191 protein-coding genes, 3 tRNA genes, 1 other RNA gene and 1 pseudogene are annotated in these 230,686 nt (G+C 61.8%); 108 read left to right on the top strand and 88 right to left on the bottom strand.

Annotated elements, in window-relative coordinates; genetic code table 11:
• The first annotated feature begins 87 nt into the window (after nucleotides 1-87).
• Together LJY25_RS03435 and LJY25_RS03430 are read left to right on the top strand one after the other, a co-directional pair.
• A complete protein-coding gene (locus LJY25_RS03435) occupies nucleotides 88-822 on the top strand; it encodes a hypothetical protein (protein ID WP_227606823.1) in 735 nt (244 codons plus the stop codon).
• 213 nt (nucleotides 823-1,035) lie between these two features.
• Nucleotides 1,036-2,139, top strand: a complete 1,104-nt coding sequence (locus LJY25_RS03430) for a hypothetical protein (protein ID WP_227606822.1) — start codon at nucleotides 1,036-1,038, stop codon at nucleotides 2,137-2,139.
• Nucleotides 2,140-2,282: 143 nt separating this feature from the next.
• Here LJY25_RS03430 and LJY25_RS03425 read toward each other — a convergent pair whose 3' ends face one another.
• Entirely contained in the window at nucleotides 2,283-3,350 is a 1,068-nt protein-coding gene (locus LJY25_RS03425; protein WP_227606821.1) for a WG repeat-containing protein, read from the bottom strand.
• A gap of 103 nt (nucleotides 3,351-3,453) precedes the next feature.
• Here LJY25_RS03425 and LJY25_RS03420 point away from each other — a divergent pair, with 103 nt between their 5' ends.
• Both LJY25_RS03420 and LJY25_RS03415 read left to right on the top strand, forming a co-directional pair.
• Nucleotides 3,454-3,705, top strand: a complete 252-nt coding sequence (locus LJY25_RS03420; RefSeq protein WP_227606820.1) for a helix-turn-helix domain-containing protein — start codon at nucleotides 3,454-3,456, stop codon at nucleotides 3,703-3,705.
• Nucleotides 3,706-4,161: 456 nt separating this feature from the next.
• Nucleotides 4,162-4,476, top strand: a complete 315-nt coding sequence (locus LJY25_RS03415; RefSeq protein ID WP_227606819.1) for a hypothetical protein — start codon at nucleotides 4,162-4,164, stop codon at nucleotides 4,474-4,476.
• A 363-nt stretch (nucleotides 4,477-4,839) separates the two neighbouring features.
• Here the strand turns inward: LJY25_RS03415 and LJY25_RS03410 are convergent, their stop codons facing one another.
• The 3 genes from LJY25_RS03410 to LJY25_RS03400 form a co-directional block, all read right to left on the bottom strand.
• A complete protein-coding gene (locus LJY25_RS03410; protein ID WP_227606818.1) occupies nucleotides 4,840-5,169 on the bottom strand; it encodes a hypothetical protein in 330 nt (109 codons plus the stop codon).
• A 40-nt stretch (nucleotides 5,170-5,209) separates the two neighbouring features.
• Nucleotides 5,210-5,737, bottom strand: a complete 528-nt coding sequence (locus tag LJY25_RS03405) for a hypothetical protein (RefSeq protein WP_227606817.1) — start codon at nucleotides 5,735-5,737, stop codon at nucleotides 5,210-5,212.
• A gap of 152 nt (nucleotides 5,738-5,889) precedes the next feature.
• Complete coding sequence (locus LJY25_RS03400) at nucleotides 5,890-6,240, bottom strand: helix-turn-helix domain-containing protein (RefSeq protein ID WP_227606816.1); 351 nt, start codon at nucleotides 6,238-6,240, stop codon at nucleotides 5,890-5,892.
• A 584-nt stretch (nucleotides 6,241-6,824) separates the two neighbouring features.
• Between LJY25_RS03400 and LJY25_RS03395 the strand changes: the two genes are divergently transcribed.
• From LJY25_RS03395 to LJY25_RS03380, 4 genes are all read left to right on the top strand, one after another.
• Nucleotides 6,825-8,081, top strand: a complete 1,257-nt coding sequence (locus LJY25_RS03395) for a site-specific integrase (protein WP_227606815.1) — start codon at nucleotides 6,825-6,827, stop codon at nucleotides 8,079-8,081.
• Between the two features lie 24 nt (nucleotides 8,082-8,105).
• A complete protein-coding gene (locus tag LJY25_RS03390) occupies nucleotides 8,106-8,939 on the top strand; it encodes a hypothetical protein (RefSeq protein WP_227606814.1) in 834 nt (277 codons plus the stop codon).
• Nucleotides 8,940-9,019: 80 nt separating this feature from the next.
• Complete coding sequence (locus LJY25_RS03385; RefSeq protein WP_227606813.1) at nucleotides 9,020-9,328, top strand: helix-turn-helix domain-containing protein; 309 nt, start codon at nucleotides 9,020-9,022, stop codon at nucleotides 9,326-9,328.
• A gap of 15 nt (nucleotides 9,329-9,343) precedes the next feature.
• On the top strand, nucleotides 9,344-10,585 hold the full coding sequence (locus LJY25_RS03380; RefSeq protein ID WP_227606812.1) for a hypothetical protein: 1,242 nt from the start codon (nucleotides 9,344-9,346) through the stop codon (nucleotides 10,583-10,585).
• An 885-nt stretch (nucleotides 10,586-11,470) separates the two neighbouring features.
• On the opposite strand, the gene LJY25_RS03375 is transcribed toward LJY25_RS03380, so the two are convergent.
• The 3 genes from LJY25_RS03375 to LJY25_RS03365 all read right to left on the bottom strand — a co-directional run bounded on the left by LJY25_RS03375 (nucleotide 11,471) and on the right by LJY25_RS03365 (nucleotide 16,465).
• Nucleotides 11,471-13,438: a site-specific DNA-methyltransferase gene (locus tag LJY25_RS03375; protein ID WP_227606811.1), complete on the bottom strand. Its 1,968-nt coding sequence runs from the start codon at nucleotides 13,436-13,438 to the stop codon at nucleotides 11,471-11,473.
• A 14-nt stretch (nucleotides 13,439-13,452) separates the two neighbouring features.
• A complete protein-coding gene (locus LJY25_RS03370) occupies nucleotides 13,453-16,245 on the bottom strand; it encodes a restriction endonuclease (RefSeq protein ID WP_227606810.1) in 2,793 nt (930 codons plus the stop codon).
• A gap of 148 nt (nucleotides 16,246-16,393) precedes the next feature.
• Nucleotides 16,394-16,465 (bottom strand) — tRNA-Arg (locus LJY25_RS03365).
• A 224-nt stretch (nucleotides 16,466-16,689) separates the two neighbouring features.
• Between LJY25_RS03365 and LJY25_RS03360 the strand changes: the two genes are divergently transcribed.
• Nucleotides 16,690-17,133: an organic hydroperoxide resistance protein gene (locus LJY25_RS03360; protein ID WP_227606809.1), complete on the top strand. Its 444-nt coding sequence runs from the start codon at nucleotides 16,690-16,692 to the stop codon at nucleotides 17,131-17,133.
• 69 nt (nucleotides 17,134-17,202) lie between these two features.
• On the opposite strand, the gene LJY25_RS03355 is transcribed toward LJY25_RS03360, so the two are convergent.
• From LJY25_RS03355 to LJY25_RS03345, 3 genes are all read right to left on the bottom strand, one after another.
• Entirely contained in the window at nucleotides 17,203-17,997 is a 795-nt protein-coding gene (locus tag LJY25_RS03355; RefSeq protein WP_227606808.1) for a transglutaminase-like domain-containing protein, read from the bottom strand.
• A 191-nt stretch (nucleotides 17,998-18,188) separates the two neighbouring features.
• Entirely contained in the window at nucleotides 18,189-19,397 is a 1,209-nt protein-coding gene (sucC, locus tag LJY25_RS03350) for an ADP-forming succinate--CoA ligase subunit beta (RefSeq protein WP_227606807.1), read from the bottom strand.
• A gap of 201 nt (nucleotides 19,398-19,598) precedes the next feature.
• Nucleotides 19,599-20,717 (bottom strand): glycoside hydrolase family 113, encoded by a 1,119-nt coding sequence (locus tag LJY25_RS03345; protein WP_227606806.1) that lies wholly within the window; start codon nucleotides 20,715-20,717, stop codon nucleotides 19,599-19,601.
• A gap of 210 nt (nucleotides 20,718-20,927) precedes the next feature.
• On the opposite strand from LJY25_RS03345, the gene LJY25_RS03340 reads away from it, so the two are divergent.
• Both LJY25_RS03340 and LJY25_RS03335 read left to right on the top strand, forming a co-directional pair.
• The gene (locus LJY25_RS03340) at nucleotides 20,928-21,581 is read left to right on the top strand and encodes an ABC transporter ATP-binding protein (RefSeq protein WP_227606805.1); all 654 of its coding nucleotides are present in this window, start codon (nucleotides 20,928-20,930) and stop codon (nucleotides 21,579-21,581) included.
• A 341-nt stretch (nucleotides 21,582-21,922) separates the two neighbouring features.
• Complete coding sequence (locus LJY25_RS03335; protein WP_227606804.1) at nucleotides 21,923-22,717, top strand: hypothetical protein; 795 nt, start codon at nucleotides 21,923-21,925, stop codon at nucleotides 22,715-22,717.
• 158 nt (nucleotides 22,718-22,875) lie between these two features.
• Here the strand turns inward: LJY25_RS03335 and LJY25_RS03330 are convergent, their stop codons facing one another.
• Nucleotides 22,876-23,382: a DUF4890 domain-containing protein gene (locus tag LJY25_RS03330; protein WP_227606803.1), complete on the bottom strand. Its 507-nt coding sequence runs from the start codon at nucleotides 23,380-23,382 to the stop codon at nucleotides 22,876-22,878.
• 233 nt (nucleotides 23,383-23,615) lie between these two features.
• Here LJY25_RS03330 and LJY25_RS03325 point away from each other — a divergent pair, with 233 nt between their 5' ends.
• Nucleotides 23,616-25,535, top strand: a complete 1,920-nt coding sequence (locus LJY25_RS03325; protein ID WP_227606802.1) for a RecQ family ATP-dependent DNA helicase — start codon at nucleotides 23,616-23,618, stop codon at nucleotides 25,533-25,535.
• 5 nt (nucleotides 25,536-25,540) lie between these two features.
• Here the strand turns inward: LJY25_RS03325 and LJY25_RS03320 are convergent, their stop codons facing one another.
• The 7 genes from LJY25_RS03320 to LJY25_RS03290 form a co-directional block, all read right to left on the bottom strand.
• Nucleotides 25,541-26,050 (bottom strand): hypothetical protein, encoded by a 510-nt coding sequence (locus tag LJY25_RS03320; RefSeq protein WP_227606801.1) that lies wholly within the window; start codon nucleotides 26,048-26,050, stop codon nucleotides 25,541-25,543.
• 130 nt (nucleotides 26,051-26,180) lie between these two features.
• Nucleotides 26,181-26,618, bottom strand: coding sequence for an organic hydroperoxide resistance protein (locus tag LJY25_RS03315; protein ID WP_227606800.1), 438 nt, complete (start codon nucleotides 26,616-26,618; stop codon nucleotides 26,181-26,183).
• A gap of 38 nt (nucleotides 26,619-26,656) precedes the next feature.
• The gene (locus LJY25_RS03310) at nucleotides 26,657-27,106 is read right to left on the bottom strand and encodes a MarR family winged helix-turn-helix transcriptional regulator (protein ID WP_227606799.1); all 450 of its coding nucleotides are present in this window, start codon (nucleotides 27,104-27,106) and stop codon (nucleotides 26,657-26,659) included.
• 180 nt (nucleotides 27,107-27,286) lie between these two features.
• The gene (locus tag LJY25_RS03305) at nucleotides 27,287-27,592 is read right to left on the bottom strand and encodes a rhodanese-like domain-containing protein (protein ID WP_227606798.1); all 306 of its coding nucleotides are present in this window, start codon (nucleotides 27,590-27,592) and stop codon (nucleotides 27,287-27,289) included.
• Between the two features lie 106 nt (nucleotides 27,593-27,698).
• Nucleotides 27,699-29,570, bottom strand: coding sequence for a T9SS type A sorting domain-containing protein (locus tag LJY25_RS03300; RefSeq protein ID WP_227606797.1), 1,872 nt, complete (start codon nucleotides 29,568-29,570; stop codon nucleotides 27,699-27,701).
• 124 nt (nucleotides 29,571-29,694) lie between these two features.
• On the bottom strand, nucleotides 29,695-30,483 hold the full coding sequence (locus LJY25_RS03295; RefSeq protein ID WP_227606796.1) for a PASTA domain-containing protein: 789 nt from the start codon (nucleotides 30,481-30,483) through the stop codon (nucleotides 29,695-29,697).
• Nucleotides 30,484-30,798: 315 nt separating this feature from the next.
• The gene (locus LJY25_RS03290; protein ID WP_227606795.1) at nucleotides 30,799-33,642 is read right to left on the bottom strand and encodes a D-alanine--D-alanine ligase family protein; all 2,844 of its coding nucleotides are present in this window, start codon (nucleotides 33,640-33,642) and stop codon (nucleotides 30,799-30,801) included.
• Between the two features lie 202 nt (nucleotides 33,643-33,844).
• Here LJY25_RS03290 and LJY25_RS03285 point away from each other — a divergent pair, with 202 nt between their 5' ends.
• A complete protein-coding gene (locus LJY25_RS03285) occupies nucleotides 33,845-35,041 on the top strand; it encodes a phosphoglycerate kinase (RefSeq protein WP_227606794.1) in 1,197 nt (398 codons plus the stop codon).
• A 240-nt stretch (nucleotides 35,042-35,281) separates the two neighbouring features.
• Here LJY25_RS03285 and LJY25_RS03280 read toward each other — a convergent pair whose 3' ends face one another.
• Genes LJY25_RS03280 through LJY25_RS03270 form a run of 3 tightly spaced genes read right to left on the bottom strand, consistent with a single transcriptional unit; the run spans nucleotide 35,282 to nucleotide 37,782 of the window.
• Entirely contained in the window at nucleotides 35,282-35,911 is a 630-nt protein-coding gene (locus LJY25_RS03280; protein ID WP_227606793.1) for a hypothetical protein, read from the bottom strand.
• A 28-nt stretch (nucleotides 35,912-35,939) separates the two neighbouring features.
• A complete protein-coding gene (locus LJY25_RS03275; protein WP_227606792.1) occupies nucleotides 35,940-37,151 on the bottom strand; it encodes a site-2 protease family protein in 1,212 nt (403 codons plus the stop codon).
• Complete coding sequence (locus LJY25_RS03270) at nucleotides 37,129-37,782, bottom strand: HAD family hydrolase (RefSeq protein WP_227606791.1); 654 nt, start codon at nucleotides 37,780-37,782, stop codon at nucleotides 37,129-37,131. The genes LJY25_RS03275 and LJY25_RS03270 overlap by 23 nt, the downstream gene beginning before the upstream one ends.
• A 113-nt stretch (nucleotides 37,783-37,895) precedes the next feature.
• On the opposite strand from LJY25_RS03270, the gene LJY25_RS03265 reads away from it, so the two are divergent.
• A tRNA-Ile gene (locus LJY25_RS03265) sits at nucleotides 37,896-37,969 on the top strand.
• 122 nt (nucleotides 37,970-38,091) lie between these two features.
• Here LJY25_RS03265 and LJY25_RS03260 read toward each other — a convergent pair.
• Nucleotides 38,092-38,478, bottom strand: a complete 387-nt coding sequence (locus LJY25_RS03260) for a hypothetical protein (protein ID WP_227606790.1) — start codon at nucleotides 38,476-38,478, stop codon at nucleotides 38,092-38,094.
• 172 nt (nucleotides 38,479-38,650) lie between these two features.
• Nucleotides 38,651-41,077 carry a TonB-dependent receptor gene (locus tag LJY25_RS03255; protein ID WP_227606789.1) on the bottom strand — a complete coding sequence of 809 codons (2,427 nt, stop codon included), beginning with the start codon at nucleotides 41,075-41,077 and terminating at the stop codon, nucleotides 38,651-38,653.
• Nucleotides 41,078-41,422: 345 nt separating this feature from the next.
• On the opposite strand from LJY25_RS03255, the gene LJY25_RS03250 reads away from it, so the two are divergent.
• Nucleotides 41,423-42,757, top strand: coding sequence for a carboxylesterase family protein (locus tag LJY25_RS03250; RefSeq protein WP_227606788.1), 1,335 nt, complete (start codon nucleotides 41,423-41,425; stop codon nucleotides 42,755-42,757).
• A gap of 116 nt (nucleotides 42,758-42,873) precedes the next feature.
• On the opposite strand, the pseudogene LJY25_RS03245 reads toward LJY25_RS03250, so the two are convergent.
• Nucleotides 42,874-44,142: pseudogene (locus LJY25_RS03245) on the bottom strand (malic enzyme-like NAD(P)-binding protein); the annotation flags it as partial.
• Nucleotides 44,143-44,700: 558 nt separating this feature from the next.
• Here LJY25_RS03245 and LJY25_RS03240 point away from each other — a divergent pair.
• The 3 genes from LJY25_RS03240 to LJY25_RS03230 all read left to right on the top strand — a co-directional run bounded on the left by LJY25_RS03240 (nucleotide 44,701) and on the right by LJY25_RS03230 (nucleotide 46,605).
• Nucleotides 44,701-45,558, top strand: a complete 858-nt coding sequence (locus LJY25_RS03240; protein ID WP_227606787.1) for an oxidoreductase — start codon at nucleotides 44,701-44,703, stop codon at nucleotides 45,556-45,558.
• 184 nt (nucleotides 45,559-45,742) lie between these two features.
• Entirely contained in the window at nucleotides 45,743-46,264 is a 522-nt protein-coding gene (locus tag LJY25_RS03235) for a GNAT family N-acetyltransferase (protein ID WP_227606786.1), read from the top strand.
• 20 nt (nucleotides 46,265-46,284) lie between these two features.
• Nucleotides 46,285-46,605 carry a hypothetical protein gene (locus LJY25_RS03230; RefSeq protein ID WP_227606785.1) on the top strand — a complete coding sequence of 107 codons (321 nt, stop codon included), beginning with the start codon at nucleotides 46,285-46,287 and terminating at the stop codon, nucleotides 46,603-46,605.
• Between the two features lie 78 nt (nucleotides 46,606-46,683).
• Here LJY25_RS03230 and LJY25_RS03225 read toward each other — a convergent pair whose 3' ends face one another.
• The gene (locus LJY25_RS03225; protein WP_227606784.1) at nucleotides 46,684-47,121 is read right to left on the bottom strand and encodes a DUF2141 domain-containing protein; all 438 of its coding nucleotides are present in this window, start codon (nucleotides 47,119-47,121) and stop codon (nucleotides 46,684-46,686) included.
• Between the two features lie 348 nt (nucleotides 47,122-47,469).
• Between LJY25_RS03225 and LJY25_RS03220 the strand changes: the two genes are divergently transcribed.
• The 8 genes from LJY25_RS03220 to LJY25_RS03185 all read left to right on the top strand — a co-directional run bounded on the left by LJY25_RS03220 (nucleotide 47,470) and on the right by LJY25_RS03185 (nucleotide 57,762).
• Nucleotides 47,470-48,147, top strand: coding sequence for a response regulator (locus LJY25_RS03220; protein ID WP_227606783.1), 678 nt, complete (start codon nucleotides 47,470-47,472; stop codon nucleotides 48,145-48,147).
• 125 nt (nucleotides 48,148-48,272) lie between these two features.
• Nucleotides 48,273-49,694, top strand: a complete 1,422-nt coding sequence (locus tag LJY25_RS03215; RefSeq protein ID WP_227606782.1) for a sensor histidine kinase — start codon at nucleotides 48,273-48,275, stop codon at nucleotides 49,692-49,694.
• Nucleotides 49,695-49,928: 234 nt separating this feature from the next.
• On the top strand, nucleotides 49,929-51,470 hold the full coding sequence (locus LJY25_RS03210; RefSeq protein WP_227606781.1) for a SulP family inorganic anion transporter: 1,542 nt from the start codon (nucleotides 49,929-49,931) through the stop codon (nucleotides 51,468-51,470).
• Nucleotides 51,471-51,509: 39 nt separating this feature from the next.
• Entirely contained in the window at nucleotides 51,510-52,166 is a 657-nt protein-coding gene (locus tag LJY25_RS03205) for a carbonic anhydrase (RefSeq protein ID WP_227606780.1), read from the top strand.
• Nucleotides 52,167-52,322: 156 nt separating this feature from the next.
• Nucleotides 52,323-53,306 carry an SUMF1/EgtB/PvdO family nonheme iron enzyme gene (locus LJY25_RS03200; RefSeq protein ID WP_227606779.1) on the top strand — a complete coding sequence of 328 codons (984 nt, stop codon included), beginning with the start codon at nucleotides 52,323-52,325 and terminating at the stop codon, nucleotides 53,304-53,306.
• Nucleotides 53,307-53,417: 111 nt separating this feature from the next.
• Entirely contained in the window at nucleotides 53,418-55,988 is a 2,571-nt protein-coding gene (locus LJY25_RS03195) for a type IA DNA topoisomerase (protein WP_227606778.1), read from the top strand.
• Nucleotides 55,989-56,017: 29 nt separating this feature from the next.
• Nucleotides 56,018-57,430 (top strand): glycoside hydrolase 5 family protein, encoded by a 1,413-nt coding sequence (locus LJY25_RS03190; protein WP_227606777.1) that lies wholly within the window; start codon nucleotides 56,018-56,020, stop codon nucleotides 57,428-57,430.
• Nucleotides 57,431-57,537: 107 nt separating this feature from the next.
• Nucleotides 57,538-57,762, top strand: coding sequence for a DUF2905 domain-containing protein (locus tag LJY25_RS03185; RefSeq protein ID WP_227606776.1), 225 nt, complete (start codon nucleotides 57,538-57,540; stop codon nucleotides 57,760-57,762).
• A gap of 27 nt (nucleotides 57,763-57,789) precedes the next feature.
• Here LJY25_RS03185 and LJY25_RS03180 read toward each other — a convergent pair whose 3' ends face one another.
• Nucleotides 57,790-59,265, bottom strand: a complete 1,476-nt coding sequence (locus tag LJY25_RS03180) for an SDR family oxidoreductase (RefSeq protein WP_227606775.1) — start codon at nucleotides 59,263-59,265, stop codon at nucleotides 57,790-57,792.
• Between the two features lie 158 nt (nucleotides 59,266-59,423).
• Between LJY25_RS03180 and LJY25_RS03175 the strand changes: the two genes are divergently transcribed.
• Nucleotides 59,424-61,094 carry an ArnT family glycosyltransferase gene (locus LJY25_RS03175; RefSeq protein WP_227606774.1) on the top strand — a complete coding sequence of 557 codons (1,671 nt, stop codon included), beginning with the start codon at nucleotides 59,424-59,426 and terminating at the stop codon, nucleotides 61,092-61,094.
• 227 nt (nucleotides 61,095-61,321) lie between these two features.
• Here the strand turns inward: LJY25_RS03175 and lysA are convergent, their stop codons facing one another.
• From lysA to LJY25_RS03085, 18 genes are all read right to left on the bottom strand, one after another.
• Nucleotides 61,322-62,464 (bottom strand): diaminopimelate decarboxylase, encoded by a 1,143-nt coding sequence (gene lysA / locus LJY25_RS03170; protein WP_227606773.1) that lies wholly within the window; start codon nucleotides 62,462-62,464, stop codon nucleotides 61,322-61,324.
• A gap of 114 nt (nucleotides 62,465-62,578) precedes the next feature.
• A complete protein-coding gene (locus LJY25_RS03165) occupies nucleotides 62,579-63,901 on the bottom strand; it encodes an aspartate kinase (RefSeq protein ID WP_227606772.1) in 1,323 nt (440 codons plus the stop codon).
• Between the two features lie 540 nt (nucleotides 63,902-64,441).
• Nucleotides 64,442-65,803 carry a M28 family peptidase gene (locus LJY25_RS03160; RefSeq protein ID WP_227606771.1) on the bottom strand — a complete coding sequence of 454 codons (1,362 nt, stop codon included), beginning with the start codon at nucleotides 65,801-65,803 and terminating at the stop codon, nucleotides 64,442-64,444.
• Nucleotides 65,804-65,951: 148 nt separating this feature from the next.
• A complete protein-coding gene (locus tag LJY25_RS03155; RefSeq protein ID WP_227606770.1) occupies nucleotides 65,952-67,157 on the bottom strand; it encodes a beta-ketoacyl synthase N-terminal-like domain-containing protein in 1,206 nt (401 codons plus the stop codon).
• Nucleotides 67,150-68,478: an adenosylmethionine--8-amino-7-oxononanoate transaminase gene (gene bioA / locus LJY25_RS03150; protein ID WP_227606769.1), complete on the bottom strand. Its 1,329-nt coding sequence runs from the start codon at nucleotides 68,476-68,478 to the stop codon at nucleotides 67,150-67,152. Before bioA ends, LJY25_RS03155 begins: the two co-directional genes overlap by 8 nt.
• Before the next feature lie 91 nt (nucleotides 68,479-68,569).
• Nucleotides 68,570-69,199, bottom strand: a complete 630-nt coding sequence (bioD, locus tag LJY25_RS03145; protein WP_227606768.1) for a dethiobiotin synthase — start codon at nucleotides 69,197-69,199, stop codon at nucleotides 68,570-68,572.
• A gap of 58 nt (nucleotides 69,200-69,257) precedes the next feature.
• Complete coding sequence (locus LJY25_RS03140; protein ID WP_227606767.1) at nucleotides 69,258-70,406, bottom strand: aminotransferase class I/II-fold pyridoxal phosphate-dependent enzyme; 1,149 nt, start codon at nucleotides 70,404-70,406, stop codon at nucleotides 69,258-69,260.
• A gap of 88 nt (nucleotides 70,407-70,494) precedes the next feature.
• Nucleotides 70,495-71,499, bottom strand: a complete 1,005-nt coding sequence (gene bioB, locus LJY25_RS03135; RefSeq protein ID WP_227606766.1) for a biotin synthase BioB — start codon at nucleotides 71,497-71,499, stop codon at nucleotides 70,495-70,497.
• A 173-nt stretch (nucleotides 71,500-71,672) separates the two neighbouring features.
• Nucleotides 71,673-72,197: a GNAT family N-acetyltransferase gene (locus LJY25_RS03130; protein WP_227606765.1), complete on the bottom strand. Its 525-nt coding sequence runs from the start codon at nucleotides 72,195-72,197 to the stop codon at nucleotides 71,673-71,675.
• Nucleotides 72,198-72,215: 18 nt separating this feature from the next.
• A complete protein-coding gene (gene rluF / locus LJY25_RS03125; protein ID WP_227606764.1) occupies nucleotides 72,216-73,346 on the bottom strand; it encodes a 23S rRNA pseudouridine(2604) synthase RluF in 1,131 nt (376 codons plus the stop codon).
• 139 nt (nucleotides 73,347-73,485) lie between these two features.
• On the bottom strand, nucleotides 73,486-73,833 hold the full coding sequence (locus LJY25_RS03120) for a hypothetical protein (RefSeq protein ID WP_227606763.1): 348 nt from the start codon (nucleotides 73,831-73,833) through the stop codon (nucleotides 73,486-73,488).
• Between the two features lie 13 nt (nucleotides 73,834-73,846).
• Entirely contained in the window at nucleotides 73,847-74,239 is a 393-nt protein-coding gene (locus LJY25_RS03115; RefSeq protein WP_227606762.1) for a hypothetical protein, read from the bottom strand.
• 213 nt (nucleotides 74,240-74,452) lie between these two features.
• A complete protein-coding gene (locus LJY25_RS03110; RefSeq protein WP_227606761.1) occupies nucleotides 74,453-75,511 on the bottom strand; it encodes a proline iminopeptidase-family hydrolase in 1,059 nt (352 codons plus the stop codon).
• 53 nt (nucleotides 75,512-75,564) lie between these two features.
• Entirely contained in the window at nucleotides 75,565-76,218 is a 654-nt protein-coding gene (locus LJY25_RS03105) for a pseudouridine synthase (protein ID WP_227606760.1), read from the bottom strand.
• An 87-nt stretch (nucleotides 76,219-76,305) separates the two neighbouring features.
• Nucleotides 76,306-77,394, bottom strand: a complete 1,089-nt coding sequence (locus tag LJY25_RS03100) for a serine hydrolase domain-containing protein (RefSeq protein ID WP_227606759.1) — start codon at nucleotides 77,392-77,394, stop codon at nucleotides 76,306-76,308.
• A 133-nt stretch (nucleotides 77,395-77,527) separates the two neighbouring features.
• The gene (locus LJY25_RS03095; protein ID WP_227606758.1) at nucleotides 77,528-77,857 is read right to left on the bottom strand and encodes a DMT family transporter; all 330 of its coding nucleotides are present in this window, start codon (nucleotides 77,855-77,857) and stop codon (nucleotides 77,528-77,530) included.
• A 317-nt stretch (nucleotides 77,858-78,174) separates the two neighbouring features.
• Nucleotides 78,175-78,909, bottom strand: coding sequence for a YebC/PmpR family DNA-binding transcriptional regulator (locus LJY25_RS03090; protein ID WP_227606757.1), 735 nt, complete (start codon nucleotides 78,907-78,909; stop codon nucleotides 78,175-78,177).
• Between the two features lie 120 nt (nucleotides 78,910-79,029).
• Nucleotides 79,030-79,515: a hypothetical protein gene (locus LJY25_RS03085; RefSeq protein WP_227606756.1), complete on the bottom strand. Its 486-nt coding sequence runs from the start codon at nucleotides 79,513-79,515 to the stop codon at nucleotides 79,030-79,032.
• 227 nt (nucleotides 79,516-79,742) lie between these two features.
• Between LJY25_RS03085 and LJY25_RS03080 the strand changes: the two genes are divergently transcribed.
• On the top strand, nucleotides 79,743-80,657 hold the full coding sequence (locus LJY25_RS03080; protein ID WP_227606755.1) for an arginase family protein: 915 nt from the start codon (nucleotides 79,743-79,745) through the stop codon (nucleotides 80,655-80,657).
• Between the two features lie 137 nt (nucleotides 80,658-80,794).
• The gene (locus LJY25_RS03075) at nucleotides 80,795-81,595 is read left to right on the top strand and encodes a DUF4097 family beta strand repeat-containing protein (protein WP_227606754.1); all 801 of its coding nucleotides are present in this window, start codon (nucleotides 80,795-80,797) and stop codon (nucleotides 81,593-81,595) included.
• A 243-nt stretch (nucleotides 81,596-81,838) separates the two neighbouring features.
• On the opposite strand, the gene LJY25_RS03070 is transcribed toward LJY25_RS03075, so the two are convergent.
• Nucleotides 81,839-82,918, bottom strand: a complete 1,080-nt coding sequence (locus tag LJY25_RS03070; protein ID WP_227606753.1) for an MBL fold metallo-hydrolase — start codon at nucleotides 82,916-82,918, stop codon at nucleotides 81,839-81,841.
• 139 nt (nucleotides 82,919-83,057) lie between these two features.
• Nucleotides 83,058-83,390, bottom strand: coding sequence for a hypothetical protein (locus tag LJY25_RS03065; protein ID WP_227606752.1), 333 nt, complete (start codon nucleotides 83,388-83,390; stop codon nucleotides 83,058-83,060).
• A gap of 353 nt (nucleotides 83,391-83,743) precedes the next feature.
• On the opposite strand from LJY25_RS03065, the gene hutU reads away from it, so the two are divergent.
• From hutU to LJY25_RS03045, 4 genes are all read left to right on the top strand, one after another.
• On the top strand, nucleotides 83,744-85,531 hold the full coding sequence (gene hutU / locus LJY25_RS03060) for a urocanate hydratase (RefSeq protein WP_227606751.1): 1,788 nt from the start codon (nucleotides 83,744-83,746) through the stop codon (nucleotides 85,529-85,531).
• Nucleotides 85,532-85,560: 29 nt separating this feature from the next.
• Nucleotides 85,561-86,157, top strand: a complete 597-nt coding sequence (locus LJY25_RS03055; protein WP_227606750.1) for a hypothetical protein — start codon at nucleotides 85,561-85,563, stop codon at nucleotides 86,155-86,157.
• A 239-nt stretch (nucleotides 86,158-86,396) separates the two neighbouring features.
• Nucleotides 86,397-87,122 (top strand): NADPH-dependent F420 reductase, encoded by a 726-nt coding sequence (locus LJY25_RS03050; protein WP_394799942.1) that lies wholly within the window; start codon nucleotides 86,397-86,399, stop codon nucleotides 87,120-87,122.
• A 152-nt stretch (nucleotides 87,123-87,274) separates the two neighbouring features.
• Nucleotides 87,275-87,604, top strand: coding sequence for a GNAT family N-acetyltransferase (locus LJY25_RS03045; RefSeq protein WP_227606748.1), 330 nt, complete (start codon nucleotides 87,275-87,277; stop codon nucleotides 87,602-87,604).
• 61 nt (nucleotides 87,605-87,665) lie between these two features.
• On the opposite strand, the gene LJY25_RS03040 is transcribed toward LJY25_RS03045, so the two are convergent.
• Nucleotides 87,666-88,499, bottom strand: coding sequence for an ion transporter (locus LJY25_RS03040; RefSeq protein WP_227606747.1), 834 nt, complete (start codon nucleotides 88,497-88,499; stop codon nucleotides 87,666-87,668).
• Between the two features lie 177 nt (nucleotides 88,500-88,676).
• Here LJY25_RS03040 and LJY25_RS03035 point away from each other — a divergent pair, with 177 nt between their 5' ends.
• Nucleotides 88,677-89,456, top strand: a complete 780-nt coding sequence (locus tag LJY25_RS03035) for a hypothetical protein (protein WP_227606746.1) — start codon at nucleotides 88,677-88,679, stop codon at nucleotides 89,454-89,456.
• 55 nt (nucleotides 89,457-89,511) lie between these two features.
• The gene (locus tag LJY25_RS03030; protein ID WP_227606745.1) at nucleotides 89,512-90,342 is read left to right on the top strand and encodes a phosphatase PAP2 family protein; all 831 of its coding nucleotides are present in this window, start codon (nucleotides 89,512-89,514) and stop codon (nucleotides 90,340-90,342) included.
• 190 nt (nucleotides 90,343-90,532) lie between these two features.
• Here LJY25_RS03030 and LJY25_RS03025 read toward each other — a convergent pair whose 3' ends face one another.
• Entirely contained in the window at nucleotides 90,533-91,249 is a 717-nt protein-coding gene (locus LJY25_RS03025) for a 3-ketoacyl-ACP reductase (RefSeq protein ID WP_227606744.1), read from the bottom strand.
• Between the two features lie 162 nt (nucleotides 91,250-91,411).
• Here LJY25_RS03025 and LJY25_RS03020 point away from each other — a divergent pair, with 162 nt between their 5' ends.
• Nucleotides 91,412-92,038 carry a hypothetical protein gene (locus LJY25_RS03020; protein ID WP_227606743.1) on the top strand — a complete coding sequence of 209 codons (627 nt, stop codon included), beginning with the start codon at nucleotides 91,412-91,414 and terminating at the stop codon, nucleotides 92,036-92,038.
• 21 nt (nucleotides 92,039-92,059) lie between these two features.
• Here LJY25_RS03020 and LJY25_RS03015 read toward each other — a convergent pair whose 3' ends face one another.
• Nucleotides 92,060-92,767 carry a GAF domain-containing protein gene (locus LJY25_RS03015; RefSeq protein WP_227606742.1) on the bottom strand — a complete coding sequence of 236 codons (708 nt, stop codon included), beginning with the start codon at nucleotides 92,765-92,767 and terminating at the stop codon, nucleotides 92,060-92,062.
• 259 nt (nucleotides 92,768-93,026) lie between these two features.
• Between LJY25_RS03015 and LJY25_RS03010 the strand changes: the two genes are divergently transcribed.
• Together LJY25_RS03010 and LJY25_RS03005 are read left to right on the top strand one after the other, a co-directional pair.
• Nucleotides 93,027-93,464 (top strand): hypothetical protein, encoded by a 438-nt coding sequence (locus LJY25_RS03010; RefSeq protein WP_227606741.1) that lies wholly within the window; start codon nucleotides 93,027-93,029, stop codon nucleotides 93,462-93,464.
• Between the two features lie 27 nt (nucleotides 93,465-93,491).
• The gene (locus LJY25_RS03005; RefSeq protein ID WP_227606740.1) at nucleotides 93,492-93,971 is read left to right on the top strand and encodes a hypothetical protein; all 480 of its coding nucleotides are present in this window, start codon (nucleotides 93,492-93,494) and stop codon (nucleotides 93,969-93,971) included.
• Here the strand turns inward: LJY25_RS03005 and LJY25_RS03000 are convergent.
• Nucleotides 93,968-94,666 carry an MBL fold metallo-hydrolase gene (locus LJY25_RS03000; RefSeq protein ID WP_227606739.1) on the bottom strand — a complete coding sequence of 233 codons (699 nt, stop codon included), beginning with the start codon at nucleotides 94,664-94,666 and terminating at the stop codon, nucleotides 93,968-93,970. The genes LJY25_RS03005 and LJY25_RS03000 overlap by 4 nt on opposite strands.
• 247 nt (nucleotides 94,667-94,913) lie before the next feature.
• On the opposite strand from LJY25_RS03000, the gene LJY25_RS02995 reads away from it, so the two are divergent.
• Both LJY25_RS02995 and LJY25_RS02990 read left to right on the top strand, forming a co-directional pair.
• The gene (locus LJY25_RS02995; protein WP_227606738.1) at nucleotides 94,914-97,847 is read left to right on the top strand and encodes an endo-beta-N-acetylglucosaminidase; all 2,934 of its coding nucleotides are present in this window, start codon (nucleotides 94,914-94,916) and stop codon (nucleotides 97,845-97,847) included.
• Nucleotides 97,848-98,092: 245 nt separating this feature from the next.
• A complete protein-coding gene (locus tag LJY25_RS02990) occupies nucleotides 98,093-100,603 on the top strand; it encodes an outer membrane protein assembly factor BamB family protein (RefSeq protein ID WP_227606737.1) in 2,511 nt (836 codons plus the stop codon).
• A 44-nt stretch (nucleotides 100,604-100,647) separates the two neighbouring features.
• On the opposite strand, the gene LJY25_RS02985 is transcribed toward LJY25_RS02990, so the two are convergent.
• Complete coding sequence (locus LJY25_RS02985; protein WP_227606736.1) at nucleotides 100,648-100,815, bottom strand: hypothetical protein; 168 nt, start codon at nucleotides 100,813-100,815, stop codon at nucleotides 100,648-100,650.
• A gap of 158 nt (nucleotides 100,816-100,973) precedes the next feature.
• Between LJY25_RS02985 and ctlX the strand changes: the two genes are divergently transcribed.
• From ctlX to LJY25_RS02970, 3 genes are all read left to right on the top strand, one after another.
• On the top strand, nucleotides 100,974-101,894 hold the full coding sequence (gene ctlX, locus LJY25_RS02980) for a citrulline utilization hydrolase CtlX (RefSeq protein WP_227606735.1): 921 nt from the start codon (nucleotides 100,974-100,976) through the stop codon (nucleotides 101,892-101,894).
• Between the two features lie 303 nt (nucleotides 101,895-102,197).
• Nucleotides 102,198-102,641, top strand: a complete 444-nt coding sequence (locus LJY25_RS02975) for a hypothetical protein (RefSeq protein WP_227606734.1) — start codon at nucleotides 102,198-102,200, stop codon at nucleotides 102,639-102,641.
• 125 nt (nucleotides 102,642-102,766) lie between these two features.
• The gene (locus LJY25_RS02970) at nucleotides 102,767-103,576 is read left to right on the top strand and encodes a class I SAM-dependent methyltransferase (RefSeq protein WP_227606733.1); all 810 of its coding nucleotides are present in this window, start codon (nucleotides 102,767-102,769) and stop codon (nucleotides 103,574-103,576) included.
• A gap of 193 nt (nucleotides 103,577-103,769) precedes the next feature.
• Here the strand turns inward: LJY25_RS02970 and LJY25_RS02965 are convergent, their stop codons facing one another.
• From LJY25_RS02965 to pncA, 3 genes are all read right to left on the bottom strand, one after another.
• The gene (locus LJY25_RS02965; RefSeq protein ID WP_394799941.1) at nucleotides 103,770-105,287 is read right to left on the bottom strand and encodes a malate:quinone oxidoreductase; all 1,518 of its coding nucleotides are present in this window, start codon (nucleotides 105,285-105,287) and stop codon (nucleotides 103,770-103,772) included.
• 155 nt (nucleotides 105,288-105,442) lie between these two features.
• Entirely contained in the window at nucleotides 105,443-105,973 is a 531-nt protein-coding gene (locus LJY25_RS02960; RefSeq protein WP_227606732.1) for a 2'-5' RNA ligase family protein, read from the bottom strand.
• 91 nt (nucleotides 105,974-106,064) lie between these two features.
• Entirely contained in the window at nucleotides 106,065-106,676 is a 612-nt protein-coding gene (gene pncA / locus LJY25_RS02955) for a bifunctional nicotinamidase/pyrazinamidase (RefSeq protein WP_227606731.1), read from the bottom strand.
• A gap of 236 nt (nucleotides 106,677-106,912) precedes the next feature.
• Between pncA and LJY25_RS02950 the strand changes: the two genes are divergently transcribed.
• Together LJY25_RS02950 and hutI are read left to right on the top strand one after the other, a co-directional pair.
• Nucleotides 106,913-107,380 carry a hypothetical protein gene (locus LJY25_RS02950; protein WP_227606730.1) on the top strand — a complete coding sequence of 156 codons (468 nt, stop codon included), beginning with the start codon at nucleotides 106,913-106,915 and terminating at the stop codon, nucleotides 107,378-107,380.
• A gap of 172 nt (nucleotides 107,381-107,552) precedes the next feature.
• Entirely contained in the window at nucleotides 107,553-108,809 is a 1,257-nt protein-coding gene (gene hutI, locus LJY25_RS02945; RefSeq protein ID WP_227606729.1) for an imidazolonepropionase, read from the top strand.
• A gap of 76 nt (nucleotides 108,810-108,885) precedes the next feature.
• Here the strand turns inward: hutI and LJY25_RS02940 are convergent, their stop codons facing one another.
• The 3 genes from LJY25_RS02940 to LJY25_RS02930 all read right to left on the bottom strand — a co-directional run bounded on the left by LJY25_RS02940 (nucleotide 108,886) and on the right by LJY25_RS02930 (nucleotide 112,135).
• Complete coding sequence (locus LJY25_RS02940; protein ID WP_227606728.1) at nucleotides 108,886-109,896, bottom strand: hypothetical protein; 1,011 nt, start codon at nucleotides 109,894-109,896, stop codon at nucleotides 108,886-108,888.
• A gap of 98 nt (nucleotides 109,897-109,994) precedes the next feature.
• Nucleotides 109,995-111,593 (bottom strand): porin family protein, encoded by a 1,599-nt coding sequence (locus LJY25_RS02935; protein ID WP_227606727.1) that lies wholly within the window; start codon nucleotides 111,591-111,593, stop codon nucleotides 109,995-109,997.
• Nucleotides 111,590-112,135, bottom strand: coding sequence for an RNA polymerase sigma factor (locus tag LJY25_RS02930; protein WP_227606726.1), 546 nt, complete (start codon nucleotides 112,133-112,135; stop codon nucleotides 111,590-111,592). Before LJY25_RS02930 ends, LJY25_RS02935 begins: the two co-directional genes overlap by 4 nt.
• A gap of 312 nt (nucleotides 112,136-112,447) precedes the next feature.
• On the opposite strand from LJY25_RS02930, the gene LJY25_RS02925 reads away from it, so the two are divergent.
• Both LJY25_RS02925 and LJY25_RS02920 read left to right on the top strand, forming a co-directional pair.
• On the top strand, nucleotides 112,448-113,245 hold the full coding sequence (locus LJY25_RS02925; protein WP_227606725.1) for a PhzF family phenazine biosynthesis protein: 798 nt from the start codon (nucleotides 112,448-112,450) through the stop codon (nucleotides 113,243-113,245).
• Nucleotides 113,246-113,312: 67 nt separating this feature from the next.
• Complete coding sequence (locus LJY25_RS02920; protein WP_227606724.1) at nucleotides 113,313-113,654, top strand: hypothetical protein; 342 nt, start codon at nucleotides 113,313-113,315, stop codon at nucleotides 113,652-113,654.
• A gap of 72 nt (nucleotides 113,655-113,726) precedes the next feature.
• Here LJY25_RS02920 and ruvC read toward each other — a convergent pair whose 3' ends face one another.
• On the bottom strand, nucleotides 113,727-114,362 hold the full coding sequence (gene ruvC / locus LJY25_RS02915; RefSeq protein ID WP_227606723.1) for a crossover junction endodeoxyribonuclease RuvC: 636 nt from the start codon (nucleotides 114,360-114,362) through the stop codon (nucleotides 113,727-113,729).
• A 140-nt stretch (nucleotides 114,363-114,502) separates the two neighbouring features.
• Between ruvC and LJY25_RS02910 the strand changes: the two genes are divergently transcribed.
• From LJY25_RS02910 to LJY25_RS02885, 6 genes are all read left to right on the top strand, one after another.
• Entirely contained in the window at nucleotides 114,503-115,501 is a 999-nt protein-coding gene (locus LJY25_RS02910) for a lysylphosphatidylglycerol synthase transmembrane domain-containing protein (protein ID WP_227606722.1), read from the top strand.
• Nucleotides 115,498-116,661 carry a glycosyltransferase gene (locus LJY25_RS02905; protein ID WP_227606721.1) on the top strand — a complete coding sequence of 388 codons (1,164 nt, stop codon included), beginning with the start codon at nucleotides 115,498-115,500 and terminating at the stop codon, nucleotides 116,659-116,661. Before LJY25_RS02910 ends, LJY25_RS02905 begins: the two co-directional genes overlap by 4 nt.
• Before the next feature lie 119 nt (nucleotides 116,662-116,780).
• Nucleotides 116,781-117,236: a c-type cytochrome gene (locus LJY25_RS02900; protein WP_227606720.1), complete on the top strand. Its 456-nt coding sequence runs from the start codon at nucleotides 116,781-116,783 to the stop codon at nucleotides 117,234-117,236.
• Between the two features lie 241 nt (nucleotides 117,237-117,477).
• A complete protein-coding gene (locus tag LJY25_RS02895; RefSeq protein ID WP_227606719.1) occupies nucleotides 117,478-117,735 on the top strand; it encodes a hypothetical protein in 258 nt (85 codons plus the stop codon).
• 2 nt (nucleotides 117,736-117,737) lie between these two features.
• Nucleotides 117,738-118,928, top strand: coding sequence for an ABC transporter permease (locus LJY25_RS02890; RefSeq protein WP_227606718.1), 1,191 nt, complete (start codon nucleotides 117,738-117,740; stop codon nucleotides 118,926-118,928).
• A complete protein-coding gene (locus tag LJY25_RS02885; RefSeq protein ID WP_227606717.1) occupies nucleotides 118,921-120,159 on the top strand; it encodes a PP2C family protein-serine/threonine phosphatase in 1,239 nt (412 codons plus the stop codon). The genes LJY25_RS02890 and LJY25_RS02885 overlap by 8 nt, the downstream gene beginning before the upstream one ends.
• 32 nt (nucleotides 120,160-120,191) lie before the next feature.
• Here LJY25_RS02885 and LJY25_RS02880 read toward each other — a convergent pair whose 3' ends face one another.
• Both LJY25_RS02880 and LJY25_RS02875 read right to left on the bottom strand, forming a co-directional pair.
• Nucleotides 120,192-121,685: an O-antigen ligase family protein gene (locus LJY25_RS02880; RefSeq protein ID WP_227606716.1), complete on the bottom strand. Its 1,494-nt coding sequence runs from the start codon at nucleotides 121,683-121,685 to the stop codon at nucleotides 120,192-120,194.
• A 127-nt stretch (nucleotides 121,686-121,812) separates the two neighbouring features.
• A complete protein-coding gene (locus tag LJY25_RS02875) occupies nucleotides 121,813-122,916 on the bottom strand; it encodes a GumC domain-containing protein (protein ID WP_227606715.1) in 1,104 nt (367 codons plus the stop codon).
• 231 nt (nucleotides 122,917-123,147) lie between these two features.
• Between LJY25_RS02875 and LJY25_RS21345 the strand changes: the two genes are divergently transcribed.
• The 11 genes from LJY25_RS21345 to LJY25_RS02820 all read left to right on the top strand — a co-directional run bounded on the left by LJY25_RS21345 (nucleotide 123,148) and on the right by LJY25_RS02820 (nucleotide 135,517).
• The gene (locus LJY25_RS21345; RefSeq protein ID WP_227606714.1) at nucleotides 123,148-124,539 is read left to right on the top strand and encodes an oligosaccharide flippase family protein; all 1,392 of its coding nucleotides are present in this window, start codon (nucleotides 123,148-123,150) and stop codon (nucleotides 124,537-124,539) included.
• A gap of 141 nt (nucleotides 124,540-124,680) precedes the next feature.
• Nucleotides 124,681-125,031: a hypothetical protein gene (locus LJY25_RS02865; protein WP_227606713.1), complete on the top strand. Its 351-nt coding sequence runs from the start codon at nucleotides 124,681-124,683 to the stop codon at nucleotides 125,029-125,031.
• Between the two features lie 42 nt (nucleotides 125,032-125,073).
• Complete coding sequence (locus LJY25_RS02860; protein WP_227606712.1) at nucleotides 125,074-125,709, top strand: hypothetical protein; 636 nt, start codon at nucleotides 125,074-125,076, stop codon at nucleotides 125,707-125,709.
• A gap of 57 nt (nucleotides 125,710-125,766) precedes the next feature.
• Nucleotides 125,767-126,906, top strand: coding sequence for a glycosyltransferase family 4 protein (locus tag LJY25_RS02855; protein ID WP_227606711.1), 1,140 nt, complete (start codon nucleotides 125,767-125,769; stop codon nucleotides 126,904-126,906).
• A gap of 131 nt (nucleotides 126,907-127,037) precedes the next feature.
• A complete protein-coding gene (locus LJY25_RS02850; RefSeq protein WP_227606710.1) occupies nucleotides 127,038-127,670 on the top strand; it encodes a polysaccharide deacetylase family protein in 633 nt (210 codons plus the stop codon).
• Between the two features lie 87 nt (nucleotides 127,671-127,757).
• A complete protein-coding gene (locus tag LJY25_RS02845; protein WP_227606709.1) occupies nucleotides 127,758-128,915 on the top strand; it encodes a glycosyltransferase in 1,158 nt (385 codons plus the stop codon).
• Nucleotides 128,916-128,999: 84 nt separating this feature from the next.
• A complete protein-coding gene (locus LJY25_RS02840; RefSeq protein WP_227606708.1) occupies nucleotides 129,000-129,767 on the top strand; it encodes a TatD family hydrolase in 768 nt (255 codons plus the stop codon).
• Between the two features lie 40 nt (nucleotides 129,768-129,807).
• Nucleotides 129,808-130,905 carry an asparaginase gene (locus LJY25_RS02835; RefSeq protein WP_227606707.1) on the top strand — a complete coding sequence of 366 codons (1,098 nt, stop codon included), beginning with the start codon at nucleotides 129,808-129,810 and terminating at the stop codon, nucleotides 130,903-130,905.
• Nucleotides 130,906-130,961: 56 nt separating this feature from the next.
• A tRNA-Ser gene (locus LJY25_RS02830) sits at nucleotides 130,962-131,049 on the top strand.
• Nucleotides 131,050-131,570: 521 nt separating this feature from the next.
• Complete coding sequence (locus LJY25_RS02825; RefSeq protein WP_227606706.1) at nucleotides 131,571-135,236, top strand: T9SS type A sorting domain-containing protein; 3,666 nt, start codon at nucleotides 131,571-131,573, stop codon at nucleotides 135,234-135,236.
• A 77-nt stretch (nucleotides 135,237-135,313) separates the two neighbouring features.
• Complete coding sequence (locus LJY25_RS02820; RefSeq protein WP_227606705.1) at nucleotides 135,314-135,517, top strand: PID-CTERM protein-sorting domain-containing protein; 204 nt, start codon at nucleotides 135,314-135,316, stop codon at nucleotides 135,515-135,517.
• Between the two features lie 138 nt (nucleotides 135,518-135,655).
• Here the strand turns inward: LJY25_RS02820 and LJY25_RS02815 are convergent, their stop codons facing one another.
• The 6 genes from LJY25_RS02815 to LJY25_RS02790 form a co-directional block, all read right to left on the bottom strand.
• Nucleotides 135,656-136,840: a T9SS type A sorting domain-containing protein gene (locus tag LJY25_RS02815; RefSeq protein ID WP_227606704.1), complete on the bottom strand. Its 1,185-nt coding sequence runs from the start codon at nucleotides 136,838-136,840 to the stop codon at nucleotides 135,656-135,658.
• 208 nt (nucleotides 136,841-137,048) lie between these two features.
• The gene (locus tag LJY25_RS02810; RefSeq protein ID WP_227606703.1) at nucleotides 137,049-138,455 is read right to left on the bottom strand and encodes an alpha-amylase family glycosyl hydrolase; all 1,407 of its coding nucleotides are present in this window, start codon (nucleotides 138,453-138,455) and stop codon (nucleotides 137,049-137,051) included.
• 43 nt (nucleotides 138,456-138,498) lie between these two features.
• A complete protein-coding gene (locus LJY25_RS02805; RefSeq protein WP_227606702.1) occupies nucleotides 138,499-140,619 on the bottom strand; it encodes a glycoside hydrolase family 97 protein in 2,121 nt (706 codons plus the stop codon).
• A gap of 507 nt (nucleotides 140,620-141,126) precedes the next feature.
• Nucleotides 141,127-142,758 (bottom strand): DUF6377 domain-containing protein, encoded by a 1,632-nt coding sequence (locus tag LJY25_RS02800; protein WP_227606894.1) that lies wholly within the window; start codon nucleotides 142,756-142,758, stop codon nucleotides 141,127-141,129.
• Between the two features lie 41 nt (nucleotides 142,759-142,799).
• Nucleotides 142,800-143,450 carry a hypothetical protein gene (locus LJY25_RS02795; protein ID WP_227606701.1) on the bottom strand — a complete coding sequence of 217 codons (651 nt, stop codon included), beginning with the start codon at nucleotides 143,448-143,450 and terminating at the stop codon, nucleotides 142,800-142,802.
• Between the two features lie 239 nt (nucleotides 143,451-143,689).
• Nucleotides 143,690-144,502, bottom strand: a complete 813-nt coding sequence (locus LJY25_RS02790) for a phosphatase PAP2 family protein (protein ID WP_227606700.1) — start codon at nucleotides 144,500-144,502, stop codon at nucleotides 143,690-143,692.
• Nucleotides 144,503-145,119: 617 nt separating this feature from the next.
• Here LJY25_RS02790 and LJY25_RS02785 point away from each other — a divergent pair.
• The 16 genes from LJY25_RS02785 to LJY25_RS02710 all read left to right on the top strand — a co-directional run bounded on the left by LJY25_RS02785 (nucleotide 145,120) and on the right by LJY25_RS02710 (nucleotide 169,711).
• Nucleotides 145,120-145,692 carry a DUF4255 domain-containing protein gene (locus LJY25_RS02785; protein WP_227606699.1) on the top strand — a complete coding sequence of 191 codons (573 nt, stop codon included), beginning with the start codon at nucleotides 145,120-145,122 and terminating at the stop codon, nucleotides 145,690-145,692.
• Between the two features lie 3 nt (nucleotides 145,693-145,695).
• A complete protein-coding gene (locus LJY25_RS02780; protein ID WP_227606698.1) occupies nucleotides 145,696-146,766 on the top strand; it encodes a hypothetical protein in 1,071 nt (356 codons plus the stop codon).
• 31 nt (nucleotides 146,767-146,797) lie between these two features.
• Nucleotides 146,798-148,558, top strand: a complete 1,761-nt coding sequence (locus LJY25_RS02775) for a phage tail sheath family protein (RefSeq protein WP_227606697.1) — start codon at nucleotides 146,798-146,800, stop codon at nucleotides 148,556-148,558.
• Between the two features lie 63 nt (nucleotides 148,559-148,621).
• A complete protein-coding gene (locus LJY25_RS02770; protein WP_227606696.1) occupies nucleotides 148,622-149,074 on the top strand; it encodes a phage tail protein in 453 nt (150 codons plus the stop codon).
• Between the two features lie 5 nt (nucleotides 149,075-149,079).
• Entirely contained in the window at nucleotides 149,080-149,532 is a 453-nt protein-coding gene (locus LJY25_RS02765) for a phage tail protein (RefSeq protein WP_227606695.1), read from the top strand.
• Nucleotides 149,533-149,585: 53 nt separating this feature from the next.
• On the top strand, nucleotides 149,586-149,762 hold the full coding sequence (locus LJY25_RS02760) for a DUF5908 family protein (protein WP_227606694.1): 177 nt from the start codon (nucleotides 149,586-149,588) through the stop codon (nucleotides 149,760-149,762).
• A gap of 73 nt (nucleotides 149,763-149,835) precedes the next feature.
• Entirely contained in the window at nucleotides 149,836-150,489 is a 654-nt protein-coding gene (locus LJY25_RS02755) for a CIS tube protein (RefSeq protein WP_227606693.1), read from the top strand.
• 9 nt (nucleotides 150,490-150,498) lie between these two features.
• Nucleotides 150,499-152,289: a type VI secretion system tip protein VgrG gene (gene vgrG, locus LJY25_RS02750; protein ID WP_227606692.1), complete on the top strand. Its 1,791-nt coding sequence runs from the start codon at nucleotides 150,499-150,501 to the stop codon at nucleotides 152,287-152,289.
• Nucleotides 152,290-152,389: 100 nt separating this feature from the next.
• Complete coding sequence (locus LJY25_RS02745; RefSeq protein WP_227606691.1) at nucleotides 152,390-152,692, top strand: PAAR domain-containing protein; 303 nt, start codon at nucleotides 152,390-152,392, stop codon at nucleotides 152,690-152,692.
• Nucleotides 152,693-152,695: 3 nt separating this feature from the next.
• Nucleotides 152,696-153,151 (top strand): GPW/gp25 family protein, encoded by a 456-nt coding sequence (locus LJY25_RS02740; protein WP_227606690.1) that lies wholly within the window; start codon nucleotides 152,696-152,698, stop codon nucleotides 153,149-153,151.
• Between the two features lie 15 nt (nucleotides 153,152-153,166).
• Nucleotides 153,167-157,078 carry a baseplate J/gp47 family protein gene (locus LJY25_RS02735; protein ID WP_227606689.1) on the top strand — a complete coding sequence of 1,304 codons (3,912 nt, stop codon included), beginning with the start codon at nucleotides 153,167-153,169 and terminating at the stop codon, nucleotides 157,076-157,078.
• 20 nt (nucleotides 157,079-157,098) lie between these two features.
• Nucleotides 157,099-157,956 (top strand): hypothetical protein, encoded by an 858-nt coding sequence (locus tag LJY25_RS02730; RefSeq protein WP_227606688.1) that lies wholly within the window; start codon nucleotides 157,099-157,101, stop codon nucleotides 157,954-157,956.
• 55 nt (nucleotides 157,957-158,011) lie between these two features.
• Nucleotides 158,012-160,645, top strand: a complete 2,634-nt coding sequence (locus tag LJY25_RS02725) for a hypothetical protein (protein WP_227606687.1) — start codon at nucleotides 158,012-158,014, stop codon at nucleotides 160,643-160,645.
• Nucleotides 160,646-160,657: 12 nt separating this feature from the next.
• Nucleotides 160,658-166,021, top strand: a complete 5,364-nt coding sequence (locus LJY25_RS02720; RefSeq protein WP_227606686.1) for a contractile injection system tape measure protein — start codon at nucleotides 160,658-160,660, stop codon at nucleotides 166,019-166,021.
• Nucleotides 166,012-167,361: an ATP-binding protein gene (locus LJY25_RS02715; protein WP_227606685.1), complete on the top strand. Its 1,350-nt coding sequence runs from the start codon at nucleotides 166,012-166,014 to the stop codon at nucleotides 167,359-167,361. The genes LJY25_RS02720 and LJY25_RS02715 overlap by 10 nt, the downstream gene beginning before the upstream one ends.
• A gap of 55 nt (nucleotides 167,362-167,416) precedes the next feature.
• Entirely contained in the window at nucleotides 167,417-169,711 is a 2,295-nt protein-coding gene (locus tag LJY25_RS02710) for a glycosyl hydrolase family 18 protein (protein WP_227606684.1), read from the top strand.
• A gap of 18 nt (nucleotides 169,712-169,729) precedes the next feature.
• On the opposite strand, the gene LJY25_RS02705 is transcribed toward LJY25_RS02710, so the two are convergent.
• The 3 genes from LJY25_RS02705 to LJY25_RS02695 all read right to left on the bottom strand — a co-directional run bounded on the left by LJY25_RS02705 (nucleotide 169,730) and on the right by LJY25_RS02695 (nucleotide 171,132).
• Nucleotides 169,730-169,987: a hypothetical protein gene (locus tag LJY25_RS02705; RefSeq protein ID WP_227606683.1), complete on the bottom strand. Its 258-nt coding sequence runs from the start codon at nucleotides 169,985-169,987 to the stop codon at nucleotides 169,730-169,732.
• A 39-nt stretch (nucleotides 169,988-170,026) separates the two neighbouring features.
• The gene (locus LJY25_RS02700) at nucleotides 170,027-170,473 is read right to left on the bottom strand and encodes a hypothetical protein (RefSeq protein WP_227606682.1); all 447 of its coding nucleotides are present in this window, start codon (nucleotides 170,471-170,473) and stop codon (nucleotides 170,027-170,029) included.
• An 89-nt stretch (nucleotides 170,474-170,562) separates the two neighbouring features.
• A complete protein-coding gene (locus LJY25_RS02695; RefSeq protein WP_227606681.1) occupies nucleotides 170,563-171,132 on the bottom strand; it encodes an RNA polymerase sigma factor in 570 nt (189 codons plus the stop codon).
• Between the two features lie 390 nt (nucleotides 171,133-171,522).
• On the opposite strand from LJY25_RS02695, the gene LJY25_RS02690 reads away from it, so the two are divergent.
• Nucleotides 171,523-173,244 (top strand): hypothetical protein, encoded by a 1,722-nt coding sequence (locus LJY25_RS02690; RefSeq protein WP_227606680.1) that lies wholly within the window; start codon nucleotides 171,523-171,525, stop codon nucleotides 173,242-173,244.
• 41 nt (nucleotides 173,245-173,285) lie between these two features.
• Entirely contained in the window at nucleotides 173,286-174,818 is a 1,533-nt protein-coding gene (locus LJY25_RS02685; RefSeq protein ID WP_227606679.1) for a family 43 glycosylhydrolase, read from the top strand.
• On the opposite strand, the gene LJY25_RS02680 is transcribed toward LJY25_RS02685, so the two are convergent.
• Nucleotides 174,815-175,177, bottom strand: a complete 363-nt coding sequence (locus tag LJY25_RS02680) for a helix-turn-helix domain-containing protein (RefSeq protein WP_227606678.1) — start codon at nucleotides 175,175-175,177, stop codon at nucleotides 174,815-174,817. The two genes, LJY25_RS02685 and LJY25_RS02680, sit on opposite strands and share 4 nt — an antisense overlap.
• 435 nt (nucleotides 175,178-175,612) lie before the next feature.
• Nucleotides 175,613-175,885 carry a hypothetical protein gene (locus LJY25_RS02675; protein ID WP_227606677.1) on the bottom strand — a complete coding sequence of 91 codons (273 nt, stop codon included), beginning with the start codon at nucleotides 175,883-175,885 and terminating at the stop codon, nucleotides 175,613-175,615.
• A 261-nt stretch (nucleotides 175,886-176,146) separates the two neighbouring features.
• Between LJY25_RS02675 and LJY25_RS02670 the strand changes: the two genes are divergently transcribed.
• From LJY25_RS02670 to LJY25_RS02645, 6 genes are all read left to right on the top strand, one after another.
• Complete coding sequence (locus LJY25_RS02670; protein WP_227606676.1) at nucleotides 176,147-176,512, top strand: hypothetical protein; 366 nt, start codon at nucleotides 176,147-176,149, stop codon at nucleotides 176,510-176,512.
• Nucleotides 176,506-177,426 (top strand): PAS domain-containing protein, encoded by a 921-nt coding sequence (locus LJY25_RS02665; RefSeq protein ID WP_227606675.1) that lies wholly within the window; start codon nucleotides 176,506-176,508, stop codon nucleotides 177,424-177,426. The genes LJY25_RS02670 and LJY25_RS02665 overlap by 7 nt, the downstream gene beginning before the upstream one ends.
• Before the next feature lie 114 nt (nucleotides 177,427-177,540).
• Nucleotides 177,541-178,722 carry an XdhC family protein gene (locus tag LJY25_RS02660; protein ID WP_227606674.1) on the top strand — a complete coding sequence of 394 codons (1,182 nt, stop codon included), beginning with the start codon at nucleotides 177,541-177,543 and terminating at the stop codon, nucleotides 178,720-178,722.
• Nucleotides 178,707-179,327: a nucleotidyltransferase family protein gene (locus LJY25_RS02655; protein WP_227606673.1), complete on the top strand. Its 621-nt coding sequence runs from the start codon at nucleotides 178,707-178,709 to the stop codon at nucleotides 179,325-179,327. The genes LJY25_RS02660 and LJY25_RS02655 overlap by 16 nt, the downstream gene beginning before the upstream one ends.
• Nucleotides 179,328-179,392: 65 nt before the next feature.
• Nucleotides 179,393-180,808, top strand: a complete 1,416-nt coding sequence (locus LJY25_RS02650) for an MFS transporter (protein ID WP_227606672.1) — start codon at nucleotides 179,393-179,395, stop codon at nucleotides 180,806-180,808.
• Between the two features lie 34 nt (nucleotides 180,809-180,842).
• Nucleotides 180,843-181,370, top strand: a complete 528-nt coding sequence (locus LJY25_RS02645; RefSeq protein WP_227606671.1) for a DinB family protein — start codon at nucleotides 180,843-180,845, stop codon at nucleotides 181,368-181,370.
• A gap of 167 nt (nucleotides 181,371-181,537) precedes the next feature.
• Here LJY25_RS02645 and LJY25_RS02640 read toward each other — a convergent pair whose 3' ends face one another.
• Both LJY25_RS02640 and LJY25_RS02635 read right to left on the bottom strand, forming a co-directional pair.
• A complete protein-coding gene (locus LJY25_RS02640; protein ID WP_227606670.1) occupies nucleotides 181,538-183,184 on the bottom strand; it encodes an amidohydrolase in 1,647 nt (548 codons plus the stop codon).
• A 156-nt stretch (nucleotides 183,185-183,340) separates the two neighbouring features.
• Nucleotides 183,341-184,114, bottom strand: a complete 774-nt coding sequence (locus LJY25_RS02635) for an AMP nucleosidase (protein ID WP_227606669.1) — start codon at nucleotides 184,112-184,114, stop codon at nucleotides 183,341-183,343.
• Between the two features lie 136 nt (nucleotides 184,115-184,250).
• Here LJY25_RS02635 and LJY25_RS02630 point away from each other — a divergent pair, with 136 nt between their 5' ends.
• Complete coding sequence (locus LJY25_RS02630) at nucleotides 184,251-184,748, top strand: type I restriction enzyme HsdR N-terminal domain-containing protein (protein WP_227606668.1); 498 nt, start codon at nucleotides 184,251-184,253, stop codon at nucleotides 184,746-184,748.
• Between the two features lie 49 nt (nucleotides 184,749-184,797).
• Here the strand turns inward: LJY25_RS02630 and LJY25_RS02625 are convergent, their stop codons facing one another.
• The 4 genes from LJY25_RS02625 to LJY25_RS02610 all read right to left on the bottom strand — a co-directional run bounded on the left by LJY25_RS02625 (nucleotide 184,798) and on the right by LJY25_RS02610 (nucleotide 189,793).
• The gene (locus tag LJY25_RS02625) at nucleotides 184,798-186,684 is read right to left on the bottom strand and encodes an LTA synthase family protein (RefSeq protein WP_227606667.1); all 1,887 of its coding nucleotides are present in this window, start codon (nucleotides 186,682-186,684) and stop codon (nucleotides 184,798-184,800) included.
• A 9-nt stretch (nucleotides 186,685-186,693) separates the two neighbouring features.
• Nucleotides 186,694-187,290 (bottom strand): SMI1/KNR4 family protein, encoded by a 597-nt coding sequence (locus tag LJY25_RS02620; protein WP_227606666.1) that lies wholly within the window; start codon nucleotides 187,288-187,290, stop codon nucleotides 186,694-186,696.
• A gap of 346 nt (nucleotides 187,291-187,636) precedes the next feature.
• Nucleotides 187,637-188,764, bottom strand: a complete 1,128-nt coding sequence (gene ald / locus LJY25_RS02615; protein WP_227606665.1) for an alanine dehydrogenase — start codon at nucleotides 188,762-188,764, stop codon at nucleotides 187,637-187,639.
• Between the two features lie 243 nt (nucleotides 188,765-189,007).
• Nucleotides 189,008-189,793 (bottom strand): DUF1573 domain-containing protein, encoded by a 786-nt coding sequence (locus tag LJY25_RS02610; protein WP_227606664.1) that lies wholly within the window; start codon nucleotides 189,791-189,793, stop codon nucleotides 189,008-189,010.
• Nucleotides 189,794-190,068: 275 nt separating this feature from the next.
• Here LJY25_RS02610 and LJY25_RS02605 point away from each other — a divergent pair, with 275 nt between their 5' ends.
• Nucleotides 190,069-192,483, top strand: a complete 2,415-nt coding sequence (locus LJY25_RS02605; RefSeq protein ID WP_227606663.1) for an alpha-ketoacid dehydrogenase subunit alpha/beta — start codon at nucleotides 190,069-190,071, stop codon at nucleotides 192,481-192,483.
• Between the two features lie 78 nt (nucleotides 192,484-192,561).
• On the opposite strand, the gene LJY25_RS02600 is transcribed toward LJY25_RS02605, so the two are convergent.
• Nucleotides 192,562-193,128: a hypothetical protein gene (locus LJY25_RS02600; RefSeq protein WP_227606662.1), complete on the bottom strand. Its 567-nt coding sequence runs from the start codon at nucleotides 193,126-193,128 to the stop codon at nucleotides 192,562-192,564.
• A 100-nt stretch (nucleotides 193,129-193,228) separates the two neighbouring features.
• Between LJY25_RS02600 and LJY25_RS02595 the strand changes: the two genes are divergently transcribed.
• Entirely contained in the window at nucleotides 193,229-194,230 is a 1,002-nt protein-coding gene (locus LJY25_RS02595) for an acyl-CoA synthetase family protein (protein ID WP_227606661.1), read from the top strand.
• A gap of 128 nt (nucleotides 194,231-194,358) precedes the next feature.
• Nucleotides 194,359-195,180 (top strand): hypothetical protein, encoded by an 822-nt coding sequence (locus LJY25_RS02590; protein WP_227606660.1) that lies wholly within the window; start codon nucleotides 194,359-194,361, stop codon nucleotides 195,178-195,180.
• Between the two features lie 220 nt (nucleotides 195,181-195,400).
• Here LJY25_RS02590 and LJY25_RS02585 read toward each other — a convergent pair whose 3' ends face one another.
• A complete protein-coding gene (locus LJY25_RS02585; protein WP_227606659.1) occupies nucleotides 195,401-196,558 on the bottom strand; it encodes a sigma-54-dependent transcriptional regulator in 1,158 nt (385 codons plus the stop codon).
• 235 nt (nucleotides 196,559-196,793) lie between these two features.
• Between LJY25_RS02585 and LJY25_RS02580 the strand changes: the two genes are divergently transcribed.
• Together LJY25_RS02580 and LJY25_RS02575 are read left to right on the top strand one after the other, a co-directional pair.
• Nucleotides 196,794-198,077 carry a PQQ-dependent sugar dehydrogenase gene (locus tag LJY25_RS02580; protein WP_227606658.1) on the top strand — a complete coding sequence of 428 codons (1,284 nt, stop codon included), beginning with the start codon at nucleotides 196,794-196,796 and terminating at the stop codon, nucleotides 198,075-198,077.
• Nucleotides 198,078-198,085: 8 nt separating this feature from the next.
• Entirely contained in the window at nucleotides 198,086-198,538 is a 453-nt protein-coding gene (locus LJY25_RS02575; RefSeq protein ID WP_227606657.1) for a c-type cytochrome, read from the top strand.
• A 60-nt stretch (nucleotides 198,539-198,598) separates the two neighbouring features.
• Here the strand turns inward: LJY25_RS02575 and rnpB are convergent.
• Nucleotides 198,599-199,049, bottom strand: an RNA gene (rnpB, locus tag LJY25_RS02570) — RNase P RNA component class A.
• A 315-nt stretch (nucleotides 199,050-199,364) separates the two neighbouring features.
• On the opposite strand from rnpB, the gene LJY25_RS02565 reads away from it, so the two are divergent.
• Nucleotides 199,365-200,597, top strand: coding sequence for a S8 family serine peptidase (locus LJY25_RS02565; RefSeq protein WP_227606656.1), 1,233 nt, complete (start codon nucleotides 199,365-199,367; stop codon nucleotides 200,595-200,597).
• A 100-nt stretch (nucleotides 200,598-200,697) separates the two neighbouring features.
• Here LJY25_RS02565 and LJY25_RS21340 read toward each other — a convergent pair whose 3' ends face one another.
• The 5 genes from LJY25_RS21340 to LJY25_RS02540 form a co-directional block, all read right to left on the bottom strand.
• Nucleotides 200,698-201,501, bottom strand: coding sequence for a T9SS type A sorting domain-containing protein (locus LJY25_RS21340; protein WP_227606655.1), 804 nt, complete (start codon nucleotides 201,499-201,501; stop codon nucleotides 200,698-200,700).
• Nucleotides 201,502-201,586: 85 nt separating this feature from the next.
• Nucleotides 201,587-203,449, bottom strand: a complete 1,863-nt coding sequence (locus tag LJY25_RS02555) for a M1 family metallopeptidase (protein WP_227606654.1) — start codon at nucleotides 203,447-203,449, stop codon at nucleotides 201,587-201,589.
• Between the two features lie 88 nt (nucleotides 203,450-203,537).
• The gene (locus tag LJY25_RS02550; protein ID WP_227606653.1) at nucleotides 203,538-204,452 is read right to left on the bottom strand and encodes a metallophosphoesterase; all 915 of its coding nucleotides are present in this window, start codon (nucleotides 204,450-204,452) and stop codon (nucleotides 203,538-203,540) included.
• 182 nt (nucleotides 204,453-204,634) lie between these two features.
• Nucleotides 204,635-205,735 carry a Smr/MutS family protein gene (locus tag LJY25_RS02545; RefSeq protein WP_227606652.1) on the bottom strand — a complete coding sequence of 367 codons (1,101 nt, stop codon included), beginning with the start codon at nucleotides 205,733-205,735 and terminating at the stop codon, nucleotides 204,635-204,637.
• 189 nt (nucleotides 205,736-205,924) lie between these two features.
• Complete coding sequence (locus LJY25_RS02540; RefSeq protein ID WP_227606651.1) at nucleotides 205,925-206,959, bottom strand: DUF2279 domain-containing protein; 1,035 nt, start codon at nucleotides 206,957-206,959, stop codon at nucleotides 205,925-205,927.
• A 175-nt stretch (nucleotides 206,960-207,134) separates the two neighbouring features.
• On the opposite strand from LJY25_RS02540, the gene LJY25_RS02535 reads away from it, so the two are divergent.
• Complete coding sequence (locus LJY25_RS02535; protein WP_227606650.1) at nucleotides 207,135-209,966, top strand: DUF4961 domain-containing protein; 2,832 nt, start codon at nucleotides 207,135-207,137, stop codon at nucleotides 209,964-209,966.
• Between the two features lie 125 nt (nucleotides 209,967-210,091).
• On the opposite strand, the gene LJY25_RS02530 is transcribed toward LJY25_RS02535, so the two are convergent.
• Nucleotides 210,092-210,946, bottom strand: coding sequence for an N-acetylglucosamine kinase (locus tag LJY25_RS02530; RefSeq protein ID WP_227606649.1), 855 nt, complete (start codon nucleotides 210,944-210,946; stop codon nucleotides 210,092-210,094).
• Between the two features lie 606 nt (nucleotides 210,947-211,552).
• Here LJY25_RS02530 and LJY25_RS02525 point away from each other — a divergent pair.
• The gene (locus tag LJY25_RS02525) at nucleotides 211,553-212,692 is read left to right on the top strand and encodes a T9SS type A sorting domain-containing protein (RefSeq protein ID WP_227606648.1); all 1,140 of its coding nucleotides are present in this window, start codon (nucleotides 211,553-211,555) and stop codon (nucleotides 212,690-212,692) included.
• 439 nt (nucleotides 212,693-213,131) lie between these two features.
• On the opposite strand, the gene LJY25_RS02520 is transcribed toward LJY25_RS02525, so the two are convergent.
• Nucleotides 213,132-214,583 carry a RagB/SusD family nutrient uptake outer membrane protein gene (locus tag LJY25_RS02520; protein ID WP_227606647.1) on the bottom strand — a complete coding sequence of 484 codons (1,452 nt, stop codon included), beginning with the start codon at nucleotides 214,581-214,583 and terminating at the stop codon, nucleotides 213,132-213,134.
• Between the two features lie 12 nt (nucleotides 214,584-214,595).
• The gene (locus LJY25_RS02515) at nucleotides 214,596-217,790 is read right to left on the bottom strand and encodes a SusC/RagA family TonB-linked outer membrane protein (protein ID WP_227606646.1); all 3,195 of its coding nucleotides are present in this window, start codon (nucleotides 217,788-217,790) and stop codon (nucleotides 214,596-214,598) included.
• Between the two features lie 464 nt (nucleotides 217,791-218,254).
• Between LJY25_RS02515 and LJY25_RS02510 the strand changes: the two genes are divergently transcribed.
• From LJY25_RS02510 to LJY25_RS02460, 11 genes are all read left to right on the top strand, one after another.
• A complete protein-coding gene (locus LJY25_RS02510) occupies nucleotides 218,255-219,661 on the top strand; it encodes an alpha/beta hydrolase-fold protein (RefSeq protein ID WP_227606645.1) in 1,407 nt (468 codons plus the stop codon).
• Between the two features lie 474 nt (nucleotides 219,662-220,135).
• Complete coding sequence (locus LJY25_RS02505; RefSeq protein WP_227606644.1) at nucleotides 220,136-221,569, top strand: anthranilate synthase component I family protein; 1,434 nt, start codon at nucleotides 220,136-220,138, stop codon at nucleotides 221,567-221,569.
• Between the two features lie 136 nt (nucleotides 221,570-221,705).
• Entirely contained in the window at nucleotides 221,706-222,278 is a 573-nt protein-coding gene (locus LJY25_RS02500) for an anthranilate synthase component II (protein WP_227606643.1), read from the top strand.
• Between the two features lie 200 nt (nucleotides 222,279-222,478).
• The gene (gene trpD / locus LJY25_RS02495) at nucleotides 222,479-223,468 is read left to right on the top strand and encodes an anthranilate phosphoribosyltransferase (protein WP_227606642.1); all 990 of its coding nucleotides are present in this window, start codon (nucleotides 222,479-222,481) and stop codon (nucleotides 223,466-223,468) included.
• Nucleotides 223,469-223,538: 70 nt separating this feature from the next.
• Nucleotides 223,539-224,357, top strand: a complete 819-nt coding sequence (gene trpC, locus LJY25_RS02490) for an indole-3-glycerol phosphate synthase TrpC (protein ID WP_227606641.1) — start codon at nucleotides 223,539-223,541, stop codon at nucleotides 224,355-224,357.
• 34 nt (nucleotides 224,358-224,391) lie between these two features.
• Nucleotides 224,392-225,066: a phosphoribosylanthranilate isomerase gene (locus LJY25_RS02485; RefSeq protein WP_227606640.1), complete on the top strand. Its 675-nt coding sequence runs from the start codon at nucleotides 224,392-224,394 to the stop codon at nucleotides 225,064-225,066.
• 90 nt (nucleotides 225,067-225,156) lie between these two features.
• Nucleotides 225,157-226,359: a tryptophan synthase subunit beta gene (trpB, locus tag LJY25_RS02480; RefSeq protein ID WP_227606639.1), complete on the top strand. Its 1,203-nt coding sequence runs from the start codon at nucleotides 225,157-225,159 to the stop codon at nucleotides 226,357-226,359.
• A 33-nt stretch (nucleotides 226,360-226,392) separates the two neighbouring features.
• The gene (gene trpA, locus LJY25_RS02475) at nucleotides 226,393-227,175 is read left to right on the top strand and encodes a tryptophan synthase subunit alpha (RefSeq protein WP_227606638.1); all 783 of its coding nucleotides are present in this window, start codon (nucleotides 226,393-226,395) and stop codon (nucleotides 227,173-227,175) included.
• A gap of 226 nt (nucleotides 227,176-227,401) precedes the next feature.
• On the top strand, nucleotides 227,402-228,415 hold the full coding sequence (aroF, locus tag LJY25_RS02470; RefSeq protein WP_227606637.1) for a 3-deoxy-7-phosphoheptulonate synthase: 1,014 nt from the start codon (nucleotides 227,402-227,404) through the stop codon (nucleotides 228,413-228,415).
• A gap of 90 nt (nucleotides 228,416-228,505) precedes the next feature.
• The gene (locus LJY25_RS02465) at nucleotides 228,506-229,804 is read left to right on the top strand and encodes a helix-turn-helix domain-containing protein (protein WP_227606636.1); all 1,299 of its coding nucleotides are present in this window, start codon (nucleotides 228,506-228,508) and stop codon (nucleotides 229,802-229,804) included.
• An 88-nt stretch (nucleotides 229,805-229,892) separates the two neighbouring features.
• Nucleotides 229,893-230,318, top strand: a complete 426-nt coding sequence (locus LJY25_RS02460) for a hypothetical protein (protein ID WP_227606635.1) — start codon at nucleotides 229,893-229,895, stop codon at nucleotides 230,316-230,318.
• Nucleotides 230,319-230,686: the final 368 nt, after the last annotated feature.

Genomic DNA, 230,686 nt, shown 5'->3' with positions numbered 1-230,686 from the left:
GTGCACCGGCCAGGCCGATCCTTCGCGCCCTGGCCCTCAAAAAACCATCGAAACCGGCGCGTTCAGCGCACCATAGCCCCTTATACCATGAATCTTTCCCTCCCTCAATCGCTGCTCGAAAACTTGACCTGCTTTAGCCACCTGGCCGCGGTTCGGACCCCGTTGCAACTACTGGCCTCGTTTACTAGCGCCACCACTATCCAGCCCAGCCTGCGCCTGCCCGCCGCGGCCGCGGTGCCCTGGCAGCCCGCGTTCGAGCCCGCTCCCGGCCCGGTGGGACTGCCAGCCGCGCAACAAGCCCTGCTCGCGCGCGCCTGCTTTTTCCTGCGCCCCTACGACATCGAGATAGCGTTCGAAGACTCCCTGCCGTTCGGCCTGCGGCTGGCCCTGCACCGCGGTACGGAACAAGGCACCGTGGTCGTGTACCACAAAACCACCGGGGCGTGGAGCAAAGCCGTGGGCGAGGGCGCTCCGTCGGCACTGAGCGGCGAAGCGGCGCGGGTGCTGAACCAGCCGCTGCCGCAGCGGGCTTGCGATGTCGTGGGCGTCTGGCCCGCTACGGCGCCCCTGCTTCTGGCGTCACTCTACTGCCAGCTCGAACACGGGACCCAGGAGCGGGGGTGGACCCTGGCGTGGCTCGAACTCGGTGCCTCGGCCCTCGAGGTTTGGGTGCAGGACCCGGCCGGCGCGCTGGCGCACCTGACGGTGACCTACGGCCCGGCCGATGCTCCCCTGCAACTCCAGCAGGCCCGCTTCCAGACCCCAGAACTGCGAGAGCAGCTGCTCGCGCTCCTGTGCGAGGTGAGCCATGCGACCGAGTAGCCGCACAGGGCAGGGCGCGCCCCCGGGAACGGGGTGTGCCTGCGGGCCGCGGGCTAGGCCACCCTAGCTGGAACCAGGCAGCAGCCACCGCGGGTGTTCAGGCGCCCGCTCCGCGCTGCGACCGGCCACGGCCAACCGCATTGGTAGTCCCATAGGGACCCCGCATTCATTCACGGCCTTGGGCCCCGGGCCCAGGCTCCATACTTCATTTCAATGAACCCTCACCTTAATTCCATTCAACCCATGTACCCTTATCCCAACGAAGAAGACCTGGAAATGCTCGCCCTCTTCCCCGAACTGCTGAACCGCCCCTTTGGGGCCATTGCCCCCCTGTCCGGCCGCATCGGTCTGTCAACCAACGCCCGAGTGCGCCCGAATAAAGCCGTCACGGCCAGCGACGAGGAGGCGGCTGGGCAGCCACCGCACGAATTCCCGGCCAACACCCCCATTCGACTGATGGGCGCGTACGTCGCGTTCCTGGAAGCGGCCACCCGCCAAGGCCTGTCGGTCGCGTCGGTCTCGCGACTTGGGGCCCGGCTGTATGTTTGGCTGGAGGACGGCGAGGAGATGGCGCAGGTGTCCTTTGACCCGGAATTCGGCGACACCCCTGTGCTGGCCGAGGTTCTCCAAGCGACTACCCGCCCGATGGCCGACACCACGTTTGAGCTGCTGCGGAGCCTGCAAAAAGCACCCGGCACGTGGGATCATCCCGCCGCGCACCTGCCCGTGACCTACGTTTCCGGAATTCACCAGCCCGCTTCCGTGACCGTGCGTGACATGTGCAAGCACCTGCGCGTGCATAAGAAAGCCCGCACATTGACCCTCGACAACGGCGACGATACCCTCCAGGGCATGGCAACTTGCGGCTTCGTTCCCCCGGGGGTGGGGTTCTGGCTCGTCGACGGCAGACGACCGGTCCACCCTGGGGATACGCCAACGGGCGAAATCACCGGCCTTCACGTTCTCTTCCTGCGCCAGGAGAGCGGCACGGCTTCTACCCCCCGCACCCTGCTCGACCGCGTGTGGGCGGATCCCCTGCTGACCGACATCGTGTTGGTCGGCTTCTATGGGAATGAGAGCCCGTACCTGACGCTCATCGTGCAGCTGGGACCCGAGTCCGGCACGGATGCCTCCCGCCGCTACGGCCTGATTCGCTACCTCACGACGCATCACTGCTATGGCGACACACAAGGCCACACAAGTCCCGTGCAGGAGGCCTATGTTGAAGATCCAGTTCCTCAGGAAATGTGGCGGCCGTTTATTGTGTACCACTGCTGGGAGTATCTGGCCCGGCCCGGGATAGAAGACACGCTGTAGGCGCAGGGTCGCAACAGCCACCGGTCCCCAGGTAACGCGTAGGCGCCGCCTGGGGACCGCTTTTTTAGGGCTCTTTGGTTCGTCAATCACGCCAGGATCGGATTGGGGCAATAGGATACCCCAATCCGATCCTGGCAGGTGGCTTAATATTCCGGGCACTTCACCCCGTCGAATTGGACGCACTTGAAGTGCTCATCCACGTAGAAGAACTGCGTCTCGTTCAGAAAGGCTTTGGCAAGTGACTTCTTATCCGGGCCAAACTCGAAAGTGGTAATCTCCCGAAAGTTGACCGGCAGGAGTTGCTGACCGGCCAGGTTCATCACCCCGTAGGCTTGTCCACGTTTGACGATAACGTAGTCGTTGCCCCAGTTCCCGAACTCGTAACCGGCAGAGGCCGGAATAATGGCTTTACCGGTCTTGTCGATCAGCGCGGAAGTGTAGCGGTAACCTTGCCCGATTTTGTAGGTGTAGTGTTGGCTCTTGATGGTAGACGGGCCCTCGGGGATGGCAGTGCAGGCAATAGCAAAGCCATTGCCAAGGTTCGGGCTCTTGTAACCATGCTTATCGAGCTTCGTGATTTCAATCCCCTGAGCATTGATGAAGCCCCAAAAGTTGCTGTGCTCGGCGCCGTCGCGGCTATCGTTCTTCAACCGAACGCGGGCGATGCCGCCTTGCATAGGCTCAATTAACTCGTACTTGTACGGGGTGAGCAAAGTCCCTTTCTTGTTGATAAGGGCGCATTTGCCGTTCAATATCGCCACGGCTCGCCCTTCGCTGAAGTTGCCAACCTCGCCAAAGGTGAAGGGGATGACAACGGTGCCGGCTTGGTTGATGTAGCCGTACTTGCGGCCGTCAAGACTCGCCCCAGCTAACCCGTCGTAGAAGTCGCCAAGGTCGCGGTATTTCAGGGGCACGATTTCCTTGCCAGTGGAGTCAATCTTGCCGCACTTGCCGCCAATGCAGACGGTGGCGTAACCATTTACAAATTTGTTTCCTCCGTCAAAGCGGGGCTTGATGACGACTTGGCCAGCGGCGTTCTTGTAGCCGATTTTCTCACCGCCCATTGTCTGGAAGGTAGTCGGCTCTAGGTTTTGGGCCAGGGCGCTTGCCGATAAGGTAAATGCGAGAAGAAAAGACAAAGTTATTTTCAGGGTAAAAAGCGACCTAAAATGGCGCATTTGCGCCGGGGCAAGCATTAAGAATTTATTCACGGGGGATCAGGAGAGCAAGAGCTAAAAAAGGCGTTATCACTACAAAAATAAGTATGTGTTTTTTATTGCCAACATATATGATGGCTTTTTTCTGAGCTGTGTCTTGAAGCTTGCCACCGTGAAAAATCCGGCTGGAATTCAAGCCTTCGGGGACCATCTGCGCCGGCTACGCCAAGCGAGAAAGTGGAGCCAAGCGGAACTATCCCTCCAGGCTGATATTGCCGAACTAACCGTCTATCGTATCGAAAAGGCCAAGTTTGCTGTCACACTCGACGTACTCTTATCCTTGGCCCGTGCATTTCAGGTGCCGCTGAAGACACTGGTGGACTTTCCAGAAAAAGAAGACGCAACGTAGATGCATTGCGATATTAACCCTGCCCTTGGCAGTTATTTTCTTCATATCTGTTTAGCTTCCTGCTCTAGCACCCCGCATTAAGCTCCACACTAAGTCCAGATATTGCCAGTGGGGAAGAGCAATAGACAAGTGTTTAGGGTGGTAACAGAGCCGGTATGCAGCGTACGGCGCGTTTTGTAGCCGGCAGTACTTTCGCTACCAGCTCGCCCATTGTCCTGGCAGCACTGAGGTTCGCTACCGGCAGCCTTTCAACCGGTTGGCTGAACCCGTCGAAATTGGGCACCGGCACTGGCTGCCGGAACAAGTTCTGGTTGCGTTGGGCCTTCCCTCGGCAGCGCGTACCGTGTGTGCGCTGGTCGTTGCTCAGCGAGGCCATGCCGGTAGAGCTACGGTGGCTGCTGGCATTCCCGTCCGCTGTAGCTCTACCGGCATGGCCTTAATGTCCCCACTTCCTGCATGAGTAAGTTCGCTGCCGTTACGCCTTACCCCCGTTATGCCCAAGGGCGTAATGAGGACGTTGTATGGCTGGATAAGCCAGTGGTCATTGGTACCAACCCCGACGACGCCAGCCAGGTGTTTGTCGCGTTGGGCATCAGCCGCTCTGTGAAGCCGCGTACCGCGGAAGCTATCATTATCGACTTGGAGAGCGCCGTGGGCAAAAGGACGTTAATGCTGGGTAGGCTTTGGAAGTTCGTGCCCGACTTCGGTTTAACGTTTAATCAGGAGAACCTGAAACAGCTAGCCAGCACCTACGATCTGGTACTGGTTTAATCCGACAACTCATGAGCGTAAATTAAAAATGGGGCCGTCAGCATGCTGACGGCCCCGCTGGGGTCAGGGCACCAAGTGCTCCATCCGGAACAAATGTGGGAATTTTATGAGGCACAATTTCCAAGCTCGCTTCAGACTGCCCGGCCGAGCCACCCTTGAATACCGTTTAAACGTCGCGCTACGAGCTTTTTAATGCTGTGGGCTGGACTACCCCACGCGCACCGCTGTAAAGAGCCACAAGCGCTTAGTTATATCGAGCGGTAGAATTACGAAAACGGGCCGTTGCACGTGCGTGCTAAAGGCCCGTTTTATACGAATCTGCTGTCAGCCTATTCCAGAACTGAAGGTAAATTCATTTAGGCTTTACCGACGGTTCCCTGCTACACGTAGCTCCTTTTGAACCTGATAAGTGTACTCATCTGATACATCGTGGGCATGTGCCGGGCGGCGAGAGGCGAAATGATTAAGGGCAAAAGCAAAGGCTTGGTTGAACTCATCCAGACGGTAATCATTCTCACCCAGCAGCCACGACTTATGCGTTAGATGGAGAGGGAAATTCCACACCTTACGACCATCTTCCATTGTCGTGTCGAAGAGGTCGTAAGGGGAGAGTTCGTACCCATCTTCGCCGATGCTGTCAATACCTTCAGTGGTTACTTGCCAAGTGCCAAAGGTGGCTAAAACGTTGCTCATGGGGATTGTTGATTATGGTCAGGGGATGCTATAAATTTCTCTATTCGGCCATTTCACGGGCTAACTCGCTGGCGGACTTAGGCCGTTGGGGTATCTGTACACCAAAGGCTTCTGCTAATGCTTCGGCCTGAGCTCGCAACTCTTCCGTAACAAAGACAATATAGGGTTCTGCGTTGGCAAGTTGTATTGTAACCTTCAACGTTTGTTGAAAGGAGAACACATCTGTTCTTTGCACCCAATTGAAATACACTACTTGTACACTATCTAGGCGAACAGCAAGGTTCGGAAAAACCAAAGTGGGAGTAGGTCGAACGGCCTGTTCAAGCTGTGTCATTTCTGCATCCCGTTCAGCTTCTGTATCAAAGTAAGGCTCATAAATCGGGCGCCCGCCTGCTACTACTCGAAGCGCTGGGCGGTCAACCTTGGGGCGATTATCATATCCCCATTCTAGCTCGTGGCCAGTACGGTTATCCGGGATGGAAGGATCAATGATTGCTTCAGTGTACCTCTCTATTCGTTCGATAGCAGTGGTACTAATAAGATTACCGTCTGGGAGCTTAATGAGCATAGTAATGGCCTTGGGAGTGAAAGAGCAAGTTACTTAGAAGCCGGGCGATTATGGTATACCCATGGCAACGAAAAAGGCCGATACCCTTGCGGATTAATCGACCCTTCACGCGAGGCTTAACGTGGCTGGCCTCTTAGTAAAGATAGCTGGTTTCACTTAGGAGATTGAGCCATATTGGTAAACTCGGCAATTTCCTTCACGGCCGATTTTCGTTTGCGCTTAGACTTGGTTTCGGGCGCGGGTGGCGGCGGTGCCCCAATTGCAATGAGTTGGTTTTGTATCTGCTGCTCCTGCAGCTGCTGGACTAGCAGGGTAAGCAGACGCAACGCCCATTCTGGTTCGTGCTCAATCAGCCGGCCGTAACGCCGTTCCTCCCACTCGCCCTGCTCTTTCCACTGGCAGATGGTCTTTTCACTGACGCCCAGCTGCTCGGCAATCTGTATTTGCGGCATGCCTTCCCGGTACAAGTGACAAGCGCGGGCACGAAGAATAGCTTTGCTCATTGGGCTTTCGGCTTACGGGTAGAACGGAGGTGGGTAGAGGGGGCAATCTGCAGGCTGGCCGACGAGTTTTCCACCGGCCGGCTCCGATTGGCCGAAATGCCCACGCGCTAGCCGCCGATGAGATGAGCACCTAGAAGGCAGATAGTTGAAGGCTCATCTCCTAATGAACGACCTAAGGGATCATTGTTCGGAGCTGGTGAGGGGGCTGGCTAAGGGACTCTTGACAACGCACTCCATGTGACTAGCGAACCCACTTGCAGTAGGCGCTAAATTCGATTTGACAGCATACTCATGTTATACCCTGATAGTGCATTGAAAACGTGGGTCCCCTCACGGGTCCCCCAGAAAAGCAAAAGGCCCTTCACGATACTGTGAAGGGCCTTTTCAGTGGTCGCGCCAGGACTACCGAACTCCTAACCTATCCCGTCCATACCTATCCTGAAAACGCCTAAAACAGCTAGTTAACGCATTGTATAGGTAGGGTAGGAACGGGTAAGAACAGGATAGACCAGAAGATTTGTCCCGTGAGTTGTCCCGTGAGAAAAAGGATGTACCTTGGAGTATTCACTTTTCCGAGCTAGGAAATGCTTCGTACCAAATACTACCTCACTGACGGCAAGGCCGCTGGTGAAACGGCCTTGTATGCTGCCTGCTACCTGGAAGGGCAGCGCAAGAAAATCTATCTGCCTACGCTCACAGTCCGTCCCGACCAATGGGACGCGAAAGGGCAGAAGTACCGGCGCAACTTCAACGACTTCTCTGATGCGAATGCGCTGCTTAAGGTGCTAACAGCTGCTCTGGAAACTGCACATCTGCAGCTTATAGCAAAAGGTAAGCTTACCACGCCCGATGACTTGCGGGCTGTGGCCGCCCGTGTGACTGCCGGTGCACTGCCTAACCAGCCTTCCGGCTTGCTGGAGGAAATGGATAAATGGATAGAGGCCAGCCGGCGCGATAGGGCAGCAGCTACTATCAAGTGCTACAACACCCTCCGCCAGCACTTAACTGCATACGCGAAGCTCCGCCGGCTCCGGCTCACCTTTGCGAATACTGATGCTGCGTTCTGCGAAGGTTTCAAAACCTATCTGCTCAAGACCGTTGGCCTGGGTAATGCCTCGATAAACAACCAAGTAAAGAACCTAAAGGTGTTTTTGGGTGCCACCTTTGAGCAGGAGCTACACGAATACGCCCACTTCAAACGGTTTCGCAAGCTGGAGGCAATTGAGCCGGAACTGGTTTATCTGACTCGTCAGGAAAAGGAGCGGCTATATCAGCTGGACTTATCCAACCGGCCCTATCTGGAGCAGACGCGGGATATATTCCTGTTTGAGTGCGAAACCGGCTTGCGGTTCTCCGACGTGCATGCACTGCGGCCGGAGCAGATTGTAGGTGGTTATATCGTCCTGACGACAATCAAAACTGCTGACCTTCTAAGGGTGCCTCTTTCTCCTTTGGCTCAAGCTATTCTGAACCGTTACGCGGGTCGGGCCGATGGGCGGGCGCTACCGGTAATTAGCAATCAAAAGACCAACGCCTACCTCAAGGTAGTCGCCCAACTTGCCAGCATCGATACCCCAACCACCACCTCCCAGCACAGGGGTAGCCAACGGGTAGCAACTACCCAGCCTAAGCACAAGCTGATTTGCACCCATACGGCTCGACGCACCTTCGTCACATTGGCGCTGGAGGGCGGGATGCGGCCAGAGGTCGTGATGCGAATAACCGGCCACAAAGACTATAAGACCCTTCACCGTTACCTCAAAATAACGGATGCTGTAGTTCAAGGAGAGTTTGAAAAGTATGTAGAACGTCAGGCCGCGCCATTAATGCGGGTTGGGTAGTGTTACCCCTTAACAGTTCTCAAGATGGGCAAGAATCTGCTAAGCTATAAGTACCAGAAGAAGCTGTTTAAAGCGTATAGTGATATCCGCTTCTATGACGAGACTACTGTGAATGAAGCTTTGTCTTACCCTACTGTGCGATTGGTACAGGCATATCGCGACTACATAGGAGAAGTAAGGCAAAACCTCCTGAATCTATCGGGAAAGGGTAAAAAATACTATTTAAGGACCCTACTTTCTTTCTTTGATGAATACGATTATGCTGTTGATTTGGCAGAGCTAACCAATACTGATGAAGCAGAAGCTGAGCGAATTGGACGTGAGCTTTATAACCAATTTCAAGACCTGCTGGCAGCTTCACCGACTGGTCAATTAACTACTAATCTCCCCGTCGTAGCGATTGATATTATTGTCTGTTATGTAGTGAGGAACAGTTGGAAAGTAAGTCGATACGCAACCCAGAAACTGCTAGATGAACTTACCCCTGAAAAAGAAGAGCAAGTAACAGTACCTTCTACAACTCTGCCGGCTCCCTTGCTTTGGGAAGGTAACATAACCAACCTACTTGAATTGTTTGTTGAATTGGACAGAAAGGGATATATCCGCCTTCCAAGTCCGGATCAACCTTATAGTGCCACATGGGAGGTAACGTGCCGTGCCATTTGTGGTCTCTTCGACCTATCTGCTGCTCGCCGTGTAGATTCTAAGGGTGAGCCCTGGGCTACCTTGGAAACTTACTTCAAAGACAAAACCGAGGATAGGCGTACGCAGGAAACAACCTATAACAAGATAACGGAGGGTAAGGCCAAGTTTGATTCTATAAGGCCCAACGACAAGAAGAGAAAAGGCCCTAAGTGATTGTAGAAGAGTTATTGTAACTCTGGGTAACTTCCATAGGGGGCAAATTTTGGTGCAGTTAAACCCTAACAGCACCTACGATGCTCAACAACCTGCTTGTCCTGGCCGATAGCCCGGAATCCTTTCGCGACTTAATCAGAGCTACACTGATTGAGTTACTACCGCCTGCCCTGTTGCAGCCAGCCGTAGCAGCACCCTCTGATTCGCTGCTCACTATTACGGAGGCGTGCCGGGAGTTCGGTATTTCCAAAACAACCCTAACTGAGTGGAAGAAGAAGGGTATTGTGCCTTTCATTCGTTTAGGGCGACGTGTGTACTTCGAGCGGGCTGCAATTCTGGATGCAGGCCGGACGCATCAGCGGTATCAGCAAACACGCAAAAGAGGGTAGGGGATGATAGACTTTGTGAAGCTGGAGCTGCCCGCCTCCGTTGGACTACGCATCCAAATCAATCCGCTACTTGACTTTCATGCACTGGTCAATAGAAAGACCGGTGAGTGTAAGCCTTGCCAGACGGCTACGTACCGACACCTGACCTTCGAGGCGTGGGACTCGGGTCGGACCTTGGTGTCCGGCAGCTTGCATAAGTTCTGGCACGGAATACATAATGGAAGCGACTTTCCGCAAGTAGCCTTGGCGGAGACCGTGGCCCTGCTGGAAAGGGAGTTCGGGATTGACCCAACCCAGGCGAAGCTGCAATCCTTCGAGTTTGGCGTAAATGTGTCATTAAGCGCACCCGCTATTGACCTGCTACGTCGTGCAGTTTTGTGCAAGACGGAACAGTTTGGGTTGCGTACCTACAGTGGCAACGGTTACTACTTGGAAGCTGAGACCCAGCGCTACAACGTCAAATTGTACGATAAGCAGTTGCACTTGCTTGATAAGGGACACCATACACCTTTGCCTCTATTACGGGCTGAGGTGAAGGTAAAAAAGATGGTTTGGGTAAAGGCTGACGATATAACTATGTTGGCCGACCTACTGAAACCAATGTGCTTGGAAAGGCTAGGCCAGCGCTTGCAGAATATGATGCGGCAAACGCTATTCGCTCCGGTAGATATAAGTGCCGATCTAACTGACAATGAGCGGCAATTACTACTACATGGGGCCAATCCAAACTACTGGCAACACTTGCGGCAACACCATGAAGCGAGTTTTCAGAAGAAGAAGAAGAACTTTCGCGAATTGCTGCAAACCCGCTGCGTAGATACCCTGCACCAGCAGGCAATGCAGGGAGTAGCAGCCAAGTGGCAACAACTCCTAACAGCAACTGCTATCCCAGAATTAACCTGCCTTTTGGACCGAGTAGGACTACCTTTCAATCCAAGAAGTAACCCCTTGGTTACAGAGGTAGAAGTAGGTATGGCACTCGATAGTGGAAGCCGCAGGTGCCAATCATGTGGTCGGGATATAAGCAGCCAATCAGCCAACTCTAAGTTTTGTAGTCAGGCACGTTATGGAGCGGCTGGTAAGCAATGCCGCAACGCTGTGAATAACCGGAAGCATAACGCTGCAAGGTCGGTGAAACGGTTATTTCGACTACCTCAGTTGTTTCAGCCTGAAACAGCTATAAATATGGATAACAGCCTGAAATACTTTGCTTTATGTAAGGTGTTTGGGCGGGTAGTAGAGACGAAAAGTGTATGATGTTTATACACCCTGATCGTAAGGTAGAAACCGCCTTTCTTCTAGTAGGCTGAGGTGCTTACAGAGACAGGGTATGGATTACACAACAAGTAGGGCTACCCCCAGCAAGAAGCCCCCACCCAGGTCTGTCGGAATGACTTTCCTGAATGGGGGCTTGACTGTAGAAGGGGGGGCTTGGTCGTAGATCAGAGCCACATATCACATTTTACTTTTGGCGACGTTTGCGAGTTGGCTTGGAAAACTCTACCTCAGCCCGAAGTTTGATATTATGATCTACTGTCTTATGGAGTTCCTCATACTCAGCTTTGCTCTCGTAAAAACCAGAGTCAAATAAATAAGGGTCAACGTACTCACCTCGACGCTTAGCTAGTTCAACAACATGTGATTGTGAATGCTGGATAAACACCTGTAGACGACTAGCCGCTGCTGTCGGGGCAGTCACGAGTGAGGGCAAGAAGTTGCCAGCGTTCCCCCCTGGACCTTCATTTGGTGACTGAGTAGGTTTGTCTGGCTTCTTCATGGCTCAAACTCAAGCTTTTTTAGCGAGAGCAATATACTGCTGCTTGTTACTACGATACGCTGATTTAACGACACAACGACCAAGGCGGTTCCTACTACCTGCCACTAAATATAGGTGAAACTCATACACACAATTTTGTTGATTTTTCCAGTTTAGAAACACATAACGATCCTTACCCATAGGTATGGCAGCATCGTAGTGACCCAATAGCCGAGAAATATCCTCATGGTGGATGTCGTGTAGAGAGTCACGATTGAACCGGGCACAAATGTGAAGTGCGTTCTGGGTGGTCCAGAAAATCTCGTACTCGCGTCCCTCATACCGGATACATGTGTTGTTAAACATAAGGAGTCGGCTGGGAAGCACTAAGTGGCAAGCAAGTTATCCTTCAGGTGCATTTTGAGGTTCCACTTGGCAGTGGTGTTGAAGGCGCGCTCGGGGGTAATGAACTTCTCGGCTGGTGGCTGGTGGCTGAGCTGCTGCACCGTTGCATCGGTGAGAGCATCATCAAGACAGAGCAGAGCTGTTTTGTTGGTCTCTTGGTCAGTGACGCGCACGATGCGGTTGTGGGTGTACTCGGACAACTGCTCCGATAGGGTGTAATTGAGTGAGAAACCGTTTTTTAGCAGAATTTCAGCGACGCGAGCTGGCTGGTCGTCATCCATAAAAGGTAGTTGCAGAGCGGCTCGCTTGTCGGCCAAATACTTCTTTAGCTCAGCTAGTTGCTCGTCGGCAGACTGACCCGGCTTGGGCTGAAAGGTGGCGGCCGGGAAGCGGCTGGGCTCCAAGCGCCATACCCGGAAGCCGGTTTCCAGCGGTTGTGGGGCTGAACCGTAGCCGGCTACGGCACGGCGACAGCGCTCAATGGTGATATCCGAGATTTTACGGTACCCTTCTTTGTAGGCAGACTTGCTTTCCTTGATACACTCAGGTAGCTGTACAAGTATGAATTGGCGCCCTCCATTCGCTTGCATTACAGCATGGCCGGTTGTGCCTGACCCAGCAAAGAAGTCAAGCACAATATCATCCTCACTTGTGAGGTATTCTACCAATCGACGTATGTCAGAAATGGGCTTCGGGTTCTGAAAAATCTTTTTGCCGTCAAAGATTTTGGCAAATTCCTGCGAGGCAGTTTGCGCGTAGCTAAAGTCTACGCTTCGCATGACTTGCGTTGTCTTGTCGAACAGGTTCGTGCGAATGCTCGGCACAGTAGTTTCATCAGAACCAAAGACAACAACTCCCTCAGAGTATTTCTGCCAAAATCTTTCTGGTGTACCATACACCCAGCCTCTACTAGGCTGCTTACAAGCCTTCTTTGTTTCAGGATGCAGCACTTCGTAAGTGGGGCCGCCACCGCCGGGCCAACTAATGTTGCCATCATCTCTATAGGGCCCCTCCTGATCCACTTTAGTGAAGCGAGCCAATGGCTTGCGTGGATCTTTATCATCTAACTCGGTGAAAAATGCCTTTAGGCCGAGGCGCACTTTCTCCCAATTATCCTTGTGCTCTTTACGAAGCGCTTCAAACAATCCACGTACTTCGTCAACCCCCTCTTTGTCAACTCTTAATACAGTGCCACTCTCCTTCAAATAGCCTTTGTCCTTGGCATACACAATCATGTATTCGTGACCAACTGAAAAGAATTTAGCATCATTTTTTCGGTTCCGGTCCCATACCAGAGAGGCAACAAAGTTTTCCTCCCCGAATACATCGTCAAGCAGGCGTTTGAGATTAGCCATTTCAGCATCATCAATACTGACTACCAAGTAACCATCAATACGCAGCAACTGCCGGGCTAGCAGTAAGCGGCTGTACATCATTGAGAGCCAATCAGAGTGGTAACGGCCGTTGGTATCGGGATTGGTATCAGTGCGTATTCCGTTTTGGATGCCGCCGGTTTGCTCCCAATAGGGCACCTTGCCTTCGGTGTAATTATCGGGGTACACGAAGTCCTTGCCGGTGTTGTAAGGCGGGTCAATGTAGATGCACTTTACCCGTTCGCGGTAGCCGGCCAGCAGCAGCTTCAACACTTGCAGGTTGTCGCCCTCAATGATGGCGTGACGGCCTTTTTCAGGCTGGAAAGAACGGTCCTCGTCAGGTACTAGTGTGGCGGTGGTAGGCGAAAATGCGTTTTGTCGTGCAGTAGTTTTGCCGCTCCACGTAAAGGCGTAGCGTTCGGCGGCCGGGGTAGTAAGGCTAAGGGCGGCCTGCAAGGCGGTGGGGTTAGGATGGCCCTCATTAGTAAAGAGGTCGGGCCAGAGGCGGCGCAGGTCGGCCAAGCGTTCTGCGTTCAGGTCAGGAGTAGTAGGTAGGTAATCGTTCAGGGTTTCCATTGGGACGGGTGGAGCTAGACGGTAGCTGTCGGATAGTCGGCTTCGACGGGGTGCTGGATGCGGTGTTCAAAGGTGCCAAAGTCCTTGATAGGTGCGGCGTAGCGGATTTGTGCATCTAAGCCAAGGGCCGCGAAATGCTTGGTGGCGCATTCCATCTTAAACTTTTCGTCCTCGCTGAGCTGCTTGGTATCGGTAAGTGCGTTGGTGCTCTTGGTTTCTACCACGAAGTAGTAAGTATCTTCCACTTCGCCGCTTAACTTCTTACGTTTATACACCACGCCCCAATCCGGCTCGTAGTAACGGCCTCCAGGAATGGGTATGCGGTATTTATCAGGGAATTTCAGGAAGCACACCACCTTGGGGTTACGGTCAGCGTCGCTAGCAAAGTCGGCTTCGGGGTTGCTATCAGGCTGCACATGATCATACAAGCCGTGCTGCGGGGTGGCGGTTAGGTTCTCGGCAAAGGTTTCCCAATGGGGGGGGAACATGGTAGCCTCGTCGTAGTAAGCGTTGGGCAACACTCGGTATTCTAGGCCGCGCAGCATATTTTCTGTAGCTACCCGGCGCAGGTGTGGCAAAGCCAACTGCACCCAGCGTACGGGGTTTGTAGCCAACTCACGCAAGGCAGCAGCTGGAAGTTGCTGCATGATTTCCAACACAGTGATATAAGCTAGACCACTACCTTCGCTCAATTCCTCCACGGCATCAATAGGCGCTAACTGAGCGCTCAGGGCCGTAGCTTCGCCTTCGCCTTGGTAGGCTACTTTGATGTTGGCCCCGTCAGCAGTGCTACCCAGGCTTTGGATGCGTACCAGCGTTACATCGGCAACGTAGGGCGGCACACGCAGCGGCGCTAGTGCAGCAGCGCCTTCCCGGATAAGCTCGGCCTCGCTGAAATGCACTGTGTAATCAGTGCGGCGGGCCAGCCTTCGCCAGAACTCTTTGAACTCGGCACTGGCAAACAGCTTCTCATTGCGGCGTACGGTTTTCTTGGGCGGCTTTGTGCCCTTGTGCTGGTGGCGCATAGGTGCGCCAGGAAGCACTTGCCCATCGGTTTCAAGCAGGTCGTCTTGATACTGGCTGACGAAGGTTTGGTAGGTTTCATTGGGGACGACGGTCAGCAAATTGATTTCTTCGCCCTCCGGGGTGTCGGCAGCGTCGCGCTGCCGAATGCCCGCTTGGTTCACACATAAACGCAGCCCGCGCCCGATTTCCTGCCGTTTCCGAATATCAGAATAGGCATTATTGAGCGTGGCAATGGTGAAGATATTGGGGTTATCCCAGCCTACCCCTAGTGCTGAGTGCGTAAATATTATTTCAACCGGATTATCCAGCGCCAGCAGCTTGGCCTTCTCTTTTAGGATAAGCCGGTACATGTCGCCGTTACCAGCCATTGCCTTGGCCGAATCGGTGTAATCCTCTGGAGCAGGGTTTTTCTTGCCAGCACTTGACGAGAAGTAGTAGCCTTGCACGTCCGTTACCTGCTCAGGCGTAGGGACGGTTCCGCCATTGTGCTCGGCATAGGCAAGCCGGTATTCTTCCTCAAACAAATTCTTGATTAGTGGCTCCTCGCCTACATAGTTGGCTACGGTGTCGATAAATACCAATGCTAGGCACTTAATGCCCAGTGGGTGCAGCTTGGCGCGTTTTTCAAAGTGGCGTAGCAGAAGGTACTTTAGCTGCAAGCGAAACAGACCAGCTCTGTCTCCGGGCATCTGTCCTTGGGTTAGCTCTACACCATTAGTGAAGGCTATTTTATAGGGAGCATTACCAAACCCAGCTTTCCAGATACGCTCAATTTCATAGCCGGCGTAGCTTGGGTTGTTAGCCTTCTCGCTCAACTTGTCACCCTTCCTCAGCCAAGGACTTTCTTTCCACTTAATGCCGGTGGCTTCCTGTTTCCAGAACATCAGCTTGGCTTTAGGTACTGCTAGCTGAGTAGCATTAACCTCGGTGAGAGCTAGTTTTAGCGTTGCCTCGTCGCCCTTCTCGGCTACGGTTAGCACTTCTATTTTCTTCACCAAACCCTCACGGTACGAATCGTAGGGCGTGAGGCGGTACAGCCGGTTGCGCAACACCTTATGCGTCGCGGAATAGCGGAGCGTAGCCAGCGCGTTCAGCGGTTGCAGGCGTTCAACGGCATTGTCGGTATCCATGCCTTCCTGCGGCTCATCCATCACAATGATGGGGTGCGTCCGGCCCAAGGCTTGCAGATAGGTTAGCCCGTCAATGCTGTTGTCACGCCCGCTCTGGTTCAGAATAGCCGTGTCGCTGGTAAAGGATTGGATAGTGGTTACCATAACCTGCGGCGCGGGGTTTCTCACAAAGTCACGCACTTTGTCCAGCTTCTTAGAATCGTAGGCAAACATCCCCAGCCGAAACCCATAGCGGGTAGCTAGTTGCTCGCCAAAGTTCTCCATCGTGCCCACTATTCCGGCCCTGATAGCAACGGATGGCACCACGATGATAAATTTGGAAAACCCGTAGTTCTCGTACAGTTCATACAGGGTTTGCAAGTACACCAACGTTTTGCCGGTGCCGGTTTCCATCTCAATACAGAAGTCGCGGCGGGTTTTTAGCGTTTCGGCCGTGTCAAGGTGGCCGGCTTTCGTCGGGTCGAGGCCGTTAGCCAGCATTATGCGCTTGGCGTTGTCGTGCAGCTCTTCAGAAGTTAAGTCGCACCGGTTGATTTGAGCTGTGTGTAGAAAGGAACTGGCGAAGCTGTTTCGAGGCTGACCTTCAAAGAGGCCCAGCACGGCATCAATGGCTTGCTGTTGGTATGGGAGGGTTTCAAGCTGAAGAATCATAGCAACCAATATAAGGGAGTCACCTGCTGAAACAGGCATAATCAGGAGCAAAAAGGGCATTAAGTAAGTAATGTCCCGTAAGGTGTCCCGTATAAAAAAAACAACCCAATCAACATGCTGATTATCAGCGTATTGATTGGGTTGTTAGTGGTCGCGCCAGGAATCGAACCTGGATCAAGAGCTTCGGAGACTCTTATACTATCCGTTGTACGACGCGACCAGAAGTCTGTATCAGGGGCAAAAGTAGAGAGAAAACTACGGCCTACCAAACCCAGGAAGTGGTTTTAACCGGTCTGAAGCGGCTGTTTAAGCTGGGGTTGCGTTTTCTGGCTACAGCAACGTGCGCACTGCCAGTCAGATGCCTCGGCAGACATAACCAAAAAGCGTAGTAGTGAGTTAAACCTACCAAACCAGTTTATCTGCCAACCCAACCAAAATACCTCGATGAAAAAGACATTGTACACGGCCGATGCCACGGCCACCGGTGGCCGCAGCGGCCACGTTCGCTCAGCTGATGCGGTGATTGATATGGATATGTCGGTGCCGGAAGGACTGGGCGGAAAGAAGGGCGCTACTAATCCGGAGCAGCTGTTTGCTGCCGGTTATGCGTCCTGCTTTCAGCAGGCCCTGATTGTAGTAGCCGGTCGGCAGAAGGAGCGCCTTGACCCGGCCAGCACCGTGCAGTGCTCCGTGACGCTTTTTCAGGACGGAGAGGCCTACGGCCTGAGCGCCGTGCTCAACGTTGACCTGAAAGGAGTGGACCAGCAGAAAGCCCTTGCCATGGTAAACGAAGCCCACCAGATCTGTCCGTACTCTGTCGGGACGCGCGGCAATATGGAAGTAGAGCTGAAAGTAGCCGGGCAGGATGCTCCCGTCGACGCCAAGTAAGAGTGCTATGAACAGAAAAAAAGCCCGCTTCCTGATTCAGGAGGCGGGCTTTTTCATGTTTTCAACCTTTTAGCGCTGGGAGGTGGGATCCAGGCTCAGCAGCACCACATCCGGGGCACTGTAGAAGGTAGAAACAGAGTTGGTATAGCGCATCCGGGTGATTTTGGCGGTCCGCTGAAATATCCGCGGTTTGGGAGCTCCCTCCGGAACCAGCATCAGGGAGCTGGGGGCCGCATTAACTCCGAAGCGTTGGTCGAGGCGGGTATCAAAGTAGTAGAGGTAGGGCTTCAGCCACTTGAAGTAGTAGTTGCCTTTGGCACCGGTAGAGGTTGCGAACTGCAGGTCAGGCTCGTTGGTGGCCAGTACCTTCTGCAGCTCAACGGCGCTGAGCGGAGTGTTGCGGAGGGTGGGAATAATGTCCCACTGAGCATCTACCAGCACCCATTTCTGCTGGTCACGGAGCCAGGCTTCCGTGACCACGTGCGAAGCCCCCGAGCGTCGGGTTTCCACATCAGCCGTTTTCAGGTACACCGTGCGGGCCGGAATGCCGATGGACGACAGGGCTCCGGTCAGGACCGTGCTGTACTCGATGCACTGAAACTGCTTGCCGAGGGCGGCCTCCTTCAGGATGGAGATGGGGTCCAGGTTACGCGCCTGGCTGTGCCCGTCGTGCTCCCAGCGGTTGTGAACCCATACGCACAGGGCACGGACCTTGTCGTAGTCGGTTTGGCGGCCGGCCACCACGTCTTCCAGGCCATAGAGGTCACGAAGCCTGGTCAGGTACTCATCATCGGCGGTACCGTACTGAAAAGCAGGAATTGCGGGATCAAGCTGGGTTGTGAAGGGTAAAACTTCACCGCCCACAGTAGAACTTTGTGCGTTAGCCAGCTGTCCTCCTCCAATGCCCAAACACAAAATAAATGCTGTCAACGTCTTTACCATAAGCAAGTTTGATTTGGCAAGTATGAACGTAACGGAGGGCTAAAGGTTGAAGCGGGGACATGAAAAAGCCCGCCGGAGTTCCAGGCGGGCTTTTTTAGAGGAGCTGCCTGGCGTTATGCCTGGCTGGCTTGGCCAGCCAGTACTTCTTTTACTTTTTGAGCGGCATCTTTCAGGAGTACGGCAGAGAATACTTTCAGACCCGACTCATCGATGATGCGGGCGCCTTCCTCGGCGTTGGTACCCTGCAGGCGCACGATAATCGGCACCCGGATGTCGCCAATGTTTTTGTAGGCTTCCACTACGCCGTTGGCTACCCGGTCACACCGCACGATGCCACCGAAGATGTTGATCAGGATAGCTTTGACGTTCGGATCCTTCAGGATAATGCGGAAGCCGGCTTCCACGGTCTGGGCATTGGCCCCACCCCCTACGTCGAGGAAGTTAGCCGGTTCCCCGCCCGAGAGCTTGATGATGTCCATCGTAGCCATGGCCAGGCCGGCCCCGTTCACCATGCAGCCGACGTTGCCGTCGAGCTTTACATAGTTAAGGTTGGACTCCGAGGCTTCTACTTCCAGCGGGTCTTCTTCGTTCGTGTCGCGCAGGCCAGCAAAGTCCTTATGGCGGTAAAGGGCATTGTCATCAAGCGTAACCTTGGCATCAACGGCCAGAATCTTGTTGTCCGACGTCTTCAACACGGGGTTGATTTCGAACATGGCCGAGTCCGTTTCGTCGTAGGCCTTGTAGAGCGCCGTCACGAATTTCACCATCTCCTTGAAGGCGTCGCCCGAAAGGCCGAGGTTGAAGGCAATCTTGCGAGCCTGGAATCCCTGCAGACCAACGCGGGGGTCGACGTGCTCGTGGTGAATCTTCTCGGGATGCTGCTCGGCCACCTCCTCGATGTCCATGCCGCCCTCGGTGGTGTAGATGATGACGTTTTTGCCGGTCTGCCGGTCCAGCAGCACGCTCATGTAGTACTCCTTTGGCTCCGCGGCGCCAGGATAATACACATCCTGGGCAATCAGCACTTTATGAACCTTGCGGCCTTCGGCGCCGGTCTGCTTGGTGACGAGCTGCATCCCGATGATCTGGGAAGCAATGTCCTTCACCTGCTCCAGGTTTTTGGCCAGCTTTACCCCGCCCCCTTTACCGCGGCCGCCAGCATGGATCTGGGCCTTGATAACGTGCCAGCTGGTGCCGGTTTGCTCGGTAAGCTTTTGTGCAGCCGCCACGGCTTCTTCGGGCGTGTTGGCGACAATGCCTTCCTGCACGCGTACACCGTAGCTTTTGAGGATTTCTTTACCCTGATACTCGTGAATGTTCATGGTCCGTTAAGAAGATGTTACGGGGTGGGTTATGGGTCACGAAAGTATGGAAAAAAGCGGCGCGGCCCATTTGAACATTCGTTTTATCCGGATTGCACAGTGCAAAGGTACCAGCTGAATTTACTAAAGCAATATTATTTCTTGTTTTAATGCCACATAATCATGTGATAGCAGCGCATGTATAGCGCTTCAGCCTAAGAATCAGCGTTTGTACCACCGCCCCATAATCTGCTCGGCTTCCTTGTGCTGAGGGGTAAAGTCGAGGTGGCGCCGGGCGGGGCCGTCGGGCTGCAGGCCCGGGTACCACTTCCAGATAAAAACGCCCTTAAACCACTTCTGTGGCCAGAACGTGGCAAACAACGCTTCATAGCACCGGGCCTGGGTTGCCTCGTCCGTTTCGGTGAACACAGCCTGCCGGTCGGGCCAGAGCCAGGGCTCGATGGCGGCATCCGGGGTGGTTTTGTAGCCGGCTTCGGTAAAGATGACCGGCTTGCCATAACGCCGCTGCACCGCCCGGATGCGCCGGAGCGGCTCCTGCCAGCTGGCCAGCAGTTCTTTGGTTTGCGGCCGGGGTCCCTTACTGAGCGGGAAATAGGCCTGCACGCCGATAAAGTCGAGGGCATCCCAGAACTTCACCTGCTCGAACTCCCCGCTCCAGTTGGCCGCGTAGGTAAGCGGACCGTGGTATTCCAGCCGGACCTGCCGGATCAGCTCCCGCCACTCCGCCTCGTGTTCGGTGGCAGGATGCAGCAGCTCAGTTCCAATGCAGAAAGCATCCATGTGGCTGGCTTCGGCCAGGCGGGCGTAGTTCAGAATAAAAGCGGAGTAGCTGGCAAACCACAGTTTCCAGTCCTCGGCCGATTTCATCTGCACGTCGCCGGGCCAGCGCCCGTCCCCGCTCACCCACAGGTGGGGCTTGAGCATGGTCCGGATTCCGTGCCGCCGGGCCAGCGCGGCGGTGTGCCGGAGGCCGGCATCGGTTTCGCCCCACAGGCCCCGCCGCCTCCGGACCGGACCGCTGCGAAAGGAAATAGCCGGGGACGAGGCTCCGCGCTGCCAGCCAAAAGGCATCTGGGCAATCCAGGTCACGTGGCTTCGCAGCAAAGGTCGTAGCTCGGCTTCGGTAACCGAGTCGCCGCCTACCCAGCTCACCCCCCGCAGCCGCCGGTCATCTCGCAGCGCCCCAACCGGTGCGGCCCGGGAGTGAGAGGGCAGGACCGGGGGCGGAAACCGGGGCCACCACCAGAGAGCCGCCAGCAGGGCTACCGGCAGCATGGGCAGCAGCCAGCGGTAGAGCCTAGGAGAAGACAGAACGAGCATATAGGCAGATAAAAACCAGAGCGGGCGGAATCCGGTACTAGTTAGAAATTCCCGGGTAGGCTTCAGCCGCCGACCCGAAAGGAAGCTCGGCGCTGCTTCCGGAATTCGCGTTACTTTCGTATCGGAGACCGTAGACCGACAACGTTTGACATTGCGTAGCTTTGCTATTCCGGTTTCCGCTTTTAATTCCGCTTTCAACCCCGCTTTCCTTTGCTGCAGGCCATCAACGTTCGCAAGAGTTATAATACGCTCGAAGTGCTGAAGGGCATCGACCTGACGATAGAAAAGTCGGAAATCGTGTCCATCGTCGGCTCATCGGGGGCTGGCAAAAGCACCTTGCTGCACATTCTGGGTACGCTCGACAATCCGGATTCGGGCGAGGTGCTGTTTGATGGTACCTCCGTGAGTTCTTTGGGCCGGTCGGCGCTGGCCAAGTTTCGTAACCGCCACATCGGGTTCATCTTCCAGTTTCACAACCTGCTGCCCGAGTTTACGGCCCTCGAAAACGTGTGTCTGCCGGCTTACCTGGCCGGCCGCTCGGAAAAGGAAACCCGCGTCCGGGCCCGTGAGTTGCTGGGCATGCTCAACCTGGAGCGCCGCGCCGACCACAAGCCTTCGGAAATGTCGGGTGGGGAGCAGCAGCGCACGGCCGTTGCCCGGGCCCTGATCAACTCCCCGGAAATCATCTTTGCCGACGAGCCTTCCGGCAACCTCGACTCGAAGAACGCCCAGGAACTGCACCAGATCTTCTTTCTGCTGCGCAAAGAACTGGGTCAGACCTTTGTCATCGTAACGCACAACGACCAGCTGGCTGAAATGGCCGACCGGAAAATCGTAATGCGCGACGGGCACATTTCAGAGTAAATCCTCTTACCCGGCGCCCAGCCGGAAAGTACAGCAAAGAGCACCCGGACCGTTTCCGGGTGCTCTTTTTGCTTTGCCGGTATTCTCCCAACGATCAAGCCCGCACCGCGCCCGCTGCGCATGCCTGAAAGTACCCGGCAACCAAGCAGTTTGGACGACGTTTCAGGTAAAAAGTCAGTCAACAAAGACTAAAAATATTGGTCGACTAATAAAATTAGGAAAATGCTGTGTAACTTGCTGTAGGTCAGAGGGAAAATTTTCAGAAAAAAGCCCCCTGTTTTGCACCTTTCCAGAGGGCATTTGGTTAGGTATAAGAACAACAAAACGTATTGCAGGACATCATGAAAGACGCCATCAACGAAGTAACCAAGAATACCAAGGATCAGGTTCGTAAGAACAAGGTCGAGAGCTACGATATCGCGCGCTCCGATGAGACGCTGGACTTGGCCAAAGACCTGGCGAAGTTCATTAAAGAAAACAAGCTCACGACTTCGGTTCAGGGCAAAGAGTTTGTGAACGTGGAAGGCTGGCAGTACGCCGGCTCCCGCCTGGGCATTGTGCCCATCGTGGACCACGTCATCAACATGAGCACTGACCAGGAGCTGAAATATCAGGCCAAAGTTACGCTGTTCGACCTTCGGTCGCAGCAGACGGTAGGCGCGGGCTTCGCTATCTGCTCGAATAAAGAGCAGGGCAAGAAGTTCTACCAGGAGTTTGCCATTGCCAGCATGGCCCAGACCCGGGCTATCGGTAAAGCCTACCGCAACATCCTGGCCTGGATTATCCGCGCGGCGGGCTACGAGCCCACGCCGGCTGAAGAAATGGAGTACGGTGGCAATATGGCCGATGCGAAGGCTGCGCCGTCTGCTTCAGTAGTGGAAGCAGCAGCTCCGGCTCCGATGAAAGCGGTTCCCGCTGAGCCGATTGCTGCCGAAGCGCCTTCAGTAGCCTACGCCACGGCGGCGCAGAAGGAGGAAATCATCCGTCTGCTCAACCACCCGGTGATTACCCGTCAGGAGAAAACGAAAATGCTCCTGAACATCAACCGCCTCGATGAAGAGCGTGCCAACCAGGCCGTCGCCAAGCTCCGCAAGGCCATCGAAGACCGGGAGAACGGGGAGTCGGCTGCTGCCTAAGCCAGCCCAAGCGTACAAGTGAAAGCCCGAGTCCAGTTGGACCCGGGCTTTTTTGTTTGCTGTCGGGAAACAGCCGCGCCGGAAGGTTTCATTTGCAGTGTACGCACAAAAAAGCCCCGGTTTGTTGACCAGGGCTTTTTGGGGATTAGCCGACGCGGCTACTTGGTTTTAATCTTCGTCTTGGTGGACTTGCTGCGGGCTTTCACTTCCTGCTTCACTACTTTGGCAGAATCGGCTTGCAGCTGACCGTAGGCCCGGACTTTTGGCCCACCGCGCTCCATGCGCTGGTGCTTTAGCTGGGTGAAGCGGGTGTACTGCTCGGCGGTCAGGACTTCTTTAAACTGCGCGTCGTACCTGGCACGGCTGGCTTTCATTTCCTGACCAAGCGCCTGGCGGTCGGTACCGGCCTCGCGCTTGCCGCGCATCGCCTGCATTTCCTGTTCCCGGCTCAGCAGGATCTGGCGGATGCGGGTCGACTGGTCGGCCGTGAGGCCAAGCTCCTTGCTGAGACGCTCGGTTTGGCGGGCTGCCCGTTCGTCGGGAGTCTGGCCGGCGCGTTCCATCTGTCCCTGGCCGTCATTGGCTGATTGGGTGGCTTGCGTCTGGGCCGTTGCGGCGCCGCCGGTCAGAAGAAAGGCGGCCAGCAGGATGAGGTTCTTTTTCATGGGTTGAATTTGCATAGGGTAGCTAGTAGCAAAAGGAAGTTCCAGCAATTGGGCCGAACCGAAGCCTTGCTTTGACCGGATAGACAACATCCACGCCAAAGCGTTTAACCGCGCCCGCGACGAATGCCGGGCTGCCGAAGAATCAGCCCACCGGTTTTGCCCGTTGAGCCGGGGCAGGGCGGACAAAGGCTCAGCCCGCTTTGTACCTTCGTGTCTCACCTCACCCTCCTGTTTTGCCCGAGCAGCCCACCGACGACATTCTGCACGTTCTTAGTCAGACCTGGGGCCACGGCGCGTTCCGGCCCCTGCAGGAAGACATTATCCGGTCGGTGCTGGCCGGGCAGGACACGCTGGCCTTGCTGCCCACCGGCGGGGGCAAGTCGATCTGCTTTCAGGTACCGGCTTTGGCCCGGCCCGGCATCTGCGTGGTCGTGTCGCCGCTGATTGCCCTGATGAAAGATCAGGTAGAGCGCCTGCGCAGCAAGGGCGTCAAGGCGGAGGCGGTGTACGCGGGCATGAGTCACCAGGAAATCGACCAGACCCTCGACAACTGCGTGTACGGCCCGGTAAAGTTCCTGTACGTCTCGCCGGAGCGGCTGCTGACGGATCTTTTCCGGGTGCGCGTGGCCAAGATGAAAGTGAACCTGCTGGCCGTGGATGAGGCGCACTGCCTGTCGCAGTGGGGCTACGACTTCCGCCCGCCCTACCTGCAGATTGCCGAGCTGCGCGAGCTGCTGCCCAGCGTGCCGGTGGTGGCCCTGACGGCCACAGCCACGGGGCAGGTAAAGCAGGACATTGTAACCAAGCTGAAGTTTGGCGAAAACCATCGGGTTTTTCAGCAGAGCTTTGCCCGGCCCAACCTGTCGTACTCGGTATCGGCTACGGAGGACAAGCTCCAGCGCCTGCTGCAGGTGGTGCGGGGCGTGGGCGCCGACAAGACCAGCATCGTGTACGCCCGCACCCGGCGGCAGACCGAGGAAGCCGCCGCGTTTCTACAGCAACACCAGGTGCCGGCCGCCGCCTACCATGCGGGTCTGCCCGCCGAGCTGCGCCACCGCACCCAGCAGAACTGGATGCAGGACCGCACCCGCATCATTGTCGCCACCAATGCCTTCGGAATGGGCATCGACAAGCCCGACGTGCGCCTGGTCGTGCACCTCGACGCGCCCGACAACCTGGAAGCCTACTACCAGGAAGCGGGCCGGGCCGGGCGGGATGAGAAGTACGCCTTTGCCGTGCTGCTGAGCGGGCCCAATGATGCCGACGAGCTGCGCCGGCGTACCGTACAGGCCCACCCGCCCATCGACACGGTTCGGCGCGTGTACCAGGCCCTGGCCAACTACTCGCGCACGGCGGTGGGCGGAGGGGAACTGGTGGCCTTCGACTTCGATCTGCAGCAGTTCGCCGAAACCTACCGTCTCAAGGCCCTGGAAGTGCACAACAGCCTGCGGGTGCTGGAGCGGGAAGGCTTCGTGCAGCTCAACGAGGCGGTCAACACCCCGGCCCGGGTCCATATTCCCATCGACCACCGCGACCTGTACCGGTTCCAGGTCGCCAATGAGCAGCACGACAAGCTCATTAAGTCCCTGCTGCGGCTGAACGGGGGCGAAATCTTCACCGGGTTTCAGAAGATATCCGAGAACAGCCTGGCCCAGCACCTGCGCCTGAGCGTGGCCGACGTGCGCAAGATGCTGCTGTTTCTGCACCGCTCCGGCATCATCCTCTTTCAACCCCGCCACGACTCGCCCCAGGCCCTGTTTACCACGCCCCGCTTCGATGCCGACAAGCTGCCCCTCGACCAGAAGCGCCTGCGCCTGGGTCGGGAGCTGGCCGAGCAGAAAACGGAAGCCGTGATTCGCTACGCCCACGGCGGGCGGTGTCGGCAACAGATGCTGCTGGAGTACTTCGGGGAGCTGGACGCGCCGCCCTGCAAGGTGTGCGACTACTGCCTGGCCCAGAAGAAAGCCCGGCAGGCTGCCCCGCCGGTGGAGCTGCGTACCCGGCTCCTGGAGCTCGTAAAGGCAACACCGCAAACTCCCCGGGAAGTGCTGACCCGTTTTGCCCCCGGCGAGGCTACAACCGTTACCGAGCTGCTCCGGGAGCTGGTGGATTCCGGGGAGCTGCGCTACGCGGCGGATGGGCGGCTGGGGTAATGTGGCTAATGAGACCGGCTTTGGTTACTAAGTCCCAAGAAAGACCTGATCCGCTGCGTAAAGGAAAGGCCTTTGAAATAGAGGCTTCCCATGGCGAAGGGGTTGAATGGCGCCTCTAGCGCATCCTCAATAACTCTTCCCGATTCATAGTGTCGTCCTTCTTGGTCGACCAGATAACCGTAGCAGTAAATAGTTTGGCTATGGGTAATGGGTGAAGGGAAAACAACCTTAATCGTGGCTTCAGTGATGAAATCGGGCGGAAAACCATGGACTTCCAGGTTGCGCGCAATGATTGGCTTCAGGGATTTTAGATAAACCAGCAGCGGATAAATATTCAGCTCAGCCGGCTCCAGCTTCTCATTCAAAATATCAATTCTTGCCTCTGAAATCTTTAGCTCTCTTGCTGCATTCGTAAGCCAATCAGCCATATAACCAGACCAATAGTGGTTCAGCGTGCTGAAGTAGCTTTTGACCAGGTTGTGCGGCAGGCCGTTCAGTAACTTATGCTTGCCCATTGCTAGTACGCCAGTTAATCGTTGCTGCCAGCAAGTACATCTTCCTGCTTAAGAAAACCAAAAGCGGCCCCGGCCTTGCCTGCTGACAGGTTTGCCGGAGCCGCTAAAGCGGATTTGCGAGTACCTATGTCTACGCCGGGTTGGTCGTGGTGGTCAGGTTAACCTCAATGTTGCCGCGGGTAGCGCGGGAGTAGGGGCAGATGCCGTGTGCGGCTTCTACCAGCTGCTCAGCCTGGGCCTGATCGAAGCCGGGCAGGTTCACGTGCAGGTCGGCCGAGATGCCATAGCCGCCGTCCTCGGCTTTGCCGAACCCGATAAAGGCCTCCACAGTTACATCTTCCAGCTTCACTTTGGCCTGGCGGGCGGCCACGCCCAGGGCGCCTTCAAAGCAGGCCGCGTAGCCGGCGGCAAAGAGCTGCTCGGGGTTGGTAGCACCGGCCTTGCCTGGGCCGCCCATTTCCTTCGGCGTGCTCAGGTCGATGTCCAGCACGTTGTTGTTGGTCGACACGTGGCCGTCGCGGCCACCTTTGGCTTTGGCCTGAGCGGTAAAGACTTTTTCGATTTTCATCGGAAAGAGTGAATAAAGGTGAAGAAAAGCTGGCCCGCTTAGGTCAGCTGGTTGAGAAGCGTGTAAAGCTGGCCGCGCAGGGCCTCGAACTCGGGAACGGTCATGTTGAGTTGGGCCGCCAGCAGCTCGGGAATGCGGGTAGCGCGTTCCTGCAAGGCTTTCCCCGGCGGCTGCAGGGCAATGACGACCGAACGCTCGTCGCGCGGATCGCGCTGCCGGCTGACCCACTGCCGCTGCTCCATGCGCTTGAGCAGGGGAGTGAGCGTGCCGGAGTCGAGCAGCAGCTTTTCGCCGAGGGCCTTTACCGTGAGCTGCCCGTGTTCCCAGAGTAGCAGCAGCACCAGATACTGCGGATAGGTCAGGTCAAGCTCCTGGAGCAGGGGCTGATAGGCCTTGGTAAACCTGCGCGACAGGGCATACAGCGGAAAGCACAGCTGATTCTCAAGCTTCTGCAGGGAATTGAGGTCGGGGGCGGGCTGCTTTTTCATAAAACTATGGCAAATATGGGGTAATAGTTTTATCAAACTTAATTGTGTGCAACTAAATTTAAGTAGCCTTGGCAATCTGTTGAAAATCAGGTTGGAATTTTTATTCCGTTGCAGCTAATAACAAAAAGCGCGGACGCCCCAGGAGGGCGTCCGCGCTTTGCAAGTCAGTGAAACCGGATGTTACGCCTGTTCCTGCTGGTAACCGGTAATGCCGCCGAGCAGGTTGCGCACGTTGCGGAAGCCGTGCTGAACCAGAAATGCCTTGGCCGAAGCCGAGCGGCCCCCGCCTTTACAGTGCACAATGATTTCCTGTTCTTTCAGATCTTCCAGCTCTTCGAGCCGGTCGGGGAGGGAGCCCAGGGGAATGTTGCGGCTGCCGTCGATGCGGGACTCCTCGTTTTCCCACGGCTCCCGCACGTCGATGATGAGGGGTGTTTCGCCATTCTGCTGGCGCTGCTTGAGCTCCTGGGAGGTGATGTCGTTCATACGGAAGTGGGGTGGTTATGGAAAGGAAAGACGGCTTACGTAGCTTCCGGGGTGGAGTTAGCCGCCGGCAGCAAACATCCAAAAACCCCGCTCCAAAACCAAACCCTTATTCCGAAAGTACCAACCGCTTGGTTACTACCTGTCCGTCGGGCAACTGCAGCTGCACGAGGTACACGCCCGCGCGCAGCACCTGAAGGTCCAGCACGGGCTGCCCGGCCCGAGCGGCAGGCTGTTCCCACACCAACCGGCCAAGGGCATCGAGCACCCGGGCGCGCTCGTAGGTGCCCTGCACCTGCACCAATCCCCCGCTGGGGTTGGGATACAGGCTGAAAGAGGCCGCCACCCTGGCATCGGCCGTAGCGGTAATAACTCCCGTCATCACCGGTCGCATCATCAGCGCCCCGGGCGGGGTCGTGAACGTAGGCTGCCAGCCGCCGAAGGAGCCGTAAAAGAAGTAGTTGTCGGGCACCCGGCTGTTCATGTCGTAGCCAAACTGCACGAACTGCCCGGTCGAGGGCTGCCCATAGCCTACAAAGAAGGTACCCGACACCGGTACAACCTGATCAAAAGGAATATCAACAAACGCCTGACCCGCCGGCAGGGCAGTTGGAATCGTAAAGCTCTTGGTGGCCCGGGCCGTGCCCGGCTGGCCGTTGGCGTCCTGCCAGACGTGGATGGTAATCAGGCGGCCGGCCGCATTCGGCAGCACGGGGTAGAGGCGCAGGCTGCGCACCTGGTCTGCCCGGTTCAGGTCGATGCGGTAGGCGTAGTAGCTGGCCGGCGACGGGGCCGACAGGGCCGGCAGGTTCAGCGTCGCCTCGTGCGTACCGTCGTCGTAGGCATAGTAGTTCGACAGCTCCGTCACGCGACCGATACTGTCGTTCGCCAGGGTCATTGCCGTGGGCTCGTTGGTCAGCAGCTGGATGCTGTGCCGTACGCGCTTGGCTGTAGGAGTAACCGGCAGCGGCGCGTTCCGGATGTTGCCGACGAGGGGAAACTGGTAGGCATTGACTACCAGGGCGGCGCTGTCGCGCAGAAACCGGACCGGGCTCCCGCCGGACAGCACTTGCACCTGACCCTGCCACTTGATGGGCGTGGGAGCCGGCGGGCTGACGAGGCCTTTGTCGAAGTTGTTGATGGTAGTCCGGACCTGATCGTTAAGCTCGTTGGCGCCTACCACGTTGTACTGCCACACGGGCATGGCGGCGTAGCGCTTCAGCAGGCTGCCGAGGGGACGGCTGGTGGCAATGTCGCGGTAGGAGGAGTCAGCGGCGGTGCGGTTGCGGTCGAGGCGGATGTAGTCCACGCTCCAGGCGTCGCGGGTAGTAGCCAGGTTGCCCAGGCTGTGAAACCGGAACTGGAAGCCGTTGTGCAGGTACTGAGCCTGGTTGATGGGCAGCAGCATCTGCTTGAATTTCGTCGTGTCGGCGGTGCTGCGCTGCGACCAGACCGTGCGCCACGCGCCGCTGGCTTCCTTGAATTCCAGCTGCAGGGCCACGTTGCGGCTTGAGCTGGCACTGGCGGGCGGGCCCACGATGCTGCCCATCTGCCAGAAAAAGCTCAGGTATACGCCGCTGCCTGCCGTAAGCCCGCCCAGGTCGATGGGCTGCGAGGTAAGCGTGTCGGTGTCGCTGTACGCGGAGGAGGAACCGTAGGGCCGGCCGTTCTGGTCGAGCCCGTCGAAGGTAGCGACGTTGCGGGAAGGCGGGGCCTTGGGAAACCGGTTGTTGATCAGGGTGCCACCCCCGCGCAGCCAGTTCTGCGCGTTGGGGGCGCCTTCAGCCTGCTGGGAAAAGTCGTCGAAAAAAGGCAGGGTCAGTAGCGCCTGCACGTCGCGCCGCGCCGCCGGAACTGCAGCCGGCCGGACAGTCACCCGGCCCGGGTCAGCCGATAAGGGTGCAACCGTTTGGGCCGCACCTGGCTGGGGCAGACTCAACAGGGCGAAGGCGGTGAGAAGTAGCAGTTTCGGGCAGTTCATACGCAGCTGGTTATGCGGGTCTAACGCGAGGAAGACAAAGAAGATTGCACCTGCGGCCCGCCGTTAGCCCGGTGAGCTCCAGACCGAAAGCACCTAGCCGGCAAATCAGCCGCGCCCGATACCCTTACTTAGGAAGGGCTTTGATGGGCTCCTTGCCGGCTACCCACAGATCCACCAGCTGGCCCATCCGGATGGAGGCTCCCGGGGCGGCAATGGGGCGCTGCTTCACGACGGTGCCTTCCAGTTCGTCTTCCTCGGGCTCCTGGTAGAAGATTTCGCCTACCTGCAGGCCCTGGCCCACGAGCAGGGTGGTAGCCTCGTCGGCGGGCATGTTCACTACGTTGGGCACCGGGAATTCCTGGTTGCCCAGGCCGTCGCCCACTTCCAGGTCCACGCGGGTTCCTTTGGCAATGGGGGCACCGGGGGCAATTTCTTTGCCGCCCACCAGCTGTTTGAGCACCGCGTTCTGGCGTACGTCGGGCACCAGCTTGATTTCTCCCACAATCAGGTCGTAGCTGCGCAGAATCATCTGGGCATTCTTCATCGAGCCTTCCACCAGCTTGGGCATTTTAATCACCGGGGGGCGCTTCATGCTCACCGAGATATAGATCTTGCGGTCTTCCTTGACCCGCTCGCCCGGGGCCGGATCCTGGGTCAGGACCGTGAACGGGCGGATGGTGGGGTTGTAGCTGGAGTCGTCGACGAAAAAGCGCAGGTCCTTGTCGTCGAGGTAGTCTTCCAGGTCGTCGAGCTGCATGCCGGTCACTTTGGGCACCACGATGGTTTCGCCGTGGTTGGTGGTGATGGGCAGGTACACGAAGAAAAAGCCAAAGATCAGCAGGGCCACCGCCAGTCCAATCACCACGAGGTGCTTGAGAACGTCGAGCGGGGTATCTGATTTGAGAAAAGCCATTAGGAGAGGAAATAGGAGCTAGGAGCTGGGAGTTAGGAGGGCGAAAGGTAGGGGTTCGGGGGGAGTTAGGAGTTAAGAGGTAGGAGAAGCGCCGGAGGTAAATAAATTGTCATCCTTCATCTTGCGTCCGCTTGCGAAGGACCTTATCAGGTTTGAACGTGTCGTTATTCTGTTACTCGTTCAGTCGCTAGTCGTTCTGCGGTGCTCAGGTCCTTCGTCGCCGCTTGATGCGCGGAATGCTCAGGATGACAGACGTTTTATATCCGTCTGAACATCTTCTGACTCCTAGCTCCATCAGCTCCTGGCTCCTGCCTTCTAGCTCCTCACTTTCTCCTGGCGCTGCTTGCCGAACTCCAGGATCTGGTCGATGAACTCGTAGGGCGTATAGCCGCTGAGGGCGGTCTGGTGGAAGATGCAGGTGGCGGGCGTCATGCCGGGCAGGGAGTTCACCTCGATGATGATAACCTCCACGTCGCCGGTTTCGCGCACCCGCACAAAGGCGTCGATGCGGGCGTAGCCCTGGATGTTGAGCACCTCGGCTACCCGCTTCAGCTCCCGCTTCACCTCGTCGGAGATGCGCTGCCGCTCCTGGGCTTCGGGGGCGTAGCGGGCCGGGGTGATGTTCTGGCCTTCGCCGGCCAGGAACTTCTCTTCCAGGCTGAGCACCTCGCCCGTCGCCAGGGCCTCGGAGGCTTCAAACACCTCGATGTCCAACGTGCCGTCGGCTTTCCAGTGGGTGAGCAGGCCGCCGGTTACTTCGAGGAAGTGGCGGGCGCCCTCGCGGGAAATCAGTGTCTCGACCAGGAAGGCGTCTTTCCGGGGAAATTCCTCCTTGAAGCCCAGGTGCAGCGTCTCGGCAGCGCCCGTCAGCAGGTCCTCCTGGTCGCGGAAGATCAGCTGGCAAAAGGCTTCCAGCTCGGCCCGAGTCTTGATTTTCTTCACGGCCGACGAACAGCCGTCGTCGGCGGGCTTGGCAATGAAGGGGTAGGGGAACTGCGTCTCCAGCTCCCGGTAGAACCGCTCGGCATCGGCTTCCCACTCCAGGCGGGTTGCCATGCGGTGCTCGGCCACGCGCAGGCCGGCCTGTCGCAGGCGCTTGTTGGTTTCGAACTTATTGATGGTGATGCTGCTCGACTCCACGCCTGAGCCGTTGTAAGGCAGGCCGTACTGCTCGAGCTGCTTCTGCAGGGCACCATCCTCGCCGGGGCGGCCGTGCAGAGCAATAAACACCTCATCGACCAGGGCCGCCAGCTCCTCGAACGAGATGCGGCGGGGCTGGGCCGTAGCCTGGCCGGCGTAGGTGCTGGTGATGACCTGGGCTTCCTGCCGGATGCGGGCCAGCACCGGGTGCAGGTCGTGGCCGGCTTCGGCATACTCGATTTTCTCGCGGATGTCGTCGGCGTTGTCCTTGAGCATCACGTTGATGGGCAGCACGTAGAGGCGATGCTCAGCGGCCGAGCCGGTCAGGAATACCGGCACGGGCTCGTACTTGACCGACGAGCTGAGCTTTTCGTAGATGTTCCGTCCGCTTTCCACCGAGATGTGGCGCTCCGACGAGTAGCCGCCCATAATCACGGCTACCTTGGTGCGCTGCTTTTCCTCGTGGCGGCGCGACGATACCGCATCGTCGAGGCGGGAAAGCAGCTGAGCCAGGCGCACCGGCTGCATGCCGGCCCGGCGGCGGGCCGCCAGGGAAGTGCGGATCAGGTAAGTCAGGAACTGGGAGGGGTTGAGCCCGATTTCCGCGGCCTGGTGGAAGAAGAACGAGGCCGGCAGCATCCCGGAGGTGGTGTTCGGGTCGTTCAGGAAAAGTTTGGTTGTCGGTTGTTGGTTGTCAGTTGTCAGGCTGTTCCGAGGATCTGCCTCTGACAACTGAGAACTGACAACGGGCAACTCCTGCACCAGGAAGCCGTCGATGCGGGCGTACACCTGGAAGCCGAAGGTGGTGAACATCTCCTGGCAGGCTTCGCGGATGCGCTGGATTTCCTCCTCGGGCAGGTCGATGGGCGTGATTTTGCGGCTCAGGCCGGGCAGGTACTTCGAGCGGTAGTCGAACATTTCCTCGCCCTTCACAATCTCGGTGGGCGGCAAGGCCAGGGGCAGGCCGCTGGGGTCTTCCACCACGATGCACGAGAACTCCCGCCCCGCCACGAACGACTCCACCAGCACCTGGGCCTCGCCGTCCACGTTGGTCAGCAAGACCGATCCGGCCGTCTGCAGCCGCTCATTGAGCGTGCTGAGCAGGGCTTCGGGATGGTAGATGATGTTATTTTTAGTTGTCCGTTGTTCGGTGTCCGTTGTCAGGTCGTTAGCCGATGCTGACAACGGATTACTGACAACGGGCAACTCACTGATAACCACCGGCAGGCCGATGCCGTCGCGGATGTCGGTCAGGTGCTGCACCCAGGCCAGCTTGTCCTGCTCGCCCAGGCGGAGCCACTCCTCCCGGGTTACGGTCTTGCGGAACAGGCTGCGCTCCACGGCCTGTGCGAACTTGGCCGGATCGGCTTCGCGCAGGATGGAGATGCCGATGCTGGAGCCCTGGCGGGGCGCCTTGAACACCAGCGGCAAGCCCAGCTCCCGGACCAGGTACTGCATAATGGCCTCCTGGCTGGCGGCCGTATCCCATTCCTCGCCCGTGAGCACCCGGTAGTCGGGCGTGGGGCGGTTCAAAGCTTTCAGCAGCTTTTTCTGGGCAATCTTGTCGATACCGAAGGCCGAAGGCAGCACGCCGGAGCCCGAGTACGGAATGCCGTACCATTCGAGCAAGCCCTGGATGGCACCATCCTCGCCGCCCGGGCCGTGCAGCGCCAGAAATGCGAAGTCCATCAGCTCCCGCAGCTCGGTGGGGGCCACGCGGCGGCCTACTTCCCCGATGATGCGGTCCTGCTCGGCCTGGCTTAGCTCGCCTAGGCTTTCCAGATACACCTGCACCGGCAGCTTCGAAGCCGTCAGGGCCGAAACCGGGGGGTAGAAGTCGCGGATGGTGCCTTTGTAGATGTAGTGCCAGTCGAGCAGAATAAAGTTGCCCCGGCTGTCCACGAAGATGGGCACGGCCTCGAACAGGGCCTTGTCCAGATTATCATATACCGTGCGGCCGCCGGCAAAGGAGATTTCCCGCTCGCGCGACGGGCCGCCGAAGAAGATGCCTATTTTCATACGTAGGGCAAAGGTACAGTTTTTTGGAGGCGGCAAAACGGGCCGTCCGCGCCGCAATCGGGGATAGAGTAGGTCAGGTCAGGACTTGAACGGCAAAGCCGTGCCGGGGGCAAAACGCCCGCGCATTTTGCTTCCCCGGCCAAAACTCCCGAACTACGCGGCTCCGAACCGTATACCAACCCTCATCCTCACCCCATTCTTCATGCAAACCCTCGACCAGTACAACTTCGCCGGCAAGCGGGCCGTGGTACGCGTTGACTTCAACGTACCCCTCGACAAAGACTTCCGCATCACCGACGACACGCGCATCCGGGCCGCTACGCCCACCATCCGCAAGATTCTGGCCGATGGGGGCTCGGTAGTGCTGCTGTCCCACCTGGGCCGGCCCAAGGGTGGCCCCGAGGATAAGTACTCCCTGCGCCATATTCAAAGCCGTCTGTCCGAAGAGTACGGCGCGCCGGTGAAGTTCTCGGGCGACGTGCTGGGCGACGAAGCCGCGCAGATGGCCGCTGGCCTACAGCCCGGCGAGGTGCTGCTGCTCGACAACGTGCGCTTCTACCCCCAGGAGGAAGCCGGCGACGAAGCCTTTGCCCAGCGCCTGAGCCAGCTCGGCGACGTGTACGTGAACGACGCTTTCGGTACGGCCCACCGCCGCCACGCCTCCACGGCTGTTATTGCCCAGAGCTTCACCCCCGAAAACCGGGTAGCGGGCTACCTGCTGCACGGGGAGCTGGCCAACGCCCAGCGTGTGCTCACCAGCCCCGAGCATCCGTTCACCGCCATCATGGGCGGGGCCAAGATTTCCGATAAGATCATGATCATCGAGCAGCTGCTCGACAAGGTCGACAACCTGCTCATCGGCGGGGGCATGGCCTATACCTTCGCCAAAGCCCAGGGCGGCGAAATCGGCTCCTCTTTGTTGGAGGCCGACAAGCTGGGTCTGGCGCTCAGCCTGATTCAGAAAGCCAAGGACAAGGGCGTAAACCTGGTGCTGCCGGTCGACAGCCTGATTGCCAACCGCTTCGCCAACGATGCCGACGTGGACGTGGCCAGCAACCACCACATTCCGGCCACCTGGATGGGCCTCGACATCGGCCCGGAGTCGCGGGAGCTGTTTGCCGGCATTATCCGCCAGTCCAAAACCATCCTGTGGAACGGCCCGATGGGCGTGTTTGAGATGTCGAACTTCGCGGCCGGCACCCAGTTCGTGGCCCAGGCCATTGCCGATGCTACTGCTAACGGCGCCTTTTCCCTGATCGGGGGCGGCGACTCGGCCGCGGCCGTTAACCAGATGGGCTACACCGAACAGGTTTCCTACATCAGCACCGGCGGCGGCGCCCTGCTCGAGTACATGGAAGGCAAGGAGCTGCCCGGCGTAGCCGCGCTGGAAGGACGATAGGATTTTTATCGGCTGTTAGCTACCAGCTGATGGCTTTTAGCTTTTGTTCTGAATTAAGAAAGCCCATTCTGCGCGGTGCGGAATGGGCTTTTTTCTTTGGATAGAGCATAACCCTGATGCCAAAAATGCCACCCCGCTTAAGTCATCGGAGAAAACCAAACAAGTAATAAGTAGCGAGTAAGCTGTTGTTTATCAGGATAAAGGCTAACAGCTAATAGCTTAAAGCTAATGGCTAAGTAGTTAGTTGCAGTAGGGTGCTTCCAGCTCGTGGCCCATGCCTTTCAGCGTTTCTTCGGGACGGCCGGTCAGGCGGATGGTGAGGGCCCGGGCTTCGGCTTCGGTTACCACGTCGAGCTCCTGCAGCCAGCGCAGGCGGCTGAGCTGGGGTTCAATGATTCCCAGCGGATTTACCCGGCTGTAATGTTCGCGCAGATAGGTTTTGGCCCGCTGGTCCAGGGCCTGGGCAAAGTTGTCCAGCGCCTGCCGTTGACTGCCGCGGTCGGCCAGGTGGACGTTGGCCCGGGCCGTACGCAGAATAAAGTGCTGCCACCAGTTATTGCGGGCATACAGGTACAGGCCGATCAGGGCAATGCCAACACCAAAGGTTAAAAGCCAGTCCAGAGTCGAAAGCTCACTGGCCGGGCCCGCCTGGCGTAGCAGGCTGGCGACAAGCCAGAATAAACCCAGGGGCAGCCACTGAAGCTGGGGTGTGGTATTGGTCCGCTCTACCCGTACGGGCAGCACTTCCTCGTAGGGCAGTTCGAACTCCAGCACGGTTTTGCCCTGCCGGGTCCGCTCGCATACGTACAGGCCATGGGGCCGCAGAGCCAGCTGCGTGGTGCGCGTAAGCTGACGTTGTTCTAAAAACACAGGTAAGTAATCCGGCTCCTGCCGGCTTCTAAAACCACCGAAACGGTGACGGAGAAAAACACAGAACAAAAATAGCAAGCATCAGCCAGCCCAGCACCTTGCGGCCAAAACTTAACGGCCGCTCATCCACCGCCGGTGGGTGGAAGATGCCCGTGACCCGGCCCAGCAGCAGACCAAACACCAGCCAAGCCGGGTTGCCCAGCAGTCCCGGTACCGCGGTGGCCAGCGCGACCTGGGCCGCCCACACGCCTAACGACAGCAGCAGGCCGCGCCGGGGCGTGGGCAGCACCCGCCGGAATACCAGCGTCAGATAAAGCAGGTAGGGCAGGCCCCAGTACAGCCAGTCGTCGGCCGAAGTTTGTAGGGTGAATAGGCCCAGCCCGGCGTAGAAAATGAATCCGATAAAGAGTACCACCGTTAGCTGGTTGAAGCGGCGGTAGCCCAGCAGCCCGTACAGGATGTGGCCCCCGTCGAGCTGGCCGATGGGCAGCAGGTTCAGGGCGGTGAAGAACAGCGCGAGGGCCCCGGCCATCAGCACCGGGTAATGGAGCAGCTCATTGGCGTGGGGCAGGCGGGCGGGGTCGGCGAGCCAAAGCTCCAGCAGCCGATACAGCAGGGGCTTGCTCAGCGTCATCTCCTGGATTCCGTGGTAGGCCAGGGCGTAGTTGGCTCCGAGGGGGCGGTATTCCGGGTGCACCTGCTGCACGTAGGCGACCGGGTCGGGCAGGTGGGTGAAGCCGTAGACCAGAACCGCCACCGCCACCAGAAAGCCCGCCAGCGGACCGGCCAGGCCGATGTCGAAGAATTCCTTGCGGGAGAAAATCCGGTCCTTAATGCGGATGACGGCCCCGAACGTGCCGATCGTATTAAAATAACCGGTGAAGAATGGAATGTAGTAGGGCAGGGTAGCCCGCACCCGGTAGTGCCGGGCCATGAAGTAGTGCCCGAACTCATGCACCGTCAGCATGCCCAGAAACGGCACTGAAAACCACAGTCCGCGCAGGATTTCCGGTTGGGTCAGCCAGCCGGTCAGCCGCACCTGATCGTGCATTTCGAAAAACTGCTTGCCCGTCATCCACTCCGCGCCGGCCAGGGTAGTCGTGACCAGGGTAAGCAGAAACAGCAGCAGGTGGAGCAGGTACGTCCGCCACCGGGTCGGGGCCGGGCGCTCGTAGCGCACGAAGGCCGCGTCCGCGTCGGCGGCAGGGGAGAAGTGGTCAGGCTGGATGGGCGAAGGCACGAAGGGCGGCGGGAAGGGCTTCGGTCAGGGTAAGTGGGGGCGCGAGAAACAGCGTCCGGAAGCCCAGGCGCCGCGCCGTTTCGATATGCTGCAAACTGTCTTCGATGAAAAGAGTTTCTTCGGCCCGCCAGTTCATTTCGCGCAGCACGTGCCGGAAAATTTCCTCCCCCGGCTTGCGCAGCCCTACCTGCTGGGAGTAGAACACCCGGTCCAGCTCGTCGGCAATGCCCTGCCGGTGCCCGTACTGCCGGGCCAGCCGCTCATTGATTTCGCCGATGTGCACCGCGTTGGTATTGCTGAGCAGGGCCGTCTGATAGCCCTGGGCGCGGAGCTCCCGCAGCAGCGTCAGCCGCTCGGCGGGCACATCGAGCAGCATAGCGTTCCAGGCCTCGTCGAGCTGGGCGTCGGTGGTCTGCAGGTCGTAGCTCCGACGCAGCCCGTCCCGAAACTCGTCGGGCGTGAGCCGCCCCGTTTCGAGGTTATCGAACAGCTCTGACTGCTGCTGCTGGGTGAATTCGATAGTCGTACCCGCTGAACTCAGGGCACGCATGGCTTGCAGGGTGAGCTGGTAGTCGATGTTGATGATAACGCCGCCGAAGTCGAACAGCAGGTTGGGCAAGCGGGGGGGCATAGCTAAACGGGTTGGGGCAACCGGCACGGCCGCTGCCAAACTAAAACTTGGGAATCCAGCCGCGAAGTTGGTAGATTTGCAGTGCCCAAACCAGTCTATGGTTGGTTTGTGCCGGGCCTATAGCTCAATCGGTTAGAGCAACTGACTCATAATCAGTAGGTCACTGGTTCGATTCCAGTTGGGCCCACAAAAAAGCCGCTTCTACATCGTGTAGAAGCGGCTTTTTTGTTTCGTAATCGGTGCCGAGGGCAGGGTTCGGCTCTTCCGCTTTTTCAGCTACTGCAGGTCAGAATTTGCGCTTCAGGCGGATTAACGCGACGTATCAGTCGCATCAACATAGCCGCAAGCCCAGGACCGGGCCGCGTCCAGGTCGGTGAAGGCCTGCAGCTCGAAGGGGAGGTGCTGCTGCGCCGTTTCCTGGGCCTGACCAATGAGCATCTTGTTGAGCGGATCAATGGCCTCGATGCGGGCGAACCGCTTGAGCCCCACAACCACCAACTGCGGCAATACTTCTGTGGCAATCCACTGCAGGTCAATCGGGCGAACCGGTCCCAGCAGGCGGTCATCGGCAATCCAGCCGGTGATGCCGTGCGCACGGGCGTGGTCTACGCATTCCAGGGTAGCCTGGCGCAGCACGGTGCTGCCAACGAAGCCTTTCCACTGGGCTTCAATGGCACGTGAAGTGCCTTGGTGCAAGTACAAGTCTAGGTAGGGGTACGAAATTAAAAGCTGCATTACAAAGCGTTGAACAGGGGAATTAAGGTAGCAACCCGGTATAGGGAAGCTTTGTTAACCCCTGAGCAGCGAATGTACAGCTTCGCAGGCATGGCAGGCAAGAGTCCGCGAAAAACCGGCCCGCCAACCGGGCCTAATTCGCCCGGTTCACTTCCTCCAGGCTCTTGGCCTGCTTGGCGTCCACCTTCTCGCCCCGGCTGAAGCTGTAGCGTAGCGACAGCCCGACGCTGCGGAAGCGGAAGTACTGGTCGAAGTCGTTGACGTTGCCGTTGATGTTGGTGCTGAACCGGTAGCGGTAGCCCTTGAAGATGTCGTTCACGTTCACGCCCACGTCAAGTTTCTCTTTCAGGAAGCTTTTCTTGAGGGCGACGCCCACCCAGTGCATGGGCGCAATCTGGTACAGACCCGAAGCCGTGGGGCCCAGGTACCGGGCTTCCACCTCCAGCCGGGCTTTGGCGGGCAGCAGGAAGGTGTGGTTGGACTGCACCATGTAGTAAAGCCGCTCGTTGGTGAGGGCGCCGTTGGTGGCGTTGGTGCTGAACTTGCGATACGAAACCAGCGCGGTATTCTGGGTGTCCCACCACTTCGCAATCTTGTACGGAGCCACCAGCGCTACCCCCAGCAGGTGGCCGGTATCCAGGTTGTCGGTGGTATAGATGGTGGTGGCCGCCTCCGTATCGAGGATGGGCACCTCGGAAATGACGGCGGTCTGGTAGTCGTAGCTTAGCGCCAGGCTGTACATCTTTTTAAAGGAGTGCGTCACTTTAAAGGCGTGCGTGTACTGGGGCCGCAGGAAGGGGTTTCCCCGCTCGTAGGTGTAGGGGTCCCGGTAAAAGCGGAATGGGTTCAGGTTGCCGTAGTTCGGGCGGGTCAGGCGGCGGCTGTAGCTGTAGTTGATGCCGTAGCTGTCGGTGACCTTCTGCTGCACAAAAACGCTCGGAAATAAATTCAGGTAGCGGCGCCGGGTTACTTCCCCGGTCGTGTACGACTCGCCCACCGAACTGGTGTTTTCCAGGCGCAGGCCCGCCTGCACGGAAAAGCTGGGCGAAGCCGGGCCGCTCCAGTTCACGTAGGCCGCCCGGATGCCTTCCTGGTAGTTGAAATGGTTGGTGCGCAGCGGGTCCAGCACCCGGCCGGCATTGTTGAAGTAAAACCGGGAGTCGTTGTCGGCCGTCACCTGGCTGGCTTTCAGGCCGGCTTCCAGCTTGTGTCCTTTCCCCAGCGGACGGGTAAAGTCGGCTTTCGCCGAGTAAATGTCCAGGTTGCTCAGGGTGTTCGTGTACTCAAAGTTCTGCGTTTTCAGTCCGGAGGGCAGCTCGGTGTAGTAGTTGTAGAAGTCGGCTTCGCCGCGGTCATTAATCTTCACGTAGTCCAGGTCGGCCGAAAGCAGGGTGCCGGTGCTGTCGAGCTTGCCATTGTAGTGCAGGTTGAGGGTAGAGTTGCCCGATCGGCGGGTGCTGATGTTGTCGGCATCGATGTAGCGGACCGGGGCCTGCGGGGCGGGGCCCAGGTAGGTGTCGGTCAGGAAATCGGAGGTGCCCCGGCGCGTGGTGTAGGCGGCCAGAAACCCGATGCTGTGGCGCGTATTCAGGCTGTAGTCGGCGCCGAGCCGGAGCACGGGCGGGGTTGTGGAGGTGAAGTTACCCGTGGCCGACTGGTCGAAGTAGGTCGTGGCCTGCTCCCCGTAGAAGATGCGGGTGAAGGTAGCGTCGCGCCCGCCCACCCGGCGGGAGCCGTCGAGGTTCAGCAGCACGTTCCAGCGCTTGCGCTTGAAGTTCAGGTTGGCGCCGTAGGAGTGCCCGAGCTGTTTGAAATTGTAGTTGCTGGTTGCGTACACGCTGCCGTTGAGTCCGCCCTGGGTGTTTTTGCGCAGGTTCAGGTTCAGAATGCCGGACGTGCCCTCCGCGTCATACTTGGCCGAGGGGTTCGTGATGATTTCAATGTTCTTGAGGTTGGCGGCCGGCATGGCTTCCAGCATGTTGCGCAGGTCCTGGGACGAGAGGTAGGTGAGCTTGCCGTCTATCATCACGGTCACTCCGCTTTTGCCGTTCAGCTGGATGTTGCCTTCCTGGTCGATAAAGACCCCCGGAGACTTTGCCAGCACGCTATAGGCCGTATTGCCGGCCGCCATGGCCGTGCCCTCCACCGTCACTACCATGCGGTCGGCCTCCTGCACAATCGTGGGCCGCAGCGCCACAATGTTGACCTGGGCCAGCTGCTTGGCATCCACCAGCAATGTCAGTGTACCGAAGTTTCTGCCGGTCGCGGGGTCCAGCTCAAAAACCGGGGTTTCCTGCGTTACGAAGCCCAGGGCCGTGATGCGTAGGCGGTAGGAGCCGGCGGCCGGGGCTTTGATCGTAAACGCTCCGCGCTCATCGGCCACTGTTCCGGTTACCACGGTGGCGGTAGCGCCTTGCAGCACGGCTACGTTGGCGAAGCCTACCGCCGCGCCTTTTTCATCCTTGGCAATGCCCGTCAGCACCCCGGCATCCTGGCTCCGGCCCGGGCGGGCCGCGAGGAAAAGCGACAATACAATCAGGAAAGAGAAGAAGTGCTTCATGGGACGAGAGCGGAGAGGTTGAAATCAGGAAGAAGGGTGCCGGCGGGTGCTGGTTTTTGACGTTTCACGCGGAAAAAGCACGGCAGCGGTCTGGAACCCAGCCGGGTGGAAAAGTCAGAAAGAAGACACTGCCGGGACCGGGGAGTTGCGTCGGACCGGGAAACTTCGCCTTTCCGCAATGGTTACACCCGCGGAGCTGAAAAAAATCAGTGCATCGGGCAGACCGGGGCTGCCGTCATTCCTGGGAGCCGACAGCAACGGCTCCTGCACCGGACCCGTACCACGGGGTCAGCTACGCGGCGTCTTTAGCTTTCTGACTGCCGCGTTTCATTCCAGCCGCTTGTTATGTCCGTAGCCTCTGCGGCCGAGTTTCACGCCCCGGCCGGCACCATCATCGGGTTTCGCGAAGGGGACGTCGTGCGGGCTTCCGGCATCCGCTACGCCCGCGCGGCCCGGTTTCAGTTTCCGGTGGCCGAGCCGGCAGCGTCCGCGCCCATCGTGGCCACCTCCCCGGCTCCGGCCTGTCCGCAGGTGGCCGACCCCCGGCTAACCCTGGCATTCGGGGACTTTTATACCGATGCCACTTTCGACGAAGACTGCCTGCGCCTGTCCGTTACCCTTCCGGCCGGCCAGCGGCCCGGCGAGGCGCTGCCCGTCATCGTCTGGGTACACGGCGGCTCCTACGTAACCGGCGCGGGCGACGTGCCGCTCTACGACCCGGCCGCGCTGGTAACCGAGCAGCGGGTGGTCGTCGTGGCCGTGACCTACCGGCTCGGGCTGTTCGGCTTTCTGGGGCAGGAGGGAGGCACCCCGCCAAACCTCGGGCTCCTCGACCTGCGGGAAGCGCTGCGCTGGGTGCAGCGAAACATCAGCGCTTTCGGTGCCGACCCGGCCCGGGTAACCCTGCTGGGTCATTCTTCCGGGGCCGATGCCATTGCCCACCTGATGGTGGCGGAAGGCGCAGCCGGCCTGTTCCGGCGGGCTATTCTGCACAGCGCGCCGCTGGGGCTGGCCCGCAACCGGCAGGCCATGGTTAAGGCGATGAACGAGGCCGTGGGAAAGCTGCCGTCCACGGCGACCTATGCGGAAGTGCTGGCCCGGGAAAGCGCCGTGGGCCGCGCGGTGCGCCGCTTCGGGTTGAAAAGCGGGATGCCGTTCGGCACCCAGTACGGCGCCTACCCCTTGCCGGCGGAGGCTGCGGTAGAGCAGGCCTGGGCGGCAGCAGCGCCGGACATCGACGTGCTGATCGGCGCTACCGCCGAGGAAACCCGGTTTTTTGCCCTCATCGACCCCAAGTTCCGGTGGGTAGCTGGTATTCCGCTGATCGGCCCGCTTGCCTCGCGGCTGCTCGTCAGCGTCACCTCCAACCTGATTTACCGGAACCCCGCCAAGGCCTTTGCCCGGCGCCACGCCCGGGCCGGTGGCCGGGCGTATCATTTCCTGCTGCAGTTCGCGCCGGCCGGTCCGGCGTACGGGGCAGCCCACACCACCGACCTGCCGCTGCTGCTGGGCACCCGGGCCGGCTGGGCTGCTACGCCGCTACTGGCCCGGGCCAGCTGGGAAGAAGTCGACCAGGCCGGCCGCCGGGTCCGGCAGCTCTGGGCCGACTTTGCGCGGACCGGCACGCTGCCGGATCAGGTGGATATTCCGGGTGTGCTTGAACTGAAAAAGCAGAGCTGAGGCTGCCAACCACGGCAGGCGGCGCTCCGGTTAAAGGCAAGATTCGATAAGCGTAATCAGAAACAGCTGATTAGTCAGCCTTCTGCTGTGGTGCGGCCGGCTCAGCCTTCGGACTGGCCCAGCCGAACCCGCAGCTCCCGGGCGTAGGCATCCCAGTCGGTGATGGGCTGCTGGGCTACGCCGCTTTCGATGGCGGCCCGGGCTACGGCCGGAGCTACGGTGAACAGCAAGCGGGGGTCGAGCGGCGTGGGAATAAGGTACTTGCGGCCATACGCCAGCGTCGTATCGCCATAGGCTTCGTGCACTGCTGCCGGCACCGGCTCTTTGGCCAGCGCGGCCAGGGCATGCACCGCGGCCAGCTTCATAGCCTCATTGATTTCCGTTGCGCGCACGTCCAGCGCCCCGCGGAAGATGTAAGGGAAGCCCAGCACGTTGTTGACCTGATTGGGATGGTCGGAGCGGCCCGTCGCCATCACGATGTCGGGCCGGGTAGTCAGGGCCAGCTCATAGGCAATTTCCGGGTCCGGATTCGCCAGGGCAAACACGATGGGGTCCGGGGCCATGGTCTGGAGCAGGGCCGGGGGCAGCATGTTGGCCGCCGAAAGCCCGATGAACACGTCGGCCCCGGCCAGCGCCTCGGCCAGCGTAGTCAGCGGCAGGCTGGTAGCCAGCTCCTGCTTTTCGGCGCTCAGGCCGGACCGGCGGGTGGTGATTACGCCGGCCGTGTCCAGCACCACGATGTTCTCCCGCTTCAGGCCCAGCGCCACGTACAAACGCAAACACGATACGGCCGCCGCTCCGGCTCCGTTCACGACCACGCGCACGGTTTCAATCTGCTTGCCCACCAGCTCCAGGGCATTGAGCAGGGCCGCCGACGAAATAATGGCGGTGCCGTGCTGGTCGTCGTGCATAATGGGAATGCGCAGGCTTTTCCGCAGCTCGGCTTCGATGCGGAAGCATTCCGGGGCCTTGATGTCCTCCAGGTTGATGCCGCCGAAGGTAGGCTGCAGGATCTGCACTACCCGGATAAACTCCTCGGGGTCGGTGGTGTCCAGCTCAATGTCAAAGCAGTCGATGCCGGCGAATTTCTTGAACAGCACGGCTTTGCCTTCCATCACCGGCTTGCTGGCCTCAGGCCCGAGGTTGCCCAGCCCCAGCACCGCGGTGCCATTGGAAATCACGGCCACCAGGTTGCCTTTGGCGGTGTACTTGTACACGTCTTCCCGCCGGGCGGCAATTTTCAGGCAGGGCTCGGCCACGCCGGGGGAGTAGGCCAGAGCCAGGTCACGCTGGGTGCGCATGGCTTTGGTAGGCACTACTTCCAGCTTGCCCGCGGGCTGCTGGGTGTGGTAGTCGAGGGCTTCCTGCTGGCTGATCTTTTTCATGGTGCAAATGGAGTTGGGCTCAGGGGAGCTGAGAAAGTGCGTCGTGCGTCGGGCGTTGGCGCCCGGGCTTACCTGCAAACTCAGGAGCGGGGTTTTCTGGCTTTCCCCGGGCTGGTATGTACGGGTGAAGACCCGGAGCAGCGGTTGTCCGGGGCGGCCGGGCGGCTAAAAAGAACGCAAGATAATGCTGCGGGCCCCGTACTTCCTGAGCGCAGAGGCGGCAAATGCATATCCGCAGACCAGCAGCAACGGTTCAGTAGCTGACTTTCAGCGCTAAAAACGCCGCCCGGCCCGGGGCAGGTGGGGTGACAAGCAGCGCGGGGCAGGACGAAAGCGTGCGGGTGGTTTTATCCCGTGAAGAGTTCGGTTTGGTAGCAGGGTCCCGTAGCGATTCCGCGCCCGCAGGCTAAATGATACAGGCTCAGCTTTTTGCCTGACCGGTTTGCCGCTGCCGCCGCTAAGCTTACAGTTTGCCCAAACCTAACCTTGGTCTTGACAGTTAAGGAAGCCGGCCGCGCCCCAGCCGGGCCCGGCCGTTCACCCCGACTTTTCTGCTTTATGCCTTCTCCGTCCACTACCTCCAAAAACTGGTTTATCACCGGCGTCAGCACCGGTTTCGGCGCCGCCCTGGCCGATCTGCTCCTCGAAAAAGGCGACTTTATGGCCGCCACGTTCCGTCAGGCCGAGCAGGCCGAGGAGTTCACCCGCCGGGCCGGTGCCCAGGGCCGCGGCCTAGTGTGCGACGTCACCAACGAAAGCCAGGTGAAGCAGGCCGTGGCCGATGCTATTCAAGCCCTCGGGCACCTCGACGTAATCGTTAACAACGCGGGGTACGGCTCCCTGGGCAGCATCGAGGAAATCGACGCGGCCGAGGTGCAGCGGCAGTTCGACGTGAACGTGTTCGGTCCCCTGCACGTGCTGCGGGCGGTGCTGCCCCACCTGCGGGCGCGCCGCAGCGGGCACGTTTTGAACATCACCAGCATCGGCGGGCTCAAGACCTTTCCGGGCGTGGGCGTCTACAATGCCAGCAAGTTTGCCCTCGAAGCCATTGGTGAAAGTCTGGCCCAGCAGGTGGGTCCGCTCGGCATCAAGGTCACCAACATCGAGCCCAGCGGCTTCCGCACCGACTGGGCCGGGCGCTCGGCCAGCATCGTCACCACCAGCATCGACGACTACCAGGCCACCGTGGGCGAGAACCTGAAGGGCATTCAGGGCTACAGCGGCCGACAGCCCGGCGACCCCCAGCGGGCAGCGCAGATCATGTTCGACCTCGTGCGCCAGGAAAATCCGCCCCTGCACCTGCCCATCGGCAAAGCCGCCGTCAAAGGAGCCCGCGAAAAGTTTACGGCGCTGGTGCAGGAGCTGGAAAGCGTCGCCGAAACCGGCAACTCCGCCGACTTTCCGGAGGGGAATTAGTAATTATGAATCAGTAATGAAGGATTGATGCTTGGGTTTCCGGGATGTTCCGGTACCATTTGCCGGCTGGTTAGCAAATAAGCCTAAGCTCACTGCTTGTCCGGCTGGCAGATGGTGCCAAGGATACCTCGGAAGCAGATAGTATCAATTCTTCATTACTAATTGCTAATTATTAATTCAACCGATGACTGACCTGATTCCGGTGCTGGAAACCGAGCGGCTGCGGCTGCGTGGCCATCACCTCTCCGATTTGGCGCCCTTCACCGCCCTCTGGACCAAGCCCGACTTCTACCGCTTCCTGGGTGGTCAGCCCCTGGGCGAGGAAGATGCCTGGACCAAGATGCTGCGCCACACGGCCCTGTGGGTGCTGCTGGGCTACGGCTACTGGGCCGTGGAAGAAAAGGCCACCGGCGAGTTTGTCGGCGCCGTGGGCTTCGGCGACTGGCAGCGCGCTATCGAGCCTTCGCTCAAGGGAATTCCGGAAGCCGGCTGGATCATGGCACCCCACGTGCAGGGCCGGGGCTACGGCACCGAAGCCGTGCAGGCGGCCCTGGCCTGGGGTGACGACCGTTTTCACCCCCGCCGCACCGTCTGCATCATTGACCCCGGCAACGCGCCCTCCCTGGCCCTGGCGCACCGCGTAGGGTACCGCGAAATGGCCCTGACCGAGTACAAAGGCAAGCCCATTGTGGTGCTGGCCCGCTAAACGTTGCCGTTCTTTGACCGATGCGCTATCCTCTGCCTTTTCTGCTGTTCGGCCTGCTTCCGCTCGAAAGCTGCCAGCATAACTCCGTGCCTACCGAAACTTCCGCTGCCGCGGCTGCCGGGCCCGTCAGCCAGGGCCAGGCCCGGGCTGCCGTGGGAATGTTTCTGCAGGATGAGCCCGAGGCCGGCCTCTACCTCGTCGACTCAGCCTCTGTGGTAGACGCCGGCGCGCAGTGGCAGGTGCTCGTACCCCGCACCGACTGGCGCAACCGCATGCCCAACCGTGCCGCCTTCGACGTGAACAAGCAAACCGGCACCGTGACCCGGCGGGCAGTGAAGTAGAGTCTAGGTCTTGGTTATTAGTTGTTAGTTGTCCGTTGTTAGCTCTCAGAACGATACTGAAAACTGCCACTAAAACTGCTAATTCTTCATCGAGATGGTGACCACCTGGGCCGGGCCCTTTACCACGAACTTGCACTCATCAAAGCCCGGGGCGCTGAATTTAGGGCGGATGTTGTTGGAAAATGCGTAGGGCTCAGTGGGAATGCCCATCATGTTCTTGTCCAGCCGGTCATTGTTGTTCGTGTCCTGGGTAAGCGCCACGGCCCACTCCCCGGGCGGCAGGTCCACGGGCACTACCACCCGGTTCTGCCCGTCGGGCTTCAGGCGACGCATAAAGGCGTAGCGGTTAACCTTCAGAAAGCTGTCTTCCACGTTGTAGAAATACAGCTTCACCGTCGACTTCACGGAGGGCAGGTCGGTAACCACGAACCGGACTTCGGTGGTAGGCGCCGGGGCGGGAGCGGGGCTGGTCCAGAAACTACTGGCGGTAAAAAAGGCTACTTCGAGAATAGTCATGGCGGCAAGTAGTTAGGCGTGAAAGCTGGGCAACCGCCGTTTTAGCGGGGCCCCGGTCGGCTGGTAGGGGGCAGACACCGGAAGTGCAGCAGAAAGTTTCCCGGCCGCCGGTGACGACGCGCCGCTGATCAGCTTAGCCGCCGGCAGGGCCCGTTGCGGGGGGCAGTAGGGTCAGCAAAGCGCGCTGCCGGCCGGGAGCGGCTGGCCGCGTAACCAAGGCGCTCTGAAACCGTGCGGCGGCCAAGCTGTTGTAGTCCGAAAAACCCGGGTTTTGCCCAAAGCGCGGGTTGCATTCGCGTGACGCTTACCTTCGCGCTTATTCTCTGACGACTACTTTCCGCTGCCTCCATGAAAATCCTGCTGGTTGAAGATGAACCCACCGTCGCGTCGTTTCTGCACCAGGGGCTGAGCGAGCAGCAGTACATCGTTGACCTGGCTGCCGACGGCCTGATGGGACTGCGCCTGGCCCTGGTCGGGGGCTACGACCTCGTGATTCTGGATCAGCTGCTGCCCGGGCTGAGCGGGCTCGAAGTCTGCCGGCAGGTACGCGCCCACGACGCGGCCGTGCCCATCCTGATGCTGACGGCCCTGGGCGAAACCGACGACAAGATCCGGGGGCTCGACGCCGGTGCGGATGACTACCTGGTCAAGCCGTTTGCCTTTCAGGAGCTGCTGGCCCGCATCCGGGCCCTGGCCCGGCGCCGCCTCGAAGCCCCCGCGACCGAAGCCGTCCTTCGTCTGGCTGACCTCACGCTGGATCCTTCGCGCAAGCTCGTCACCCGGGCCGGGCAGCCCGTTCAGCTTACTGCCCGCGAGTTTGCCCTGCTCGAGTACCTGCTCCGCAACCAGGGCCGGGTGGTGTCGCGGGTTGATATTCTGGAGCACGTCTGGGAAACCTCGTTTGATACCGGCTCCAACGTTATCGACGTCTATATCAACTTCCTGCGCAAAAAGCTCGACAAAGACTTTACGCCCCGTCTCATTCATACCCTCGTGGGCATGGGCTACACGATGAAGGAAGAGTAGCCGGTAGCGCGCTGGGGATAAAGGATGATCGATAGATAATGGATCAACGATAAAGCTGCGTAGCCAGCGGTTAAACGAGCATGCCTCGTACTCTTCTTATCTCCTAATCCCCAAGCACCAGCCCGATGACCATCCGCACCCGCCTGGCTTTGCAGTTTGCCGCCATTCTGGCTATTACGCTGCTGCTGTTCTCGCTGGTGATTTACTTTTTCACCTTCCGCTCACGCCAGGACTTCTTTACGGAAAGTCTGTTTGCCCGGGCCCGGATTGTGGCCCACGTTTACCTCGACGGCGCCAACCGGGGCGACGAATCCAGCCAGGCATCCTACCGCCGGTACCTGCGGCAGTTCTACCGCACCCTGCCCGAAGAGCAGGTGCGGGTGTATAATACGGCCAACCAGGTGGTATTTCAGGAAGGCCAGCCCGACCGGGCGTCGGTGCCGATGGACTTGCTGGCCGCAGTGCGGGACGGTGGTCGGCAGGTACGCCTCGAAGACAACTTCCGCCAGACCGTGGGACTGCTATACCACGACCTGCACCGGGGCTACTTTGTAGTAGTCGCCTCGTCCGTGGATGCCGACAGCCGGGAAAAGATGCGCAACCTGCTGCACATTCTGCTGGCCGGACTGCTGGTGTCGTTCAGCCTGGTGAGCGTGGGCGGCTGGTTTTTCGCCCGGCAGGCCCTGCGGCCGATGCAGCGTGTGGTGGCCGAAGTCGACAGCATCACGGCGTCTGACCTGCACCACCGCCTGTCCCAGGCCGACGGGCAGGACGAGGTGTCGCACCTGGCCCAGCGCTTCAACCGCCTGCTCGACCGGCTGGAAAAGGCTTTTGCCGGGCAGCGCACGTTTGTCCGCGACGCCTCCCATGAACTGCGTACCCCGCTCACGGCCCTGATCGGTGAGCTGGAAGTGGCCCTGCTGCAAGAGCGTACCCCCGCGCAGTACCGCCGCGTGCTGCAAAGCACCCTCGACTCGGCCCGCCTGCTCAAGGACCTTACCAACGGCCTGCTGCAGATTGCCCGGGCCTCCGACGACCCCTCCCAGATTTCCCGCTCCCCCGTTAGCCTCGACCAGCTGCTGTTGCAGGCCCACGAGGAAATGCAGCGCCGCCAGCCCGCCTGCCGCATCGACCTTGCCTTCAGTGACCCCCAGCCCGGCTACGAGGCCCTGCCGTATACCGTGATGGGCAACGAAGCCCTGCTGCTGGTAGCGCTGCTCAACATTCTGGAGAATGCCTGCAAGTTCTCGACCGGCTGCGGGGCCCCGGTACTGGCTTCCCTCACGTCGGCGGGCGGGGAGTTGCGGGTTGAGGTGCGCGACGAGGGTATGGGCATGAGCGAGGCTGATCGGCAGCAGGTGTTCGTGCCGTTTTTCCGGGCCGACAACGTTCGGACCGTCCCGGGGCACGGCATCGGTTTGCCGTTGACGGCCAAAATCATGAGCCTGCACAGCGGTACGGTTGAAGTACTAAGTGAGCTTGGCAAAGGCACGCAGGTGCTACTTACCCTTCCGGCCCTGCGCGAAAAGCTGCCAAATGGGAGGTAGCAGGGGCGATGGGATTAAAGCAATTTTAAAAACGCTTTAAAGGGTTTTAATGTCCTTTTAACCTGCTTTTAACCCGCCCTTAACAACCTGGGGCTAGGTTTGTGGCGTACGATACTGAGGCATGGTCCTACGATGACCCTGATTCATGTAATTACGCTTCCATATATGCCTCAGACAGCCCCGGCTAATCCCGATACTACTGCCCCTTCGAATAGCCCGTTAAACTCGGGTTACATGCACAACCTGGCCAAGGACCTTCCTGCCGGTCTGGTTGTTTTTCTGGTCGCCCTGCCTCTTTGCCTCGGCATCTCCCTGGCTTCCGGCGCCCCGCTACTGGCTGGCCTCGTGGCCGGAATTGTGGGCGGGCTTGTGGTGAGCATGCTAAGCGGCTCTCAGCTGAGCGTAAGCGGCCCCGCAGCGGGCCTGACCACTATCGTGCTGGCCGGAATTCAGCAGATGGGCTCCTACGAGGCCTTCCTGGTAGCCGTGGTGATGGCCGGCGTGATTCAGCTCGCCCTGGGTGCGCTCAAGGCCGGAGTCATTGGAATGTACTTTCCTACCTCCGTTATCCGCGGCATGCTCGCCGCCATCGGCGTTATTCTGATTCTAAAGCAGATTCCCCACTTTCTGGGCGGCGACGAGGACTTCTTTGAGGACCTTAATTTCTTCCAGTCTGATGGAATGAACACGTTCTCGTCCATCGGGCGGGCGGTAGGCGAGCTGCAGCCGGGCGCTCTGCTGATCGGCATAGCTTCCCTGGCAATCCTGTTGTTCTGGGAGCGGCCTTTCATCAAGCGTAACAAGATCCTGAACCTGGTTCCCGGGGCGCTCATTATCGTGGCCGTTGCGATTGGCATCAATGCCCTGTTCGCTACAATGCGGCCGGAGTGGCGGGTGCAGAGCACGCACCTGGTAACACTTCCCAACATAAGCAGCCTGGCTGACGTGCTGGGTGCCCTGCGCTTCCCCGACTGGTCGGTGCTGATGGCGGGCTCAAAAGTATACCTGCTGGCCGGCACCATCGCCGTGGTGGCATCCCTGGAGTCGCTGCTCAGCGTGGAGGCCGTCGACAAGCTCGACCCGCACAAGCGGCGCACGCCCACCAACCGCGAGCTCATCGCTCAGGGGTCGGGCAACATTATTTCGGGTTTGCTGGGCGGCCTGCCCCTTACTGCCGTTATCGTGCGCTCCTCGGCCAACATCCACGCCGGCGGACAGACGCGCATTTCAGCCTTCTTTCACGGTATTCTGCTGCTGCTGGCCGTGCTGTTCCTGGAAGACGTGCTGAACCTGATTCCCAAGTCGGCGCTGGCCGCGGTGCTGCTGATGGTCGGCTTCAAGCTGACGAAGCCGGGCCTGTACCGGACCCAGTGGAAGCTGGGCTGGCCCCAGTTCCTGCCCTTTATCGTAACGGTAGTTGTAGTAGTGTTGACTGACCTGCTGAAGGGTGTCGGTGTCGGTCTGGCCGTAGCCGTGTTCTTTATCCTGAAGGGCAACTACGAATCGGCATTCTTCTTCCACCGCGAGCCTACCCGGGAGCAGAACACCATCTACCTGCGGCTTAGTGAGCACGTAACCTTTCTCAACAAGGCCAGCATCGTGCAGGTGCTCGACCAGTTCGCGCCCGGCAGTCACGTCATTCTGGATGGCACCGACTCGGCCGTTATCGACTACGACGTGCTCGAGGCCATTGCCAACTTCACGCACACGGCCAAGGAGCGCAACATCAACCTTGAGCTTCGCGGTATTCCCCAGGTCGAAGTGCTGGGCCACTAGTCTGACGCGCATTCTTCATCTCTCCAACTTCCCACTCCTATGAACTCCACCGAAAACCAGAGCTCCCTGCACTCCCTGTTTGAAAACAACAAGCAATGGGTTTCAGGCAAGCTGTCGGAAGACCAGAACTATTTCAGCAACCTGGCCAAAGGCCAGCAGCCCCGCTACCTGTACATCGGCTGCTCTGACTCCCGCGTGCCTGCCTCTGGCATCACCGGCACCAATCCGGGCGAGATGTTCGTGCACCGCAACATTGCCAATCTGGTGGTCAACACCGACCTGAACCTGCTGTCGGTGCTGCAGTACGCGGTGGAAGTGCTCAAGGTCCAGGACATTATGGTGGTGGGCCACTACGGCTGCGGTGGAGTGGCAGCCGCTGCTGGCAACAAGCAGTATGGCCTGATCGACAACTGGCTGGTTAACATCCGCAACGTGGTCCGCACGCACGAAGCCGAGCTTTCGGGCATCAGCAACGAGCAGGAGCGTCTGCGCCGCCTGGTTGAGCTTAACGTGATTGAGCAGGTGCGCAATCTGGCTAAAACCAACATCATCCAGAACGCTATGAAAGGGGATAACCCGCCCCGCCTGCACGGCCTCGTGTACGACATTGCCGAGGGCCTGCTTAAGGACCTCAACGTGGGTGGCAACCTCATGCAGGACCTGAGCCACATCTACAACGCGGAGGCCGGGCACTAAAGCAGCCGATTAAAGGCCCGGCTATATATGTGGTTAGGCTTTTAGAAATCCTTTGAAAAAAACGCCGTGAATACTCACGGCGTTTTTTGTGTTCTATCGGGCCGGCAGCCCGTCATATTTCGCCGTATTACCCCACATTCCAGCACCTGCCCGTCCATGATAACCCGAAGCCTGCTCCTGACGCTGACTATCCTGCTCTTCCTGCTGCCCCGGCCGACGGCGGCCCAGTCAGCGGCGGACCGGAAACGGGGCGAGTTGCTCCGGGCGGTGGATGCGCCGGGGGTAAAGCAGGTGCAGGACAGCCTGTTTATGGACGAAACCGAAGTAGCCAACATTCACTGGCTGGAGTACCTATTCTTCGTTCGCCGGGATTCTTCGGAGGCCTTCTACCGGACCCAGCTGCCCGACAGCTCGGGGTGGAGCGGGCGTTTGCGCATCCGGACCCGGTCGGGACGCGACTCGGCCGTGTCGTACCTGCGCTTTCCGCAGTTTCGCTACTATCCGGTAGTGGGCATTTCGTACCAGCAGGCCGTGAACTACTGCAAGTGGCGCACCCGGGTCGTGCGCACAAACCTGCTGCAGTCGAAGGCCTACCAGCGCAGTCACCGCCAGCTCCGCCACTATGACGTGCACGTAACCTATCGGCTGCCCACCCCGGCCGAGTGGGAAATGGCCGCGACGGGCGGGTTAAGTCCAACGGAATTCCCGCTTGGTCCGGCCCTGCCCGCGCCCACGGCCGAGGGCCGGCGGAAAGGACGAGCCCTGGCAAAAAACGGCACCTACGCCGACTGCCTGGCCCGGCAGAGCCTGGGCTACGCGCCCACCGACCTGGCCTATGAGCTCGAATTCAACGTGGTCGAGGACTTCTACCTCGAAACCCTGGCCCGGGCCGTGCGCTGCCAGCTGCCGATGTCGTTTGAGCCCGAGGACCAGAAAAAGTACCCCGCCGGCGCCTATGGCCTGCGCAACCTGATCGGCAACGTAGCCGAGCTGACCAGCACCCAGGGTGTGGCCAAGGGCGGCTCCTACGGCAACTCCGTCCGGGACTTTACCCTGCGCACTGATTTCAGCTATTCCCAGCCCCAGCCCTGGCTCGGCTTTCGTTGCGCGGCCATTGTGCGGGTGAAAAAGAAGAACTGAGCCCTGCAAACCTGCTTTAAGCAGCCGGCAACAGACCTTTTTGCGGCGTATCTTTGTTGATTCCCTGCTGCCCGGTGGCAGTGAAATCAACTACTCCGAGAACCCCGCCCAGTGAAAGTCTGCATTGCCGAAAAGCCCAGCGTAGCCCGAGAAATTGCCAACGTCATCGGCGCCAGCCGCAAGATGGACGGCTATTATGAAGGCAATGGCTACCAGGTAACCTGGACCTTCGGACACTTCTGCCAGCTGCGCGAGCCCGAGGACTACAACCCCCAGTGGAAGCGCTGGAGCATCCACGACCTGCCCATGATGCCCGAGCAGTTCGGCATCAAGCTCATGCAGCGCGACGAGGGCGTGGTGCGGCAGTTCAACGTGATTAAGCGCCTGCTGGCCGAGGCTACGGAAGTCATCAACTGCGGCGACGCGGGGCAGGAAGGGGAGGTGATTCAGCGTTGGGTGCTGATGGAAGCCAAGTACCGCAAGCCGTTTAAGCGCCTCTGGATTTCCTCGCTCACCGAGGACGCCATCCGCCAGGGCTTCGCCAATCTGCGAGAAGGCGCCGAGTTCGATAACCTCTACCAGGCCGGCAAAAGCCGGGCCGCCGGCGACTGGCTGCTGGGCCTCAACGCCACCCGGCTGTTCACGCTCAAGTACACCTCGTTTGGCTCCAAGCAGCTGCTCAGCATCGGCCGGGTGCAGACGCCCACGCTGGCTTTGCTGGTGGACCGCTACCACGAAATCCAGAACTTCCGGCCCGAGCCCTACTGGGTGCTGCGCACCGAGTACCGGGGCACAATGTTCAGCCACATGGCCCCGCCCAAAGCGGCCAAGGCGGCCGACGACGAGCCCGACGAAAAGGCCCGCCTCAAGGCGCTGGGCTATTTCGTAAGCGAAGAAGAGGCCCGGCAGGCCCTGGAAGCCGTCCGCCCGGCCCTGCTGACCGTGACGGGTGTCGAAATCAAAAAGGGACGGGAAACGCCGCCGCGGCTGTTTGACCTGACTTCTTTACAGGTGCAGTGCAACAACCAGCTGGGCCTCTCAGCCGAAGACACGCTCAAGATCGTGCAGGGCCTCTACGAGAAGAAAGCCGTCAGCTACCCGCGCGTCGACACCACCTTTCTGCCCGACGACCAGTATCCGAAGATTCCCGGCATCCTGCGCGGCATCGGCTACGATGCGCTGACGGCCCCGCTGCTGGCGGCCAAAATTCCCAAGACACCCAAGGTATTCAACAACAGCAAGGTAACCGACCACCACGCCATCATCCCGACCGGAGCCGCCGGGCCGGGCGGGGGCATGGAAAGCAGCGTGTACGACATCATTGCCCGCCGCTTTATTGCCGCCTTCTACCCCGACTGCGAAGTCAGCAACACCACCGTGCTGGCCGAGGCGGCGAACTACCCGTTCCGGGTCCGGGGCCGGCAGATTCTGAACCCGGGCTGGCGCGTGGTGTACGGCAACCCCGAGGAGCAGCAGGCGCCCAAGCCCGCCCCGGCGCCCGGTGCGGCCGCGGGCGGCGCGGAGGAAGAAGACGTGGTCAGCACCGTGCTGCCCAGCTTTACCCAGGGCGAGAGCGGCCCGCACGTGCCCAAGCTGGACAGCAAGATGACCCAGCCGCCCAAGGACTACACCGAGGCCATGCTGCTACGCGGGATGGAAACGGCCGGTCGGAACATCGACGACGAGGAGCTGCGCCTGGCCATGAAGGAAAACGGCATCGGCCGCCCCAGCACCCGGGCCGCCATCATCGAGACGCTGTTCAAGCGCAACTACATCCGGCGGGAGAAAAAGCGGATTCTGCCCACGCCCACCGGCATCGAGCTGATCGGCCTGATTCGGAACCCCACATTGAAGTCGGCGGAGCTGACCGGGCAGTGGGAGCGGAAGCTGCGCCAGATCGAAGCCGGCAACCTGGGCGCCGACCAGTTTCTGGGCGAGCTGAAAGGCCTGGTGCAGGAGATGGTGCAGGAAGTAAAGCAGGACAGCTCCGGCCGGGCCGTGTCCTCCAACCCCGTCCTCCCGGCTGCTTCCCCCGCTGCCAAAGGCGGCAGTACACCAGCTGCGGCCGCTTCTGCCGCTACTGGCCAAAAAGCGACCAGCCAACAGCTGCCAGCTAATGGCTTGGGAGTCTGTCCGGCCTGCGGTACCGGGCACGTGCTGCGCGGGAAGTCGGCGTTTGGCTGCTCCCGGTGGAAGGAGGGCTGCGGGCTGCGCCTGCCGGCTCAGTTCGAGGGCAAGACGCTGACGGACAAGCAGGCTGTGGCGCTGGTCACGAAAGGACGGACCCCGGTTATCAAGGGCTTTATCGACGACCTCGGGCAGAAGTTCGACGCGGCCATCAAGCTGACCCCGGCCGGGCTGGAGCTGGTGCGCGCCGCCGAAAGCAAGCCCGCCGCCGATGACAAGCCCCAGCAGATTCCCTGCCCGGTGTGCCGCCTGGGCACGATGCTCAAGGGCAAAAGCGCCTGGGGCTGCTCCCGCTTCCGCGAAGACTGCCAGTTCCGGGTGCCACTGGAGCTCTGCGGCCGCCAGCTCACCGATGCCCAGGTGGCCCAGCTGCTGCGGCGGGGCAAGACCGGCGTCATCCGCGGCTTCACCTCCCAGCGCACCAATCAAAAGTTTGAGGCTGCGCTGACGGTGACGCCCGAGGGCAAGGTGGAGTTTGTGTTTGACAAGAAGTAGACGGCCGGCAGCGCACAGGAGACATACACATGAGCAAGCCCCTGCCGTGGATTCAGGTGGCATCCGGCGCCCCGTACTTTGTCACCGGCGAAGGCCGGCCGTGGACGCCCATCGGGCAGAATGATGCGGTTACGTGGCCGGATTTCGCCGGGCTGTTCCGGCGCCGCGACCTGGGCGCCGTGGATCGGCACCTGGCCTGGCTGGCGGCCCACGGCGTAACCGTGCTGCGCTTTATGCTGGAGTACTGCCAGACCGAGAACCGCTACTTCGAGCGGCCGGTGGGGCGGTTCCAGCCCAACATGGTGCAGCTCTGGGACGACCTGTTCGCGCTCTGCGAAACCCACGGCCTGCGCGTGCTGCTCACGCCCTACGACACGTTCTGGATGTGGCGGCGCTGGAAGCATCATCCGTACAACGCCGCTAACGGTGGGCCCTGCCGCACCCGGACGCAATGGCTGTTCAACCCCGGCATGCGGCAGGCCATCAAAAACCGACTGAGCTTTGCCACGGAGTGGTGGGGCGGGAGCGGGGTGCTGTTCGCCTGGGACCTCTGGAACGAGATTCACCCGGCCCACGCCGGCAACAGCACCGCCGGCTTCGACGACTTCATCACCGATATCAGCCTGCATCTGCGGGCCGAAGAGCTGCGCCTGCACGGCCGCACCCATCCGCAGACGGTTTCTTTGTTCGGGCCGGTGCTCGACGGACACCCGGCCGTGGCCGAAGTTATCTTCCGCCACCCGGAGCTGGACTTCGCCTCGACGCACTTCTACGACAAGTCTACGATCGACAAGCCGCGCGACACGGTGGCTCCGGCCATCTGCACCGGCCGGCTGACGCGCGAGGCCTTAAGTCAGCTGCAGCCGCCCAAGCCTTTCCTCGACTCCGAGCACGGCCCCATTCGCGCCTACAAGGATCGTCGGCGCATCCTGCCCGAACCGTTCGACGACGAGTATTTTCGCCATATGCAGTGGGCGCACCTGGCTTCGGGTGGGGCCGGGGGCGGGCTGCGCTGGCCTTACCGCCGCCCCCACGTGCTCACCCACGGCATGCGGGCCGCCCAGCGCAGTCTGGCGGGCTTTGCCGACCTTATCGACTGGGCCAGCTTCCGGCGCCGCAACCTCAACGCGGAAATCGAGCTGTCGACTTCTGAGTTTGTGGCCTTTGCCTGCGGTGACGACCATCAAGCTATTGTGTGGCTGCTGCGCCAAAACCAGCGCGACAAGCAGAAGCTGGTACGCAAAAGCGCGGGGGCTCTGCCAGTACGGCTCACGGTACCTGGGTTAGCTGCGGGTAGCTACCGGGTCACCCTCTGGGCTACTGTAACCGGCCGTTCGGTTGGAGAGCTGACAACCATTTCTGCCGCCGGTGAAAATGTGCTGCTAGCGCTTCCCGCGCTCATAACTGACCTTGCGCTGGCAATTCGGCGGGAAATAGCGTAAACCCCGGAGTGTGCCGGACAGCAGCAGGGCCCTGACAGCTTCATACGGAGCCGGTGCGTATACAGGGCCTTAAAATCGTGTTCCAGCCACCTCAAGCCTGACCTCTGATGACTCCCCAACTCGGAAAGCTGCTCGTTCTCATCGGCCTGGGCGTGGCGGTGGTGGGCGCTATCCTCTGGCTCGGCGGGGGCAGTCTGCTCAACTGGTTTGGGCGCCTGCCCGGCGACGTGCAGGTGGAGCGGCCCGGCTTCCGGCTCTACGTGCCCTGGGTGTCGATGCTGCTCGTGAGTGTGCTGCTGAGCCTCGTGATGTGGCTGGTGCGGCGGTTTTAATGTTGTTTGTGCGGGGAGCCCCTGTCGTCAGCTCTCCGCTGTTGCCTGATCCGCGGCTCCATACTGAACAATATTCTCCACCATACCCTTGAAAATCACGAAGTGAAAGGGCACCAGCGAATACCAGTACAGCCTTCCGGCCAGGCCCTCGGGCCGGAACGCGGCCAGCTGCTCCAGGGTGTGCGTACCGTCGCTGTGGGGTAGAATGCGAAACTGCAGCCAGGCCTCGCCGGGGAGCTTCATTTCGGCGTAGAGCAGCAGCCGCCGCCCGGCCCGGTCGGCCACCAGCACGCGCCAGAAGTCCAGCGGGTCGCCGGCGCGCAGGTCGGTGGGGGAGCGGCGGCCCCGGCGCAAACCCACGCCGCCTACTGCCTTGTCCATCAGCCCGCGCAGGCGCCACAGCCAGTCCACCTTGTACCAGCCCCGCCGCCCCCCGATGCTCCAGATGTTGCGCAGCACCTGCTCCGGCGGGCGGCTGAACCGCAGGGTTTGCCGGTCGGTAAGCATGCCGTGTTGCGGAATCTGCACGAAGTCCATGTAGTTCTGCTCCATCACCCCGCTGCTCACCGCGTCCTTCCAGCTGCTGATGACTTCGTTCTGCTCGATACGGGTAAAGGCCAGCGCCAGGGCCTCGGCGTAGCGCATACAGGCGTGGGGCAGTACCCGGGCAATGCTGCGGCGAGGGTCAGCAACCGTATCGTTACGCAGGCTCTCCACCAGGCTCTGGGCCAGGGAAAACGTGGTGCGCGTCACCAGGAACAGCCACCACGACGACAGCCGGGGCGTGAGCACGGGCACCGTGATGATGAGGCGCCGGTACCCGCGCTGCGCCGCCAGCCCCAGCAGCATCTGCTTGTAGGTCAAAACGTCCGGTCCGCCGATGTCGAAGCTCTGGCCCAGGCAGGCGGGGTTGTCGAGCACCGCCGTGAGGTAGTGCATCACGTCCCGGATGCCGATGGGCTGGCAGCGGGAGTTCAGCCACCGCGGCGTTACCATCACCGGCAGCTTTTCCACGAGGTCCCGGATAATCTCAAACGAAGCCGACCCCGAGCCGATGATGATGCTGGCGCGCAGCACGGTAAGGGCCGCATGTCGGGCTTTGCCCAGCACGCTTTCCACGGCCTTGCGGGAGCGAAGGTGGGCCGACAGATCCTGGTCGTTGGCAATGCCACTGAGGTAGACAACCTGCCGGGCGGTGGTCTGGTCGAGGTAGGCGGTAAAGTTTTCGGCTGACTCCTGCTCGGCCCGCACAAAGTCTTGGTCGTGCCCGCTCATGGAGTGTACCAGATAATACGCGGCGTCGAGGTCGGTGGGCAGCGTAGTCAGGGAATCTGGCTGCAGCAGGTCGCCCTGCGCCACCTGCACCCGCTGGCTTAGGCGCTCGGGCAGCTCGAACCGGCGGGGGTCGCGCACCAGGCAGACCACCTCATGCCCGGCTTCCACCAGCAGGGGCAGCAGGCGGCGGCCGATGTAGCCATTGGCACCCGTGAGCAGAATTTTCATGGCGGCAGAAAGAATGATGGGCGTACTCAACAACCCGGCCCGCCCGGCTATGTTCATTGCTTAAAGCAGGCGGGCCGCGTCCGGCGGCGTGCTTCAGCCGTCGAAACCCGGAGCCGCCAACTTCGTCCTACTTTTGCCTGCTCACCAAATCCGCTGCTATGCCCCGTGTTCCGATGTCGTCCCGCCTGTGGTTATGGCTTTTGCTGATGGCGTTGGGGGCAGCCTTTCTGGTTAACCTGGGGGCCTGGGGGGTACTGGAAAGCAGCGAAGCCCGCTACGCCGAGATGGGCCGGGAAATGCTGGCTACCGGCGACTGGCTGCACCCGCGCCTGCTCGGCATTCAGCACTTTCACAAACCCCCGCTCACGTACTGGCTCACGGCGGCTGGTCTGGCGTTGTTTGGCGGGGGAGCCGGGGCCGTGCGCCTGCTCCCGGTGCTGGCCGTGCTGGCTCAGGTGGCGCTGGTGTACGGGCTGGGACAGCTGCTTTTCGAGGGCGACAACCGCCGGGCGCTGGCTGCGGCGGTAATCTACGCCACGTTTCCGGCCGTGCTGGTGTCGGCCCTGAACCTGACCACCGATGCCTACCTGGCCACCTGGGAGCTGCTGGCCACCTACGCCATTCTGCGCTATTACCAGGCCGGCAAAGCGGGCTGGCTGTACCTGTGCTGGCTAAGCCTGGGGCTGGCATTCCTGACGAAGGGGCCGGTGGGCGCGGTGCTGCCGCTGATGGCCGTTGTCGGCTTTTACTTCCGGCAAAGGCAGGCCCGGCGTCCGTTTACCGTGCATCACCTGCTGGCCGCCGGCCTGGGGCTGGTCGTGGGAGTAGGGTGGTATGCGTTTCTGGTTGCGGAAAACCCGGCGTTTCTGCGCTACTTTCTGTTCAACCAGACGGTGGAGCGGTTTGCCACGACTACCTTCAAGCGGCAGGCGCCGTGGTGGTTTTACCTGGTGCTGGTGCCGGCTACCAGCCTGCCCTGGTCGCTGATGCTGCTGGTTCAGATGGTGCGCACGCGGTGGCGGGAAGTGCCGCAACGCTGGCGCAACGTGCTCCTCTTCTGGATTGTCATGCCGCTGGTGTTCTTTTCATTATCGAAATCCAAGCTGCTGCTGTACGTGCTGCCGTTGTTTGCCGGCCTGGCGTTGCTCACGGTGCACTACCTGAGTCGCCTCACCGACGCGCTGCTTTACCGCTGGCACGTGGGCCTGGTCGCCCTGTACGGACTGGTGCTGGCGGCGCTGTGTTTGCTGCCGGTGCTGACCGTGGCGCTGAGTTTGCCCCTGACGGCGGCTCCGGCTACCTCGGCCTGGCCCGCGGTAGGCATTGTGGTGCTGGTCCTGGTGCAGGCGCTCTGGACGGAAGTGCGGGTAGCCCCCAAGCTGCTGACCGTGGCCGTGCTGTTCACCGTAACGCTGCTGCTTACGCTCAAGCCCCTGCTGCGGCAGAACGAGGGCAGCCTGCGCAGCAGCCGGCCCCTGGCGGAAGTGCTGCAAACCCATAACCTGCAGAACCGCCCGGTACTGGTGTTTGACCAGCTGCTGCCGTCCCTGGCTTTTGAAACCGGCCGTCAGCCTATTTCCCTGTACTTCGACAACGACGACCTGAAGCGGGAAACGCAGTTCGAGCCCGACTCCACCTGGCGCCAGAACCTGATTTCCCTCCAGGAAGAAAACGACCCCGAGCAGGACCAATACCTGCTGCAGCTGCTGGAGCAGAAGCCCGTGCTGCTCGTCAAAAACAAAATCCGCCCCGAAAGTGAGTGGATGCTGCGCTACTTCCCCCAGCACGAGCACGTCGGCGACTGGACCGTGTACTACAGCGGCTGGTAGGTTTTGGAGCTGCAAGCTTTAAGCTGCAAGCCACAAGCTCCGTTGCTCGACTGTTTTAGCATCGTCATCCTGAGTCTGCGAAGGACCTTATCACGCTAGAACGAGTCGATTTTACGATTGTCGCTCAAACCTGAAAAGGTCCTTCGCCGCCGCTTGAAGCGCCGAATGCTCAGGTGACAAAAAAGCTTGCGGCTTGCAGCTTGTAGCCTGAGGCTTAAAACTTGCAGCTAAACATATACCGCTTCGGCCTTGTCGCGCAGGTTGTAGGCTGAGGACATGACCTCGCCGTACGCCCCGGCCGAACGGAGCACCACGATGTCGCCGCGCCGGGTGTCGGGCAGGGGCACGGCCCGCCCAAACGTGTCGGACGACTCGCAGATCGGGCCCACCACGTCGTAGGTGGCGTTGGGCTGCCGGCTGCTCAGGTTTTCGATGTGATGGTAGCTCTGGTACAGGGCCGGGCGCATCAGCTCGGTCATGCCCGCGTCAAGAATAGCGAACTGGGTTTGCTGGCTGTGCTTCACGTACAGGACCCGGCTTACCAGCGTTCCGCACTGGGCCACGATGGCCCGGCCCAGCTCCACGTGCAGCTGCTGCCCGGGCCGGCGCACGAGGTGGCGGGCAAACACGTCGAAGTAAGCCTCGAAATCCGGAACGGGGTTGGTGTCCGGGGCGTAGTAGTCGATGCCCAGGCCGCCGCCCACGTTGAGGTGCGCCAGCGGCTGACCGCGGTCTGCAAACCAGGTCTGCAGTTCATTGAGGCGGTGACTCAGGTCGGCAAACACGGTCAGGTCGGTTATCTGAGAGCCGATGTGGGCGTGCAGTCCCACCAGCTCCAGGTTCGGCAGCGTCGTCAGGTAGTCCACCACGCCCGGCAGGTCGGTCAGGCTGATGCCGAATTTATTCGCGGCCAGGCCGGTGGTGATGTGGGGGTGGGTTTTGGCATCCACGTCGGGGTTGATGCGCAGCGCCACCCGGGCCGTGCGGCGCTGGGCCCCGGCCAGCTCGTTGAGCACCATCAGCTCTTCCACCGACTCGGCGTTAAAGCACCAGATGTCGGCGGCCAGGGCCAGGTTGATTTCTGCATCCGACTTACCCACGCCGGCAAACACCACATCGCGGGGCAGGAAGCCGGTTTCCAGGGCACGCTTCACCTCATTGCCGCTGACGCAGTCGGCTCCCAAGCCAAATTCCCGGATGGTCTGCAGGATGGGCGCATTGGCGTTGGCCTTCAGGGCGTAGTGCACGTGAAAGTCCCGGGGCCGGGCCGCCGCCTGCACCGCCGTGAGCGTGCGGCGCAGCAGGCCAAGATCGTAGTGGTAGAACGGAGTAGGGCGGGCGAGCAGGTCAGCAGCTAAGGAAAAGGACACGGGTCGTTGGTGGTTAGTTGTTGGTTGTCAGTTGTCAGTTGTTAGTTATCCGTTGCCAGTTGTCAGTTGTCAGAACGATTCTGACAACGAACAACTGACAACGGACAACGGACTTTACTTCCGGAACAGGCCGTCGTTCAGGGCGTTGAGGGCCCGGGTTTTGTCGGCCGTCTGCACCAGCACGCTGATGTTGTTGGGCGAGCCGCCGTAGGAAATCATGCGCACCGGGATGTTCTGCAGGGCCTGAAACACGAGGTGAGCCGAACCGTGGTTTTCCTGAATCAGGTTCCCCACCAGGCAGATGATGGTCAGGTTATGGTCCACTTCCACTATGCCGAACGTGCGCAGCTCCTCCAAAATAGCGGGCAGGTGCGAGGTGTCGTCGATGGTAAGCGAAACGGCCACTTCGGAGGTCGTCACCAGGTCGATGGAGGTGCGGTGCCGCTCGAACACGCCGAACAGGCGGTGCAGAAAGCCGTGGGCCAGCAGCATCCGGCTCGACTTCACGTTGATGGCGACCAGTCCGTCTTTGGCCGCCACCGCCTTGATCGGTTCGGTGCCGGTGCGGGCCGAAATCAGTGTGCCGGGCGCCGCCGGGTCCATCGTGTTGAGCAGGCGCACGGGAATGTTGTGCTGCCGGGCCGGCAAAACCGAGCTGGGGTGCAGGATCTTGGCCCCGAAGTAGGCCAGCTCGGCTGCCTCGTCAAACGACAGCTCCCGGATGGGGTAGGTTTGCTCCACCACCCGCGGATCGTTGTTGTGCAGGCCGTCGATGTCGGTCCAGATCTGGATTTCCTCGGCGCCTACGGCCGCCCCGATCAGGGAAGCGGAGTAGTCGGAGCCGCCCCGCTTGAGGTTGTCGATTTCCCCGGCGGCGTTGCGGCAGATGTAGCCCTGGGTGATGAACAGCTGCTGACCAGGGTGCTTCGCCAACTCGGCGGCCAGGTGTTGCTTCATAAATTCCGCATCAGGCTCCTCGTCCTTGTCGAGGCGCATAAACGCCAGAGCCGGCAGCAGCACGGCCTCCTGCCCCCGTACCTGGGTCACGTAGCGGTGAAAAAGCTGGGTGGAAAGCAGCTCGCCCTGGGCCAGAATCAGCCGCTCCCCGCCGGGCGTCAGGGCGCCGCGCATCAGGTCGAAGATGGGCCGGAAGCAAGTGGTGTCGAGGTGGCGGGTGGCTTCGGCCGCCAGGGCCGGGTCGGGCAGCAGCTCGTGGGCCACGATGTGGTACTGCTGGCGCAGAATCTCGGTCTGGGAAGTAGCCGCCACCACTTCGCCGGCAAAGAGGAGCTTCGCAATGGACACCAGCGCATTGGTCGTGCCCGACATGGCCGACAACACCACGATGCGGGGCTCATCGGCCTGAATCAGGTTGGCTACAGCCCGCATCCGCTCAGCCGAGCCTACGGACGTACCGCCGAACTTCAGAATTTTCATAGGGGAAGGTAAACGCGAAAAAGGCAAAAACAGGACAAACGAAAAGCGCCGGTCTGGGAGGACCGGCGCGGAAGGTTCTAAAGGTGCAAGCAGAGGTGCAGAGAACAGAGCGGCGGTCAGACGCGAATCCGTTTCTTGCATTTCTTCCCCATCACGCCCGCGCCCATGCCGTCGGCTTTAGCCGGGGCGCACAAGGGAAAACAGGGGTAGAATGCTGGGGCCATGAGAAAGAAGGAGCAGGCCCTACGGCCGTTTCGGGGCGCAAGTAAAAACATAATCAGCACTATTCCACTACCCCAGGCTGAATCAGGCCTTTTAGGAAAGAGCTAAGGGCTATTCTGCCTGCTGACATTATTGTAATAAGAACGTCATGCTGAGCGGAGTCGAAGCATCTCGCGTGCTGATGTTGTGGCAGCAATTCCAGCGAAGCGGTAGAGCGTCGACTTCGCTTTGCATGACATTCTCTTTTCAAAAGCGCCAGCACCCGAGATGCTTCAGCTTCGCGGACGTCAGCTCAGGCACGACTGGCAATTCAAAAGCCTACCGCACCGGCTTCGGCAGGACGGGCAGGCTTTCGTGGCCCTCAGCGTCCACCGAAACCACCCCGAACAGGAAGTTGTCCTTGCTGTGGGGCAGGTCGGCGGTGGTGCCGGTTACGAAGAACTTCTGTTGCCAGAGCGGGCTGCTGGTTTCGCGCATCAGCACGAAGTAGCCGGCCGGCCGCTCACCCACTTTGGGCGCGTCCCACTTCAGCTGGGTGCGGTTGGTGAGCTCGGCCGTGAGCACGCCCACATTTTCCGGGGAGGCCGGCGCCAGGGCCAGGCTGGCCATGGTCGCCAGGTTCACGCCGGCATTCTTGCGCAGGTACTGGTAGTCGACAAACTCGGGCAGGTCGCCGTACACGACGCCTTTCTCGGTGCGCAGGTCCTGGTGCTGGTGGCGGAAATCCTCGTTCATCTCCGTGAAGCGCACCGCCGTAAAGCCCTGCTGGTTGAAGGGCGTATGGTCGCCCCCGCGCAGGAAACGGTCGGGCCGGTACTCCAGCACCACTTCGAAGTCCGCGACGTACTGCTGGCAAATGGTGCGGGCGTACCGGGCCAGCTGCCGCGAGGGGCTGTCGTTTTCCGAGCTGAGCTGACGACGCACTTTGGCCTCGTCGGCGGTTTCGGTGGCGGGCACGCCTTCGCTGAATACGCGCAGGTGGGTGGGGTCGGAGATGTCCGGGTCGTGGCCCTTGGAGTTGCCGCTGATGTCGTTGTTGAGCATAGCCACCAGGTTCCAGCCTTCCTTGCGGGCGCGCTTGGCCAGGTGGGTCGAGCCGTAGAGGCCCTGCTCCTCGCCCTGCACGGCCACGAAAATCAGGGTGCAGGGATACTGCTTCTGCGACATCAGCCGGGCCATTTCCATCACCAGCGCCACGCCCGAAGCATCGTCGTTGGCACCGGGCGCATCGGCCGTGGCATTCATCACGTCGGTGACCCGGGAGTCGAGGTGGCCGCTGACCACGAACACGCGGGTGTCGGTGGGGTCGGTGCCGGGCAGGGTTGCCATCACGTTGGCCATCAGCACCGGCTTGTCAATGCGCCGGCCGTCGGGCTTCACCGTAAACGTGTCCTGGCTGACTTTCAGCCGGCCCCCGCTGGCCTTGCTGTACTTGCGAAACTCGCCCTCCACCCAGTTACGGGCCGCCCCGATGCCGCGCTTTTTGCTTTTGGTGTCGCTCAGGGTGTGGCGGGTGCCAAACGACACCATCCCGCGGACATCCGCTTCCAGGTTTTTGGCGGATATATTCTCAACCATCTGCTTGATGGTCGCGTCGGGCGTGGAGGGCGGCTGGTTCTGGCCGTGGAGGGCGACCGGGCAGGCGAAAGCGGTGAGCAGCAGGGCAACGGTGGGTTTCATGCGAGGCAGATTAGACAAAAACAGGAGGCAGGTCCTTTTACGGGCCGCAGAGCGAAGTTAGGCAGGACGAGGCGAAGGAATTGCAAAAAGATTATGGGGCCGGGCGCCGCCCAGCCCAGTGGTAGTTCTGGCTGTACCGGGCAAGTGCCTACAGCACCGACACCAGCGCCGCTGCCGCGTTGCCGCCGAACCCGGCCGCATTCACCAGCACCCGCCGTACGGGCCGAACCGGCGCTGCCGACAGGTCGGTGGCAAACGGCGGGGCCGGCCAAGTCTGGGTTTCGAGAATGCGCAAGGCGAAGTCCAGGCTTAGCGCCCCGGACGCGCCCAGGGTGTGGCCCAGCTGCCATTTGTTGGAAACCAGCGCCGGGGCCTCCTTACCGAACACCGCCCGGATAGCGGCCCGCTCAGCTGCGTCACCGGCCGGGGTGCCGGGGCTGTGCAGCACCAGGGCATCGACGTCGGCTGGCGTGCAGCAGGCCTGGGTTAGCGCCCGGCGCATAGCGGTCTGAAAGTGCTGACCATCGGCAGAAAGACCGGTTTTGCTGGCTACCGGCTCGAAGCCAAAGCCAACTGCTTCGAGTAGATAAACTGGCCTGGCAGTTGCCGAACCGGTCTTCTCGACGTTCAACTCGTGCCGGTTGCGCCGCTCCAGAGCAAACACGGCGGCGCCTTCCCCCAGCACGAACGTGGAAGGCTTGCCCGCACCGGGGCGGCAGGGGAAGTCGGTAGGGGCGAACGGGGAGTAGATGCCCAGCGCCTGCATCTGCGCCAGGGTAAAGGCGGTGAGCGGAGCTTCGGTGCCGCCGGCCAGGAAACGATCGGCCATCCCGGCCCGCAGCCAGGCCAACGCATTGCCCATTGCCTGTAGGGCGCTGCTACAGGTGCTGGAATGGCTGAGCGGGGCGGCGGAGCTGGCTCCCGCGTCAAAGGCTACCCAGCTGGCTACGTTGCCCAGCGTAGTGAGCGGCGAGGCAGCCGTAGGCACGGAACCGGAACTCAGGAATGCCTCGTGAAACTCTTCCAGTTGGCCCGTCGCGCCCCGCGACGAGCCAATGCTGACCGCCAGGACCTGGCTCGGGTCGGCCGCTGCCCATCCCGCGTGGGCTACTGCCTGCCGGGCCGCAAGCACGGCCAGCAGCACGGTGCGGTCGAGCTGCCGGAAAGCCGGCTGCTGGCGCCGGAGTGCCTGTAACTCGGCTTCAGCGGCGGCCGGCAGCGCGGCCACCGGGAGCTGCAGTGCCCCTGCCGACCTGGTAGTGAAGGTCGAGCCGGATTGGTTCAGCTTGTCGCCCCCGGACAGGGCCGACAAGCTGCCCCGGCCGGAAATCACGACCACGGAGTCCTCAGTCATGGGGGTATTCGGGTAAGGAAGCCGGGGTAGGCTGGGCTTCCGGGTGGAGCACCAGCTCGCGCATGGCCTGGAGCACGTCGTACACCTGGCGCAGCTCGGTATTGGTAATGCAGTAAGGCGGCAGCACGTACACGATGTTGCCAAGCGGGCGCAGCAGCACGCCCCGCGCTAGGCCGAGGGCGTAGAACTGGTCACGCAGCCGGCTGAAGTAGGAGGTGGTTTCGTTGGGCGCAAACTCCACGGCCAGAATGGTGCCGCAGCGCCGCACGGCGCGCACGCCGGGCTGTCCGGCCAACTCCCGGGTGAAATCTGCATGGGCTGCCGCTATGCGGGCACGGTCGGCCGCTGACTCGGCGGTCAGCAGCAGCTCAAGGCTGGCCAGGCCTGCGGTACAGGCCAGCGGATTGGCCGTGTAGGAATGGCCGTGGAAGAAGGTGCGGGTGCGGTCGTCGCTCAGGAAGGCGTCGTAGATGGCGGCGGTGCAGGTCGTGGCCCCGAGGGCCATGGTGCCCCCGGTCAGGCCCTTCGACAGGCAGATGATGTCGGGGCGCTCCTGCAGAAAGTCGGCGGCGAACAGGCGGCCCAGGCGGCCAAAGCCGGTCATTACCTCATCGGCGATGGCCAACGCGCCGTGCGCGTGGCAACGCTGGATAAGCGCGTCGAGCACGGCCGGCTCGTACATCACCATGCCCGCCGTGCCCAGCACCAGCGGCTCAAAGATGAAAGCCGCCACCTGATGGCCCGCCAGCACCGCATCGAGCTGGGCCAGCGCCTCCGCCTCGCGGCCCGGCACCGGCACGTCGATAAACTGGACGTCGAAGAGCAGGGCGGCGAAGGGCGCCGTGAAAGCCGAGCGGGCACTCACGCTCATGGCCCCGAAGGTATCACCGTGGTAGGAGTCGCGAAAGGCTACTACCGTCTGCCGCCCGGGCTGGCCGAGGTTGTTGAAGTACTGAAACGCCATTTTCAGCGCCACCTCAATGGACGTGGCCCCGTTGTCGGAGTAGAACACGCGCCGCTGGTTGGCGGGCAGAATGCGCAGCAGGCCCTCCGCCAGCTCGACGGCGGCCGGGTGCGTGAACCCCGCAAACAGCACGTGCTCAAGCGTGCTCAGCTGCTCGCTTACGCGGCGGGCAATGTGGGGATGGGCGTGCCCGTGCAGGTTTACCCACCAGGAAGCAATGGCGTCCAGGTAAGCCGTGCCGTCTTCGGCATACAGCCACGCGCCCTCGCCCCGCACAATGGGGATGGGTAAGGGGGCCGTCTGCATCTGCGTGTACGGGTGCCACACTACGGCATGGTCGCGCTCGGCAAGGGTCATTTTTAATTAAGAATTAGTAATTAAGAATTGCGGCTTTGGTCGCAGTGGTTTCACCGGTTCGGAGCTGCGGGGCCGGACAGGGCGGGTGGGGTTAAGCCTCCGTCAGCTTGAAGAAGTCCCGATAGGCAGTGGCCAGCGGGCGGATCTGCGTCGCGTCGAGCGATGGGAGTGGGAGCAGGCGGGGCAAAACCGGCACGCCGGTGTGCGCCGTGATGAAGTCCTCGGTAGCTGGGTTGGGTTCCCCGTTGAAGATAAGGCCCCGCACCGGCAGGCCGCGCTGGCGCAGGGCTTCCAGGGTGAGCAGGGTGTGGTTGATGCTGCCCAGGTAGTTGCGTGACACCACGATCGTAGCCAGCCCCAGCTGCCCGATCAGGTCGGCTACCAGAAACCCGGGGGCCAGGGGCACCAGCAGTCCGCCCGCGCCTTCCACCACGAGGTGGTTTTCAGTTTGTGGCAGGGTGAAATCCCCGGGCCGGATGGTCAGGCTTTCCGCCTCTGCGGCGGCGTGAGGCGATGCCGGCAGGAGCAGGCGGTAGGCCTCCGGGTGAAAGCGGGACGCCGGATTGGTGACAAGACTGCGCACGGTCTGCGAATCAGTCGTCGGCTCCAGACCAGCCTGTACCGGCTTCCAGTAATCGGCTCCCAAAGCTTCCGTCAGCAGCGCCGCCACTACAGTCTTGCCTACGTCGGTGCCGATTCCGGTGATGAAAAGACGTTCCAAATGGTGAAATGGTGAGTTGGAGAGGTGATACAAGCAGCTGGTCACCCGGCTTAATCAATCAGCCCAGTAAGTCCATTCCCACCCCGAGTGTTTTCGATAGCGCATCGATTTCGGTGGCGGTATTGTAGCTGTGGACGATGAGGCGGAGCCGCTCGGTGCCGGCCGGAACCGTGGGAGCCACAATGGGCCGCACGTCAAAGCCGGCAGTCTGGGCCCGGGTCGCCAGGGCCCGCAGGATGCTGCTGCCATTCCTGGTGGGGGCGCTGAGGAAAACGGGATGGATAACGTGGCTGTCGGTCGGCACCCGCAGCCCGGGCACGGCATTAAGGCGGCTTTTAAGATGATCTGACAGGTCAAACAAATGCCGCCGCCCGGCTGTGAGCGTGGGCAGCACGTCGTAGGCAGCTTCCAGGGCCGCAGTGGCCACCGGCGGCAGCGCGGTGGTGTAGATAAACGGCCGGCTGAAGTTGATCAGAAAGTCTCGCAGCACGGCCGAACCCAGCACCGCGGCTCCCTGGCTGCCCAGCGCCTTGCCAAAGGTGACGATGCGGGCAAACACGGGTTCGGTCAGGCCCTGATCCACTACCAGCCCTTCGCCCCGCGGGCCGTAGAGCCCGTTGGTATGCGCCTCGTCCACCACCAGATGCAGCCCCCGCTGCCGACATAGTGCTGCCAGCTCCCGAAGCGGGGCCTGGTCCCCGTCCATTGAGTACAGGGCCTCCACGGCCACGAAAACTGCTCCGGTGGCCCGGGACAGGCGGCGCTCCAGGTCGGCCACGTCGTTGTGGCGGAAGCGGTACGCGGTAGCATGACTGGCGCGAATACCATCCTTGACGGAAGCATGAGAGGCGTCGTCGTAGAAGATGGTGTCGCCCCGCCTCGGCACGGCCGAAAAGAACCCAAGGTTGGCCGCGTAGCCGGAGTTGAACAGCAGCGCCGCTTCCGCCTGGTGAAATGCGGCCAAGGTGTTTTCCAGCCGCTCCGTAGCCGCCGAGTTGCCGGTCAGCAGGCGGGAGCCGGTGCTGCCCGCCGCCCCGGCGGCATCGCGCATGGCTGCCAGCACGGCCGGGTGCCGGCTCAAACCCAGGTAGTCGTTGGAGCTGAAGTCGACCAGCCCGGGCGCGGCCGGGGAAAGCCGGCGCCGGGTGCCTTCCGCTTCGCGCTGGCCAAGCTGCCGGCTCAGGCGCTGGTGCAGGTCGGCGCTCATAGCTTGAAGTACCAGCAGCCCGAGAACTGCCGGTCTGCCCGCACACTGCCGGTAGAGGGCAGCCGGTCCAAGATGCCACGCATCGGCCTTAGCAGCTTACCGCCGGTTCGGCGCCGAGCACGGTAGCGCCCACGGGCACGTTCTTGAACGACTTGCGCGCGGTCAGCCCCAGGGTGGCAAACATCTGCTGGTCGGCGTCGAAGTCGGGGTTGGGCGTGGTCAGCAGCTTTTCGCCCGAGAAGATGGAGTTGGCGCCGGCCAGAAAGCACAGGGCCTGCTCACTCACCGGCATTTCCTGGCGGCCGGCCGAGAGGCGGACCATTGTCTTCGGCATCAGGATGCGGGCCGTGGCAATCATGCGCAGCATCTCCCACACGCTCACGCGAGGCTGGTCGGCCAGGGGCGTGCCTTCTACCGGCACCAGCGCATTCACCGGTACGCTCTCGGGGTGGGCCGGCAGGGTGGCCAGGGTGTGGAGCATGGCAATCCGGTCCGCGTCGGTTTCGCCCAGGCCGATAATGCCACCAGAACACACCGAGATACCCGCCTTGCGCACGTTCTCGAGCGTGTCGAGTCGGTCGTCGTAGGTGCGGGTGGTGATGATTTCAGAGTAGTGCTCAGCGCTGGTATCGAGGTTGTGGTTGTAGGCATAGAGGCCGGCCTGCTTGAGGCGCTCAGCCTGGTACTCGTTTACCATGCCCAGGGTGCAGCACACCTCCAGGCCCAGGTTGTTGACCTCGGTTACCATGTTCAGCACCCGGTCGAAGTCGCGGTTGTCGCGCACTTCGCGCCAGGCGGCGCCCATGCAGAAGCGGGTGCTGCCGGCTTCCCGGGCCCGCTGGGCGGCGGCAATAACCTCGGCGTCGGGCAGCAGCTTGTGGGCCTGCACGCCGGTGTGGTAGCGGGCGGCCTGGGGGCAGTACGAGCAGTCTTCGGGGCAGCCGCCGGTTTTCACGCTGAGCAGGGTGCAGACCTGCACCTCACCGGTAGCCTGGAATTCGCGGTGCACGGCGGCGGCCTGGGTTACGAGTTCCAGCACGGGCTGGTGGTAGATAGCGTTTACTTCGGCAAGGGTCCAGTCGGTACGGAGCATGGGATTGGCGGGAGTGCGGTGGAAGTGAGGACAGTAGGCGCCGGCGCCGCCGTGGTGGGAATCACGGTTCGGCTTCGGGCGGCTGCAAGGTACAAGACAACCTGCTTATGTGCCTTGTGACGGGCACTACTCCCGCAAAATGCCTTGCCCGGTGCCATCCGGCGACGGCCGGGCTAAACTGGCCGGTTTAATTCATACCAGTTGTGGGGTACGCCGCCCAGGTCAAACTCCTCGATGAACCGCAACCCGACTTTCCGCAGCACGTGGTTGGACCCCTGGTTCTGCACATCGGCAATGGCGTAGATGGCGGGCAGCCGCAGGACGTCGAAGCCGTATTGCAGCGAAGCCCGGGCCGCTTCCGTGGCATAGCCCCGGCCCCAGGCCCGGCGGATAAAGCGGTAGCCCAGGTCGGGGTAGCCGGTGCGGCCGTTGGTCGGGCCCTCCACCAGCTTCAGCCCCGCCCAGCCGATAAACTCCCCCGTCTGCTTTTCAACCACGGCCCAGCGGCCCATGCCGTTGTCGATGTACTGCTGGCGCACAAAGGCAATCAGCGCCTCGCTTTGCTCGATGGTGGTCACGGGCTGGTTGCCGAGGTAGCGGTGCACTTCGGGGTCGGAGTCCAGCTCGAACATGCCGGGGGCATCAGTCGGCAGCAGCTCCCGAAGCAGCAGCCGCTCGGTTTCAGCGAAGATTTGCATAAGAGCCTGGGAAAACGGTTACCGGCTGCCGCCGCGCCGCCCGGCATTGCCTTTGGGGGCGCGGTTCAGCGTTTTGGCGGCCGGCTTGCGTTTCGAGCCGGGGCCGGCCGGGCGGGCAGTAGGCTTTTTAAACGGTTTGTCGTCGCCAAACGACGCGGCTCCGGCCGGACCGGCTTTGCTACCCGGGGCTTTCCGCGCCGGTTTGGCCCCGCCCGTGACCGGCCGGCCGGGCTTAGCCGTTCGGGCAGCCGTGCTACGCGCCGGCTTGGCGCTGCCGTCGGTCGTGCGGGCGCCTTTGCGGCCCCCGGCGGCTGGTTTGCGGGCGGGGGCTTCGTCCCCGGCGTCTTCGCTGAACCGGGCGGGGCGGCTGCTCCACTGCGTGGTGGGCGGCCCTACCCGGCGCTTGGGCAGGGAGGCTTCCTTGGTGCCCGACGAGGTTTCGGTCATCTTCATGATGCCGGCCAGCTCTTTCTCGGTCAACTCCCGCCAGTCGCCCACGCCCAGGCCCTTCAGGGTGATGTTCATCACCCGGATGCGCTCCAGCTGCACTACCTGGTAGCCGAAATGCTCGCACATCTTGCGGATCTGCCGGTTCATGCCCTGAATCAGGGTGATGCGGAAGATGTAGTTGGTTTCCTTCTGCACCTCGCACTTCTGGGTCATGATGCCCATGATGGGCACCCCGCCGCGCATGCCTTCGATAAACTGGTCGGTAATGGGCTTGTCGACCATTACGATGTACTCCTTCTCGTGCTTGTTGCCGGCCCGCAGGATCTTGTTGACGATGTCGCCGTTGGAGGTCAGCAGAATCAGGCCCTGGGAATCCTTGTCGAGGCGGCCGATGGGGAAAATCCGCTCACTGTGCTTGATGTAGCGGATGATGTTGTCCTTGACGGTGGTTTCGGTGGTGCTCGTAATGCCCGGGGGCTTGTTGAAGGCAATGTAGATGGCGTCCTCGGCGGCCCGGGGCTCGATGAGGTTGCCATTCACGATAACCCGGTCGCGGCTGCTCACCTGGTCGCCAATCTTGGCGCGCTTGCCGTTCACCGTCACGCTGCCCTGCTCGATAAACTTATCGGCCTCGCGGCGGGAGCAGACCCCGCTTTCGCTGATGTACTTGTTGAGGCGGGTGGTTTCGGTGCTGGACATGGCAAAGGCAGGCAAAAAGGTGAAAACCGCCTGATTCTACGACCAAACGGGCTTGCAAGGTACGCAGAACGGGGCTGGGAGCGGGAGCCCGCAAGGCATTGCGCTGCCGGAGGCGGAAGTTGCCCAGGAGCCGGAGCCGTTATACTCCCTGCAGATACCCAGCAATAGCGGAGGCCAGCACCTGGGGCAGGGCGGTGTGGCGGCTGGCGGCCAGCTGCTGGGTGAGGCCGGTGTCGGCGCTGGTGTAGGCGCCCGAGTGCTGGTCGAAGCGCAGGCTGCCCTGCTCAAACTCCCGCTCCTCGGCGTGCACCAGCGAGTTCATCGACCGGAATTCCAGTTTGGTAAGGCTGCGAGTGGCTTTATCGAACAGCAGCCAGTGGTAAAGGTGGTCTGGAGTTTCCACGTCGGGCAGGTCGAGGCGCTTGATTTCCACGATGCTGGTGGCGGCGTTGTCGAGAAAGTAGAGGGTGCGGTAGGGGATGGGCATTGCGTAGGATGTGCTAAGGGTGTGCTGCTGCCTGTTTATGCTGAATACCGGCCATCGAAATGCGGAAGGTATCGACATGCTTCCTGCCTTTCACGTCGTGCTGGATGTATAGAACCGGGTTGTCTTTGTCCTGATTCCAGCCGGTGAACTGAGCCAGGTAGAAAGGACCGATCCTGAATGCCTTGTACTCCTGGGGTAGGTCGTAGGTCCCCAACCCGACGTAGACGTAGTGCGAGCAATTACAGTACTCCAGGTCCGGGTCGGCGGGGCCGTTGCACACGCGGTAGGCTTTTATATCAAACTCGTTGGCCATAAAGGTGGCGGTAGTGTCGAGCAGGCTAAGTACTTCCGGAAGGTCTGCATCGGCCAGCGCTGTGATTTCGGGCTTCTTGTAGAACCGAGACACGGGAACTAAGGCGAGGTGCGGAGCAGGTGCCGCCGGAGCCACCACAGGGGGCCTAAGCCGGCTGTGCAGTCGGGCAATTGTGTCGCGCTGACTTTCGACCAAATGGGTCAGGCGGGTCACCACCGCTTGCTGCTCAGGGTCGGTAGCTTGCTGGCAACTAGTAAGCAGTGCCAGCAACACTAGAGAGAATCTCAAAGTGGCGAAATACATCACTTACAGCTTTACCTCCTTTTCGCCCTTATCTACGCCTAAAATCCACTTCGTCAGGCCGCTCATGTAGATTTGCTGGTCGTCGTAGAGGCTCATGTGGCTGCCGTTGGGGCAGATCAGGGCGGTGCCGTGCTGCACTTTCTGAGCGACCATGCGCATGTGCTCGGGGTCCATGGTGTCGTACCGGCCGCCGATGCTCAGCACCGGCACGCGGAGCTTGGGCAGGTCAGCGGTGCGGTCCCAGGTGGTAAGCTTACCGGCAATGCCAAACTCACTCGGCCCCTGCATGGTCACATAAAGCGACTGGTTGGTTTTGCCCAGGGAGCGGGACACGGGCTCGGGCCATTTGTTTGGGGGCAGGCGCAGCACATGCTCGGCGTAGAAGTTGGGTAGCAGCAGCTCCATGTAGCGCGGGTTGGCGAAGTCCTTGCGGGCCTCAATGGCGCGGATTTCGGCCAGCACCTCGGGCTTCATCTGCCTGGCCAGTACCTGCTCGGCGTAGCGCCCGTACTCCGGGCAGCTCATCATCATGTTGGAGATAATCAGGCCCTTTAGGTTCTGCTGGTACTTCAGGGCATACTCGGCGGCCAGGATGCCGCCCCAGGAGTGGCCCAGCAGGTAGAAGTTGTCGTTGGTCAGGTTCAGGGCCTTGCGCACCTGCTCTACTTCCTCCACGTAGCGGGGCAGGCTCCACATGGCCGTGTCCTTGGGGTTGTCGGAAAGGCCGCAGCCGAGCTGGTCATAGTAGATAAACTCGATGCCTTCGGCCGGCAGGAAGTTTTCCATGCACTCGAAGTACTCGTGCGTGGCGCCGGGCCCGCCATTGAGCAGCAAAAGCTTGATGCGGGGGTTGTTGCCGAACCGCTTGGTCCAGACGTTGAAGGTGCCTTTCGGGGTCGTAATCGGAATGATCTGGACGCCCCCGTCCTGCACACCCGACTCAGTGCGCTGGAAATAGGCAGCTGGTGGGCCAGCCGGTGCTTTCGGGTCCGGTTGCCGGGAGCAGGATGATGCCCCGAGCAAAGTGAGCAGCAGGGCAGGAGCGAGCAGGCGTTTCAGCATGGCAGCAGTAAAAGCAGAGTAGGTCAGATAACCCTAAACGTAGCCATTATCCGCTATACTCCCGGTTCTTGTGTCTCGGCTGCCGGGGCGGAATCAGAAAGGCCGAGGTCGGCTGGCGAAAATGCGGGCACTTCCCGCACCTCCCCGGCGGCCAGGTCGCCGAGGTGGAGGCTGCCCACGCGCACCCGCACCAGGCGCAGGGTCGGGAAGCCCACGGCGGCCGTCATCTTGCGGATCTGCCGGTTTTTGCCTTCGCTCAGGACGATGGAAACCCAGGAAGTGGGGCCATGCCGGTCGTCGCGGATTTTCCGGCCCCGGTCGCCAAAAGCGGGGGCGGCTTCCAGCCGGTACGCCCGGGTCGGCAGGGTCTGGTACTTCACGTTGCGCAGCCCGATTTCCACGCCCTGCCGCAGCTGCTCCACAGCCTCGTCGGTAATCAGCCCGTCGACCTGGGCGTAGTACTCCTTTTCCACCTTCTTGCCGCGCACCAGTTCACTCATTTTGCCGTCGGTGGTCAGCAGCAGCAGACCCTCACTGGCTTCGTCGAGGCGGCCAATGGCCATGGTGCCGGGCGGAAAGTCGTGCAGCGCGCCCAGCAGCTTCTTGCGCGGCAGCTCGCACACAAACTGGCTCAGGTAGCCGAAGGGCTTGTGAACGAGAAAGTGCCGGTGCGGCAGGACCGGAAGGGCCGGGGAATCGTCGGTCATACGGAATCGGTAAGCGTGGTCCGGATGTCGGCGAGGGTGGGTTGCCGAAGCATCGCAAAGGCCGGGGAGAGTAACCCGGCCCCAAACTTACTGCTCCTGCAGCCAGGTCAGGGCCCAGTAGGAGTCCGAACCCATAAACAGCTCCAGAATTTCCGGGGCCGCCAGCAGCCCGTTGGCGCTGTTGGTGAGAAGAACGATGCTTTCACCGGTGGCCGGGAATACCATGAACAGGTTTTTGAAGTCCCCGTTGTCGCCCCAGTGCCAGAAGGCCTGGCCCCGGCTGCTTTCCTGCAGGCCCACGCCCAGGCCCCAGGTGATGTGCTCGGCGGCGGGGCTGCGCAGGCGGCCGCAGTGGCGGGCGGGGCCGGTAGCTGTGAGCAGGAGGGCGTGCGTAGCCGGCTTCAGCCCCTGGCCGGCGGCCAGCGCCTGCAGAAACAGGCTGTAGTCGTGGGCGGTGGTGAGCAGGCTGAAAGCGGCGCTGGGTTCGCGGAACTTCCGGACCCGCGTCGGCTGGCCCTGGCTATCGTGGCCGGTGCAGTGCTGCTGCTCAAAGCGGTTTTCCCAGCCAAAGCTGCTTTGGCTCATGCCGAGCGGCTTGAAGACTTCCTCTTCTGCCAGCTCCTGCAACGACTTGTCGGTAATGGTTTCCACTACCTGCTGCAGGTAGCTGTAGCCCGCACCGGAGTAGTGCCAGCAGCTGTCGGGGGTAAACTTGAGCTTAAGCACGTTCTGATTCCACCGGGGGCCGGCGGCATTTTCCGCCCAGTTGGGCAGTCCGCTGGTATGATGCAGTACCATGCGGGCCGTTATCTGCTCGGTTACCCGCCGGTTGCCGGAGCTTTGAAGCTCCAGGTAGCGGCCCAGGGGAATGTCCAGGTCCAGCAGGTCCCGGTCTACCAGCCGCAGCACGATATAAGCAAAGACGGGCTTGCTGAGGGAGGCCGCCTGAAAAACGCTGCTGGGCCCCACCGGCGCCGGCTGCCCCTGCTTCAAAACACCGGCTTGCAGCGACTGAACCTGCTGCTGGCGCGTGTACACCACCTGCAGCCCCGGAATCTTATGCCGGCGGGCAATGGCGGTGAGAACCTGTTCCGCTGAGGGTTTGGGTGGGTCGGGCTGGCGAAAGGCGGACAGCCCGGCCACCAGCAGAAGGCAGATGCAACGAAGAGCAGACAAACCGGTACGTAGTGGGCTAAAACTGAAATAGGTTGAAAGGTAGCTTAACTATAGCTAAACCTTGTCATCGGATTATAAGATACCGCCAGGTTCCTATTGTTGACCGATAAGCTGATCGGCCTTTAGAATACGCTCAGGCGTTTGTCACTGCCTTCAGTCCCAGGATCGAGCAGATCAGCGTGAACAGAAAAAACAGCCGCCAGAACGTGGCCGGCTCTTTGAAAATCAGGATACCCACGACCACGGAGCCCACCGCTCCAATGCCCGTCCAGACGGCATAGGCCGTGCCGATAGGCAGGGTGAGCGTGGCGCGGTAGAGCAGGTACATGCTCAGGGTGAGGAAGGCGGCAAAGCCCACCCACCAGAGCAGGGCCGTGCCACCGTTGGCTTCCCGGGCCTTGCCCATACAGGCCGCAAAGCCAATTTCGCAGAAGCCACCAATAATCAGATAAACCCAGTTCATGGTTAGAGGGCAGAAGTGAAAGGAAGGGTACCGGTAAAACGCAGCCCGGCGGGCCTACTTTTCTTCGGCCAGCCACTGCATCACCAGTTGAATGCCGGTTCCGTTTTCCTTTTGCAGCAAGGCCTGCAGCTCGGCTTGCTGGGCCCGGGCGGCAACGCTGTGGAGCAGCACGAGAGAAGAAACAGTCTTATCAGGAAGTAGGTAGCCGGAAGCCGGAATGGTGAAGGGCGGTATAGAAGTAAAACGCGGGCCGCCCCAACCGGAGCGGCCCGCGCGTGTGCGTTACAGGGCGAATGCGGGGCCCGTCAGGTTCAAAGCTAGCCGAGAGTGTGGTACACGGCCTGCACGTCGTCGTCCTCCTCGAACTTCTCAATCAGGTTCATCACCTCTTCCAGCTGCTCGCCTTCCAGGGTCACGGTGGTGTTGGGCACGCGCTGCAGCTGGGCGCTGATGACGTTGAGGTGGCGCTCTTCCAGGGCTTTCTGCATCTGGCCGAAGTCGCTGAAGGCGGTTTCCACCACGATAAGGTCTTTCACGTTGCCCTGCTCGTCTTCTTCCTGGTCTTCGTAGATGTCGTCGGCGCCGAAGTCAATCAGCTCGAGCTCCAGCTCGTCGCGGTCCAGGCCTTCGGCGGCCAGCTTGAATACGCCCTTGCGGGTAAAGGTGAAGTCAGACGAGCCGGCGGTGCCCAGGGCGCCGTTGCCGCGGTTGAAGTACATCCGCACGTTGGCCACGGTGCGCACGGGGTTGTCGGTAGCGGTTTCCACTACGATGGCCACGCCGTGGGGCGCGTACCCTTCGTACACCACTTCCTGGTAGTCTTTTTCTTCTTTGCTGCTGGCCCGCTTAATAGCGGCTTCCACGCGGTCTTTGGGCATGTTCACGCCCTTGGCGTTCTGCATGGCCGTGCGCAGGCGGGAGTTGGTATCGGGGTTGGGGCCGCTTTCCTTCACGGCCATCACGATTTCCCGGCCGATGCGGGTAAAGTCCTTGGACATCTTGTCCCAGCGCTTCATTTTACGGCCTTTGCGGAATTCAAACGCTCTTCCCATCTATGGTGAATTTGTGAAATGATGAATTTGTGAACCAGCCGGCAGGGGGAATGCCCGGAAGGGGTGGCAAGTTAGCAGAAAGGCCGGGCAGGCGCAATCTGAGCCCGGGTTTCCACTTGTTTAGTACAGGACCGGGGCCAGGGTGTACACGCCTTTGTTGCCGGCTCCGGTTTCGTTGATGGTGATAGTCAGCTGCCGGGTGTTGGGCGCAACCTGAAAGGTGCCCCCGTAGCGCTTGGCCACGCCCTGCCGGTCGGTGTAGTCGAAGCGGATACTGTCGCCGCTGATGCGGTAGCGCCCGTCCTGGTCGAAGCGCATGGGGCCGTTGAGGCTGCCCAGCTGCAGGCGCTTCTGGTAGGTGCCACCGGGCTGTAGGGTCAGCGTGCCGCCCACGCCTTCCACCTGCGTGGCTTCCCCGCTGCTTTCAAACACGGTGTAGGTCTGGTAGCGGTAGGTGGTGTAAAACGAAGCTGCTGCGGCCTTGGGCTTGGCCGGTGTCTTGGCCGCAGCAGCTCTGACCGGCTTTTTAGGAGCCGGCTTCACCTGGGCCTGGGCAGGGGAGAGGAAGAAACTGAACAGGAGCAAAGGCAGCAGCAGGAGGCGCATAGGAAAGCGGGGTTGGAAAAGTAAAAGTAAGGCTGGGAAAAGTATGGCTTGAAAGCGCAGCTGAGCAGAAGCGCGAATCCCCGGCTCCGCATCGCGTCGGCACCCAAACGAATTCGTCAGGTCCGCAACGGGCAACGACACGCGCAGCCGGGGCTTCGCGCGGTAAATCGGCTTTTGCTCTGACAGCCGGCGCGTAACTTGCCGCCCCACCTTTGCCTGCCAATTCCATGCCCCAGTTTCTGCGTGAGCTCATTTTTCCTGCCGATCAGCTGCCCCAGGCCGATGTCTGCCTCGTTGGGTTGCCCCTCGATTTTGGCACCGTGCTCGAAGGGGGCCGGGCCGGGGCAGTGCATGCCCCGGGCGCCATTCGCCGGGAGCTGCGCCGCTACCACAAAACCTACAACCTCGAGCACGACGTGGACCTCGGCACCCTGCGCATCGCCGACGCCGGCGACCTGGACCTCAGCCTGCCCTACCACGAGCAGAACCACGCCACCATCCGCCGTCGCCTCGGGGAGCTGCTCCGGCAGTATCCCCGGGTTGTGGTGCTGGGCGGCTCCCACGACGGCACCTACTCCACCGTGCGGGGCCTGTCGGATGCGGAGAATGGACGCCCGGTCGGCGGCATCAACCTCGATGCCCACGCCGACGTGAAGGACAAGCCCCTTATCAGCAGCGGCACCCCGTTCGGCAAGCTGCTGCGGGAAGGCGTGCTGGCTGGGTCCCGGTTTACCGAGCTTGGCCTGCACTCCAACCTCAACACCAAGGAGGATATTGACTTTCTGCACCAGCAGCAGGCGACCATCGTGCCCCTGGCCCATGTGCAGCAGGACGGTATGTCGCTGTATATAAACCGGGCCCTGACGCGCGCCACGGCCGCCGGCCCGGCCTTTGTCAGCTTCGATATCGATGGCTGCGCTGAAGCATACGCTCCAGCGGTTTCGGCGCCCAGCGCCGACGGCTTCACGCCCCGGCAGGCGGTGGAAGCCGCTTTCCTGGCCGGTTGCAACCCCGGGGTGCAGTTGTTTGAAGTAGTGGAGCTGAACCCCATCTACGACCGCGACAACCAGACTGCCCGCCTGGGGGCTACTATCGTTTCTGCCTTCCTGACCGGGGTCGCGGCAAAGCTGGTGAAACGATAGAAGGTCCCGCAACTAGCTCTAAAGGAGGTTTTAAAAGTTTTTTCGAAAGAAGTACGAAATATTTCGTTGATGGAAGCAACCTTGTTGCGCAGGTGCTCATCCATTGGGAAAATTCACCCTAAACTTTCTTTCCTACCATGAAAAACCTGCTCACCCTCCTGGCTTTCGGAGCCGCCACCCTCACCGCCGCCGGCCAGACCGCGCCCGCCTTCAAATCGTCCTGCGACGAGCACAAGTACAACTTCAGCGACAACAAGCAGCACTGCGAAACCCGCGACTTCAGCCTGAAGGTACCTAAGTCGGGGCCCCTGACGGTGGATGGCGGCAAGAACGGCGGCATCGCGGTGCGCAGCTATCCGGGGTCGGAAGTAAAGGTGCGGGCCCGGGTACAGACCTGGGGCGCGGATGAGGCTGCTGCCCGGTCAACGGCTGCTGCCGTGCACGTCAACACCGTGGACGGCACGATGCGGGCTACTTCGACGGCCGGCGACAACTGGGCAGTAAGCTACGAGCTGCTGGTACCGGAGAAGATGGCCCTGGCATTAAAAACTCAGAACGGCGGCATCAGCCTCGACGGGGTAAAGGGGCTAGTCACGTTCGAGGCTCAGAACGGCGGGGTAAGCATTGTGGGCACGGGCGGCGACGTGAAGGGCAGCACCAAGAACGGGGGACTCAGCATCACCCTTAACGGCCGCAAGTGGGAGGGCAAGGGCCTCGACGTAACGACAACCAACGGGGGCATCAGCTGGAAAATCCCCGCCGACTACTCCGCCGAGCTGTTCAGCAGCACCGTGCGTGGCCCCATCAGCACCGACTTCCCCACCGACGTGAAAGGCAAAGTCGGCCGCGAAATAGCCGTGGCCCTGGGCAAAGGCGGCTCCCCGATTCGTGCCGTCACCACCAACGGCGGTATCACCATCAAGCGCGGAACGGAATGATAGGCAGGTGGTAGAAGCTGTGAGTCAGGAGTTAGAATCATAAGTTGCCAACTGGCTCTCTGACGTCTGGCTTCAGAATCCAGGACCATACTCAAGCAAAAGGCACCACCTCGGCTGAGGTGGTGCCTTTTGCATAAACGGGCCGAATACTCATCAACAGTTTTGCCGAAAGTCAGGATGATTTTTAACTTTCATACTCCCGGCTACTAACTCCTGCGCAGCAGCTCCTAACTCCTTAGAAAATCAGCTTCCTACGCCACCGCGGCGCCAGTCGGGCCGGCTGGGGCCGGGGCCCGTGACAACCCGGTGCCCATGGGAACCGGAGTGGGTTTGCCGGGAGCCGGTGCCGTAGCCGGAGTAGTAGCCTTCGTCGAGGTCGGCGTTGTAGCGCGGACCGGGCACGTAGCGTGTGGCGCGCCTGGTGCGGCGCTGGCTGGTCAGCAGCGCCGCCAGACCGATTACGGCGGCGCCAATTCCGACGACTGCCAGGCTGCGGGGCAGGGTGTCGGGTACTTCGGGCGGTACGAACTGCACGCCGTCGGCGTCGGTGCGGGCGGGCTGGGCTACGTAGCGGCCCTGAGCGGGCACCGGGAAGTTGCGGGCCAGCCGGGTGAGGCCGGCGGCAGCTTCCGGGCCCGTAATCACCGGGCCGTGGCCGCAGCCAATAGCATTGGGCTCCAGATTGGCCAGCTCTACCACCGAGGCGTGGGTGGCTTCCCAGTCGTAGTTGAACGGGGTGCCGGCCCGGCTGATCTTGGGCAGCTGCAGCATCAGGGAGGGAATGGAGTCGTGGCAGGCGGTGGCAAAGGCGTCGGCGCCGAGCAGGGTTTTGTCTTCGGTGCGGAACAGGGCCACCTGTCCGGGAGCATGGCCCGGTACGTGGATCATCTGCCAGCCGGGCAGGTACGGCACCTCGGCGCCTTCGGGCAGGGCCTGCACGCGGCTCAGGTTAAAGCTCTGAGGCGGAAAAAAGCGGCTGGCGAAACCCAGGGAGCCACCCACGGTAGGGTCGGCGGGCGGGTACACGGCCTTGCCGGTCAGAAAAGTCAGCTCCAGCCGGTGGGCATACACCGGCACGTTCCAGTGCTCCGACAGCTCCTGGGCGTTGCCGGCGTGGTCCATATGCCCGTGGGTCAGCAGAATGGCGACCGGGGTCGTGCCGACGTAAAACAGCTGGTTGGCGGCAGCAATGATGTCCTTGGCGTGACCGGGCAGGCCGGTGTCCACCAGCACCCACTCTCCGCGGGTGGTGGTTTCGACGAAATAAAGGTTGACGAAGCGTTGAATCTGAAGCTGGGTGACGCCAGCGGCTACCTGTTGCATTGCAGTTTGACGTTTGGTACAGCAGGGGGTACGCAGATTCCGGCCGGAGGATAGAAACAATTCGATTTGACCGCCTGATCTAAAACAAAAAAGCCCCTTGTCAGACAAGGGGCTTTCTTCAAAACAATGCCGGGTCAGCTTACTGACCGCTCGTGGTGCCACCAGCGGTGGTACCGCTGGCCGTCGTGCCAGCCGTGGTGCCCGTGGTCGTGCCACCGGCCGTGGTGCCGGAAGTCGTGCCCATGTCGCCACCAGCGGTGGTGCCAGCAGTAGTACCGGCCGTGGTGCCACCGCTCATCGTGGTGTCGGAGTTCATGCCAGCGTCGGAGCCCATGTCGCCGGACTCGGTGCCAGCCTCAGTGCCGGCCGTGGTAGCGCCCTCGGTGCCGCCGGCGTTTTCCGACTGGTTGCTGCCGCAGGAGGCGAAAGTGAAGGAGGCCGCAGCCAGAGCGAGGAAAAGAACCTTTTTCATGATCAGGTAATGGTTGGTGGAGGTGTTGGATAAGGTGATTGCCCCGGTAAGGGCATCTGTGGGCTTTATACCAGACTCACGGCAGGGTAACCCGCTTTTATGAAAAAAAAATGACGGCATGCCGATAAGCTCGTCAGTTGGGTTGTCTGGTAGGACGGATCTAATGTTGAGCTTAGCTTGTGTCCATGCCTTTCTTTCCGGTGTATCCGGCGAATTCACCGGGAGTTTTGCAAGCCGGACGTCGAAGCCGGCACTGGTCCGGTGGGCTGGCCCGGACCGGGAAAAAAGTGCCGGGCACGAACTGAAAATCCTATATTCGCCCCTCTACCCATTCCCATCCCGCCTTCCTATCCATGTCCCAGCACCCCGCTTCCCTCGAAACGCCCGAGCTCAACCTCGAAGCCAACAGCCAGTCCGATAAAGCCACCACCAACACGGCCAGCCGCAACAGCGGGGGGCGGCCCATGTACTACGAGTACAAGCCCGAGGAAACCGTGAAAGCAAAGCACGGCAATGAGCTGCGCTGCAAGACCTGGGAGGCCGAGGCGGCGCTGCGCATGCTCGAAAACAACCTCGACCCGGCCGTTTCGCTGGTGTACGACGAGCTGATCGTGTACGGGGGCGCCGGCCGCGCGGCCCGCAACTGGAAAGAGTACCAGACCATCGTCAAGACCCTGAAAAACCTGGAGCCCGACGAAACCATGCTGGTGCAATCCGGCAAGGCCGTGGGCGTGCTGCGTACCTGGGCCCACGCCCCGCGGGTGCTGATTGCCAACTCCAACATTGTTCCGGCCTGGAGCACGCAGGAATACTTCGACGAGCTGGATAAGCTCGGGCTGATGATGTACGGGCAGATGACGGCCGGCTCCTGGATTTACATTGCCACCCAGGGCATTCTGCAGGGCACCTACGAAACCTTCGCCGCCGTGGCCGACAAGCACTTCGGCGGCACCCTGCGCGGCACCATTACCGTCACGGCCGGCCTCGGCGGCATGAGCGGGGCCCAGCCCCTGGCCGTGACCATGAACGATGGCGTGTGCCTCGTCATCGAGCCCATCGACGCCCGCGTCAAGCAAAAGGTGCAGGAAGGCTACCTCGACGCCCAGGCCCGGGACCTCGATCACGCCCTGCAGATCTGCGCCCAAAGCAAGGAAGACGGCATCGGCTGGTCGGTGGGCCTGACCGGCAACGCGGCTACCATCCTGCCCGAGCTGCTCAAGCGCGGCTTCCAGGTTGATATCGTCACGGACCAGACCTCGGCCCACGACCTAATGGACTACATCCCCGAGGGCGACATCGACGCGGTGCTGGCGTTGCGCGCCGCTGACCCGGCCGAGTTCAAGCGTCAGGCCCTGGCGTCCATTATCAAGCACTGCCAGGCCATCATCGACATGCAGGCCGCCGGCGCCGTGGCCCTCGACTACGGCAACAACCTGCGCGGGCAGGCCGAGAAAGGCGGCCTGAAGGTGCGCGACGAGAACGGGCAGTTTCTGTACCCCGGCTTCGTGCCCGGCTACATCCGCCCGCTGTTCTGCGAGGGCAAAGGCCCGTTCCGCTGGTGCGCCCTCTCCGGCGACCCCCAGGACATCCTGCGCATTGACCGCGCCCTGCTCGAAACCTTCCCCGACAACAAGATGCTAGCCCGCTGGATTGAGAAGGCCCAGGCTAAGGTGCCCTTCATCGGCCTGCCCGCCCGGGTATGCTGGCTCGGCTACGGGGAGCGGGAGAAGTTCGGTCTGGTCATCAACGACCTCGTAGCCCGGGGCGAAGTATCGGCCCCCATCGTCATCGGCCGCGACCACCTCGACTGCGGCTCGGTGGCCTCGCCCAACCGCGAAACCGAAGGCATGAAGGACGGCTCCGACGCCGTAGCCGACTGGCCCCTGCTCAACGCCTTGGCCAACACGGCCTCCGGCGCCGACTGGGTGAGCCTGCACAACGGCGGGGGCGTGGGCATCGGCAACTCCACTCACTCGGGTATGGTGATAGTAGCCACCGGCACCCCTGAAAAAGCCGAGCGCCTGCGCCGCGTGCTCACCACCGACCCCGGCATGGGCGTCTTCCGCCACGCCGACGCCGGCTACGAGCTGGCCCAGCAGGTGGCCGATGAGCGCGGGGTGAAGATTCCGGGCCGGGAGTAGAAAGCAGGAGCGGGGCTAACCGGTTAGGTGTGGCCCCGCCTTTTTTATTATTCGATTACGACTTTCTAAATAGCCTCATGAAATACCCTTTATTGGCTCCTGCACTGCTTTTGCATGCAGCCTGCCAAAGCAACACCTCCATTGACGTAACCGCATCAGAGGCGGACCACTTGGCTAAAGCTCAGCCGGAGGTAGCGAGCGCCAGTCCTGAGCACATTGAGCTGAGCATGCTTACCATCAACAGCAAGCCGCACATGAAGCTGAGCACGGAAGTGCTGACCAAGCAGATGGGCCGCCCCGACAGCATTGCTAAAGGAGTCGTGGAGTGCGGCGGTGAACTGGAGCCCGTTAACAATGCCAATGGGGACTACTGGTACTATGGCAAAACAAGCTACGAAGTTGGCGGCACCCAGGCCGTGCTGGCGGGCTTCGACGTCACAACAGGCAAGTTCCAGGGCAAGCTGGGAAGGCTTGAGCTTAACCAGAATACTACCTTGGAGGACGTCCGTCGCTTCTATCCGGAAGCTGCCAAAGAAGCTGATGCCCCTGCCAGCGGCCGCCCCGGGAGGTACTGCGCCTGCCCTTCTATAAGGATGGGGCACCGCAGGACGCAGCCCTGGATCTGATCTTCAAACAGGGTCGCCTCCAGGAAGTAGAATTTTTCTACCCATGCTAACCATAACGACCTGAGCATTTGGTTTGCTCCGCTAGCGTTTCATCAATCTGCTACAACGCCGCCCGGGGAAACTCAGGCGGCGTTGTTCGTTCTGGAAAGTCTGTAGGGAAAAGCAATTCCTCGCCTTGACTGTTTAACTCCCTGCGGCGGCGCAGTGCCGGCGAGTCACCTATGCAAACTTTCCCGATTATGAACATTGGAATCATCGGCGCCGGCCACATCGGCAGCGCCCTGGCCGTGCGGCTTACGGGCCTCGGCCATTCAGTATATATCGCCAACTCCCGCGGCCCCGAGACGCTGCAGGACCTGGCCCGGAAAACCGGCGCTACGCCCGTCACTGCTCAGGAAGCCGCCTGGCGCGGCACCGACCTGATCGTGGTAACCATTCCGCTCAAGAACATTCCCGAACTGCCCAAGGACCTGCTGGCGGGCGTACAGGCCGGGGTGCCCGTCATCGACACGAGCAACTACTACCCCATGCTGCGCGACGGGAAGATTGCGGAGCTGGAAGCGGGCAGCCTGACTGAGAGTGAGTGGGTGCAGCAGCACCTGGGTCGGCCGATGGTGAAGGTGTTCAACAACATCTACGCCCACCACATCGTGGAGAAGGGGCAGCCCGTCGGCACGCCCGGCCGCATCAGCCTGCCCGTAGCTGGCGATGATGCCGCCGCCAAGCAGAAAGTAATGGCCCTGGTGGAAGAGCTGGGCTTCGACGCCGTGGACGCCGGTACCCTGTACCAGTCGTGGCGGCAGCAGCCGGGCACGCCCGCGTACGGCGCTGATATGCCCGCTGACAAGCTGCGCGAAAACCTGACCAGCCTGGGCACTGAGCGTACCGATGCCCAGCACGCCGAGTACAAGGCCAACCACGCTCACCAGGAACAGGCTATGGGGGCCCAGGGCGTCAAGCTGTAGTAGCCGTCCAACCAACCTTCTCACACGAAGCGCCGTCCTGGTTTCCCAGAGCGGCGCTTTTCGTTTTGTTGGGTATGCATTCCAGCTCAACACTCGCTAGTTTTAGCCCACCGGCCTGGGCCGATCTAGTCTATCATCTGCTTTATTACCCTATGAAACCCGAATTCCAGAACCTCCCCCTCATCGATAACCCCGGCGGCCACCGCTTCGAGCTGACCGTCAACCATTCCACTGCCTTTATGGAGTACGGGGAGCGGGACGGGGCGCTGGCGCTGTTCCACACCGAAGTGCCCGGCGAGCTGGAAGGGCAGGGGGTGGGCTCGGCCCTCGTGGAAAAGGTGCTGGCGGAAATTGAGCGGCGGCAGCTTCCGCTGATTCCCCTGTGCCCGTTCGTGACGGCCTACCTGAAGCGGCACCCGGAGTGGCAGCGGCTGGTCGCGCCGGCCTACCAGCGCTGGTTTCAGCCCGCCCAGCCGCAGTAGCCCGGCCAGTAAGAAGTTGCACCCGGCAGGTCCCGCAGGCAAAGTCTGGCGCCCGCCGTGTTTACAGCTTTTCCCCGCAGCGCCAGCAGAATTCGGCATCGTCGCGGTGGTCAGGGGCCTGGCAGACGTGGCAGACGACCTGTTTGAACACCGGCCGGGCCTGGGCGCCGGCACCCGACATCTGGGCCGAGACGATGCCGGTGGGCACGGCAATGATGGCGTAGCCCAGAATCATCAGCACCGAGGCCAGGCTCTGGCCCAGTACCGTGACGGGCGAGATATCCCCGTAGCCCACGGTGGTCAGCGTGACGATGGCCCAGTAGATGCTTTTGGGGATGCTGGTAAAGCCGTTTTGGCCACCTTCTATCACGTACATCATCGTTCCAATCACGATAACCAGCGTAAAGACGGTCGTCAGGAACACCAGGATCTTGTAGCGGCTGGCTTTGAGGGCACTCAGGATAAACTCGCCCTCGCCCACGAACTGCCCCAGCTTAAAGATGCGGAATACCCGCAGCAGCCGCAGCGTCCGGATGACGAGCAGGTAGCGGCTGCCCACCAAGACCAGCGCGGCCACCGTGGGCACGATGGCCAGGAAGTCGATGATGCCCAGCGGACTCAGGGCGTAGCTCAGGGGACGGCGCACCACGGCCAGCCGCATCAGGTACTCGATTACAAACAGCCCGGTAAATGCCCACTCCACCATCCGCAGCTCCGGGCCAAAGCGGGCTTCGATGCCCTGCACGCTTTCCAGCATTACCGTCATCACGCTCAGCAGAATGGCTGCCAGCAGCGCAATGTCGAAGAGCTGGCCGGCCCGGGTATCGGATTCAAAGATGACGCGGTAAGCGGCTTGCCGCCAGCGGGAGGCGTTTTCGGGAGGACGTATTTCCATAAGCAATAGGGGAGGGCCGCACCTGGCATCGGCCCTTCGACGGGCCTCATTTACGAAAAGCAGCCCGCATGGGCTGAACCGCTCAGTGGAAGGGCAGGCCCGGGTTTCGTCGCAAAGGGCCCGGACTGCGTAAAAGCCGGCAGCCCGTAGGGGTATTGTTCAGTAAATGCCACGTCGATGAAGCAGCAAGCACAACAGGTAGCCGGGGCGGCCAGCGGCCCCTCCGGCAGCGGGAAGTCAGCTAAAAAAGCGTCGGGTTTTATCTTTCTGTTGGCTGCTGGGCTGCTGGCTTCCTGCTCTGATGACACGTCCCGGCGGGAAAGCTCTGAGCTGCGGGTCGATGAGCCCGCGGCAGCCGAGCCAACTGCGGCGACGCCCGCGGCTGCGTCGGCTCCCACGCCTGCCGCTGCCCCACCAGCTTCTGCGGGCCGCCCGTACCGGGTGCGGGTCGAAACCGCGTACTTTTTCGACGCTCCCGAACAGGGCCGGCCCAGTGGCAACTACCTGCGCCGCGGCGACCTGCTGTACGGCACCGAAGAGCGGGGCGGCTTTGTGCAAACCAGCTTCCGCTTACCCAACGGGGCCACGGTCGTGGGCTGGCTGAAGTCGGCCGAGCTGACCCGGGTAGCGGGCAGCCCCTCGCCGACGGCTGCCCGGACCCGCCCGGCGCCCCGGTCCGCTCCGCCGGCTGCGCAAGACTACGGGCAGGAAGTAAACCCGGCACCCGCCGAACCGGAACCCCGGCCGGCGGGCCCGGCGGCCGGGACGGCGGTGGTACAGGTGGCCCGGGCCTACTTTCACAACTCGCCCGACTTGACGCAGCCCCGCCGCGCCTACTGCGAGCAGGGCGACAAAGTCCGGGTGATAGATCGGCGGGGAGAGGCCGTTTACGTCACGTTCACGAACTGGGAAAAAGTAACCACCAAGGGCTGGATGCGGCAGGCCGATCTGCGGTAGAATCGACCCTTTAACCCCGGTATGACTTCGTGCGTTATCCTGTTTTTGCCTGCCCATGAAGCTTTTCGTCTCCCTCTGGCTTGCCGCCACCCTGCTGCTTGCCGCTGAGCCCGGCCGGGCCCAGTCGACCCCGTCCGCTTCGCCCTACCACACCCGCCTGCTTGTGGATGGGGCCATTATCACCGGCCTGACCGGCATAGGCGTAACCGGCCTTTACCTCGTGCAGCAAAAGCGCGTTCCCACCGAGGCCGAGCTGGCCCTGCTCCGCAAAAGCGACGTGCCCCGCATCGACCGGTTTGTAGCCGGCCGCTACAGTGAGCGGGCCCAGCTCGTCAGCGACCTGCTGTTTTACCCGACGATGGGCCTTGCGCCCGGGGTGCTTGCGCTGAACCCGGCTTCCCGGGGGCGTTTCGGGCAGGTGGCGGTGCTTTACGTGGAAGCCATGATGGCTACGAATGCCATATTCGCTTCGACCGTGGGTACCACGTACCGGTACCGGCCCTACCTCTACGGCCCCGAAGGAGGCAGCCGGCGCACCCAGCCGGTTGCTACGAACTCCTTTTTCGGCGGACACACCGCCAATTCCGCTACAGTCACCTTTTTCACGGCCAAGGTCCTGCACGACTTCAACCCCGGCTCCGCCGCCGAGCCTTACATCTGGACCGCCGCGGCCGTGCTGCCCGCGGCAGTCGCCTACGCCCGCATGGAAGCCGGCAAGCACTTCCTGACCGACAACATCGTGGGCTACGCGGTGGGAGCTACCGTGGGCATCATGGTGCCCCAGCTGCACAAAGCCAGGGGCGCGGGTTATTCGTTCGCGCCGGTTCAGGGGCTGAATGTAAACGGCCACTCCTACGGCGGCCTGCTGATTTCGAAACGGCTGTAGCTTGGGACACCGGTTTCGAACTTCTTCTAAACCAGACCAGCCTACCACATCCGACTGTATATCAAGCAGGTGTTTTGCGCTCCTTGCCAACGCAGACCATTATTAAAAAAGGAGCTGCCCTATCCCGGCCGGGATAGGGCAGCTCCTTTTTTACGCTAACCGCCATCAGCTTAAAGCCAGCAGCCAACTACTACGGGTTGGTGCTCCACATGCCGGCTTCCTTGATAAAGATGCGGCGGTTGAGCTTGAGCTGGGCAATGATGAACTCAGCCAAGTCCTCGGGCTGCATCACCTTGTCGGGGTTGCCGTCGGTGAGGTTGTTGCTAATAGCCAGCTCGGTGGCCACGGTGCTGGGCGTGAGGGCCGACACGCGGATGTTCTGCTTGCGTACCTCCTGCATCAGCGACTCGGTGAAACCCAGGATGGCGAACTTGGAGGCGCTGTAGGCGCTGGTCGTGGCCGCGCCCCGCTGGCCGGCGGTAGAGGCGATGTTGATGATGTCGCCGGTTTCGCGGGCAATCATGGCGGGCAGCACGGCGCGGGTAGCGTAGTAGGTGCCCATCAGGTTGACCTGCACAATATGCTCCCACTCGGCGGGCGGCATATCCACTACTTTGGCGAACGTGCCGATGCCGGCGTTGTTGATCAGAATATCGATGGCGCCCAGCTGTTCCTGGACCTGGGCCACGGCCGCCTCCACGGTCGTGCGGTCGGCCACGTCGGCCGCAACCACGGCGGTTTTCACGCCCAGGGCTTCAATTTCGCGGGCTACGTCCTGGAGCTGGCTTTCGGTGCGGGCCAGCAGGCCCACGTGTACGCCTTCCTGCGCCAGGGCAATGGCTACGGCCCGGCCGATTCCTTTTCCTGCGCCCGTGACGAGGGCAATTTTTCCGTTTAGGGATTCCATAATGCTTGCGGGTGAACGAAGAATGTGGTGTATAACCGCAGCCCGGCCCCGGGGGTTGCAGCCAAACCAAACTTCTCAGGGAGTACCGGGGCGGTGCCGGTATAGGTAGTAATTCACCTATATAGTGGCTAGTATTGCAGCCGTAAAGCAAAAACGCACCTGATGCGGCGTAGTATCATCACCTGGCATTACTGGACCGGCCTGTTGCTGGCCGTGTTTATTCTAACTCACCTGGTAAATCATCTGGCGGCTTTGGGAGGCGTGCCGGCGCATCTAGCGGTGATGAATCTGCTGCGGCTGATCTACCGCAACCGGGTAATAGAGCCGCTGCTCCTGCTGGCCGTGGTCACGCAGGTGTTTACGGGCATCCGGCTTTTCCGCCAGGCCCGCACCCAGCCGGCGCAGGGCGTTGCCTGGCGGGTGCAGCTGTTTTCGGGCCTGTATCTGGCCTTTTTCCTGCTGGTTCATACCGGGGCAGTGCTGACCGGCCGCCTGTGGTTTAAGCTGGATACGAACCTGTATTTCGGAGCCGCGGGAATGAATACCTTTCCCTTCAGCCTGTTCTTTATTCCCTACTACTTTCTGGCCGTGATGGCCGTGTTTCTGCACATCGCCAGCATCCACTACCGGAAAGCGCGGGTTTCGTTCGGCAGCCGGGCGGCCAGGCGGCAGGCAGTGGGTATTGGCGCTATCGGGGTCGTTACGGCAGGGCTGATTCTCTACGCCCTGACCAACCAGTTCCACGGGCTTGCCATTCCGCCCGTTTACCTGAAAGCACTGGGGCGCTAGGACAGACCGGCCGCAACCGTATTATACCCGCTTGAGCGTGGCGGCAATAAACTGGTCGATGGTTTCGGCCATGGCGGTGGCTTCCTTGTTGATGGCCGGAGCGAGGGTGTAAGGAGCGTCCGTGCGGGCCGGGGCCTCGTCGGCGAACCGGTTGAGGCGGCTGAGCTGGTCGCCGATGGCCTTGTAGACGGGGTCCCAGAACCGGAACGAGGTCTGCTGCTTGCGGGCCAGCACGAGGCGCAGCTCCAGCAGGCGCATCACGACCCCGGCCATCGTACCGAGCAGCGCCCGCTCAGGAGCCGTGAAGGGGCGGGGCTGGTAGTCGAGCACGCACAGGGTACCGATATTGTGGCCCTCCGGGGTATTAAGCGAATGGCCGGCATAAAACTGCATGTTCAGCTGCCGTACCACGGTGGGGTCTACCAGGGCGCTGGTTTCCTCCGTCAGGTTCTCGTACACCGTGATGCCGTCCTGCAGCACGGCCACCGAGCACATGCTCTGGTTGCGCGGCACCCGGTCGCCGCCTATACCGTAGTTGGACTTGAACACCACTTCCTTTTCGTCGACCAGCGAAATCAGGGCGCTGGGAACCTGCAGCAGGCGGGCCGTGAGGGCCACGATGTCGTCGAGCAGCTGCTCGTTTGAGGCATTCAGGATCTGGTAGCGGTGCAGGGCCTGCAGGCGGGCTTCTTCGGTGGCCGGAATCAGCGAATCAAAAACGGAAGACATAAATTAAATACCGGGGAGGATGAGCTAACGGATGGAAACCGGAGCGGTGCCGTGATGCGAAGTGCCAGCTGCCCGGATTAGTTTCCGTTGGCGTGGATAGGGGCTGCCGCTGCCGAGCTTAGGCGTACTGCGGAACGCCCCTTTGCGTTGCCGAAAAAAACTGGTTGGCTGAATATAAATAGTTGCTCACCTATCTTGGCCGCGCCAACGGTGCCCGGCTTATGGGCAACCCAGGGGCTTGCTTAACTACTCTTTTCCTGTGACCCTCCTGAACCGTTATTTCCCCGTTACCGTGGCCCTCTATGGCCTGCTGACAACCCTGACCCTGGTCGTGCTGTTCCACGGGCTCATTGTGCTGGGCGTGCTGCCGGCCGGAATCGTCTGGGGCGGACGGGTCGAAAGCCGGGAGCAGCTGCTGGTGCTGGAAGCGGTGTCGATAACGCTTAACCTGCTGATGCTGGCCGTGGCTGCTGTCCGGGCCGGGCTGCTGAACGTGCGGGTCCGGCCCGTGGTGCTGCAGATTGCATTCGGGCTGATGACCGCGCTCTTTCTGCTGAATACCCTCGGCAACATGGTTTCCAAAAACGAGCTTGAAAAAGCAGTCTTCACGCCCCTGACCCTGCTCCTAGCTTTGTGCTGCCTGCGGCTCACCTTTGCGGCCGGCCCCGGCTATTCCAAGCCCCCGGTCGCGCAGTAGCCCGCTGCGTGGCTGTACTTTACCGGCATGATGTCCTACTGGCCTTTGCTTATTCCGACCGGCATCGGGTTCTTTATCGGCTTCTGGTGCCTGATCGTAAAGGGAATTTCACAGGTAGCCTGGAGCCGGCTGGTCGCCCGGTTTGGCGTGGTCAGCACCCCGGCCGGGTCGCAGATCACGCTGCCCAGGGCCCGGCTCGGGGTGGTAAGCTACCAGAATGCCATCCGGGCGGGCATAGCCCCCGATGGACTTTCCCTTTCCGTCAACTCCCTTTTTCGGGTGGGCCACCCGCCTTTGCTGATTCCCTGGTCGGCGCTGGAGCCTTTCCAGACCGAGCAATCTCTCTGGACCACGTTTTACTCGACTACCATTCGGCTCAGCGGAGCCGCGGGCATTTCGCTGACCTTCAACAGTGATGATTTCATCCGGGCGGCCCGCCCCTGGATCCGGCTGCAAGGCGAAGCCAACCAGGGGCAGGGCAGTGAGGCAGACCAGGCTGCCCGCTAGGTCCCATACTTTTCGAAGGCCTTTTGCAGCTTCTCCTTGGCATTTTTGGTAAGGGGCTTGCCGTGGCCGAACACCGCTTGGTCGAAGTCGAGGGCAGCCACTTTGCGGATACTGGCCAGGCCCAGGGCCCGGTCCTCGTACACGATACTGAAACCCAGACCCACCATATTCGCGCACAGGTCGCCAACGATCAGGACGCCCTCCGCGGGCACCTGCAGGGCAATATGACCCGCGCTGTGGCCCGGCGTGTGCACCACGCGCATTCCTTTGGCGCCGGGTATTACGTCACCATCCGCCAGCTTTACCTGTACCGGGGCTGCCTCCACCACGTTTTCGCTCCGCTTGATGACGGCGTTGAACAGCACCCAATTAAGCAAGCCCGGCGACAGATGATGGGGTAATCGGCCAGCCACGCCGCTTTCGAGCAGGGGTGCATCAGCGGCGTGAGCAAAGATGGGTACCCCCAGGCGCCGCTGAATGGCAGCCGCGCTGCCGGCGTGGTCGGGATGGGTATGGGTAAGCACGATGCGACGGATGTCGTCAGGCTGCCGGCCGGCCTTGCGGATAGCGGCAAAGATCTTGTCGAGGCTGTTTTGGTAGCCGGTGTCAATCAGCGTGAGCCCGTCGTCCTCGACCACAAAGGCGTTGACGGGACCGAGGCTGATCTGGAAAAGGGAGGGGGTGATGAGCTGCATGGCGGGTAGGGGCTGATGGAAGGCTGGCCCGGACAGCTGGCCCGCCAAGACCGGCAAAAGAAGCGAATATTTCGCTTGAACTATGCTGGCAGTGCCGTTAGAGCATAATTCAGGACTTTAGACCCAGGCGTGGACTGGCTCCGGCCGGCTGAATCGTACCGGGAAGCCACTGAAAATTGCCGGAAATCACCTGGCGCAGTGTACATTGACGGCCATATCCGACCGTATCCATCCCCTTGTACGCCGCATGAAACAACGCTACCTCTTCCTGCCTTTCCTTACCTTTTCTGCTGTCCGGTCCCGGGTCTGGCTGAGCCTGATTTTGCTGACCAGCCTGGGCATTTCCCGGGCCGCCGCCCAGATGGAGCCTGCGGCGCAGTACACCAAGCTCACGCCCACCCAGCTGCTGGCCTGGACCCCCACCGGCCCCACCGCCGTACCGGACAACGTGAGCCGGGTGCCCCTGGCTTCGCGGCAGAACAGCCTCGCCAGCCAACTCAACCCGGCCCAGAGCTTCAGCCACCGCATCAACTACGTGCCCGACGGCATGGCTACCTGGGGCGGCTACCTCAACGAGCAGAACCGCTTCAACCTGTTCAACTTCACCCACTGGCAGTACATCGACGTGCTAACCTGGTTCGACGGACCCGTGGCCATCCCCACCCGGCCCTGGGTGGAAACCGCCCACCGCAACGGCGTCAAGGTTATCGGCTCCGTTTTCACTTCGGCGGCCGACGTGAACGTGCTGATTCAGAAGGATGCGTTGGGCAACTACCCGGCCGCCCGCAAGCTGGTCGACGTAGCCGCCTACTACGGCTTTGACGGCTGGTTTTTCAATCAGGAGTCGTCGGTGCCGGCAGCCACGGCCACGGAGTTTCGCAACCTGCTCAAGCAGCTGCAGCAGCTCCGGCCCGCCGGAATGGAAATTCACTGGTACGACGCCATGCTGCCCGGCGGCAACATCTCCTACCAGAACGCGCTGAATGCCAATAACCAGCTGCTGTTCCAGGAAGGTCCGACCCGGGTCAGCGACGCCATGTTCACCAATTATTTCTGGTCGGGAGCTACCAACATCAACACCTCCGTAGCTACCGCCAACGCCCTGGGTCGTAGTCCGTTCGACGTGTACATGGGCGCCGACCTGTGGCCGACCCGCTCCAACCAGTCCATGTTTGCCCGCACTACCTGGGCCGATAACTACTTCGTGGGGGGCGACCTGACTCAGCCCCGGCTCTCGTTTGGTCTGTTTGCCACCAACCTGACCTACAACGGGGGCTTCAACAGCTTCAGCAGCAACGCCGCCGACTACGCCAGCTTCTACCGCACCGAGCAGCGCCTGTTTGCCGGCGACGATTTCGACGTCACCATCCCTGATGCCACCGGCTGGAAAGGCTTCGGCCACTACGTTCCGGTTCGCAGCGTCATCCACACCCTGCCCTTCGATACCTACTTTTCGGTAGGGCAGGGCAAGGTGTTTGCCAACAACGGGGTGCAGCTCGTGAAGAACTGGACCGACATGGCTAAACAAAGTCTGCTGCCGTCGTGGCAGTGGGCCAAAACCGGCGCTGCCCCCGTTACCGTGGGTTTCGACTTCGACGAGGCCTACTACGCCGGCAACTCCCTTAAGCTGGCCGGCAGCCTGAGCGGTACCAACAGCGCCACCGTGAAGCTCTACCAGAGCCGGCTGCCCATCACCGCCCAGACCAGCTGCGAACTGATTTTCAAAGCCGCTGCCGGGGCCACCAACACCCGCCTGGCCCTGTACTTCGCCGACAACCTGGCAACGCCCGAGCTGCTCGACCTGGGAGCGGTGCCATCCAGCCAGTGGGAGGTGCGCACCTTTAGCCTGGCCCCTTACGCCGGGCGGGAGCTGGCCGTTATTGGGGTGCAGGCCGCCTCGGCCACGCCGGTAGCAAACTACCAGCTCAACCTGGGCCGGCTGCGGCTGTTTAATGGCAGCAGCGCGCCCACGGCTGCCCCGGTCGTAAGCTTTACCGCCAGCGCCACGACAGTGACAACCAACCAGCCTATTCAACTCACCAACTCGACCACCAACGGCACGGCCTACCGCTGGACGTTTGTGGGCGGTACGCCGGCCAGCAGCACGGCGGTGCATCCGGTGGTGAGCTACGCGGCGGCGGGCACCTACGCCATCAAGCTCTGGACCAGCAATGCCGCCGGCCGCGACTCCCTGACCCGTACCAGCTACATCACCGTGGTAGCCCCGGGCAGTGGGAGCGGCAATAGCGCTCTGCTTTACGACGGAGCTACCAAGTACGTGGACGCCGGCCCCATTAACCTGAGCGGCCCGGCCCTGAGCATGGAGTGCTGGCTGAAGCCTGCCGCCTTTAAGACCGTCTCGCCGTTTATTTCCAGCGTGATGGGCATTGAGGACAGCAACAACACGGCTTTGATCCGCCTCGGCGACGCCGGCCTGGCGGCCAACCGGCTGCAGTTTGTGCTTACCATCGGGGGTATGGGCCGTAAGCTGAATTCCGCGACATCCTTGTCGGCCAATACCTGGTACCACGTGGCCGCCACGTACGACGGCTCGGCCATGAAACTGTATGTAAATGGGCAGCTCGACGCCACACTCAGCGTAAGCGGCAATGCGGCTGCCAGCGGGGTCTTCACCTTTGGCCGCAACTACGACGGCAACCGGATGCTGAGCGGCTCGCTCGACGAGCTGCGCGTCTGGACGCGGGCGCTGACGACAGCCGAAATTCAGGCCAACGCCTGCGCGGTCAGCGCCACGGCGCCCGGGCTAGAAGGGTACTGGCCCTGCAACGAAGGCACCGGCACCGTGGCCCTGGACGTGAGCGGGCACGGCCACCTGGGAACCCTGCTGAGCATGGTTCCCGCCGACTGGTCGACCGATGTGCCTGCCCAGTGCCGGCTCACGGCCGTGGGCCCGGGCCGGACAACGGCTGTGCTGCAGGTGCGGGTGCTGGGCAACCCGGTGCAGGGCCGGCAGGCAGAAGTAGAGGTTGAGGGCGCTCAGGGCCAGCCGGTGCGGCTGCAGCTGCTTAGCCCGGTGGGTCGGGTAGTGGGAGAGGTGCAACTCCAGCCCTCAGCCGCGCGTCAGCGCTACCCGCTGCCTTTCGCCCCGGCCCCGGGCCTCTACCTGCTCCGTGTGCTGACGCCCACCGGCTCGGCCTCCACCCGTTTGCTGCAGCACTAGTACCGGAGAGCTTGGCGGGTTTCGCTGAATAATACCGACGGGTCCTGGAATGGGAAATAAGGCCTGCGCGGGGCATTCTTGCCCTATCTGCCAGCACGGCAGCGAATTGCTGCTGCCTGCTTGTTGGGAAAAAGCACAAATTTTACGTTCTTTGTACTATGCTAGCTAAGTACTGGCTGGGGCATTGAACTCGTGCCAAAGCCCCCAAAGCTCGTCTTTATTCATTTGCTCATCACCCCGCCGCTATGAAACAACTGTACACAAACGTAGGCTTGGCTCCGGCCCTGCACACCGGGGTGCGGGCAACCGGTAAACGAATGATTCTGGTGCTGGTCGCCCTGCTGCTGGCTACGCTTAGCGGGCAGGCGCAGGACGTTATTCTGCGCAACGACAAGACCGAGATTGAAACCAAGGTGCTGGAAATAACCGAAGACGTTATCAAGTATAAGCGCTTCGATTTTCTGGATGGTCCGCTTTATAATATCAAGAAGACGGACGTGTTCATGATCATCTACTCCAACGGTAAGCGGGAGAAGTTTATCAATGGCGAAACGACCACGCCCAAGGAAAAAGTAATCATGATCGAGCAGCCGGTCAGCAATCCGCCTGCGTCGCAGTCAGTGCCCGTGCAGATGGTTTCCGCCCCGGCCGACGCTTCCGGTGGCAGCCTGGCCGCCCCGGCCGCTCCAAAGCCCGCCGAGCAGACGACCAGTGTCGGCACCCCGGCCAGCACTCCGGCCGCAACCGGGGAGCCGGCCATTGCTACCGCCAAAGAAAAAGAGCCGGCCCCGGCTCAGCCCCTGGCAGCAAGCCAGGACAAAGTAGCCGTAGCCGAGCCGGCTGCCAAAGAGCCGGTGCCGGCCGGTGCCGCGCCGGCTGCCAAGCCCGTCGTGGCGGAGCAGCTGACCCTGGAAAAAGCCGCAGCCAAACCGGTGAGTGCCCCCGTCGACCCGATTTCCAAGCCGGCGGCTCCCGCGCCCAAGGCGGACCCGGCGCCGGTGCCGGCGGTTCCCGATAAGGTGGGGGCCGCGCCGGCCTCCCCCGCGCCCACGGTTGGGCAACTCTGGGCCAAACCGGCCACCGGGCCCTGCCAACAGCGGGGCCTTACTATTGATGGCAATATCCTGATGCTGCGCGCCGGTGTGCTTCAGTGCGTGTCCCGCGTTACGGGCGAGGAGCTTTGGCAGGCCAAGGCCGACCAGGCCTCGGGCATCCGGCTTATCAACGGTACCACCTTCGTGCAGGTCGTGTCGCGCACCCTGCCCAGCCAGATTATCAACAGCACAACCGGCAAAGTGGTCTATCATCCCGGCACGGTCGGGCACCTGACCAACCGGGTGGTGAAATCGGGTAACATCCTCGTGTGGGGCACCAGCGACAAAGCCACCGAGGTGCTTGTCCTGGATGCGGTAACCGGCGAAAAGCTGGTCTCTCTGCCCGTATCAGACAGCCGGGCCCAGCCCCTGAAAGTCGTGGACCGCCCCGCCGACGGCCGGGTGCTGTTCTATTCCGGCTTCGGCGTTACGGCCGTGGACTCGCGCGGCGGCAAGCTGCTATTCAACACCCCGCTCAAGTCCCTGGCCCCGGCCGCGGGCGGGCCCAGCGCCACGTTTGCCGTCTTTCCTACTGGCACCCCCGACATGGTGGGCGTGCTCAAGGATGGCTACCTGAGCAACGTAAACCTGCTGACCGGGCAGGTGAATGCCGAAGCACCCATGGCCACTACCCAGCTGATCTACCACGAGTTGGGTCCGGAGGAAGTCATCATCGGGCAGCAAACGAAAAGCGTACTGGCGTTACGTCTCTTTAATAAGGTGAACTGTCAGGAGCTGAAGACCGGCGAGGTCAGCATCATCGGCACCGCCGGCGACATGGAGCACCTGGGCCCTGATTTGTTCGTTATCTGCACCAGCACCGTGGGAGGCTCCACCATCAAGCAGATTGATCTGGGCAACCTCAAGCTCAAAGCCGAGAAAACCTTTAGCACCGGGGGGCAGAACTACGGGCAGATTTTCACGAGCGGCAAGGGAATGGGCGTGCAGAGCGCCGTGTGCATCGACTTCTTCGACCCGAAGACCTACGCCTCGTCGGGCCGGACCAAGTACTTCGCGCCCACCAGCAAGTCCAACCTTAAGCTCAACGACGACATCTACTTCTTCGACAACGGCTACCTGGGCCGCGTGAACCCCACGAAAGGCGAGGAGGTACTGCTGTATAAGGACAAGCTGCCGCTAAAGCTTCAGGAAGAGGAAGTACCCCAGCTTGAAGTCACCGACGACGGAGTGGTCGTGCTCAGCAGCCTCGGCGTGGCGAAAGTCGACTTCAAGGGCAAGCTGGTCTACAGCGAAGAGTTGGCTCCCGCCGGCGGCAGCGCCTGGAACCACGCCCTGCCCCTGGCCGCCGCCAGCTTCGGTGCCGACGATGCGGAAGGCCGGACCAAGGCCACCAGTACCGCAACCGACCGGATGGTCTGGGCCGCTACGGCCGAGTCGTACGAGGGGCTGAGCGGAGATGCCGGGAAGCACGTGCGGGACCGGTTTGCCCGCACTGCCAGCGCCCTGAACTATCAGCTCATGCTCACCAAAGCCGAAGGTGGGGACGCGGCCGGCTTCAAGCTGGTCAAGTTCAACAAGCGCAGCGGCAAAGGCGAAAGCAGCGTGCAGATTGACGATAAGTCGGCCGACTATATGTTTGATCCGGTCGATAACATCGTGTACGTCTTCACGGCTGACAAGCTGAAGGCCTACAAGCTGTAGCGTTCCGTCGGGCTGGCTCTCATCAGCCTGTGGGCCCGGCAAAGTCAGTTCAGGGTCGGCTTGGTACCGGTGCGGCCGCTGAGGCGAACTCCCAGAGTAGAGCTAGCGGTAAACACGTCGCGGTTGGCCAGCACATCGAGGCCCGGCTGAAAGACCTGGGCAGAGGTGGTCAGATACGCTCGAAGCAGGGTGAGGGTGAGCAGCAGGCGCATCAGTGGATGCAATCATAGCGTGGGGCCCCAACAGCGGTGAAATCTCCGAACCGGACCTGGGGCACCCGCCGAATAGGGCAAGCCGGGCTGCCCGCGGGAAATTTGCCAACTTGCTCACCCCGGCAAATAAGGTGACGTCCGGGGTTGATTTCACGCTTATGCAGTCTGCCCGTACCGTTTTCCTGGTTCGCCCCGCCCGGTTTTCCTTTAATGCCGAAACGGCCGTTTCCAACCATTTTCAGCAAGCCCTGGGCAGCCTCGACGAAGCCGCCGTGCAGAGCCTGGCCTTTGCCGAGTTCGACGAAGCCGTGCGCCGGCTCCGGGACGCGGGCGTGGAAGTGCTGGTGTTTGAGGACACCGCCGAGCCTGCCAAGCCCGATGCCGTCTTCCCGAACAACTGGCTGACGCTGCACCCCGACGGCCGGGTGCTGCTGTACCCGATGTGCGCGCCCAACCGCCGCCCGGAGCGCCGCCCGGATATCGTGAGCATTCTGGGCCGGCAGTTCCAGATCAGCGAAATCATCGACTTGTCGGGGATGGAGGAAGAGGGTCGTTTTCTGGAAGGCACCGGCAGCATGATTTTCGACCATGAGCACCGCATCGTTTACGCTGCGCTTTCGCCCCGCACTGATGCCGTGCTGTTAGCGGATGTAGCCGCCCGCCTGGCGTACCGCCCCGTTTCGTTTCACGCCCTCGACGCCCGGGGCCACGCCATCTACCACACCAACGTAATGATGTGCGTGGGGGCGCGGTTTGCCGTGGTCTGCCTGGAAAGCATCGCCGATGAGGCCGAGCGAAAGATGGTGCAGCAGCTACTAGCCGACACGGGGCACGAAGTAGTGGCAATTTCGCGGGAGCAGGTAGCCCGTTTCGCCGGCAACATGCTGACGCTGGAGTCGGCCGCTGGTGCGGAGCTGCTGGTAATGTCGCAAAGCGCCTACGATGCCCTCACGGGCGAACAGCGGGCAGTACTGGGGCGGTACGCCAAGTTGCTGCCCCTGCCTATCCCGACAATCGAAACCATCGGGGGCGGCAGTGCCCGGTGCATGCTGGCGGAAGTGTTTTTGCCCGCCCGCTAGCAACGGCGGGTAAGCCCAGGCCAATGGCTCAGGTCCGAACACTGCGCAGGAAGGAGGATGAAGCCTTAGTTGTTCAACTCTGAATCCCGTTGCCATATGCAGCAAGCCAACTCAAAATGGCAGCTGTCAGCTGCTTCTGAGCGGAAGTTGTCAAGTCAAAAAAAACGTAAAAATTATTCCATTGAATATCAGGGCATTATGTATTAGTCAGAATGTTTTCTACACTCTTTTGAAACCATTGGGCAACGCTTAAGAGTGACATTCTATCTACCAATTATACAGACACAAAAAACCTTACTTATCATGAAAATCTCCTTCCGCTTCCCCCAAACCTCTTCCGCCGCCCGCACTGCCCTGCGCACCCTGGTCGTTCTGGCCGGCTTCGTTGGCACCTTCGCAGCCCGTCCGGCCCTGGCTCAGGTAGGCCAGCAGCCCCAGCCGGTAGCCGTTGAAAAAATGGACGAAACCAGCTTCCGCGTCCGCATCAGCAACCCCCAGCAGAAGGCCGGAACCCTGGAAATCGTAAACCTTGCCAACGGCCGCACGCTGTTCAAGGAAGGCTACACCGGCGTAGTACACGGTCACAAGTTCAATTTCCGCGACATGCAGGACGGCAAGTACGCCGTAGTCGTGAAGGTGGGCAAAGAGAAGTTCCGCTACGAGCTGCAGCTGCAAACGACCACGCAGCGCACGGTAGCCATGAACGTTACTCCCGAAAGCCCCGCTGCCCCCGCAGTAATGATGTAACCGGCAGTTCGTTCCCGATGCAAAAGGCCCCTGTGAGCAGCAGGGGCCTTTTGCGTTTAAAAAAGGGCCGATGAGCGGCGAAAAGGCGTCCGGTTCCTATTTTTAAATTCTTTCCAACCATGCCCATGAGTACCGATCTGCCTTATCTTGACCTGAACCGCGCAATGTGGAATGACTGGACCGGCCCCCACCTGGAGTCGGCGTTCTACGATGTCGAAGCCTTTAAAGCCGGCCGGTCCTCACTGAATCAGCCTGAGCTTGACTTGCTCGGCAGCGTGACCGGGCAGCGCCTGCTGCACCTGCAGTGCCATTTCGGTCAGGACTCCCTTTCCCTGGCCCGGCTTGGTGCCCGCGTTACCGGGGTCGACCTCGCAGACCAGGCCATTGCGGCGGCCCGGCAGCTAAGCCAGGACATCGGGGTGCCCGCCGAGTTTATCTGTTCCGACGTGTACAGCCTGCCGGGCCAGCTCCCGGCGGGGCAGTTCGACGTGGTGTATACCAGCTACGGGGTCCTGGGCTGGCTGCCTGACCTCGACCGGTGGGCGGCCGTGGTGGCACATTGTCTGCGCCCGGGCGGGCGCCTGGTGCTGGTGGAGTTTCATCCGGTAGTATGGATGTACGATTCCGACTTTACCCGGGTGGACCACAGCTATTTCAACCAGGGAAGCATTCTGGAAACCGAAAATGGCAGCTACGCCGCGCCCGGCAGCGGCTCCACACACCAGTCCATTACCTGGAACCACAGCCTGAGCGAGGTAGTCAGCAGCCTGCTTGGGCAGGGGCTGTCGATCAGCAGCTTCCGCGAGTACGACTACTCGCCCTATCCGATTTTCGCTAATGCGGAGTTGGTGGGCGAAGGCCAGTACGTTGTGGGGCCGCTTGGCCGGAAGCTGCCTCTGCTTTTCTCGGTAGTGGCGGAACAGGGAGTGGGTTAAGAAGGAAGACGGAGGAAATGGGCCGGCAACTCACGATAAGCCGGCAAAATTCTCCTTGCCGGGCACTAAACAAACCCCTGAAAATGAAAAAGCCCCGGCGTATTCCTACGCCGGGGCTTTTACTGGTGGAATACGCCGCCCTGCGGACGCGGACTGTCTGGCATTTCAGCTCATCAGCCGACACAGAAGCGTCTCACGATTTCACCGGGGCGGCCAGGCCCAGCACGGCGCTGGTATGGGCCCGGGTTTCGGCAACGAGCTGAGGGTCCTCGTTGAGCTTGCGGCCGTAGGTGGGAATCATCTCCCGGAACTTGGCCTGCCATTCGGGCGTAGCCGCCTGCTCCGGAAAGCAGCGCTGCACCAGCCCGACCATGATGGAAACGGCCGTGGAAGCACCGGGCGAGGCGCCCAGCAGCGCGGCCAGGGAACCGTCGGCGGCGCTGACCACCTCGGTTCCGAACTCCAGCACGCCGCCTTCCTTTTCATCTTTCTTGATCACCTGCACGCGCTGCCCGGCAATTTCGAGCTGCCAGTCTTCGGGCCGGGCGTTGGGCAGGTATTCCTTGAGGGCCAGCAGCCGGTCGTCGGGCGTCTGCCGCACCTGGTTGATCAGGTAGCGGGTGAGGGGAATGTTCTTGATGCCGGCAATGAGCATGGGACGGATGTTGCCGGTCTTGATAGAAGCCGGCAGGTCGAAAAACGAGCCCTGCTTCAGGAATTTGGTGGTAAAGCCGGCGTAGGGCCCGAACAGCAGCTCCCGCTTGCCGTTGATCATGCGCGTGTCGAGGTGGGGCACCGACATGGGCGGGGAACCCACCGAGGCCTTGCCGTACACCTTGGCATTGTGGCGCTGAATGATGTCGGGGTTGACGCACTTCAGCCACTGTCCGCTCACAGGAAAGCCGCCAAAGCCCTTGCCTTCGGGAATATCCGACTCCAGCAGAAGCGGCAACGACCCGCCGCCGGCCCCGATGAACACGAAATTAGCCCGCACCCGGGTTTTGTCGCCCGAGGCGCGGTTGGTCGCCTTTACCCGCCAGCGCCCGTCCTCTTTGCGGCGCAGGCCGGTCACTTCGTTGTTGAACAGAAACGTTACGCCGGGCTTTTGCTGGAGCAGCGTGAACATGCCCCGGGTGAGGGAGCCGAAGTTGACGTCGGTGCCCAGCTCCATGCAGGTGGCGGCCACCTTCTGCCCCGGCTCCCGGCCTTCCATCACCAGCGGAATCCATTCCTGCAGCTGCTGAGGATCTTCGGAATAGGTCATGCCCGCAAACAGCGGCGACTGCGTGAGGGCCGCGTGGCGCTTGCGCAGGTACTCCACGTTCTGCTCGCCCCACACGAAGCTCATGTGGGCAATGTGGTTGATAAAGCGGCTCAGCTCCTTGACGGCGTACTTTTCCGTGAGGTAGGTCCAGAACTGCTTCGACTCCTCAAACGACTCGGCAATCTTGATGGCTTTGCTGATGTCGATGGAGCCGTCGGGCCGCTCGGGGGTGTAGTTAAGTTCACAGAACGCCGAGTGGCCGGTGCCGGCGTTATTCCAGGCATCGGAGCTTTCGGCGGCGGCCACGTCGAGCCGCTCGATGATGGTGATGGTCAGGTCGGGCTGCAGCTCCTTGAGCATCAGCCCCAGCGTGGCGCTCATGATGCCGGCCCCGATCAGGACCACGTCCGGGGTTTGCTCGGCCGGCAGATTATCGGAAGTACTCATATGGTATCGGTTTAGACCTGATGCAGTACGGGAAAATCCGGCTGGCGGGGGTGGTATTTCGGCGGAAAAGCCCGCAGCAGGTGGAACTGTCGCCAAACAAGGCCTTTTCACCGCCGCGCTGGATCAGAAGCCCTGAGAAAATGCTGATCGGGCTTTTAGCGGCCTTCGAACGAAAACGTGCGCAGCCACTCCCAGGGCCCGCCCCGGTAGGCCCAGAGCTGCAGCCCCGTGCCGGTGGCCAGAAACGGGCGGAACTCTGCGGCCAGCTGCTGATGCACGGCCCGGGCGGTTTCGGGCGCCACTTTGTTTTGCACCGTAACGTGGGGCCGGCGGCGCTGCTGGTCCTGGGGCGTGAGGTGGGGCTGCCAGAGCGTCTGCAGCTCCCGGTGCAGGGCTTCCACTGCCGGGCTTGCCAGGCGGTACGCCACGCCTCGCCCGGTGAAGTCCACGCTGGCTACTTCCAGCGGCAGCGGCGCCAGCTTTTGGCAGCGGGCCGACAGTTCCTGCTCAATCAGGCTCCGATGGGCCGGCGGCAAATGGTGAAAAAGCGTCAGGTGGGCGGCGAGGTAGTTGCGTTCCGGCGGAAAGTGCTGCCGGCGCAGCTCGTTGAACCACGCCGCGCTTACGTCATCCAGGGCCAACGTCAGAATAAGCGGGGCATCGTCCATGAGGCAGGAGTTTGGCATACAACCCGGTAAGCTGAACCCGGGTTTTGTGGATTGCCCAGGATGACAGACGCTATACTGACTGCTGACGTAAGCACAGCCGACACAAAAATTACCCCAGCAAACTGGTGGAGTGAATAATGTTCCCCCCGCGCTGGAGCAGGTCGGCTTTGGCTTTTTCAAATCCCTCGGCGGAAATCGGCCGGGTAGCGTCTTCGATGAGAAACGTCTCAAAGCCTTCCTGCAGGGCATCTTTCGCCGTGAAATACACGCAGTAGTCGGCAGCCAGCCCCATTACGTACACCTGCCGCACGCCCCGGCCGCGCAGGTAGTCGGCCAGGCCGGTAGACTTGCGGTGGCCGTTGTCGAAGAAGCCGCTGTAGCTGTCGATTTCGGGGCTGGTGCCCTTGCGGAAGATGGCCTCCACCCGGTTTAGGTCCAGCCCCGGCGCAAACCCGGCTCCCGGCGTACCCTGGCAGCAGTGGTCGGGCCACAGCACCTGCTCCAGCCCGTGCAGGTCAATAACGTCGAAAGCTGATTTGCCCGCGTGCTCGGAGGCAAAGCTCTGGTGATGCTGGGGGTGCCAGTCCTGGGTTGCCACAACCAGGTCCATTTCCGCCTGCAGCCGGTTGGCCAGATCGATAATGGCGTCGCCTTCGGGGACGGGCAGGGCCCCGGTGGGCAGAAAGTCGTTCTGAATGTCGATGAGCAGCAGGGCGCGCATAGAAAGCCGGAAAAGGTGAATGCAGGAATACGGCAGCAGGAGCCGACAGGTCAAAAATAGCCGGTGTGGGGGCCACGCCGCTGCCCGTGCAGAAGGAGAGAAGCTGATGTCAAACCAGGGTCCGGGAAAAATCATACTGCCGCTGAAGGCAACTCGCTCATTTTTACTTCGTTTTAGCCGGTAATTACGCTTCGCCGCGTAGCCGTCACCTTTTTTTTCTACCAAAACTCTCTCCCATGAGCAAGCAAAAAGCCGAGCGCGACGATGAGCGCGCCCAGAATCAGAAGCCGGCTGCCGGTACCAAAGCCAGCAGCGCCAAAGGTAAGTCGGGAGCCGGCGCGGCCGCCCAGAAAAGCGTAGGCAAGGAAAAAGTAGAAGACCTGCCCGCGCGCATCACCGATACCGTCGCCACCACCGTGGGCTCCCTGGCCGAAAACGGCACCCGCGCTGTGCTGGGCGTTGTGGAAGGGGCGGTTGAAAAAGCCGCCAAGAAAGTAACCCGCAAGGTCAACAGCCTCGTGGACGAAGGCAGCAAGGCTGCCACCGGCGCGAAGAAGGCCGCCCCAAAAAAGGAGGCTCCCAAAACCAAGGCCAAGGCGGCCCCCAAAGCAGCTAAGGCTCCCGCTGCCAAAGCTCCCGCCGGCAAGTCAGCGGCGGCCGGTAGTAAGGCCAAAGCCGGCGGCAAAGGAGAAGGGGCGAAATAGCCCGTTCTCAGCTCCGATACCCGTACGCTGATCCAAGCAAGCGGCCCGGCTACCGGGCCGCTTTTATTTCGCCCGCCGTCCCCGGCTGATCCACCTGCTCTGGGCTCAGTAGCGCGCTCGACGGGCCGGAACGGTTTATTTTCGCAGCTTCGCACTTCTTATCCCTTTCCCCGTGGCGTACACCCTGCTTATTCGCAACTGCGGCCAGCTGCTGACCCTGGCCGGCGGCCCTGCTGGCCGTCCTCTTACCGGGCCCGCCCTAGCCGACTGGCAGATTCTGATCGATGCCTACCTGGCCTGTGAAGACGACAAAATCGTGGCCCTGGGCGCTATGGCCGACCTCGACGAGACGCAGATTACCACGGCTACGCAGGTGCTGGATGCCGGCGGACGGGTCGTGATGCCGGGCCTGGTGGAATGCCACACCCATCTGGTGTTTGCCGGCAACCGCGCCCATGAGTTTCAGCGCAAGCTGCAGGGAGAGTCCTACCTTGATATCCTGGCCTCGGGCGGCGGCATTTTAAGCACGGTGCGCGCCACCCGGGCCGCTACCGAAGCCGAGCTGCTGGACAATGCCCTGCGCCACCTGCGGGATTTTCGCCGTTACGGGGTTACGACGCTCGAAGCCAAAAGCGGGTACGGGCTAAACCGGGAAACCGAGCTGCGGCTGGTCCGGGTGGCCCGGCAGGCCGGCCGAGAGCAGCCGGTGCGCGTCGTCCCGACTTTTCTGGGCGCCCACGTGGTGCCGCCCGAGTACAAGGGCCGCAATGCCGAATACCTGGCCTACCTGCTGACCGACGTGCTGCCTGAGTTGCGCGGCGAGGCCGAGTTTGTCGACATTTTCTGCGAGGAAGGGGCCTTCAGTGTGGCCGAGTCCCGCAACTTCCTGGCTCAGGCCCAGACGATGGGCTTTAAGCTGAAAATTCATTCCGAGCAGCTCCACGACCTGGGTGGCAGCCGCATGGCCGCCGAGCTGGGGGCCGCCAGCGTGGACCACTGCGACTACCTCAATGCCGAAGATGCCGCCTTTATTGCCCGGCAGGGCCGCACGGTAGTGGTCCTGCTGCCGCTGGTACCGCTGTTTCTGCGGCAGAAGCAGTACGCCCCGGGCCGGCAACTGATTGAGCAGGGCGTGCCCGTAGCGCTGAGTACCGATTTCAACCCGGGTTCCTGCCCAAGCAAGAATCTGTGGCTGGCTTTGTCGGTGGCGTGCCTGAACATGGGCCTGACGCCCCGCGAGGCTCTGGCCGCCGTTACCATCAACGCGGCCTGGGCCCTGGAGCTGGCTTCGGAAATCGGCTCCCTGGAGCCGGGCAAGCAGGCCGACGCACTGGTGCTGGACGTGCGCGACTACCAGGAAATTCCGTACTGGCTCGGCGAAAACCCGGTCCGGGAGGTTATCATGGGGGGGCAGATAATCCGGGGCTGACGGAAAAAGAGAAAGGCAGCCTTACGGGCTGCCTTTCGGTATCAATCATATAAAATAAGCTACCAGGATAAGGTATTTACAGGCGCTTTAGTTCCGTTACCATCGCGGCCTCCGTCATTTCGGTAAGCGTGGGCGCAAAGGTCTGGCCCGGGGCTACCACCGCCGTCTGCTTGCCGAAGTAGAACTTGCCCTGGTAGGCCCGCATTACGACGGCCGTTACCGACATAGTAGTGGGCACGTTGTAGGTCACGAACCGGAACGGCGAGCTGGTTTGGTAGCACTGCATAGCCCCGTTCAGACTGTTGAACACCAGGAATACCCGGGTGTTCTGGGGGCTGGGCTGGTCGCCGGCTACCATAACCGTAACGGTGGTGCGGGGCTGGGTGACGTTGACGAACCGGTCACAGTTAAACCAGTTCATCGAGTCACGCTGAAAAAGGCCGGTGCCAAGCTGAATCCGGAACGAGCCGACCTGTGGTGTACCAGGCAGGGGAACAGGCGTCCCGATGACGAAGGTTGAATCCAGCCCGCCACTCTGCCAGGGCTGCCAGTTAAACCCGCCCTGCTGCATACTATCAGCCATGACGCCGTTCAGGTTCGCTGAAAACATCATCATGCCGGAAGAACTGCTCAAGCCGGCTGGCATGAGGAGCGTAATGTTCATGGCGCGCTTGGCTCGGAGCTTTACCCCAGCCTGCGTCGCTTTTAGAAAGAATTCTCCGCCGGATTCCAGCAGGCTGCCATTGGATACGGTGGGAGTCCCGCTCAGTACCATCTCGCCCTTGTCCTGAATTTCGCGGAATTCCAGCTGCACGGGGCCCGCCGGCAATGGTCGGCCATCAGGCAGCACAAAGGTGTTGGGTTGAACAGTTAGCCGGGCACCTTTCGCGGTGGTGAAGCTATTGGTGCGGGTCGGGTCGTAGGTGAAAAACTGCGAGGGCGCCCGGTGCCGGTTGATAAACGCCTGGATGGGGTTGTTTGGATCGGGCGCAACCACCGGGTCGCAGATAATTTCGTCGGCTTCCTTCTGGCAGGCACTCAGGGAGGTAAGGGCAGCCAGCAGGCCGAATAAAAAGAGCTTTTTCATATACGGTCGTCAGGAAAAATGCGTGAGGAATAGGCGCAGCGCCCCATTCTGACCAGGCCGGTCATAGCCAGTTCGGGGTAGCTGAGCGAGGGGAAAGCTTAGCGGAGGTTGTAGGAAATGCCGCCCTGCCCGCCCAGCGCCCACAGGCGGCGGGTAGCCAGGCCCGCGTCAGGCCTGGTGAGGGACGTGAGTGAATAGTTGGCGGCAGGCTGCAGGCGCAGCTGCCACCGGGGCGTGAGCTGGTAATTGAGGGCGGCCCCGAGCGTCAGGCCCACCGAAGCGGTTTTATAGGGATTGTTCGTGGTGCCCCAGGTTGTCTGCTGCCCTTCGCACAGGCAGGCGTCGGGGCGGGTGGTGCGGCCCCCGGTGTAGAAAGCCACCGTGGAGCCGCCCAGCACGCTGTAGGAAAATGCGCCCCGCTCGCCCAGTTCGTAGTACAGCAGCAGCGGCACGGTTACGAAGCGGTAGGTGTCGCGCTGCTGTACCCGCTGCTCCCGGTTGCCCGTGAACCGGTTGCCGGTGTACTGGGGCGTCACCAGGTTCACGTCGAGCCGGGTGGCGTACTCCGCGTAGCCGAGCCCGGCCTGCACCCTGAGCCGCGGGCCAGCGGCATAGGTGACGCCCACCTGGGCCGAGTAGCCCGTCGTGGCCCGCTCGTAGGCCTCGGGCCGGCTAGCCCGCCCGGCAGTATCGAGCTGACGGTAGGAGAGGGTCGGGCCGGCCAGCAGCTGCACCGACCACCGGTTTGGCAAGGTGCGTTTCGCCTCCGGCTCTGGTAAGGTAACTGCTGTTGTCAGCATAGAGAACCCGGGTGCGGCCGGCAGCTGCAGCACACTGGCTATCCGGTTCAGAGGCGTTAGTTCGTTTGTGGAGCCTGACGTCAGCAGGGAAGGGGCTGCGACCGGACCGGCAGCGTTGGCCAAGACGGAAGCGTGCGGGGCTGCCGGCACCTCCGCCGGATTCAGGGCAGATGCAGTTGTAGGTGCAGTAACAGTTGAAGTTGCAGTTGAAGATGCAGGTGCGGAAGGAAACCGGACACCAGACGCCGCTCGGCCAGCCCGATCGTTCGGTTGGTTGGCGGTTGTTGCCGACCCAGGACGGGTGTCCAGCACGGCGACCAGCACCGGGCGTTTGCGCCGTCTGGCCGCTGCTACCGACCGGCCGCTCACGAAGGTTGAGCGCCGGGTCGGCACTGCCGAAGCCAGGGGCCGGGACATCTTGCGGGCCGGGCCGGATTGCTCAGACAATGCAGCAGCGGCACGGGCTGTCGTCGTTGAGATTAACGCCGGGGAGGGTGCTGCGGAGCGGGCGGCCAGTTCCCGGGAGGTGGTGGCGGGGCGGCGCTTGGCTGATTCGGACGCAGAGCTGGCTCCGGCGTCTGAAATCCGGGTCGCGGAAGCGGCCGGAGCTGTTTCAGTCGTTTCCCCGCGGCTTCCTGACGTGGTTGCCGGGTTGGCAGAAGCCGTGACGTGGGTCGTCTTTTGCTGACGCAGCCCAATCAGCACGCATACCAGCACCAGCCCGACCAGCAGCAGAGAGGTGCCCCGGCGGCGCAGATACCAGGGCTTGGGAGCGGGGGGCGGGGGCTGAAGCTGGCTCTGAATGCCCGCCCAGACCCCGGCCGAGGGCTGGCTGCCAAAATCAGCCAGCTTCTGCCGGAGCTCTTCGTATAGTTCTTCCGATTCGTGTTCAGTCATGATTGTGCAATCTGGTCGGTGGCCAGCAGCCGCTCTTCCAAGAGGCGCCGTGCCCGGAAAAGCTGGGATTTGGACGTGCCTTCGGAAATGCCCAGCAGCTCACTTATTTCGGCGTGGGTGTAGCCTTCGATGGCGTAGAGATTGAGTACCGTGCGGTAGCCGGGCGGCAGCGTGTTGAGCAGCGCCACCAGCTCGGCGGCCGAAAGCTGGTCCAGGGCCGTAGGCTCGGGGCAGGGCACGGACTCCGCTTCTTCAGCTTCTACCTGTTGCCCGCGCTGCCGGTGCCGGTGGTAAGCCGTGAGCGACGTAGTGACCGCGATGCGGCGGGCCCAGGCCTCAAAGGGACCCTGACCGGTGTATTGATCGAGACGGGTAAAGATTTTGACGAACGTGTTTTGCAAAGCATCCTCCGCTTCGGCCCGCGAGGGGCAGTAGCGCAAACAAACCCCCAGCAGGCGGTACGCCAGCGCCTCATAGAGCGCCCGCTGCGCCGAGGCGTTTCCGCGCCGACAGCCTTCCAGGATTTCTTCAATTTTCGGCATGCAGGCGCGGGGCAGCAGAAGAGAGTAGTAAGCTTTGCAAAACCTTCTGCACCCATGACCAGTGGGCTCAGGGCGAGGTTGCGTAGCCCTAAAAATAATTCGAAAATCGGATTGCCCGGCTACCGGCAGAGAATATTAAGTGGTGGAAATTCAGTTTGTTAGCACGCTGACAACTCGGGTGAAAAATGTGTGGCTCCGGCCGGAAGCTCTGAATCGACCCGCTTGGCAGGCGCAAAGTTCAGCTCGGCGGTGGGCCGGCTGCACGGGATGCTTTAGCTTGCCGGCGCAACGCCCAACTTATTCCGCTTTCTCATGCCCCAGCCCATCTACCAGGTCGACGCCTTTACCGATAAAGTCTTTGCCGGCAACCCCGCCGCCATCTGCCCGCTCCCGGCCTGGCTGCCCGCCGAAACCATGCAGGCCATTGCCGCCGAGAACAACCTGGCCGAAACGGCCTTTTTCGTAGCCCGCGAAGGAGCCGCCGGCGAGTACGACCTGCGCTGGTTTACGCCCGCCGTGGAAGTTGAGCTCTGCGGACACGCTACGCTGGCCTCGGCCCACGTGCTGTTCAACCACCTCGGCGCCACCGTCGACACGCTCACCTTTCACTCCCGCAGCGGCCCGCTGCACGTTTCGCGCCAGCCCGACGGCCGGCTCACCCTCGACTTCCCGGCCCGCCCGCCCCAGCCCCTGACCCAGCACCCCGATGGCCTCATCGACGGCCTGCGCCAAGTTCCGCTCCAGATTCTGGCCGGCCCTGATCTGGTGGCGCTTTACGGCAGCGAAGCGGAAATCCGGGCTATCCACCCCGACATGACCCACTTGGCCAAAGTTGAATACCGGGCGGTCATCGTGACGGCGCCCGGCTCGGGCGACGTGGACTTCGTGTCACGGTTCTTTGGACCCCGGGTCGGAGTGCCCGAAGACCCGGTCACGGGCTCGGCTCACACGACGCTGGTGCCCTACTGGGCTGAAAAGCTGGGCAAAACCACCCTGCGCGCCCGCCAGGTGTCGGCCCGGGGCGGCGACCTGTGGTGCGAGCTGCGCGGCGACCGGGTACTGATGAGCGGCTACGCCGTGACGTATCTGAAAGGGGAAATCGATATTTAGCCCGGCCGCTTGGCTGCCCGACCCCCACTGCGTAGCTGGTGGGGCTAATCCTGCTCCTTATTGCTACGTGTGTATACTGACGTCTTTTCACCGCCGGGCCCTGATTGGTGCGCTGAGTGCCCTGCCGCCGCTAGGCTATGCCCAGACCGACATGCTTCTGACCATGACTTCGGCCCTGGACTACGACGAGAAGAACAAGGATAAGAAGCCCACTGAGCTGGTTGCCGATAAGCTTTCCACCAGCTGCCGGAACATGGCGGAGAAAGGCAGCGGCAGCCACCAGGGCTTCGCCTGGGACTACTATGCGCCTTATTTCATCGCTTTGGAAAAAGCCGGCTACGTCCCGGTTTTCAGCTACCTCATTCACTCCGCCGCTGACCAGCCCGACGTAAAGCAGTGGCTGGAATAGCACACGGCCCAGGTCCGGGAGTTTGAAGCTTGGTCGGTGGCGTACGTATGGCCGAAGTAGGAAGGGTGTGGGCTAGGCCGCTGATTTATTCCGCGAGGCCACGGCCTTTTTGCCGGCTACCGGGGCGGCCAGCTTGCCGGGGTTGTCGGCCAGGAACTTGCCCCAGCTTTTGCCTCCGGCCTTCACGTTGTTGCCTTTCTGGTAGTGGTGGCAGAGCGCCACGCCCAGCGCGTCGGTGGCGTCCAGGAACTTGGAAGCCTCTTCGATGGGCGGCAGGGTCAGGGTTTGGCGCAGCATGTGGGCTACCTGCTCCTTGGTAGCTGAGCCCGACCCGGTTACCGACTGCTTGACCTTGGTGGGCGCGTACTCCACGTAGGGAATCTGGCGGGACAGACAGGCGGCAATGGCCACGCCCTGGGCCCGGCCCAGCTTGAGCATGCTCTGCACGTTTACCCCGAAAAACGGCGCCTCAATGGCCAGCTCGTCGGGCAGGTACTCGTCAATCAGTTCCAGCATCCGCTCGAAGATACGCTTGAGCTTGAGGGCGTGGTTGGCGCCCAGCTTCTTCATGTCGATGACGTCGTAGCACAGCACCTTAACCTTCTGACCGGTCACTTCAATCACGGCGTAGCCCATAATCTGGGTGCCGGGGTCTACGCCCATAATAACTTTGGGCAGCAGATCGGTAGAGGCGAGAGACGAAATCATGGGGTCTGAGTCAGGATGCGGGGCGGCCGCCGGAAGCCGGTCGTTGGCTGTGAACTGGTAACTTGCTCCTTCAATTAAGCCCGCCCGTCATTTTGCCCGACCACCTTCTACAAAACTACGCGCAAAAGCCGGAAGTTGCCATGCGGCGCCGTCGATGGCTGGAAATTGCTGGCAAGCTGGTTATTACGGGCCTTACGCTGGGGCTGCTATACCATTCCGTCTTTTCCGCGCCCGACACGGCGGCGGCTTGGCGCACCCTGCTGGCCACGGCCCTGACCGGGGCGGGGCAGGGCCCGGTGCTGGCGGCCGTCGCGCTGGTGCCGGTGAACTGGGGGCTGGAAGCCTGGAAGTGGTGGCGCCTGGCCCGGCACCTCGAGCCGGTGTCGTTTCAGCGCAGCTTCCGGGCGGTGCTGGTAGGCCTGACCCTGGGCTTCGTGACTCCCAACCGCGTGGGCGACTACGCCGGACGCATCATCGAGCTGAAAAGCCGCCGCCTCGATGCCCTGGGGGCCGTGTTCCTGGGTCGCTACTGCCAGCTGGTCGTCACGGTGCTGGCCGGCTCGGCGGGACTGCTGTACTTTCTGCTCACATTTTACGTGCAGGGCTACCCGGCTACCGGCCTGGGCATCGTGGGCGCCACGGCCCTGCTGAACCTGGCCGTGCTGCTGCCCCTGTACCGGAGCCGGCTGCTGCTGGCGGCTCTTACCCTGGTGCGGCCCCTGCGGCGGTTCCGGCGTTACCTGGCCGTGATGCCCACCTATTCGGCCCGGGCCCTGCACATCGTGCTGGGGCTGTCGGCGCTGCGCTACGCGGTGTTCTGCGTGCAGTTTGGCCTGCTGCTTTACGCCTACGGGGCCCGGCCGGCGGTGGGCTCCGGGCTAGCCGCCATTGCCGGCACGTTTCTGATGAAGTCGGTGGTGCCCTCGCTCAACGCCCTGGCCGACGTGGGCGTGCGGGAGCTGTCGGCCACCCACCTGTTCGGGCTGCTGGGGCAGCCCCTGCTGCCGGTGCTCAGCGCCAGCCTTAGCCTGTGGGTAATCAACATTGCCCTGCCCAGCGCCGCGGGGCTGCTGTTCGTGCTGCGCCTAAAGGTGTTTCAGCGACGTAAGGCCGGTACTGCTCCGGCTTCGGCCGCATGAGCCCCATCTGGCTTGGCGGACTGCTTTTGCTGGCTCCGGCTCTCTACGCCGGCCTGATGCTGGTGCTGCGCCGGGCCTGGGAGCAGCTGCCGGAAATTCCGGCCCACCCGGCCCCGGCCGTTTCACCCGGACAAGGCCTGCTGTTCTCGGTACTGGTGGCGGCTCGCAACGAAACGGCTGCGCTGCCCGGGCTGTTGAGCGACCTGCAAAAGCAGCGTCTGCCGCCCGGTGCCTTCGAGGTGCTCATCATCGACGACCATTCCATCGACGCCACCGCCGCCGTGGTCGAGCGGGCCGCAGCGGCTTTTCCGGCGTTTCGGCTGCTTCGGCTAAGCGAGCAGCCCGGCCAGCCGACGGGCAAGAAAGCGGCCCTCCAGGCTGCCTTGGCCGTGGCCCGGGCTCCGTGGGTGGTCTGCACCGATGCCGACTGCCGGGTGAGCCCCGACTGGCTAGCCAGTTACGCCGCCCTGCTGAGCCATGACCCCGAAGCACGCTTCATCAGCGGACCCGTGCTGCTGACGCCGGGCGGCTCGGGGCTCGACGCGCTGATGGGGCTGGAGTTTGCGGGCCTGGTCGGAGTGGGGGCCGCCTGCATCGGAGCCGGGGCACCCACCATGTGCAACGGAGCCAACCTGGCGTACCGCCGCGACGCCTTCGCGGCCGTGCAGGGCTTCGGAGGCAACGACCACCTGGCCAGTGGCGACGACGAGTTTCTGCTTCACAAGCTCCACCGGGAGTTTCCCGGGAGCATCCGGTTTCTGAAAAACCCCGCGGCCATTGTCCGGACCCCCGCCCCGCCTAGCCTGGGAGCGTTGCTGACCCAGCGGGTGCGGTGGGCCAGCAAGTGGCGGCACTACGAGGCAGCGGCCCCGCAGCAGCTCGCCGTGCTGGTACTCCTGGCTAATGTGGCGCTGACAGCCGGGCTGGTGCTGGCGTTGCTCAATGCGGCCCTCTGGCCCTGGGTGGGGCTCGGCTGGGCCCTGAAGATCGGCGCCGACGCCTGGTTTCTGTTCCCGGTGCTCGGGTTTCTGGGCCGGCAACGGTGGCTTGGGTGGGTACTGCTTTTGCAGCTGGGATACGCGCCCTACGCCCTGGCTACCGGGCTGTTCGGGCTGCGGGGCGGATACCAGTGGAAGGGGCGTCAGCTGGGGCGGATATAAGTGCTTTTTTAGTTGTTTATACCGCTGTCGGGGGCCACATTTGAGCGTCTTAACCAACGCAGCCCGGCTGCCCTCTTTCGATGAATAAAAACGCTCTGGGATTTATTCTGCCGCTTTGCATGGTCCTGATCGTCGGGGCAATCGGCGCCTTGTTTTTTATGTCGACCGGGCTGATAGCCGGAGCTCCGGATGGCACTGGCAGCGGGCAGTCGGCTCGTGCCGCCACCGATTCCACAACCTCCGCAGTTGCCGCCGTTCCGATGCCGGCCGAGGTAGCCTCGGGCGACGCCCTGTTCAAAGGCAACTGCGCCCAGTGCCACGGCATCAACGACGTAGTGGTAGGGCCGGCCCTGGCGGGCATCACCCGGCGGCGCCCGGTTTCCTGGCTGGTGCCGTGGGTTAAAAACTCCAGCAAGCTGGTAGCCTCCGGCGACGCGTACGCCGTGAAGATCTTCAACCAGTACCAGAAGCAGCAAATGCCCAGCTTCCAGCTGTCGGACGACGAAATCAAGTCGATTCTGACCTACGTCGAGTGGGAATCGAAGCAGGGCTCCCGGGCAGTAGCAGTTCGGTGAGCCGCCAGGCTTTCAGTTACGCAAAGAACTGACGCGCGCTGCTGCGCAGTGCCCGGGAAGAGCAGCGCGTAAATGCCGGGGCAGGCGGTGGCCGCGGCTGGTCCGTTTCGGCGGCAGCGCCGTAAAGCAGGTTCGGAGGTAGTTGCGTGGCGGAGGGAAGAGCTACTTTGCCGGTTTCTTCGCAAATACCGCCGCCCAACGCTACATTTGCTTACCTTCTTGCTGCCTTCCCGCCCTTGCCGTGACTGATCCTGAGTTTGACTTGCTCGACGAGCTGTACTTCGTTACCTCCTTTCGCGACCTGACCCAAAAAACCGGTTTGCCCGCCGCAGAGGTGGAAAAGGGCCTGCGGGGCCTGCTTGAGCAGCAGTACGTGAAGTTCTTTTATCCTGACCCCGACACCGAGCAGGCCTACGAAGTCACGTCCTTTGGTGCCATCTGCCGGGACTGCTACTACCTCGCCACCAAGGCGGGCCTTCTGGAACACAACTCCCGGTAGCAGTGGCCGTTGCTTCCCCCATAGCGCCGCTTCGTGCCGCTGCCCCGGCCCGTCCGCCCGGCTACTACGTCCGGCAGCGCCTGCTGGGCAACCGTCCGGCCATGGCCGGGCTGGGCTTTATCCTGCTCTGCACGCTGGTGGCACTGGCCGGCTACTGGATTCTGCCCGACCCCTCGCCCGACGCCAACAGCGGCGTGGTGCAGCTGCAGAAGGAGCCGCCCGGCTTCTCGGCTACCATCCTGCGCATTCCCGCCCCCGACTCGGCCGGCACCGCCAATGCCGGACCGCTGCACACCTGGCTGTACGGCCGGGCGCCGCAGTTTCAGGAAATTCCCATCAGCTCCTACCGCATTGAGGGCGACTCCGTGCTGGTGGAGCCGTATCAGAATCACAGCGCCCTGGCTGATGTGCCCCGGCGGTTTTCGTTGACTCAGCTGGCCGGGCAGGCCGGCAGCGCGGCCGAGCTGCGGCAGGTGGTGGAGCAGGACCGCATCGTACGGCGGACCTACTGGCTCGGTACCGACAAAGCCGGGCGCGACGAGCTGAGCCGCCTGCTGCTGGGCACCCGTATTTCCCTCGGCATCGGGCTGGTGGCCGTGCTGATTTCCCTGGCCCTGGGTATGCTCATCGGCGCCGTGGCCGGCTACGTGGGCGGCTGGGTCGACAGCCTGCTGATGGGCGTGATGACGGTGGTGTGGAGCATTCCGGGCATTATGCTCGTCATTGCTATTTCCCTGGCTCTCGACAGCAAGGGCGTCTGGACGTCCTTCGTGGCCGTGGGCCTGACCATGTGGGTTGACGTGGCCCGGGTGGTGCGCGGACAGATGCTGAGTTTACGCGAAAAGACGTTCGTGGAAGCTGGCCGCGTGCTGGGCTTGCCCCAGAGCCGGCTGATTGCCCGCCACCTGCTGCCCAACATGACGGGCCCGCTTATCGTAATTGCGACAAGTAACTTTGCGGCGGCTATTCTGCTGGAAGCCGGCCTCAGTTTTCTGGGGCTGGGCGTGCAGCCGCCGGCGCCTTCGTGGGGCCTGATGGTAAACGAAGGCTTTCAACTATTAGGCACCCAGGCCGGCCTGTGGCTTACCCTGCTGCCGGGGCTGGCCATCAGCCTGCTGGTGCTGAGCTTCAACCTGCTCGGCAACGGCCTGCGCGACGCCTACGATCCTAAAACTCCACTCTCCCATGCCTGATAGGCTCACGACTTCTCCCGACAAACGCCTGTTCCTGAAAGAGCGGGAGCTGAGCGCGCTGCTGGAAATCACCCAGGCCATCAACCACGGCCCCACCGAGGACGCGCTGTACAAGATCTTTCAGTTCACCCTGCTCGGGCAGCTTAACATTCGCCGCCTCGTGCTTTACGTGCAGGAAGCCGGGCAGTGGCAGTGCGTGGTTTCGTTTGGAGCCGGCCTGCCCGACTTCCGTCGGGTTTCCCTGCCCGAAACCATCCTGGAGAACTGCACCAATGGCGCCTGCCGGGTAACCGATCTGGACCTGGGGGCGGAGTGGCAGGCCCTGGAAACGGTGATTCCGGTGCCTCACAACGGCGAGCTGCTGGCGTATGTGATGATCGGCAACGTGCACCAGGACTACGCCAACGATGAAGCCACCAAGTTTCTGGAAACGCTGAGCAACATCCTGATCGGGGCCATCGAAAACCAGCGGCTCGTGCGCCAGCAGCTGGCGGCCGTGGCCATGCGCAAGGAAATTGAAATTGCCCAGGAAGTGCAGAACATGCTCTTTCCCCGGGAGCTGCCCAACAACGCCTCCGTAGCCGTGAGTGCGAGCTACGTGCCCCACGCCGCCATCGGGGGCGACTACTACGACGTAGTGCCCATTGATGAGCACCGGGTAATGTTCTGCGTGGCCGACGTCTCGGGCAAAGGCGTGCCGGCTTCGCTGCTGATGTCGAACTTTCAGGCCGGGCTCCGTACCTTGCTCCGCCAGCAGGTGGACCTGGCCACGATTGTCAGCGAGCTGAACAACCTGATCTTCCGCAACTCCCGGGGCGACAAGTTTATTACCGTGTTCTTCGGCATCTACGACAGCCGGAACCGGGAGCTGCAGTTCGTGAATGCCGGGCACAACGACCCGCTGCTGATGCTCGACAACGGCTCGGTGCAGATGCTCAAGGAGGGCACCATTATGCTGGGTGTAATGGACGAGCTGCCTATGCTCAAGGTCGGCCGCGTGACGCTGCCCCCGCACTCCCTGCTGCTCAACTACACCGATGGCCTCACCGAAGTGTTCGATGCGGAAGGGGAGGAGTATGGCGAGGAAGGCATCCTGCGCTGCATGCGCCGCAACTGGTACCTGCCCCTGCCCGCCCTGCATAATGAGCTGCTCCGGGAAATCGAAGCCTTTAACGTCAACGGCAACCGCTTTTCCGACGACATCACCATTCTGAGCTGCCGGTTTAAGTAAGCTACAAGCTTGCGGCTTGCGGGCTTCATGTCTCAGGCTTCTCTTTCCTGGCTTGCGGCCGGCAGCTCGGGGCTTGCAGCTTCTTCCTCGATCCAACCTTCGACCCGCATCAGCAAAGCCAGGGCGATGTAGAAGAAGGAGCCGATCTTGTCCACTTCGACCAGCTCGTTGAGCAGCAGGTGGAACGTAATGATGACCAGCGACAAACCCGCCGCCAGCACCAGCCGGCGGTGCTGCCGGGTGCGGGCCCGGTGGTAGAGGCGCTCCACCAGCACCAGGGCCGTGGCGACCAGCAAAACGAACAGGATGAGGCCGGGGGCACCCTGCTCGGCCATCTGCAGCAAAAAGTAGTTGTGGGTGGTAGAGTGCTCCGGGTTGTCGCTCACGTAGGTCCGGAAGCTCTTGACGGTGTAGCGCTTATACTCAGGGTAGAATGTGCTCGGGCCGCTGCCGGTCAGCGGCTTGTCGCTGATCATGCGGGCGGCGGCCACCCAGCGGTACACCCGCTCCATGCCCGACACGTCCTCCATCTTGTAAGTCGCCTCCAGGTGCTTTTCGAAGTTGTGGCCGTTGAACACGGTTTTCTCAAAGTCCGGGGCGTAGAGCATGTAGTTGTTCTGGCTCATGAAGTAGAACGCCCCGCTCAGCACGGCTATGATGGCGCCGGTCAGCACCACCCGGGTCAGGCGCAGGCGCACTACGCCGTAGAACAGCGCTGCCAGGGGCAGGGACAGGATGGAAGCCCGGGTGTAGGACAGCAGCACCCCGAACACCAGCACGGCCAGCCCTATCCGCCACGCCAGTCGCCGGGGGCCGGACGGGCTTTCCAGCGCCGCGTAAAACGCGTACGGCACCAGCAGGGCCAGCACCGCGGCGTAGATTACGTGGTTGATGTAGTAGGGCTGAATGGCCCAGTTGATGGAGTCGAACGAGAAGCCCCGGCCGGCGTGCCGCGCCGACGTGTAAAGCACCGTAAGGGCAGCGCCAACGGTATAGAACGCCGCTATCCGCCACACGTCGGCCGGGCGCCGCACGATGGCCAGCGTTACGAACACGAATGGAATGATGTACCAGGTCTTGGCCAGCAGGTACTTCACCGACTTCATCGAGTCAACCGAGAACAGCGTCGATACCGACGACCAGAGCAGCGCCAGACCCATGATGATAACCAGGGGGTGGGACCAGAACCGCGCCGCTACGTGGGTGCGGCTGGTGAGGGCACTCACCGCGAAGCAGCCCAGCAGCACCAGCATCAGGGGCTCGGAGGGCACGTCCATGCTCAGGCCCCCGGGCAGGTGCACCTCCCGGGAAAATGCCAGGGTAATCAGCAGCAGGTAGTAAACCCAGCGCCAGTCGACGGCCAGCACCAGGGCGCCCACCACCGCTACCGGCACCGCCAGCCACAGCGGGGAGCCGGAAAGCAAGGCCCCGGTCCCGGCCAGCAGCAGCAGCAGCACAAACACCACGTACCAACGCTGGGCGCTATCCTGGGGCAGCAGGCGGGGAAGCAGGGCAGGGCCGGCCATGTCGAGATGATGAGTGGGAGTTAAAGAGCTGTTGTTGGTTTTGAGTTGTCAGTTGTTGGTTGTCCGTTGTTAGGGCGATACTGACAACAGACAACCAACAACTGACAACTAACAAAGACAGAATCGGTTAAACGCGGGGCTCCGTCGCCGGGCGGCCCACGCTCAGGTTGCCGCGGTACAGCTCCAGCAACGTGATGAAGACGATGGACAGGGACAGGGTCAGGAACACCGACGAAACCACGATCAGCCAGCGCACGGGCTTGATCTTGCGGGTGGCGGGCATCGCCTTCTGCACCACGTAAATCGACGAAATCCGGCTGCTGATGGCCAGCTGGGCCGACTCATAGGCGCTGCGGGCCGTAATCATACGAGCCTGCAGGTCGTTGAAGCGGGCGTAAAGCGTGTTCATCAGGTCGGTGCCTTCCACGTAGCTTTCCAGGTTGAGCAGGTTGCCGCCCTCGGCCTGGGTCAGTGCCTTCAGGGCGCGGCGCAGGCCGGCTACCCGGGCTGCGGAGCCGCCCCCGGCCGCTACTTCGCCCTCCGCCCGGCGCAGGTCGCTTTCGGTCTGCACAATCTCCTGGGCCAGGTAGCGCGACTCCCGGTCCATCCCGTAGATGCCGTAGCGCCGCCGGCCCTGGGTCAGGGAGTCGCGGGTGACGCGGTACTGGTGCTCCAGAAAGTTTTTCCGCTCCTCATAGAGGGCAATAATCTTGCGGCGGTTTTCGAACGTGAGCTGCTGGTTGATGGAGTCAATAACTAGCACGAGGGCGTTGGCCATTTTCGCGGCCAGCACCTTGTCCTCGTCCTGCACGGTCAGCTCGATGGCGTCGCGGTCGTTGTGCACGATGCTGATATTGCCGTTCAGTTCTTCCAGGGCCCCCTGGTCGGCTAGTTCATCCCCGGGCTTGCCGGATTTGTAGTGCTCGGCCAGGCGAAACTTGCGGACGATGATTTCGGCCGCCGTCTGCGACTCCCCGATGGTGATGACGCGGTCCAGGTCTTCGGCCCGGCCGCCCAGCTCGAGCTTGCCGCCCTCGGTCACGATGCGGTCCGGGTCGGTGGTCTGGGGGTTGGTGGGGTAGAACACCGCGGTGGACTTATACACGTTGGGCAGCATTAGCGCCACGATTACGCTCACGACCAGGGCCAGCACCACGGCCGAGAGCACCAGGTATTTCCAACGATTAATAACGGGCCAGAGGCCCAGCAGCGAATACGAGGGGGATGACATGCCGGAAGAAGAAGTGCAAACGGTACGACCGGCGCAAGCGGGCGGATGGTCGGATTAGGCAAAGCTACTTGAAATCTGCGGCATTCTGCGCCTGTGCGGCGGGCTTTGCTTGGGTTTTGGCTTGCCCCGTTCCGGTCGGCCGACTAACCAGCGGGTTGCGTTTTTCTGTAGTTTTGCCGTCCACCTCTCGTTCCCGGCCGCATCAAAAAGTTTTTCGGAAATATCAGCTTCGTGGTGCTGCTCAACCTGCTGGTGAAGCCGGGCTGGGTGGTTGTCGAAAACCTGGTGCAGGACCGGCTGGGCCACGCCGCCTACGGCACGTTCGGGGCGCTGTTGTCGCTCACGCTCATCTTTTCCGCTTTTTCCGATCTGGGCCTGACGCAGTTCTCCACCAAGCGGGTGGCGGCTTCCCCGGGGTTTCTGGACGAATACTTTCCCTCGATTCTGCCGCTGCGGGGCTTGCTGTCGGTTGTGTTCCCGGTTCTGATTGTGGCAACCGGCTGGCTGATCGGGCACCGGGGGCACACGCTCTACCTGCTCGCCATTACCGCCGTGGGCCTGACCCTGACGCAGTACATTCAGTTTCTGCGCGGTACGCTCCAGGCCCATCAGCGCTTCAACACCGACGCGCTGCTCTCGGTGCTGGAAAAGGCCCTGCTGCTCGTCATGGTCCTGAGTCTGCTGGGCATCGGCCGGCTGGGCCTCGACTCCTACGTGTACGCCCGGGCCGCCGCTACGGCCCTCACGTTTGCGCTGCTGTACGGGCTGGTAAGCTGGTTTTTCGGCTGGGTGCGCTACCGTCTGCGCTGGGAGCAGGTGCGGGCCGTACTCAAGGAAAGCCTGCCGTTCGCCGTCATTGCCCTGGTGTACGGTATCAATGAGAAGATTGACGTGGTGATGATTGAGCGCCTGGCCACGCCCACCGAGGCGGGCATCTACGTGGGCGCCTACCGCTGGATCGACGCCATCATGATGTACCTCTGGACGGTGCTGCCGCTATTCTTCGCCCGGTTTGCCCGCGTCACGGGGGAGCCCGCGGCCCAGCGGGAGCTGCTCTGGTTTGGGCAGCGCGTCGTGACGGTGCCGCTGCTGTTCGTGGGCGCGTTTGTCTTGTTCCGGGCCGAGGTGCTGTTCTGGCAATTCAGCCACAGTAGTCCGGCTGAAGTAGCCCGGATGGCGCTTTGCCTGCGCGTGCTCATCGTGAACGTGCTGGTGCACGCCTTTTTTGCCATCTACAGCAACCTGCTCACCAGCACCAACCACGAGCGGGCCGTCAGTTGGCTGGTCGCCGTCAGCATTGCCCTGAACGTGGGTCTGAACCTGGTGCTGCTACCCCGGTTTGGGGCCGTGGCCGCCGCCCTCGACACGCTGGTTTGCGCCGTGGTGGTATCGGTGGGCTACCTGTGGCTGGTGCACCGCCGCACCGGCGTGGCCATTCCCTGGCTGATTCTGCTGCGCCTGCTGCTGGCCTTTGGCTTGCTCTGCGCCGCGTTCTGGGGGCTGCGGCTGGTCGTAAATCAGTGGCTGATTGAAGCCGTGCTGGCAGGTCTGGCATTCGTCGGTATCCTGTTCCTGACCGGCGTGGTGCGGGTACGGGAGCTGCGCCAGGCGCTGGGCCGGTAGCAGCGCGAGGGCTCGCAAGGTAAGGAGTAGGTTGCGCAGTGAGGTTCCCGTAATATCCTGCGAAACCTGATTTTTACCTTGCGAAACTCCGCACCAAGAAACAGTATCTTGCGTGTTCACTAACTTCCAATTGCCAACGTCATGAAGACTTTCCGATTCAGCTCCCTGTTCCTCGTGGGAGCCACTGTGGTTGTCAGCAGCTGCAGCAAGTGCATCGACGAGAATCCCCGGGCCCGCATCATCAACAACGGCACCCAGAAAGCCAGCGTCCAGGTAAAGACGTCGGACGGCAACACCATCAACATCAACAACGTGGAGCCCAACACGTCGTCTGACTACGCCAGCTACGCCGGCGGGCAGGTTACCTTCACCGCTACCGTGGGCACCAACACGGCCGTCAAGACCACCCAGATCGGAACCTGCTACGACTACGACATCGCCATCGACCGCACCAACACGATTACCGTGACGGGCATCGACCGCAACGAGTAGGCTTTCTCTTGCCTTTAAATCAGATTCTCGCTTAAACGACCGATGAAGAAGTCTTTCCTGTTCTCTTTTCTAGTGTTGTCGGCCATGCTGACTTCGTTTACCGCCGGCAAAGACAATTTCGTCGGTAGGATCATGTACAAATACTCGTTTTCCGACCTGAATGGGAATGATATTACCGAGCGGGTCGCCCCAATTCTGGGCCGTGAGCAGCGGTACTTTATCAACGAGCGGAGCTATAAAGCCTATGATGAGAACAATAGGTGGATGCAGCTGTACACGAGCGAGGACAACCTGTACTATTACTTCGGGAAGGACAACACGGCTCAGAAATTCGACGGGGCTACCCAGACATCGCAGAAGTTTGTCGTAACCAAGCTCGATAAACAGGAAACCATTGCCGGCTACCCCTGTAAGGCAATCCAGATCGAAACCGACAACATCACAACCATTTACTACTACACGCCGGCCGTGAAGGTTGACGTGGCCCCATTTGCCAGGCATACCTTCGGGGAGTGGAGCAAATACCTGCAGGCCACTGACGGAGCATTGTCGCTTAAGTTCGTAATGACGGATCATAAAAATAAGTACGTGTGGACCTCCACCGCGCAGGAGGTTGCCAAGCAGGCGCTGAGTGCGGCCGAGTTTAAATACCCGACGGAAATCAAGCTGAAAAACTAGCTGGTTGGCAGAACCCCGCTTTCCCGGTAGCTTTGCCGGTCCCCAGTCACCGCTGCCTTGCACATTGCCGTCAACGTCCGCTTTCTGTTACCCGGCCGCGAGCTGGAGGGCATCGGGCGCTTCACCTACGAAACGCTGAGCCGGCTGGTGCAGCAGCACCCCGAGCACCGCTTCACCTTCTTCTTCGACCGGCCCTTCGACCCGCACTACGTGTTCGGGCCCAACGTAACCCCGCTGGTGTTGTCGCCCCCGGCCCGGCACCCGTTTCTGTTTATCGCCTGGTTTGAGGGGGCCGTAGCGCGGGCCCTGGCCCGCCTCCAACCCGACGTTTTCCTGAGCCCCGACGGCTTTACCACGCTGCGTACCACGGTGCCCCGCGTCACGGTGATGCACGACCTGGCCTTCGAGCATTTTCCCCAGGACGTAGGCTGGCTGCAGCGCAAGTACTATCACTACTTTGCCCCCCGCTTTGCCCGCGCCTCTCACCGGGTAGTGGCCGTGTCGGAAGCCACCCGCCAGGATCTGGTGAAAACCTACGGCCTGCCTGCGGAGCAGATCAGCGTCGTGTACAACGCGGCCGATGCCCGCTTCCGGCCCCAGCCCGCTGAGACTCAGCAGCTGGTTCGGGCCCGGTTCAGCGGCGGCAGGCCCTACTTTCTGTTCGTGGGCGCCTTGCAGCCGCGCAAAAACCTGGTCAACCTGCTCCGGGCCTTCGACGCTTTCAAAACCCGCACCGGCGCCGATACGCAGCTGCTGGTGGTCGGGCGCAAGGCCTGGAAAGCGGGGCCTATCTTTAACGTGTACCAGCAGATGCACCACAAAAGCGCGGTGCTGCTCACCGGGCGGGTTTCCGACGACGAGCTGACGGGGCTGTACGCCGCCGCGCTGGCCACCGTGTACGTGCCGTACTTCGAAGGCTTCGGCATTCCCATTATCGAGGCCCAGGCCAGCGGGTGCGCCGTGCTGACTTCCAACTGCAGTTCCCTGCCCGAAGTGGCCGGCGAAGGAGCCCTGCTGGTCGACCCGTTTTCGGTGGAAGCCATTGCCGATGCGCTGATCCGGCTCCAGGCCGATGCTGCGCTGCGGCAGGAGCTGATTGGGAAAGGAGCGGCCAACGTAAGGCGGTTTTCCTGGGACGACAGCGCCCGGCGGCTGGGGCAGATGCTGGCGGAAGTAGGAGGGAAGCCTGCCGCTTGAGTCGGCCGGTAGTAACTTGACGCTGACTACCAGTTTTTCCTCCTGAAGCGAAGCTTTGCCCAGGATGACAAATCGTTTTTAACCAGGCCCAGCGGCAGCCCTGCTGCTTTGCCTGCCTTTTCTTTTTGCCCGTGCGCCTTTACCGTCTGCCTTCTGCCGCCCGCCGCCTGTTGCCCGACTGCCTCTGGCGCCTGCCCGCCACTGACAACACGCTCTATCTGACCTTCGACGACGGCCCCATCCCCGGGGAAACGCCTTTTGTGCTCGAGCAGCTGGCCCGGTTTGATGCGAAGGGCACGTTTTTCTGCGTGGGCGACAACCTGGCCCGGCACCCGGACATTGCCCGGCAGGTGCTGGCCGCCGGGCACCGTCTGGCCAACCATACCCAGCACCACGTCAGCGGCTGGGCGGTTTCCCGGCCTGAATACCTGGCCGAGGTAGTCCGGTGCCAGCAGGAGCTGGATGCCCTGCTGCCCGCTCCGGAGGCCCGTCCGCTGATGCGCCCGCCCTACGGCCGCATTACCCCGCCGCTCGCCCAGGATTTGCGGGCCACGCACCAGGTGGTGATGTGGGACCTGCTGACCTGCGACTACGATGCCACCCTGAACCCGGAAAAGTGTCTGCGCAATGCCATTCGCTACTCCCGCCCGGGCTCCATCGTGGTGTTTCACGACAGCGTCAAGGCCAGCCGCAACCTGCGCTACGTGCTGCCCCGCTACCTCGAGCATTTTGCCGGCCAGGGCTACCGCTTTGCCGCGCTTTGAGTAGACCTGAGAACCTGGAACTCAGAACTGAGACTGGATTTCAGAGTTGTCCGCTGTCTAAGTACTAAGTTCTCAGCTCTGAGTTCTATGTCTTCCTTCTTCGCCTTGCTTTTCGCCCTTGATATTTCCTGGCCGCTGCTGGGCAAAGTGCTGCTGGGCGGGTATTTCGGGCTGTGGCTGGCCGGTCTGCTGCTGGCCCTGGGGCTGTTCCTGAGCCGGAAGCGCCCGGCCCCGGTACCGCTCGACCGGCCGCTGCCCCGGGTAAGCATTCTGATTGCCGCCCGCAACGAGGAAACTGCCATCGGCCGCTGCCTGCTCGCCATTCGCTCCCTTTCCTACCCCCCGGAGCTGGTGGAGGTGCTGCTCGGCAACGACGCCTCCACCGACCAGACCCGGGCGGTGGCCGAGCAGGCCATGCAGGGCTACGCCGGCTCGTTTCGCTGCCTGACCATCACCGAAAACCTGGGCCAGGCCCGGGGCAAGGCCAACGTGCTGGCTCACCTGGCCTGGGAGGCCACCACCGAGTACTTCCTGATCACCGACGCCGACATTGCCGTGCCGCCCGGCTGGGTTGAGGCCATGGTTTCCTACGCCACCGGCCCGGTTGGTACCGTCACCGGCCTCACGCTGGTGCGCGGCCCCCGTCTGCTCGATCAGCTGCAGGGCATGGACTGGCTGTTCTCCCTGGGGTTGGTGCAGGTCGTGGCCGACCGCAGCGTGCCCGTGACGGCCATGGGCAACAATATGCTGGTCACCCGGGCGGCCTACGAAGCCACCGGCGGCTACGAGCAGCTGCCGTTTTCGATTGTCGAGGACTATGCCTTGTTCGTGGCCACGGTAGCACAGGGGTTTTCGTTTCGCAACGTCTTCCGGCCCGAGGTGCTGGCGTTTTCCCTGCCGGTTCCCTCGGTGCCGCGCCTGCTGCAGCAGCGCCGCCGCTGGCTGCGCGGGGTGGAGGGCTTGCCCGGGTGGCTGAAAGCCACGCTGCTCTTCTACGGCCTGTTCTACGCCGCCCTGCTGCCGCTGGCTTTTTTGATGGGAATCGAGGTGGCAGTAGGCGTATGGGCTGCCAAGATGGTGTTGCAGGGGCTGATGGTCTGGTTTTGCTTTCGCCGCGCCGGGCAGCCCGCTCCGTGGTGGCTGATGCCGGCTTTCGAGCTGTATTCCCTGGGGCTGGGCACAGCCCTGGCCGTTTACCGCCTGCTGCCCCTGGAGTTTGAGTGGAAAGGCCGTCGTTACCGCTAAGCTCCCGGCAGGCCATCCGAAAGGATGCCTTGCCTTCGGCACAGCCGGGCGCAACGCCTACCTTTGCCGGCTCAACCCGTTGCCATGCACCTTACTGATTCCCACGCCCACGTCTATTCCGAGCAGTTCAAGCCCGACCGCGACGACATGCTGAACCGGGCCTACGAAGCCGGAGTTCAGACCATTGTGATGCCCAACATCGACCACACCAGCATCGACGGCATGCTCGAAACCGAGGCCCGGTTTCCGCAGCAGTGCTTTGCCATGATAGGCCTGCACCCGTGCTCGGTGGGTAAGGATTTTGAGCGGGAGCTGTACCAGGTAGAAGAGTGGCTCGGGCGGCGGCCGTTCGCGGCGGTAGGGGAGTGCGGGCTGGATCTGTACTGGGACAAAACCTTTCTGGCCCAGCAGCAGGAAGCCCTGCGCGTGCAGATAAGCCTAGCCAAAACGCACAAGCTTCCGTTGGTTTTGCACACCCGCGACGCCTTTACCGAAACCGCCGACCTGATCGAGCAGGGGCAGGACGGCACCCTGCGCGGCGTGTTTCACTGCTTTTCTGGCACCCCGGCCGAAGCCGAGCGCGCCCTTAAGCTGGGCTTCAAGCTCGGCATCGGGGGCGTGGCCACGTTCAAGAACGGCGGCCTCGACAAGGTGCTGCCCGGCCTCGGCCTGGAGCACCTGCTGCTCGAAACCGACTGTCCTTACCTGGCTCCCGTGCCCCACCGCGGCAAGCGCAACGAGCCGGCCTATCTGCCCCTGATTGCCCGGCGCGTAGCCGAGCTGCTGGGCCGCGACGTGGAGGAAGTTGTCGAGGTCACGACGCGCAACGCCCGGGAGTTGTTCAATTTGTAGCTTGCCCGGGTTTCCCGCCTACCCTTAGCCTGCCCTGCCGTTGCTGTCCGCCGCCCTGCCCTTCGAGTCATACCTGGTCGAGATTGAGCCTTCCCGCCCCACGGATGGGCCGGTCAGCTCCGTGCTCGTTATTTACACCGGCGGTACCGTGGGCATGGTCTTCAACAAGAAGGGCGAGCTGACGCCCATGAACTTCGGGCAGATTCAGAAGAAGATGCCCGAGCTGCGCCAGCTCAACATGCGCGTGTCGGTGCTGAGTCTGCCCCAGCTGATTGACTCCTCCAACGTCACCGCCACCGACTGGCTTACGCTGGCCGCCCTTATCCAGCAGCACTACCACGACTACACCGGCTTCGTGGTGCTGCACGGCACCGACACTATGGCTTATACGGCCGCCGCGCTAAGCTTTCTGCTCGAAAGCCTGGGCAAAACCGTGGTGCTGACCGGAGCGCAGGTGCCCGTAGGCCGCATCCGCACCGATGCCCGCCGCAACCTGATTACGGCCCTGGAAATTGCCGTGGCCCGCCACCCCCGCGCCGGCACGGTCCGTGTGCCCGAGGTCTGCATCTTTTTCAACGACCAGCTGATTCGCGGCAACCGGGCCCGGAAGGTGGAAAGCCAGAAGTTCAACGCCTTTCGAAGCGAAAACTACCCACCCCTGGCCGAAGCCGGCATCGACGTGGAATTCAACGACCGCCACATCCGCATGCTGCCCTCCGCGCCGCTGCGGACTCACCAGCTCCTCGCCGATGAAGTCGTGTTGCTGAAGCTCTTCCCGGGTATTTCCGAGCGGGTGGTGCGGGCAATGCTCGAAGTCGATGGGCTGCGGGGCGGGGTGCTGGAAACCTACGGCGCCGGCAACGCCCCCACGGCGCCCTGGTTTCTGCGCTGTTTGCGCGAGGCCCGCGACCGGGGCGTACAGCTGCTCAACGTCAGCCAGTGCGAGGAGGGAAGGGTGGTGCAGGGAACCTACGAAACCAGCGCCCATCTCACGGAGCTGGGCATCATTGGCGGGGAGGACATCACCCCTGAGGCGGCCATCACCAAGCTGATGTTCGTGCTGGGACTCAACCGTCCGGCCCGCGAAACGGCCCGCCTGCTCACCCAGGACCTGCGCGGGGAGATAACCTTATTCTAGGGCCTGGCTTGCGTTTGCGGAAAAAGGAGCGTTACTTTGCCCCCGATTCCAGACCCAGAGAGGTGTCCGAGTGGTCGAAGGAGCACGCCTGGAAAGTGTGTATGGCCCAAAAGGTCATCGTGGGTTCGAATCCCATCCTCTCTGCATAAAAGCCCGTTTGCGTTTTGCAAACGGGCTTTTTGTTTTCTCACAGGAAACTTCCCCGGGTGATGGAGGCGGTCCGAACCACATTTCACTAAGTAATGCCAGAAGGCGATTGCAGTCCCGACAAGCGAAAGTCAACGCTGCTTCGACCCCTGGTCCGGCTCTGAACGGCCAAGCGCAGGGGCAGCCAGTAGGATCAGTAAGCTCCCTTACGAGCAGGCTTCACCGGTGAATCAACGACAGACTTTTCTTAGCTGCAGCCCTGCTGTCCGGCCCAGGCCATTGCTACACCGGGATAATTAGATATAACTGGCAGTGCCATGGGCTTCTGATGCCTGGCTCGGCTAACTGTTTCGTGTTTTTGCCTTTAGCAGGAGTAGTGGTCTATATTAATATTTCCGATCAGGCATCTTTTTATCCTGATTGTTCAAAGGATGTTGCTACATTAGCCCCGCTCTTCTGAACACCTATTGTGCCATTATTTTAACCTCCTTAATCTTACCATGAGCAAAAAATTACCCTTGAAATGGTTGACCGGCCTGGTGCTGCTCAACTGCTGGAGCGGCTACAGCAGCCAGGCCCAGGCGGTGCTGCACGATCCGAGCTTCGGCACCAACGGGCGCGTCTCCACCGCCTTCAGCACTCCCCCGAACGACTATGCCGAGGCTGTGCTGCTCCAGCCCGACGGCAAGCTGGTGGCCGTTGGCAACGGCAATAGCGGGCTCGAGCTGGCCCGCTACAGCAGCACCGGCGTCCTCGACCCCAACTTCGGCACCGGTGGTAAGGTTACGACCTACACGCTCCCGGCCAGCAGTGGCTGCTCAACCGGCTGGACCTCCACAACCAAAGCCTATGCCCAAACCGCCCTGCTGCAGCCCGACGGCAAGATTGTGGTGGCCGGGGCTATTGGCTCGAATAACCCGGCCTTCCCCAGTGGCCGGTTTAACTGGTACGTGGGCCGCTACCTGGCCGACGGCACCTTTGATACGGGCTTCACACCCTTTGCCAGCTGTGGGGGCACCATCGGCGGCACGGCTGTGAAGGTGCTGCGCCAAAGCACCGGCCGCCTGATTATTATCGGCTATAACTCCGGCGTGGGCGGCTGCGACGGCGGCTCTACCCAGACCCCGCGCATCCTCGGTCTGCAAACCAACGGCACCCAGGATTTCACCTTCACCAGCAGCATCATCGGTGGTACGTCCCGCCTGCAGATCAAGGATGCCTACGTCGACGCCCTGGACCGGATAACCACCATCGGCTACCGGGAAATCTGCGTAACCCTCCCGATCGGGGTACGGGCGATAACCGGCTATAATACGCTGCTGCACCGCTTCCTGGCCAACGGACAGCCTGACCCCTCGTTTGGTACGAACGGTGAGGTAATTCTGAACATCAATAACGGCTTCACGATGGGCTCGGCTCTGGCACCAGTGCCCACCGGGGAGCTGCTGCTTGCCGGAAACAACGGCGGCAGTTCCGATGGTTTTGTTGCCCGTCTGCTGTCCAGCGGGGCGCTGGACCCGGCCTTCGGAACCAATGGCATCGTCAGCCAGCTGAGCCTGGGCGGCACGCCGCCCCGCAGCATGGCCCTGCAGGCCGATGGCAAAATGCTGCTGCTGAGTGGGGGCAAGCTGCTGCGCCTGCTGGCAGATGGCCAACACGACCTCTCCTATGGAATCAACGGTCGGGTGGATGCGTACCCCGCTTCGGCCGGTGGCTTCGTCCTGCAGCCCGATGGCAAGCCCGTGACAGCCGGGGGCAACTCGGAAGGTTTTCTGCTGGAGCGCTTCGAGGCTTCTCCCAACTGCACGCAGATTGACGCGGGTTCCGACCGAGGTGGTTGCAGCGGCGGCACCGTGCGGCTGGGCAACAGCAGCAATCCCAGCGCCGGCTTCAGCTACAGCTGGACGGTGAGTCCGGCCATTCCCGGCTTCAGCAGCACCAGTGCCAATCCGAACGTTGCGCTACCGGTCGTGACGAGCACCACGGCGTACACTTTCTCCCTGACGGCTGCCATCAGTGGCAACAGTCAGTGCACGCCCACCGACCAGGTAGTAGTAACGGTGTCGCCCAACCCGGCGACCTCTTCCCCAGTGGCTTCTCCCGCTATTGTTGATGCCGGTCAAAGCGTAACGCTGAGTGTACCCAATCCTCTTGCCGGCGCAACGTATACGTGGACCGGGCCGGGGCTGCAAGCCACCACCGGGTCAACCGTAACGGCTATTCCTTCCACCACCAGCTCCTCGGCCCGCTACGTAGTGACGGCCACATTCAGCAGCTGCACAGTACAGGCGGACGTGCAGGTATTAGTGCGCCAGCCCGGCACGACTACAGTCTGGTCCGGGGCCAGCTCCACGAACTGGTTTACGGCGGCAAACTGGACTAATGGCGTGCCAAACGGGTCGTTTGATGCCGTCGTCCCCGTAGTAGCCAGCGGTAATTATCCGAACATTACCTCCGGCGCGGCCAGTGTGCGCAGCCTGAGCATCAACAGCGGGGCCCAGGTTACGCAAAGTGGGGGCACGCTAAGCTCGAACGGCAGTTTCCTCAACGATGGCCAGTTCGTGGGCAGCAACAGCCTGGTCACGGTCACGGGCCCGGTCGGCGGCGCCAGCGCCACGCGCTTCCACAACCTGACCGTAGGCGCCGCCGGTGCCCGGCTGATTGGACCCGTCGAGCTGGAGCAGGTGCTGACGCTGAACGGCAACCTGGCTACCAACGGTCAGCCCCTGACGCTGCGTTCAAATGCCCTAACGGGTACGGCCATTGTAGTGAATAACGCGGGGGTGGTGAACGGCACGGTCACCGTGCAGCGCGCCATCACGTCGGGTCCGAACCCGGCCCTGGGCTACCGCCACTTCAGCTCCCCGGTGAGCAATTCTACGGTGGCCGACCTAGCTACCACCAGCTTCACGCCGGTCGTCAATCCAAACTACAATACCTCGGCCACGCCCACCGGTGAGACGCCCTTCCCCTCCATCTTCGGCTACGACCAGAGCCGTCTGACGCTGAGCAACAACCTCTCGGTCTTCGACAAAGGCTGGTTCTCGCCCGCGTCCCTGACCGCTCCGCTCGAAGTGGGCCGGGGCTACACCGTCAGCCTGGATGCCGGCCAACTCGTGGATTTCAACGGTACGCTCACCAATGGCGACGTTCCGCTCTCCTTTGCCCGCAACAGCGGCCCCACCGCCGGCAGCGCGGGCTGGCAGCTGATCGGCAACCCGTACCCGTCGGTACTTTCCTTTGCCCGCATCAAGGCCACGGACCGGGTGAACGTAGACCGCGCCATGTACATGTTTGAAAGCGCCGACACCTACCGCGGAACCTACCGGGCCTACCTCAACGGCATTGGTGCCGACTCACTGGCGGGTGTGGGCCAGGGCTTCTTCGTGCGCGTGACGGAAGGCCAGACCGCCGGCAGCCTGCTGCTGCGCAACGGCCACCGTCTGAAGACCCCGGACGTGACGAGCTTCAGCCGCAGTACGGCCGACACGCGTCCCCAGCTGCAGCTGGAGCTTAGCAGCGGTATCCCCGGCACGCGGCCGGACCCGACGTACGTGTACTTCGAGCAGGGTGCCACCGATGGCCTGGACCCGGAGTATGACGCCGTCAAGCTGCCCAACTCCAGCGGGCTTAACCTTTCCTCGCTGACGCAGACCACGCGCCTGGCCATCAACGGCCTGCCGCCGGTAACGACGCCCACAGCCGTGCCGCTGGTGATGGCCGTGCCAGCCGCAGGCAGCTACATGCTCAATGCCACGGCTCTGCTCAACATGACGACAATGGACGTCTACCTGCTCGACGCGGCCACCGGACAGCAGCTCAACCTGCGCCAGCAGCCAAGCTACTCGTTCAACAGCGTGAGCAGCGTGCCGCTGGCTTCCCGCTTCTCCATCAGCTTTACGCTGGCCCGCCCCACGGCTACGGCCAGCGGGCTGACGGCCGCCCAGGTCGGCGTGTATCCGAACCCGGCGCGTCAGCAATTTACGCTGCTGCTGCCCCCGGTAACGGGTGTGAAGCAGGCCCAGGCCGTGCTGTACAACGTGCTGGGCCAGCCCGTGCGTCAGCAGGCGGTGACGCCCGGCACGCAGGCCGTAGTGGACGTGCAGCAGCTGCCGGCCGGGGTGTACGTGCTGCGCGTGCAGGTGGGCCAGAGCACGGTTGCCAAGCAGGTCGTCATTCAATAATTGCCTGCCCGGCGGGGAGTTGGCGCATCCGGCACCAGCTCCCCGCTACGCCGGCCCTCACTCTCTTTTCGTATCCGATGAAGCTCTACTCACTTTCGCTGCTGACTGCCGGCCTGCTGGTGCTGACACTCAGCAGCCCGGTCCAGGCCCAGGACCCTGACTCGGGGGGACCGACCCCCACGCCCTCTTCTCCTACGGCTGTGCCCATTGATGCGGGCGCCTCGCTGCTGCTGGCCGCCGGCGCCGCCTACGGCCTGCGTCGTCTCAGCCGCAAAGCCTGAGCAGCCATTCGTTTAACAACTAAAAAGGCCCGCACGCGCGGGCCTTTTTTATGCAGGTAGCAGGATGAGAACAGAGGTATTACCAGCGGGTATTGCAATAAAGAAAGGCTCCGCGGGGTCGTTTGGTGGAAGCAGCAGCTAATTAACCACAAGGCGCCGGGATAAAGTGCCGGAACGAACCACGTACACTCCGGTCGGCAACTGGGCCGGTAAAGCTAGCTCCAGCGTACCCGAGGTGGGCACCACGGCGCTGGTTACCTGCTGCCCCAGCGCATTAAAAACGCCTACTGTATGCCCAACGGGCAATCCGCTCAGCTGAACGTTGTCCCGGGTCGGGTTGGGCCACAAAACCAGCTGGTTTCGACCCGGCTGGGGGACCTTCGCACCCGTAACCACGGTATTCACCTGCTGGTAGGCTATCTGCTGTAAAGCCACCGCCGTTGTGGGCGTGATGACCAGATCGGCCGCCGCCTGTTCGCTGCCGCCGAGGGTGCGCGGGTCTACGCCGGTCAGCTGATAAAACAACACCAGGGCGCTGAGGTAGCTGCCCCACTTGCTGGCGTGAACATGGTCGCTGGCCCACAGATTGATCTTGCTCAGGTCAGGCGTGTAGGGGTTGCGCATCGCTACGCCCGTGGTAATGGCCGTAAGCCAGGCATTGCCCACCGGGGCCACGGCGGTATAGCGGCCATTGCTGAAAAACGCCCGGTAGTAAGCCACGTGCAGGTCACGGGTCATCGAGTCGATGGGCAGGCCGGCGTAGCGGGACCCGGCGGGGTACGTGAAATCGGGGCGAGCCCAGGTCTGGTACAGGTACACCTGCGTAGCGGGGCTGGCTGAGTGAATAGCCTGCTCGAGGCGGGTAGCATAGTCATAGAACAGCGCCGGGCTGCCCCCGCGGGACGTCGGCACCGGTCGGGTGCTTTGTTCCTGCAGCACCACCTTGTCCCAGCCCGGCTGCGTAAGGATGGGCAGGGCATTAGTGTGGTGAAACTGCAGGGAAGTGCCGCTCACGGCCTCGATGTGCACGTCGTAGTTCAGCCCCGCCTGGGTGGTAAACATTTTGAATATGCCCGGCACACCGCCAAACGCCGCCTGCATTCCTGCGTCGTGGGCGCGCGGGTGACCGGCGGGCAGGCCGAAGTTCACGTCCGTAATAGCGGCGGCGTTGTAGTTGAGCGCCGGGGCAAACTGGCCGTGGGTAAAGCTGTTGCCCACGAACAGAACGCGGGTCTGGGCCGGAGCCGTGGTGCTGAGACCGAACAAGGCAATTGCCAGCCCGGTTAACCGCCGGGCGGCTGGATGAAGTAGCGTTGTAAGCATAGGGTCGAGGTAGATCGGTGAGATGAGAGTGTCTGGTTGAAATGCTTGAAATGCAGTGACTTGGATTTCAGAGCAGAGGGCCTGCAGTACGGAGAGAAACCCATAAGTTAGCCTGTCAACCAGAGCCTGATATAACGTAGGCCCCGGCGGCAGTGGCAGTGGGTATCAAGTGGCAGATGGAAACGGCAGGGTCCTGCCGGAGCCTTCTTTACTTCTTTAGAACCAGGTAGCCATAGGCAGGTAATGTTACCTGCTGGCCTAGCGTCACGGGGGTGTTCTGCAGGGCGTCGGTCCAGGTGGTACCGGCCTGGGCCGCGGGCAGGGTGTAGGTGCTGGGCGCATTACGCACGTTCACCAGCACCAGGGCCTGGTCGGTGCCCGACGTCTTCGTGAACGCACACACGTTGGCCGAGCTGTAGGAGGTGGGTGTGCCGCGGCGCAGGGCAGCACTGCCCGACCGGGCCGCCAGCAGCTGCTTGTAGGCCCGCGTCACGTCCGGGTTGGCGCCCCAGGTGATTTTCACGGAGGTGAAGGGAAAAGGGATGTTCCGCGTCATCCCGGCTTCCTGCCCGTTATACACCATCGGAATGCCCCGGTACAGCGCCGCAATTACGAAGGCTGACATGGCACCGGCCTTGCCGCCAAACAGGGTGACCGGAGTACCATCGGACCCGTTCACGTCGTGGTTGGTGATGTAGCGCACCACGTGCTGCCCGGCGGTAGCCCCGGTGTACTCGGTGGCGTTGATGGCGTCGAACCGGGTAGCGGGCATCGCGCGGCGGTACACGTCCCAGAAGCCGCCGTAAAAGCTGAATCCGAAATTGTAGTCGAAGCCGGAGGCGAAGTTTGAGGCACGGGTACCTTCGGCCAGCAGTAGCAGCTTGTGGGTTTTGATGGTGCGCAGCGTGTCATTGGCCTGCTTCCAGAAGTCGTTGGGCTGAAAGTCGGCGTAGTCAAAGCGAAAACCGTCGATGTTGGCAGTGTACACCCAGTACTTCATGGCCGCTATCATCTGCAGGCGCATTGCGGCATTGGCGAAGTTCAGCTGGGCCACGTCGTTGTAGGTGACGCCGTTGTTGGAAGGCGAAATAATGTTGCCCGCCGCATCTTTCTGGTACCAGTCTGAATGGGCGGTAATCCAGGGGTGGTCCCAGGCAGTGTGGTTAGCTACCCAGTCCAGCATCACGGTCAGCCCCCGGGCATGGGCGGCATCCACGAGCTGGCGCAGGTCGGCCAGGGTGCCGAACTCAGGGTTTACGGCGCGGTAGTCCTGCACGGCGTAGGGCGAGTTCACCCCGCGCAGCTGCCCGATCGGGTAGATCGGCATCAGGTAGAGCACGTTCACGCCCAGGTCCTTGATGGAATCAATCCGGGCCGTGACCCCGGCGAAGTTGCTGCCCTGGCTGAAGGCCCGCATGTTCACCTGGTACATCACCGCGTCCTGCCGGTCGGGCACCCCGCCGAAGGGCGTACCATACTGCGTCGGAGTGGGGTCCGTGGTGGTTGGGGGCGCCACCGGGTCGGCGGGCTTGGGAGCATCCTCTTTGCAGCCCTGCAGGCAGCCAGCGACGAGCAGCGCCAGAGCGTTGGCGAAAAGAAAACGAAGAACAGACATCGGAAGAGATGATGAAGGACGAACCGGGATCTGGGGCCCGGAATTACTTTTTGATTGGCTTGAAGCTTACCGCTGCCCCGCCGCCCGGGGCCAGCTGCAGGGTAAGCGCCGACTTGCTGGTGACGACCTGCCGGGTGATGCGGTAGGCCATGGGGTTTTTCTGCCAGTCGGCGCCGTGGCCATCGGCATAGATAATGGCTTCGTAGCGGGTGCCGGGCGAGAGAAAATCAAGCTTCACGGGCTGCTTGCGGGCCTGCTCGTCGGTGATGGCGCCCAGAAACCACTCGTCTTTGCCCTTGGCCTGGCGGGCAATGGTGAGGTAGTCGCCGGGCTCGGCGGCCAGGATGCGGGTGTCGTCCCAGTCCACGGCTACGTCTTCGATAAACCGAAAGGCGTCGAGGTGCTTCTCGTAGGCTTCGGGCAGGTCGGCGGCCATCTGCAGGGGCGAGTACATCGTCACGTACAAGGCCAGCTGCTTGGCCAGGGTGGTGTGCACCTGCCGGCCCTTGTTGCGCGCCGGGTTCCAGCTTTCCAGCTGAATCTGAAAGATGCCGGGCGTGTAGTCCATTGGGCCACCCATCAGGCGGGTGAAGGGCAGAATGGTTTCGTGCTCGGGCGGGTTACCGCTGCTCCAGGCATTGAACTCGTTGCCCCGGGCGGCTTCATTGGCCAGCCAGTTGGGGTAGGTGCGGTGCAGACCCGTGGGGCGCACAGCCTCGTGCATGTCCACCATGATCTGCTGCCGGGCCATGTTGGCGGCGGTGCGGTTGTAGTGGTTGACCATCCACTGCCCGTCGTGGTGCTCCCCGCGCGGAATGATGCGGCCCACGTACCCGGTTTTCACGGCGTCGTAGCCGTGCTGCTTCATAAAGCGCAGGGCCTCGTCCTGCCGCCGCTCGTAGTTGGTGACCGAGGAGCTGGTTTCGTGGTGCATGATCAGCTTGACGCCCTTGCCGGCCGCGTACTGCTGCAGCTCCCGCACGTCGAAGTCGGGGTAGGGGGTCACGAAGTCGAACACCTCTTCCTTCCAGTTGCCGGCCCAGTCTTCCCAGCCCACGTTCCAGCCCTCCACCAGCACGCCCTCAATCTTGTGCTGGGCGGCAAAGTCGATGTAGCGCTTTACGTTGGCGGTGTTGGCGCCGTGGTGGCCGTTGGGCTTGAGGGCGTTCCAGTCGGTATCGGCGAGCTTGATGTTCGACACGTCGGCGTAGTTCCAGCTGGCCTTGTTCACGTGCATCTCCCACCACACGCCCACAAACTTCTGGGGCTTGATCCAACTGGTTTCCGCGAGCTTGGTGGGCTCGTTCAGATTCAGGATCAGCTTGGAGGCCAGCACGGCGGGGGCGTTGTCGCTCACCACGATGGTGCGCCAGGGCGTGTGCTCCGGGGCTTGCAGGTAGGCCTTGGCACCCGTGCCGGTGGCGTCGGGCACGAGCTGACTGGTCAGCCCGAACGTCTGGGTGTTCACGTTCAGCATCATGGCCGGGTAATTCACCAGTGCCGCCTCATGGATGTTCACGTACAGCCCGTCATCCGACTTCAGCATCAGCGGGGTCTGCACCCGGTAAGGCGCCGACTTCAGCTGGATAACCTCAATGGGGGTGGTATTGACTTCGCTGAGCCGGCTGGTCGTGTAGGTGTACTCGTTGGAGTCGTAGTCGCCCGGAATCCAGAAGGCTTTGTGGTTGGCAGGCAGGTTAAACTCGGTTAGCTCGTCCTGCACCGTGAAGTACGCCAGGCTGGGCTGCCGGGGAAACTCGTACCGAAAGCCCACGCCATCGGCAAACACCCGGAATACTACGTCGAGCAGCCTGCCCGGGGCCGCGCCCTGGCGCAGGTGCACCGTCAGCTGCTGGTAGTGGTTACGGATGTTTTTCACCTCGCCCCACACCGGCTGCCAGGTTTCGTCCACGTCCTTAATTTCGCTGCCCAGGACGGTGAGCGGGCTGTCAAAGCCCTTGCCGTCGGCGAAGGCAAGGCCCAGGCGCGACGCCTTGACGACGGGCTTAGTACCGTAAGACACGGAGTAGGCGGGCTGGCCGTTGGGGCCCAGGGCAAACGTCAGGCTGACTTTGTCCAGACGGGCAGTAAGTGGGGCTGCGGCCTGGGACCGGGCGCCGTGGGCGGCCGTTAGCAGCAGCAGAACGAGCAGGAAGTTTCTCATTGGGCAAGTTGGGGTGATGAAAACCGGTACGTCCGAAGCGGCCGGCCCGCGGCTGTTTTGGTTGAGCAGGATGAAGTTGCTCCTCCGAAACCGGAGCCGGTCGTGCTGAGCTTTCCGGCGGCGTAGGCTGACTTCAGGCGTTATTAGCCGGGCCGGGGTACCGGGTCCCGGCAGGCAGCCAACATTCGTTTAGAGTCCGGTTTACAGTAAAAGTAGCGCCCTCGCCAGCGGAGGAATAGTTGTCAAACCGCAGTATGGAAAATATTAACCGGTTTCTGCGTTATCTACTTGATAAGCAAATGCTTGCCTTGTAAAATTGGGGCCAAAATATAAGCCCTGTATAGCTCGTGCGCGCGTCAGCAATGCCCCAAGGCAGCCGAATCAGCGGGGCTGGGTCCCGACTGTTTCTCTCCTGTACCATTTGTTTGCGTGGCTGACCGATGTCCGGCTCAGCGTGAGCGGGCACTTACTTACGGGCTCGGACCGAGACAGTAACCGTAGCCGGGTTCAAACGGCTTGGATGGCCTGCACGCGGGCCTCAAACTCCTCGTTCGGCAGCAAAGACCGGTTCTTAACCCGGGTTTTGTAGGTGTAGATCGTGTTGATCGAGTACCCGAGCATCCGGCTGATCTGCTCACTGTCGACGATGCCCAGGCGGATGAGGGCGAAGATGCGCAGCTCGGTCGTCAGCAGCTGGTCTTCGGGCAGGCGAATCCGGTCTTCTTCCCGGAACAGGGCGTTGAACTGCTCGATGAAGTGGGGGAACAGCCGCAGGAAAACCAGGTCGAAGCCCTTGAGCAGTTCATTGCGCTCGGTCTTGCTGTTGATGCCGTCGGCCAGCTTCTGCACTGCCCCGTATTGCTTGCTGGCCAACAGGGCGTCGACCCGCTTCTTGAGCGACTCCAGCTTGTCGATGTACCGGGAGTTGTTGTGGAAGTAGTACCCGATGTACTCCTCCTTGATTTTGTTGGCTTCGTTGAGGCCCTGAATCAGCTGGCCCAGCTCGTGGTTGCGCGCCTGCAGCTCCCCGTTGGTAGCCGAGATAAGCCGGCCCGCCCGGCGCAGCTGCCGCAGCTGCCGGAAACTCACCACCGCAAACCCAATGACGGCCAGCGCCAGCGCCGTCATGATGATGGCAAAGGTTTGCAGCGACCTGCGCTGGCTTTCGATGATGTTGATTTTCTCTCCCTCAATAACCGAGGACAGCTGGCTCAGCTCCAGCTGCCGCTGCCGGGCGTTGTAGAAGGCGGCAGCTTCGCGGGCTTCCCTGATAAAGGTATAGGCGTTTTTCAGGTCGCCCCGCCGGTAGCAGTAGTCGGCTACCTTGAATATGGCCGTCGTTTCCTTGGTGGCGGACCGGAGGTCGGCAATGGCTGAAGTCAGCAGCAGCTCAAAGGCCTTATCGGGCTGGCCGGCTAGCTCGTAGAGGTAGGCCGTAGTGCTGGCACTCACGGCCAGCTGGTGCAGAGTCAGGCGGGGCAGGCGGCGGATCTGTCCGTACACGGCTGCCCCGGCCGCCAGGTCATTGGTTTTCTGGGCCCGGAACTCCTGCACGGATAAGCTCTCGTAAGAGCCCGGCCGGCAAAACAGAAGGGCGGTGTCGGCATAGGCCAGCGCCTTGCGGTTGTACGCCGGGCGGAACGTCAGGTCCCGGTTGAAGGCGCCCAGGTCGCTGTAGGCGCGGGCCCGCAGGAAATAATAGCCGTGCCGGTCGGCGGGAGCAAGCCGCCCGGTCTGGATGTCGTCCAGTACGTCGAAGGTTTCCTTGAACATACCGGAGGAAAGCAGCACAAACGCCAGCTTGAGCTTGGCCAGCTCAACTTTCTGCGGGTCGCGCAGCTGCCCGGCCAGACGGGTAATCTTCTGGCAGTACACAAAGGCCGAATCGTACTTGAAGGCCTTGTACTCCTCATAGATGCGCAGGCCCAGCTCGAAGCGGGCGTTGTCGCTCAGCTCGGGCGCCGCGAAGTCGGCGGTAAGTACCGCAATGCGGTTGAAGCGTTGTCCGTCGTATTCCCTTTTATGCGCCAGGGCCTCGTTCAGTTCGCGCAGTAAGCTGTCGGCGGCGGCTCCGGGTGGCCTGGCGACGGACGGCAGGGTGGTAAGCAGCAAACCGCACAGGAAGAAGAAGAGCTTCACCAAGGAGAAAGAGCAACGATTGAGCACGGCAAGAAACAAAACTAGCCGGGCAAACCGGCTGCTTCGGCCTGAATACGCTTTTCCCGCCTCCTGTTTCGGGTTTCCCTTATCAGCAGCACCGGAAAGAGGAAGGTCAGGGCGAGACAAATCAAGGGAAGTAGCCAGCAAATCAGACCTGCCGACGCCCGCTCATGGGCGGCCAGCATCGTGCCGGTGGCCGGGGCAAGACGGTCCAGGCTGCTGATTCGGTCTTGCTCCCAGAAGTCGGCTTCCAGGTACCGGTACTGGCCTCCGGCAGAGCGGACCAGCAGCACCTGGGCTCCGTCTTCCTGTTTAAGATCTTCATAGTCGATATAGATAGCCCGGGAGCCTTTGGGCGGCACCGGCAGATCCTTCGGATTCAGGGCGGGCAGGGCCGGACCGCTGAACGAAGCAAATTGCGACAACACCGCGAAGTAAACCCCGGCCAGGCGGGCTGGCGTGTCAGTCGTTTCTTCTTCGTTTGCCTGCTGGTCTCCGTTGGAATGCAGAAGGGGCGTGACATACACGACCTCGTCGGTCAGGTTGATGACGCGGTATTCCCGAACCACGGGCAGCAGGGTGCCAGCCACCAGGGCAAGCAGGCACAGCGCCGAGACGGTAAACGTGAGCGTGAAGTAAAGCTCCACCCGCGACGTACGTGGCTTTTTCATGATGAAAGGCTGGTAGGCGGAGGTCGGATCGACGTGAGCCGGCCAAATCCGGCAAGCTTCCGGATACCGGAAAGTAGGCGTTGGCCTCATACCAAGCACCATCCGGCAAACGGCCTGCTGCGGCCGGACCGGCGGCTGCCTTCCAAACCGTCGTCCGCAGCTGCTCCCCGATGCTGTGCGCCGGAACTGATGTGGACTTGGTGGCAAAGGTGGGGGCTGGAGCAATTAAGGTTCCGGCCTTAGTGCGTTGGGCGCCAGACGACGCCGAGTCCTACGGCCCCCGGCTGCCAGGTCGGCATAAAGCTGGTACCCTCCAGGATTCTGGGCTTGCGGCCCCAGCGGTTGCGGTGGGTCAGGTACGCCAGGTGAGCCGATAGAATGCCAAAGCCGGCCCCGGCCACCACGTCGGACTGCCAGTGCTTGTTGTTGATCATGCGCAGGGCCGCCACCGACGTGGCGATGGCGTAGGCCCCGACCCCGTACCACTGGCTTTTGTCGCGGAACTCGGTGTGCACGATGCTGGCCGCCAGAAACGCCTGCGCCGTGTGCCCCGACGGAAACGACTCGTAATCGGTGCTGTCGGGGCGGATGTTTTTGGTCAGGTACTTGACCGCGTAAGTTGAGCTGAGCATGATAGCCTCGGCCTTCAGGACTACCAGGGCAGTGTTGATCCGGTCATCGCGCGACTCCACCCCGGCCAGCGTCACGATTCCCAGCTCGGCGTAGGGCGCAAAAATCAGGATGTCGTCCAGCCGGGTGCGGTAGGTAGGAAACAGCCTCCGGATGTCGCGGTGGGCTTCCTGGTTGGTATAGAAGCCCCGGCCGCTGGCGGTGTAAGCTCCGTAACCAATGAGCACGGCCGGCACGATGGTGGCTTTCACCAGCTTGCCCTTGTACCAGGGCTTCGGAAGGGCTAACGACCCGGCGGGGTTCTCGAACTTGTGGGTGGTGTCGGCCGAAGCCGGGGTAGGAGCCACCTGGGCCGGGGCCGACGAAAAAGAGGCTGCCCCGAGCGTGAGAGCCAGGGCTAAGCGATACGCGAGAAGCTTCATCTGTTTTGGGAGCTGACGAGAACCAGAGAGCACAGAGCCGCCGCAGCAGGCAAGATGCCTGTACGGATAAACGGGCTTTGGAATCCGTATTTCCCTGGCTTTTTGTCGAACTCCCCGACCTGGCCTGCAGGTCAGCGTGTTATAGCCGGCACCAGTCTTTCAACGGGCAGTGTCCTGGGCCTGATGGCTTCCAGAACTGCGAAATCAAGCGTTCCGGATCAAAATGCAAATGGCAAAATCCCGGTAAGTAGTTGAAAAAAATCTTCAAAAACTATTCTGTTTTTATCTGATTAATCCTGCATATTGCTGGACAATTAGAATTCCCCGAATTCGGAAAGCCGGCCTTTTTCAGCTTCTGAATTCTCCCGCCCTGAGTACCCCAAAACCTTTGCAACAGTAGCCGTTCCCGGTCGCGACATCGCCTGATTTCGCCCGGGTCGGATTCGCGTCAGCTTCTTTGAGCTTGACGGCAGCTTCTTGTTCCATCGGTTTCCGTGCGGTCTCATGTCTTCCCCATTTTCTGAAATTCCCGTCGGCGCCATACCGGCCAGCCGTCCTGCGCCTTTGCTTTCGGGCTGTGCAGTAAGCCTGCCTGCGTACCCTGTACTGGCCGGGCTATGATTCAGCAGGCACTCCAGGCGCTGGTTGATGAGCTGAATGCCCACTTCCGGGTGGTATTCGACCTGAACGAAAGTCAGGGCCGCGCGATGCTGTCGGCCTTCGTGGGTCCCGATGGCACCGTGCTCACGGATACGCTTAATAAGCTCTGCGTCACGCTCATCAACATTGAGCCGGAAAGCACCGTGCGCAACGCCCCCGCCGGGCGTACCACCACGGAGGGGGAGTTTGGCCGGTTGAACCCCGCCCTGCGGCTGAATCTGAAGGTGCTGCTGGCTGCCAACTTCAGCGACTACACCGAGGCTCTCAAGTTTCTGAGCGGCACACTGGCCCTGTTCCAGCGGAAAAATCTGCTGACGGCGCAGAACACACCTACCCTGGACCGCCGCGTCGACCGGCTGATTCTGGAGATGGAGTCCACGACGGCCCAGGAATGGAGCTTCTTATGGGGAATGCTGGGCAGCAAGTACGTGCCGTCGGTGGTGTATAAAGTACGCCTGCTCACTATCCAGGAGGGGGGCGTTACGCAGTCCCTGCCCGTTATCGGCTCTCTGGGCCAGCAAACTACCTAGGCTATGCAAACCACCTATCAGGTGCTGTGCCGGCTGCACCAGCGCCACGACTATTTTCAGGACCCTTACACGCCCAGCGTAGCGCTGACGCCTACCCTGCAGACGGCTCAGAACCTGCGCCGGGCCGGTCTGCTGCTTAAGTCCACTCCCCGGGGGCTGGCCCTGCTGCGCAGCGAGGCAGTCGGGGAGGAGGCGCCGCGCCGGCCCCTGCCGGACTTCTTGTTTCCGCTCCGTTTTCGGCTGCAGCCCCTCAGCCCGTACTTCGAGAACTACACCGAACTGGCACGTACGCCGCGGGCAGGTACCCTCTATTATGTGGTAGCGCCGGCGACCCGGAGCGTGGATTCCGTGGCCCTGCCCGTGAGCAAGGACAGCCGCCTGCCGCTGCGCCCCCTGGTGTTCTGCTGCTCGCTTCCGAAAGGAGCAGACCCAACGGAGCTGAGTATCCTGGACCTGGACCGGCAGGTGGAGAGGCCGGCCGTCGGGCCGGGGCCCACGGGGCAGGTTACCGTTGACCTGCGGCCCTGGCAGGAAGGCCGCTACCAGCTTCGGCACGGTGCTACCGCCCTGCTCGACTTTTACGCCGATGCCCACCTCTACGCCAGTCAGGCCTGGGGAATCCTGGAGCTGAGCGAAGCCGCTTTGGCTACCGCTCCCACGTTTGAGCTGCAGTTTGCTCCCCGGCACACCCACTGGAAGTATCTGATTGCCTGCAAGCATCCCTCGGCCGACAGGTACCGCGCCGCGCCGCAGAACCTGTCGGTTGCCGCCGCCCCCGACCCCGCCGTCCGGGCTACGCTGCCCGCTGTCAGCTTCCGGCAGGAGCCACCCACCATGGAGGGCGTACACGCGGTGTTTGTGTCGGAACAGCCCATTGCCCTGGCCGAGCGGCCCCGCTACACCTGCACCCTACGGTTTCAGCCCCCCGGCAGCACCCGCTCCGACAGCCCCGGCCCGGCGCTGGTGGTAGCCCTGCCCCGGGCCGGGGTGGAGCTGAGCAAGCCCCTGCTGGCCGCTGGAAGGCCCGCTGACCCGGCTGCTCCGACCTGTACCGAAATCTTTGTTCACCTCTAACTCTTTCCTCCAACCCTTTTTTCAAACCCTTATGGAACAACAAACCCCCGGCGTTTACATCAATGAGATTAACGCCTTTCCAAACTCTGTGGTGGAGGTGGCGACGGCCGTGCCGGTCTTTATCGGCTACACCTCCCAGGCCAGCTACAAAGGCGAAAGCCTGACCAACAAAGCCCGCCGGGTAACCTCGCTCAAGGAGTTTGAGTCGTACTACGGCCAGGGCGCCCTCACCACGTTTACCCTGCTCGAAGCGCCCCGTCTGGGCGCTGGCGCAACCACCCTGGCCCTCGGCGAAGGCAAGGAAGGCGGGAACAGCAAAGCCGTAGCGAAGCCCAAAAAGGAGGGTGGGGACGAAGAGGATGGTACCACTACTGACGTGGTCAAGCCCCTCATCGGCACCATGACCCTGCAGCTCTCGGACAAGAACGTGTACGCCCTGGCTCCGACCAGCCACTCGTACTACCTCTACAACAACATGCGCCTGTTCTACCAGAACGGGGGCTCGACCTGCTACGTGATTTCGCTGGGCGGCTACGAGGCGCCCACTCCGGGAGCCGTAAACCCGCCTGCCCTGGGCGATAAGCAGAAGTTCCTGGACGCCATCGACTCCCTGATCTACGAGCAGGAGCCGACGATGATTGTGGCCCCCGATGCCCTGCTGCTCTCCGAAGGCGACTACTACGACGTAATGAAGTACGCCCTGGCCCACTGCGCCGAAACCCAGAGCCGGGTGACGCTGGTGGATGTGTACTACGGCGCCGCCACCGACCCGCGCGACGTGCCCCAGATTATTACCGACTTCCGCACCAACATCGGGCAAAGCAACCTCAAGTACGGCGCCGCCTACTTCCCCTGGGTGCATACCAACGTGCTGTCGGGCAGCGACACAACGTTCATGAACTTCGACCCGGGCTTCGTTGACGGAATCAAGGCGCTGGTGGCTAATGCGGCCAAAAACGGCGGCAGCTCGGCCGACCCCGCTGTGGAAGAAGTAAAGGTACCCACCGACGAGCCAGCCCTCACGACAAATGGCAACTCGGCTGCCTTTACCGAAATACAGTCGGCCTACGCCAGGGTGCAGGAGCTCGACGAGGAACTCAGCTCCGACGCTACCCTGACTGACTACGCCAAGATTCAGCAGGTGCACAACACGCTGATGGTGATGAGCAAAGATTACGTGCTGGTGACCTCCGCCATCGGCCGCTACCTGAACACCCTGCCCGCCTCCTCGGCCATGGCCGGCGTGTATGCCAGCGTCGACAAAGGCCGGGGCGTGTGGAAGGCGCCCGCCAACGTGAGTCTGAACGCGGTACAGTCGCCCACCGTCTCGCTCAGCGACAAAGACCAGGCAAACCTGAACGTGGACGCCGTAACCGGCAAGTCGGTGAATGCCATCCGGCCGTTTCCGGGCCTGGGCGTGCTGGTGTGGGGTGCCCGCACCCTCGACGGCAACAGCCAGGACTGGCGCTACGTGAACGTGCGCCGCACCATGATCATGATCGAGCAGAGCATCAAGCTGGCCTGCCGGGCCTACGTCTTCGAGCCGAACGACGCCAACACCTGGGTAACGGTGAAGAGCATGATCAACAGCTTCCTGTTCAACCTCTGGAAGCAGGGGGCCCTGGCCGGGGCTTCGCCCGACGACGCCTACAGCGTGGCCGTGGGTTTGGGCTCGACCATGACGGCCGACGACATTCTGAACGGCTACATGAACGTGTTCGTGAAAGTGGCCATCTCCCGGCCCGCCGAGTTTATCGTGCTCAATTTCCAGCAGCAGATGCAGAAGTCCTAGCTTCTGAACTTCCGGCTACTAACTCCCAATTCCCTCTTTTTTACCCTTTAACGATCAACTCCCATGGCTGGTGAAGCACAGGATAATAATTGGCCCCTACCGAAGTTTTATTTCATGGTGGATCTGGGCGACCAGAGCAATGTACCCTTTCAGGAAGTAAGCGGCCTGGAAACCGAAACCCAGATCCTCGAGTACCGCGCCGGCAACAACCCGGTTTTCTCGACCATCAAGCTGCCCGGCATTGCCAAAGTGGGCAACGTGACCCTGAAAAAGGGCATTTTCGCGAAGGACAACAAGTTCTACGACTGGTACTCCACCATCAAGATGAACACCATCAAGCGCGTGACGGTGGTCATCAAGCTGCTTGACGAGGCCGGCGCCCCCACCATGACGTGGACGCTGAACAACGCCTGGCCGTGCAAAATCCAGGGCACTGACCTAAAGGCCGAAGGAAACGAGGTGGCCGTGGAGACGCTGGAAATTGCCTACGAAACCATCGTCATTGCCAACGCCTAACGCTGATGCCGGACGCTAACTACCCCCCCGTCGGCTTTTACTTCCGCGTGTCCTTCGGGGCGGGCGGGGCTTCGGTCGACAATGCGTTTCAGGAGGTGTCGGGCCTGACGATGGAGCTGGAAACCACCAGCATCCCGGAAGGCGGGCAGAACCTGTACAAACACCGGGTGCCCACCGTGGGCAAGTATAGCAACCTGGTGCTGAAGCGGGGCTTGGTAGCGGAAGGCTCGGACCTGGCCCGGTGGTGCTCGAGCACGGTGGGGGCGGACTTTTCCGCTCCCATCGTGCCCCGGCAGGTGCTGGTAAGCCTGCTCAACGAAGACGGAAATCCGCTGGCTTCGTGGTCGTTCGACAACGCCTGGCCGGTGAAGTGGAGCATATCCGACTTCAAGGCCCAGGAAAATGCCCTGGCCATCGAAACCCTGGAGCTGGCCTACTCCCGCTTTCAGAAAGTGTAACCGAATCAGTAAGCTCCTCCCGGACCACAACCAAAACCCTGAGCCCTCAAAAAATGCCCATCGAAATCCGCGAACTGGTTATCAAAGTGACGGTGCACGACGAAAGCCGCCTCCCGGTCCAGACCGAGGCGGCTTTCAGCGTCGACGAACGGGAAAAGCTGCGCCGCGAGCTTACCGAGTCCTGTGTGCGCCAGGTGCTGGCCGCCCTCGACAAGCGCCGGGAGCGGTAAGCATCCCTGAGCACCCCGACCAGTAACAACGCCATTCGCCAATCACCCTCCGCCCGCCGCTAACACCCTCCGCATGTCCCTGGTAAAAATGACGATTCAGGCGTACGAGGACGAGAAGTTCTCGACCAAGGGAGCGCGCTACGACGTGTTCCTGAACCCCGAATCGTTTTCGCACACTCACTCCGTCACCTACAGCAAAACCCAGAAGCCGGGTGCGGCCGGCGGCAGCCCCAAGTTCACCCACGCCAATCCCGATACCGTCAGCTTTGCCCTGCATTTCGACGGCACCGGCGTTATCGACAGCACCCGCACCGACGTAGCCGCCGAAATCAAGCAGCTGCAGAACGTGGTACTCGACTACCAGGGCAAGATTCACGCGCCCTACTACCTCAAGCTGATCTGGGGCTCCTTTCTGTTCAACTGCCGCCTTACCAAGTTCGACGTCAGCTACACCATGTTCCGGCCCGACGGCTCCCCGCTGCGGGCCAAGGTGCAGTTGGGCTTTGTGGGCTTTATCGACGCGGGCACCCTGGCCAAGCAGGAGGACAAGCAGTCGTCGGACCTCTCGCACCGCTACCAGGTGAAAGCCGGCGACACGCTGCCGGTGCTCTGTAACCGCATCTACGGCAAGCCCGACTATTACCTGCAGGTGGCCCGGCAAAACAACCTCGTGCATTTCCGGCGGCTTGAGCCCGGCTCCTATATCGTCTTCCCGCCCCTCGTTTAACCTTTTGCAATGCCTGCCAACCCCCTTACCGGCAAAACCGATCTGGTCACGTTCCGCATCCTGGTGAACGGTACTGAAATTGACAGCACTTACCCGGTCGTTTCGATTGAGGTCAGCAAGGGCGTAAACCGCATCAGCAGTGCCCGTATCGAGATTCTGGATGGGGACCCGTCATCCGAAGACTTCCCCATCAGCGACTCGGCCGACTTTCTGCCCGGCACGGAGCTGAGCATCCTGGCCGGCTACCATACCGAGGACACGCTTATTTTCAAGGGCATCGTGGTCAAGCACGGTCTGCGCGTAAGCCCCGACCTGGCCCCGGTGCTGGTGGTGGAATGCCGCGACGCCGCTGCCAAGCTGACCGTGGGCCGCAAAAGTGCGCTGTTCGAGAAAAGCACCGACGACGCGGCCATCAGCAGCATCATCGGCACCTACAGCGGGGTCAGCAGCACGGTGGATGCTACCACGGTGACCCACGATGAGCTGGTTCAGTTCTACAGCTCCGACTGGGACTTTATCGTGGCCCGGGCCGAAGCCAACGGCCTGGTGGTGCTCAATGACCAGGGTAAGGTGACGGTAACGGCCCCCGACACCTCCGCCAACCCGGTGCTGGAGCTAACCTATGGCACGAACCTGACCAGCTTCGCGGTGGAGATGGATGCCCGCAGCCAGTATGCCGCCGTGAAAGGACAGGCGTGGAGCGCCAAAGACCAGGCTCTGGTGGAAGCCGAAGGCGCCAGCCCCGGCGTGTCGACTCCCGGCAACGTGACTCCGGCGACGCTGGCAGCCGTGATGGGCGCGGCATCCGTTGACCTGCCGGCCACCGCGGCCACTAGCCAGGAAAGTCTGCAGGCCTGGACCAAGGCGCTGCGGCTGAAGTCGGAGCTGGCCAAGGTGCGCGGAACCATCCGGTTTCAGGGCAGCGCCCTGGCCGTGCCGGGCAGCATGGTAAGCATGCTCGGCATGGGACAGCGCTTCAACGGCAACGCCTACGTGTCGGGTGTGACGCACACGCTGGCCGAGGGCGACTGGACCACGGAAATCAGCCTGGGGCTGGACGAGCAGTGGTTTGCCCAGCAGACCCCGGACGTATCGGCCCCGGCTTCCAACCTGGGGCAGCTGCCCGGCGTGCAGGGCCTTTACAACGCCGTGGTTACAAAAATCACCGAAGACCCCGGCAACGAGTTTCGGGTGCAGGTGAAGGTGCCGGCCCTGCAAAGCAAAAACCTCTGGGCCCGGCTCGGCCACCCGTACGCCTCGTCCGGGTTCGGGACTTTTTTCTACCCGGAAGTAAACGACGAAGTGGTGCTGGGCTTTTTCAACAACGACCCCCAGCAGCCGGTCGTGCTCGGTGCCCTCTACAGCAGTGGCCGGGCCCCGGCCTACACCCCCGACGACAAGAACAGCATCAAGGCCCACGTCACCCAGAGCAAGCTCACCGTGGAGTTCAACGACGACAAGAAGATCCTGACGTTGAAGACGCCCGGCAACAACAAGATTGTCCTCAGCGACGACGGGAAGTCTATCACCATCACCGACCAGAGCAGCAACAAGGTGGAGCTGTCGAGCAGCGGAATCGTGCTGGAAAGCGCCTCGAACCTGCAGATAAAAGCCAAGGGCAACCTCGACCTGGAAGCCACGGGCAACCTGACGGTGAAAGCTACCGGCGACCTGGCGCTGCAGGGCCTGAACGTGGCCGGTACCGCCCAGATTCAGATGAAGATGGCCGGCACCGCCTCCGCCGAGCTGTCGGCCTCCGGGCAGGTAACGGTACAGGGCGCTATGGTGATGATTAATTAGTAAGAACAACTTAGGAAGTACGAATGGATACGGAAGAACCCGTCCATCTTTTCTTAGCAACCAGCAACCAGCAACCAGCAACCAGCAACCAGCAACCAACATGCCGCCCGCCGCTCGCCTTACCGATATGCACACCTGCCCGATGCAAACGCCCGCCTTTCCCTCACCGATACCGCACGTGGGCGGACCTATTACCGGGCCCGGCTGCCCCACGGTGCTGATTGGCAAGCTGCCTGCCGCCCGCGTCGGCGACATGGCCGTGTGCGTGGGCCCACCCGACAGCATCGTGATGGGCTCGGCAACGGTCATGATTGGCAAGATGCCGGCGGCCCGCATGGGCGACACCACCGCCCACGGCGGTTCCATTGTCCTGGGCTATCCCACCGTCATGATTGGAGGATAAGCTATGCCTGCTTCATTTTTTTTCCTGTCCGATGCCGACGCCGAGGAAATGCCCTCCTTCCTGGGCACCGGATGGAGCTTTCCGCCGCAGTTTGCTACCCGCAACCGGCTGCTGGGTATGACCTCAGACGAGGAAGACATCCGCCAGAGCCTGTACCTGCTGTTTCACACCGAGCCCGGCGACCGGGTCATGAATCCCGACTACGGCTGCCCCCTGCGCCAGTTCCTGTTCGAAAACATGGACCGCTCTTCGCTCACTCACATTACCGACGTGGTTTCCAAAGCCGTGCTGACTTACGAGCCCCGCATCAGCCTGCATGAGGTCAAGGTCAACACCGACAGCATCAACGACGGCGTGATTTTTCTGGAAGTCAACTACGCGGTTCGCACCATCAACAGTCGCCACAACGTGGTTTATCCTTTCTACCTGACCGAAGCCACGCTTCTGCCGGGCAAGTAATCTGACGTTTTCACTATGCCCCTCACTGCCCGCTTTCTGTCGCCGGATCTGTCCTTCCAGGAAGGAGGAACGTCGCAGGCGGAGCGTTTGCCGGCCCCGCTGCTGCCGGAGCAGCTGATGCTGTCGGACTACACGATGGAGGAGCTGCTGGCGTATATTGGGCAGTTTTCGGAACTGGTGCGCTTCTACAAAGTAGCCGACGGCAAGGTGCTGGCCGAAGAAACCTGGAGTCTGTCGAAGCACCGCAGCCTGCTGATCATCAGTATCATTGCCGGGCAGCGTATCGAAGCCCAGTATGAGCGGTACTCGACCCTGATCCGCCACCTGCACGACAAAACAGCCTCCTACGCCCAGCGCCGGCAAACCCTGGATGAACTGCTGGGAGGATTGCACGCCATGGCCGCCGCCCTCGACGACTGGTATTCCTGTCATGGCCGTAGCCGGCAGCGCCGGGTATTTCAGGCTGAGCTGGAAGAGCAGGTACGCAAGCTCGGGGATGCCCTGCGGCGGACCAACCTCTACGAGAGCCTGCTGTTTCGGCTTGGGGAGCTGGACCAGACCCGCCTCGACGCCGACAGCATCGCGGACTTTCATACGATCTGGCACGAGGACCCGCGCACCAAAAAGCCAACTCCGGCCTTGCAGCGCGCGCAGCAGCACGAGGCCGATGTGGAAGTACTGTTTACCCGGTTTCAGGAACAGCTGCTTAAACCCACTGACATCATCCGGGAGCTGACCGGGCTGCTCTGGCAGTTCCACAAGGCCCAGGCTTCCCTGGCCCGGCTGGCCCACCGGATTCTGCAGCACGACCTGGAAGCCAAAGACAGTCTGCTGCCGGAAATGGCGTTGATGGTCACGTTTCTGCGCCTCTATGAGCACGCTCAGCGCGAGCTCAACGACATTCCCCGCCGCCACCTCGACCATTACTACGAAAAGGTGTTGCAGGTGGCACGCCGCCCGGCCCGGCCCGATCAGGCCTTTCTTTCCTTTCAGCTGGCCAAGGACGTGCCGGCCTATACCGTGCCGCCGGGCCTGGAAGTGGAAGGTGGTAAAGACGAGGCCGGCAACCGCATTGTATTCCGCACCCTGGAGGAGCGCCTGCTCACCCCCTGGCGGATTCAGCAGTTTTCCAGTCTGCACGTGGCCCGCCGGGCCGGGGGGAAGCGCAAGCATCGGCCGGTCAGCGGAATCTACGCCGCTCCCCATGCCAACTCTGCTGACGGCTTTGGGGCCCGGCCCGTGCCCGAAGGTATCGGCTGGGCCGCCTTTGGCGAAGATCAGGGGCTGGTAAGCCCCGCCTACCGAACCATGGGCGCCGGCCGGGTGGGGTTTGCGGTAGCGGCGCCCGTCCTGCTGCTGCAGGAAGGGCACCGCTCCATCGAGTTGAGTTTGTGCTGCGAGCCAGGCAGCTTCACCCGCTTTATCAACTGCCTGCAGAGCCAGTTTGCCCAACCCGGCCAAACCTGGCAGCAAGCCTTCGACCACCTGTGCCTGCGCGCATTCAAAGCTACGGTTACCGGCCCCGAGAGCTGGCTTTCCCTGGTCACGGAGGAGGTGCGAATCGATGAGGCCACCAGCACGGTGAGCTGGCGCCTGTTGCTGGACCGCAACCGGCCCGCCATGGTCGCCCACGACCCGGCGGTGCACGCCGGACAGTTTCAGTCGGCCTCGCCGGTGCTGCAGCTTTTGCTGAACGAGCAAAGCCCGGACTACGCTTATTCCTGCTTTGCGCTGCTGCACCCGCGCAAGATCCGGCTGCGGGTGCGGGCCCGCGACGTGCAGGGCGTGCAGCTCAGCAACCAGCTCGGGCCCCTGGACATGGCCATGCCCTTCGCCCCGTTCGGTACCCGCGCCCAGCCGGGGGCCTACCTGCTGGTGGGCTACCCCGAGCTGTTCCGCAAGCGCCTGACCAGCCTTACGCTCACCCTCGACTGGCTGAACCTGCCGGCCGAAGGCTTTGCCCGCTACTACGAAGCGTACGGGCAGCCGATCAGCAACAACTCCTACCGGGTAACGGCCAGCTTTCTGCGCGACTGGCGCTGGGTACCGGCTGAAATTCCGGCCCGACCAACACCGCTTTTTGACTCCCGGGCCGGGACGGACGAGTTGCTGCCCACTACCCGGCTGCCGTTGTCAACAAGCCAGGCAGACTTTCAGGACAACCTGCTGCCGGCTCCGCTGGGCTACCGCCCCGATGCGGCCACCGGCTTTATCCGCCTGGAGCTGGTAAGTCCGGACATAGGTTTTGGCGACGAGCAATACCCGATGCTGCTGTCGGAAACCCTGCAGTACAACGCCCGGCATCCTTCCCAGCCCCGCCCGGTGCCCCGGCCGCCGTTCGTGCCCCTGGCCAAGAGCGTAGCGCTTACTTATTCGGCCGAGGAAGAAATCGAGGTGGCTTCCCTGTTTGGTCCGGGTCCGGGCCGTGCGCAGCAGTTCTACTACGTGCACCCTTATGCCGCCTACGAGCCCACCCGCCTGGCTTTAATTCCGGGCAGGAAAAGGAAAGGAGAGAAGCCGGTACCAGCCTATTCGGTGGGGCTGCTCCCGGACTTCCCCGACGAAGGCACGCTCTACCTCGGCCTGAGCCAGCTGGCTTTGCCGCAGACGATTAACCTGTTGTTTGAGCTGTCGTCGCGCAGCTTTCTGTCCCGGGAGGATTCCCTGTCGTGCAGTGCCGGCGGGGGAAGGCAGCAACCCAAGGTGCGCTGGTCGTACCTGGTGGAGGACGAGTGGCTTCCCTTCGAAAAAGGCCACGCCCTGCACGATACCAGTCAGCACTTTACCGAGCTCGGCCAGGTGTTCCTGACCCTGCCGGCCACGCTGAGCGCCCGGCACCGCATCATGCCCGATGGCCTGTTCTGGCTGCGGGCGACGGTAGCCAAGGGCGCCGGACAGATCAGCCGGGTGCTGGCCGTACACCCCCAGGTGGTACGGGCCGAGCGGGTAAGCCCGGTCGTCGGGCAGCCGGTTGTGTTCGAGAAAAACCTGCCCGCCCTGAGCCTGAGTCGCCTGACCAGAACGGTACCAGAGCTGGCCCGTGTTACGCAGCCGCTGCCTTCGCAGGGTGGGCGCCCCGCCGAAACCCGGGAGCAGTACTATACCCGCGTCAGTGAGCGGCTGCGCCACCGCCACCGGGCCGTGACGCCCTGGGACTACGAGCGGCTGATACTGGAAGAGTTTCCGGATGTGTACCGGGCCAAGTGCCTGCGTCCCAATCAGCTGCCGGCCCGGCAGCGCAAGCCCGGACAAGTAGTTGTGATGGTGCTGCCCCACCTGCTGCCGGCATCGGCCGCCAACCCGCACGAGTACCGGCTGCCTCACTTCAGCCCGGGCCGCCTGCGCCAGATGCGCAAAGCCCTGCAGCCGCTGGCCTCGCCGCACGTGCGCCTGGAACTCTGCAACCCCCTGTACGAGGTGGTGCAGGTGCGCTGCCAGGTGCGCTACCGCCGCGACCGGGCCGGCAGCCAGGAAGATTTTTTCCGCCGCCGCCTGCAGCGCGACCTCGCCGAGTTCCTCTCGCCCTGGACCCCGGTCAGTGCCGCCCGGGCAGAGGCGCCGAATGCTGTGTCGGGCCCCATGGTACTGGCCTTTATCAACCAGCTGCCCTACGTCGAGTTTACCACTGGTTTCTCCCTGGTGAAAACGGCTCTGGAAAACTATCAGTATCTGTTTTCTGACTCGGCCAGCCTCCCGGAGCAAGAAGCGCCAGGCGCCGGGGAGCAGGGGTGGACCGCCGATGATACAACCCGCAGCCGGCCCTGGGCCGTGTTCGTGTCCGCCCAGCACCACGAGCTGGTGGAACTGCCCAGCACCTGGGAGCCACAGGCCGGACAGCCCACCGGTATTGGTAGCCTGACCATTGAAAACGACTTCGCCATTCCGTTCAGCTTTGATTCCCGTCGGCCCACGGAAGCTGCCGACTAACTCCGCCCTACCTGAACCGCATGGAATCATTAAAAAAAAGGGATACGCTCAAGTCTTACTTCCGGCAGGGCAAAGTGCCCACCGAAAAAAGCTTTGCCGACCTCATCGACTCGGTGGTCAACCGCCTCGACGATGGGTTTGCCAAGCTGCCCGAGCATGGGCTTATGCTCAGCGCCGAAGACAAGCTGGGCCGGCTGATTTCCTTTTACAAAGACCTGCGCCAGCTCGAAAACCACGCGCCGGCCTGGTTTCTGAGCCTGCTGGCTTCCGAAACGGCCGAAGGAGCACCGGGCCTGGGCCTAAGCATCTCTGAAGCGGCCGGGGCCCTGGAAGCCGAAAGTGCCGAGGGCGCGGCCCCGGAGCCCGTGGTGCGGCTGCACCTGCAGCCGGGCGGCAACGTAGGCATTGGCTCGACCGATCCGCAGGAGCGCCTCACGGTGGCCGGCTTTGTGGGCAGTGTGGGCCGCATCGGCACCTATCAGGACCCGGCCACAGCCGGGCAGGTGCCCCGCTGCGAAGTGGCCGCCGACGGACAGTGGCACCCCATCATCACCGGCCTCGACGGTTTGCATGCCTTTGAGATTGTGGCCGCCGCCTACGGCCCGGCCCGGCAGGGGCGCTATGCCCTCACCCACGCTACGGTACTGAGCGCGTTTGGCTCCTCGAACAGCCGGATTGTGCGGCACAACGCCTGGTTCCGGGGCTGGTTTCAGAAAATCCGGTTTCGCTGGGTGCGGGAAGACCGCCGGACGCCAGGGGGGTGGCCCCGCTACGGGCTGGAAATGCGCACGGCCCGCTCGTTTGGCCCCAATGCCCGCATCGTGTACCACATCACCCACCTGTTCGACGACCGGCGCCCGGCGGGGCCGCTCCGCTAACTGACTACCGGCTTATTTATTGAAGTATCTGTCAGGTAGGAACCTGACCCGGCTTATGCGCAAACCAACCCCTACCATCAGCAAGGACCTGGTCCTGCCCCCCGGCCTCGACTATGCCCGGCTGCGGGCCGAGGGTATTGCGAGCCTGCAGCAGCTGAGCGGCCACACTTGGACTGACTACAACGAGCATGACCCCGGCGTTACCATCCTGGAGTCGTTGTGCTACGCCTTAACGGACCTCACCAACCGGGCCGCCCAACCCATTCCGGACCTGCTGGCCAGTGCCCCCGGAGCCAACCGACGGCCGGGCTCGGCCCTGGCGCCCGCCCATCAGGTTTTTTCCAATCATCCCGTTTCGCTGCACGATTACAAGAAAATCGTGCTGGATAAATTTGGGCCCCGCATCAAAAATGTGTGGATAGAGCGGCGCAGTCAGCCCGGGCGCAAGAAAAGTAGCCAACGTTCGGTGGCCGGTGAATATTCGGTGCGGGTGGAGCTGCCCCGGCGCCACGCCCATGAGGCATTCGACACCCACGACTCGGAGCTGAAGCCTTCCTACGAGCGGGTCCTGCGCAGCCAGCCCACCGTCGAGGACCGTGAAAAGCTGCGCAAAACGCTGCAGGAAAAGTCGCGGCGGCAGCTGCGGCGGGATTTGCTGGAACTGCTTAACGACTACCGCGGGCTGGGGGAGGAGTTCACGGAGGTTATCTTTCTGGAGCCCCGGCCGCTGATTATCGGGGGGAACCTGGAAATCAAGCACGGCTATCTGCAGGAGGAAGTGGTGGCCGATGTACTGTGGCAGATCAACAGCTACCTTGACCCTTACATTCCCATCGTGGGCTTGAAGGACCTGGTGGCGGCCGGGGTGGGGGCGGAGGCTATTTTTGAAGGTCCCCTGCTCGGCAGCCGCCTGCTGCAGGACCAGAAGTTTAAGCGGCAGCGGCTGACGATTCTGCCCGCCAACCTGCACCAGCGGGTGATGCAGGTGGAAGGAATCCGCCATGTGGGGGAGCTGCTGCTCTATGAGGCGCAGGCTGTGACGCCCAGCACCTTCGTGCAGCTTACCCCCGAGCAGGTGCCTGCCCTCGATGCCGAAGCCAGCCTAGACCGGCTGCTGGTCAGCTTCCGTGGCATTTCCCTGCACTTCGACCGCGACCGGGCCCTGCGCAAGTACCTGCAGCTGCACCATGCCAACGACGAAAACCTGAAGAGCCGGGTGCCGGCCAATAAGCTGCGCTTCAAGGAAACGCAGGGCTCCTATCAGAACCTGGGACAATACGATTCGATTCAGCGCTCCTTTCCGCTGGTGTATGGAGTGGGGGAAGCCGGCGTGCCGGTCGGTGCCTCGGCCGCCCACCACGCCCAGAGCCTGCAGCTGAAAGGCTTTCTGCTGTTCTTCGAGCAGATTATGGCCAACTACTGCGCCCAGGTAGCCCACACGGCCGACCTGTTCTCGCCCCGGCCCCAGCAGCACACTGCCTTCACCGAACCACTTTACGACGTGCCCCACGTGCAGGCTTTGCTGGCGGACTTCGACCAGCCGGACCGGGACGAGGAAAGGCTGACCTATGACCTGGAGCGGGAATGGGAAACGTTTAAGGCTGACCCCCACAACGCCTACCGCCGCAAGCTGCGCGACCTGGCCGAGCAGCCCCACGAGTTTCTGGAACGCCGCAGCTCTATGCTCACGCACCTGCTGGCCCGCTTTGGCTACGTGCTCACGGTGTATTCGCCGGTGTTAACCGAGCCGGGCGCCATTCAGCAGCATGCCATTCAAACCCAGGAGCGGATGCTGCGCCACCTGAGTGTGGCTACGTACCACCGTGGAGCGGCCCGCATGAGCCCCCACTCACCGGGGCTGGGCAGTCCGGCCGGGGTTTCGGGGCTGGAGTTTTTCCTGTATCTGCTCACCGGCATCGGCTATTACCACCTCAAAGCCGGCCACCACCAGCGCCTGACCGATCTGGAGCAGAAAGTACACCTTGGCCCGGGCGAGGCGCCGGCTACGGCTGAGCTGGTGGTACACGGAAGCACCCCTATGGACTTTACGGGCTTTCTACGTCTGATGTATCAGCAGCTGCAGACGCCAGCGCTAAAGAAAACCTCTCCGCCCCTGCCTAACCGTGTCCAGGTTGAAACAGGGGTCGGAGTAGAACTGGAACTGGTTGGCCGGGGCCTGCCCCAGGCAGGTCCGGCGCAGTCCAAAGAGCCAGCTCCCAGCGCCGCCAGACTGGTGCTCAGCTACCTCGGGCGGCTTGATGCTCAGCTCGAGCGGTTTATCCTGATTGACCACCGCACCCTGCAGCCCCGCGCTACGGAGTCGGATGCGGAAAACCCTGGGTTAGCCGGGGTGGAGCCGGAATTCTACCAGTACCAGGTTACGCTGTGCTTCCCATCGTATAGCCGGCAGTTTCGACACGTCGCCAAGTCCCAGGCCGGGGGCATGACTTACTCGTACCGCGAGTACATTCACTACCTGGTGCTACGCCACGCCCCGGCTCACCTGCTGGTAAATATCTGCTGGCTCGACTATCCTCAGATGCGGGAGCTGGAGCACTATTACGCGGAGTTTGCCCAGGCCAGCGGTTTGCTGAATGCCCGCGGCCGGTCTGATGAGGCGCACCTGCCGGGGCTGCAGCAGCAGCTCACCGTTCTTTTACGCCAGTATCTGGCCGAAGCCCAGCTCTAACGTTAGGCCGATATGAACCGGGCAACCCACGCCATTCAGGAGCTCCGGCTCGATATCGTCGCCGACGATGCTCCCGGGGCCCGGCTGCTTCCGGACCGGATCAGCACGCTGTGCCGAACCCGGCTCATCCAGGTAGTAGAAGAAGAGCTGACCCGGTTCTGCCCCTCCGACGCCTGGGTTGCCCTGGCCAGTGTGGTGCTGGACATGGGGCTGATCAGCCAGCGGGAAGTAGAAACGGAGCTGCCCGACCGGCTGCGGCGGCGGCTGCGCGAAGCCCTGGAACAACTCCCGCGCCCGGCCGCCGACGTCAAGCAGGATGCATCCTTACGGCCTGCGGTGCTCGACGTGCTGGAATACTACCTGCTGCACGGCAGTTTGCCCTGGCAAGTAGATGCCACCACTTTCTCGCTTTCAGCTGTATTACAGGAGGCGCTGACCCGGCACGCCGGCGACTTCCGGGCCCTGGTGCTCCGCCGGGGCTCGCTCGACTATGTGCGGCGCCGACTGGTGGAACAGCTAAGTCAGGGGCAGCTGCAGCGGCTGATTGCCCTGCTGGAGCCCGCGCACGCCGACTTTATTCTCGAGTACCTGCTGGCCGTGGAAACAGCCCACCCCCGGCTGCTGGTGCCGGTAAGTCAGGTCGTGCTGCGGCGGGTGGTGTATGAGCTGGTACTCACCGATCTGCTGACCCGAACGGGCTCCGCCTTCAACCGCCGCTCGTTTATCGGGCACCAGATTCGTCGTCTCGCCGTCTTTTTTAACCTCGACTACGAGGTGCTGCTTCGTCGCCTGTTTGAGCTGGCTGCCAGTACATTGCCCTTTCCTGCCCAATCGGCTCTGCCAGCCATCATCCGAACGGTGTACCTGGAAGAAGCCAAGCACGGCCAGTCGGGCGGAAGCGAGGAGATACAGGCTGGGTTGGGAGCGACCGGACGGAGCGACGGCAGCCTTCGGCAAAACGGGAGTTTAACTGCGGTTGCAGGCCGCCACGGGCCGCCAGGCTCAGTTCAGGTGCTCGACGTAGTCCGGCCCGCGGGAGTGCGGGCCGCCGGGACTGCTTCAGCGGTGTCTCCGGTCGGACCGGTAGCGGAAGAGTACCTGCTGTATTTTCTGCGTCATGGGACTTTGCCGGCGGCAGTCAGCGGGGTGGTTTCCCGGGCACAGGTACAGCGGGCTTTAACTGAGCTTAGTGAGCGGAATGGACACTTGCTGGCACTGGTGCAGCGCGCCGGCGGATTTGCTGCTGCTACGCTGGCCCGGTACGCGCCCGGGCCTGTCCTGCACCAGCTGCTGCGCCAGGCCGCGCCGGGGCAGGTGCGGGCCGTGCTGGCCGCCATGACCGCCTGGCAAGCAACCGAAACATCCCGCAGGTTAATTTTCCGACCCAACCAGCAGGTTCTGTGGGAGCCCACGCTGACGTTCCTGTTGAATACGAAAAGCCCGCGTCGCAGCAGCCAGTCCCTGGCGCAGTGGCTAAGTCAGCACCTGCCCGCTTCGGCCCCCGCGTTAATGGGCAGTTCGATGCGGGCAGGTGGACCGACAGCAGACCGGATGCGCGGTATCGTGCGGGAATTCCTTTTGCACGGCTGGTTGCCCACAGGAAATATCTTGCGTGAGAGCGAGGATAGTGGGATGACGATGAGTTATTTATCACGTGCTATTAAACAGCTGGTTCAGCAGGAGCCGATCGTAACCCGCGCCTTCGTACGTGAGAACCTGATGGCCCCAGGCGTTCAGCGTAATCTCGTGCAGGTGGCTGACCTGACTTTGCTGGCGGAGCTGCTGCCGGGCGCCCATTCGATTTATAAGTCCGGGCAGAGGCGGCGCGAGGTGCTGGCGGAGCTGGAGCGGCAGGCCGCCTGGGGTACCGGTCCGACGCAGTGGCAGCTTTTTTTACGCGCTGCCTGTATCGTCGCAGTTCTGCAGCCCCGGCCAGTGCAACTGGCGGCAATGCAGCAGCTGGCAGCCAGTCACGGCCTGCCCTGGCGGGCCGTGCTTGCAAAAGCCCAGGCCTGGCAACAGCGCCTTCCACCTCTGGCGGCGGAGCCGTTCTTTGCCCGGCTGCTGACCGCTTCCGCGCAGCTACCAAGCTCCGTCTCGCTGGGGGCACTTTGGTCCGGTAACGGTAGTAAACCCAACAGCCCGCAGGTAAACACGCAACCTGCGCATGTAAAATCCGCGGCCAGGCGGGAAACAACGGGCAGCCACGCAGACCGGGGCTCCGCAGCAACAGGCACGAGAGCGGACGTTCAGGCTGAAGCTGGCGCCGGGCAGGCGACGAAAAGAAACGCTACTGCCGTAAAGGGGAAACGAAATGAATTTGGTTGGAAAGCAGCAGCAGGCAGCAGCACCCGGTCGACGGTACGGCCAGATGCCGGCTCAAAAGGTTTTGCCGCAACTGATGGCGCGGTCGAGGCGGACTTTTCTGCTTTAACGGGGTGCGATAGGGATTTGCCCAACCACCTGAGCTTCCTGGCTGCCCCCCATGCCCGATGGGTGCTGGCTCTGACCTCCCGACGATCCACTGGGCAGGCACGCCGTTCGGCTCCTACGCCTGGCGGGCGGTCAACGGCAGCCGGGCCGTTCGCCCATAGTAAACCAGCGCCAGACCGGGCCGGGGAAAATCGAAGGCCTCCGCTGTCGGGGCCTGCTCATCAGCACGGGATAACCGCGGACCACTTTGCCGAAGGCGCGTTGGTGCTGCTGCTGCACTATCTGCTCGAAGGCCGGCCACCAGCGTGGTGGCGGGCTCCTTCCCTTGCCTTTGCCCATCTGCATCAGCTGCTGCGCCTGATAATGGAAAGACAACAACCCGCCCTGCAGCGGTTTCTGAAGCGCCACGCGGCCCGAGCCCGGGTTGGGCAGCGCCTGGCGGGGCTGGCTGACTTTGCCCTGCTTCAGCAGTTAACTCCCAACCGTTCGTCCCGCTCCCGGCGGGCCGAGCCCGCTCTGACGGCCCTGGATCGGCACTCAGGGGCTACTGGCTTTCAGATGCCGGGTCAGGTTCTGGCGTTTCTGCGGGCCGGCTACCTGACCTTCCACCAGGCCTCCGGCCCGGCCGGTTCGGCCCGGACGCGGACCTTGATCCGACAGCTAGCCGGGGCCTACGGGCTTCCGTGGCGGGCCACGCTGATCAAGGTAGCACGAATGGTGAAGCAGCGGCCTCTCTTACGGGCGGATGCCTTCTTCGCCAGTCTGGTGGACGAGCACGATGCGCTGGCCCGAAAAACCACCGCCGCAAGCAAGCCAGCAGGAAATTCAGCAAGTGCAAAGAAATCCGGCACTGACTTACCGGCTGGAGTGTGGGGGTGTGCTCCGGGAATAGTTAACCCGGCTCATAACCATCAGAAAGCTAAGGCTTATTCCCGTGGCTCGGGCGGCTACCTGCCCGCGGCGGACGACAGGCAGCCCATGCCTGCTCCGGTTTCCACCCGCCTCACTAAGGGCGGGTATGGTGACGAAAATGCCCGGGATGCCACCCTGCAGGCTTCCCGGGCAGGCCGGCAGGCCCATCGTGAAGGAGTGGAAACAGCGGGTGGCCTACCAACCGGCGACGCGGCCCGGGACCTGGTTTTCTACTACCTCCAGCACGGGCAGCTGCCCTGGTGGTCCCCGCCGGGACTGCAAACGGCCCAGCTGGCACGTCTGCTGGCTCAGGTGGCACATCATTACAAAAGCTCTACCCAGCTCCTGGTCCGGGAGTTGGGCACCCGGCCGGCTTTTATCCGACGGCTGGCCGCTCTGTCAGATTTTACCCTCATTAGCCAGCTGATCAATAAGGCGGGTAGCGGGCGTTCGGGTCCGGCATTACGGGAGCTGGATGGCCTCCTGACTTCCTCGGCAGTCGGCTCTGAACGTAGCACGGCTTTGTTTCTGAGAGAGGCGTACCTAACGTTTCGCCTGCGGGCAGGAGCAGAAAAAGCTTCGTGGTCGGGGGCTGAAGCCCGGCGCCAGGCCGCCGGACACGGGCTGCCGTGGCGCGGGGTGCTGGGTTGGGTTCATCGCCTGCAGCAACAGCTCCCTGCCCTGGCTACCGACCCGTTTTTTGCCTGGCTGCTGTCGGCCTTTGCCGGCGAAGGGCAGCGGCAACCCTACCGCCCGGCTCGGGTTGCAACCCACACCCCGGCAAAAGCCGACGGGGTCGTCCGTTCGGAGGCCTTAGAGAGGAGTTCCTGGTCTGGCTCAATGCTACCACTTTCGCCGCCAAAACTAACTGTAGACCAGGGAATTGCCGGGGATCTGCCGGCCTCCGAGGCGCTGGAGCACTACCTGCAAACCGGGGAGCTGGCTGTTCCGGTGGGGCAGCCGGCTCACCCCCCCGCCGGGGCCGCATCCTTCTGGGAGCCCCTGCTGCGACGCGGTAACGGCGCGGCGCTGCAGCAGCTGCGGCCCTGCCTGGCCGTGCCAACCATGCGCGAACGGCTGCTGCGGACCTTGTCGGCCGACCATTTCTTCCGACTGCTGCGGCTACTGTACCCGGTGCAGTTTCGCCTGCTGGCCGGACCAGTGGGCGACTGGCAGCTGCTTGGCCGGCAAGGAGTGGTGCGGCTGGCGGCTCCGGTCTTGTTTGATGTTATCCTGAAGCTGGTGGTAGCCGTGCCGGCTGCCTCTTTCCGGCCGGTGATGCTGGCCCAGGCCCTGCTACAGGCCGAGGTGGAGCGGTGGCCGTCGGCCCCGGGCGGAGAAGCCACCATCGGCCAGCGCATTCTGCGCGAAGCCCAGCGGCGCGGCCTCGTGCTGCGCAGTCGCCTGCCGGCCCTGCTTACCGTCGTGCACGAAGCCTATCTGGCGAAACAGACCGCGGCCGGCCGGAAAAACCGTGAAATCACCCCATCAGACTCGCGTATGCAAGCCGTAGAAGAGGCCCCGCCGCTCGAAACTGTGTACATCGCCAATGCCGGACTGGTGCTGCTCTGGCCTTTTCTGACCACCCTGTTCGACCGCCTTGGTTACCTGCAGGACGCGCAGTTTCCGGAACCTGCTCCGGCGGCCCGGGCTGCGCTGCTGCTGCAGTTTCTGGCCACCGGCTCCGAGGCCGCCCCTGAACACGCCCTGGCCCTGAATAAGCTCCTGTGCGGCATCGGACAGCCCCAGCCCCTGTTAGCCGGGCTGGTGCTCACGGACGAGGAAAAAAGCATGGGGGAGAGTTTGCTTAAAGCCGTTATTGGCCGCTGGGAAATTCTGAAGAACACCAGCGTGGCGGGCCTGCGCGAAACATTTCTGCAGCGGCAGGGCAAGATGGAATGGGTCGAGGAGCGGGTGCAGCTCACCGTCGAAACCAAAACCCTGGATATCCTGCTGGACCGGCGCCCCTGGTCTATCTCCATCATCAAACTGCCCTGGATGGCCTTACCTCTCTACGTGACATGGCGCTAACTGATTTTTTGGCCAACGGCAACGTGCTGCGGGCCGAGCTGTACTGGCTTTCCGAAGTCGTTACCACCCGCATCAACCTGTATTTCGGGCTGGAAAGCGCGTATGCCGCCGTGGCCGATGTGCCCCTGCCGGAGCTGCCTCCCGCCGACGCGGCACCCTATGCCCGCCTGGTCCGGCAGCATGCGCTGAGCCGGGAAGAGCGGCTGGTGCTGGCCCTGACCCTGGCTCCCCATTTACAGCCCCAGCTGCTCGATGCCTTCTTCGTGCGCAACACCCTTTATGACCGCGGCTTTACCGAGTTCGGCGGAGTGAAAGGCAAAAACCACGGCGGCTTCCTGCCCACGGCCGAAACCGCCCTGTTCCTGCTGGCCGCCGACGACCTGGGGGGGCGCCTTTACTGGCAAACGTTTCTCTGGCAGGACTCCGCCCTCACCCGGGCCGACCTTGTGCGCCTGACCCCCCCCGAAAGTAACGAGCCACTCACCAGCGCTGCCCTTACGGTACCCCCGGAAGAATTGGCCCTGCTGCTGACCGGGCAGCGGCCCCAGCCCGCTCACAACTCCGACTTTCCTGCCCGCCTCGTCACGACGGCCCTGGACTGGGGCGACCTGGTGCTCGACTACCATGTGCGCGAAGAGGTACGGGAGCTGCAGGTGTGGCTGGAGCACGAGGAGATGCTGCTGCGCGATGCCCACCTGCGCCGCCACCTTAAGCCTGGCTACCGCGCCCTGTTCTACGGCCCGCCCGGTACCGGTAAAACCCTGACGGCCTGCTTGCTGGGCAAAACCACCGGCCGCGACGTATACCGCGTCGACTTGTCGATGGTCGTGTCCAAGTACATCGGGGAAACGGAGAAAAACCTGGGACGCCTGTTTGATCTGGCTGAACACCGGCACTGGATCCTGTTTTTCGATGAAGCGGATGCCCTTTTTGGCAAGCGCACCGCCGCGTCGTCGTCCAACGACCGGCATGCCAACCAGGAGGTGGCTTACCTGCTGCAGCGCATCGAGGACTTCCCCGGCGTGGTAATTCTGGCTTCCAACCTTAAAGGCAACCTCGACGAAGCCTTTGCCCGCCGGTTTCAGTCGATGATTTACTTCCCGATGCCGGGCCCGCCCGAGCGGCTGCAGCTCTGGCAGCATGCCTTTGCCGGCGTACAGCCCCAGGAAACGCTCGGCTTTGAGGAGCTGGCCGAAAAATATGCCCTGGCCGGGGGCGCCATTACCAACGTGCTGCGCTACAGCGTGCTGGCCAGCCTGCGTCATGAGCGGGGCGTTCAGCTCGACGACGTGGTAAAGGGCGTACAGCGGGAGTTTGCCAAGGAAGGCAAGACCGCATGAGTTGCACGCCGCCGCGCCGGTAACCGAATCCCCTTTTCCAACCCGCATTATTCCGATGGTACCCGTTTTTACTTCGCTACCTGCTTCCACCCGTTTGCTGCGGAGCCTGTTCGTGCTGCTACTGGCCCTGACCAGTCTGGTCGCCGCCGGCAAGCCCAAAAAGCCGGCCCGCAAAACCACAAGGGGACGCGTCGCAGCAGTGGCGCCTGCGCCGCCCAAGCCTTTTCTGACGCCCTTGGCGGGCATGCAGGACCCGCGTAACTATGACCCTAGGGAGTGGCCCCGCTTCCGAAGCGCCACCTCGCCCGGCCAGGCCTACCTGCCCCAGCGGCTGGCCCCGGCCGATACCATCCGCTACGCGCTGAAGTCAGGGGCAGTAGTGCTAGGCTGGCACCCGTACTGGCTGAATAATGCCTACGTCAACTACAACTTTTCCCTGTTGTCGCACGTGGCGTACTTCGGCTACCAGATTGATAGCCAAGGAGGCGTGCGTCTGCCTGCCCACCAAAGCCCGGCCGGGCTGCTGGAAGCCGCACGGGCCCGCAACGGCAACTGCAAAGTCCTGCTGACGATGTCGTACCGCGAACCGGCTGGTACGGGCTCTGTTTTCCGGGCTCAGGCCGCTGATATTCAGCGCAACCTGATAAAAAACATTGTCCGGGAAGTTGAGAATACCGAGGCTGATGGCGTAAACCTGGATATTGACCTCTGGCAGCCCGATGCGGAGGCAGTTGCCCTGGCGCAGGTACAGCGCCAGCTGATCCGGCGGCAGGCCGAGCTGAAGGCCCGTCAGGATCAGCTGCAGGAATATGAGGAAACCCAGCGCCAGCAGTGGCAGGCCGACGTGCGGAAAAACGCTGAGGCAAGCGTCGCGGCCGCCAACGACGAAGTGCTGCAGCTCTATGAGCGGATGCTGAGCACAACCAAAGCCGCCCTGAACCGACAGTCGGCGGCGCTGAAGCAGGAGCAACAGGCGCTGGACCAGGCCCGGAAAGAGCTGGCCGCCCGCCGGGCTGCCCTGGGGTATCGGGGACAGTTCTGGGGATTTGTGAAGCGCTGGATCTACCTGCGGCGCGACACAGCGGCGTATCGGGTCGATTCGGTGGCACTGAGCCGCCAGCTACTGGCCCATGATGGGCGGCGGCAGGTTTTTGAGAAGCGCCAGACGGTTTACCGCACTGACTCCCTGTCGTTTGCCACCCGCAAAGCCACCCGGCAGCAGCTGGCCCTCACTGACCCTGTTACAATCAAGACGTACCCGGTTCAGAAGCGGAAGCTGCAGCAGGAGCTCCGTGAATTCGAACAGGCCAGGGCTCTGCTAACCAATACACCGGTGCGGCCCGGTAACACTCCCCGCCCGGGTCTATCGCCCGGCGCCATCCTGCTCCGCGACTTTATCGGACAGCTGGCTATACAGCTGCGGGCTGCCAATCCGGGGTTCGTACTCGCAGTGAGCGTGCCGGCGGTGGATGTGACCGGGGCGTACAGCGGGCTGCAGGCAGTGGACCCGCAGGTGGCTTTTTTCGTCATCAAAGCCTTCGACTATACTGCTCATAACCCGGAGAAGCCCGGTCCCCTGGCGCCCCTGCATCCTAGTGAAGACTGGGGCGAGCATAGCATTTCCACCTCGGTGGCCTACTACCTGGGGCAGGGGCTGCAGCGCCGTCAGCTGGTGGTGGGGCTGCCCCACCTGGCCCAGGTATGGGAGCTGGACAGCCTGGACGGTGAGGAAATCACCCGCCCCCGGGGCTACCTCACCAACTACCAGATGCGCCAGGTGCTACCCCAGGGTGGGGGTGCCCCCAACAAGGCGAGCCTGAGTATGTACTATTCGTTTCCAATGCCGAAACAACTGCCCTGGCAGGCCTGGGGGGAGGATTCGACCAGTCTGGCGCCGAAGTATGCCTGGATTGCCAAGCAGCACCTGGGCGGGGTGGGCGTGTGGGCCCTCGGCTATGAAGAAGGCTCGGCGTCGGAATGGAACCTGCTGCGGGCCAGCTTTGCCGGGCCGGCCGAAGTTCCCGCCACTACGGCACCGGGGCCGCTGGCAATGCTGCTCGGGGTGCAGCACGTGCTGCTGCTGGCGCTGGTGGTGCTGGCCGCGTTCCTGCTTTTCGGACTGCTGCTGGCGCTGGTGCTCCGGGCCAGCATCATCGTCCCGAACCCGGCTTTGCTGAGCACGGTGGGCGGCCTGATTGCACTCTGTACGCTGTGCGTGTTTTTATACGTGGTGTACGTAGGCCAACTGGAGCTTGACGCCGGTACGCTGCTGGCACTTCTGGGCGCAGCCGGAGTGCTGCTTATGGGTCTGGTATACCGCCGGTTCTGGCAGAGTCAGCCCCTGCCCTGAAGCAAGTCTTATATAGCCTTAGGCTGATGCCGTGGGCACGCTTTCGGCAAACAGGCCTACCGCGGCTACGGCCAGGCGGCTCACGTAAATGCCCAGAAAGCAAACCAGGTAAAGCACCACGTGCAGGTATTGCTCGTTGCTGCCTACCTCGTCTAGCAGCTGCCGGTAGCTGTCGGGGCTGCCCAGCAGCAACAGGCGTAAACCAAACGAAAGCAGCAGGGCCGTGGTCAGGGCGACGAACAGCCAAAGCAGCTCGCGAAAGAAAATCAGCTTCATAGCAAGTAAGATACCGGTAGCAGGGGAGAAGTCAGCCGCTTAAAGCCAGTCGGTGCGCAGCTCGGCAATGCCTTTCAGGAACGGGTCGTACGCCACGCGGTAGCCGCTGGCCGAGGCATTGAGCGTGGTGCGGGCCACCACCTTGCCATCCGCAACCAGCTCCACTACCAGGCTGCTCTGAGCACTGGGGCGGATGCTGCCGGTGGGCGTCACAAAGCCAAAGCTGGCCTCGGCGGCTACCAGATCGGCCGGGCCGAAAGTGCCCAGCTCGTAGGTGGTGTCGATGCGGGAGGCAATAGACCGGATAACTAGGTTTTTAAGCCGGCGGCCCGCGTTGATATCCCGGACTTCGCTGATGTTGAGTCGGGCGCCCAGCCCGGACAGGTCGGTGCCGGTCACGCGGGCCTGCACCTGGTGGGTGGCAGGGCCTTCCTTTTCGCAGCTGGCCAAAGCACCTGCTAAGGCCAGGAGAAGTAGCTTTTTCATACCCAGCCAATATACGGCATTGCGGGGTAGCCTCCCAGCCGTGGGCGGGCAAATGTGCTGGTTCGACGCAAAAAAGCCGGGTGACCGGGCTACCCCCGGACGGGCAGGGCAGCAAAGTCCAGGGGCTCCTGGGCAGCCCGGGACAACAGCTGAATAGAGGCCCGCACCCGGGTTTTGACGGTGCCCAGCGGCAGCTGCAGCTCGTCGGCCGCTTCGGAATGCGTGAAGCCACCAAAGTAAAGCAGCTCCATCAGAACCCGGTCGGCTGGCTTCAGCAGCAGCAGCAGCTCCCGCACGCCCACGTGCTCGGGCAGAAAGGCAGCCAGCGCCGGCGTCCGCAGGGCTTTACTGCCCTCCAGCGGCTGGGTGCTCTGCGACTCACGGTAGCGCCGGGTCCGCAGCTGGTCGATGGCCGCGTGGCGGCACACGTTCAGGGCCCAGGTGAACAGGCGGCCCCGGCCCGGGTCGTAGGAGGCAAAGGAGTACCAGATTTTCACCATGCACTCCTGCAACGCGTCTTCGGCCAGTTCCTCATTGCGCACGATGCGCAGAATCACGCTGTAAAGCACCTTGCCGTACTGATCGTAAAACTCAGTCATGGCTGCCTGGTCCCGGGCATAGAGCCGCTCGATCAACTCATTTTCGCAGGTACGTAGCATTGGGTCGATTGCAGACTGAAGTAGTAACGTTAAAGCCTGCGCCCACTTAAGGGACGCGCCTCCCGGCGGTTTCCTGAACTCGGTTTTGGGCGCGGTAGCAAACCAGCTAAAACCGAAGAATACGCTCAGGCTTTACTTGATTCAAAGCCTACGGGTTGCTCAACCGTAGGGGTAGTCGTTGAATGGGAGCTGGTGCGGGTCAAACCTCGCTCCGGGCCCGTCGAAACGGCCACTTCTTTTCCTGAACTATGTAATAAGGAGCCTGCTGCCGGTACATAGCGGTTGCCCCCGGCGCTCCGGCCGGTGTACCGCATTGCGGTATATTTAGCCGCCCATACCGGCTGCCATGAATTCCGGGCCGGCAGCACAGTGCCCTCAACGACTTTTTGCTTGCCTTTTCCTTCCTTATTCCGCCCTGCGCCTGCCCGCCTGCAAAGCCTGAACTGGCCGGTCCTCAACCGCCTGTCGTTCTGGCTGGCGGTGCTGCTGCGCTGCGCGGACGAGTTTGTGATGACGGTGTTCACCACGGACAACATGCTGCAGACGGCCAGCGCCGTAAACCTGATCCGGGGCCACGGCGTGAGCATTGCCGTGGCCCGGATGCAGGACCTGGGCCGCCTGCACTATAACCCCCTCGCCGTATGGCCCCCCGGCTACGCCTGGCTGATGGGGCTGCTACTGCGGGAGCCCGTATCCGACCACCAGATCCTGCTGGCGCTGTGGCTGATTCACATCTTGGGCGTGCTGCTGCTTTTCGGCGCCTGGTGGTTTCTGCTGAGGCGGCTGCGGCCTACGCTCCAGCCCTGGGCACCGGCGGTGTTCTTTCTTTTCTGGGGTATCGCCAACACGCCGTTCAACAACCTCTATAACACCGATTTGTGGTCCTTCGGCCTGTACTGCGCCGGGGTGACTCATCTGCTGTTCCTGCTCAGCGAAGCTCCCGTTGCCGGCAGCGCCCGGCAGTGGACCTGGGTGGTAGCCATGAGCACGCTGAGCTTTGCCGCCTGCCTGATGCGGTTTGCCTACTACCCGCTGGCGTTTCTGCCGCCGCTGGTGCTGCTCGGGGCCTGGTGGCGGCTCCAACCGGGGCGCCTGATGGCCCTGACCGGGCTTGCCCTTTCGGCAGGCCTGGTAGGAGCCCTCGTCGGCTACCAGAAGTTTGTGGCCGGCAATGCGTACTACCTGACCGAGTTTTATCACCAGCCCGGCTTTCATATCTACTGGGACAATCTGCGGCTGTTCGACCCTTTTCTGCTGAACGGCGTCCTGGCGGGCGGGGTGATGCAGCTTGTGAAAGGCGGCACGCTGCCGTACTACCTGGTGGCCCTGACAGTCAGCAGTCTGGTGGCGGCAGCTCTGGTAATCGGGGCGAGGGTTGAATACCAGGTTGCCAGAGCTTCCGGCTCCATGCAGCTCCGGCACCTGCTGCTGGGCGTGTGGGTAGCCTCCGCACTGGTTTTACTTGGTTTGCTCGTTGCCCTGTCGTTGCGCTACCCGGCAGCGTTGGTCGACTGGTGGCCGGGGGGGCGGTGGACCTACGTGGCCGATACTCGCTACTTCGCGCCCATCATGCTCATTGTTTCGGCCCTGCTGCTGATCTTCCTGCTTTCCACCCGCAGCCCATTGTTCCTGCGCTTGTTATGCGCGGTGCTGCTGCTGCTGACCACGCTCAATGCCCTGGCCCTGCGCGCCAAGCACAGTGTGCAGTACGGACTCCAGCCCCCGGCTTTCTTCAAGGATAAGTTTTCCGGTACTACGGCCGATACCCGCCGGCTCGAAGACCTGCTGAGCCGGGCCGGGCAGCGCGGCGCGGTGTTGCTTACCACCAATACCTATGCCCGCCGCCTGGAGGAAGCCGTGATAGTGCGGGGCGGGGCCACCGTTTCGCTTGACTCCCTGCTGGCCCGCCAGCCCCTGCGCACCACCCGACCCGTCACCATCTTCTTGGCGCTTGACCCCCGGGACTCGTCGGATGTACGGCTGACCTCCCTGCTGAAACGCTACCAGGCGCCCCCAGCCGAACTGCTGCCCGCCCTGCAGGTGCGGCTGACGACCATTTTTCTGACGGGGCAGCCTTCGGGTCCGCCGGCCCGTAACCAGTCGGAAAAGTAATCCGGCCCGGCAGCATCTGCCGCGGGCCAGCCGGGCTGCCTATGACAACGTTGCGAATCCTTCTTTTGCTGTGCGGGATACTCGGGCTGAGCGGCTGTTCGTCCCGGGTACCAGGTGGGGCCGGGCGTCCGGCCGCCTTTACCAACCCCATCCTGCCCGGCGACTTTCCCGACCCGTCCGTTACCCGCATCGGGCGCAGCTACTGGGTTTCGGCAACTTCCTCGAACTGGGCCCCGGCTTTCCCTTTGCTGAAGTCCGACAACCTGCGGGACTGGACCCTGGTGGGGCACGTATTCCCCGACAGTCTGCCGTCCTGGGCCGACGCGTATTTCTGGGCTCCGGAAATCAGTCAGGAAGGCCGCAAAACGTACGTCTACTACACTGCCCGCCGCAAAGACGGCATCCTTTGCGTAGCCGTGGCCAGCGCCGACAGCCCGGCCGGGCCGTACCACGACCACGGCCCTCTGATCGGTCAGGCTGCCGGCTCCATCGACGGGTTTCCGGTGCGCGATGAGAAAGGGGAGCTCTACCTGGTCTGGAAAGAAGACGGCAACAGCCGCAATCAGCCCACGCCAATCTGGGCGCAGCGCATGAACGAGGAGCGCACGGCTCTGCTGGGGGCGCCGGTTGAGTTGTTTCGCAACGACTCTCCCTGGGAAGGCAGCCTCATCGAAGGCGTTGCCATGGTGCGGCACGCGGGCTGGCTGTACGCCTTTTATGCCGGTAATGGCTGCTGCGGAGCCGGCTGCACCTACGCCCTGGGCATTGCCCGCGCCCGCACCCTGCGGGGACCCTGGCAGAAGTACAGCGGGAATCCGGTGCTGACCGGCAACGACACCTGGAAATGCCCTGGTCACGGTACGCCCGTGCAGTACGGCGGCCGCTGGTTTCTGCTTCACCACGCCTACCACGCCGGCAGCCAGCAGTACGTGGGCCGGCAGGGAGTGCTGACGGAGTTCACCTGGGGCTCCGACGGCTGGCCGGTATTTCCGGCCCGGGGAATGGAAGCCGGTACTTCTGCGGACCCGTTGCCCGTGCGCGACGACTTTACGGGTGAGGCCCTGGCCCCCGGCTGGCAATGGCCGTTGGGGAAGCGGCCCCGGGCCCGGCTGCAGGAGGGCAGTCTGGTGCTCGGAGCCGAACCGGAAGGGGCTTTGCTCGTGCGGCCGACGCTGGCCGCCACCTACTCGGCTACCACCCAGGTGCAGCTATGGCAGCTTACGGCCGGTGCCCGCGCCGGACTGGTTGCGCTGGGTAGCCCGGAAAATGCCGTCAGCGTAACGGTAGGCGAAGGCCGGGTGCAGGTCTGGCAGCGTAGCCAGGGTCGGGAAACCTTGCTCAGCGAAGCCCCGCTGCCCACCGCAGCTACTGTCCGGCTGCGGCTGCAGGCCCGGGCCGGGAGCTGGTTCCGCTTCGACTGGAGCTCCGACGACGGCCAGAACTGGCAGCCGCTGGGCAGCCGGGAGGCTGATGGACAACAGCTACCGGCCTGGGACGGAGGCATCCGGGTAGGGCTGCTGGTAAGCGGCCCCCGCGAAGCCTCGGCCCGGTTTTCCGACTTTCAGCTCAACTAAAGCAGCGTCGATAGGGTCCGCATGATTTCCACGTACATTGTAAGCCAGAGCACCTGGGCCCGGAGCTGATGGATTTCCTGCTCCAGCTGCTCTTTCTCCTGCAGCGTGGTCAGGTAAAGGGCGGAGGCCGGCGTCAGCAGACTTTCCCCGGCTCCGATCAGGGCCGGCTTGCCGGCCGACAGCAGCTCGGGTACCGACGTGCGCAGGGTGGCTGCCAGCGCGGGGAGGTAGCTGGACTTGGGCGTACACTTGTCACTTTCCCAGGCACTGTAGGTGCTTTGCGACACGCCCAGAGTGGCGGCAACCTCGTGCTGCGACAGACGGCAGTGCACCCGGCACTTCCGTAGAATAGCTCCCATACTCATAGCAGTAGAAATAAAAATACCTGGCCCGCGCCTGCCCGTTCGCCGGATTCCGACGGCTGATGAAACAAGCAGGAGGGAAGGCCGAATACACCATTGTGGTCTTGCTTAAAGCCGGCGGCGAAATAGATGGCCGGGGCCGGCTGAGTTGGCGGGGCCGCGGGCCCAGCCGAAATCATGACCGGAAAGCAACAGGTGCGGGCGGTAGGCGCAGGTCGGCACTCGGGGTTCGGTGCCGCTTCCTACCCGGGCATCGAACTGGTCAAGTATAAAGAATTTATGTCAAGCAAGGCAATACTTTATTAAATATCCTTACTGTTTAATGAAAACAGGACAATGAAGCTGCGGCTGCCCGCGCCGGACTGCCCTACCAAGCAAAAAGCCCCGGCGTTTGGGCCAGGGCTTGGTGAAATTGCGGCTGGTAAACGCCGGCTAGTTCAGCCAGATGGTGTGCAGCAGCTCGAACCGGTGGGGAGCAAAGGCATTGTAGTACGGCGCTTCGGCCTTAAAGCCCAGCACATGCACCAGCGCCATTCCTTCGAGGTGAGACTGCACAACCCGAACCGGGTACAGGGCACCTTCCTCGGGCCAGTCGCCGCTGTGATTGAAGGGCCGGCCGCTGGCATCAACACACCGGGCATATTCCACGAACGGGGCGTGGCGCGTGGCTTCGGACAAACTCAGGTTGGTGACTTCAAATGACATAGCGCAGTAGTTACAGGGCAATGCCCCAGAGGGACGAAAGGTAAACCAGGTGGGGACAGCACAAGTTTCCCGCTTCCGCCGGTGAGAAGATAAAAGTAGGAAAAGCACCGGCAGTGCCGACCGGGGCTGAATTCTAAACATGCGGGGAACTTTGCGGTTGAGGTTGCTGATTAGCCGGCTAAATTGCGCTTTCACCGGTGTGGAGCGGGTTTTTGCCTGTCTATCCGGACCGGCTGCTATTTAGTTGATCATCTTTACTCTATGTCCGAACTACTCTTCGATGTTGACCTTCGCAGCCTGCCCGACGACTACCTGCGCGGGGAGTGGTGCGTGGCGCATCGGGTGCTGAACCGTACCGACCCGGACAGCCCGCTGGCCGTGGCCACCCGCTTTGTTTTGCAGTCGAACACCCTGGAGCTGCAGGCTTCCGAAATAAAAGAAACCGGCCAGTGGAGTATTCAGCGGGACGCCCTGCTCAACCGCCCGTATCTGGACCTGAACCTGAGCCGCGAACAAAGCCGGGCCCTCATTACCCGGCTGCGCCGCTCTTCGGATGGGCAGCACGGACAGCTTAACCTGTATTTTCAGTCCGGCATGGAGCTGCAGCTTTCCCGGCCCCCATGCTAAACTCAAATTTCCCACCACCCGTGACGACTCCCGATTCTCCCGCCCACACCCCGCTTGAGCAGGCCCAGGCCCGGTTTACGTTTTTGGCCGACCTGATTCCGCAGCTGGTTTGGTTTACCGACCCCAAAGGCTCCCATACCTACTTCAACCAGCGCTGGATCGACTATACCGGCTACACGCTCGAAGCCAGCCTGGGCCCGGATATGTGGAACAACCTGCTGCATCCCGACGACCAGCACCGGGCCCGGCAGCGGTGGGGGCATTCCCTGGCTACCGGGGAGTTCTACGAAATCGAGTACCGCTTTAAGTCAAAGCAGGGCGACTACCGCTGGTTTCTGGGCCAGGCCCTGCCTCAGCGAAATGCCCAGGGCGAAATCGAGCAGTGGTTTGGTACCTGCACCGACATCCACGACCAGAAGCTGAATGCCCTGGCACTCCGGCAGCGGGAGCAGGACTTCGCAACCCTGACCGATGCCATCGACCAGTTGGTGTGGATGGCCGATGCGGAGGGTAGCATTTTCTGGTACAACGAGCGGTGGTACCAGTTCACCGGCACCGACCTGGAGTCGATGAAGGGCTGGGGCTGGGAAAAGGTGCACCACCCTGAGCACCGGGAGCGGGTCGTAAACTTCGTGCGGGAAGCCTGGGGTGCCGGTCAGCCCTGGGAGCTAACTTTTCCGCTACGCCGGTACGATGGCGAATACCGCTGGTTTCTGACCCGGGCCATTCCCGTGCGCAACGAGCAGGGCCACGTGGAGCGATGGTGCGGCACCAACACCGACATCACCGAGCAGAAACAGCTGGTGGAACAGCTGGAAAACGCGTACGCCGACCTGGAAATGAAAATCACCTTCCGGACCCTGGAGCTGGAGCGCGAGGTGCTGTACCTGCGGCGGCAGTTGGGCATCTGCTAGCTGGGGTGGATAGCGTGTTCTGGTCAGCCAAAACCCAAAGCCGCCGTATATGGCTGCTGACGTGATGCCGAAAAGAAACGACCAAGACCTGACCGGCGCACCAAGAGCAGCGGCATGACCGAGAACCAACGCTTACTGGAAGCTTACGACGGGCACCGCACGGCCGGCCGGCCCTGCGCCCTGGCTACCGTCGTGCACGTCGAGGGCTCGGCTTACCGTCGGGCCGGGGCCCGGATGCTGGTAACCGAAGATGGCCAGCTCACCGGCGCCATCAGCGGCGGCTGCCTCGAAGGTGACGCCCGCCGCCGCGCCCGGCAGGCGCTGCTCCGCCGCCAGCCGGTGGTCGTGGTCTACGATACCTCCGACGAGGACGACCTCCGCCACGGTATGGGCCAGGGCTGTCAGGGCATTATCCATATCCTGCTGGAGCCCCTCGACTTCGAAGCGGCCGATAACCCGCTGGAGCTGCTGCGGCTCGCCACGCGCCAGACCCGGCCCGCGGTGCTGGCAACGGTGTTTGGCCGTACGGCCGGGCAAGCGGCCCAGCTCGGCGAGCGGCTGCTGCTTACCGCGGACGGGAGTTGGCACGGTCCCGAAGACCGCCAGGCCCGCCTGGCCGGAATGCTGCTGCCGGATGCCGAAGCAGCCCTGCTGGCCGGGCAGTCGGCCACAGTGGAATACGAAAGCCAAACCGGGCCTTTGCAGGTGTCGCTGGAAGTAATCCGCCCGGCGGTGCGCCTGACGGTGTATGGTGCGGGCAACGACGTGCAGCCCCTGGTCCGGTTTGCCGCCGCCCTGGGCTGGCGGGTGCAGGTGCTCGACGGCCGGCCGGCCCAGGCCACCGATGCGCGGTTCCCGGAAGCGGCGGCCGTGCGGGTAGTGCCCCTGGCCGAAGTCGGTGTCCTGCCCCCGGACGATTCCCTGGCCGTGCTGATGACGCATAATTACTACTACGATCTGGCCGTGCTGCGCCAGTTGCTGGCGGCTCCCACGCCTTACATCGGGTTGCTGGGCCCCCGCAAAAAAGCGGATCAGCTGCTGGCCGAGCTGAGCGCCGAAGGGCTGGACGCCGAAGCAGCTTTGCGCAACCGCCTGCATAGCCCGGTGGGCCTCAACCTGGGCGCCGAGACACCCGAGGAAATTGCCCTGTCCATCGTCGCTGAAATTCAGGCCGTGCTGGCTTGCCGCGCCGCGGGCTTCCTGCGCAACACCGACGGCCCCATCCACGGCCCCGCCGCCCGGACGCTGACGGCTGAACTGGCTACCCCGGCCACCGCCGAATGCCCGGTCAGCTGAGCGCCCCGGCCCCGGTGGGGATAATCGTTCTGGCTGCCGGCGCTTCTACCCGGATGGGTCAGCCCAAGCAGCTTTTGCGCTACCAGGATAAAACCCTGCTGCGCCACGCCGCCGAAACGGCCCTGGCCGCCGCCTGCGGGTCGGTCGTGGTGGTGACGGGCGCCGAGCACGACTCGCTTGCGGCGGAGGTCGGCAGCCTGCCCGTGCTCATTGCGCACAATCCGCGGTGGGAGCAGGGCATGAGCACCTCCATTCAAGCCGGGCTGACCGTTCTGGAAGCCGCAGCCCCGGTTTCGGCAGTGCTCGTTATGCTCACCGACCAGCCCCTGGTTACGACGGAGCTGCTGCAAGAGCTGGTCCGTCAGCACCGGCAAAGCGGGGCTCCGCGCGTCGCCACCCGCTACGCGGACACAGTGGGCGTACCCGCCGTTTTCGGCCGGGAGCAGTTTGCCGCGCTGCGGGCGTTGCAAGGCCCGGCCGGGGCCCGGCACCTGCTCACGGCCGGCTCGCCGGTGGTCTCGGTGCCGTTTGAAGCCGCCGCTACCGACGTAGACACCCCGGCCCAGTACCTGGCGCTGCTCGGAAAGCCCGCCGGACCTGATTAGGCCGGAGCTGAACCGTCTGCATTCGTAAATCCCCTTAACTTGCCCGCCTACCTGCCAACGCTGCTATGACAACCGCTACTACTGCTCCCGGCTCACCGGAGGCCGTTCCTAAAAACGACAAGCGCATCACCCGGGGCTGGACGTTCTACGACTGGGCCAACTCGGTGTACCCGCTGGTCATCACCTCCAGCATTTTCCCGATTTACTGGGGCGCCGTTACCAAAGACCTGAGCCCCCAGACCGACATCGTCAACTTCCTGGGCTTCGACGTGCCGGGCTCGTCGTTGCTGACCTACGCCATATCCGCGGCCTTCCTGCTGATTGCCCTGGTGAGCCCGTTCCTGACTTCTCTGGCTGATTACTCGGGCCGGAAGAAGCTGTTTCTGCAGACCTTCTGCTACCTCGGGGCGGCCTCCTGCGCCGCGCTGTTCTTCTTTACGAAGGACACGCTTACCACGTCCACCTTCGTCTTTATTGCGGCTACGGTGGGTTTCTCCGGCAGCATCGTGTTCTACAACTCCTACTTGCCCGAAATCAGCACCGAGGACAAGTTTGACACCCTTTCGGCCCGGGGTTTTTCGATGGGCTACATCGGCTCGGTGCTGCTGCTGGTGCTTTGCCTGGTGCTGATTGAGGGCCATGAAATGTTCGGGCTGGAAAAAGGCTTTGCCACCCGCCTTAGCTTTCTGCTGACCGGCGTCTGGTGGGCGGGATTTGCCCAGATTCCCTTCATTACCCTGCCCAAAGACCCGGGCCGCGCGGCCGGAACCGACACCAACGACAGCAGCTGGGTGCTGAACGGCTTCCGCGAGCTGAAGAAAGTCTGGAGCGAGCTGAAGCACCAGCCCAACCTGAAGCGGTTCCTGCTGGCGTACTTTACCTACAACATGGGCGTGCAGACGGTGATGTACGTGGCTACCATCTTCGGCGATAAGGTGCTGAACCTGGAAAGCCGGGACCTGATTATCACCATTCTGCTGCTGCAGCTGGTGGGCATTGCGGGCGCCTACCTGTTCGCCAAGCTCTCGGAGCGGATCGGCAACACCCGGGCCCTGAGCTGGGCGGTGTTTATCTGGATGCTGATCTGCATCGCGGGCTACTTCGTGCAGAAGGGCTGGTCGTTTTTTGCCCTGGCCGCCGTTATCGGCCTTACGATGGGCGCCGTGCAAAGCCTTTCGCGCAGCACCTATTCCAAGATTATCCCCGAGAATACGCCCAACACGGCCGCCTACTTCAGCTTTTTCGACGTCACCGAAAAGCTGAGCATCGTGATTGGCACCGCCGCTTTTGGGTTGATTGCCCAGCTGACGGGCTCCATGCGCAACAGCATCCTGGCCCTGATTGTCTTCTTTATCCTGGGCCTGATTTTCCTGTTTACCCTGCGCGGAAAAACCCTGCGCGACCCGCAGAATGCCGTGGCGGCCGTGCCGGGCCCGCCGCCTGCTTCCGCTACGGCCAGCACGCCGGCTACTACGCGCTAATCCGGCTTTCAACGCTTCCTAACCCCCCACCTGTATGGAGCCCACCACTACCTTTACCCAACCGTCTTTGCAAGCTGCGCTCAGCCAGGAGCTCAAGCGGGAGCTGCACCTCACCCGCCGCCTGCTCGAGCGGGTGCCGACCGAGCAGTTCGGCTGGCAGCCCCACCCCAAGTCGATGAAGCTGGGTACCCTGGCCTCACACATGGCCAACCTGGTCAACTTCCTGCAACTGTCGTTGCAGGGCCCGGAAACCGACGTTACGGTTACGCCCTTCCCGCCTTCGCCCACGTCGACCGACGAGGTGCTGAGCCGTTTCGACCTGAACGCCGAAAACCTGCACAAAGCCCTGGCCGATGTCGACGATGCTACCTTTCATGAACTCTGGACCCTGCGCCGCGGCGAGCAGAAGATGATGACCGTGCCCCGCGCCACCGTGGCCCGCACCCTGGTGCTCAACCACCTGATCCACCACCGCGGGCAGCTGAGCGTGTACCTACGCCTGCTCGACATTCCCGTGCCCGCCATTTACGGCGCCTCTGCCGACGAAGGCCCGGTTCGGTAGTGCGGGATTGAACAGGAGTGGAATAAGGAAAAAAACGGGCGGCTTACCAGCTCCCGATAGGCCACTCCCTTCGCGCATAGCTTCCACTAAAAAGCCCCCACGTCAGCGGACGTCGGGGCTTTTTGCTGTGAGCGGTTTTTCGGCACCGCATTTCGGGCTGCCGGAGGTTACTTCCGGCTAAATACTTTTTCACCGGCAATCCAGGTTTGCTGTACCTGAGCGGTGCGCAGCTCGGAAGCGGGGGCTTTGAGCAGGTCTTTAGCCAGCACCACGAAGTCGGCGGCCATGCCGGGGCGGATGCTGCCTTTCTGCTTTTCCTCAAAGGCAGCGTGGGCGGCCCAGGTGGTCATGCCGCGCAACGCGTCGGGCCGGCTCAGCGCGTTTTCCATCTGGAAGCCGCCCTGGGGGAAGTTCTTGGCATCCTGCCGGGCTACGGCCGAGTGAAAGCCGAACAGCGGGTTGATGTCCTCCACCGGGAAGTCGGAGCCGATGGCGACCTGCCCGTACTGCTTGCGCAGCTCTTCGTAGGCATAGGCCGTTTTCAGGCGCCCGGCACCCAGCCGCTCCCCGGCCCAGTACATATCCGAGGTGGCGTGGGTGGGCTGCACCGAGGGCACGATGCCGAATTGCCCGAACTTGGGCATGTCGGCGGGCGTCACCACCTGGGCGTGCTCGATGCGCCAGCGCCGGTCTTTCTGGCCCTTCAGCGCCTCTCCGTAGATGTTCAGAATCAGGCGGTTGGCGGAGTCGCCAATGGCGTGGGTGTTCATCTGAAACCTGGAAGCCGCCAGCTCTTTGGCCAGGGCCCGGAACTCCTTTTCGGTTGAAAGCAGAAAGCCGGTTTCCTTGGGCTTATCGTGGTACGGCTCCACGAGGCAGGCCCCGCGGGAGCCCAGGGCGCCGTCGGCATACACTTTAAACGAGCTGATGGTGAGCCGCTCGCCAAACTGCGGGCCTTTGGGCAGGTAGTAGGCTTTGTTGGCGGCGGTGGGGTTGAGCATGGTGTAGAGGCGGACCTTAAGCTGGCCCTGCTGCTGGAGTTCGGCCATCTGCTCGATGTTGGCGTGGTCGAGGCCGGCATCGGCCAGGCTGGTCAGGCCCACGGCGAGGCAGTTCTGCTGGGCCTGGAGCAGCAGCTTCCGGGCTTCGGCCGGGGTAGGCTCGGGAATCTTCACGGCCACCAGATCCACCGCGTTATCGACCAGCAGGCCGGTCAGGCGGTTCCGGGTATCTTTGGTGATGGTACCGCCGCTGATGGGCGTGCGGGCCGTGATGCCGGCCAGGTCCAGGGCTTTCTGATTAACCAGCGCGGCGTGGCCGTCCACCCGGGTGATGAGCACGGGCACATCCGGAAACAGCTTGTCGAGCGTGTCCTTGGTCGGAAACTGCTTGCCGGGCCAGTCGTTCTGGTCCCAGCCCCGGCCGGTCAGCCAGGCCGACTGCGGGTACTGCCGGCGGTGCTCAGTCAGCTTCTGCACGACGGCTGCCCAGGAGGTGGTGCCGGTCAGGTCGGCATCGCGCAAGCCCAGGGCGTAGCGGTAGAAGTGGCAGTGCGCGTCGTAGAAGCCGGGGTAGATAAACCGACCCTGGGCGTCAACTTCCTGCCTGGCCTCAAACCGGGCGCGGATATCGTCGGCCGTGCCCACGGCCACAAACTTGCCGTCTTGCACGGCAAAGGCCTGGGCCTGGGAAAAGGCGGAGTCCACGGTGTAGACGGTGGCGTTGTACACCAGCAGGTCGGCCGGCTGACGGCGGGAGCCAGACTGGCAGCTCAGCAAAAGGAGCAAGCTCAGGAAGGGAAGCAAACGAATCATGCGGCAAGTTAGCCTCTGTCGGGCACTACTGCCCGCAGCAGCAGAGGAGAGCGAGAAACAAAAAAGCCCCGCCGTGCGGCGGGGCCTCCATTAGCCGGAGTTGTCCGTTGTTCGTTGTTAGAACAATACTGACAACGAACAACGGACAACTAATTCTTACTCAAAGCGCAGGTGCTTTACCGACTCCCCGGAGTTCTGCAGCTCAATCAGCGACTCAATGCCGATCTGCAGGTGGGCCTGCACGTAGCTGGTCGTTACTTTCGAGTCGCTCTCGGCGGTTTTCACGCCCTCGGGCGTCATCGGGTTATCCGAAACCAGCAGCAGGGCGCCGTGCGGAATCTCGTTCACGAAGCCCACCACGAAGATCGTCGCCGTTTCCATGTCCACGGCCATGGCCCGGATCTGGCGCAGGTACTCCTTGAAGTTCTCGTCGTGCTCCCACACGCGGCGGTTGGTGGTGTACACCGTGCCGGTCCAGTAGTCTTTCTCGTGCTTCTTGATCATCGACGAAACGGCGCGCTGCAGGCGGAAGGAGGGCAGGGCGGGAATTTCCGGAGGCAGGTAGTCGTCTGACGTACCCTCGCCGCGGATGGCGGCAATTGGCAGGATCAGGTCGCCGAGCTTGGTTTTGTTTTTCAGACCTCCGCACTTGCCCAGGAACAGCGCCGCCTTGGGCTTGATGGCCCCGAGCAGGTCCATCACCGTGGCCGCCATGGGGGAGCCCATGCCGAAGTTGATGATGGTGATGTTGTTGGCCGTTGCCGTCTGCATGGGCTTATCAAGGCCGCGAATCGGCACGCCGAACTGGTCGGCGAACATCGTCACGTAGTTGATAAAGTTGGTCAGCAGAATGTACTGGCCAAACTCGCCGAGCGGGACGCCGGTGTAGCGGGGCAGCCAGTTGTTGACAATGTCGGATTTGCTCTTCATAGAGTCGGGTTTGGTGGTGGGTATGATGTGAAAGTGGTGGGAAAGCAGCGCGTATAAAAAAGCCGTCGACCAAACTGAGCGACGGCACCCGGGTGAAAAGCAGAAGCCGAGCTTCCGGGCCGTACCTTTGGAGGTGATGCACGAGCTAACTCTGCCGCCTTTCGGACACAAACTTACACAATCGGGTCAGAACGTCATGATCTGGGACGGACTGCGCCGCAAATACGTGGTTCTGACGCCTGAGGAGTGGGTGCGCCAGCACGTGGTGCACTACCTTGCCGACCACCTGGGCTACCCGCGCAGCCTGCTCAGCCTCGAGCGGGGCCACGCCTACAACCAGCGCCGCAAGCGCACCGACCTCTGCGCCTTCGGCCCCAACGGACGGGTGCTGCTGCTGGTAGAATGCAAAGCGGCCACGGTCCGGATTGATGCCACCGTGGCGCACCAGGCCGCTACCTACAACCAGACCATCGGCGCCCCGCTGCTGCTGCTGACCAACGGCGTGCAGCATTTCTGCTGGCACGTGGACCCGGTAAACCGAACCAATCGGCGTCTGGATTTCATTCCGGATTTTGAAACCGCGAAGCAGCTGGCCTCCCCGGCAGCTTCTCAGCCAGAGGAAACCAGCCAATAGGGCCTTTCCCTGATGACAGGTGCTTAGCTGCGCAGATCTGCGATTCGCGCTACTTGTAAAGCGTGTTATTAATCAGTCCGTTGGTGAACAGCTGCACCGCCCCGCGCAGCTCGTTGCCGTACTGCCGCACCTTGGCCGGATCGGGGTTGGCCAGCGGAGCCGAGGGAATGAAGTGTGTCTGATAGGGGTAAAGCCGCACCTGGTTGTCGGCTGTCAGCTCGGTTACAAAGTCGCGGTGCACGAGGTAGTACGTGTCGCCGCTCAGGAACAAAGCCCGGCCGGCGGCCGTGGTGTCGAAAGCGGAGGCGCCGAAGGGCAGCAGGGGGCCGGCCGGCAGGTTCAGGTAATCAAGCACGGTGGCCGGAATGTCGGCCTGCTGGGTGATGCGGCGCGGGTCAGCGGCGGGCAGCGTCTGACCGGGGTGGAAGAGTAGCAGGGGCGTTTTGTAGTTGCCCAGCACGTTCTGGTAGTCGGGCTTGATGCTCTGGGACGTGTGGTCGGCTACCAGCACGAACAGCGTGTTGCGGTACCAGGGCTGGCGGCTGGCCGTTTTAAAGAACTGCCGCAGGGCGTGGTCGGTGTAGGCAATAGTGGGATGAATCGGCAGCTCGCCCTTCGGGAAGCGGCCCTCGTACTTTTGAGGTATTGTGAACGGGTCGTGGGAGCTGAGCGTGAACAGCGTGGCAAAAAACGGCTGGCTTTGCCCGTTGAGCTGGCGGGCAAAGTACTGCAGGTACGGCTCGTCGAAGATGCCCCAGTGCCCGTCGTAATCAGGGCTGTTGGCCGCGCCGGGATACTCGTCGAGGCCGTAGTAGCGCTGAATGCCCGCAATGCCGGCAAAGGTGTTGAAGCCCATCGTGCCGTTGGTAGCCCCGTGGTAGACCGCGCTGGAGTAGCCGTTCTTCCCCAGTAGGTGGCCCAGGCCGTGCAGCTCGTCGGTCTGGAAGTTCGAGGTGATGAAGGGGCCTTCCATTAGCGAAGGCAGCCCGGCCAGCACCGCCGGCAAGGCCTCGATGGAGCGGCGGCCATTGGCGTAGTGGTCCCGAAAAAACAGCCCTTTAGTCGCCAGGGAGTCGAAAAACGGCGTGTAGCCCTGCCCGTTGTTGTCGATGCCGGTGTACTCGGAGCCGAAACTTTCCAGCATCAGAATCACCACATTGTCGCGCCGCGCCGGGCCATTGGGAGCGGGCAGGGGACGGGCGCCCAGGGCCTGCCGGGCCTCGGCGCTACTGGCGAAGTAGTGCTTGGGCTCGATGTCGTCGTAGTCGAGGGTCCGTAGGAAGGTGAAGGTGCTGTTGAGCGTCAGGTGGCCCAGCACCGAAGGCTGCTGCAAAAAGGCGTGGCCGGTGCGCAGGGGCTTGAGCTGCAGGCCACCCCGGATAGCCAGCACCGCCAGCCCGGCCAGCACCAGAATTTCCGCCACCAGCACCGTGATGCGCCGGCGCCGGGAGCCGCTTCTTCCCGCGTTGGCCGGCGGCAGCGGGAAGAAATACCAGAGCAGGCCCATCAGCACCGCGAAGGGAATAGTCAGGTACCAGTAGTGGGCGAAAAGCTGCCCGGCCTGGCGCTGAATGTCGCCGCCTACGGTGGTTAGCTCGTTGGTGGTGCGGCGCCCGATAAACTTGAAGTACTCAGCATCGACGATGTTCAGGGCCAGCCCCACCGAATTCAGAACCAGGTACACGCCCCGCAGCGCCCCTTGCCAGCCCAGGCGGTAGTTGGGTATCAGGGAGAGCAGAATAAACGGCAGGTTCAGCAGCACAATGGCCGACATATCGAACCGGAATCCGTGCCAGAAGGCCAGCAGCACCTGGTCGGGGGTGGCTTCCTGAAACACGCCGCGGTTGGCCAGGAAAAAGCCCAGCCGCAGCAGCAGGTACGCGCCCATCAGTAGCAGCAGGCGGCGAAACAGCAAACGCAGGGTGAGGGAAGGCATGAAAGGCGGCTAGGTCTTCAAGGTAAAGTGCACACGCTGTCCGCTCGGCAGCCCTTTGATCTGGGTGTAGAATGCGGCCAGGTTGGCCAGCCGCTCGGCCGCGGGCAGGGGCTTGAGGCTGCGCTGCCCCGAGGCTTCGATGCAGACTGGCGGGTATACGCTCAGCAGCTGCCCGGGAGCCAGCATTCCGCCCCGCTGCTGAAAGCTGCGCAAGGGTTCCAAACCCAGCGCGTCGAGCGGAAACTTCTCGGCCCCGATCAGGAAATGCTCGAAGTCCACATCGAGCGAGGCCAGCTCCCCGGTTTCGGTGTCGAGGAAATACACGGCGTCTTCGCGGAGCAGAAACTGGTTGCCCACGCAGTCCTGGGCAAACGGAATGTCGGTTTCCAGCACCAGGTCATAGGCGTGATGAAAGGCGGTGTCGTCAAGCCAGGCGTCGTGCAGGGAGTGCCAGCCCGGCTTCACCACGCAGCCCCGGATATGCAGGCCGCCGAAGTACGCCACCACGCCGTTCTGCCGGCGCAAAAAGGTCTGCAGATAATCCGGCAGCTTGCTGAAAGCCTGCAGGTCGTTTAGCTCACCGCCGGTGTATAGAATGCCTTTCATTGGAAAGTTAGCGTCGTTTCAGAATGGTGAACTAGGTGAATGTCAAGCCGCGCAAATCCGGCGAATCTTGCGTACTGACGTTGTTGGGAAAAGACGGTCATGCTGAGCGAAGCACAGCGGAGCCGAAGCATCTCTACCGCTTCGTTATGGTTACTAATCCAGCGAAGCGGTAGAGATGCTTCGCGGGGCTCAGCATGACCGCCCTTTTCGAATAGAAGTTAGAAACAGGCTTTCAGTGCTTCTTTTGTCTTTCGGCTTTCCTCGGTGCCAGGGCCGGGGCTGCCCTCTACAGAAAAGCCTTCCCGACCGAAGTCAGGAAGGCTTTCTTGTACGAATAAGCGGATGCTTAGGCGTGGGCGGTTTCGAGTACCGTGGCCACGTCCACCATCGGCAGGTTCCAGGCGTCGGCAACGCCCTGGTACACCACCTCGCCGTTTACCACGTTCAGGCCGAGGCGCAGGGCCGCGTCGCGGCGGCAGGCTTCCTGCCAGCCCAGGTTCGCCAGCTTCACGGCGTAGGGCAGCGTAGCGTTGGTCAGGGCCAGCGTCGACGTGTAGGGCACGGCGCCGGGCATGTTGGCCACGCAGTAGTGCACGATGTCGTCGATGATGAAGGTCGGGTTTTCGTGGGTCGTGGGCTTGCAGGTTTCGATGCAGCCGCCCTGGTCCACGGCCACGTCCACCAGCACGGTGCCGGGGCGCATGGTCTTGAGCATGTCGCGGGTGATAAGGTGGGGCGCCTTGGCACCCGGAATCAGCACGGCGCCCACCACGAGGTCAGTGGTCTTGATGGCTTCGCGGATGTTGTACTCGTTGGAGTACTGCGTAATCACGTTTTTGGGCATGAAGTCGTCGAGCTCGCGCAGACGGTTCAGGCTGATGTCCATGATGGTCACCTGGGCGCCGAGGCCGGCGGCTACTTTGGCCGCCTGGGTGCCCACGATGCCGCCGCCGAGGACGAGCACGTTGGCGGGCTTCACGCCGGGTACGCCGCCGAGCAGGATGCCGCGGCCCTTTAGGGGCTTCTCCAGGTACTTGGCGCCTTCCTGCGGGGCCATGCGGCCGGCTACCTCGCTCATCGGGATGAGCAGGGGCAGGGCGCGGTTGGGCAGCTCCACGGTTTCGTAGGCCAGGCAAACGGCCTTGCGCTCAATCATGGCGTGGGTCAACTCCTCGCCCGAGGCAAAGTGGAAGTACGTGAAGAGCAGCTGGCCTTCCTTGATCAGGTTGTACTCTTCCTGAATCGGCTCCTTCACCTTCACAATCATTTCGGCCTGCTTGTAGACCTCGGCAATGGTGGGCAGAATCAGCGCGCCGGCCTGCTCATACTCCGCGTCCTCGAAGCCGCTGCCGATGCCGGCGGTGGCCTGTACGTACACGGTGTGGTTATGCTTGCGCAGCTCAGCTACACCGGCGGGCGTGAGGCCCACGCGGTTTTCGTTGTTCTTGATTTCTTTCGGTACGCCGATAATCATAGGAGGGCAGGTGAAGGAAGGTGGGGAGGTTAAGCCTGAAAACGGGGGCAAAGATAGGCAATGCGGCCCGGTTCAGAAGGGTAAGATTTGGGGATGGGCAGGCGTGCCCGGCCGCTGAAATCCGAAGTAAAAGAAACCCCCGTGTTTAACCGGCCAAAGCAAGGCTCAAAGCTAGGTGGACACCCAACAAAAAAGCACCGAACCTCGCGGCCCGGTGCTTCTCTTATCATCAGGTTGTAGAGCTTACTTGAACGGTACGCTCGCGCCCGCTTCCTTCACCATGCTGCCCGCGTTCAGGTCGCGCACTACGTTGGCCTTCAGCGTGAGCTTCAGGTCCCCGTTCAGGTCGTTGGAGTTGATGCTGGCCACGTCGGTCATCGGGCCGAGCTGGCGCTGGTTGTAGAGCAGCTCCACCGTGGCGCTCTGCCCGGGCTTGATGGGAGCCGGGGTGTTTTTGTAGCCGATGCAGTTGCAGTTCGACGAAATCATGCCCAGCACCAGGTCCTGCTTGCCGGTGTTCTTGAACGTGAACTTTGCCGTCACCTGCTGTCCGGCTTCGAGCTTGCCGAAGTCGTGGGCGGCACGGTCGGCTACGAGGCGGGGCGACTGGGCCAGCTGTGCCGGGGTGAGGGTGGCCTTCGCCTGCTCCTTGCTCAGCACGTTACCCTTGATGGACAGCACCGTGGTCGGGTTGCCGGCATTGCTGGTGACGGTGACGGTTTTGTTGAACACCCCGGGCCGGCCGGCGCTGCTGTACATTGCCTTCACGATGCCGGTTTTGCCGGGCAGTACCGGCGTCTTGGTCCAGTCGGGCGTGGTGCAGCCGCAGGAAGCCTGCACGTTGGAAATGACGATGGGCTGGTTACCCATGTTCTTAAAGCGGAACTCGTAGGTGGCCATCGTGCCCTCGGGCACGTCCTTGAAGTCGTGCAGTTCTTTCTCGAACTTCATCACGCCCTGGGCGCTGGCACCCAGGTGCACGAGCAGCAGCACCAGGCTGAGCAGGAGGGAAGTAGCTGTCTTTTTCATAACGCGGAATAAGTGAAGTTGCGAAAGCCGAAAGGAGCAAAGCCCTTGCGGCAGCCCATGGCAAAGATACATAAAACGAAGCCGGAAAATTCAGCCCGTCAGCTCCCGGGCCCGGCTCCCGGAAAAATCATTTTGGGTAGCCAGGCCCGGCCGGACATCCCCCCGGGCCGAGGGGCCGTTGAAGGTGCGGTCAAATCCGTACTTTTGCGCGCCTGCCCACCAGGCGTTCAGTACCGTTTTGATTGACGAACAAATCCCACCTGCCCATCCTCTCTATGCCAACTGCCGAACCCGCCGTAGCGGCCCCCGCCGCCTTCAGCAAAGACGACCTGCTTCGTGATTACCGCCTGGGCTGGGAAAGCCGCCACGCCTCCCTTGCCGGCCGCAAGGAGGTGTTTATGGGCAAAGCCAAATTCGGCATCTTCGGCGACGGCAAGGAAGCGCCCCAGCTGGCCATGGCCCGCGTGTTTCAGCCTGGCGACTTTCGCTCCGGCTACTACCGCGACCAGACCTTCATGTTTGCCGCCGGGGAGCTGACGCTGCAGCAGTACTTTGCCCAGCTCTACGCCCACCCCGACCCCGAAGCCGAGCCCGCTACCGCCGGCCGGGCCATGAACGGCCACTTCGCCACCCGCCTGCTCGACGAGGACGGCAATTTCCGCGACCTGGCCCAGCTCAAGAACTCCAGCGCCGACGTCTCGCCGACGGCGTCGCAGATGCCCCGCCTCGTGGGCCTCGCCTACGCTTCCAAGCTCTACCGCCAGAACCCCGAGCTGCACGAGCTGACTCAGTTCAGCGTAAACGGCAACGAGGTGGCCTTTGGCACCATCGGCAACGCCAGCACCTCCGAGGGCATGTTCTTCGAGGCGCTCAATGCCGCCGGCGTGCTGCAGATTCCCATGCTGGTGAGCGTGTGGGACGACCACTACGGCATCTCGGTGCCAGCCGAGTACCAGACCACCAAAGGCAGCATCTCCGAGATTTTGATGGGTTTGCAGCGCGAGGCGCCGGGCCAGCAGGGCTTTGAGATTTTCGTGGTGCGCGGCTGGGACTACCCGGCCCTGCTCGACACCTACCAGCGCGCTGCCGAGGTGTGCCGCCGGGAGCACGTGCCGGTGCTGATTCACGTCACCGAGGTAACCCAGCCCCAGGGCCACTCCACCAGCGGCTCGCACGAGCGGTACAAAAGCAAGGACCGCCTGAGCTGGGAAGAAGAGCACGACTGCCTGCGCAAGATGCGCGAGTGGCTCTTGGCCGAAGCCTATGCCTCGGCCGGTGAGCTTGACCAGATCGAGAACGAAGCCAAGGAAACCGTCCGCAAGGCCCGCACCGCCGCCTGGGACGACTTCTTCAACCCCATCAAGCAGGAGCGCGACGAAGCCGTGGCCCTGCTCGACAAGCTGGTAGCGGAAACCGGGCAGGAAAACGCACTGCACGAGATGGTGCAGCTATTGCAGCACAACCCCACGCCCATCCGCGCCGACATCGTGCGCACGGTGCGCCGGGCCCTGCGCTCGGTACGCGGCAAGAAAAGCGGCGCCAGCCGGGAGCTGAAAAACTACCTGGAGCAGGTGCTGGCCGAAAACGCCGACCGCTACAACTCCTACCTCTACAGCCAGAGCGAGCAGGCCGCCCTGAACGTGGAAGAAGTAAAAGCTGTGTTTGCGCCCGACGCGCCCCAGGTCGATGCCCGTGAGGTACTGCAGGCCTGCTTCGACGCCAACCTGCGCCGCGACCCGGCCATCTTCGCCATCGGCGAGGACGTGGGCCGCATTGGCGACGTAAACCAGGCCTTTGCCGGCCTTCAGGAAAAGTACGGGGAGTTGCGCGTGACGGACACCGGCATCCGGGAGTGCACCATCATCGGGCAGGGCATCGGAGCGGCCATGCGCGGCCTGCGGCCCATTACCGAGATTCAGTACCTCGACTACCTGCTCTACGCCGTGCAGATTTTGTCTGACGACGTGGCCTGCCTGCAGTACCGCACCAAGGGTGGGCAGAAAGCCCCGCTCATCGTGCGCACCCGCGGGCACCGGCTCGAGGGCATCTGGCACTCCGGTTCGCCCATCGGCATGATTCTGAGCTCCCTGCGCGGCATGCACGTGCTGGTGCCGCGCGACATGACCCAGGCCGCCGGTTTCTACAACGGCCTGCTGCGCTCCGACGAGCCGGCCCTGGTAATTGAGTGCCTGAACGGCTACCGCCTCAAAGAGCGGATTCCGCAGAACGTGGGCGAGTTCACCGTGCCCCTGGGGGTACCTGAAATCCTGCTGGCCGGCACCGACGTGACGGTGGTTACCTACGGTTCGATGTGCCGCATCGTGATGGAGGCGGCCAAGCAGCTGGCGGAGGTCGGCATCTCGGTGGAGGTCATTGACGTGCAGACCCTGCTGCCCTTTGACCTGCAGCATATCATTGCCGACAGCGTGCAGAAAACCAACCGCGTAGTGTTTGCCGACGAGGACGTACCCGGCGGCGCCACGGCCTTTATGATGCAGCACGTGCTGGACGAGCAGGGCGCGTACCGCTTCCTCGACTCCCAGCCCCGCTGCCTGGCCGCCCAGGCCCACCGCCCGCCCTACGGCTCCGACGGCGACTACTTCTCCAAGCCCAACGTGGAGGATGTGTTCGATACAGTGTACGAGCTGATGCACGAAGTCAATCCCCAGCAGTTTCCGGCCATCTACTAGCCAAAGGCGGACCGACGCTAAAAAAAAACACCCGGTCTGACAACAGGCCGGGTGTTTTTTAAAGGAAACCGCTTCGTTCTACAAGCCGCCGATGATGATGGGCGTCGTCCGGATTTTGTTGCTCTCGTTCAGGGCGCGGTCCACGATGCTGACTTCGAAAAGCACTTCCTGCCCCGGCTGAAACGGAGAGCCCAGGCGGTAGTTCTGCCGGAAGGTGAGCGTGCCTTTCAGCGGGCCTTCCTTGGTGTCTACGTTGGTCAGGCGGGGAAAGCGGCCATTGTACTCACCGACTGAGCCCGATACTACCGGCACATAGGTGCCACCCTGCTTGACGAAGGGCTGGATGTAGTAGTTGAAATAGTTGCGGTTGATGGACCCGTCGCGGTTCTTGTACCGGTAAGGCGGAACAGTATCCGCATTCGACAAGCCCAGGTCGCCGTTTCCGTCCTGAAAGCTGATGGTGACAAATACCGAGTCGGCCCGGTTGGAAACCGGTGGGCCCGGGTTAAAGTGGCGCTTGATCCGCACGCTGCTGAATTCGATGCTGGGCGTCGTGGGATACTCCGGCGGCGTAAGGCAGGATGTAGCCGTCAGGCCCGTCAGAGCAGCTAGTAAAGCCAGGCGGAAAGTACGAATGATAGTCATAGACAAGCCGAGAAAGCCTTGCGTGATGGCGGAAGGTACAGATTCTGAACGAAGGACCGCCCCGTTTGTTTTATTACCCCGCTAACCCCGTCGCGCCGCAATGAGTTTCCGAGATGAGTACCTGCGCGAGCTGCCGATGGTAACGGCCGCCATGTTCCCGGAGCTGGCCCTGCGCCTGTTCCAGCACCAGGCCCGGCACTGCCCGCCGTACCAGGAATGGCTGCGCGCACTCGGCTGCGAAGCCGAGCAAGTTCAGCGGGTTACCGACATCCCGTTTCTGCCGATCGAGTTCTTTAAAACCCACGACGTCCGCACCGAGCCGGAGGGGTGGGAGCCCCGGGAAACGTTTCTGAGCAGCGGCACTACCCGGCAGCAGCGCAGCCGCCACCTCGTGCGCGACCCCGGCCTGTACCGCCGCAACGCCGCCCGCATCTTCGAGCAAACCTACGGCCCGCTTTCCTGCTGGACGTTTCTGGCGTTGCTGCCATCCTACCTGGAGCAGGGGCAGTCTTCCCTTGTCGCGATGGTCGACTACTTCGCCCGGGAGTCGGGGCAGCGGCAGGACGCTTTTTTTCTACACGACCACGCGGCTTTGCTGCGGGCTTTGGCGGAAGCCAAGCAAGAGCCTGGCCGGCGTGTAATGCTCATCGGCGTGACGTACGCCCTGCTCGACCTGGCCGAAGCCCACGGCGGGGCGCCGGAACTGCAAGGGCTGACGGTGCTGGAAACCGGGGGCATGAAGGGCCGGCGCCGGGAGATGATCCGGGAAGAGCTGCATGCGGCCCTGGCCCCGGCTTTCGGTACCGACGCGTTTCATTCTGAGTACGGCATGACGGAGCTGCTCAGCCAGGCCTACAGCCCCGGCTACGGCCGCTTCCACTGCCCCCCCCAGCTGCGCATCCTGCTCCGCCACGCCGCCGACCCGTTTTCCGTAGCCGAGCACCGCCCCGACGGCGCCATCAACGTCGTCGACCTGGCCAACGTGGACTCCTGCGCCTTTATCGAAACCAAGGACCTGGCCCGGATGCACCCGGATGGCTCGTTTGAGGTGCTCGGCCGGATGGATAACTCGGATGTGCGGGGCTGTAACCAGATGGTGTAGTCGCTGCTTTTAACAGTACCTTGTTTCGTAAACCCAGCTAAGCCAAGCATGCTTTTCGCAGCTTTTAGCTAGGGAGTTTCGGCAATCTAGATGTTGCCACATATTTAAAGAACCATACCATAGACAAAATGAGCAGAATTGCCATTTTTATACTTGTTTTTTTAAAATCAATGTTGAGTTATGGTCAAGTTGAAAACCGGTGGCTACCTGACAGTGTTTACAAAGACAAGAAAGTAAAAAAGGTTTATGTCTATGAAAATTCCCCCAAAGACTTGTTAGAAATTGCAAGGCTTGACAGGAACGGCAGGGTAACACGAATTGAAAAATATAGTGCATCATATAATAAGAGGACAAGAACATCAAAAGTAATTAATATTGTAACAATCTGTATTTATGACTCGCTTGGAAAAATAAATCAAAAGATAGATACAATATTTTATCGTCATAATAAATCCGTAAATACAGAAAAAACATATTTTGTTTATGAAAATGGTTTATTGATTTCCTCTAAGTATTTTAAAGGCGATTTTAAAAATCCAAGTAGTGAAACTTTCTTTTCTTATCGTCCATTTACATCAACAACTGTAAACAAGAAAGATACTTTAATCACATATAGAAAGACAAAAGAGTACGATAGGGATTTTTATGTAAAAAGATTTTATGGATATGTTTTAGAAGCAAAATTGAAACGATATCAGAGCACTGTAAATGGGGTGATTGAAACTATGCAATATTCGGATGAAAATGATAGACAAAGGTTTGATGATGATAAAGTACTTAAAAATACTTTTAATGAACGGGGGCAACTTGTTAAATCAGAAATAAAGAGTATGTTTATGAATGACAGAATAAATGAATACATTCTGAATTATTCTTATTATGAAAACGGGCTATTAAAAAGTATAAGGGGATATGTGCCACTTTATTATAAATATGAATATTTCGACTAAAGAAATTTTGATAACAGGTGTTTAACCCAATGGCTGGGGAAGTAGTTATTGAACATCTACTTCGCGCCAACTGTTTTTGGTGTATTGTCAGTATAGTGCTCCGGAATCTGCTACCGCGCCAAGCACCAAAACGTTAAGCTCATGGCTAATCAAAAAAAGGCGGCGTCTGAAACAGTTGATTCGGACGCCGCCTTTTTAAGTGATGTTGAGATTTTAGTTATCACTTCCCCGCAAACGCTCTGGCATCATCCGCCGAAATCGTTTCGTCGCTCATGATGACCAGCCGCTCGACCACGTTGCGCAGCTCTCGGATGTTGCCGCGCCAGTCGAGGCTTTTCAGGTAGTCCAGCGCCGCCGCGTCGATTTTCTTGGGCTTGTTGCCGTAGTCGCGGGCAATGTCGTCCAGAAACTTTTGGACCAGCTCGGGGATGTCCTCGCGCCGGTCGTTGAGAGCGGGTACTTTGATCAGGATAACGGACAGGCGGTGGTAGAGGTCCTCGCGGAAGTTACGGTCGGCAATTTCCTGCTGCAGGTCCTTGTTGGTAGCCGCCAGCACGCGCACGTTCACGCTGATTTCCTTTTCCCCGCCCACCCGGGTAATCTTGTTTTCCTGCAGGGCGCGCAGCACCTTGGCCTGGGCCGAGAGGCTCATGTCCCCGATTTCGTCGAGAAACAGCGTGCCGCCGTCGGCCTGCTCGAACTTGCCGATACGCTGCTTGACGGCCGAAGTAAACGAGCCTTTCTCGTGGCCGAACAGCTCACTTTCAATCAGCTCGGAGGGAATGGCGGCGCAGTTTACTTCCACCATCGGCCCGCCGTTGCGCCCGCTCTGCTCGTGCAGCTGCCGGGCCACCATTTCCTTGCCCGCTCCGTTGGGGCCGGTAATCAGCACGCGGGCGTCGGTGGGCGCGACCTTGGCAATGGCCTTGCGCACCTGCTCCAGCGCCGCCGACGAGCCCACCATCTCGGAGCTCTTGGCAATCTTCTTCTTGAGCGTCTTGGTTTCGGTCACCAGCTTGGTGCGGTCCAGGGCGTTGCGGACCGTCACGAGCAGGCGGTTCAGGTCTGGCGGCTTCTGAATAAAGTCGAACGCACCCTTTTTCGTGGCGTCCACGGCGGTTTCGATGCTGCCATGGGCCGAGACCATGATAAAGGCCGAGTCGGGCGACACCTGCTGGGCGCGCTCCAAAACTTCGAGGCCATCCATCTTGGGCATCTTCACGTCGCAGAGCACCACGTCGTACTTGTCTTTGATAAGCATATCGAGGCCGGTGGGGCCGTCTTCCGCCTGGCTCACGGAGTAGCTTTCGTACTCCAGAATCTCCTTCAGCGTGTTGCGGATGGCCTTCTCGTCGTCGATAATGAGGATTTTCGGCATGGGGTCGTAAAAGCGGAACGGGTCAGTGGAAGCCCAAAGTAACAAAAAGCAGCGCCACATAGTTCTGCTTGCCCGCCGGCGGCCGCGGCGCGAATAGCCGCGCCGGTGCGCCAGGTCAGGCCTTTTCCTATACGGCCGTGCACGCCGGACGGCGGCCCCTACCTTTGCGGCGGCTTTCCTGCCGCTTTTACGTATGCACCGCTCAGGTGCAAATCAGCTCCCGAAACAACCCGCTATGAACCGTTCCGTCACCCGCTACCTGCTCTTGGCCCCGGCCCTGGTCGGCAGCCTTTCCCTGCTGGCCCTGCGTTCCGAAACCATCGTGGCTGCCGACCCCGATAATGCCGGCCTGAAGCTGCCCGCGGGCTTTGGTGCCCTGAAGGTCGCCGAAACCGGGGGCCGTGCCCGCCACCTCACCGTCACGCCCCAGGGCAATATCTACGTCAAGCTGAACCGGCCCAACGCCGACGGCAAGGGCATCCTGATGCTGCGGCCCAGCAGCGGGGGCAAGGCCGAAGTGGCCGGCAGCCTGGGCAACTACGGTGGTACCGGCATCTACAGCACTAAGGACTACCTGTACGCTTCCTCCGACGAGGCCGTGTTTCGCTACAAGCTCAACGCTCAAGGCGAAGTGGAAAGCCCGGCCCAGCCCGAGAAAATCGTGACCGGCCTGATCAACCGAAAGCAGCACGAAAGCAAGTCCATTACTCTCGACCGCGAAGGCAACCTCTACGTCAACATCGGTGCTTACTCCAACACCTGTCAGGAGCAGGACCGGCAGAAAGGCTCGAAAGGCAAACCTCACTGCCCAATTCTGGACTCGGCCGGGGGCATCTGGCAGTTCCGTACCGACAAGCTGAACCAGAGCTACGGGCAGGGCGTGCGCTACGCCACCGGCCTGCGCAACGTAGTGGGCCTCGACTGGAACACCCAGGCCAACCAGCTCTTCGTGATGCAGCACGGCCGCGACCAGCTCTACGACAACTTTCCGGCGCTGTACAACAGCAAACAATCGGCCGAGCTGCCCGCCGAGTGCCTGTACGCGCTGAAAAAGGGTGACAACGCCGGCTGGCCCTACCTGTACTACGACCCCCAGCAAAAGAAGAAGATGCTGAACCCGGAGTATGGGGGCGACGGCAAAAAGGAAGCCACCGGCAACTACATCGACCCGGCGGCGGCGTATCCGGCCCACACTGCCCCGAATGCCCTGCTGTTCTACACGGGCACCATGTTTCCGGAGAAGTACCGCAACGGCGCGTTTATTGCCTTCCACGGCTCCTGGAACCGTGCCCCGGAGCCCCAGAAAGGCTACTACGTCGTGTTCCAGCCCTTCAAAAACGGTAAACCAAGCGGGCCCTGGGAGGTATTTGCCGATAACTTCGCCGGCTCAGCCGCCGCCGCCGCGGCCGGCCGGCCCGAACACAAGCCCTGCGGACTGGCCCAGGGGCCGGATGGCTCCCTTTATGTCTCGGATGACAGGAAAGGCACCATCTACCGCATCGTCTACAACAAGAAATAACCACCTCAATGAAGCAGCTATTTGCTCTTCTGACCGTCCTGGCGCTGTGCAGCATCCCGGCGGCGGCTCAGAAAAAGCCCGTCCCGAAAACCAAAGCCAAAACAAGTGCGTCGGGTGCCGTATCGGGCGCCGTGCTGGCCAAAGGCAAAGCCGTGTACGTGCAGAACTGCCTGACCTGCCACCAGGCCGACGGCCTGGGCGTAGACGAGATGAACCCGCCGCTCAGCAAAACCAGCTACGTGCTGGGCGACAAAGCCCGGCTGGTGAACATCATCCTCAACGGTATGCAGGGCCAGGACATCGACGGGGAACCCTACCGCAACCTGATGCCCAGCTTCAGCACCCTCACCGACCAGCAGATTGCCGACGTGCTCACCTACGTGCGCAGCAGCTTCGGCAACAAGACCAGCGCTGTGCAGGCGGCCGAAGTGAAAACCATCCGGGCCGCAAACAAGAAGTAGCGGACCGGTCAAACGCAGAACCGCCCGTCGTTGCGCGAAGCAGCGGCGGGCGGTTTGCGTTGGGGTGATGAGTCTGTAAGCCGGGTTTTGTCCGCGTTGCCGCGGCCCCACCATTTATCTAGGCCAGTCCTCGCGGAAAGGCTCCATCAACCTACCCACGGATGCCGGACGAGCCGCCCGGTGCCGTCCGTTGCCGGCCGGCGTATCCGCTTATTTGGTCTTTCAACCCCTGAGGTTTACCCAGCCGGACTGGTCACCCAGCCGCTGGTGCGCTCTTACCGCACCTTTTCACCCTTACTCGTTTAGCTACAAGCCTCAGGCTATAAGCTTCAAGCACGGGGCTTGCAGCTTGCGGCTTACAGCTTGCAGCTATAAAAGCGGTAATTTTCTGTGGCACTGGCTGTCCTGGCTTACGCCAGTCCTTCCCGTTAGGAAGCAGGGTGCTCTGCGTTGCCCGGACTTTCCTCGTCGCCATTCTTGCGTTTGGCGCCGCGGTGGGGCGACTCATCACTGAGGCAAAGATACAACGTTCAGCCGTAGCGGCTGACCCAGGCGCTGCAAGGGACTGTTTCCGTAGGTAAGCCGTCTGATTGGCAGCCGACTGTCCCGGGTTGAGCGTGAGCATAGAGCCGGGGCACTATTGCAAAAAATGCAAGGGTTTTACGGGAAGTCTTACAGTCTGTCTGAGTTTTTTTGAGAAAATTGAATTTTTTCGCTGGGCTTTGGCTTTAGAGAGCTGAATACGCTGCTCGGCGTTTCACCCGGTGATGACCGGGAGAACCAGCAGGCTAGGGCGTCACTTTCTTTCCCCATTTACCCACGTAGAATGCAGAAGAAACAACCCATTACCCGTTTTGCCTTTTTCCTGAGTGCCTCGGCTGTTGCGGCCACCACGCTGTTCTCGTCCTGCTCCAAAGACTCGGTGCTGCCCGGCAGCCCCTCCGATGTCTCCCAGAGCAGCGAGGTAAATGCTGAGTCGGACGTAATTCCCGGCAAGTACATTGTAGTACTAAAAGAAGAAGCGGTTACGGTTGCTGCCAACGACTCCTACACGGAGAAGGTACGAAAAGTGAAAGAGGTGGGCCAGGGTATTCTCCGCTCCCGGGGCGCCCGCGCCGAAAACCTGGGCTTTGCTTACGGCCACGCCCTGAAAGGCTTTTCCGCGGCCATGACGGCGGCCGAAGCAAATGCGCTGCGGGCCGATGCCCGGGTTGCGTACGTAGAGCAGGACCGCATCATCTCGCTTGGTAAGCCCGTGAAAGGCGGTGGCACGACCACTACCCAGCCTGCCCAGACCGTGCCTTACGGCATCAACCGCGTGGGCACCGCCGATGGTACCGGCAAAACGGCCTGGGTTATCGACTCGGGCATCGACCTCGACCACCCCGACCTGAACGTAAACGTGACCCGCAGCAAGTCTTTCCTGACCAGCGGCACGAACTACGCCTCCGCCGACGACGGCAACGGCCACGGAACCCACGTAGCCGGCACTATTGCCGCCCGCAACAACACGATTGGCGTGGTCGGAGTAGCCGCTAACGCCACGGTGGTAGCGGTACGCGTCCTCGACGCCAACGGCAGCGGCACCAGCTCCGGCGTTATTGCCGGCGTGGATTATGTGGGAGCCAACGGCCGAATCGGCGACGTGGCGAACATGAGCCTGGGTGGGGGCGCTTCGCAGGCAATCGACGACGCTGTGCTGCGGGCTTCGGCCGGTGGTATACTCTTCGCCCTGGCAGCCGGCAATAACAGCGGCGACTCCAACCTGAACTCCCCGGCCCGTGTGAACGGCGCTAACATCTTCACCATCTCGGCCATGAACAGCACCGACGGCTGGGCTTCGTTCTCGAACTTCGGCAACCCGCCCATCGACTACTGCATGCCCGGCGTCAGCATCCAGTCGACCTGGCTGAACGGAGGCTACAACACCATCAGCGGCACCTCGATGGCGACGCCTCACATGGCCGGCGTACTGCTCCTGAAAGGCAAAGCCTTTACCACCAGCGGCACTGTGCAGGGCGACCCCGACGGCAACGCTGACCCCATTGCCCACCTGTAAGCTTCATTAGACAATACAAAAAGGCCCTGCCAGGATATGGCAGGGCCTTTTTTAGTATTGGGCATCAGGTCCGTCGGTACGCTGCGAGCGTTTGCTCGGGTCAGTGCTCTACCAGCAGGCGGCGGGTCTGAACGTCTGCGGAGGGGCTGCTGATGCGCACAAGGTAGGTCCCGGCGGGTAGCTCCTGCACGGCCAGCTCCTTACTTGAGCCCGAAGCTGAAAGCGTCTGAACCAGCCGACCCTGGGACGAATAAAGCTGCACCGTTCGGATTGCTGCAGTGCCAAACGTAAGGGTGGCCCGGGAGGTGGCCGGGTTGGGATACAGGCTGACAGCCGTAACGGAAGCGTCAGCCTTGGCATCGGTAGCCCGCCGGCCAGATTGGTTCGCTACCAGCCGGTAGCTGGGGAAGCTGTCTAGCTCGGTGCGGTAGAAGCGGCGCAGTCTGCCAGCGTCGAAGCGCAGGCAGATGCTGTCATCGCGGAGGCTGCGGTAGCGTACCAGCTCGCCTAGGCCTCCTTGCTGCACCACGGTCGACAGGTCCTCCATCTGCTGATAGCCGGTGGCCAGGCCCTGAATCTGGTTTCGCTGAATGCGGAAGGCGTGCACCCAGCAGCCGGGTTCCCAGCTTTCGACAGCATAGTACAGGCCGCGCCGGTGAAAGATCCGGGCGTTCAACAGAAGCGAAGTGTCTTCCGCGTTGGTAATGATGGTGGACCCGGATGCCGCATCAAACTGCACCCGGAGCTGCAGCGTGTCTTTCTGTCCCAATAGGGTAACCTCCGGGCCCAGCTCTTTCGAGAGGTCTAGGGGGCGGGTAACGGTGAAGGCGTCGAAGCGAGCCGCGGGACCGTCGCAACTACTCAGCAGGGCACTCAGGGAAAGCAGAAATAAAAGCTTACGCACAGCAAGACTCAGGCTTTCGGTTTGACTGGTGCTGGCAAGGTAGTGTACCGGCCGAACACAAGCAAAGCGCACCGACTGGCTGCTGTTACTTTGCTTCCCACACATTGTCCTTCGGGTAGCTGTCCGGTACCAGTGTCGCGCCCAGCTTGATTTGCTTGATGGCCTGCGTGGTAGGTACGGGCACCACGACGGTACGGGAGCCGGTTTCCCAAACGGCAATGGTGCGGTGCAGCTTCTGGGTGGAGTTATCAGCCAGGGTAATGGTCAGGTCGACGGGTACGGGCTTGGTGCCTTTGGACTCCACCGTCACGTCGTAGCCGGCGGCGGTTTTGGTGACGCTCTTGATGGCCAGGTCGGGGTAGCCGCCTTCGAAAAACCAGCGCTGCCAGAACCAGTTCAGGTTGCGGCCCGCGCCTTCGTTCATTGAGTTGAAGAAATCGTAGGGCATCGGGTGCTTGCCGTTCCAGCGTTGGATGTAGGTGTGCAGGGCCTTGGTGAACAGCTCGTCGCCGAGCAGATCTTTCACATAGAGGTAGCCCATAGCGGGCTTGGGGTAGGAGTTCAGAAAGAACGGCGTGCCGCTCTGCTGGGTGGTCAGCGTCATGATCGGCAGGTCACTCTCCGTGTCGGCGGCGCGGGCGTAGGGGGCAATGCCGTAGTCGTCGTCGAGCTTGGGGTCGATGATGCTTGAAATCAGCCACTCGCCGATGGTGGCCCAGCCCTCGTCCATCCAGGCGTACTTGGTTTCGTTGATGCCCATGTAGAACGGGAACATCGTGTGGAATATCTCGTGGTCGGTGAGCGTAATAGCATCCTCGCGGGTAGCCACGGGGTTGTCGTTCACCATCATCGGATATTCCATCTGATCCAGCCCGTCGAAGATGGTTTCGTGAGAGTAGGGGAAGGGCCACTTTGGAAACGTGTAGCTCATGGCTTCCACCGTCTGACGGGCAAAGTGCACCACCTCCTCGAAGTCCTTGTGCTTGGGGTTGTACACAGCATCTACCCGGGTGCGACGCTTGGTAACCGGGTCCACGACCAGACTGCTCGACTGCCACACGTAGTGGTCGGTGGTGGCAAAGGCGAAGTCGGTGACGTTGCGGGCCTCAAAGCGCCAGGTGTTGCGCGGGTTGGCGGCCGTGATGTCGCGGCGCTTGAGGTCGGCCTCGGTGATGATGGTCGTAATGGCATCCTTGGTTTCGGCATCGCGCAGGCGCTGGGCGTACTTCTTGGTCAGCACCTGGTCGGCGTTTTTCAGGTCGCCGGTAGCCCAGACCACGAAGTGCTGGGGCACGCTGATTTCCGCCTTGAAGTTGCCGAAGTCATTGTAAAACTCCTGGGAGCCGTTGTAGGGAAAGGTGTTCCAGCCGTCGATGTCGTCGTAGACGGCAATGCGGGGAAAGAAGTACGCCACGAAGTCGGCCCCCGGCTCAATCTCCCCGGTCCGCATGTGGGAGCCTTTGTTGAGCGTGTAGCTGTACGTAATGGCGACCCTGGCCGTCTGCTTCGGGCCCAGGGGCCGGATGGTCAGCGGCAAATTGGTGCCGCTGATGGGCAGCTTGGCGATGTCCGACGCCCGGCCGTTCACGCTGAGTTGCTGGATCTTCACGCCCTCGGTCACATCCGAGGGGCTGATGGCCGAGGCCCGGGCAGCACCTTTCTGGTAAAGGTTGGGGTAAAGCTTAAACCAAAGCTGCCGCAGGGAATCAGGGCTGTTGTTCAGGTAGGCGATGTTGACCGTCCCGGAAACGAGCCGCGTTTTGGGGTCGAAGCTGATTTTCAGGTCATAGTCGGCGGTGTTCTGCCAGTACCGCGGGCCCGGCTGCCCGTCGGGGGAGCGGGTACCTTTGGCGTACGTCGCCTGCAGGTTGCGCGGGATGGGCAGGGGCTGCTGGGCCAGGGTGGAAAAGGAAAGGAGAAAAGCAGCTAGGAGGAACGGAAGCTTCATGCGGGAAGTAGAGTTGCACCCGCAAAGTAACCACATGCGCCGGGACGGTTGCCTCGTTACACGGTTTTAGGCAGCGCAGACCGACAGGCTAAGCTGTGACCAGATGCTCAGCAGTCAGCTCCCGCTCACCGTGCCAGCGGTACGCCACCAGGTCCCCGCCCTTGGCCACGCTGTAGTCGAGGCAAACGGCGTGGGGGCGCAGCACCTGAGGCGTGCCGCGCAGCCAGTAGTGGCCGAAAAACACCGGTACCTCGGCCTCGTAGTGGTAGGGGTCGGGCAGAGCGGTGTGGTCGACGGGGTGCGGGTCCAGCTCCGGAATGCTTTCCAGGTAGTAGTTGGCGTAGGTGCAGCCCTGCGGGTTGCACCACCAGCGGATCCGCATCTTCGAGCGCGGGTTCTGATCCTTGTCGTGAAACTGAATGCCGGGCGGCAGGCTCACTTCCTTGCCTTTGAGCGTTTCCTCCACGGCGTGATACTCCGGCGTGCCCCGCTCGGTGGCGCGCAGCAGCAGCTCGTCGGTCAGGCAGCCGTTCTGCAAATGGGGCGTCAGAAACCGGATGTGGCGCGGGTCCCAGCAGGCATGCACGACGCGCAGCTCGCCCAGGTCCAGAAACAAAGGCAGGGTCTTAAACCACTGGATGTAGCCCTGCCATTCCTCGAATCCTTCCCGGGTCTGAAACGCCTCGATGGTGCGCAGGTGCTGCAGAATGTTGCGCGGCAGGTGCGGTCGCAGGTGGCCGCCCCGGGGGTGCTTTTCGAAAAAGCAGATGGCATTGTACTCATGGTTGCCCATCACCGCCCGGGCCGCCCCGCCGTCGACCATGGCCCGCACCAGCTGCAGCGTCTCCCGGATTTTTGGGCCCCGGTCCACAAAGTCCCCGACGAAAATAACCTGCCGGTCGGGGTGGCGGTACACGCCAGCCTGCTCCCGGTAGCCCAGCTTTTCCAGCAGCCGGATCAGATCATCGGCGTGGCCGTGAATGTCGCCAATAAGGTCGTACATGCGGAGGGGAGAATGAGTTGAGTTTTGAAGTCCCCTAACGGTAAAATGTCATGCTGAGCAGAGCATCTCTACCGCTTCGTTGAGTTACTAACCCAACCTGAGAGCACGCGAGATGCTTCGACAAGCTCAGCATGACGTTCTTCGGGGTGCTGTTCAACAGAATGAACCTGTTGACGCGGGTTCTACTTCAGGCGAACCAGAGTGGCGCCGAAGCCGAACTTTTCCTTCTGCGCGTCTTCAAAAAACTTGATGTCCTTGTTGCGGCTCAGCAGCTTGTGCAGCTCCTTGCGCAGCGTGCCGTTGCCGGAACCGTGGATGAACACGATTTCGTGCATGTTGGTGGCCAGAGCCCGGCTCAGCGCATCCTCAAAGGCATCGAGCTGGAGCTTGAGAATGGCGGTGTTCGTCAGCGGCGGGTTCAGCTCGGCCGCTTCCGGGTTCAGGGCTTCCAGGTGCAGGTCGACTTCGTGCGAGGGTGCGACGATGGCCTTGGCCGGCTCGGGTGCCGGGGCCGGGACGGGGGCGGGGGCGTTGCCGGAAAGATGCTGCTGCAGCTGCTCGGCCAGCTGGGCCGGAGCAATGGGCGCGGCCGGCTTTTCGTCGAGCTGAAACAGGTAGGCCTCCTGCTGCAGAAGCGGGGCCTGCTGCCGGCTTTTGTAGAACGTGGCGGCCCGGAACTGCACGCGCTTGGTGAGCAGCTCAAACGCCGTGCGGCCGTTTACGAGGTGGGGCAGCAGCTGCACCACCACGCCCGGCCACTGATCGAAGTCCTTGAGGTGGAGGTGGGCCAGGGGGCGGCTTACGCTTTTGGCCGTCAGCTTGTCCGACACGAGGCCGCGGTACTGGTCCTGGGTTTCCTCGCCGTAGGTGAAGAGCAGGTCGGACTCGGTGTTGTTGACCACGTGCATGGTGAGCAGCTCCGGCGTCTGGTGGGTTAAAGCCAGGTACAGCCCTTTCTCGGCCTTGGGCAGCACCGGCGCCGGGGCTGGGGCCGCCTGGCCGGGGGCGGCGGGCTTGGCCGTGCCGCCCTTCGCAGCCACCGCCGACTTGTCGGCCTTGCTGCTGCCCCCCATCGGGGTGGTGCTGCGGGGCGCTACCGGCGGGGGGGCGGTGTTGCCAAAGGCTTTTTGCTCTTCGGCCGCTACTACCACAATTTCCCGGCGCAGCACCGGTATAGTGAAGTCATTATCAATGGCTACCTCGACAAGGTCGTTATCGAGCAGGCGGGTGATGACGCCCTGTTCGCGGCCCGTGAGCAGGCGGACCCGGTCTCCTACGTTCATAGTATTGCTGATTGCTGGGTGCTGATGGTTGAGTGCGGACGCTGATTTGCCGGAGCCGAATCAGTGGCCGCGCTGCTGCAAGGTACGCAGAATCACCCCCGGCGGCTTGCCCGGCGCGCTCCGTCCTGGCGCTGAGGGTCTTGCTGCCCCGCCTGCACCTGTCATTGAGCGCAGGTGCCATTTACCCTCTCAATAGTAGAGACCGTGGAAGACCAGACCCTGGCGGGAATTGTACTCCACGGCCGGCGCCGGAAGGTGAAAGATGCTGGCCACGTAGAACACCCGCTTCAGCAGCTTGCTGCGGGTGGGAATGCGCATCAGGTTTACGTCGAGCGTGAGGTAGTACTGGCGGTAGGAGCGCAGGCCCAGGGCCGCGTTGGCATCGGGGTCGTTGAACACCATCTGCTGGGCCCCGTAGCCCACGGCCGGCTGCAGCCACTTCGGCCACCTGCTTTCCGGCCGCAGCCAGGCGGCCACGTCGGCGCACAGCCAGTACGTTTGCCCGTTGTAGTCCTTGAGGTGCTGCTCGGCCAGGGTTTTGCCCAGCACGTTGGGCCGCAGCGGGGCGTAGCGGGTGGTATGAAACGAGTACTTGGGCATGATGCGCACCTCGTTCCAGGCCAGCTGCTGACCCAGCACGCCCACCGAGCCCAGCAGGTTGGCGCCCAGGTCGTAGGCCGAGGCGCCGTAGGCCGGGTCGCGGCCATCGAAATACTCGATCGGGCTTTGCAGCACGAAGCCCACGAAGGAGCCGTACCAGGTGGCCCGCCGGTCGGGCACCCCGGCCCAGCGCAGCATGTCCACCGCGCCGCGGCTCTGGTGAAAAGCGCCCCAGAAGTGCCCCACCTTGTCCATCTGCTGCCACTCCGAAAAGTCGTTAAACCAGTGGAAGCGGCTTTGCTCCCCGGTGTACCAGCCCTGGTCGAGCAGGTAAAGCAGGGAGCCATACGTAAGAGCCAGCCCCCCCGCCAGCACCGGCAAACGGCGACTCAGCGTGGAAGAGTCAGCCGGGACTTGGGCATGCGTTCCGATGGTCGGAGTTGAAGAATAGGCGCCCCTGAAATCCGGGTCGGGGAAAGCCCGGCGGGCGTCGGTTCGGAAGGAGGGAGGTGCCGGTTGCGCTCCGCTGGTCTGCGCGTAGCCGTACCGGCTGCCCAGTGCCAGCAGCAGCGCCAACCCAAGCCCCGGCAGGCCGGTACGGAACACGTAAAAAGGAAGCGTCATGGGCAGTGGAGACCGGTCCGGAAGGATGGAATTCAAAGCTACGAACAAATGCTGCTCCCGGCTTGCGGGCATGGCGGGTTTACGGCTAACTTTTGTAGCTTTGTCAGGAGTATTTCTTGCGCCGTTTTTTTCGATTTCCCACCGTTGGCGTCAGCGGAAATTTCCCATTTTCACTATGAAAGCACTTCGACTTCTCAGCAGCCTGCTGCTGTTCCTGGGTACCATGACTTCGGTCCGGGCCCAGGTCGTAACCACCCAGCCGGCCTTCTTCCGCGAGACGGATCAGGTTACCATCACCTTTGATGCCTCGCAGGGCAACCGTGCCCTGCAGGGCTTCACCGGCCCGGTGTACATCTGGACCGGCGTGGTCACAAACCTTAGCCCGACGCTCACGACCTGGCGGCACGTGAAAAGCCCGACGTTCAGTCAGGGCGACCCGGCGGCGCTGATGACCCGCAGCGCCACCAACCCCAACCTGTACACCATCAGCTTCACGCCCCGCACGTTCTACCCGGTACCCGCCAATGAAACGATTCTGCGCCTGGGCATGATCTTCAAGGACGCCGCCGGCAACACCGTAGGGCGCAACGCCGATGGCTCCGACATCTTCATCGACGTGTTCCAGGGTGGCTTTGCCGGCCGCTTCACCTCGCCCACCAGCGCCGGTAACCCCCGCTACGTAGCGGCCGGCACGTCGGTCACGGTACGGGCTGAGTCGTCGGCTCCGGCCCAGCTTACTTTGTCGCTGAACAACGTGGTGCGCGCCGCTTCCTCGGGCGGCACCGACCTGGGCACCACCGAAACTCTGACCCGGCCCGGCCGCAACGTGTTTAAGTTTGAAGCCTACCGGAGCCCGAGCGAAAACGTGGTCGACTCCCTGGTGTACATCGTGCGGGCTCCCACCACGGTGGCACCGCTGCCCGTCGGCACCAGGGACGGGGTTACGTACCTGCCCGGTGGCACCTCCGTTATTCTCAAGCTTACGGCGCCCGCCAAGGAGTTTGTGTACGTCATCGGGGAGTTCAACAACTTCCAGGCTGATGGAGCCTACGCCATGAACCAGACTCCCAACGGCAACGACTGGTGGGTGCAGATCAACGGCCTCACGCCCGGGCAGGAGTACAGCTACCAGTACTTCGTCGACGGGCAGCTGCGCATTCCCGACCCCTACGCCGAGAAAATCCTGGACCCCAACAACGACCGGTTTATTCCGGCCGTGACGTACCCGAACCTGAAACCCTATCCCACGGGACGTACCACCGGCATCGTATCGGTGCTGCAAACCAACCAGGTGCCCTACCAGTGGACGGTCAACAACTTCCAGCGCCCCAGCCGCACCGACCTGGTGATCTACGAGCTGCACCTGCGCGACTTTGTGCAGCGGCACGACTACCAGACCCTGATTGACACGCTGGGCTACCTCCAGCGCCTGGGCGTAAACGCCATCGAGCTGATGCCGGTCAATGAGTTTGAGGGCAACGACTCCTGGGGCTACAACCCCAGCTTCTTCTTCGCGCCCGACAAGTACTACGGGACGAAAAACGACCTGAAGCGCTTTATCGACGAAGCCCACCGCCGGGGCATGGCCGTGGTGCTCGACATGGTGCTGAACCACGCCTGCGGGCAGAGCCCCATGGTGCAGATGTATTTCGACGGCGGCAGCCCGGCAGCCAACAGCCCCTGGTTTAACCGCAACGCCACCCACCCGTTCAACGTCTGCTACGACTTCAACCACGAAAGCCCGTTCACGAAGTACTTCTCGAAGCAGGTGATGTCGTTCTGGCTGCAGGAGTACCGCATCGACGGCTACCGCTTCGACCTGTCCAAAGGCTTCACCCAGCGTAACACCGGCTCCGACGTGGGCCTGTGGAGCGCCTATGACCAGAGCCGGATCAATATCTGGAAAGACTACCACGACCACCTCGTGAGCGTGGACCCCACGATGTACCCGATTCTGGAGCACTTTGCCGATAACAGCGAGGAGCAGGTGCTGGCCAACTACGGCCTGATGCTGTGGGGAAACCTGCACGGCGCCTTCAATCAGGCAGCCAAGGGCCAGGTAACCGGCTCCAACGCCAACCTGACCGGCCTGCTGTACCGGGCCCGCAACTGGAACCAGCCCCACCTGGTGGGCTATATGGAAAGCCACGACGAGGAGCGCCTGGCCGTGGAGGTTCTGAATGGCGGTCTGGCCAGCGGCAGCTACAACACCCGCGACTTCAACACCGCCATGGACCGCCTGGGCATGAATACCGCCTTCTTCTTTGGGGTTCCCGGTCCCAAGATGATCTGGCAGTTCGGGGAGCTGGGCTACGACGTGAGCATCAACTTCAACGGCCGTACCGGGGCCAAGCCCATCCGCTGGTACTACTACCAGGAGCCGGCGCGCCGCCGCCTCTTCGACGTGTACGCCAGCATGGCCGCCCTGAAGAAAGCCTCGCCGGCGTTTGAAACGACCAACTACACCATGTCCCTGACCCGGGCCATGAAGGTGATTCACCTGAACGACCCGTCCATGGACGTCACCATCCTCGGTAACTTTGGCCTCACCGACGGCCCGATTGCGCCGGACTTCCAGCGGGCGGGCAAGTGGTACAACTACCTGAAAGGTGACAGCATCACGGTTACCGACCCGGGCGCCGCCATTCAGCTGGCAGCGGGCGAGTACGCCGTGTATACCTCCGTGCGGGTGAAGCGGCCGGCATCGGTTATCACCTCGACCCAGCGGGCCCGGGAGCTGGCCAGCACGCTCCGCCTCGAAGCCCTGCCCAACCCGGCCAGCACCCAGGTAACGCTGCGCTACCAGCTTACCGCGCCGGCCGCAGTAACCGTGACGGTGCAGAACATGCTCGGCGCCGTTGTCCGGACCCTGCCTGCTACGGCGCGGCAGATGACGGGCGCGCACGAAGCGGCTTTACCCGTGGCCGACCTACCCAGCGGCATCTACCTGGTGCGCCTCAGCACCGGGGAGCAGATGCAGACCACCCGCCTGGTGGTTCAGCACTAAGCTGCCGGACCCATTGCACAACAGAAAGGGCGACCCTCCAGGGTCGCCCTTTCTGTTGTTAGCTGAAAATGCTGGTTTAGCAAGAAGCCTTAATGCTAGGGGGCCAGCATCGAGAAGCCTACGCGCTAGACCGTTTTGGCCAGCTCGGTGTGGTAGCTTACCAGGTCGTCAATGGGGGAGCGGATGATTTTGCCCACCTGCATGCCGTGGCCCTGGGCAACCTGGGTGAGGGCGTCGCGGAAGTTGTAGCCCACTGAGCCCACGCAGTTGAAGCTGTAGTCCTGGTAGCTGGGGTAGTGGGTGACGAGGTTACGGAAAAACGTCTCGAAGCCCTCCAGCACGATCTCGCGGCAGTAGCTGACGTTGTTGTGGTCATAGGCAAAGCGGCTGAAGCTGGCCAGAAACCGGTTGGGCAGGGGCTGGTTGTAGAGGTGGTCGAAGATCTGCTCGTTGGTCAGGCCGTAGGTTTCAAAGAAGGCTTCCTGCAAGCCGTCCGGCAGGTAGCCGCGCATAAAATCGCGCAGCAGCCGCTTGCCGATATAGGAGCCGCTGCCTTCGTCGCCGAGAAAGTAGCCCAGCGAGTCGATGTTCACGGTCACGTCGCGCCCGTCGTAGATGGCCGAGTTGGTGCCGGTGCCCAGGATGGCAGCAAAGCCGGGCTCAAAGCCGAGCAGGGCCCGGGCGGCCGCCAGGAGGTCGTGCCCCACGTTTACCCGGGCCCGGGTAAACACCGTGCGCATGGCTTCGGCCACAATTTCCACCTTTTCCCCGGCCGAGCAGCCCGCCCCGTAGTAATAAAGGTCGGTCACGGCGTTGCGGTCCAGGGTATCGGGCAGGTTTTTATCCAGCGAAGCCACGATGCCGGCCGTATCGATAAAGTAGGGGTTGTAGCCCTCCGTATTGAAGTAGACGCGCGTACCCGTTTCGTCCAGCAGGCACCAGTTGGTTTTGGTTGAGCCACCGTCGGCAATTATGATCATAGAAGCGTGGTTAAGAATGAACGGATGAAGACGCTATCCGCCCGGCCATGCGGAACTGAGCGGTGTGCCCGGCTGTCGGGCAGCTAGCGGGGGCAAGATAAAGCGAAATCAGACTTTCCAGGATGTTTATCGGACGTGGTCTGCTGTTGCGGGCTGGCCCGGTAAGTAAGCAGTTACTCTTGCGCTGAACAGACCGGGGAGGAAAGGAATGCCCGGCTGAAATAAATGAAAGAAGGAAATGGCGCGGCAAAACCACCCGTTGAAGCTTGCGTACAAAGCGGCCGGAGCGGCGTGGACGGAGCCCAACGCCGGTTTAAAGCTATAACTTGCGGGGTTTATTAACGAAGTAAGTTCGGCGAATACAGCTTTTTCCATGAAATTCATTCAAGAAAAAAAGCGAGCTATGTATATTTAGTACGCTTATAATCAATAAGATGGCCATTGTTGCTGGTTTTGCGAGTGATTACCCAAACACCAAAACTTTTTATTTAGAAATCCCGTGTTAGTTTTACGCTGGTAGCCGTTTTCAGCGGCTCTGACTTCTGGTCCGGCTACCATCTTACGCTAGTTCCAAATCAGTCACCTTCACTCTTTTTCAGTACCCACATGAAAAAACTGTTTACTCTCGCTGCGGCCGGTGCCCTGGCTGCTACTTCCCTCACCGCCCAGGCTCAGATCACCATGGACGGCACTATCGGTGCTACCGAGATTGGCGCTGCCAACACGGGCCGTTACGTTTCGCTGGGCCGCTTCACCCAGCCCCACCCCGCCGGTTTCGGCAACTGGGGCCTGCTGCAGATGTTCGGTGCCAACTCGTCGACCAAGCTGTACATCGCACTGGCCGGCACGCTGGAAAAAAACACCAACGGCAACGGCTTTCACGTGTACATGGACCTGCCCAACATGACGGGTATTCCCCAGGGTACGGTACAGCCCGCCATTGCCGGCTCCGGTACGGTGTTCGAGCGCGGCGGTGCCAAGTTCGACATGCCCGTTGACATGGCCCTCGGCATCGAAGGCGACGCTACCGGCATGCTGGCCCAGGGTGTTATCTACACGTCGGCTACCGCCGGTGTATCGCAGGACTTTGGTCCGATGCTGACTACTACGGGCACGCCCGTAACCCTGTCGACGGCTACTACCGCTGCTCCCTTCAACCGGTTCGCCGGTGCGCGCATGTCGTACCGCGACACGCCTTCGGGCGACATCACCACCAACCCCGGCAACACCACCGGTGGCGGTGCTGGCTCGTTCGGCTGGGAGATTGAGCTGGACCGTGCTGCGCTGGGCCTGCCTTCCGGCGCCAGCGTTGTGCGCCTGTTCGGTGCTTACGTAAGCGGCAGCGGCTACTGGTCGACCGACGTGATTCCCGAAATTCCCGGCCGTACCACCAACCTGGAATTTGATCCGGACTTCACCGCCCTCGGCGGCACCCAGGCAGCTACCCTCAACGTAGTAGTGCTCAGCAACAGCAAAGCGGCTGATGCCGTGGTTGCCATGAGCGTATTCCCCAACCCGGCTTCGGGCGGCGCCACGGTTACCTATCAGGTTGCCAACAAGAGCCAGCACGTAGAAGTAACCCTGACCGACCTGATGGGCCGCACGGTGCGCACCCTGCAGAACGGCACCCAGGCCGCTGGCTTCCAGAACCTGAAGCTCGACGGCAGCAGCGTAACGGCCGGCACCTACCTGGTAAAGGTACAGGTTGGCGACATGGTTGCTACCCGCAAAGTGACCCTGCTGTAAGCCTGCGTCACTTTTCACAACATTGCCCGAAAGGGAGCTGCTCCGGCAGCTCCCTTTCTTTTTGCCCGACGACCAGTTGCTGGTGGCTCTGCTCTGCAAGGAGGTCGTTACTTAATAGTACTCCTAGGTTAGAATAAGAGGGTAGGACCGTCAAATTGCCTTGCAGCGTGGCCGAATGCTTGGAGCAACCCTGAGCTGCCACGGAGTTCCCGGAGCCGTCTGCCTTCCGCTATCAAAGTCTGTATCTAAAGCCAAGAGCTCAGGAGGTAATCGAAGCTGCATCTGAAGCCAGGCAGTACCGGATTAAGTGCTGCACACGGTGTAGGGAAGCTATAAGTAGCAGCCTCACTGCTCGGTTGCAAAGCCGATTCGGAATAAACAACAAAAAGCCCCGCAGCGTCGCTGCGGGGCTTTTCACTTACGGGCTGACAGGCAACAATTAGTCGCCGCCGTTCTGCTCGATGCCGGGGTTGCCGTTCACCTCATCGAGGGGAATGAGCAGTACCCGGCCTGAGTTAAACGCCGTGCCGCGGCTGGGCAGCTGCAGACGACGCAGCTGGTGGAACCGGTCGTTTTCCAGGAACAGCTCCAAGCGACGCTCATCCCGCACAAGGGCCAGCAGGGCAGCCTGACCGGCGGTGGTATTGTCGGCAGGACGGCCGGCCGCCTGGCGCACGGCGTTGATGTCGGCGCGGATAGCGGCATCGGTGGAGCCGCCCTGGGCGGCGCGGGCCTCGGCCCGGGTCAGGTACATCTCCTGCAGGCGGATGATGGGAATGTTAATCGGTGCGGAAGCAAACGGGTCGGTGCCACGGTACTTCGAGCTGTAGGGGTAGGGAGTAGCCGTAGTCGGGTCGCCGGGCTCGTTGACTACCACCAGGGAGTCGTAGCGCAGACCGCCGCGCAGACGCAGGGCTTCGGCAATGTTGCCGGGACCCTGGTCGTTGAGGTACAGGCGGACGCTACCACCAAAGTAGCTGTAGAAGGCATTGCGCAGCGAGCCGGCGGCATCGGCACCAGCCTGGTTCACCAGCTGAAAAATCACGCTGCTGTGGCGCTGGCCCTGGCCCGTCGTGCGGAAGGGACCCACTACCGATTCGGGCGGGGTGCCCAGGCTGAAGCCACCATTCTGGATTACGTCGTCGGCCTGCTGGGCCGCACCGGAATAGTTGTTCTGGTCGAGGTACACGCGGGCCAGCAGGGCCTTGGCGGCCCAGGAAGTAGCCCGGTCGCCGTTCTGGGCGGGCAGCAGACTGGCTGCTTCCTGCAGGTCACTGATAACCTGGGTGTATACTTCGCCAACCCGGGCGCGGCCGACCTTTTCTTTCGCTTCGTTGGCCGATACCACTTTCGTGCGGAGCACGATGCCGGGGTCGGAGCCGGGGTTGTTGCTGTAGGGCTTGGCGAACAGACGCACCAGCTCAAAGTGAGCAATGGCCCGGATGAAGAGGGCTTCCCCTTTCAGCCGGTTCTTGACGGGCTGCTCGGCATCGAACAGGTTGCGGTCCACTGCGTCGATTACCAGGTTCGAGTTGGCAATAGCCTGGTAGCCGGTAGACCAGATTCCGGAGCCGGGGTTGGAAAACAGGCTGAACTGCCGGTTGCGGAAGTCATTGTCGCCGCCCGAGCCCTGGATGGCGGTGAAGTTCAGGTTGTCGCCGAACAGTTCACTGACGATCTGCACCTGGCCGCCGTAGAAGTTGGAGCTGGCCAGACGGCCGTAGCCGTACAGCACGAAGGCGTCCACTTTGCCAACGGTGTTGAAGCTCTGGTCGTAGGGCAGCTCCGTGATGGGCTTGATATCGAGGAATTTCTCACAGGAGGAAGTCAGAACCGCGCCGGCGGCTAAGCATCCCACGGTGAGCACACGGGAAAGAGTATTGCGTAGCATGAGCATGTCAGATTAAAAGCCGAGGTTGAAGCCAACCTGCAGGGTGCGGGCCTGAGGGGTTGCCAGGTACGGGGCCGAGAAGGAAATATTCGCCTGGTTGTTGCGGCCGGTGTTGTCGCCGGCATCCGCGTAGCGCGTCACCTCGGGGTCCCAGCCGGGAAACTTGGTGAAGGTGAGCAGGTTCGTGCCGGTTACGTACACCCGCAGGCGGGTTACGTGCATCCGCTCAGTCAGGCTGCCGGGCAGGGTGTAGCCCAACTGCATGGTACGCAGGCGCAGGTAGGAGGCATCGTAGAGCCACTGGGTGGTGTTGTTCTGGTCGGGGTTGAACGGACGCAGGGTCAGGCGGGGAATGTCGGTGTTGTCGCCGGGCTTCTGCCAGCGGTCCAGGATGCGGGTGGTCTGGTTCCAGGATCCGATGCGGCCCCCGTTCTGGTACTTGCCGGCGTCGTCGTAGATGGTGTTGCCGTACGAGCCCACGAGCAGGAAGCTCAGGTCCACGCCCATAAAGGTGAGGGTATTGTCGAGGCCACCCTGCAGCTTGGGGAAGGGCGTACCCACGGGGCGGCGGTTGTTCTGCTGAGCCGAAGCCGGGGTGTCCTTGTTCAGGCGAATCAGGGAGCCGTCGAGGGCGCGAATCAGGCCGTCGCCGGTTTCGGGGTCTACGCCGGCGTACTCAGCCAGGAAGTTGGTGCCAACCGGGTAGCCCTGGATGATGCGGGCGTCGCCGGGGCCGGACTCGAAAGCGTCGGGGGCCAGACCGGCAGCGTCGAGCACCATGTTGTAGTTGGCCGACAGGTTCAGGCTGGTCGTCCAGGTAAACTTGTCGTTCGCCACGTTGCGTGAGGTCAGCTCAAACTCCCAGCCTTGGTTGCGAATCACCACGTCGGAGTTGGCCGGTGTACGGCCCAGGCCCAGGGCGGAAATCTGCACGGCCTGGTTGAGCAGGATGTCGGTGCCGCGCTTGTTGTAGTAGGCTACCGTACCGGTCAGGCGGTTCTGAATCAGGCCGAAGTCCAGGGCTACGTCCAGGGAGCGGTTGGTTTCCCAGCTCAGGTCGGGGTTGTTGATGCGGGTAAGCCGGCTGCCGTTAAGGCCCAGGTACACGTTCGATTCGGGCGTGGTGGTGCCGAGGAAGGAGAAGTTGGAGCCCAGCTCGGAGTTGCCGGTCAGGCCGATGCTGCCGCGCAGCTTCAGCTGGCTGATAACGGCAATGTCCTTGATGAAGGTTTCTTCAGCTAGTACCCAGCTGGCCGAGGCCGCCGGGAAGAAGCCGAAGCGCTTGTTGGGACCGAAGCGCGACGAGCCATCGGCCCGCAGGCTGAGTTCAGCGGTGTAGCGGTTCAGCAGGGAGTAGTTTACGCGGGAGAAGAAAGAGGCGAAGCGGTAGAAGTCTACCGAATTGTAGCCTCCTACGGCGGGGCCTACGCGCTGGGCAGTCGGTACACGGGGGTCGTAGGAAATAGAGGCCGTCGACTGGTTGAGCAGGGGATTCAGAAAGCCAGCTCCACCCGAGGCCGTGTAGAAGCCGATGTCGCGCTGGGTGTTGTACTGCAGCTCGGAGCCGCCGATGACCGAAATGCGGTTGTTCTCGTTGATATCCTTGGTGTAGTTCAGCACCGCGTTGCCCTGCACGTTATAGAAGTTCACGTGGCGCTCGTCGAGGGAGCCCAGGCCGGTGTTCTGGTAGTACCGGTTGGTGGGGGAGAAGTAGAACCGCTCGTACTGATCAAGGAAGTCGAGCGACACCTGAGGACGGAACGACAGGCCCGGCAGGATCTTGTAGTTGAAGTACACGTTGGTCAGCGTACGCAGGTTCTGCGTGTTGAACCGGTCGTCGAGCTGGGCCGTGGGGTTGTTGCCGGTGTTGGCGAACTGGGTACCGAAGTAGGTCCCGTTGGCGTTGCGCACCGGGAAGATGGGCAGGGCGTTCGACTGAGCTGCGCCCAGACCGCCGTTGTAAGAGGTTCGAACCTGGGTGTTGTCGGTGAAGTACAGGCCGATCTGCGTGCCGAGGGTCAGCTTCTCGGTGGCTTCGTTGTCGAGGTTCAGGCGCAGGGAGCCGCGCTGGAAGGTGTTGCCCCGCAGCATGCTCTCGTTGCGGTTGAAGGCGCCGTTGATGTAGAACTTGGTTTTGTCGCTGCCGCCCGAGGCCGAGAGGCTCACGTCCTGCACGCGGCCGGTGCGGAAGACCTCTTCGTACCAGTCGGTATCGGTGGTGCTGCCGAACAGGAAGCGGCGGTTGTTGGGGGCGCTGCCGAGGTTGACGCCGTTGATGTTGGTGGGCAGGGCAGGGCGCAGGCCGGCGATGCTGTCGTTGGTGTAGGCTTCGCGGTACACCTCGCGCCACTGCGGACCCGACAGGATGTCGAGCTTGCGAGCCGGCGTCTGGGTGCCGATCGAGTAGTTCAGGCTGAACTGGGTTTTGCCGGCTTTGCCCCGCTTGGTGGTGATGAGCACCACCCCGTTGGCAGCGCGGGCGCCGTAGATGGCCCCGGCAGCCGCGTCCTTCAGTACCGACACGCTCTCAATCTCGTCGGGGTTGATGGCAGCCAGGGGGTTAAGGGGAATAGCGGACGTCGCGCCGTAGTTTTTGCTGCTGAAGTCGCCGTTGTTGACTACCACGCCATCAATTACATACAGCGGATCAGCTCCGCCCGAAACCGAAGACTGGCCCCGGACCCGAACACGGACGGCCGCGCCCGGGGCGCCGCTCGACTGTACCACCTGCACGCCGGCGGCGCGGCCCTGCAGGCCGGCGTCGAAGCTGGGCAGGGGGGTGTTGGTAAAGGCTTTCGAGTCAATTTCCGATACGGCGCCGGTCAGCTGACGGCGCTGCTGGGTGCCGTAGCCCACTACCACTGCCTCACTTAGCAGGGTCGTGTTTTCCGCCATCGTAGCATCCACCACTACGTTCTGGCCGGCGACGATGGTGATGACTTTGCGCTGGGTGTTAAATCCCACAAACGAAATCACCAGGGTCTGGGGACCGGCCGGTATACCCTGGAGCAGGTATGCTCCATCGGAATTGGTCGTGTTGCCGAGGGTGGAGCCTTCAATGAGCACGGTAACGCCGGGCAGTCCCTGGTTTTTCTCGTCCAGTACCCGGCCGCTCACCGAGCCGGTCGTCTGGGCCAGGGCTCCGGTGATGCCGGCGCAGAGGAACAAAAGCAGAAACAATAGTTTCGGCAGGTAGGAGTGTTTCATGAAGTGGGATTTGAGAGAAGTGAAAAGAAGCGGGAGGGAAGAGCAGCAAGCGGTAGGGAAATCCAACCTAAAAGCAGGCCTTCAGGCAGGTGACGGCTGGCTGACGTAAGTGGATTTAGAAGTGGAAAGGTAAATAAACTCCGCAAGTTATAGCTTTGCCCACTACAAAAACAATGTTTCATTCCTCACTCACTTTTTTCTCGCCCCGCGCTTGATTCTGCCAAGTGCTACACTCTGAGCGTAAAGGGCTTAGCTCTCCGCCTTAACGTAGGTCAGATCAAGGCTTTCGGGAATTTAAAAAAGCAGAAAATAAAGTAAGCCCTTACTCACCTGCCGCCTCTTTTTTTGCGGGCTTTATTTGCGTCACCAGCATAATCCGGTTTGATCGGCCAAGCGGGTCAGGGGCCGCCTCCCGGGCCGGGCTCGTATCTTCCGGACCCGATTCCCTTCCTTTCCTATTCCCTATGCGCCTGCTTCTCTTTTCCCTGCTCCTGGTCGGCTCTCTGACGTGTTCGGCCCAGGTTGTTTTTAAAATCACCAGCGTACCGGCCAATACGCCCGCCAACGCCACGCTGTATATGGCCGGCTCCTTTAACAACTGGAACCCCGGCAGCGCGGCCCACGCCCTGACCCGCAATGCCGACGGCACTTACCAGCTTACCCTGCCAGCCGGCTCCGGCACCATTGAGTACAAGTTTACCCGGGGCGCCTGGGCTTCGGTAGAAACGAATGCCGCGGGGGGCGCCATTACGAACCGCCGCTTCACTTATGGCAGTAGCACGCTGGTCGAGCATCAGGTTCTGAACTGGCAGGACCTGGCCGGAGGCAGCGGCTGCACGTCGACGGCCTTAGCGCCCAACGTGCGCGTGCTGAGCACCACCTTTGCCATTCCCCAGCTGAACCGCACGCGCCGGGTGTGGCTGTACCTGCCCAACGACTATGCCACCAGCTCCCGCCGCTACCCGGTTATTTACCTGCACGACGGCCAGAACGTGTTCGACGCCTGCACCAGCTTTTCCGGGGAGTGGGGCGTCGACGAAACGCTGAGCCAGCTCCAGCAGCAGGGCCTCGACCCCAGCGCCTGCATCGTGGTAGCCGTCGACAACGACGGGGCCCAGCGCCTGAATGAATACTCCCCGTGGAACAACCCCCAGTACGGCGGCGGGCAGGGCGACCAGTACACCGACTTCCTGGCGCTGACCCTGAAGCCGTATATCGATTCCAATTACCGGACCCTCAGCGGGCGGGAGTACACGGGCATTGCCGGCTCCAGCATGGGCGGGCTGATTTCGGTGTACGCGGCGCTAAAGTACCCGAGCGTATATGGCAAGGTAGGCGTGTTCTCGCCGGCGTTCTGGTTTGCCGAGCGGCCCCTGTTTCAGTACCTGCGCCAGCACCCGGCCAACCCCAACACCCGGTTCTACTTCGTGAGCGGCACCCAGGAAAGCCAGACCATGGTGCCTTTGATGCGCAACATGCGGGACTCCCTGCAGGCTGGGGGCGTGCCGGCAGCTAACCTCAGCTTCAACACCCGGGCCGACGGGCAGCACGCCGAGTGGTTCTGGAAGCGGGAGTTTCCGGCGGCCTACCAGTGGCTGTTTGCTGCCACGCCTACATCTGCCGGCAAGCCCCAGCGTTGCCTGGCCTTCAGCGCCTTTCCGGTGCCCGCCAAAGACAAGCTGACCGTGCAGCTGCCCGCCGATGTGCGCGACGCCCGCCTGGAGCTGCTGGACTCCACGGGCCGGGTGGTGCTGAAAACCAAAGTACGGGACGGGCAGGTTGTGGACATCAGCCGCCTTGCCCGGGGAAGCTACTTTCTGCGGCTCTCGGCCGGCAAGCAGACCGGTTCCCAGAGCTTTGTAAAAGAATAGCTTGGGGCTACCTACGGCCGCCAAGCCGGCCGTAGGTAGCCCCAAGCTGTCAGCACGAAATGGGAGCGGGGCGGTGGTTGTTTCGCAAGCCCTTTCTGCCGCACTGCTTTATGATCGGGAAACGCGGCTGGGGAATTGCAAATTCAGCGGCTTCTTTCAATTGACATTGCAAACTTGTCAACCCTGAAAGTGAAAAATTGCTTGTCTTGTAAGAAACCCGCTTTACCTTTGCAGCGTTAGAGCCCAACAATACCCTGGCCCTGGCCTTTTTTCAATGACCGTTCAACATACCCTGTGCGCTTGGTGGTGGCCTCTCCGAAACTCCGGACGGGAAAGCCTGTGCGTGCGGTAAGGTCACTTGTAAACCTCGCATCGACATATCAAGGAAAGCCCGGCCGCCCGCCGGGCTTTTTTGCTTTCCGGCGGTTTGACAACCCTGCTTCGATTCCCATCATTCCGCCCTTAGCTGCTCAGATGAACCAGTACCCGCTTAAAACCCGCCACGTCCGCCTGCTGGCCGATACCCTGACCCCGGTGGGCCTGTACCTGCGCCTGCGCGACCAGTATGCCAACTGCCTGCTGCTGGAAAGCTCCGACTACCACGGCCAGCAGAATGCCTTCAGCTACCTGGCTTTTGAGCCCCTGGCCCGGTTTGAGGTCAGCCGGGGCCGGGTGCGGCAAACCTTTCCCGACGGCTCGGTGCAGACCGAAACGCTGGCCGAGCCCCGTCTGGCGCTGGACCGTCTGAGCCGGTTCGCGGCCAGCTTCCCCACCCGGCCCACCGGCTTCGACTTCATCACCGGCGGCCTGTTCGGCTACATCGGCTACGAGGGGGTGCAGTACTTCGAGGACCTGACGCTGAATCCGGCCAAGGAAGCGGCGGGCCAGATTCCGGAAATCCTGTATGCCACCTACCGCTACGTCATTGCCATCAACCACTTCCGCAACGAGCTGTTTGTGTTCGAGCATTCGCCTGAGCACGAAGCCACCGACCACGACGGCCTTACCCGGCTGGTAAACCTGATTCGCAACCCCAGCCTGCCGGAGTTCGGCTTTGCCGCATCGGGAGCGGAGCAAACCAACCAGACCGACGAAGAGTTTCTGGCCGCGCTGGCCGCCGGGCAGCAGCACTGCCGCCGGGGCGACGTATTCCAGATTGTGCTTTCCCGCCGGTTTTCCCAGGCGTTTACGGGCGACGAGTTTAACGTGTACCGGGCGCTGCGCTCCATCAACCCCTCGCCCTACCTGTTCTACTTCGACTACGGCTCCTTCCGGATTTTCGGCTCTTCGCCCGAAACCCAGTTGCTCATCAGGGGCCGGCAGGCTAGCCTGTACCCGATTGCCGGCACGTTCCGCCGCACCGGCCACGACGAGCAGGACGCCGAGCTGGCCCGGCAGCTGGCCGCCGACCCCAAGGAAAATGCCGAGCACGTGATGCTGGTGGACCTGGCCCGCAACGACCTGGCCCGGCACGGCGACAACGTGAAGGTGAAGGTGTTTCGTGAAATTCAGTTTTACTCCCACGTCATTCACCTGGTAAGTGAAGTCACGGCGACGCTGGCTGCCGACGTGGCCCCGCTGCAGGTAGTGGCCGACACGTTTCCGGCCGGCACCTTGTCGGGGGCGCCCAAGCACCGGGCCATGCAGCTTATCGACGGGCTGGAGCCCACGGCCCGGGGCTACTACGGCGGCTGCCTGGGCCACCTGGGCTTCGACGGCGACTTCAATCACGCCATCATGATCCGCTCTTTTCTGAGCACTGCGGGGCAGCTGCACTACCAGGCCGGCGCGGGCGTCGTGGCCGCTTCCGATATCAATTCCGAGCTCCAGGAAGTTCACCATAAGCTGGCTGCCCTGCGCAAAGCCCTGCGGGAAGCCGAGAAGGTGGGGGTGGTGGTTGATTGTTAATTATTGATTCCTGATTGATGAGGTTTCGGTGTTCGGTTTGACTGCCACTTGGCCCTTGAATTTTTTTAGTGTTAGTACCTCAACAATCAATACCCAACCGCATTACCTGCTCCCGGTAAACAATTAACAATCAGCCATGAAAATCCTCGTCCTCGACAACTACGACTCCTTTACCTACAACCTCGTCCAGTTGCTGCGGGAACTGGGGTATGGCAGCCAAACCGACGTAGTGCGCAACGACAAGATTAAGCTTGACGCCATTGAGCAGTACGATGCCATCATGTTGTCCCCCGGTCCGGGCGTGCCCTCGGAAGCGGGACTGATGCCAGCCGTTATCCGGCGCTACGCTCCGACCAAGAAGATGCTGGGCGTTTGCCTCGGGCACCAGGGCATTGCCGAGTCGTTTGGGGCTTCGCTCTACAACCTGCCGGCCGTGCTGCACGGCATTGCCACCGACGCCGATATCGAAACCCGGCAGGACCGGCTGTTTAACGGGCTGCCGGCCCGGTTTAAGGTGGGGCGCTATCATTCCTGGGTGGTGGCGCCGGAAACGCTGCCCGCCGAGCTGGAAGTAACCGCCCGGGATGCCAACGGGCAGATTCTGGCTTTCCGCCACCGAACCTACGACGTGCGCGGCGTGCAGTTCCACCCCGAGTCTATCCTCACCGAGCACGGCCCGCAGATGCTGAAGAACTGGTTGGAAGGGTAAGAACACGACCCCGCAAATATCATCCTGAGCCCTGCGAAGGACCTTGGCAGGCAAGAGCAAGTCGTAAGGTCCTTCGGCTTCACCTTTTGATGATAAAACGCTGGCAATTCAACGCCCGCAACGACGGCATCCACTCCAGCCGCGCCTTCGGCACGGCGTCCCCTCCTAAGCTCAGGAGTTACGCTTATTTCGCTTTTCCCTTGAAACAGATTCTCACCAAGCTTTTCGACCACCAGACGCTGACCGATGCGGAAGCGCGGGAAACGATGCACGAGCTGGGCAGCGGCAAGGTTAATGCGGCCGAAACGGCTGCGTTTCTGACCGTATTCCGGATGCGGCCCATCACCGTGCCCGAGCTTAGCGGCTTCCGGTCGGCGCTGCTGGAGCTGTGCCGCAACCCCGAACTGGGCACCCACGCGGTGCTCGACATCGTGGGTACCGGCGGCGACGGCAAGGACACGCTCAACATTTCCACCCTGGCTTGCTTCGTGGCGGCGGGGGCGGGCTACAAGGTGGCCAAGCACGGCAACTTCGGCGTATCGTCGGTGTGCGGCTCGTCCAACATTCTGGCGCACTTCGGCTACGACTTTGAGGCGTCCAATGACACGCTGCGCCGGCAGCTCGACGAGGCCGGCATCTGCTTTCTGCACGCGGCGGCTTTTCACCCGGCCATGCGCCACGCCGGCCCCGTGCGCCGGGAGCTGGGCGTGCGCACGTTCTTCAACATCCTGGGGCCGCTCGTCAACCCCGCCCGGCCCGACTACCAGCTGGCCGGGGTGTTCAGCCTCGAGCTGCAGCGCCTTTACCACTACCTGCTCCAGCAGACCCCGGCCAGCTACGCCGTGGTTCACGCCCTCGACGGCTACGACGAGCTTTCCCTGACCGGTACCGCCAAAGTGGTTTCCCGGGCCGGGGAGCAGGTTTTGCAGGCCGAGAACCTGGGCTTACCCGCCTGCCGGCCCGAAGACCTGGCCGGGGGCACGACCGTAGCCGAATCGGCGGACTTGTTTCTGCGGGTACTCGACGGGCAGGGCACCGCGGCCCAGCGCAACGTCGTAACTGCCAACGCGGCCCTGGCCCTGCAGTGCGCCGACTCCCGGCTTTCCTTTCCCGATGCCCTGGCTGCGGCCCGCGAATCTCTCGACTCCGGCAAAGCCCGCCGCGCCTTTCGGCTATTACTAAATCACTAAGTCCCACGATGAGCTGCATCTGGTTAGAACATTCTCCTGACTCCCGGCTCCTAACTCCTAGCTCCTCCAAATGAACAATCCCACCATTCTCGACCAGATTGTGGCCCACAAGCGCCGCGAGGTGGCCGACCGCCAGGACTTGGTGCCCACCAAGCTGCTGGAGCGCAGCCTGCACTTCGCGGCCCCCGCCTTGTCGTTGCGCCGCTACCTGCAGCGCGATGATTTAAGCGGCATCATTGCCGAGTTCAAGCGCAAGTCGCCCTCCAAAGGTTGGATCAACCCCCATGCGCCGGTGGAGCGCACCACGCTGGGCTACATGCAGGCCGGCGCCTCGGCGCTGTCCATCCTGACCGACGCCGAGTTCTTCGGCGGTAAAAACGAGGATTTGACCGTCGCCCGCCGCTTCAACTTCTGCCCGATTCTGCGCAAGGACTTCGTGGTGAGCGAGTACCAGGTGCTGGAAGCCAAGAGCATCGGGGCCGACGCCGTGCTGCTGATTGCTGCCATCCTCAGTGCCGATGAGGTCCGGACCCTCGGCGCCCTGGCCCGGAGCCTGGGTTTGGAAGTGCTGCTCGAAGTCCACGACGATGCCGAGCTGACCCGCACCCTGCACCCCGACGCGGTCAGCCTGGTAGGCGTCAACAACCGCAACCTGCACGACTTCAGCGTCAGCCTCGACACCTCGCTCGAGCTGGCCGGCCAGATCCCGAATAGCTACGTGAAGGTGTCGGAAAGCGGCGTGACCTCGGCCGCCGCCATCGGGCAGCTCCGGGCAGCCGGCTACCAGGGTTTTCTGATCGGGGAGGCCTTTATGCGCAGCAGCCGCCCCGAGAAAGCCTGCGCCGCGTTGGTGCAGCAGCTGGCCCTGGCCGAATCCGTAGTCCGCTAGCTGACTACCCTTCGCTCTCAATCCGCCACTTAGGATGACTACCGCCGCCCCTGCGCCCGCCCCGGAACCCCGACTTTCTTCGCATCTGAACATCAAGGTGTGCGGGATGAAGTATGCTGCCAACATCACCGAGGTGGCGGCGCTGGGACCCGACTTCATGGGTTTTATCTTCTATGACCAGTCGCGGCGCCATGCCCGGCCGGAGCTGCAAGCCGAACAGGTTCGGGCCCTGCCGGCCTCCATCCAGCGGGTAGGCGTTTTTGTAAATGAAACGACGGAGCGGATTCAGCAGCACGTGGCCGAGTACGGACTGAACCTCGTGCAGCTGCACGGCGCGGAAACGCCGGCCCAGTGCGCCGAGCTGCAGGCGGCGGGCATTCCGGTCAGCAAAGCGTTTGCGGTAGGAGCGGAGTTCGACTTCCGCCAGCTGGAACCCTACGCGGCGCATTGTACCTACTTCCTGTTCGATACCAAAGGCGAGCTGCCCGGCGGCAACGGCACCACGTTCGATTGGCAGATCCTTGAACATTACCGCCTGCCCGTGCCTTACTTCCTGGCCGGGGGACTCAGCCTGGCGCATGCCGATGCGCTGCGCCGCCTGCGCCTGCCCGGACTGTTTGCCCTGGACCTTAACAGCTGTTTCGAAACCGCGCCGGGCCGCAAAGACGTGCCCCTGCTGACCGAGATGTTTCGTCTGCTCCGACCGTAAACGAGAACCAAAAGCTAAGAGCCAACAACCTGGACCGCAGGATCGAAAAAGTCCAAGCTCTCCGCTCTAACCTCTAAAATCCACTAGAAGATGACCGATACAAACCAGTTTCAGCCCAATGCCCGCGGCTACTACGGGGAGTTTGGCGGGGCCTTTATTCCCGAAATGCTTTACCCCAACGTGGAAGAGCTGCGCGACCAGTACCTGAGCATCCTGGCGGACGCCGACTTTCAGCGGGACTTCCAGGGCTTACTGCGCGACTACGTGGGGCGGCCCACCCCGCTGTTTGAGGCCAAGCGGCTATCGGCGAAGTACAACACCCGCATCTTTCTGAAGCGCGAGGACCTCTGCCACACCGGGGCCCATAAAATCAACAACACCGTGGGGCAGATCCTGCTGGCCCGCCGCCTGGGCAAGCACCGCATCATTGCCGAAACCGGGGCCGGGCAGCACGGCGTGGCCACGGCCACCGTCTGCGCGCTGATGGGGATGGAGTGCGTGGTGTACATGGGCGAGGTGGACATGGAGCGGCAGAAGCCCAACGTGTACCGCATGCGCCTGCTCGGGGCCGAAGTACGGCCTGCCACCAGCGGCAGCCGCACCCTCAAGGACGCCACCAACGAAGCCATCCGCGACTGGATCAGCAACCCGGTCGATACGCACTACATCATCGGCTCGGTGGTAGGGCCCCACCCGTACCCCGACCTCGTGGCCCGGCTGCAGGCGGTTATCAGCGAGGAAATCCGCAAGCAGCTGCTGGAGAAGACCGGCTCCGAGCTTCCGAATTACGTGGTAGCCTGCGTGGGCGGGGGCTCCAACGCTGCCGGGGCCTTCTACCACTTTCTCAATGAGCCCTCGGTGCAGCTCATTGCGGTGGAAGCGGCCGGGCACGGCATCAACTCCGGCCACTCGGCCGCAACCTCCGTGCTGGGCACGGCGGGCATCATCCACGGCTCCCGCACGCTTTTGATGCAGGACGAGCACGGGCAGATTACCGAGCCGTATTCGCTGTCGGCCGGCCTCGACTACCCCGGTATCGGCCCCCTGCACGCCCACCTGGGCACGACGGGCCGGGCGCGGTTTGTCAGCATCGAGGATGAGCAGGCGCTGCGCGCCGTGGCCGAGCTGAGCCGGCTCGAAGGCATCATTCCGGCCCTGGAAACGGCCCATGCGCTGGCTGCCCTCGAACAGCTCGGCGCCGGCCCCGACGACGTGGTGGTGCTCAACCTCTCCGGCCGGGGCGACAAAGACCTGGAAACCTACCTCAAGTACGCCGACAAGCTGACAAAATAAGTTTCGGCCGCCCAGAGGAATCAGCATCACGATATGACCAACCGCATAGCCCAGGCCTTCGAGCGCAAGAAAGACGGCCTGCTCAACATCTACTTCACCGCCGGCTACCCCACGCTGGAAGCCACCGGCCCGCTTATCGAAACCCTGGCCGCGGCCGGGGCCGACCTGATTGAAATCGGGATGCCGTTTTCCGACCCGCTGGCCGACGGACCGGTGATTCAGCAGAGCAGCACCGTGGCCCTGCGCAACGGCATGACGCTGCCCACGCTGTTTGCCCAGCTTCGGGGCATCCGGCAGCGCGTGCCCGACGTGCCCCTGTTGCTAATGGGCTACCTCAACCCGGTGCTGCAGTTCGGCATGGAGCGGTTTTGCCAGGAAGCGGCGGCCGTGGGCGTGGATGGCGTGATTCTGCCCGATCTGCCGCTGGTCGAGTACGAAGAGCAGTACCAGGAGCTGTTCCGGCGCTACAACCTGCGCCCCGTGTTCCTGATTACGCCCCAGACCGCGCCCGAACGGATTCGCCGCATCGACGACCTGACCGAGTCGTTTCTATACCTGGTGTCGGGACCCGGCACTACGGGCAGCGGAGCCACACAGGCCGAGGGCGTGCAGGAAGCTTACTTTCAGCGCATTGCCGCCATGAACCTGCGCAACCCCCGCCTGATCGGCTTTGGCATTGCCGACAAAGCCTCGTTCGACCGGGCCTGCGGCTACGCTGAGGGCGCCATCATCGGCTCGGCCCTGATCCGGGCGCTGGAAGGGCAGCAAGATGCCCCCGCCGCCGCCACGAAGTTCGTGGCCTCAATTCTGAAATAACCGAAAGTCGTCTGTCCTCCTTGATCTGTCGTCCGCACCGCGAAGGACCTTCCTCTTTTAACCTACCCACTTACTTCAATGTCATCCTGAGGCGAAGCCGAAGGACCTTAGCACCGAGGAACGAGTCGTTGCTACATCAACTCTGCTGCCAGTCGTTCAAACCTGATAAGGTCCTTCGCAAGCTCAGGATGACAATACATCAGGTTTCTGACTAACCAACCACTCCATGATAATCCAGCTCGAAAAGAACGTCACCGAAGAAGCCAAGGCGGCCATTGTAAGTCAGATCAAGGCCCTCAAGTACAAAGTCACCGACGTGACGACCCAGCACGCCAGCTACCTCGTGGCCATCGGCAAGGCCGACTTCGACCTGCGGGCTGTGGGCCAGCTGCCGGGCATCCGGGACATTCACCGCGTATCGGACGACTACAAGCTGGTGAGCCGGAAGTGGCGGGTACGCCCCACCGTGCTCCACCTCGGCGACGGCGTCCGGATCGGGGAGGGGACGCTGAGTCTGGTAGCCGGGCCCTGTAGCATTGAAAGCGAGGAGCAGATGGAGAAGATCATGCAGCACCTCGTCGACAACGACGTCCGGCTGATGCGGGGCGGGGTGTTCAAGCCCCGCTCGTCGCCCTATTCGTTTCGCGGGCTGGGCATGGACGGCCTGCGCCAGTTTCACCAGATGGCCCGGGCCCGCGGCATCAAAATCGTGACCGAGGTCATGCAGGTGTCGCAGGTGGAGGAGATGCACGACTACGTGGACGTGTTCCAGGTGGGCGCCCGCAACACCCAGAACTTCAACCTGCTCGATGCCCTGGGCGGGGTTGACAAGCCCGTCATCATCAAGCGTGGCATCTCCGGCACCATCGACGAGCTTTTGTCCTCGGCGGAGTACGTGTTTTCGGGTGGCAACGAAAAACTGATTCTGTGCGAGCGGGGCATCCGCACCTTCGAAACCGCCTCCCGCAACACCCTCGACCTGAATGCGGTGCCCATCCTGAAAGAGAAAACCCACCTGCCCGTGCTGGTCGACCCGTCCCACGGCATTGGCATCCGCGACTACGTGGCACCGATGGCCCTGGCCGGCATCATGGCCGGGGCCGACGGCATCCTCTACGAAACCCACGAAAAGCCCGAGGAAGCCGCCTCCGACGGGCAGCAGACGCTCGACTTCGAGGAGTCGGCCCGGCTGGTGCGCAACCTGCGCCGGGTGTACGCCCTGCGGCAGGAGCTGGAGTAGAAGAATGGCGGAGTTGTATGTTTAGTGCTGCGTAAGGGGCCGTGCTTGCTGGGGCGGCTCCTTAACGCAGCTACGAAACCGTCCGCACCCATGCTTTTCCAGTTCAATGCCTTCAGCGGCCTGCTGCTGCCTTTCTTTGTGCAGGGCGTGGTGGTAGCGGTGGTGCTCCTGACCCGGGGCCGCCGCCACGGCACCCCCGCTGACGGCTGGCTGGCGCTGCTGCTGCTGCTGCAGGCGGTGCGGCTGGCGCAGTGGATGCTGGGCTTCGCCGGGTGGTACGACGCCCACAACGCTTATTCGACGGCCATGTTCTACTTTCCGTTCAGTCACTGGCTGGCGGTGGGGCCGGCGTTCTACTTCTACTTCCGCAGCCTGACCAACCAGGAATTCCGGTTTGAGCGGCGGCACTGGTGGCACTTTGTACCGGCGCTAACCTACGTCGGTTGGCGGCTCGCCGCGTTTGCGCTGGATGTGGGGTGGCAGCACGGCGTTCTGGGGCAGGACTTTCCACTTCATTTTGGCACTAAGGGCTGGCTGGCCAACCTGACAGACGACCTTGGTGCCTGGGTGGAAGCGGTAGGCTACGTTTCTGTGGCCGTTTATACCTGGCTTACGCTTCGCGATTACCGGGTGTACCGGCGCTACATCAACGACAACTTCTCCGATACCGAGCAGATCCGGTTTGGGTGGCTGCGCAACCTGCTGGTAGCCGTGCTGGTGAGCGTAGGCATCACGTTCTGCTTTAGCGCAGTGGACGTCGGCTTCATGGCGTTATCGTATTACCAGGTATGGTACGAGTACCTGCTTACCGGCATTCTGATTTACTTTCTGAGCATTGCCGGTCTGCTGACCAACCACCGCCTGACGGCCCCGCTGCACTTTGAGCCCGAAGCCCCCTCCACTTTGGCCCCGGCTGCGGTTCCCGGCCCGGAGTTGCCCGCGCCCGCGCCGGATCTGGCGGACACTGCGCCGGAACCGTTGCGTATCGCGGTAGTGCGTCCGGACCCGAGTGAGTTGAAGGGGACGGGGCTGGCGGCCTCCGACCCGGAGGTGCAGCGCTGGGTTGAGCGCGTGACCCGCCACATGGAAACGGCCCGGCCCTACCTGGCCCCCGAGCTGACCCTGGGAGAGCTGGCCACTCAGCTGCGCACCAACACCTCGGCTTTGTCGCGGGTTATCAACGCCGGGTTCGGGGTGAACTTCAACGATTTCATCAACGGCTACCGGGTGCGGGAAGCAGAGCGCAAGCTTAGCGACCCGCTGTTTGCGCACTATACCCTGCTGGCGGTAGCCCTGGAGTCGGGCTTCAATTCCAAATCGACGTTCAACCGGGTGTTTAAAAAGCTGCGCGGCATCACGCCCAGTGCGGCCAGCCGACCCAATGTATAAGTTGGGACGCCCCAACCTATAATCCGGGGCGCAGCGGGCTGGGGCAGGCGGCACCTTTGGGCCATGTTCAACGCTTAACGCTCGTCGTATGAAACTTCTCATTGCCCAAACTTCCCCGGCACCCCGCCCGATCCGGCCCGGCCAGCGCCGAATGCTTGCCGTTGCCACGGCCCTTGCACTGCTTACGGCCACGGCCGGTTGGGCTAGTATTCGGTCCAACCTGTTTATTGAGCCTCGCAAGCAGTTTGTACTGGGTGGGAAGCAGCCGGGCGCCTTCAAGGTAGCCGCCCATAACGTGGGCAAAGTAGCGGTGGAGTTCAGGGAGCGCCCGAAAGGAGGAGGCATCTTTGGCAAAGCCACCCTCGCTCCGGGGCAGCAGGCCACGCTTCGTTTTGCGGCGGGCTCGGCCGCCGTCGTACTCAACCCTTCCGCCGAAACGGCCAACCTGCAGCTGCGCATCACCGGCGACACCCAGCAGCTACGGATGGACTATGAGGAAAACGGCAAAAAGTAAGCGGAGCGGTAAACCGGTGCATAGCTTTCGGGAGTGCAATTTCGCCGCCCTGTCCGGAAAGTCATTCCTCGGAAACCGGCACTGCTATTCGCGTCAGTTGGCTCGATCTGCATGGGAGTGATGCCTGAAGCAAATGAAAAGGTATGAGAAAAAGGCTTTTATGTAAGGGTGTATTCTCATGCAGCTCATGGGTTTTATGACAACGCCCTGAAAAAACAAGCCTTCATACTGTACAACTTATTTCAGAACTGCTTTATATTTGCTCCCGATGCACCACCAGTCCGTCTACTGCTTTTATCTGACCATGAATCGTCCCAGCCCGGACGGAGTCGAGCGGTATTGACGGAACGGAAGCTTAACCAGCATCC

The organism is Hymenobacter translucens, assembly GCF_020685205.1.
Lineage (GTDB): Bacteria > Bacteroidota > Bacteroidia > Cytophagales > Hymenobacteraceae > Hymenobacter > Hymenobacter translucens.
The sequence above is the reverse complement of the archived record's forward strand: the minus strand, read 5'-3'. Positions and strand labels throughout refer to the sequence as shown.

Coding starts and splice junctions, on each gene's coding strand:
- LJY25_RS03090 (WP_227606757.1), bottom strand. CDS start 78,909: ATGGGAAGAGCGTTTGAATTCCGCAAAGGCCGTAAAATGAAGCGCTGG.
- pncA (WP_227606731.1), bottom strand. CDS start 106,676: ATGCGCGCCCTGCTGCTCATCGACATTCAGAACGACTTTCTGCCCACC.
- LJY25_RS02545 (WP_227606652.1), bottom strand. CDS start 205,735: ATGAACGTAGGAGACCGGGTCCGCCTGCTCACGGGCCGCGAACAGGGC.
- LJY25_RS02910 (WP_227606722.1), top strand. CDS start 114,503: ATGCGGCGCCGTCGATGGCTGGAAATTGCTGGCAAGCTGGTTATTACG.
- LJY25_RS02575 (WP_227606657.1), top strand. CDS start 198,086: ATGAAGCAGCTATTTGCTCTTCTGACCGTCCTGGCGCTGTGCAGCATC.
- LJY25_RS03215 (WP_227606782.1), top strand. CDS start 48,273: ATGACCATCCGCACCCGCCTGGCTTTGCAGTTTGCCGCCATTCTGGCT.
- LJY25_RS03070 (WP_227606753.1), bottom strand. CDS start 82,918: ATGCAACAGGTAGCCGCTGGCGTCACCCAGCTTCAGATTCAACGCTTC.
- bioB (WP_227606766.1), bottom strand. CDS start 71,499: ATGCTCCGTACCGACTGGACCCTTGCCGAAGTAAACGCTATCTACCAC.
- LJY25_RS03315 (WP_227606800.1), bottom strand. CDS start 26,618: ATGAAAATCGAAAAAGTCTTTACCGCTCAGGCCAAAGCCAAAGGTGGC.
- LJY25_RS02770 (WP_227606696.1), top strand. CDS start 148,622: ATGGCTGGTGAAGCACAGGATAATAATTGGCCCCTACCGAAGTTTTAT.
- LJY25_RS02695 (WP_227606681.1), bottom strand. CDS start 171,132: ATGCTACGTACCTGCGAAAATGAGTTGATCGAGCGGCTCTATGCCCGG.
- LJY25_RS02760 (WP_227606694.1), top strand. CDS start 149,586: ATGCCCATCGAAATCCGCGAACTGGTTATCAAAGTGACGGTGCACGAC.
- LJY25_RS02700 (WP_227606682.1), bottom strand. CDS start 170,473: ATGAAAAAGCTACTTCTCCTGGCCTTAGCAGGTGCTTTGGCCAGCTGC.
- LJY25_RS03120 (WP_227606763.1), bottom strand. CDS start 73,833: ATGCCCATCCCCTACCGCACCCTCTACTTTCTCGACAACGCCGCCACC.
- LJY25_RS02875 (WP_227606715.1), bottom strand. CDS start 122,916: ATGTCATCCCCCTCGTATTCGCTGCTGGGCCTCTGGCCCGTTATTAAT.
- LJY25_RS02580 (WP_227606658.1), top strand. CDS start 196,794: ATGAACCGTTCCGTCACCCGCTACCTGCTCTTGGCCCCGGCCCTGGTC.
- LJY25_RS02555 (WP_227606654.1), bottom strand. CDS start 203,449: ATGAAGCTTCCGTTCCTCCTAGCTGCTTTTCTCCTTTCCTTTTCCACC.
- LJY25_RS03040 (WP_227606747.1), bottom strand. CDS start 88,499: ATGGAAATACGTCCTCCCGAAAACGCCTCCCGCTGGCGGCAAGCCGCT.
- rluF (WP_227606764.1), bottom strand. CDS start 73,346: ATGTCCAGCACCGAAACCACCCGCCTCAACAAGTACATCAGCGAAAGC.
- LJY25_RS02515 (WP_227606646.1), bottom strand. CDS start 217,790: ATGAAACACTCCTACCTGCCGAAACTATTGTTTCTGCTTTTGTTCCTC.
- LJY25_RS02735 (WP_227606689.1), top strand. CDS start 153,167: ATGCCCCTCACTGCCCGCTTTCTGTCGCCGGATCTGTCCTTCCAGGAA.
- LJY25_RS03035 (WP_227606746.1), top strand. CDS start 88,677: ATGAAGCAGCAAGCACAACAGGTAGCCGGGGCGGCCAGCGGCCCCTCC.
- LJY25_RS02940 (WP_227606728.1), bottom strand. CDS start 109,896: ATGAAAAAGCTCTTTTTATTCGGCCTGCTGGCTGCCCTTACCTCCCTG.
- LJY25_RS02970 (WP_227606733.1), top strand. CDS start 102,767: ATGAGTACCGATCTGCCTTATCTTGACCTGAACCGCGCAATGTGGAAT.
- LJY25_RS02820 (WP_227606705.1), top strand. CDS start 135,314: ATGAAGCTCTACTCACTTTCGCTGCTGACTGCCGGCCTGCTGGTGCTG.
- LJY25_RS03045 (WP_227606748.1), top strand. CDS start 87,275: ATGAAACCCGAATTCCAGAACCTCCCCCTCATCGATAACCCCGGCGGC.
- ctlX (WP_227606735.1), top strand. CDS start 100,974: ATGCAGTCTGCCCGTACCGTTTTCCTGGTTCGCCCCGCCCGGTTTTCC.
- LJY25_RS02860 (WP_227606712.1), top strand. CDS start 125,074: ATGAAGAAGTCTTTCCTGTTCTCTTTTCTAGTGTTGTCGGCCATGCTG.
- LJY25_RS03250 (WP_227606788.1), top strand. CDS start 41,423: ATGTCCGTAGCCTCTGCGGCCGAGTTTCACGCCCCGGCCGGCACCATC.
- LJY25_RS02960 (WP_227606732.1), bottom strand. CDS start 105,973: ATGCCAAACTCCTGCCTCATGGACGATGCCCCGCTTATTCTGACGTTG.
- LJY25_RS02990 (WP_227606737.1), top strand. CDS start 98,093: ATGAAACAACTGTACACAAACGTAGGCTTGGCTCCGGCCCTGCACACC.
- LJY25_RS02525 (WP_227606648.1), top strand. CDS start 211,553: ATGAAAAAACTGTTTACTCTCGCTGCGGCCGGTGCCCTGGCTGCTACT.
- LJY25_RS03020 (WP_227606743.1), top strand. CDS start 91,412: ATGCGGCGTAGTATCATCACCTGGCATTACTGGACCGGCCTGTTGCTG.
- LJY25_RS03025 (WP_227606744.1), bottom strand. CDS start 91,249: ATGGAATCCCTAAACGGAAAAATTGCCCTCGTCACGGGCGCAGGAAAA.
- LJY25_RS03320 (WP_227606801.1), bottom strand. CDS start 26,050: ATGGGCAAGCATAAGTTACTGAACGGCCTGCCGCACAACCTGGTCAAA.
- LJY25_RS02680 (WP_227606678.1), bottom strand. CDS start 175,177: ATGGGAGCTATTCTACGGAAGTGCCGGGTGCACTGCCGTCTGTCGCAG.
- LJY25_RS02540 (WP_227606651.1), bottom strand. CDS start 206,959: ATGACGCTTCCTTTTTACGTGTTCCGTACCGGCCTGCCGGGGCTTGGG.
- LJY25_RS02725 (WP_227606687.1), top strand. CDS start 158,012: ATGCGCAAACCAACCCCTACCATCAGCAAGGACCTGGTCCTGCCCCCC.
- LJY25_RS03310 (WP_227606799.1), bottom strand. CDS start 27,106: ATGAAAAAGCAGCCCGCCCCCGACCTCAATTCCCTGCAGAAGCTTGAG.
- LJY25_RS03190 (WP_227606777.1), top strand. CDS start 56,018: ATGAGCAAGCCCCTGCCGTGGATTCAGGTGGCATCCGGCGCCCCGTAC.
- LJY25_RS02840 (WP_227606708.1), top strand. CDS start 129,000: ATGCACCTTACTGATTCCCACGCCCACGTCTATTCCGAGCAGTTCAAG.
- LJY25_RS03000 (WP_227606739.1), bottom strand. CDS start 94,666: ATGCAGCTCATCACCCCCTCCCTTTTCCAGATCAGCCTCGGTCCCGTC.
- LJY25_RS02675 (WP_227606677.1), bottom strand. CDS start 175,885: ATGTCATTTGAAGTCACCAACCTGAGTTTGTCCGAAGCCACGCGCCAC.
- LJY25_RS02935 (WP_227606727.1), bottom strand. CDS start 111,593: ATGACTGAACACGAATCGGAAGAACTATACGAAGAGCTCCGGCAGAAG.
- LJY25_RS03370 (WP_227606810.1), bottom strand. CDS start 16,245: ATGATTCTTCAGCTTGAAACCCTCCCATACCAACAGCAAGCCATTGAT.
- LJY25_RS02530 (WP_227606649.1), bottom strand. CDS start 210,946: ATGATCATAATTGCCGACGGTGGCTCAACCAAAACCAACTGGTGCCTG.
- LJY25_RS02685 (WP_227606679.1), top strand. CDS start 173,286: ATGACAACGTTGCGAATCCTTCTTTTGCTGTGCGGGATACTCGGGCTG.
- LJY25_RS02655 (WP_227606673.1), top strand. CDS start 178,707: ATGCCCGGTCAGCTGAGCGCCCCGGCCCCGGTGGGGATAATCGTTCTG.
- LJY25_RS02865 (WP_227606713.1), top strand. CDS start 124,681: ATGAAGACTTTCCGATTCAGCTCCCTGTTCCTCGTGGGAGCCACTGTG.
- LJY25_RS02620 (WP_227606666.1), bottom strand. CDS start 187,290: ATGAAAGGCATTCTATACACCGGCGGTGAGCTAAACGACCTGCAGGCT.
- LJY25_RS03305 (WP_227606798.1), bottom strand. CDS start 27,592: ATGAACGACATCACCTCCCAGGAGCTCAAGCAGCGCCAGCAGAATGGC.
- LJY25_RS03080 (WP_227606755.1), top strand. CDS start 79,743: ATGCCCCAGTTTCTGCGTGAGCTCATTTTTCCTGCCGATCAGCTGCCC.
- LJY25_RS02740 (WP_227606690.1), top strand. CDS start 152,696: ATGCCTGCTTCATTTTTTTTCCTGTCCGATGCCGACGCCGAGGAAATG.
- LJY25_RS02565 (WP_227606656.1), top strand. CDS start 199,365: ATGCAGAAGAAACAACCCATTACCCGTTTTGCCTTTTTCCTGAGTGCC.
- LJY25_RS02815 (WP_227606704.1), bottom strand. CDS start 136,840: ATGCTTACAACGCTACTTCATCCAGCCGCCCGGCGGTTAACCGGGCTG.
- bioA (WP_227606769.1), bottom strand. CDS start 68,478: ATGACCCTTGCCGAGCGCGACCATGCCGTAGTGTGGCACCCGTACACG.
- LJY25_RS02975 (WP_227606734.1), top strand. CDS start 102,198: ATGAAAATCTCCTTCCGCTTCCCCCAAACCTCTTCCGCCGCCCGCACT.
- LJY25_RS02535 (WP_227606650.1), top strand. CDS start 207,135: ATGAAAGCACTTCGACTTCTCAGCAGCCTGCTGCTGTTCCTGGGTACC.
- LJY25_RS03085 (WP_227606756.1), bottom strand. CDS start 79,515: ATGCGCCTCCTGCTGCTGCCTTTGCTCCTGTTCAGTTTCTTCCTCTCC.
- LJY25_RS02645 (WP_227606671.1), top strand. CDS start 180,843: ATGGAGCCCACCACTACCTTTACCCAACCGTCTTTGCAAGCTGCGCTC.
- LJY25_RS02520 (WP_227606647.1), bottom strand. CDS start 214,583: ATGCTACGCAATACTCTTTCCCGTGTGCTCACCGTGGGATGCTTAGCC.
- LJY25_RS02585 (WP_227606659.1), bottom strand. CDS start 196,558: ATGCCGAAAATCCTCATTATCGACGACGAGAAGGCCATCCGCAACACG.
- LJY25_RS03290 (WP_227606795.1), bottom strand. CDS start 33,642: ATGAAAATAGGCATCTTCTTCGGCGGCCCGTCGCGCGAGCGGGAAATC.
- ruvC (WP_227606723.1), bottom strand. CDS start 114,362: ATGATTTCGTCTCTCGCCTCTACCGATCTGCTGCCCAAAGTTATTATG.
- LJY25_RS02625 (WP_227606667.1), bottom strand. CDS start 186,684: ATGCCTTCCCTCACCCTGCGTTTGCTGTTTCGCCGCCTGCTGCTACTG.
- LJY25_RS03230 (WP_227606785.1), top strand. CDS start 46,285: ATGCGCTATCCTCTGCCTTTTCTGCTGTTCGGCCTGCTTCCGCTCGAA.
- LJY25_RS02925 (WP_227606725.1), top strand. CDS start 112,448: ATGCCCCAGCCCATCTACCAGGTCGACGCCTTTACCGATAAAGTCTTT.
- LJY25_RS03205 (WP_227606780.1), top strand. CDS start 51,510: ATGAACTCCACCGAAAACCAGAGCTCCCTGCACTCCCTGTTTGAAAAC.
- LJY25_RS02460 (WP_227606635.1), top strand. CDS start 229,893: ATGAAACTTCTCATTGCCCAAACTTCCCCGGCACCCCGCCCGATCCGG.
- LJY25_RS02500 (WP_227606643.1), top strand. CDS start 221,706: ATGAAAATCCTCGTCCTCGACAACTACGACTCCTTTACCTACAACCTC.
- LJY25_RS02705 (WP_227606683.1), bottom strand. CDS start 169,987: ATGAAGCTGATTTTCTTTCGCGAGCTGCTTTGGCTGTTCGTCGCCCTG.
- LJY25_RS02780 (WP_227606698.1), top strand. CDS start 145,696: ATGCAAACCACCTATCAGGTGCTGTGCCGGCTGCACCAGCGCCACGAC.
- LJY25_RS02885 (WP_227606717.1), top strand. CDS start 118,921: ATGCCTGATAGGCTCACGACTTCTCCCGACAAACGCCTGTTCCTGAAA.
- LJY25_RS03395 (WP_227606815.1), top strand. CDS start 6,825: ATGCTTCGTACCAAATACTACCTCACTGACGGCAAGGCCGCTGGTGAA.
- LJY25_RS03410 (WP_227606818.1), bottom strand. CDS start 5,169: ATGAGCAACGTTTTAGCCACCTTTGGCACTTGGCAAGTAACCACTGAA.
- LJY25_RS03300 (WP_227606797.1), bottom strand. CDS start 29,570: ATGAACTGCCCGAAACTGCTACTTCTCACCGCCTTCGCCCTGTTGAGT.
- LJY25_RS03390 (WP_227606814.1), top strand. CDS start 8,106: ATGGGCAAGAATCTGCTAAGCTATAAGTACCAGAAGAAGCTGTTTAAA.
- LJY25_RS02775 (WP_227606697.1), top strand. CDS start 146,798: ATGGAACAACAAACCCCCGGCGTTTACATCAATGAGATTAACGCCTTT.
- aroF (WP_227606637.1), top strand. CDS start 227,402: ATGATAATCCAGCTCGAAAAGAACGTCACCGAAGAAGCCAAGGCGGCC.
- trpC (WP_227606641.1), top strand. CDS start 223,539: ATGAACAATCCCACCATTCTCGACCAGATTGTGGCCCACAAGCGCCGC.
- LJY25_RS03200 (WP_227606779.1), top strand. CDS start 52,323: ATGATAACCCGAAGCCTGCTCCTGACGCTGACTATCCTGCTCTTCCTG.
- LJY25_RS03105 (WP_227606760.1), bottom strand. CDS start 76,218: ATGACCGACGATTCCCCGGCCCTTCCGGTCCTGCCGCACCGGCACTTT.
- LJY25_RS02510 (WP_227606645.1), top strand. CDS start 218,255: ATGCGCCTGCTTCTCTTTTCCCTGCTCCTGGTCGGCTCTCTGACGTGT.
- LJY25_RS02930 (WP_227606726.1), bottom strand. CDS start 112,135: ATGCCGAAAATTGAAGAAATCCTGGAAGGCTGTCGGCGCGGAAACGCC.
- LJY25_RS03110 (WP_227606761.1), bottom strand. CDS start 75,511: ATGCTGAAACGCCTGCTCGCTCCTGCCCTGCTGCTCACTTTGCTCGGG.
- LJY25_RS02485 (WP_227606640.1), top strand. CDS start 224,392: ATGACTACCGCCGCCCCTGCGCCCGCCCCGGAACCCCGACTTTCTTCG.
- LJY25_RS03095 (WP_227606758.1), bottom strand. CDS start 77,857: ATGAACTGGGTTTATCTGATTATTGGTGGCTTCTGCGAAATTGGCTTT.
- LJY25_RS03435 (WP_227606823.1), top strand. CDS start 88: ATGAATCTTTCCCTCCCTCAATCGCTGCTCGAAAACTTGACCTGCTTT.
- LJY25_RS02610 (WP_227606664.1), bottom strand. CDS start 189,793: ATGAAAAAGACAGCTACTTCCCTCCTGCTCAGCCTGGTGCTGCTGCTC.
- LJY25_RS03285 (WP_227606794.1), top strand. CDS start 33,845: ATGCAAACCCTCGACCAGTACAACTTCGCCGGCAAGCGGGCCGTGGTA.
- LJY25_RS03235 (WP_227606786.1), top strand. CDS start 45,743: ATGACTGACCTGATTCCGGTGCTGGAAACCGAGCGGCTGCGGCTGCGT.
- LJY25_RS02660 (WP_227606674.1), top strand. CDS start 177,541: ATGACCGAGAACCAACGCTTACTGGAAGCTTACGACGGGCACCGCACG.
- LJY25_RS02595 (WP_227606661.1), top strand. CDS start 193,229: ATGAGTTTCCGAGATGAGTACCTGCGCGAGCTGCCGATGGTAACGGCC.
- LJY25_RS03225 (WP_227606784.1), bottom strand. CDS start 47,121: ATGACTATTCTCGAAGTAGCCTTTTTTACCGCCAGTAGTTTCTGGACC.
- LJY25_RS02985 (WP_227606736.1), bottom strand. CDS start 100,815: ATGCGCCTGCTGCTCACCCTCACCCTGCTTCGAGCGTATCTGACCACC.
- LJY25_RS03375 (WP_227606811.1), bottom strand. CDS start 13,438: ATGGAAACCCTGAACGATTACCTACCTACTACTCCTGACCTGAACGCA.
- LJY25_RS03140 (WP_227606767.1), bottom strand. CDS start 70,406: ATGAGCGCCGACCTGCACCAGCGCCTGAGCCGGCAGCTTGGCCAGCGC.
- LJY25_RS02630 (WP_227606668.1), top strand. CDS start 184,251: ATGCACGAGCTAACTCTGCCGCCTTTCGGACACAAACTTACACAATCG.
- LJY25_RS02600 (WP_227606662.1), bottom strand. CDS start 193,128: ATGACTATCATTCGTACTTTCCGCCTGGCTTTACTAGCTGCTCTGACG.
- LJY25_RS03335 (WP_227606804.1), top strand. CDS start 21,923: ATGAAAGACGCCATCAACGAAGTAACCAAGAATACCAAGGATCAGGTT.
- LJY25_RS02995 (WP_227606738.1), top strand. CDS start 94,914: ATGAAACAACGCTACCTCTTCCTGCCTTTCCTTACCTTTTCTGCTGTC.
- LJY25_RS03015 (WP_227606742.1), bottom strand. CDS start 92,767: ATGTCTTCCGTTTTTGATTCGCTGATTCCGGCCACCGAAGAAGCCCGC.
- LJY25_RS02715 (WP_227606685.1), top strand. CDS start 166,012: ATGGCGCTAACTGATTTTTTGGCCAACGGCAACGTGCTGCGGGCCGAG.
- LJY25_RS02745 (WP_227606691.1), top strand. CDS start 152,390: ATGCCGCCCGCCGCTCGCCTTACCGATATGCACACCTGCCCGATGCAA.
- LJY25_RS03430 (WP_227606822.1), top strand. CDS start 1,036: ATGAACCCTCACCTTAATTCCATTCAACCCATGTACCCTTATCCCAAC.
- LJY25_RS03270 (WP_227606791.1), bottom strand. CDS start 37,782: ATGCCCCCCCGCTTGCCCAACCTGCTGTTCGACTTCGGCGGCGTTATC.
- LJY25_RS02785 (WP_227606699.1), top strand. CDS start 145,120: ATGATTCAGCAGGCACTCCAGGCGCTGGTTGATGAGCTGAATGCCCAC.
- LJY25_RS03295 (WP_227606796.1), bottom strand. CDS start 30,483: ATGGCTTTTCTCAAATCAGATACCCCGCTCGACGTTCTCAAGCACCTC.
- hutU (WP_227606751.1), top strand. CDS start 83,744: ATGTCCCAGCACCCCGCTTCCCTCGAAACGCCCGAGCTCAACCTCGAA.
- LJY25_RS03030 (WP_227606745.1), top strand. CDS start 89,512: ATGAAGCTTTTCGTCTCCCTCTGGCTTGCCGCCACCCTGCTGCTTGCC.
- LJY25_RS03345 (WP_227606806.1), bottom strand. CDS start 20,717: ATGCTCGTTCTGTCTTCTCCTAGGCTCTACCGCTGGCTGCTGCCCATG.
- LJY25_RS02810 (WP_227606703.1), bottom strand. CDS start 138,455: ATGTCTGTTCTTCGTTTTCTTTTCGCCAACGCTCTGGCGCTGCTCGTC.
- LJY25_RS02605 (WP_227606663.1), top strand. CDS start 190,069: ATGCCAACTGCCGAACCCGCCGTAGCGGCCCCCGCCGCCTTCAGCAAA.
- LJY25_RS02965 (WP_394799941.1), bottom strand. CDS start 105,287: ATGAGTACTTCCGATAATCTGCCGGCCGAGCAAACCCCGGACGTGGTC.
- LJY25_RS03005 (WP_227606740.1), top strand. CDS start 93,492: ATGATGTCCTACTGGCCTTTGCTTATTCCGACCGGCATCGGGTTCTTT.
- LJY25_RS03175 (WP_227606774.1), top strand. CDS start 59,424: ATGCCCCGTGTTCCGATGTCGTCCCGCCTGTGGTTATGGCTTTTGCTG.
- LJY25_RS03185 (WP_227606776.1), top strand. CDS start 57,538: ATGACTCCCCAACTCGGAAAGCTGCTCGTTCTCATCGGCCTGGGCGTG.
- LJY25_RS03405 (WP_227606817.1), bottom strand. CDS start 5,737: ATGCTCATTAAGCTCCCAGACGGTAATCTTATTAGTACCACTGCTATC.
- LJY25_RS02635 (WP_227606669.1), bottom strand. CDS start 184,114: ATGAAGAGCAAATCCGACATTGTCAACAACTGGCTGCCCCGCTACACC.
- LJY25_RS02845 (WP_227606709.1), top strand. CDS start 127,758: ATGTCTTCCTTCTTCGCCTTGCTTTTCGCCCTTGATATTTCCTGGCCG.
- LJY25_RS02755 (WP_227606693.1), top strand. CDS start 149,836: ATGTCCCTGGTAAAAATGACGATTCAGGCGTACGAGGACGAGAAGTTC.
- LJY25_RS02880 (WP_227606716.1), bottom strand. CDS start 121,685: ATGGCCGGCCCTGCCCTGCTTCCCCGCCTGCTGCCCCAGGATAGCGCC.
- LJY25_RS02905 (WP_227606721.1), top strand. CDS start 115,498: ATGAGCCCCATCTGGCTTGGCGGACTGCTTTTGCTGGCTCCGGCTCTC.
- LJY25_RS02665 (WP_227606675.1), top strand. CDS start 176,506: ATGCTAAACTCAAATTTCCCACCACCCGTGACGACTCCCGATTCTCCC.
- LJY25_RS02640 (WP_227606670.1), bottom strand. CDS start 183,184: ATGATTCGTTTGCTTCCCTTCCTGAGCTTGCTCCTTTTGCTGAGCTGC.
- LJY25_RS03050 (WP_394799942.1), top strand. CDS start 86,397: ATGAACATTGGAATCATCGGCGCCGGCCACATCGGCAGCGCCCTGGCC.
- LJY25_RS03330 (WP_227606803.1), bottom strand. CDS start 23,382: ATGAAAAAGAACCTCATCCTGCTGGCCGCCTTTCTTCTGACCGGCGGC.
- LJY25_RS02730 (WP_227606688.1), top strand. CDS start 157,099: ATGGAATCATTAAAAAAAAGGGATACGCTCAAGTCTTACTTCCGGCAG.
- LJY25_RS02765 (WP_227606695.1), top strand. CDS start 149,080: ATGCCGGACGCTAACTACCCCCCCGTCGGCTTTTACTTCCGCGTGTCC.
- LJY25_RS03415 (WP_227606819.1), top strand. CDS start 4,162: ATGAGTAAGTTCGCTGCCGTTACGCCTTACCCCCGTTATGCCCAAGGG.
- LJY25_RS03220 (WP_227606783.1), top strand. CDS start 47,470: ATGAAAATCCTGCTGGTTGAAGATGAACCCACCGTCGCGTCGTTTCTG.
- trpA (WP_227606638.1), top strand. CDS start 226,393: ATGACCAACCGCATAGCCCAGGCCTTCGAGCGCAAGAAAGACGGCCTG.
- LJY25_RS02950 (WP_227606730.1), top strand. CDS start 106,913: ATGAGCAAGCAAAAAGCCGAGCGCGACGATGAGCGCGCCCAGAATCAG.
- LJY25_RS03240 (WP_227606787.1), top strand. CDS start 44,701: ATGCCTTCTCCGTCCACTACCTCCAAAAACTGGTTTATCACCGGCGTC.
- trpB (WP_227606639.1), top strand. CDS start 225,157: ATGACCGATACAAACCAGTTTCAGCCCAATGCCCGCGGCTACTACGGG.
- LJY25_RS02790 (WP_227606700.1), bottom strand. CDS start 144,502: ATGAAGCTTCTCGCGTATCGCTTAGCCCTGGCTCTCACGCTCGGGGCA.
- LJY25_RS03210 (WP_227606781.1), top strand. CDS start 49,929: ATGCACAACCTGGCCAAGGACCTTCCTGCCGGTCTGGTTGTTTTTCTG.
- sucC (WP_227606807.1), bottom strand. CDS start 19,397: ATGAACATTCACGAGTATCAGGGTAAAGAAATCCTCAAAAGCTACGGT.
- LJY25_RS03180 (WP_227606775.1), bottom strand. CDS start 59,265: ATGAAAATTCTGCTCACGGGTGCCAATGGCTACATCGGCCGCCGCCTG.
- ald (WP_227606665.1), bottom strand. CDS start 188,764: ATGATTATCGGCGTACCGAAAGAAATCAAGAACAACGAAAACCGCGTG.
- LJY25_RS02650 (WP_227606672.1), top strand. CDS start 179,393: ATGACAACCGCTACTACTGCTCCCGGCTCACCGGAGGCCGTTCCTAAA.
- LJY25_RS02670 (WP_227606676.1), top strand. CDS start 176,147: ATGTCCGAACTACTCTTCGATGTTGACCTTCGCAGCCTGCCCGACGAC.
- LJY25_RS02795 (WP_227606701.1), bottom strand. CDS start 143,450: ATGAAAAAGCCACGTACGTCGCGGGTGGAGCTTTACTTCACGCTCACG.
- LJY25_RS02710 (WP_227606684.1), top strand. CDS start 167,417: ATGGTACCCGTTTTTACTTCGCTACCTGCTTCCACCCGTTTGCTGCGG.
- LJY25_RS02465 (WP_227606636.1), top strand. CDS start 228,506: ATGCTTTTCCAGTTCAATGCCTTCAGCGGCCTGCTGCTGCCTTTCTTT.
- LJY25_RS03255 (WP_227606789.1), bottom strand. CDS start 41,077: ATGAAGCACTTCTTCTCTTTCCTGATTGTATTGTCGCTTTTCCTCGCG.
- LJY25_RS03155 (WP_227606770.1), bottom strand. CDS start 67,157: ATGACTGAGGACTCCGTGGTCGTGATTTCCGGCCGGGGCAGCTTGTCG.
- LJY25_RS03385 (WP_227606813.1), top strand. CDS start 9,020: ATGCTCAACAACCTGCTTGTCCTGGCCGATAGCCCGGAATCCTTTCGC.
- LJY25_RS03075 (WP_227606754.1), top strand. CDS start 80,795: ATGAAAAACCTGCTCACCCTCCTGGCTTTCGGAGCCGCCACCCTCACC.
- LJY25_RS02590 (WP_227606660.1), top strand. CDS start 194,359: ATGAGCAGAATTGCCATTTTTATACTTGTTTTTTTAAAATCAATGTTG.
- LJY25_RS03160 (WP_227606771.1), bottom strand. CDS start 65,803: ATGAAACCCACCGTTGCCCTGCTGCTCACCGCTTTCGCCTGCCCGGTC.
- LJY25_RS02900 (WP_227606720.1), top strand. CDS start 116,781: ATGGTCCTGATCGTCGGGGCAATCGGCGCCTTGTTTTTTATGTCGACC.
- LJY25_RS02805 (WP_227606702.1), bottom strand. CDS start 140,619: ATGAGAAACTTCCTGCTCGTTCTGCTGCTGCTAACGGCCGCCCACGGC.
- LJY25_RS03130 (WP_227606765.1), bottom strand. CDS start 72,197: ATGCAAATCTTCGCTGAAACCGAGCGGCTGCTGCTTCGGGAGCTGCTG.
- LJY25_RS03360 (WP_227606809.1), top strand. CDS start 16,690: ATGAAAAAGACATTGTACACGGCCGATGCCACGGCCACCGGTGGCCGC.
- LJY25_RS03400 (WP_227606816.1), bottom strand. CDS start 6,240: ATGAGCAAAGCTATTCTTCGTGCCCGCGCTTGTCACTTGTACCGGGAA.
- LJY25_RS02720 (WP_227606686.1), top strand. CDS start 160,658: ATGAACCGGGCAACCCACGCCATTCAGGAGCTCCGGCTCGATATCGTC.
- LJY25_RS02550 (WP_227606653.1), bottom strand. CDS start 204,452: ATGTACGACCTTATTGGCGACATTCACGGCCACGCCGATGATCTGATC.
- LJY25_RS03165 (WP_227606772.1), bottom strand. CDS start 63,901: ATGAAAATTCTGAAGTTCGGCGGTACGTCCGTAGGCTCGGCTGAGCGG.
- LJY25_RS03065 (WP_227606752.1), bottom strand. CDS start 83,390: ATGAAAAAGGTTCTTTTCCTCGCTCTGGCTGCGGCCTCCTTCACTTTC.
- LJY25_RS02505 (WP_227606644.1), top strand. CDS start 220,136: ATGAACCAGTACCCGCTTAAAACCCGCCACGTCCGCCTGCTGGCCGAT.
- vgrG (WP_227606692.1), top strand. CDS start 150,499: ATGCCTGCCAACCCCCTTACCGGCAAAACCGATCTGGTCACGTTCCGC.